The 201,632-nt window shown below is 71.4% G+C and carries 168 protein-coding genes, 5 tRNA genes, 3 pseudogenes and 1 riboswitch; of the genes and pseudogenes, 131 read left to right on the top strand and 45 right to left on the bottom strand.

All coding sequences use genetic code 11. From position 1 onward, the window contains the following. A partial coding sequence (locus LCH29_RS22790) for a roadblock/LC7 domain-containing protein (RefSeq protein ID WP_030834062.1) occupies positions 1-120 on the bottom strand: 120 nt, incomplete at its 3' end. A 9-nt stretch (positions 121-129) separates the two neighbouring features. Further along, positions 130-3,966: a nitrate- and nitrite sensing domain-containing protein gene (locus LCH29_RS22785; protein ID WP_446463581.1), complete on the bottom strand. Its 3,837-nt coding sequence runs from the start codon at positions 3,964-3,966 to the stop codon at positions 130-132. Between the two features lie 594 nt (positions 3,967-4,560). On the opposite strand from LCH29_RS22785, the gene LCH29_RS22780 reads away from it, so the two are divergent. The 8 genes from LCH29_RS22780 (at position 4,561) to LCH29_RS22745 (ending at position 7,970) form a co-directional block, all read left to right on the top strand. Further along, positions 4,561-4,740, top strand: a complete 180-nt coding sequence (locus LCH29_RS22780; protein ID WP_446463580.1) for a hypothetical protein — start codon at positions 4,561-4,563, stop codon at positions 4,738-4,740. 294 nt (positions 4,741-5,034) lie between these two features. After that, entirely contained in the window at positions 5,035-5,826 is a 792-nt protein-coding gene (locus LCH29_RS22775; RefSeq protein WP_123099077.1) for a fumarylacetoacetate hydrolase family protein, read from the top strand. Next, complete coding sequence (gene gltX, locus LCH29_RS22770; protein ID WP_446463579.1) at positions 5,819-7,318, top strand: glutamate--tRNA ligase; 1,500 nt, start codon at positions 5,819-5,821, stop codon at positions 7,316-7,318. The genes LCH29_RS22775 and gltX overlap by 8 nt, the downstream gene beginning before the upstream one ends. A 168-nt stretch (positions 7,319-7,486) precedes the next feature. Continuing rightward, a tRNA-Gln gene (locus LCH29_RS22765) sits at positions 7,487-7,558 on the top strand. Between the two features lie 50 nt (positions 7,559-7,608). Then, positions 7,609-7,681, top strand: a tRNA-Glu gene (locus LCH29_RS22760). Between the two features lie 31 nt (positions 7,682-7,712). Next, positions 7,713-7,785: transfer RNA gene (locus LCH29_RS22755), tRNA-Glu, on the top strand. Between the two features lie 13 nt (positions 7,786-7,798). Then, a tRNA-Gln gene (locus tag LCH29_RS22750) sits at positions 7,799-7,870 on the top strand. A gap of 27 nt (positions 7,871-7,897) precedes the next feature. After that, positions 7,898-7,970 (top strand) — tRNA-Glu (locus LCH29_RS22745). A 45-nt stretch (positions 7,971-8,015) separates the two neighbouring features. Here LCH29_RS22745 and LCH29_RS22740 read toward each other — a convergent pair. Next, on the bottom strand, positions 8,016-8,660 hold the full coding sequence (locus LCH29_RS22740) for a MerR family transcriptional regulator (RefSeq protein WP_446463578.1): 645 nt from the start codon (positions 8,658-8,660) through the stop codon (positions 8,016-8,018). A gap of 120 nt (positions 8,661-8,780) precedes the next feature. Here LCH29_RS22740 and LCH29_RS22735 point away from each other — a divergent pair, with 120 nt between their 5' ends. Continuing rightward, complete coding sequence (locus LCH29_RS22735) at positions 8,781-9,272, top strand: DUF4188 domain-containing protein (RefSeq protein WP_446463577.1); 492 nt, start codon at positions 8,781-8,783, stop codon at positions 9,270-9,272. A gap of 40 nt (positions 9,273-9,312) precedes the next feature. Here the strand turns inward: LCH29_RS22735 and ndgR are convergent, their stop codons facing one another. Further along, the gene (ndgR, locus tag LCH29_RS22730; RefSeq protein ID WP_055547339.1) at positions 9,313-10,029 is read right to left on the bottom strand and encodes an IclR family transcriptional regulator NdgR; all 717 of its coding nucleotides are present in this window, start codon (positions 10,027-10,029) and stop codon (positions 9,313-9,315) included. 143 nt (positions 10,030-10,172) lie between these two features. Between ndgR and leuC the strand changes: the two genes are divergently transcribed. The 4 genes from leuC to LCH29_RS22710 all read left to right on the top strand — a co-directional run bounded on the left by leuC (position 10,173) and on the right by LCH29_RS22710 (position 13,280). Next, positions 10,173-11,603, top strand: coding sequence for a 3-isopropylmalate dehydratase large subunit (leuC, locus tag LCH29_RS22725; RefSeq protein ID WP_446463576.1), 1,431 nt, complete (start codon positions 10,173-10,175; stop codon positions 11,601-11,603). 6 nt (positions 11,604-11,609) lie between these two features. Beyond that, positions 11,610-12,203 carry a 3-isopropylmalate dehydratase small subunit gene (leuD, locus tag LCH29_RS22720; protein WP_446463575.1) on the top strand — a complete coding sequence of 198 codons (594 nt, stop codon included), beginning with the start codon at positions 11,610-11,612 and terminating at the stop codon, positions 12,201-12,203. A 124-nt stretch (positions 12,204-12,327) separates the two neighbouring features. Continuing rightward, on the top strand, positions 12,328-12,573 hold the full coding sequence (locus LCH29_RS22715) for a hypothetical protein (RefSeq protein ID WP_446463574.1): 246 nt from the start codon (positions 12,328-12,330) through the stop codon (positions 12,571-12,573). 125 nt (positions 12,574-12,698) lie between these two features. After that, positions 12,699-13,280 carry an HU family DNA-binding protein gene (locus LCH29_RS22710; protein WP_123099082.1) on the top strand — a complete coding sequence of 194 codons (582 nt, stop codon included), beginning with the start codon at positions 12,699-12,701 and terminating at the stop codon, positions 13,278-13,280. 110 nt (positions 13,281-13,390) lie between these two features. On the opposite strand, the gene LCH29_RS22705 is transcribed toward LCH29_RS22710, so the two are convergent. Both LCH29_RS22705 and cofC read right to left on the bottom strand, forming a co-directional pair. Continuing rightward, positions 13,391-13,594 carry a hypothetical protein gene (locus LCH29_RS22705; protein ID WP_009714779.1) on the bottom strand — a complete coding sequence of 68 codons (204 nt, stop codon included), beginning with the start codon at positions 13,592-13,594 and terminating at the stop codon, positions 13,391-13,393. Between the two features lie 71 nt (positions 13,595-13,665). After that, positions 13,666-14,355: a 2-phospho-L-lactate guanylyltransferase gene (cofC, locus tag LCH29_RS22700; RefSeq protein WP_446463573.1), complete on the bottom strand. Its 690-nt coding sequence runs from the start codon at positions 14,353-14,355 to the stop codon at positions 13,666-13,668. 141 nt (positions 14,356-14,496) lie between these two features. Here cofC and LCH29_RS22695 point away from each other — a divergent pair, with 141 nt between their 5' ends. Genes LCH29_RS22695 through LCH29_RS22685 form a run of 3 tightly spaced genes read left to right on the top strand, consistent with a single transcriptional unit; the run spans position 14,497 to position 17,478 of the window. Next, positions 14,497-15,273, top strand: coding sequence for a lysophospholipid acyltransferase family protein (locus LCH29_RS22695; protein WP_446463572.1), 777 nt, complete (start codon positions 14,497-14,499; stop codon positions 15,271-15,273). Next, the gene (locus LCH29_RS22690; RefSeq protein ID WP_446463571.1) at positions 15,270-16,271 is read left to right on the top strand and encodes an NAD(P)H-dependent glycerol-3-phosphate dehydrogenase; all 1,002 of its coding nucleotides are present in this window, start codon (positions 15,270-15,272) and stop codon (positions 16,269-16,271) included. The genes LCH29_RS22695 and LCH29_RS22690 overlap by 4 nt, the downstream gene beginning before the upstream one ends. A 34-nt stretch (positions 16,272-16,305) precedes the next feature. Beyond that, complete coding sequence (locus tag LCH29_RS22685) at positions 16,306-17,478, top strand: D-alanine--D-alanine ligase family protein (protein WP_446463570.1); 1,173 nt, start codon at positions 16,306-16,308, stop codon at positions 17,476-17,478. Positions 17,479-17,686: 208 nt separating this feature from the next. On the opposite strand, the gene LCH29_RS22680 is transcribed toward LCH29_RS22685, so the two are convergent. After that, entirely contained in the window at positions 17,687-17,920 is a 234-nt protein-coding gene (locus LCH29_RS22680) for an Lrp/AsnC family transcriptional regulator (RefSeq protein WP_009714774.1), read from the bottom strand. A gap of 137 nt (positions 17,921-18,057) precedes the next feature. Between LCH29_RS22680 and LCH29_RS22675 the strand changes: the two genes are divergently transcribed. Together LCH29_RS22675 and thiD are read left to right on the top strand one after the other, a co-directional pair. After that, positions 18,058-19,026, top strand: a complete 969-nt coding sequence (locus tag LCH29_RS22675; RefSeq protein WP_446463569.1) for a thiamine-phosphate kinase — start codon at positions 18,058-18,060, stop codon at positions 19,024-19,026. Between the two features lie 16 nt (positions 19,027-19,042). Beyond that, positions 19,043-19,873 (top strand): bifunctional hydroxymethylpyrimidine kinase/phosphomethylpyrimidine kinase, encoded by an 831-nt coding sequence (thiD, locus tag LCH29_RS22670; protein ID WP_446463587.1) that lies wholly within the window; start codon positions 19,043-19,045, stop codon positions 19,871-19,873. A 177-nt stretch (positions 19,874-20,050) separates the two neighbouring features. Here thiD and rpmB read toward each other — a convergent pair. Then, positions 20,051-20,161 (bottom strand): annotated as a pseudogene (gene rpmB / locus LCH29_RS22665) (50S ribosomal protein L28); the annotation flags it as partial. A 213-nt stretch (positions 20,162-20,374) separates the two neighbouring features. Between rpmB and LCH29_RS22660 the strand changes: the two are divergent. From LCH29_RS22660 to mutM, 9 genes are all read left to right on the top strand, one after another. Beyond that, on the top strand, positions 20,375-22,114 hold the full coding sequence (locus LCH29_RS22660; RefSeq protein WP_446463586.1) for a DAK2 domain-containing protein: 1,740 nt from the start codon (positions 20,375-20,377) through the stop codon (positions 22,112-22,114). Between the two features lie 63 nt (positions 22,115-22,177). Beyond that, on the top strand, positions 22,178-24,520 hold the full coding sequence (recG, locus tag LCH29_RS22655; RefSeq protein ID WP_446463568.1) for an ATP-dependent DNA helicase RecG: 2,343 nt from the start codon (positions 22,178-22,180) through the stop codon (positions 24,518-24,520). A gap of 137 nt (positions 24,521-24,657) precedes the next feature. Then, positions 24,658-25,245, top strand: coding sequence for a 16S rRNA (guanine(966)-N(2))-methyltransferase RsmD (rsmD, locus tag LCH29_RS22650; protein WP_009714768.1), 588 nt, complete (start codon positions 24,658-24,660; stop codon positions 25,243-25,245). Then, positions 25,242-25,751 (top strand): pantetheine-phosphate adenylyltransferase, encoded by a 510-nt coding sequence (gene coaD, locus LCH29_RS22645; protein WP_446463567.1) that lies wholly within the window; start codon positions 25,242-25,244, stop codon positions 25,749-25,751. Before rsmD ends, coaD begins: the two co-directional genes overlap by 4 nt. A gap of 107 nt (positions 25,752-25,858) precedes the next feature. Beyond that, positions 25,859-27,028: a cell division initiation protein gene (locus tag LCH29_RS22640; RefSeq protein WP_446463566.1), complete on the top strand. Its 1,170-nt coding sequence runs from the start codon at positions 25,859-25,861 to the stop codon at positions 27,026-27,028. A gap of 170 nt (positions 27,029-27,198) precedes the next feature. Beyond that, a complete protein-coding gene (locus LCH29_RS22635) occupies positions 27,199-27,789 on the top strand; it encodes a YceD family protein (protein ID WP_184503218.1) in 591 nt (196 codons plus the stop codon). A 2-nt stretch (positions 27,790-27,791) separates the two neighbouring features. Continuing rightward, a complete protein-coding gene (rpmF, locus tag LCH29_RS22630; RefSeq protein WP_009714764.1) occupies positions 27,792-27,965 on the top strand; it encodes a 50S ribosomal protein L32 in 174 nt (57 codons plus the stop codon). A 19-nt stretch (positions 27,966-27,984) separates the two neighbouring features. Then, on the top strand, positions 27,985-28,875 hold the full coding sequence (gene rnc / locus LCH29_RS22625; protein ID WP_446463565.1) for a ribonuclease III: 891 nt from the start codon (positions 27,985-27,987) through the stop codon (positions 28,873-28,875). A gap of 66 nt (positions 28,876-28,941) precedes the next feature. Continuing rightward, positions 28,942-29,841 carry a bifunctional DNA-formamidopyrimidine glycosylase/DNA-(apurinic or apyrimidinic site) lyase gene (gene mutM, locus LCH29_RS22620; protein WP_446463564.1) on the top strand — a complete coding sequence of 300 codons (900 nt, stop codon included), beginning with the start codon at positions 28,942-28,944 and terminating at the stop codon, positions 29,839-29,841. Here the strand turns inward: mutM and LCH29_RS22615 are convergent. Then, the gene (locus tag LCH29_RS22615) at positions 29,784-30,233 is read right to left on the bottom strand and encodes a winged helix-turn-helix transcriptional regulator (protein ID WP_446463563.1); all 450 of its coding nucleotides are present in this window, start codon (positions 30,231-30,233) and stop codon (positions 29,784-29,786) included. The genes mutM and LCH29_RS22615 overlap by 58 nt on opposite strands. Before the next feature lie 87 nt (positions 30,234-30,320). After that, positions 30,321-31,106, bottom strand: a complete 786-nt coding sequence (locus tag LCH29_RS22610) for a CAP domain-containing protein (RefSeq protein ID WP_446463585.1) — start codon at positions 31,104-31,106, stop codon at positions 30,321-30,323. A gap of 273 nt (positions 31,107-31,379) precedes the next feature. Here LCH29_RS22610 and LCH29_RS22605 point away from each other — a divergent pair, with 273 nt between their 5' ends. The 4 genes from LCH29_RS22605 to LCH29_RS22590 all read left to right on the top strand — a co-directional run bounded on the left by LCH29_RS22605 (position 31,380) and on the right by LCH29_RS22590 (position 37,837). Continuing rightward, the gene (locus LCH29_RS22605; protein ID WP_009714759.1) at positions 31,380-31,661 is read left to right on the top strand and encodes an acylphosphatase; all 282 of its coding nucleotides are present in this window, start codon (positions 31,380-31,382) and stop codon (positions 31,659-31,661) included. Positions 31,662-32,050: 389 nt separating this feature from the next. Then, positions 32,051-32,257, top strand: coding sequence for a hypothetical protein (locus LCH29_RS22600; protein WP_055547295.1), 207 nt, complete (start codon positions 32,051-32,053; stop codon positions 32,255-32,257). A gap of 239 nt (positions 32,258-32,496) precedes the next feature. Next, positions 32,497-36,201, top strand: coding sequence for an AAA family ATPase (locus LCH29_RS22595; protein ID WP_446463562.1), 3,705 nt, complete (start codon positions 32,497-32,499; stop codon positions 36,199-36,201). A 217-nt stretch (positions 36,202-36,418) separates the two neighbouring features. Next, complete coding sequence (locus tag LCH29_RS22590; RefSeq protein ID WP_446463561.1) at positions 36,419-37,837, top strand: sugar porter family MFS transporter; 1,419 nt, start codon at positions 36,419-36,421, stop codon at positions 37,835-37,837. 45 nt (positions 37,838-37,882) lie between these two features. On the opposite strand, the gene LCH29_RS22585 is transcribed toward LCH29_RS22590, so the two are convergent. Next, positions 37,883-38,869 (bottom strand): LLM class flavin-dependent oxidoreductase, encoded by a 987-nt coding sequence (locus LCH29_RS22585; protein WP_446463560.1) that lies wholly within the window; start codon positions 38,867-38,869, stop codon positions 37,883-37,885. A gap of 352 nt (positions 38,870-39,221) precedes the next feature. On the opposite strand from LCH29_RS22585, the gene LCH29_RS22580 reads away from it, so the two are divergent. The 5 genes from LCH29_RS22580 to ftsY all read left to right on the top strand — a co-directional run bounded on the left by LCH29_RS22580 (position 39,222) and on the right by ftsY (position 44,139). After that, on the top strand, positions 39,222-39,614 hold the full coding sequence (locus LCH29_RS22580; RefSeq protein ID WP_446463559.1) for a hypothetical protein: 393 nt from the start codon (positions 39,222-39,224) through the stop codon (positions 39,612-39,614). A 129-nt stretch (positions 39,615-39,743) separates the two neighbouring features. Continuing rightward, positions 39,744-40,019, top strand: a complete 276-nt coding sequence (locus LCH29_RS22575; protein ID WP_246097692.1) for a hypothetical protein — start codon at positions 39,744-39,746, stop codon at positions 40,017-40,019. A gap of 31 nt (positions 40,020-40,050) precedes the next feature. Continuing rightward, entirely contained in the window at positions 40,051-42,213 is a 2,163-nt protein-coding gene (locus tag LCH29_RS22570) for a sensor histidine kinase (protein WP_446463558.1), read from the top strand. Continuing rightward, on the top strand, positions 42,210-42,878 hold the full coding sequence (locus LCH29_RS22565; RefSeq protein ID WP_446463557.1) for a response regulator: 669 nt from the start codon (positions 42,210-42,212) through the stop codon (positions 42,876-42,878). The genes LCH29_RS22570 and LCH29_RS22565 overlap by 4 nt, the downstream gene beginning before the upstream one ends. Positions 42,879-42,912: 34 nt before the next feature. Next, positions 42,913-44,139, top strand: coding sequence for a signal recognition particle-docking protein FtsY (gene ftsY / locus LCH29_RS22560; RefSeq protein ID WP_446463556.1), 1,227 nt, complete (start codon positions 42,913-42,915; stop codon positions 44,137-44,139). A gap of 91 nt (positions 44,140-44,230) precedes the next feature. Here ftsY and LCH29_RS22555 read toward each other — a convergent pair whose 3' ends face one another. Further along, positions 44,231-44,902, bottom strand: a complete 672-nt coding sequence (locus tag LCH29_RS22555; protein ID WP_446463555.1) for a bifunctional DNA primase/polymerase — start codon at positions 44,900-44,902, stop codon at positions 44,231-44,233. 443 nt (positions 44,903-45,345) lie between these two features. Here LCH29_RS22555 and nsdA point away from each other — a divergent pair, with 443 nt between their 5' ends. The 5 genes from nsdA (at position 45,346) to ffh (ending at position 53,248) form a co-directional block, all read left to right on the top strand. After that, the gene (nsdA, locus tag LCH29_RS22550; RefSeq protein ID WP_446463584.1) at positions 45,346-46,848 is read left to right on the top strand and encodes a transcriptional repressor NsdA; all 1,503 of its coding nucleotides are present in this window, start codon (positions 45,346-45,348) and stop codon (positions 46,846-46,848) included. Between the two features lie 207 nt (positions 46,849-47,055). Then, the gene (locus LCH29_RS22545) at positions 47,056-48,432 is read left to right on the top strand and encodes an ammonium transporter (RefSeq protein ID WP_446463554.1); all 1,377 of its coding nucleotides are present in this window, start codon (positions 47,056-47,058) and stop codon (positions 48,430-48,432) included. Next, positions 48,429-48,767, top strand: coding sequence for a P-II family nitrogen regulator (locus LCH29_RS22540; RefSeq protein WP_009714745.1), 339 nt, complete (start codon positions 48,429-48,431; stop codon positions 48,765-48,767). Before LCH29_RS22545 ends, LCH29_RS22540 begins: the two co-directional genes overlap by 4 nt. A 101-nt stretch (positions 48,768-48,868) precedes the next feature. Continuing rightward, complete coding sequence (locus LCH29_RS22535; RefSeq protein WP_446463553.1) at positions 48,869-51,397, top strand: [protein-PII] uridylyltransferase; 2,529 nt, start codon at positions 48,869-48,871, stop codon at positions 51,395-51,397. Positions 51,398-51,679: 282 nt separating this feature from the next. Next, a complete protein-coding gene (gene ffh, locus LCH29_RS22530) occupies positions 51,680-53,248 on the top strand; it encodes a signal recognition particle protein (protein WP_446463552.1) in 1,569 nt (522 codons plus the stop codon). Positions 53,249-53,337: 89 nt separating this feature from the next. On the opposite strand, the gene LCH29_RS22525 is transcribed toward ffh, so the two are convergent. Next, on the bottom strand, positions 53,338-54,183 hold the full coding sequence (locus tag LCH29_RS22525) for a methyltransferase domain-containing protein (RefSeq protein WP_446463551.1): 846 nt from the start codon (positions 54,181-54,183) through the stop codon (positions 53,338-53,340). 307 nt (positions 54,184-54,490) lie between these two features. Here LCH29_RS22525 and proS point away from each other — a divergent pair, with 307 nt between their 5' ends. The 18 genes and pseudogenes from proS (at position 54,491) to LCH29_RS22435 (ending at position 69,234) form a co-directional block, all read left to right on the top strand. Beyond that, the gene (proS, locus tag LCH29_RS22520; RefSeq protein WP_446463550.1) at positions 54,491-55,906 is read left to right on the top strand and encodes a proline--tRNA ligase; all 1,416 of its coding nucleotides are present in this window, start codon (positions 54,491-54,493) and stop codon (positions 55,904-55,906) included. A 255-nt stretch (positions 55,907-56,161) separates the two neighbouring features. Further along, the gene (locus LCH29_RS22515) at positions 56,162-56,755 is read left to right on the top strand and encodes a hypothetical protein (RefSeq protein ID WP_009714740.1); all 594 of its coding nucleotides are present in this window, start codon (positions 56,162-56,164) and stop codon (positions 56,753-56,755) included. 155 nt (positions 56,756-56,910) lie between these two features. Further along, the gene (gene rpsP, locus LCH29_RS22510; protein WP_009714739.1) at positions 56,911-57,354 is read left to right on the top strand and encodes a 30S ribosomal protein S16; all 444 of its coding nucleotides are present in this window, start codon (positions 56,911-56,913) and stop codon (positions 57,352-57,354) included. 2 nt (positions 57,355-57,356) lie between these two features. Further along, positions 57,357-57,596: an RNA-binding protein gene (locus LCH29_RS22505; RefSeq protein WP_003958958.1), complete on the top strand. Its 240-nt coding sequence runs from the start codon at positions 57,357-57,359 to the stop codon at positions 57,594-57,596. A 99-nt stretch (positions 57,597-57,695) separates the two neighbouring features. After that, on the top strand, positions 57,696-58,247 hold the full coding sequence (gene rimM, locus LCH29_RS22500) for a ribosome maturation factor RimM (RefSeq protein WP_446463549.1): 552 nt from the start codon (positions 57,696-57,698) through the stop codon (positions 58,245-58,247). Beyond that, positions 58,244-59,092 (top strand): tRNA (guanosine(37)-N1)-methyltransferase TrmD, encoded by an 849-nt coding sequence (gene trmD, locus LCH29_RS22495; RefSeq protein ID WP_446463548.1) that lies wholly within the window; start codon positions 58,244-58,246, stop codon positions 59,090-59,092. Before rimM ends, trmD begins: the two co-directional genes overlap by 4 nt. Before the next feature lie 133 nt (positions 59,093-59,225). Next, a complete protein-coding gene (gene rplS / locus LCH29_RS22490) occupies positions 59,226-59,576 on the top strand; it encodes a 50S ribosomal protein L19 (RefSeq protein ID WP_123106328.1) in 351 nt (116 codons plus the stop codon). 62 nt (positions 59,577-59,638) lie between these two features. Next, positions 59,639-60,508, top strand: coding sequence for a signal peptidase I (lepB, locus tag LCH29_RS22485; RefSeq protein ID WP_446463547.1), 870 nt, complete (start codon positions 59,639-59,641; stop codon positions 60,506-60,508). After that, positions 60,501-61,602 (top strand): annotated as a pseudogene (gene lepB, locus LCH29_RS22480) (signal peptidase I); the annotation flags it as partial. The gene lepB (LCH29_RS22485) and the pseudogene lepB (LCH29_RS22480), both read left to right, overlap by 8 nt. Further along, positions 61,493-62,545 carry a signal peptidase I gene (gene lepB / locus LCH29_RS22475; protein WP_446463546.1) on the top strand — a complete coding sequence of 351 codons (1,053 nt, stop codon included), beginning with the start codon at positions 61,493-61,495 and terminating at the stop codon, positions 62,543-62,545. The pseudogene lepB (LCH29_RS22480) and the gene lepB (LCH29_RS22475), both read left to right, overlap by 110 nt. A 91-nt stretch (positions 62,546-62,636) precedes the next feature. Further along, positions 62,637-63,392, top strand: a complete 756-nt coding sequence (gene lepB, locus LCH29_RS22470) for a signal peptidase I (protein WP_446463545.1) — start codon at positions 62,637-62,639, stop codon at positions 63,390-63,392. Then, positions 63,385-63,903, top strand: a complete 519-nt coding sequence (locus LCH29_RS22465) for an NUDIX hydrolase (RefSeq protein WP_446463544.1) — start codon at positions 63,385-63,387, stop codon at positions 63,901-63,903. Before lepB (LCH29_RS22470) ends, LCH29_RS22465 begins: the two co-directional genes overlap by 8 nt. A 39-nt stretch (positions 63,904-63,942) precedes the next feature. Further along, complete coding sequence (locus tag LCH29_RS22460) at positions 63,943-64,251, top strand: DUF2469 domain-containing protein (RefSeq protein ID WP_009714730.1); 309 nt, start codon at positions 63,943-63,945, stop codon at positions 64,249-64,251. 141 nt (positions 64,252-64,392) lie between these two features. Next, positions 64,393-64,752 carry a YraN family protein gene (locus tag LCH29_RS22455; protein ID WP_446463543.1) on the top strand — a complete coding sequence of 120 codons (360 nt, stop codon included), beginning with the start codon at positions 64,393-64,395 and terminating at the stop codon, positions 64,750-64,752. Next, positions 64,753-66,375 (top strand): YifB family Mg chelatase-like AAA ATPase, encoded by a 1,623-nt coding sequence (locus tag LCH29_RS22450; protein ID WP_446463542.1) that lies wholly within the window; start codon positions 64,753-64,755, stop codon positions 66,373-66,375. It abuts the gene before it with no gap. Further along, entirely contained in the window at positions 66,375-67,628 is a 1,254-nt protein-coding gene (dprA, locus tag LCH29_RS22445; RefSeq protein WP_446463541.1) for a DNA-processing protein DprA, read from the top strand. Before LCH29_RS22450 ends, dprA begins: the two co-directional genes overlap by 1 nt. Before the next feature lie 129 nt (positions 67,629-67,757). After that, complete coding sequence (whiG, locus tag LCH29_RS22440) at positions 67,758-68,591, top strand: RNA polymerase sigma factor WhiG (protein ID WP_123105557.1); 834 nt, start codon at positions 67,758-67,760, stop codon at positions 68,589-68,591. Positions 68,592-68,694: 103 nt separating this feature from the next. After that, positions 68,695-69,234 (top strand): TetR/AcrR family transcriptional regulator, encoded by a 540-nt coding sequence (locus LCH29_RS22435; protein ID WP_039941040.1) that lies wholly within the window; start codon positions 68,695-68,697, stop codon positions 69,232-69,234. A gap of 312 nt (positions 69,235-69,546) precedes the next feature. Here the strand turns inward: LCH29_RS22435 and LCH29_RS22430 are convergent. Continuing rightward, positions 69,547-69,918 (bottom strand): annotated as a pseudogene (locus LCH29_RS22430) (peptidoglycan DD-metalloendopeptidase family protein); the annotation flags it as partial. Between the two features lie 361 nt (positions 69,919-70,279). Between LCH29_RS22430 and rpsB the strand changes: the two are divergent. From rpsB to LCH29_RS22385, 9 genes are all read left to right on the top strand, one after another. Beyond that, the gene (gene rpsB, locus LCH29_RS22425) at positions 70,280-71,191 is read left to right on the top strand and encodes a 30S ribosomal protein S2 (protein WP_446463540.1); all 912 of its coding nucleotides are present in this window, start codon (positions 70,280-70,282) and stop codon (positions 71,189-71,191) included. A gap of 99 nt (positions 71,192-71,290) precedes the next feature. Next, positions 71,291-72,127: a translation elongation factor Ts gene (gene tsf / locus LCH29_RS22420; RefSeq protein WP_446463539.1), complete on the top strand. Its 837-nt coding sequence runs from the start codon at positions 71,291-71,293 to the stop codon at positions 72,125-72,127. A 151-nt stretch (positions 72,128-72,278) separates the two neighbouring features. Continuing rightward, a complete protein-coding gene (gene pyrH / locus LCH29_RS22415) occupies positions 72,279-73,058 on the top strand; it encodes a UMP kinase (protein ID WP_123105825.1) in 780 nt (259 codons plus the stop codon). Positions 73,059-73,162: 104 nt separating this feature from the next. Then, entirely contained in the window at positions 73,163-73,720 is a 558-nt protein-coding gene (gene frr, locus LCH29_RS22410) for a ribosome recycling factor (RefSeq protein ID WP_009714720.1), read from the top strand. Continuing rightward, a complete protein-coding gene (locus LCH29_RS22405) occupies positions 73,720-74,895 on the top strand; it encodes a phosphatidate cytidylyltransferase (RefSeq protein ID WP_446463538.1) in 1,176 nt (391 codons plus the stop codon). The genes frr and LCH29_RS22405 overlap by 1 nt, the downstream gene beginning before the upstream one ends. Before the next feature lie 82 nt (positions 74,896-74,977). Further along, positions 74,978-76,084, top strand: coding sequence for a 23S rRNA (adenine(2503)-C(2))-methyltransferase RlmN (gene rlmN / locus LCH29_RS22400; protein WP_446463537.1), 1,107 nt, complete (start codon positions 74,978-74,980; stop codon positions 76,082-76,084). Positions 76,085-76,161: 77 nt separating this feature from the next. Beyond that, positions 76,162-76,265, top strand: a riboswitch (TPP riboswitch). Further along, positions 76,261-77,334, top strand: a complete 1,074-nt coding sequence (locus LCH29_RS22395) for a thiamine ABC transporter substrate-binding protein (RefSeq protein WP_446463536.1) — start codon at positions 76,261-76,263, stop codon at positions 77,332-77,334. (Overlaps the previous riboswitch by 5 nt.) Continuing rightward, the gene (locus LCH29_RS22390) at positions 77,313-79,013 is read left to right on the top strand and encodes an ABC transporter permease (protein ID WP_446463535.1); all 1,701 of its coding nucleotides are present in this window, start codon (positions 77,313-77,315) and stop codon (positions 79,011-79,013) included. Before LCH29_RS22395 ends, LCH29_RS22390 begins: the two co-directional genes overlap by 22 nt. Before the next feature lie 25 nt (positions 79,014-79,038). Further along, positions 79,039-80,067, top strand: a complete 1,029-nt coding sequence (locus LCH29_RS22385) for an ABC transporter ATP-binding protein (protein WP_446463583.1) — start codon at positions 79,039-79,041, stop codon at positions 80,065-80,067. An 83-nt stretch (positions 80,068-80,150) separates the two neighbouring features. Here the strand turns inward: LCH29_RS22385 and LCH29_RS22380 are convergent, their stop codons facing one another. The 5 genes from LCH29_RS22380 to LCH29_RS22360 all read right to left on the bottom strand — a co-directional run bounded on the left by LCH29_RS22380 (position 80,151) and on the right by LCH29_RS22360 (position 86,608). Next, complete coding sequence (locus LCH29_RS22380) at positions 80,151-81,275, bottom strand: LOG family protein (protein WP_446463534.1); 1,125 nt, start codon at positions 81,273-81,275, stop codon at positions 80,151-80,153. Positions 81,276-81,324: 49 nt separating this feature from the next. After that, a complete protein-coding gene (locus LCH29_RS22375; protein ID WP_446463533.1) occupies positions 81,325-82,578 on the bottom strand; it encodes a hypothetical protein in 1,254 nt (417 codons plus the stop codon). Then, positions 82,560-83,288 carry an ABC transporter ATP-binding protein gene (locus LCH29_RS22370; RefSeq protein ID WP_446463532.1) on the bottom strand — a complete coding sequence of 243 codons (729 nt, stop codon included), beginning with the start codon at positions 83,286-83,288 and terminating at the stop codon, positions 82,560-82,562. Before LCH29_RS22370 ends, LCH29_RS22375 begins: the two co-directional genes overlap by 19 nt. 191 nt (positions 83,289-83,479) lie before the next feature. Beyond that, entirely contained in the window at positions 83,480-85,123 is a 1,644-nt protein-coding gene (locus LCH29_RS22365) for a thiamine pyrophosphate-binding protein (protein WP_446463531.1), read from the bottom strand. A gap of 30 nt (positions 85,124-85,153) precedes the next feature. Beyond that, a complete protein-coding gene (locus LCH29_RS22360; RefSeq protein WP_446463530.1) occupies positions 85,154-86,608 on the bottom strand; it encodes a sodium:solute symporter in 1,455 nt (484 codons plus the stop codon). Between the two features lie 110 nt (positions 86,609-86,718). On the opposite strand from LCH29_RS22360, the gene LCH29_RS22355 reads away from it, so the two are divergent. After that, complete coding sequence (locus LCH29_RS22355; RefSeq protein WP_446463529.1) at positions 86,719-88,155, top strand: PucR family transcriptional regulator; 1,437 nt, start codon at positions 86,719-86,721, stop codon at positions 88,153-88,155. Between the two features lie 29 nt (positions 88,156-88,184). On the opposite strand, the gene LCH29_RS22350 is transcribed toward LCH29_RS22355, so the two are convergent. After that, positions 88,185-89,546, bottom strand: a complete 1,362-nt coding sequence (locus tag LCH29_RS22350; RefSeq protein WP_446463528.1) for an aspartate aminotransferase family protein — start codon at positions 89,544-89,546, stop codon at positions 88,185-88,187. Next, complete coding sequence (locus tag LCH29_RS22345) at positions 89,543-90,022, bottom strand: Lrp/AsnC family transcriptional regulator (RefSeq protein WP_446463527.1); 480 nt, start codon at positions 90,020-90,022, stop codon at positions 89,543-89,545. The genes LCH29_RS22350 and LCH29_RS22345 overlap by 4 nt, the downstream gene beginning before the upstream one ends. A 177-nt stretch (positions 90,023-90,199) precedes the next feature. Between LCH29_RS22345 and LCH29_RS22340 the strand changes: the two genes are divergently transcribed. After that, entirely contained in the window at positions 90,200-91,651 is a 1,452-nt protein-coding gene (locus LCH29_RS22340) for a gamma-aminobutyraldehyde dehydrogenase (protein ID WP_446463526.1), read from the top strand. Between the two features lie 16 nt (positions 91,652-91,667). Here the strand turns inward: LCH29_RS22340 and LCH29_RS22335 are convergent, their stop codons facing one another. Both LCH29_RS22335 and LCH29_RS22330 read right to left on the bottom strand, forming a co-directional pair. After that, positions 91,668-92,357, bottom strand: coding sequence for a glycerophosphodiester phosphodiesterase (locus LCH29_RS22335; protein ID WP_446463525.1), 690 nt, complete (start codon positions 92,355-92,357; stop codon positions 91,668-91,670). Then, on the bottom strand, positions 92,354-93,376 hold the full coding sequence (locus tag LCH29_RS22330) for an adenosine deaminase (RefSeq protein WP_446463524.1): 1,023 nt from the start codon (positions 93,374-93,376) through the stop codon (positions 92,354-92,356). Before LCH29_RS22330 ends, LCH29_RS22335 begins: the two co-directional genes overlap by 4 nt. Before the next feature lie 114 nt (positions 93,377-93,490). On the opposite strand from LCH29_RS22330, the gene LCH29_RS22325 reads away from it, so the two are divergent. Continuing rightward, a complete protein-coding gene (locus LCH29_RS22325; protein ID WP_446463523.1) occupies positions 93,491-94,369 on the top strand; it encodes a DUF4190 domain-containing protein in 879 nt (292 codons plus the stop codon). Here the strand turns inward: LCH29_RS22325 and LCH29_RS22320 are convergent. Beyond that, positions 94,315-94,941: an NADAR family protein gene (locus LCH29_RS22320; RefSeq protein ID WP_446463522.1), complete on the bottom strand. Its 627-nt coding sequence runs from the start codon at positions 94,939-94,941 to the stop codon at positions 94,315-94,317. The two genes, LCH29_RS22325 and LCH29_RS22320, sit on opposite strands and share 55 nt — an antisense overlap. Before the next feature lie 264 nt (positions 94,942-95,205). Here LCH29_RS22320 and LCH29_RS22315 point away from each other — a divergent pair, with 264 nt between their 5' ends. From LCH29_RS22315 to LCH29_RS22295, 5 genes are read left to right on the top strand one after another with little or no spacing between them, the layout of a single operon-like run. After that, on the top strand, positions 95,206-96,453 hold the full coding sequence (locus LCH29_RS22315) for a polyamine ABC transporter substrate-binding protein (RefSeq protein WP_446463521.1): 1,248 nt from the start codon (positions 95,206-95,208) through the stop codon (positions 96,451-96,453). 27 nt (positions 96,454-96,480) lie between these two features. Then, a complete protein-coding gene (locus LCH29_RS22310; protein ID WP_446463520.1) occupies positions 96,481-97,644 on the top strand; it encodes an ABC transporter ATP-binding protein in 1,164 nt (387 codons plus the stop codon). Then, complete coding sequence (locus LCH29_RS22305; protein ID WP_446463519.1) at positions 97,641-98,558, top strand: ABC transporter permease; 918 nt, start codon at positions 97,641-97,643, stop codon at positions 98,556-98,558. The genes LCH29_RS22310 and LCH29_RS22305 overlap by 4 nt, the downstream gene beginning before the upstream one ends. Next, entirely contained in the window at positions 98,558-99,352 is a 795-nt protein-coding gene (locus LCH29_RS22300; RefSeq protein ID WP_446463518.1) for an ABC transporter permease, read from the top strand. Before LCH29_RS22305 ends, LCH29_RS22300 begins: the two co-directional genes overlap by 1 nt. A 5-nt stretch (positions 99,353-99,357) precedes the next feature. Next, on the top strand, positions 99,358-100,815 hold the full coding sequence (locus LCH29_RS22295; RefSeq protein ID WP_446463517.1) for an NAD(P)/FAD-dependent oxidoreductase: 1,458 nt from the start codon (positions 99,358-99,360) through the stop codon (positions 100,813-100,815). Between the two features lie 9 nt (positions 100,816-100,824). On the opposite strand, the gene LCH29_RS22290 is transcribed toward LCH29_RS22295, so the two are convergent. After that, complete coding sequence (locus tag LCH29_RS22290) at positions 100,825-101,424, bottom strand: phosphatase PAP2 family protein (RefSeq protein WP_446463516.1); 600 nt, start codon at positions 101,422-101,424, stop codon at positions 100,825-100,827. A 381-nt stretch (positions 101,425-101,805) separates the two neighbouring features. Then, positions 101,806-103,155, bottom strand: a complete 1,350-nt coding sequence (gene gabT, locus LCH29_RS22285; protein WP_446463515.1) for a 4-aminobutyrate--2-oxoglutarate transaminase — start codon at positions 103,153-103,155, stop codon at positions 101,806-101,808. 269 nt (positions 103,156-103,424) lie between these two features. On the opposite strand from gabT, the gene LCH29_RS22280 reads away from it, so the two are divergent. The 3 genes from LCH29_RS22280 (at position 103,425) to LCH29_RS22270 (ending at position 109,078) form a co-directional block, all read left to right on the top strand. Further along, on the top strand, positions 103,425-105,590 hold the full coding sequence (locus LCH29_RS22280; protein ID WP_446463514.1) for an ATP-binding protein: 2,166 nt from the start codon (positions 103,425-103,427) through the stop codon (positions 105,588-105,590). 145 nt (positions 105,591-105,735) lie between these two features. Then, entirely contained in the window at positions 105,736-107,460 is a 1,725-nt protein-coding gene (locus tag LCH29_RS22275; RefSeq protein WP_446463513.1) for a PucR family transcriptional regulator, read from the top strand. 157 nt (positions 107,461-107,617) lie between these two features. Then, complete coding sequence (locus LCH29_RS22270) at positions 107,618-109,078, top strand: aldehyde dehydrogenase family protein (protein ID WP_446463512.1); 1,461 nt, start codon at positions 107,618-107,620, stop codon at positions 109,076-109,078. Positions 109,079-109,124: 46 nt separating this feature from the next. Here the strand turns inward: LCH29_RS22270 and LCH29_RS22265 are convergent, their stop codons facing one another. Next, positions 109,125-112,043, bottom strand: a complete 2,919-nt coding sequence (locus tag LCH29_RS22265) for a glycoside hydrolase family 3 C-terminal domain-containing protein (RefSeq protein WP_446463511.1) — start codon at positions 112,041-112,043, stop codon at positions 109,125-109,127. Between the two features lie 256 nt (positions 112,044-112,299). Between LCH29_RS22265 and LCH29_RS22260 the strand changes: the two genes are divergently transcribed. Genes LCH29_RS22260 through LCH29_RS22240 form a run of 5 tightly spaced genes read left to right on the top strand, consistent with a single transcriptional unit; the run spans position 112,300 to position 118,690 of the window. Beyond that, positions 112,300-113,982: an extracellular solute-binding protein gene (locus LCH29_RS22260; protein WP_446463510.1), complete on the top strand. Its 1,683-nt coding sequence runs from the start codon at positions 112,300-112,302 to the stop codon at positions 113,980-113,982. Beyond that, positions 113,982-114,944, top strand: a complete 963-nt coding sequence (locus tag LCH29_RS22255) for an ABC transporter permease (protein WP_446463509.1) — start codon at positions 113,982-113,984, stop codon at positions 114,942-114,944. Before LCH29_RS22260 ends, LCH29_RS22255 begins: the two co-directional genes overlap by 1 nt. After that, positions 114,941-115,897 carry a carbohydrate ABC transporter permease gene (locus LCH29_RS22250; RefSeq protein WP_446463508.1) on the top strand — a complete coding sequence of 319 codons (957 nt, stop codon included), beginning with the start codon at positions 114,941-114,943 and terminating at the stop codon, positions 115,895-115,897. The genes LCH29_RS22255 and LCH29_RS22250 overlap by 4 nt, the downstream gene beginning before the upstream one ends. Before the next feature lie 51 nt (positions 115,898-115,948). Then, entirely contained in the window at positions 115,949-117,940 is a 1,992-nt protein-coding gene (locus LCH29_RS22245; RefSeq protein WP_446463507.1) for a beta-galactosidase, read from the top strand. Between the two features lie 45 nt (positions 117,941-117,985). Beyond that, positions 117,986-118,690: a GH12 family glycosyl hydrolase domain-containing protein gene (locus tag LCH29_RS22240; RefSeq protein ID WP_446463506.1), complete on the top strand. Its 705-nt coding sequence runs from the start codon at positions 117,986-117,988 to the stop codon at positions 118,688-118,690. 51 nt (positions 118,691-118,741) lie between these two features. Here the strand turns inward: LCH29_RS22240 and LCH29_RS22235 are convergent, their stop codons facing one another. Both LCH29_RS22235 and LCH29_RS22230 read right to left on the bottom strand, forming a co-directional pair. Then, positions 118,742-120,811, bottom strand: a complete 2,070-nt coding sequence (locus LCH29_RS22235) for a glycoside hydrolase family 31 protein (RefSeq protein ID WP_446463505.1) — start codon at positions 120,809-120,811, stop codon at positions 118,742-118,744. 117 nt (positions 120,812-120,928) lie between these two features. Then, on the bottom strand, positions 120,929-121,936 hold the full coding sequence (locus tag LCH29_RS22230; RefSeq protein WP_446463504.1) for a LacI family DNA-binding transcriptional regulator: 1,008 nt from the start codon (positions 121,934-121,936) through the stop codon (positions 120,929-120,931). A gap of 211 nt (positions 121,937-122,147) precedes the next feature. Here LCH29_RS22230 and LCH29_RS22225 point away from each other — a divergent pair, with 211 nt between their 5' ends. From LCH29_RS22225 to LCH29_RS22195, 7 genes are all read left to right on the top strand, one after another. Then, positions 122,148-124,082 carry an acyl-CoA dehydrogenase family protein gene (locus tag LCH29_RS22225; RefSeq protein ID WP_446463503.1) on the top strand — a complete coding sequence of 645 codons (1,935 nt, stop codon included), beginning with the start codon at positions 122,148-122,150 and terminating at the stop codon, positions 124,080-124,082. Between the two features lie 80 nt (positions 124,083-124,162). Further along, complete coding sequence (dxr, locus tag LCH29_RS22220; RefSeq protein ID WP_446463502.1) at positions 124,163-125,428, top strand: 1-deoxy-D-xylulose-5-phosphate reductoisomerase; 1,266 nt, start codon at positions 124,163-124,165, stop codon at positions 125,426-125,428. Next, positions 125,425-126,726 (top strand): M50 family metallopeptidase, encoded by a 1,302-nt coding sequence (locus LCH29_RS22215; protein WP_446463501.1) that lies wholly within the window; start codon positions 125,425-125,427, stop codon positions 126,724-126,726. Before dxr ends, LCH29_RS22215 begins: the two co-directional genes overlap by 4 nt. A gap of 140 nt (positions 126,727-126,866) precedes the next feature. Beyond that, on the top strand, positions 126,867-128,024 hold the full coding sequence (ispG, locus tag LCH29_RS22210; RefSeq protein ID WP_446463500.1) for a flavodoxin-dependent (E)-4-hydroxy-3-methylbut-2-enyl-diphosphate synthase: 1,158 nt from the start codon (positions 126,867-126,869) through the stop codon (positions 128,022-128,024). A 144-nt stretch (positions 128,025-128,168) separates the two neighbouring features. Continuing rightward, positions 128,169-129,014 (top strand): GNAT family N-acetyltransferase, encoded by an 846-nt coding sequence (locus LCH29_RS22205; RefSeq protein ID WP_009714679.1) that lies wholly within the window; start codon positions 128,169-128,171, stop codon positions 129,012-129,014. Between the two features lie 30 nt (positions 129,015-129,044). After that, on the top strand, positions 129,045-129,623 hold the full coding sequence (locus LCH29_RS22200; protein ID WP_446463499.1) for a GNAT family N-acetyltransferase: 579 nt from the start codon (positions 129,045-129,047) through the stop codon (positions 129,621-129,623). Positions 129,624-129,866: 243 nt separating this feature from the next. Further along, the gene (locus tag LCH29_RS22195; RefSeq protein WP_123104276.1) at positions 129,867-131,576 is read left to right on the top strand and encodes a proline--tRNA ligase; all 1,710 of its coding nucleotides are present in this window, start codon (positions 129,867-129,869) and stop codon (positions 131,574-131,576) included. Between the two features lie 70 nt (positions 131,577-131,646). Here LCH29_RS22195 and LCH29_RS22190 read toward each other — a convergent pair whose 3' ends face one another. The 3 genes from LCH29_RS22190 to LCH29_RS22180 form a co-directional block, all read right to left on the bottom strand. Next, positions 131,647-132,576, bottom strand: coding sequence for an aminoglycoside phosphotransferase family protein (locus tag LCH29_RS22190; RefSeq protein ID WP_446463498.1), 930 nt, complete (start codon positions 132,574-132,576; stop codon positions 131,647-131,649). 39 nt (positions 132,577-132,615) lie between these two features. Continuing rightward, positions 132,616-133,089 (bottom strand): ferritin-like domain-containing protein, encoded by a 474-nt coding sequence (locus LCH29_RS22185; RefSeq protein WP_446463497.1) that lies wholly within the window; start codon positions 133,087-133,089, stop codon positions 132,616-132,618. A 61-nt stretch (positions 133,090-133,150) separates the two neighbouring features. Next, positions 133,151-133,726, bottom strand: a complete 576-nt coding sequence (locus LCH29_RS22180; RefSeq protein ID WP_446463582.1) for a hypothetical protein — start codon at positions 133,724-133,726, stop codon at positions 133,151-133,153. Between the two features lie 191 nt (positions 133,727-133,917). Here LCH29_RS22180 and rimP point away from each other — a divergent pair, with 191 nt between their 5' ends. The 8 genes from rimP (at position 133,918) to LCH29_RS22140 (ending at position 142,108) form a co-directional block, all read left to right on the top strand. Next, complete coding sequence (gene rimP / locus LCH29_RS22175) at positions 133,918-134,424, top strand: ribosome maturation factor RimP (protein WP_446463496.1); 507 nt, start codon at positions 133,918-133,920, stop codon at positions 134,422-134,424. 2 nt (positions 134,425-134,426) lie between these two features. Further along, positions 134,427-135,419, top strand: coding sequence for a transcription termination factor NusA (gene nusA / locus LCH29_RS22170; RefSeq protein ID WP_446463495.1), 993 nt, complete (start codon positions 134,427-134,429; stop codon positions 135,417-135,419). A gap of 117 nt (positions 135,420-135,536) precedes the next feature. Next, positions 135,537-135,827: a YlxR family protein gene (locus tag LCH29_RS22165; protein WP_446463494.1), complete on the top strand. Its 291-nt coding sequence runs from the start codon at positions 135,537-135,539 to the stop codon at positions 135,825-135,827. Between the two features lie 153 nt (positions 135,828-135,980). After that, on the top strand, positions 135,981-139,112 hold the full coding sequence (gene infB / locus LCH29_RS22160; protein WP_446463493.1) for a translation initiation factor IF-2: 3,132 nt from the start codon (positions 135,981-135,983) through the stop codon (positions 139,110-139,112). A gap of 121 nt (positions 139,113-139,233) precedes the next feature. Then, positions 139,234-139,530, top strand: coding sequence for a DUF503 domain-containing protein (locus LCH29_RS22155; protein ID WP_446463492.1), 297 nt, complete (start codon positions 139,234-139,236; stop codon positions 139,528-139,530). A 77-nt stretch (positions 139,531-139,607) separates the two neighbouring features. After that, complete coding sequence (rbfA, locus tag LCH29_RS22150; RefSeq protein WP_446463491.1) at positions 139,608-140,102, top strand: 30S ribosome-binding factor RbfA; 495 nt, start codon at positions 139,608-139,610, stop codon at positions 140,100-140,102. Next, a complete protein-coding gene (truB, locus tag LCH29_RS22145) occupies positions 140,099-141,019 on the top strand; it encodes a tRNA pseudouridine(55) synthase TruB (protein WP_446463490.1) in 921 nt (306 codons plus the stop codon). Before rbfA ends, truB begins: the two co-directional genes overlap by 4 nt. 132 nt (positions 141,020-141,151) lie before the next feature. Continuing rightward, positions 141,152-142,108: a bifunctional riboflavin kinase/FAD synthetase gene (locus LCH29_RS22140; protein WP_123106421.1), complete on the top strand. Its 957-nt coding sequence runs from the start codon at positions 141,152-141,154 to the stop codon at positions 142,106-142,108. A 76-nt stretch (positions 142,109-142,184) separates the two neighbouring features. On the opposite strand, the gene LCH29_RS22135 is transcribed toward LCH29_RS22140, so the two are convergent. The 3 genes from LCH29_RS22135 to eccE all read right to left on the bottom strand — a co-directional run bounded on the left by LCH29_RS22135 (position 142,185) and on the right by eccE (position 147,462). Beyond that, positions 142,185-145,160, bottom strand: a complete 2,976-nt coding sequence (locus LCH29_RS22135; protein WP_446463489.1) for an SCO5717 family growth-regulating ATPase — start codon at positions 145,158-145,160, stop codon at positions 142,185-142,187. A gap of 272 nt (positions 145,161-145,432) precedes the next feature. Further along, on the bottom strand, positions 145,433-146,215 hold the full coding sequence (locus tag LCH29_RS22130; RefSeq protein ID WP_446463488.1) for a hypothetical protein: 783 nt from the start codon (positions 146,213-146,215) through the stop codon (positions 145,433-145,435). Then, positions 146,215-147,462: a type VII secretion protein EccE gene (gene eccE / locus LCH29_RS22125; RefSeq protein ID WP_446463487.1), complete on the bottom strand. Its 1,248-nt coding sequence runs from the start codon at positions 147,460-147,462 to the stop codon at positions 146,215-146,217. The genes LCH29_RS22130 and eccE overlap by 1 nt, the downstream gene beginning before the upstream one ends. 177 nt (positions 147,463-147,639) lie before the next feature. Between eccE and eccB the strand changes: the two genes are divergently transcribed. From eccB to LCH29_RS22070, 11 genes are all read left to right on the top strand, one after another. Beyond that, a complete protein-coding gene (gene eccB, locus LCH29_RS22120) occupies positions 147,640-149,205 on the top strand; it encodes a type VII secretion protein EccB (protein WP_446463486.1) in 1,566 nt (521 codons plus the stop codon). 2 nt (positions 149,206-149,207) lie between these two features. Next, positions 149,208-150,470 (top strand): type VII secretion-associated serine protease mycosin, encoded by a 1,263-nt coding sequence (mycP, locus tag LCH29_RS22115; protein WP_446463485.1) that lies wholly within the window; start codon positions 149,208-149,210, stop codon positions 150,468-150,470. A gap of 167 nt (positions 150,471-150,637) precedes the next feature. Continuing rightward, on the top strand, positions 150,638-150,988 hold the full coding sequence (locus tag LCH29_RS22110) for a WXG100 family type VII secretion target (protein WP_055556859.1): 351 nt from the start codon (positions 150,638-150,640) through the stop codon (positions 150,986-150,988). A gap of 42 nt (positions 150,989-151,030) precedes the next feature. Then, complete coding sequence (locus tag LCH29_RS22105) at positions 151,031-151,315, top strand: WXG100 family type VII secretion target (protein ID WP_446463484.1); 285 nt, start codon at positions 151,031-151,033, stop codon at positions 151,313-151,315. A gap of 110 nt (positions 151,316-151,425) precedes the next feature. Continuing rightward, positions 151,426-151,908, top strand: a complete 483-nt coding sequence (locus LCH29_RS22100) for a DUF2563 family protein (RefSeq protein WP_446463483.1) — start codon at positions 151,426-151,428, stop codon at positions 151,906-151,908. A 21-nt stretch (positions 151,909-151,929) separates the two neighbouring features. Next, positions 151,930-153,354 (top strand): WXG100 family type VII secretion target, encoded by a 1,425-nt coding sequence (locus LCH29_RS22095; RefSeq protein ID WP_446463482.1) that lies wholly within the window; start codon positions 151,930-151,932, stop codon positions 153,352-153,354. Positions 153,355-153,407: 53 nt separating this feature from the next. Further along, positions 153,408-154,637, top strand: coding sequence for a type VII secretion-associated serine protease mycosin (mycP, locus tag LCH29_RS22090; protein ID WP_446463481.1), 1,230 nt, complete (start codon positions 153,408-153,410; stop codon positions 154,635-154,637). 170 nt (positions 154,638-154,807) lie between these two features. Further along, positions 154,808-155,560 (top strand): YbaB/EbfC family nucleoid-associated protein, encoded by a 753-nt coding sequence (locus LCH29_RS22085; protein WP_446463480.1) that lies wholly within the window; start codon positions 154,808-154,810, stop codon positions 155,558-155,560. A 34-nt stretch (positions 155,561-155,594) separates the two neighbouring features. Next, positions 155,595-155,900, top strand: a complete 306-nt coding sequence (locus LCH29_RS22080) for a hypothetical protein (RefSeq protein ID WP_446463479.1) — start codon at positions 155,595-155,597, stop codon at positions 155,898-155,900. A 32-nt stretch (positions 155,901-155,932) separates the two neighbouring features. Beyond that, on the top strand, positions 155,933-156,670 hold the full coding sequence (locus tag LCH29_RS22075; RefSeq protein ID WP_446463478.1) for a hypothetical protein: 738 nt from the start codon (positions 155,933-155,935) through the stop codon (positions 156,668-156,670). Positions 156,671-156,718: 48 nt separating this feature from the next. Then, positions 156,719-156,886, top strand: a complete 168-nt coding sequence (locus LCH29_RS22070) for a hypothetical protein (RefSeq protein WP_446463477.1) — start codon at positions 156,719-156,721, stop codon at positions 156,884-156,886. A gap of 80 nt (positions 156,887-156,966) precedes the next feature. Here the strand turns inward: LCH29_RS22070 and eccCa (LCH29_RS22065) are convergent, their stop codons facing one another. Then, complete coding sequence (gene eccCa, locus LCH29_RS22065) at positions 156,967-160,929, bottom strand: type VII secretion protein EccCa (RefSeq protein ID WP_446463476.1); 3,963 nt, start codon at positions 160,927-160,929, stop codon at positions 156,967-156,969. 229 nt (positions 160,930-161,158) lie between these two features. Here eccCa (LCH29_RS22065) and eccD point away from each other — a divergent pair, with 229 nt between their 5' ends. Further along, on the top strand, positions 161,159-162,637 hold the full coding sequence (gene eccD, locus LCH29_RS22060) for a type VII secretion integral membrane protein EccD (RefSeq protein WP_446463475.1): 1,479 nt from the start codon (positions 161,159-161,161) through the stop codon (positions 162,635-162,637). Positions 162,638-162,694: 57 nt separating this feature from the next. On the opposite strand, the gene LCH29_RS22055 is transcribed toward eccD, so the two are convergent. Then, positions 162,695-163,918: an RNA-guided endonuclease InsQ/TnpB family protein gene (locus LCH29_RS22055; RefSeq protein ID WP_446463474.1), complete on the bottom strand. Its 1,224-nt coding sequence runs from the start codon at positions 163,916-163,918 to the stop codon at positions 162,695-162,697. A gap of 611 nt (positions 163,919-164,529) precedes the next feature. Here LCH29_RS22055 and LCH29_RS22050 point away from each other — a divergent pair. Next, positions 164,530-165,054 (top strand): hypothetical protein, encoded by a 525-nt coding sequence (locus LCH29_RS22050; protein WP_446463473.1) that lies wholly within the window; start codon positions 164,530-164,532, stop codon positions 165,052-165,054. A 48-nt stretch (positions 165,055-165,102) separates the two neighbouring features. Here the strand turns inward: LCH29_RS22050 and LCH29_RS22045 are convergent, their stop codons facing one another. Further along, complete coding sequence (locus LCH29_RS22045) at positions 165,103-165,336, bottom strand: hypothetical protein (RefSeq protein WP_446463472.1); 234 nt, start codon at positions 165,334-165,336, stop codon at positions 165,103-165,105. A gap of 1,410 nt (positions 165,337-166,746) precedes the next feature. On the opposite strand from LCH29_RS22045, the gene LCH29_RS22040 reads away from it, so the two are divergent. From LCH29_RS22040 to LCH29_RS22020, 5 genes are all read left to right on the top strand, one after another. Continuing rightward, positions 166,747-167,844 carry a S8 family serine peptidase gene (locus LCH29_RS22040; protein WP_446463471.1) on the top strand — a complete coding sequence of 366 codons (1,098 nt, stop codon included), beginning with the start codon at positions 166,747-166,749 and terminating at the stop codon, positions 167,842-167,844. A gap of 46 nt (positions 167,845-167,890) precedes the next feature. Next, positions 167,891-168,370: a hypothetical protein gene (locus LCH29_RS22035; protein ID WP_446463470.1), complete on the top strand. Its 480-nt coding sequence runs from the start codon at positions 167,891-167,893 to the stop codon at positions 168,368-168,370. Positions 168,371-168,522: 152 nt separating this feature from the next. Then, the gene (locus LCH29_RS22030) at positions 168,523-169,074 is read left to right on the top strand and encodes a hypothetical protein (RefSeq protein WP_446463469.1); all 552 of its coding nucleotides are present in this window, start codon (positions 168,523-168,525) and stop codon (positions 169,072-169,074) included. Then, positions 169,074-170,450 (top strand): putative T7SS-secreted protein, encoded by a 1,377-nt coding sequence (locus LCH29_RS22025; protein WP_446463468.1) that lies wholly within the window; start codon positions 169,074-169,076, stop codon positions 170,448-170,450. Before LCH29_RS22030 ends, LCH29_RS22025 begins: the two co-directional genes overlap by 1 nt. A 116-nt stretch (positions 170,451-170,566) precedes the next feature. Continuing rightward, the gene (locus LCH29_RS22020; protein ID WP_446463467.1) at positions 170,567-171,316 is read left to right on the top strand and encodes a hypothetical protein; all 750 of its coding nucleotides are present in this window, start codon (positions 170,567-170,569) and stop codon (positions 171,314-171,316) included. Between the two features lie 46 nt (positions 171,317-171,362). Here the strand turns inward: LCH29_RS22020 and LCH29_RS22015 are convergent, their stop codons facing one another. The 5 genes from LCH29_RS22015 to LCH29_RS21995 form a co-directional block, all read right to left on the bottom strand. Next, positions 171,363-172,058, bottom strand: coding sequence for a hypothetical protein (locus LCH29_RS22015; protein ID WP_446463466.1), 696 nt, complete (start codon positions 172,056-172,058; stop codon positions 171,363-171,365). A 19-nt stretch (positions 172,059-172,077) separates the two neighbouring features. After that, positions 172,078-174,393 (bottom strand): hypothetical protein, encoded by a 2,316-nt coding sequence (locus LCH29_RS22010; RefSeq protein ID WP_446463465.1) that lies wholly within the window; start codon positions 174,391-174,393, stop codon positions 172,078-172,080. A gap of 56 nt (positions 174,394-174,449) precedes the next feature. Next, positions 174,450-174,878, bottom strand: a complete 429-nt coding sequence (locus LCH29_RS22005) for a hypothetical protein (protein WP_446463464.1) — start codon at positions 174,876-174,878, stop codon at positions 174,450-174,452. A gap of 99 nt (positions 174,879-174,977) precedes the next feature. After that, a complete protein-coding gene (eccCa, locus tag LCH29_RS22000) occupies positions 174,978-179,138 on the bottom strand; it encodes a type VII secretion protein EccCa (protein WP_446463463.1) in 4,161 nt (1,386 codons plus the stop codon). Between the two features lie 229 nt (positions 179,139-179,367). Then, the gene (locus LCH29_RS21995; protein ID WP_123099433.1) at positions 179,368-179,598 is read right to left on the bottom strand and encodes a DUF397 domain-containing protein; all 231 of its coding nucleotides are present in this window, start codon (positions 179,596-179,598) and stop codon (positions 179,368-179,370) included. 343 nt (positions 179,599-179,941) lie between these two features. Between LCH29_RS21995 and LCH29_RS21990 the strand changes: the two genes are divergently transcribed. The 11 genes from LCH29_RS21990 (at position 179,942) to LCH29_RS21940 (ending at position 196,607) form a co-directional block, all read left to right on the top strand. After that, positions 179,942-182,371 (top strand): outer membrane protein assembly factor BamB family protein, encoded by a 2,430-nt coding sequence (locus LCH29_RS21990; protein WP_446463462.1) that lies wholly within the window; start codon positions 179,942-179,944, stop codon positions 182,369-182,371. Between the two features lie 10 nt (positions 182,372-182,381). After that, the gene (locus LCH29_RS21985) at positions 182,382-184,559 is read left to right on the top strand and encodes an outer membrane protein assembly factor BamB family protein (protein WP_446463461.1); all 2,178 of its coding nucleotides are present in this window, start codon (positions 182,382-182,384) and stop codon (positions 184,557-184,559) included. 7 nt (positions 184,560-184,566) lie between these two features. Then, the gene (locus tag LCH29_RS21980; protein WP_446463460.1) at positions 184,567-186,741 is read left to right on the top strand and encodes a protein kinase domain-containing protein; all 2,175 of its coding nucleotides are present in this window, start codon (positions 184,567-184,569) and stop codon (positions 186,739-186,741) included. Positions 186,742-186,790: 49 nt separating this feature from the next. Beyond that, entirely contained in the window at positions 186,791-188,875 is a 2,085-nt protein-coding gene (locus LCH29_RS21975) for a protein kinase domain-containing protein (RefSeq protein WP_446463459.1), read from the top strand. Between the two features lie 64 nt (positions 188,876-188,939). After that, entirely contained in the window at positions 188,940-189,230 is a 291-nt protein-coding gene (locus LCH29_RS21970) for a hypothetical protein (protein WP_446463458.1), read from the top strand. Then, positions 189,230-190,843, top strand: coding sequence for an amidase (locus tag LCH29_RS21965; RefSeq protein WP_446463457.1), 1,614 nt, complete (start codon positions 189,230-189,232; stop codon positions 190,841-190,843). The genes LCH29_RS21970 and LCH29_RS21965 overlap by 1 nt, the downstream gene beginning before the upstream one ends. A 212-nt stretch (positions 190,844-191,055) precedes the next feature. After that, on the top strand, positions 191,056-191,343 hold the full coding sequence (gene rpsO / locus LCH29_RS21960; protein ID WP_009714645.1) for a 30S ribosomal protein S15: 288 nt from the start codon (positions 191,056-191,058) through the stop codon (positions 191,341-191,343). Positions 191,344-191,742: 399 nt separating this feature from the next. Further along, complete coding sequence (locus LCH29_RS21955; RefSeq protein ID WP_446463456.1) at positions 191,743-193,989, top strand: polyribonucleotide nucleotidyltransferase; 2,247 nt, start codon at positions 191,743-191,745, stop codon at positions 193,987-193,989. After that, entirely contained in the window at positions 193,986-195,365 is a 1,380-nt protein-coding gene (locus LCH29_RS21950; protein ID WP_446463455.1) for a M16 family metallopeptidase, read from the top strand. The genes LCH29_RS21955 and LCH29_RS21950 overlap by 4 nt, the downstream gene beginning before the upstream one ends. Before the next feature lie 26 nt (positions 195,366-195,391). Further along, complete coding sequence (dapB, locus tag LCH29_RS21945; protein ID WP_446463454.1) at positions 195,392-196,144, top strand: 4-hydroxy-tetrahydrodipicolinate reductase; 753 nt, start codon at positions 195,392-195,394, stop codon at positions 196,142-196,144. Between the two features lie 10 nt (positions 196,145-196,154). Further along, positions 196,155-196,607, top strand: a complete 453-nt coding sequence (locus LCH29_RS21940; protein ID WP_446463453.1) for a hypothetical protein — start codon at positions 196,155-196,157, stop codon at positions 196,605-196,607. Here the strand turns inward: LCH29_RS21940 and LCH29_RS21935 are convergent. Next, complete coding sequence (locus LCH29_RS21935) at positions 196,604-197,191, bottom strand: hypothetical protein (RefSeq protein ID WP_446463452.1); 588 nt, start codon at positions 197,189-197,191, stop codon at positions 196,604-196,606. The genes LCH29_RS21940 and LCH29_RS21935 overlap by 4 nt on opposite strands. A 64-nt stretch (positions 197,192-197,255) precedes the next feature. Further along, the gene (locus LCH29_RS21930) at positions 197,256-197,492 is read right to left on the bottom strand and encodes a hypothetical protein (protein ID WP_123100985.1); all 237 of its coding nucleotides are present in this window, start codon (positions 197,490-197,492) and stop codon (positions 197,256-197,258) included. 186 nt (positions 197,493-197,678) lie between these two features. Between LCH29_RS21930 and thyX the strand changes: the two genes are divergently transcribed. The 3 genes from thyX (at position 197,679) to LCH29_RS21915 (ending at position 201,322) form a co-directional block, all read left to right on the top strand. Further along, on the top strand, positions 197,679-198,443 hold the full coding sequence (gene thyX, locus LCH29_RS21925) for an FAD-dependent thymidylate synthase (RefSeq protein ID WP_446463451.1): 765 nt from the start codon (positions 197,679-197,681) through the stop codon (positions 198,441-198,443). Between the two features lie 169 nt (positions 198,444-198,612). Next, positions 198,613-199,512, top strand: a complete 900-nt coding sequence (gene dapA / locus LCH29_RS21920) for a 4-hydroxy-tetrahydrodipicolinate synthase (RefSeq protein WP_446463450.1) — start codon at positions 198,613-198,615, stop codon at positions 199,510-199,512. A 124-nt stretch (positions 199,513-199,636) separates the two neighbouring features. After that, a complete protein-coding gene (locus LCH29_RS21915; protein ID WP_123100982.1) occupies positions 199,637-201,322 on the top strand; it encodes a ribonuclease J in 1,686 nt (561 codons plus the stop codon). Positions 201,323-201,632 lie beyond the last annotated feature (310 nt).

Here is a 201,632-nt window from a genome sequence, read left to right as displayed (position 1 = left end):
GCCTTCGGACATCGCCAGAAGGAGTCCGTCGGCGGAGACCACCACGGTGTGGGACACCCCGGGGGTGTTGTCCACGAAATTGGTGATCAACCAGTTCAGATTCTGCGCCGCCTGGCTCATCGGGCTCAACTAACGCTCCTGCTGGTAAGTCGGGCCTACGCCGCGATCGTGATTGCCGTCGAGGCCGGTTCCGGCCCGACGACCCTGCTGAATCCCCCGGCGGAGGTTGGTCAGCCTCCCGCGTACATCGTCGGGCGCGCGAGACACCTGGGGCCCCACCTGCTCGGGCTGCTGGGACGACTGTGCGGCACCCTCCACGAGATTGGCGCGGGGCACGCGCCGTGGCAAGCCGGACGCCGTGATACCGCCGGCGGCGGGCTCGCGGATCTGTCCCGCGCGCCGCCAGCGCTCGTCGTTGGCCGACGACTGCCACGCCGATCCCGCGCCCAGCCCCTGGAAACCGGCGCCGTTGGTGCCGTTGACGCCGCCGCCGCGCTGGGCTCCGTTGGTGTCGCCCAGGCCGCCGGTTCCGCCTGCCGCGGCGGTGTTGTATTCACCGGTGTTGTACTCACCGGTGTTCCAGGACGGCTGTTGCGGCTCGCGGCCCCGGCCGGGCTGCCCGGCCGAGGGCGGCTCGGGAGCCTGGGCGGGCGGCTCGACGGGGTACCGCCCGCCGTCGCCCTGGCCGCCCGAGGGGTCGGCCTGGGGGTGGAGCCAGGTGGATTCGATGGTGTCGAATATCGGCGTCCGCCCGTCGCCCGGACCGGCGGCGGGCGGCAGGGCGTCGTCCGTCTGGCGGCCGCCGCGCTCGTTCCGGTCGTCCCGCACCTGCGGGAACTCCGCGGTGTCGCCGGGCCCCTGGCCCAGCTCCGGCCGGGCGAACTCGCCGGTGTCGCCGGGCCCGCGCCCGTAGTCGGGGCGGTTGAACTGCGCGGTGTCGCCCGGACCGCGGCCCTCCTGGCCGGGTACGGCGAACTCGCCGGTGTCACCGGGGCCGCGGCCGACGTCGGGACGCTGGAACTCGCCGGTGTCACCCGGTCCGCGGCCGTAGTCCGGACGCGGGAACTCGCCCGTGTCGCCCGGGCCGCGGCGCGGCTCGAACAGGTTGGGGCCGTCGCTCAGCTGCGGCAGCTCACCGGTGTCGCCGGGGCCGCGGTTGCCGAACGGATCGCGGCGCTCGCCCGGGGCGGAGCCGAGGTCCGGGCGGGCGAACTGGCCCGTGGTCTCGGGCTCCTCGTGCCCGCGCGGCCGGTCGCCCGCGTCCCGCCGTCCCGCCGGTCCCGCCCAGTCGTCCTGGGGGCTTGCGCCCCAGCTGGTGCCGGGCGCCTGCTGCGGGCCGGGAAGCTCACGTGTCGGGTCGCGCGAGGGCAGCTGCGGACGGTTGCCCTGGTCGCCGGAGTCGGCACGGCCGGGCGCACCGGTCGGCGGGGCGACCGTCGGGCCCTGGTCGCCGCGCGTGGGCAGCGAGGGACGACCTGAGGGGGCTCCGGCACCGGCACCGCTGCCGGGCCCGGCCGGGGGCTCGTTCCTGCCGGGGGCGGCCGGGGGCTCGTTCCGCTGCGCCGACCGGCCGGGCGCCTCGAAGAGGTTCGGGCCGGAGGGGGCGCCACCTGTCGGACCGGCACCCGTACCGGCACCGGCCGGGCGGGTCGGAAGGCCACCGGTGCCGGGCAGCGCGGTGCGCGGACCCGCGCCGGGGACCTGGCGCCGCGAGGGCGCCGAACCGAGCAGCCCCGCCGAGCCGTTGCCCGGCCCGCCCTGGCCGCCCGGACCACCCTGCCCGCCGGGACCGCCGGACTTGCCCCCGGCGCCCTGCGGCGTCGGCTTGCGGCCGCCCTGGGCGACGTCCACCGGCAGCATGACCAGCGCCGTCGTACCGCCCGAGTCGGACGGCCGGAGCTGGATGCGGATGCCGTGGCGCAGCGACAGCCGGCCGACCACGAACAGGCCCATGCGCCGGGACACCGACACGTCGACCGTGGGCGGCGAGGCCAGCCGCTCGTTGATCGCGGCCAGGTCCTCCGGCGAGAGCCCGATGCCGGTGTCGTGGATCTCGACCAGCACCCGCCCGTCGGGCAGGGCGTGACCGGTGACCTTGACCTTGGTCTGCGGCGAGGAGAAGGAGGTGGCGTTCTCCAGCAGCTCGGCGAGCAGGTGCACGAGGTCGTTGACGACCCGGCCCGCGACCTCGGTCGCCGGGACCGAGCTGAGTTCGATGCGCTCGTACTGCTCCACCTCGGAGGCGGCCGCACGGAGCACGTCCACCAGCGGGACCGGCCGGGTCCAGCGGCGGCCGGGCTCCTCGCCCGCGAGGACCAGCAGGTTCTCGCCGTTACGGCGCATGCGGGTCGCGAGGTGGTCGAGCTTGAACAGCGAGGACAGCTGGTCCGGGTCGGCCTCGCGGCTCTCCAGCTCGGAGATGAGCGAGAGCTGACGCTGGATGAGGCCCTGGCTGCGGCGCGAGAGGTTGGTGAACATCGCGTTGACGTTGCCCCGCAGCAGCGCCTGTTCGGCGGCCAGCCGGACCGCCTCGCGGTGCACGTCGTCGAAGGCCGCGGCCACCTTGCCGATCTCGTCCCGGCTGTGCACACCGACGGACTCGACGGAGGTGTCCACGTCCTGCGGATCGGACTCGGACAGCTGCTTGACCAGCTCGGGCAGCCGCTTCTCGGCGACGTCCTGCGCGGTGTCCTGGAGCCGGCGCAGCGAACGCACCATGGACCGGGCCACCACGAACGCGCCGACGAGCGAGACACCGAGGACGAGAAGGATCAGCGCACCGTTGAGGATCGCGTCCTGCTGGGCGGAGTCGCGCAGCTCACGAGACTTCTGCGTCATCTCGCTGAGCAGCGTCTGCTCGATCTTCCCCATCTCGTCGATCTTGATACTGTCCTGGTCGTACCAGTCCAGGTAGGTGCGCTTCTCGGCCTTGAGGCCGTCCGGGTCGCGCACCGCCCGATCGGCGTACATGGTCGCCGCCTTGATGTCCGGGCGGCTGTCCAGCGGCTCCAGCAGGTCCTCGGAGTTGCCCTGGCGGATCTGCTTGAAGCTGCCCAGGGCCTCGTTCTCCTTGTCGACCGCGGTCCTGGCGAACCGGCTGTCGTTGGCGGAGAACTCGGCGCCCTTGGGGTCGGCGAGGGCGGCGCTGATGAGCGCGCGCTGGATGGAGGCGTACTCCTTGGCGGAGGAGAAGGTGGCGAGCGCGCGGGTGTTGTTGATCATCGCGCGGTTGCTGGTGGCCTGCGCCATGTCCTGCGACAGCGACAGCAGCGAGGTGATCAACTCGTTGTAGTCCTGGACCGTCAGCGAGTAGTACTGGCTGTTGTCGTACGCCGAGTCGCGGATATCGTTGATCTTGCCGAGCTGGCGGTCGATGTTGACCAGCGTCGACTGCACACCGGCCATCGACTGGTCGCCTGGCTCGACGTTGTCGGTGGCCTTGCGGAAGGCCGCGATCGCGCGGTTGGTGTCCTCGCGCGTGGAGACGACACCGTCGTCCTTCTCGTTGCCCTTGCTCGCCAGCGGCCCCGCCGACTTGTCCCGCTCCGCCTGGAGAGCGTTCGACAGCTGCGTGGCCTGCTGCGTCATGTCGGTGAGCAGCTTCATCTGGTCGAGCTGCTGGATGTTGTCCAGCGAGGTGTCGATACGGAGCGCCCCCAGCGTGGTCGCGGCGACCACCGGGAGCGCCAGCAGGGACACCAGCCGGGTACTGATCCGCCAGTTCTTGAGGGCCATCCGGGCGCCGGGCCCGCTGGGCGCCGACGCTGTCGTGGACTCGGCCGCGCCGCCGCCACCGCTGGGCGCGCTGGTCTTCGTAGCGCCCTGGGCGCCGGTCTCGGGGCCCTGGTCGGCCGGGGGCCGCCCGCCCTGGGCACGCTGGGGCGAGGAACCGCGGTCGGTCCCACCGCGCGGCTCCGGGTCCGCCGAAGTTTCCCCGCGGCCCTGGCGGGCCTGGGGAGACCCCATACCATCCCTCTTGAAACGTCCCTGCACTAGCGTCGCAACCTCTGGACCAGGCGCTTCACCGGGTCAGCGGTGAAGCGGTGTCGAGTTGAGGGGGACCGCGGCCCCCCAATTCGGTCGTGAGTGACCGGCGCGCTTCCTTTCGTATTCGACTGGAGGAGCCCCCGCCGCTCGGCGCCTCCGTCTTGCGCCCCCATGCGCGCCGGCTAGTTCCCACGGCGGTCCCGGGAATTCCAGCACAGTGCCGGATGCTGCAACAAGGGCAAGGGGTAAGGCTGTGACGCGCGTGACGCTCAGTGCGGGCGCTATTACCGGACGTAGAAAGTCATGTCCTCGATAACGGACTTTTGTGAACGAGTTGATCGCGGCCGCGGCGTGTCCGGCTAGCGATGATCAAGAGCGGAACGTCTGCTTCGGGGGTGCAATGTCCGTTTCGGGGCGCGCATTGCGTGCCGTGAATGCGGCATTTGCCCGATCAGTCGTGAGCAAAATCACATGCCGCTCAAGACTTTTTCTGCGATTCCATGGGCAAGGCCGCCCCTAGCCTGACGCTTTACACAACCGGTCAAAACGACAACAACGCGAGGCGTAAACCCAGTGAAGACGACGATGATGTTCCGCACGATAGCCAACCCCCGGCGCACCACCCTGGCCCATCTCGGGGATGCCGAGGAACTGCGGACCGAGACCGGCGAGCAGCCGGAGCACTCCGTCGAACTGCCCACCCAGACCGCCAACCCCCGGCGCACCGTGCTCACCGAGGCCCCCGGCCACTGATCTTTTGGGGCTCGGTTCTCCCCCAGCTACCGCTGGGAGGTGCCCCCGCCGGGGCGCCTCAGCCGATGTCGACGGTCGACCGTGCTCGGCCCCTCGCGCGGCGGAGCCGCATATCGATCCGAGCCCTCGGGGCCTGCGCGCGCTCTCCCTTTCGACACCGGCGCGCCCCTTTGGTTCACTCGCCCACGTCCCCCCACCGGGGACGGGCGAGCCGACCCGGCGGCGTGCGGGAGGCGGGGCGATAGCCTGGAGCGTCAGTCTCCAGCGAGTCCAGTTAAGGGGCACCAGCTTCCCGTGCGCATCGCCAGATTCTCCATCGATGGCAACGTCGCCTTCGGAGTGGTCGAGGGCGAGCCGTCCGACCAGGGCGGCCCCGTCGTCGACATCATCAAGGGACACCCCTTCGCCGAATTCGAGCGCTCGGGGCAGAAGGTCCCGCTCAGCAAGGTCCGGCTGCTGCCGCCCGTCCTGCCCAACAAGGTCATCGGGATCGGCCGCAACTACGCCGAGCACGCCGCCGAACTCGGCAACGAGGTCCCCGACGTCCCGGTCGTCTTCTTCAAGCCGTCCACCTCGGTGATCGGCCCCGGCGACCCCATCGCGTACCCCTCCTTCTCCTCCGAGGTGCACCACGAGGCCGAGCTGGCCGTGGTCATCGGGCGGATGTGCCGTGAGGTCCCGCGCGAGCGCGTGGCCGACGTCATCCTCGGCTACACCTGCGGCAACGACATCACCGCGCGCGACGCGCAGCGGCGTGAGAAGCAGTGGGCGCGGGCGAAGGGCTTCGACGGCTCCTGCCCGCTGGGCCCCTGGGTGGAGACCGACATCGACCTGGAGCGGGCCGCCGACCTCGGGGTCATGTGCACCGTCAACGGCGAACAGCGGCAGCTGGGCCGCACCAGCGAGATGGTCCGCTCCATCGAGGACCTGATCGTGCACATCACCGAGGCGATGACGCTGCTCCCCGGCGACGTCGTGCTCACCGGCACCCCGGCGGGCGTCGGCCCCCTCACCGTCGGCGACGAGGTCGCCGTCACCATCGAAGGCATCGGCACTCTCACCAACAAGGTGATCAAGCGTGGCTAGCGCAAGCTCCCCCGCCCCCGTGCGGGTTCGTTTCTCTCCCTCGCCGACCGGCAACCCCCATGTGGGCCTGGTCCGCACCGCCCTCTTCAACTGGGCGTTCGCCCGCCACCACGGCGGCACCCTGGTCTTCCGCATCGAGGACACCGACGCCGCGCGCGACTCCGAGGAGTCGTACGCGCAGCTGCTGGACGCCATGCGCTGGCTGGGCTTCGACTGGGACGAGGGCCCCGAGATCGGCGGCCCGCACGCGCCCTACCGCCAGTCGGAGCGCATGGATCTCTACGCCGACGTCGCGGCCAAGCTGCTGGACGCCGGTCACGCCTACCGCTGCTACTGCACCGCCGAGGAGCTGGAGGAGCGCCGCGAGGCCGCCCGCAAAGCCGGCCGCCCCTCCGGCTACGACGGCACCTGCCGCACGTTGAGCGCCGAGCAGATCGCGGCGCATGAGGCCGAGGGCCGCGCCTCGATCGTCCGCTTCCGGATGCCCGACGAGCCGATCACCTTCACCGACCTGGTGCGCGGCGAGCTGACCTTCACCCCGGACAACGTTCCGGACTACGGCATCGTGCGCGCCAACGGCGCCCCCCTCTACACGCTCGTCAACCCCGTCGACGACGCGCTGATGGAGATCACGCACGTGCTGCGCGGCGAGGACCTGCTGTCCTCCACCCCGCGCCAGATCGCGCTCTACCGGGCGCTCGCCGAGATCGGCGTGGGCGGCGGCCACGTGCCCGCCTTCGGCCATCTCCCGTACGTCATGGGCGAGGGCAACAAGAAGCTGTCCAAGCGCGACCCCCAGTCGTCGCTGAACCTCTACCGGGAGCGCGGTTTCCTCCCCGAGGGGCTGCTCAACTACCTGTCCCTGCTGGGCTGGTCGCTCTCGGCCGACCGGGACGTCTTCTCCCTGGAGGAGATGGTCGCCGCGTTCGACATCTCGGGTGTCAACGCCAACCCGGCGCGCTTCGACCTCAAGAAGGCCGAGGCGATCAACGCGGACCACATCCGGCAGCTGGACGTCAAGACCTTCATCGAGGCGTGCGGCCCCTGGCTCCAGGCCCCGCACGCGCCCTGGTCCCCGGACCGCTTCGACGCGGACGCCTTCGAGGAGCTGGCCCCGCTGGCCCAGACCCGGCTGACGGTGCTGTCCGACATCACCGCCAACGTCGACTTCCTCTTCCTGGACGAGCCGGTGGCCGACGAGGCGTCGTGGACGAAGGCCATGAAGCCCGGCGCGGACGCCCTGCTCGCCACCGCCCGGGAGAAGATCGCCGACCTCGCGGGGGCGGACTGGAAGGCCGAGCCCCTCAAGGAGGCCGTCCTCGCCGCCGGTGAGGAGCACGGTCTCAAGCTGGGCAAGGCGCAGGCCCCGGTCCGCGTCGCCGTCACCGGCCGCACGGTCGGCCTGCCGCTGTTCGAGTCCCTGGAGGTCCTGGGGCGCGAGCGCACGCTGGCCCGCATCGACGCGGCACTGGCCAAGCTGGCGTCGGCCTGACGTACCGGAGGGGCGCCGCGTGCCCGGCACGCGGCGCCACCACCCTGGCAATCCGTTTTGGTGGCCCGTCCACCATCGGGTAATGTTCTTCCTGCGCCGCCCGGGCGGGCCGAAAGGCCGGACCGGGGCGCACACCCAGACAAAACCCCGACAGGGGTGGCGTTTTGGTGGGGTATGGTGTAATTGGCAGCACGAGTGATTCTGGTTCACTTAGTCTAGGTTCGAGTCCTGGTACCCCAGCAAGAGATCTTCTCGATTTCTTCGTGAATCTCTTGATCAAGCAAGACCAAGCCCCCGTTGTGTAGCGGCCTAGCACGCCGCCCTCTCAAGGCGGTAGCGCCGGTTCGAATCCGGTCGGGGGTACGGATCTCCAGCAGCTACGGAGATTGCTAGGGCCCCCGTTGTGTAGCGGCCTAGCACGCCGCCCTCTCAAGGCGGTAGCGCCGGTTCGAATCCGGTCGGGGGTACTGGTCTATACCATGGGCTATGGTGTAATTGGCAGCACGAGTGATTCTGGTTCATTTAGTCTAGGTTCGAGTCCTGGTAGCCCAGCGCAGTACAGGATGTGTGCTGATTCAGGCCCCCGTTGTGTAGCGGCCTAGCACGCCGCCCTCTCAAGGCGGTAGCGCCGGTTCGAATCCGGTCGGGGGTACAAGACAGGGAAGGCCCTCCGCGGTGACGCGGAGGGCCTTTCGCGTTATTCCTGGTCGAAGCGGCGGCCGGACTCCTGGGCCTGGGCGAGCCGCCGCAGGCTCAGCAGTACCGGCTCGTACAGCACGGTCAGCGCGACGGACGCCTCGATCTGTTCGCCGGGCGTGTCGTACGTCTCCACCACATCCAGTTCGTGGACGGCCAGTTCGGATGCCAGCCGGGCGTACGGCAGCAAGTGGCCGGTGTCATGCGGGTATCCGAGGCGGGCCAGCGAGGCGATGGCCTCCACCAGCATCCGGTAGGCGGGGGACTCGTCGCGGGTGTCCCGGCCGTGGGCCCAGCCGAGCTGGTCCAGCAGCGCGTTCGCCTCCTCCTGCGCCCGGGCCGTCTCCGGAGCGTCGTTGTCGGGTTCGGAGTCGTGCGGCAGCGCCCAGACCGCGGCCCCCAGGCGCAGATGCTGGCTCAGCGACTCGTCCTCGGCGGCCTTCAGTACCTCGCGCGCGGTGGCCACCGGCATCCGGCCCACCTGGATCAGCGCCCGCACCAGCCGCAGCCTGCGCAGATGCTCCTCCCCGTACGCGGCCGTGGTGGCGGTGAGGCGCTCGCCGGGCGGCAGCAACCCTTCGCGCAGGTAGTACTTGATCGTCGCGGTGGACACCCCGCTGCGCTCGCTCAGCTCCGCCAGTCGCATGCCGTGAGCACCTTGCCCTTTCCGGTTTTCCCTTGCGTTTCTGCATGGAGAGTGTCACTATCCAACCATTGGATAGCTCCACTATCCAGTATGTCGTGACGTCGGAACGAGGGGATCACCATGGGTGCCGATGTGATCGAAGGCCGCATGACCGCCGAGGGGACGGGAGAGGTGACCGTCTTCCTCATCGGGATGCGCGTCAACCGCTTCCGCGCGCTGCGCAGCTGGCTGCCGGTGTTCAAGGCCATGCCGCGGATGCTGCGCGAGCTGTCGCGGGACGAGGGGAGCGGGCTGCTGGGCTACCAGGTGCTGGTCGGCCCGCCGCGGGTGCTGTACGTCGTCCAGTACTGGGACTCGCACGAGAAGCTGCTGTCGTACGCCTCGGCGCAGGACAAGGAGCACCGCCCGGCGTGGGCCGCGTTCAACCGGCGGGCGCGGGAGGGCCGGGGGAAGGTCGGCATCTGGCACGAGACGTACGCCGTGCCGGCTGGTGCGCACGAGGCGATCTACTACGACATGCCGGCGTTCGGTCTCGGCAAGGCCACCGGGGTCGTTCCGGTCGGCCGCCGCGGCGAGCGCGCGGCCGACCGGCTGTCGCTGAAGGGCGCGTAGGGGAGTGGTGCCGGGGGAGCCGGGCGCCGTAACGCCGTGATCAATTTCCCCGGCGCAGGGCGTCGGAGAGGCGGGCGGCCGCGTCGATGACGGCCTGGGCGTGCATGCGGCCCGGGTGGCGGGTCAGCCGCTCGATCGGTCCGGAGACCGAGACGGCGGCGACCACGCGGTTGGACGGGCCGCGCACCGGGGCGGACACGGACGCGACGCCCGGCTCCCGCTCGCCGATCGACTGGGCCCAGCCCCGCCGCCGTACGCCGGACAGCGCCGTCGCCGTGAAGCGGGCGCCCTGGAGGCCCCGGTGCAGCCGCTCCGGCTCTTCCCAGGCCATCAGGATCTGGGCCGCCGAGCCCGCCTTCATGGGGAGGGTGGAGCCGACCGGCACGGTGTCCCGCAGTCCGGACAGCCGCTCGGCCGCCGCGACGCAGATGCGCATGTCGCCCTGGCGCCGGTAGAGCTGCGCGCTCTCCCCGGTCACGTCCCTGAGGTGGGTGAGGACGGGCCCGGCCGTGGCGAGCAGCCGGTCCTCGCCGGCCGCCGCGGCCAGCTCGGCCAGGCGCGGGCCCAGGATGAAGCGGCCTTGCATGTCACGCGCCACCATCCGGTGGTGCTCGAGTGCTACCGCGAGTCGGTGCGCCGTGGGGCGCGCGAGACCGGTGGCCCCGACCAGCCCCGCGAGGGTGGCCGGGCCGGACTCCAGAGCGCTCAATACCAGAGCCGCCTTGTCGAGAACGCCGACGCCGCTAGAGTTGTCCATGAAACGATACTCGCGTCTCACAGTGTGAAACGCAAGTTCAATTTTTCGGGATACCCGCCACTCTGGTAAGTGGCGGGCCCGCAGACCAGGGCACGCACTCGACACGAGTTGGGCCGGCGAAGTGGCCGGCCGGAGGGAAAGCGATGGGACGGACACTCGCGGAGAAGGTCTGGGACGACCATGTCGTCCGGCACGCCGATGGCGAGCCGGACCTCCTCTTCATCGATCTGCACCTGCTGCACGAGGTGACCAGCCCGCAGGCGTTCGACGGCCTCCGCAAGGCCGGACGCCAGGTGCGTCGTACCGATCTCACCATCGCGACCGAGGACCACAACACCCCGACCCTCGACATCGACAAGCCGATCGCGGACCCCGTCTCCCGCACCCAGTTGGAGACGCTGCGCAAGAACTGCGCGGAGTTCGGGGTACGTCTGCATCCGCTCGGCGACGTCGAGCAGGGCGTCGTCCACGTAGTGGGACCGCAGCTGGGACTGACCCAGCCCGGCACCACCGTCGTCTGCGGTGACAGCCACACCTCCACCCACGGGGCCTTCGGCGCGCTCGCGTTCGGCATCGGCACCAGCCAGGTCGAGCACGTGCTGGCCACCCAGACGCTGCCGCTCGCGCCGTTCAAGACCATGGCCGTGACGGTCGAGGGCGAGCTGCCCGAGACCGTCACCGCCAAGGACCTGATCCTGGCGATCATCGCCCGCATCGGCACCGGCGGCGGTCAGGGCTTCGTGATCGAGTACCGCGGCTCCGCCATCGAGAAGCTCTCGATGGAGGCCCGGATGACCGTGTGCAACATGTCCATCGAGGCGGGCGCCCGGGCCGGCATGATCGCCCCGGACGAGACCACCTTCGCGTACCTCCAGGGCCGCCCGCACGCCCCGCAGGGCGAGGACTGGGACGCGGCCGTCGAGTACTGGCGCACGCTGCGCAGCGACGACGACGCGGTGTTCGACCGCGAGGTCGTCATCGACGCCTCCGAGCTGGCCCCGTTCGTCACCTGGGGCACCAACCCCGGTCAGGGCGCGCCGCTGTCGGAGTCGGTGCCGGACCCGTCCACCTTCGAGGACGCCAGCGAGAAGTACGCCGCCGAGAAGGCCCTGGAGTACATGGGTCTGACGGCCGGTCAGCCGCTGCGCGAGATCAAGGTGGACACCGTCTTCGTCGGTTCCTGCACCAACGGCCGCATCGAGGACCTGCGCTCCGCCGCCTCGATCCTGGACGGCCGTTCGGTGGCCGACGGGGTGCGGATGCTGGTGGTCCCGGGCTCGGTGCGGGTCGCGCTCCAGGCCGTGGAGGAGGGGCTGGACAAGGTGTTCACCCAGGCCGGCGCCGAGTGGCGGCACGCGGGCTGCTCGATGTGTCTGGGCATGAACCCCGACCAGCTCGCGCCCGGTGAGCGCTCGGCGTCCACCTCCAACCGCAACTTCGAGGGCAGGCAGGGCAAGGGCGGCCGTACCCACCTGGTCTCGCCGCAGGTCGCCGCCGCCACCGCGGTGCTCGGCCACCTGGCCTCGCCCGCCGACCTGTCCGACGCCGACGTCACCGTTCCCGTGGGGGTCTGAGCAGCCATGGAAGCATTCACCACGCACGCCGGCCGGGCCGTTCCGCTGCGCCGCAGCAACGTCGACACGGACCAGATCATCCCGGCGCACTGGCTCAAGAAGGTCACCCGCGACGGTTTCGAGGACGGGCTGTTCGAGGCCTGGCGCAAGGACCCGGAGTTCGTGCTCAACCAGTCCGCGCACAAGGGCGGGACGGTTCTGGTGGCCGGCCCCGACTTCGGCACCGGCTCCTCGCGCGAGCACGCGGTGTGGGCGCTCCAGAACTACGGCTTCAAGGCCGTGATCTCCTCGCGCTTCGCCGACATCTTCCGCGGCAACTCCCTCAAGAACGGGTTGCTGACCGTCGTCCTGCCGCAGGAGACCGTGGACCGGCTGTGGAAGCTGGTCGAGGCGGACCCCGCCGCGGAGGTCACCGTGGACCTCGTCGACCGTCAGGTTCGAGCCGAGGGAATCACGGCTGATTTTGAGCTTGACGAGAACGCCCGGTGGCGACTCCTGGAGGGGCTGGACGACATCAGCCTCACCCTCAGGGAGGAGGCCGACATCGTCGCGTACGAGGGTCGTCGCCCCTCTTTCAAGCCCAGCACGACGGTGCTCTGAACCCCCGGTTTCCCCTGCGCACAGCGGGTTTGACATGATGCGCCGCCAGTCCTCGGACTGGCGGCGCATCGTCATGTTGAGGCCCCGTGAAGCGACAACTCGCCTCAGATGGCACAATCAGTGCATGGAACGCGACGGCCAACTCGAGCTCTACGGTCTTGTCGCCGCCCGGCTCAAGGAAGCGCACACAAGGGTGCGCACACTGCAAGTCCCGGAGGGCGTACGGATGGCGCTGTCCCGGAAGCTGCTGGTGATCACGGCAGCGTCAAAACACGATCTCGCAGACGCGGCAAGGCGTCTGGAGCGGTTGATGAACGACCTCGACCAGGGGCGTTTCCCCGAAGATCCCGACTCCGACCGATGTCCGTGACGACCGAGTGCGTTGCGGCACAAGGGTGATTAGCCCGTTTCGTGTTTGATTTGCGGTATATATCTGCCTAACGTGCGAAAAAGCTTGAACACATTCGTTCCAGCAATGTCTCCGAAGGGGAAGACGTGAACAAGGCGCAGCTCGTAGAAGCGATTGCCGACAAGGTCGGCGGACGGCAGCAGGCCGCCGACGCGGTCGACGCGGTACTGGACGCCATCGTCCGCGCAGTGGTCGGCGGGGATCGAGTTTCGGTCACCGGTTTCGGTTCGTTCGAGAAGGTGGAACGGCCTGCCCGGTACGCCCGTAACCCGCAGACCGGGGAGCGGGTCCGGGTCAAGAAGACCTCCGTGCCCCGTTTCCGCGCGGGTCAGGGCTTCAAGGACCTGGTGAGCGGTTCGAAGAAGCTGCCGCGGGGCGGCGAGGTGGCCGTGAAGAAGGCCCCCAAGGGCAGCCTCCAGGTCGCCGCGAAGAAGGCCGCGGCCAAGAAGGCCACCGCCAAGAAGGCGGCTCCGGCGAAGAAGGTGACCGCCAAGAAGGCCGCCGCGAAGAAGGCTCCTGCGAAGAAGGCGCCCGCGAAGGCCGCGGCCAAGAAGGCGGCTCCGGCGAAGAAGACGACCGCCAAGAAGGCCGCCGCGAAGAAGGCCCCGGCGCGCAAGACCACCGCGCGCAAGGCTCCCGCCAAGAAGACCACCGCCAGGAAGCGCTAGTCGTCGCCGCTCAGCGGCACCGTTCACGCGCCGGGCCGGGCTCCCCGAGGGAGCCCGGCCCGCGGTGCGTCACGGGCCCGGAACCACCGCCCGGGGCTTTCGGAACGTCTTCAGAACGTCTGGAGGGTGATGAAGACGACGCGCCGGTCGTCCCCCTCGCCCGCCACCTCGATCCGCACCCGCTGTCCCGGCCGCAGCATCCGCAGCCCCCCGGCGTCGAAGGCCGCCGCGTCGAAGGGCAGGGGCGTGCCGTCGTCGAGCAGCACACTGCCGGTACGGGCGTCGGAGTCGTAGGTATAGGCCGTTCCCTGCATACCGCCACCCTAGTGCGCGCCACCGCCGGTCTTCCCGCCGGGCACCCGCCCAGGTCCTGTGCGGGCGCCCCCTACGTGCCGGGCAGTGCGGCCCGCGGCCCGGGCGGGCAGGCGGCGCCGCACAGCCGGGCCGTGTGGGTGCCCACGCCCAGTGCCAGCGCCGCGCGCAGATCCTCGCCGGTGTCCACGTCGCGCCGTACCGAGTCGACCCCGGGCAGCTCGATCTCGTACGCGCCGGACGCCCGGTGCCGGGCCCGGGAGGCGCCCCCGAAGGCGGGGGCGAGGTCGGTGCCCGGCGCCGCCGCGAGGAGCGTCGTACCGACCCCCGCAGCATCCGCCAGAAAGGCGCGTGGGAAGCCCGCGGCGGCTTCGAGCACCTGGTCGAGGTCGGCCGTCCGCAGGGCCGGGAGATCGGCGTTCAGCGCCGCTACGGAGGCCCTGGGGCGGCCATCCCGCACCGTCCGGGCGCCGTGCGCGAGTGCCGCGTTCAGGCCGCGCCCCGGCGTATCGGGCAGGATGCGGGCGCCCAGGGCCGCCAGCTCGCGCCCGGCGAGCGGATCGTCGGTGACCACGGTGACCCCGGCGACGCGTCGGCCGGCCAGCGCCGCCCCCACCGTGTCCTTGGCGAATGCCAGCGCGAGACCGGGCCGCAGGGCGTCGCCGGCGGCGCCGGAGAGCCTGCTCTTCGCCCGGGACAGGGGCTTCAGCGGCACCACCAGCGTCCACATCGCAGACCTCGCGTCTCTTCCCACGGGCCCCATTCTCGCCTGCTGCCCGACTCGTCCCGGACGGGCGGGGTTACGGTGTCCTCGACAGACCGAGTACCTGGAGCGACACTTGTGCGGCTGCCCGGACGGCAGCAAGCCAGCAGGTCAGCAGGGTCCAAGAGGAGGATGTTCCGAGTGTCCGGCCGCAGAATCGGCTTCTGGTACCGCATGGCGGCGGTCATGGTGAAACCGCCGCTGGTGGTTCTGTTCAAGCGGGACTGGCACGGAATGGAGCACATTCCCGCCGACGGTGGCTTTATCACCGCGATCAACCACAACTCGTATCTCGACCCGCTCTCCTACGCGCACTTCCAGTACAACACCGGACGCGTGCCCCGCTTCCTCGCCAAGGCGGCCCTCTTCAAGGGCGGCTTCGTGGGCACGATGCTGCGCGGCACCGGGCAGATCCCCGTCTTCCGCGAGTCGACCGACGCCGCCAACGCCTTCCGGGCCGCCGTCGACGCCATCAACAAGGGCGAGTGCGTGGCCTTCTACCCCGAGGGCACCCTGACCCGCGACCCCGACCTGTGGCCGATGCGCGGCAAGACCGGCGCCGCCCGGGTCGCCCTGCTCACCAAGGCCCCCGTCATCCCGGTCGCCCAGTGGGGCGCCAATGAGGCCGTGCCGCCGTACGCCAAGGAGAAGAAGGTCAGGCTGTTCCCGCGCAAGACCCTCAGGGTGCACGCGGGCCCGCCGGTGGACCTCTCCGAGTACTACGGCCAGGAGCCCACCGCCGACGTGCTGCGGGCGGCCACCGACACCATCATGGCCGCGGTCACCGAACTCCTCGCCGAGGTCCGCGGCGAGCAGGTGCCCGCCCGGGCGCGCGACCTCGACCCCGACCAGCCGCACGCCGCCGACCAGCCGCGCCCCGTGGCCGAACGCCCCGTGGCCGAAGAGGAGAGCAAGTGACGCGCTGCGCCGTCTACGGCACCGGGTCCTGGGGCACCGCCTTCGCGATGGTGCTCGCCGACGCCGGCTGCGAGGTGACGCTGTGGGGCCGCAGGCCCGATGTCGTCGAGGCCATCAACACCGGCCGCACCAATCCCGACTACTTCCCCGGCATCCGCCTCCCCGACGGGGTTCGGGCCACCACCGACCCGGCCGAGGCCGGGCGCGACGCGGAGTTCACCGTCTTCTCCGTGCCCTCCCAGACGCTGCGCGGCAACCTCGCCGCCTGGGCCCCGCTGCTGCCCTCCGACACCGTGCTGGTCTCCCTGATGAAGGGCGTCGAACTCGGCACGGCCAAGCGGATGAGCGAGGTCATCGCGGAGGTCGCCGAGGCACCCGCGGAGCGCGTCGCGGTGCTCACAGGACCCAACCTCGCCAAGGAGATCGCCGCCCGGCAGCCCGCCGCCTCCGTGGTGGCCTGCCGCGACGAGGACGTGGCACGCCGCCTCCAGACCGCGTGCCACACCCCTTATTTCCGCCCGTACACCAACACCGACGTGGTCGGCTGCGAACTCGGCGGCGCGGTGAAGAACGTCATCGCGCTGGCCGTCGGCATCGCGGACGGCATGGGCCTCGGGGACAACGCCAAGGCGTCCCTCATCACCCGCGGGCTCGCCGAAACGACCCGTCTGGGCCTCGCGATGGGCGCCGACGCGCACACCTTCGCCGGCCTGGCGGGCATGGGCGACCTGGTCGCCACCTGCTCCTCGCCGCTGTCCCGCAACCACACCTTCGGCACCAACCTGGGCCGCGGCATGACGCTGGAGGAGACGATCGCGGTCACCCGGCAGACGGCCGAGGGCGTCAAGTCGTGCGAGTCCGTAGCGGATCTCGCCCGGCGCCACGACGTCGACATGCCGATCACCGAGACCGTGGTGGGCATCGTCCACGACGGCAAACAGCCGCTCGTCGCGCTCAAAGAGCTGATGTCGCGCAGCGCGAAGGCCGAGCGGCACTGACGCCGTCCGAACCGCAAGGTAACCTCAACGCGATATGAGCAGCCAGACTCCTTCCTCAAGCCCTGTCCCGGCTTCCTCCTCCGGTGAGCCGCGGAAGCCGCGCGTCGCCGTGGTCTTCGGCGGGCGCAGCTCCGAGCACGCCATTTCCGTGGTCACCGCGGGGGCCGTGCTGCGCGCCATCGACCGCGAGAAGTACGACGTGCTGCCGATCGGCATCACGGCGGACGGCCGTTGGGCGCTCACCGCCGACGCGCCCGAGCGGATGGCCATCGCGGACCGGCAGCTCCCGAGCGTCGAACGGCTCGCCGAGTCCGAGGAGGGGTCGGTCGTGCTGCCGGTCGACCCGGGCAGCCGCGAGGTCGTCTACAGCGAGCCGGGCGCGGTGCCCAAGGCGCTCGGCGACGTCGACGTCGTCTTCCCCATGCTGCACGGCCCGTACGGCGAGGACGGCACCCTCCAGGGGCTGCTGGAGCTGTCCGGGGTGCCCTATGTGGGCGCCGGGGTGCTGGCCTCCGCCGTCGGCATGGACAAGGAGTACATGAAGCGGGTGTTCGTCTCGTTCGGGCTGCCCGTCGGCCCGTACGAGGTGATCCGCCCCCGCGACTGGGAGCGGGACCCCGCCGCCGCCCGCGCCCGGATCACCGACTTCGCCGCCGAGCACGGCTGGCCGGTGTTCGTGAAGCCCTCGCGGGCCGGTTCCTCCATCGGCATCACCAAGGTCGACGGCCCGGACCAGCTGGACGCGGCCATCGAGGAGGCCCGGCACCACGACCCGAAGGTCATCGTGGAGGCGCTGCTGCGCGGCCGCGAGATCGAGTGCGGCGTGCTGGAATTCGAGGACGGCCCGCGGGCCAGCGTGCCCGCCGAGATCCCCCCGGTCTCCACCCACGACTTCTACGACTTCGAGGCCAAGTACATCGACGCGGCCCCCGGCGTCGTGCCCGCGCCGCTCACCGCGGAGGAGACCGAGCGGGTCCAGGAGCTGGCGGTGCGCGCGTTCGACGCGGTGTCCTGCGAGGGCCTGGTGCGCGCGGACTTCTTCCTGCTGGACAGCGGCGAGTTCGTGATCAACGAGATCAACACGATGCCCGGCTTCACCCCGATCTCCATGTACCCGCGCATGTGGCAGGAGAGCGGCGTGAGCTACCCGGAGCTGGTGGACCGGCTCATCCAGGCCGCGCTGCGCCGCTCCACGGGGCTGCGCTAGCGGCGACCCGGCGGTCGCCGCCGCAGCTCGTCCACGGTGCTCGGCAGGTCCCCGTGCAACACCCGGCGCAGGCGCGGCAGCCTGCGCCGGGGGAGTGGGAACCGACGGACGCGCCGGTGGCGTCGCAAACGTCGGCGCAGCCGCTCGCCGCGGCGGGTGACAGTACGGTGTGCGGAACTCACCGGCCGAGCTTACGGGGGAGCGGGATCTAGATATGGACCACCGGGCAGGTGAGCGTGCGCGTGATCCCTTCCACTTGCTGGACTTTCGCGACCACCATGCGACCGAGTTCGTCGACCGTCTCGGCCTGGGCGCGCACGATCACGTCGTACGGACCCGTGACGTCCTCGGCCTGTATCACCCCCGGGAGCTTGGCGATGACGTCGGCGACGGTCGACGCCTTACCGACCTCGGTCTGGATCAGGATGTACGCCTGTACCACGGAACCTCCAGGGCGGCTACGAGGATCATGTGGGGAGAAGGGACGCCACGGTACCGCGTCGCCACACGGCGCGGGGAGACCCGCGCGGCGTGCGCGGCGCGGTGGGCACAGGGCCACGAGCACGAAGGGGCAATGCGATGAAGGGCACCGTGGGCGAGTTGGGGGAGTTCGGGCTCATCAGGGAGCTCACCTCCCGGCTCACCACCACCTCGGCGGTGAGGCTGGGGCCCGGGGACGACGCTGCGGTCGTGGCCGCACCGGACCGCAGGGTGGTGGCCAGTACGGACGTCCTGCTGGAGGGCAGGCACTTCCGCCGGGACTGGTCCACCGCCTATGACGTCGGCCGCAAGGCCGCCGCGCAGAACCTCGCGGACATCGCGGCCATGGGCGCGGTGCCGACCGCGCTGCTGCTGGGCCTGGTGGTGCCCGCGGATCTGCCGGTGACGTGGCCGACCGAGATGATGGACGGCATCCGGGACGAATGCCAGGTGGCGGGCGCCGCGGTGGTCGGCGGCGACGTGGTGCGCGGCGACGCCATCACCCTCGCCATCACCGCCCTGGGCGACCTGCGCAACCACGAGCCGGTCACCCGATCCGGTGCCCGGCCGGGCGACGTTGTCGCCGTCACCGGCTGGCTGGGCTGGTCGGCCGCCGGACACGCGGTGCTCTCGCGCGGATTCCGTTCGCCGCGCGCCTTCGTCGAGGCACACCGCCGCCCGGAGCCGCCGTACCACGCGGGACCGGCCGCCGCCGGACTCGGCGCGACCGCGATGACCGACGTCAGCGACGGTCTGGTGGCCGACCTCGGGCACATCGCCGACGCCAGCCAGGTCCGTATCGATCTGCGCTCGGGGGACATCGACATCCCCACGCAGATGTCGGACATCGGGCAGGCGGTGGGCGTCGACCCGATCCAGTGGGTGCTCAGCGGGGGCGAGGACCATGCCATCGTGGCCACCTTCCCCTCCGACGTGAAGCTGCCCGCCCGCTGGAAGGTCATCGGGGAGGTGCTCAACCCGTCGGCACTGCCCCAGGTGACGGTCGACGGGGCGCCCTGGGTGCACGCGGGCTGGGACCATTTCGGGGATGACCAGGGCGCCGAGTAGATTCGGCCGTATGGCCATGTCCAGCGATGCTCCCCGCGTTCCCCGTGTCCCCCGCGACCGCCGGGCGCCCGTCCGCGTCCTCACCGTCGCCGGATCGGACTCCGGCGGCGGTGCGGGCATCCAGGCCGACCTGAAGACGATGCTGGCCCTGGGCGCGCACGGGATGAGCGTGCTCACCGCGGTGACGGCGCAGAACTCCCAGGGCGTCCAGGGCGCCTGGGAGCTTCCCGCGGAGGCGGTCCGCGCCCAGTTCCGCAGCGTGGTGGACGACATCGGCGTCCAGGCGGTCAAGACGGGCATGCTCGCCACCCCCGAGCTGGTCGAGACCGTCGCCGGGCTGCTCGCGGGGCTGCCCGCCCCGGTGGTCGTCGACCCGGTCGGGGTCTCCAAGCACGGCGATCCGCTGCTGGCCGCCGAGGCGCTGGACGCGGTCCGCACCAAGCTGCTGCCCACCGCCACCGTCGCCACCCCCAACCTGGACGAGGTCGCCCAGCTGACCGGCGTCCGGGCCGTTTCGGAGGGCGATCTGCGGCGGGCGGCGCGCGCGGTGCTGGACTTCGGCCCGCGCTGGGCGCTGATCAAGGGCGGTCATCTGCGGGGCGACGCGGTGGACCTGCTCACCGACGGCACCGAGGAGCACTGGCTGCGGGCGCCCCGTTACGACAACCGCCACACCCACGGCACCGGCTGCACCCTCGCCTCGGCGATCGCCACGTACCTCGCGGGCGGGATGACGGTCCCGGAGGCCGTCGGGGCGGCGAAGGCGTACGTCACGGGCGCGATCGCCGCGGGCTTCCCCCTGGGCGAGGGCATCGGCCCGGTCGACCACGGCTGGGGCCTCGCCTGAGTACTTTGAGTACTTCAGGGCATGCGTAAAGGCCGGTCCACTGTCATGTGTGGACCGGCCTCGGCAACCGGAATCCCGCTCGCGCGGGGGTAAGGCGTGCGCCTAGCGCGAGACCTTGCCGGCCTTGATGCACGAGGTGCAGACGTTGAGCCGCTTCGGGGTCCGACCGACCACAGCGCGCACCGTCTGGATGTTGGGGTTCCAACGACGGCGGGTGCGGCGGTGCGAGTGCGAGATGTTGTTGCCGAAGCCCGGCCCCTTGCCGCAGACGTCGCAGTTGGCAGCCACGGGTTACTCCAAAGACGGGTCAGCCTCGCTTCCCGCGAGGAGACAGAAACTTAACGGGAACCCCGGCGTAGCCAGGATCGTGGAAGACCGGCGGCGCCAGGGGGAATAGCCCGACTCTCATCGGGCAACCGGAGCAGCATACAACGGCCACTCCCGTACAACGAAACTATCATGGCTGCCCCAGCCCCCGCGGAGGGCGGCGACCAGCCTGCGATGACGCGAGGCCCGACCCCGAGGAGAACGTACGTGCCGCACACGCTCGACGCCGATGCGGTACGGATCTGGTGCGGGCTCGCACTGGACGCGCTGGGCCGGGCCCGCGAGGACATCGACGCGATCAATGTCTATCCGGTCGCGGACGGTGACACCGGCACCAATCTGTATCTGACCGTCGAGTCCGCGGCCCAGGCCGTCGACGCCGCCTTCGACGGCCACCCCTCCTCGCCGGGCGCCGCCCGCCCCAGCCTCGCCGACGTGGTGCGCGCCATGGCCCACGGCGCGCTGATCGGCGCGCGCGGCAACTCCGGCACCATCCTGGCCCAGCTGCTGCGCGGCATGGCCGACGTCCTGGCCGAAAACGCCGGCGGCACCGGGAGCGGGGACGAGGCGGACGGGCTGCGGCGGGCCCTGCGGCGCGCCGTGGACCTGGCGTACCTCGCCGTCGCGCATCCCGTCGAGGGGACCGTGCTGACGGTGGCCGTGGCCGCGGCCGAGGGCGCGGAGCGGGCCACCGGGGACGTCGGCACGGTGGCGCGTGCGGCGTACGAAGGGGCGCGCGCAGCGCTCCAGGCGACCCCCGGGCAGCTCGACGTCCTGGCCCGCGCGGGCGTCGTCGACGCGGGCGGCTACGGCCTGGTCACGGTGTTGGGCGGGCTCGCCGAGGCCCTGTCCGGCGAAGCCCCGGCGACACCCCCCGCCGCCCCCGCCATCCCGGCCCCCGCCTCGGCGTCCCCCCTCACGGCGGAGACCGGGGCCGGGCCGGTGGACTGTTCCGCCGACGGGCCCGCGTTCGAGGTGATCTACCTCCTGGAGGCCGACGACGGCGCCGTCGCGGCCTTGCGCGAGCGGCTGGACGCGCTCGGCGACTCGCTCGTGATCGTCGGCGGCGACGGACTGTGGAACGTCCACGTCCACGTGGACGACGCGGGCGCCGCCGTGGAGGCGGGCATCCAGGCCGGACGCCCGTACCGCATCCGCATCACCCACTTCGGTGCCCCCGCCGAGCGCGGGCCCGCCGCCCCGGAGCCGGGCCGCCCCGAGCGGCGGCCGGAGGGCCCGTCCGGCGAGCGCGCGACCCGCGCCGTGGTCGCCGTCGTCCCCGGCGACGGCCTCGCCGCGCTGTGCGCCGAGGCCGGCGCCACCGTGGTCGCCACCGACCCCGGGAAGCCGCCCGGCGGCAGCGAGCTGGCCGAGGCGATCCGGCGGGTCCACGCCCGCGAGGTGGTGCTGCTGCCCAATGACGCCGAGCTGCGCCACCCGGCCGCGGCCGCCGCCGCGCAGGCCCGCGCCGAGGGCGTACGGGTCGCCGTCATCCCCACCCGCTCCCCGGTCCAGGGCATCGCCGCGCTCGCCGTGCACGAGCCCGCCCGCGGCTTCGACGAGGACGTCGTCGCGATGACTTCCGCCGCGGGCGCCACCCGCTGCGCCGAACTGGCCGTCGCCGAGCACCGGTCCTGGACCATGGCCGGGGTCTGCCAGGCCGGGGACGTCCTGGGCCTGATCGACGGCGACGTGGCGGTGATCGGCACCGAGCTGGCCCCGACCGCCGAGACGGTCCTGGACCGGATGCTGGCCGCGGGCGGGGAGATGGTCACGCTGGTGCTCGGCGCGGACCTCCCCGACACGATCGCCGAGCGGCTGGAGCGCCACGTACGGGAGGGCCACTTCGCCGTCGACACGATCGTCTACCGGGGCGGCCAGCCCTCCGCGCCGCTGATCATAGGCGTCGAATGAGGCCGGCCATTCACCCGGGCATGACCCGGTGAATGGCCCCGCTTGTCGGTGGCGTGGTGTGCAATGGACTGCGTGCCCGTGCTGGATGAACCCCTGAAGAAAGTCCTCGGCGGCAACACCGCGAAGGTGATGGCCGAGCACCTCGGCCTGCACACGGTCGGCGACCTGCTGCATCACTACCCGCGGCGGTATGCGGAGCGCGGCGAGCTGACGCGGCTGGCCGATCTGCCCCTGGACGAGCATGTGACCGTCGTCGCGCAGGTCGCGGACGCCCGGGTGCACAAGTTCAACAGCGGCCGCGGCCAGCGGCTGGAGGTCACCATCACCGACGGCAGCGGCCGCCTCCAGCTCGTCTTCTTCGGCAAGGGCGTGCACAAGCCGCGCGGGGAGCTGCTCCCCGGCACCCGCGCCATGTTCGCCGGGAAGGTCTCGGTCTTCAACCACAAGCGGCAGCTGGCGCACCCCGAGTTCAAGCTGCTGCGCGCGGACAGCGGCTCGGACGCCGTGGAGGCGTTCGCCAACCAGCTGCTGCCGCTGTACCCGGCCTGCAAGCAGATGGAGTCCTGGCAGATCCAGCAGGCCATCGACACCGTCCTGGGCCCGGCGGGCCAGGAGGACACCGTGCTGGCCGGGCTGATCGACCCGCTGCCCGAGTCCCTCCGGGAGGGCCGCGGGCTGGCCACGCTGCCCGGGGCGCTGCGCCGCATCCACCGCCCGCGCACCAAGGCCGACATCGCCGCCGCGCGCGACCGGCTCAAGTGGGACGAGGCGTTCGTCCTCCAGGTCGCCCTGGCCCGCCGCCGCCAGGCCGACGCGGCGGCGCCCGCCGCGCCCCGCAGGCCGGTGGACGGCGGCCTGCTGGAAGCCTTCGACGCCCGGCTGCCGTTCACCCTCACCGACGGCCAGAAGCGGGTCAGCGCCGAGATCTTCGCCGACCTGGCCACCGACCACCCCATGCACCGGCTGCTCCAGGGCGAGGTGGGTTCGGGCAAGACGATGGTCGCGCTGCGCGCGATGCTCGGCGTCGTGGATGCCGGGGGACAGGCGGCGATGCTCGCGCCGACCGAGGTGCTCGCCCAGCAGCACCATCGTTCGATCACCGAGATGATGGGCGAGCTGGCCGAGGGAGGGATGCTCGGCGGCGCGGAGCAGGGGACCAAGGTCGTGCTGCTCACCGGGTCCATGGGGGCCGCGGCCCGCCGTCAGGCGCTGCTGGACCTGGTCACCGGCGAGGCCGGGATCGTGATCGGCACCCATGCCCTGATCGAGGACAAGGTCCAGTTCCACGATCTGGGCCTGGTGGTGGTCGACGAGCAGCACCGCTTCGGTGTCGAGCAGCGCGACGCCCTGCGCTCCAAGGGCAAGCAGCCGCCGCATCTGCTGGTGATGACGGCCACCCCGATCCCGCGGACCGTCGCGATGACCGTCTTCGGCGACCTGGAGACCTCCGTCCTGGACCAGCTGCCGTCCGGCCGTTCCCCGATCGCCTCCCATGTGGTGCCCGCCAAGGACAAGCCGCACTTCCTGGCCCGCACCTGGGAGCGGGTGCGGGAGGAGGTGGCGGGCGGGCACCAGGCGTATGTGGTGTGCCCGCGCATCGGGGACGAGGAGGACGAGGAGCAGGCTGCGAAGGCGGCCAAGGCGGGGAAGGGGACGAGCGCCGAGGACGAGGCGGAGAAGCGCCCGCCGCTCGCGGTCCTCGACGTCGCCGAGAAGCTGGCCGCGGGCCCGCTGCGCGACCTGCGGGTGGAGGTGCTCCACGGCCGGATGGCGCCGGAGGCCAAGGACGAGGTGATGCGCCGCTTCGCCGCGGGCGGGGTGGACGTGCTGGTCGCCACGACCGTCATCGAGGTGGGCGTCAACGTCCCCAACGCCACCGCCATGGTGATCATGGACGCCGACCGGTTCGGCGTCTCACAGCTGCACCAGCTGCGCGGCCGGGTCGGCCGGGGCTCGGCCCCGGGGCTGTGCCTGCTGGTGACCGAGATGCCCGAGGCGAGCCCCGCCCGGGGGCGGCTCGGCGCGGTCGCGGCCACCCTCGACGGCTTCGAGCTGTCCCGGATCGACCTGGAGCAGCGCCGCGAGGGCGACGTCCTCGGCCAGGCCCAGTCCGGCGTCCGCTCCTCGCTGCGGGTGCTCGCCGTCATCGACGACGAGGAGGTCATCGCCGCCGCCCGGGAGGAGGCCACCGCGATCGTCACGGCCGACCCCGAGCTGACCGGCTACCCGGAGCTGCGCACCGCGCTGGACGCCCTGCTGGACAAGGAGCGATCAGCGAGCGGCGTCAGGGGGCACCTCCCAGCGGTAGCTGGGGGAGGCGCGAGGGGGCACCTCCCAGCGGTAGCTGGGGGAGCGACGAGCGCGGGGCCGCGAGATGCCGTGCCAGGCGTCGGGAGCCCGGCATGACCGGCAAGACACCCTCTAACCGCCCCGCGGGGCTCCCGAGCGGCGCCGGACGCCATATCGTGGAGGGCAGCGGCCCGGCGTACCGCCCGCCGCTGCCCCGAGCACCGCGTCGACCACCGCGAAGGACTGCCACACCCATGACCCGCGTGATCGCCGGAGCGGCCGGCGGACGCCGCCTGGCCGTGCCGCCGGGAAACGGCACCCGACCCACCTCGGACCGGGCGCGCGAGGGCCTGTTCTCCACCTGGGAGTCGCTGCTCGGCTCGCTGAGCGGGGCCCGGGTCCTCGATCTGTACGGCGGCTCGGGCGCGGTCGGCCTGGAGGCGCTGTCCCGGGGCGCGGCTCATGTGCTGCTGGTCGAGTCGGACCCGCGCGCCGCCCGCACCATCCGGGAGAACGTACGGGCGCTGGGGCTGCCCGGCGCCGAGCTGCGCACCGGCAAGGCCGAGGCGACCATCGGCGGACAGCCTCCGGCCACCGGCCCGTACGACGTCGTTTTCCTGGATCCGCCCTATGTGGTCAGCGACGACGATCTCCGCGAGATCCTGCTCACACTCCGTGGCAAAGGCTGGCTCGCGCCCGATGCGCTGGCCACCGTGGAGCGCAGCACCAGAGGCGGGGAGTTCGGGTGGCCGGCCGGTTTCGAGGGACTGCGGTCCCGTCGCTACGGCGAGGGCACGCTTTGGTACGGTCGCGCCGCCTCGACGTGCGACAACGCGTCATGACCGGACCCGAGAGCGAGGAACTTCCGTTGCGCCGCGCAGTCTGTCCGGGGTCCTTCGACCCCGTCACCAATGGGCACCTGGACATCATCGCCCGAGCGTCCAAGCTATATGACGTCGTCCACGTCGCCGTGATGATCAACAAGTCCAAGCAGGGGCTGTTCACGGTGGAGGAGCGGATGGATCTGCTCCGCCAGACGACCGCCGAGTACGGAAACGTGGAGGTCGAGTGCTTCCACGGGCTGCTCGTGGACTTCTGCAAGCAGCGCGACATCCCCGCCATCGTCAAGGGGCTGCGGGCCGTCAGCGACTTCGACTACGAGCTCCAGATGGCCCAGATGAACAACGGGCTGTCGGGGGTGGAAACCCTCTTCGTGCCCACCAACCCCACCTACAGCTTCCTCTCCTCCAGCCTGGTCAAGGAGGTCGCGGCCTGGGGCGGCGACATCTCCCACCTGGTGCCGCCGCTGGTCCTGGAGGCGCTGGACGAACGGCTCCGGCGGACGTGACCGCGGGCTGAGGGCTGACGGCGCGTCAGCGGGTGTCGGGCACGCGCCCGCTGGCCGTACAGTCGGTCCCGTCTCATCCCCTCCGACTCAGACTGCGAGCACCCAAGGTGGACGTGCAGAAGAAGCTCGACGAGATCGTGAGCGCCGTCGGCAGCGCCCGGGCCATGCCCATGTCGGCCTCGTGCGTGGTCAACCGCGCCGAGCTGCTCGCCATGCTCGAAGAGGTGCGCTCCGCCCTCCCCGACTCCCTCGCCCACGCCGAGGAGCTGATCGGCGGGCGGGACCGGATGGTGGACGACGCCCGTCAGGAGGCCACGCGGATCATCGAGTCCGCGCACGCCGAGCGCGCCGGGCTGATCTCGGAGACCGAGGTGGCCCGGGCGTCCCAGGAGGAGGCCGACCGGATCCTCGCGGAGGCCCGCCGGGAGGCCGAGGAGATCCGCGCCGAGGCCGACGATTACGTCGACAGCAAGCTCGCCAACTTCGAGGTCGTGCTCACCAAGACCATCGGTTCGGTGGACCGCGGCCGCGACAAGCTGCTCGGCCGTGCGCCCGGCGGCGACGGCATGGACGACGAGCCGGAGCGCAGCGCCGATCCGCACACCCTGCGGCAGCGCGCCGACGAGTACGTGGACACCAAGCTGGGGGCCGTCTCCGCGGTCCTCTCCAAGACCCTGGAGGCGGTCGGCCGGGGCCGGCAGAAGCTGCTCGGCTCCCGCCCGGCCGACGAGCTGGGCGCCCACATGGCTGCTCAGGACGCGACCGCCCAGGCCCTGCGGACCAGCGACGACGACTACTACGCGGAGCTGGCCCAGTCCCAGGGCGCCGCCGCGCAGCCCGAGGCCGTGCCCGTGCAGCCGCCCGTCGTCCAGCCCACCGCCGTGCAGCCCGCCGCGATGGACCCTGCGGCGATGAACCCGGCAGCGATGGACCCGGGAGGGATGAACCCCGCCGCGATGGACCCCGCGGTGGCCGACGCCGGGTACTACGCCCAGCAGCCGGGCTACCCGCAGCAGGACGCTTACGGCTACCAGCAGCAGGGTTACGTCCAGCAGCCGGACCCGTACGCCCAGCAGGCGGGCTATCCGCAAGCGGACGGATACGGCGGCTGGCAGCAGCAGCCCCAGGGGTACGACCCGAACGGCTACGCCCAGCAGCCCCCGCCGCAGCCCCCGTACCCCCCGCAGCAGCCGGGGGCGGCGCTCGACGAGACCAGCCTGTTCGATACGAGCATGATCGACCTCGATCAACTGCGTCAGTACGAGCAGGGCCGCTAGAGGCACCCTGGACCCGATTGGGCCTGGGGCGGCCCGTCCAGTATCCTGGCTCTTCGGTCGCGCGTACGTCCGCGATCTCGGCTGCCCGCTTCAAGTCCGTGTCGGGTGGCCCGCCGCAGCGTAGAAAGCAGGAAGCCCTGAACGCCCGCCTCGACCACCGTGCCCCGCTCGTGTTCGACACACGTGAGCTGGGGCGGCGTCCTGGTGCGCTCAAGCGGGTCTCCCGCTCCGTGGCGGCCCCCAAGGACCTCGGCATCGAGGTCATCGGGGTGCGGGAAGGCGCGACCGTGGAGCTTGAACTCCGCCTGGAGTCGGTCATGGAAGGGGTGCTTGTCACAGGCACCGCCCGTGCACCGCTCACGGGGGAGTGCGTAAGGTGTCTGGAGCCGCTGGAGCGGGAGCTCGAAGCGGACTTCCAGGAGATGTACTCCTACCCCGACGCCGACGACCGGAGCCGCGACGCGGACACCGGCGACGACGCCGAGGAGGAGGACACGCTCTTCCTCGAGGCCGACCTGTTCGACCTCGAGCCCGTGCTGCGCGACGCGGTGGTGCTCTCACTGCCGTTGCAGCCGGTGTGCCGGGAGGACTGCCCCGGGCTGTGTGCCGATTGTGGTGCGCGGCTCGCGGACGACCCGGACCACCACCACGAAGCCGTCGACATCCGTTGGGCGGCATTGCAGGGACTCGCCGAGTCCATTCAGGACGGCGAGAAGGACAACGCCCCCCGCCAGCGCGGGGATGACCCACAGGAGAAGTAGCCGTGGCTGTTCCGAAGCGGAAGATGTCGCGCAGCAACACGCGCCACCGCCGGTCGCAGTGGAAGGCTGCGGTCCCCACCCTGGTGGCGTGCGAGCGCTGCCACGAGCCGAAGCAGCAGCACATCGCGTGCCCGAGCTGCGGCACCTACAACCGCCGCCAGGTCCTCGAGGTCTGATCGGCGGGTGACAGGCTCTATGTCGGACGCCAGCACGCCGTCCCGCAAGCGCGCGGGTGAACCTCGCGGAGGTCATCAGCGCGGCGGCGATACGGTCCAGGCGGACAAGGCCTCGTCCCACACGATCCTGGAAGGGCGGCTCGGGTATCAGCTCGAGTCCGCCCTTCTGGTGCGTGCGCTGACCCATCGCTCCTTCGCGTACGAGAACGGCGGTCTGCCCACCAACGAGCGGCTGGAATTCCTCGGGGATTCCGTGCTCGGCCTGGTGGTCACCGACACGCTGTACCGCATCCACCCGGACCTGCCCGAGGGCCAGCTGGCCAAGCTGCGGGCCGCGGTGGTCAACTCGCGCGCGCTCGCCGAGGTGGGCCGGGGGCTGGACCTCGGCGCCTTCATCCGGCTCGGCCGGGGCGAGGAGGGCACCGGGGGCAGGGACAAGGCATCCATTCTCGCCGACACCCTGGAAGCGGTGATCGGCGCGGTCTATCTCGACCGGGGGCTCGACGCCGCGGCCGAACTGGTGCACCGGCTCTTCGACCCGCTGATCGAGAAGTCCTCGAACCTCGGCGCCGGCCTGGACTGGAAGACCAGCCTCCAGGAGCTGACCGCCACCGAGGGTCTTGGGGTTCCGGAGTACCTGGTCTCCGAGACCGGGCCCGACCACGAGAAGACCTTCACGGCTGCCGCCCGCGTCGGTGGTGTCGCGTACGGCACCGGCACCGGCCGCAGCAAGAAGGAAGCCGAGCAGCAGGCGGCCGAGGCCGCCTGGCGCGCGATCCGCGCGGCAGCCGACGAGGCCCAGACGAACGCCAAGGCCGCCGCCGAGGCCGAGGCCGAGGCGGAGGCCGTCACCGAGGATGCGGACGCCGCCGGCGCCCCGGCCGCGGACTCGGCCACCACCACCCGTTAGGCACCGCCCCGGCCCCGGTCACCGACCGGGGCCGGAGTGCCGGTGATCCCTCCTTCAGGAGTCACGTTGCCCGAGCTGCCCGAGGTCGAGGTGGTCCGGCGCGGTCTGGAGCGCTGGATCAGCGGCCGTACGGTCGACGAGGTCCAGGTGCTGCACCCCCGCGCCGTACGCCGCCACCTGGGCGGCGCGGAGGACTTCGCGGCCCGCCTGAAGGGCCGCCGCACCGGGGCGGTCCGCCGCCGCGGCAAGTATCTGTGGCTGCCGTTCGAGGACACCGCCGAAGCGGTGCTGGCCCACCTCGGCATGAGCGGCCAGCTGCTCGTCCAGCCCGGCGGCGCCCCGGACGAGAAGCATCTGCGCATCCGGGTCCGCTTCGCCGACGACGTGGGCACCGAGCTGCGCTTCGTCGACCAGCGCACCTTCGGCGGGCTCTCGCTGCACGGCTCCGTCCCCGGTGACCTGGAGGGGCTCCCGGACGCCATCGCGCACATCGCCCGCGACCCGCTGGACCCCGCCTTCGACGAGGGGGCCTTCCACCTCGCGCTGCGCCGCCGCCGTACCACCGTCAAGCGCGCGCTGCTCGACCAGTCGCTGATCAGCGGCGTCGGCAACATCTACGCCGACGAGGCGCTGTGGCGCGCCCGGCTGCACTACGACCGGCCGACCGCCACCCTCACCCGGCCGCGCTCCGCCGAACTCCTCGGCCATGTGCGGGATGTCATGAACGCGGCACTGGCGGTGGGCGGCACCAGCTTCGACAGCCTCTACGTCAACGTGAACGGCGAGTCGGGATACTTCGAGCGCTCCCTCGACGCGTACGGCCGGGAGGACGAGCCGTGCCGCCGCTGCGGCACCGCCATGCGCCGCCGCCCCTGGATGAACCGCTCCAGCTACTTCTGCCCGCGCTGTCAGCGCCCGCCGCGCCCGGCCGGGGCCTCGGCGCTGGTGCCGCGCCGCCCGTCGTAGGCCTCCCGGGCCGTCAGCACCTCCGGCATCCGCTCCTCGACCAGCCCGATCAGCGCCAGCAGCCGCTCGGCGACCGCGTGCCCCAGCGGGGTGAGCCGGTAGTCCACGCGCGGTGGATTGACCGGCTGGGCCTCGCGGTGCACCAGACCGTCCCGCTCCAGCGCGTGCAGCGTCTGGGACAGCATCTTCTCGCTGACCCCGTCGACCCGCCGCCGCAGCTCGTTGAAGCGACAGCCGCTCTCGGCGAGCGCGGTCAGGGTGAGGCTGCCCCACTTGCCGGTGACGTGCTCCAGCGTGGCGCGGGACGGGCAGGCGCGCGCGAACACGTCGAAGGCCTCGTCCCCGGTGGCGTCCCCTCCCGGACGGCTCCCGGCGGTGCGTTCACATTCCATGCACACACCATACGCGCAGCGCTCTCCTGTGGACTGCGCTGTCACCCGGTGAGCGCTCGTTCGGGCTGCGCTCACCGGATGGGCGTTCTAGTAGCCGAAGTCCTGGGTCCACCAGGGGCCGTCGTCGCCGAAGTGCGCGCCGACGCCGAGTGTCTTGTACTGGCAGTTGAGGATGTTCGCGCGGTGGTCGGGGCTGTCCATCCAGGAGTCCATCACGTCCTGCGCGCTGGTCTGGCCGCGGCCGATGTTCTCCCCGCCCAGGTCCAGGATGCCCGCGAGCTTGGCGCGCTCCCAGGGGTCCTGGCCGTCCGGGTCGAGGTGGTCGAAGAAGTCGCGTATCGCCATGTCGTCGGCGAAGTCCTGCGCCAGCTGGGCGAGTTTCGGGTCCTCGGTCACCGGCTGGCAGCCGACTTCGGCCCGCTCCTGGTTCACCAGGGCGATGACCGCCTTCTCGGCCGCCGCCGCCCGGTCGGGCTTCTCGGGCGGAAGGCTGGGCACCGGGTCGGTCGTGGGCGTATGGGACGGAGGGGTCGAGTCCGGGCCGCCGCCGTCCGAGGAGCCGCCGGGCTTGCTGCCGGACGGGGAGCTCGGGCGCTCGTCCGAGGGTGTCGTGGACGGCGTTCCGGCGGGCTTCGAGGGGGTTGTGGAGGGGGGCGTGGAGGGGGCCTGCGGGCTGGTCTCACCGGGGCTCGTCGACGTTCCGGCACCGGCCGAGGGGAAGGCCGTCTCCGGGTCCTGGGTGTCCGGGCCGGTGCCGGGCGACCCGCCGGCCTGCACCTGCTGCCCGGCGGGCTCGCTGCCGCCGAGGCCTGCGGGGCCCGGAACTAAGCCGGAGGCCATGGCCACAGCGCCCACCGCGACCGCGGCGGACACACTCAACAGCCCGGTCCTCACCGGTGCGAGAGGGCTACGGCGCGGTCCCCGGTGGCGGCCGGCGCCCACCACGGGCGGCGTCGCGGATCCGGGGGCAGATCGTCGATGGCGGCCCATCTCCTGCCTTCCTTGTGTACGAGGGAGTCAAATGTGTGGCTTGTGTGGGCAACTCATGTGTCACTCGTGTGAGTGAGTCTTGTTGAGCCGGGACTGTACGCCATGCGGCAGGAGGTAGATGTGCCGAGGCGCCAATTCGCCGGTTAGCGTGCAGACATGAACGACAACGTGCGCCTCACCGCGTGGGTCCGCGGCCGTGTCCAGGGCGTCGGCTTCCGCTGGTTCACCCGGGCCAACGCGCTGCGCATCGGCGGCCTCGCCGGGTTCGCCTCGAACCTCTCCGACGGCCGCGTACAGGTCGTCGCGGAGGGCCCGCGCGCGGAGTGCGAACAGCTGCTCGACTGGTTGCGGGAGGGCGACACGCCCGGGCGGGTCGACGGTGTCACCGAGATCTGGGACACACCGCGGGGCGCCTACGACAGCTTCGAGATCCGCTGAGCCGGCCCTCGCGGGACCTCCGTTCGGCCCTGTTCCGGCACCCCTCTGACCACGCCTTCCGTGCGCCCTGTGAGCAGAAATCGGCTGATGGTTGCGAACGGAGCCGCTCCGTGGAAGGCTGCGGAGCGTAGGAAGATCCCCAACCGCTACGGGTCCTCTGGAGAGCGGGCGGCGCAGCTCGTGCCCCTTTGCGCTCTCGGCCCTCGCGGTGTCGGCGGCATGTGATCGTGTTGACCCTCAAACCAATTGGTGAGACTCTGGAAGTCCCCGCGCACCTTAACTTGTCCGCCACCTCAGCACGGCAATATCGGCGGACATCGCGGGTGCGAATCCATCCCTCACGACCCACACCGCTTCGGTCGGTCACTCAGTGTGGAGGACCATCCATCATGGCAAAGGCGCTTCTCGGTTACGTCGGCGGCTCCGACCCCCGAGTCCTCGCCGAGATGCGACGGCTTCAGCAGCGCGTTCAGGATCTTGAATCCGAGCTTGTTCGGATCCAGGCCGAAAATGACGCGCTGTCCGCCGCCGCTCGTCACGGCGACTCGCTGCTCGAAAGCATCGACGTATCCCAGGCGGAGCCTGCGCTCGCCTGACCCAGCCCTCGGGCCGGTCGGGCTGCACCGTCAGCCGCTTGAGAATCTTCAAGGGACGCCTCGGCGTCCCTTCGTCGTTCCCCCCGCGTACCTTTGGCTTTCTCTTACCGACTGATGTGCCCCACCCCCTCACCGGTGAAACCGATCTTTGAGGAAAGCGGGAAAAAGCCGGGGCGGGTCCGAGACGCCACGCGTTCGGGACGCTGCCGGACGAGGCCCGGAAGGTAGAGTCCAACGGCGTGCACCTGAAGAGCCTGACCCTGCGAGGCTTCAAGTCCTTCGCCTCCGCCACGACGCTCCGCTTCGAGCCGGGTATCACCTGCGTCGTCGGCCCCAACGGGTCGGGCAAGTCCAACGTCGTGGACGCGCTCTCCTGGGTCATGGGCGAGCAGGGCGCCAAGTCGCTGCGCGGCGGCAAGATGGAGGACGTCATCTTCGCCGGGACCACCGGCCGTCCCCCGCTCGGCCGCGCCGAGGTCTCCCTCACCATCGACAACGCCGATGGTGCGCTGCCCATCGACTACGCCGAAGTCACCATCACGCGGATCATGTTCCGCAACGGCGGCAGCGAGTACCAGCTCAACGGCGACACCTGCCGTCTGCTGGACATCCAGGAACTGCTGTCCGACTCCGGCATCGGCCGCGAGATGCACGTCATCGTCGGCCAGGGCCAGCTCGACGGCGTCCTGCACGCCGACCCGACCGGCCGCCGGGCCTTCATCGAGGAGGCCGCGGGCGTCCTGAAGCACCGCAGGCGCAAGGAGAAGGCGCTGCGGAAGCTGGACGCGATGCAGGCCAACCTCGCCAGGGTCCAGGACCTCACCGACGAGCTGCGGCGGCAGCTCAAACCCCTCGGCCGACAGGCCGCGGTCGCCCGCCGGGCCGCCGTCATCCAGGCCGACCTGCGCGACGCCCGGCTGCGGCTGCTCGCCGACGACCTGGTCACCCTGCGCGAGGCGCTGCGCGCCGAGGTCGCCGACGAGGCCGAGCTGAAGAAGCGCAAGGAGGAAACCGAGGCCGAGCTGCGCACCGCCCAGCGGCGCGAGGCCGCCCTCGAGGAACACGTACGGCAGCTCTCGCCGCGGCTGCGCGACGCCCAGGAGACCTGGTACGAGCTGTCCCAGCTCGCCGAGCGGGTGCGCGGCACGGTCAGCCTGGCCGACGCCCGGGTCAAGAGCGCGACCACCGCCCCCGCCGAGGAGCGGCGCGGCCGCGACCCCGAGGACATGGAACGCGAGGCGGCCCGCATCCGGGAGCAGGAAGCCGAGCTGGAGGCCGCCCTGGAGGCGGCCAGCCGCGCCCTGGACGACACCGTCGCGCACCGGGCGGAACTCGAACGGAGCCTCGCGCAGGAGGAGCGCCGGCTGAAGGACGTGGCCCGCGCCATCGCCGACCGCCGCGAGGGGCTCGCCCGGCTCCAGGGCCAGGTCAACGCCGCCCGCGGCCGCGCCGCTTCGGCCCGCGCCGAGATCGAACGCCTGGCCGCCGCCCGCGACGAGGCCCAGGCCCGCGCCACCGCCGCGCAGGAGGAGTACGAACAGCTCAAGGCCGAGGTCGACGGACTGGACGCGGACGACGCGGAACTGGCAGAGCGCCATGAGGCCGCCAAGCAGGAGCTGTCCGAGGCGGAGACGGCGCTGAGCGCGGCCCGCGAGGCCGCCACCGCCGCCGAACGGGACCGCGCCGCGACCGCCGCCCGGCACGATGCCCTGGCGCTCGGCCTGCGCCGCAAGGACGGCACCGGCGCGCTGATGGCCGCGGCCGACCGCCTCACCGGCCTGCTCGGCCCGGCCGCCGAACTGCTGACCGTCAGCCCCGGCTTCGAGGTCCCGGTCGCCGCGGCCCTGGGTGCCGCCGCCGACGCGATCGCCGTCACCGACCCCACGGCCGCCGCCGAGGCGATCCGCCACCTCCGCACCGAAGACGCGGGCCGCGCCGCCCTGCTCCTGGGCGCCCCCGCGGTCCCGGGCACCAGGACGCCCGCCGACACGGACGGCACCCCGTCCCCGGCGGACGGCGGCGACCGGGTCCACGCGGCGGCGCCCGAGGCCGGCGGCGGCGTGGGAGCGGTCCCCGCCGCTGCCGCCGTGCCGGGCACGCGGACGCCCGGCGACGTGCCGGGGGCGTTCGGGGCCGTCGAGGGGCCGCCGCGGGTGGGGGAGTTGGTGGACGGGCCCGCCGGGCTGGTGGGGGCCGTGCGGCGGCTGCTCGACGGCATCGTGGCGGTCGGGACGCTGGAGGAGGCCGAGGAACTCGTCCGGGATCACCCCGAGTTGACCGCGGTCACCGCCGACGGCGATCTGCTCGGGGCGCACTTCGCGCACGGCGGGTCCGCCGGGGCGCCCACCCTGCTGGAGGTGCAGGCGTCGGTCGACGAGGCGGCGGCGGAGCTGGAGGAGCTGGCCGTACGGTGCGAGGAGCTGGCCGGGGCGCAGCGCGCGGCCAAGGAGCGGCGTACCGAGTGCGCGGCGCTGGTGGACGAGCTGGCGGCCCGGCGCAGCGCGGCCGACCGGGAGAAGTCGCAGGTCGCGCAGTCTCTCGGGCGGCTGTCCGGGCAGGCCCGGGGCGCGGCGGGGGAGGCGGAGCGGTCGGCCGCGGCCGCCGCCCGGGCCGAGGAGGCGCTGGAGAAGGCGACCGAAGAGGCCGAGGAGCTGGCCGAGCGGCTGGCGGTGGCCGAGGAGCAGCCGGGCGAGGAGGAGCCGGACACCTCCGTACGGGACCGGCTCGCCGCGGACGGCGCCAACGCGCGGCAGACCGAGATGGAGGCGCGGCTCCAGGCCCGTACGCACGAGGAGCGCGTGAAGGGGCTCGCGGGGCGGGCCGATGCGCTCGACCGGGGCGCGCGCGCCGAGCGCGAGGCGCGGGCGCGCGCCGAACAGCGCCGCGCCCGGATGCGCCACGAGGCGCAGGTCGCGGCGGCGGTGGCGGCCGGGTCCCGGCAGCTGCTCGCGCACGTGGAGGTGTCGCTCGTACGGGCGGCCGAGGAGCGGGACGCCGCCGAGCGCGCCAAGGCGGAGCGCGAAACCGAGCTGGAGACCGCGCGCAACCGGGGCCGTGACCTCAAGGGCGAGCTGGACAAGCTGACCGATTCGGTGCACCGGGGCGAGGTGCTGGGTGCCGAGAAGCGGATGCGGATCGAGCAGCTGGAGTCGAAGGCGCTGGAGGAGCTGGGCGTGGAGCCGGCCGGGCTGATCGCCGAGTACGGCCCCGACCAGCTCGTACCGCCGTCGCCGCCCGCCGAGGGCGAGGAGCTTCCGGAGGATCCGGAACACCCGCGCAACCGCCCGGTGCCCTACGTCCGGGCGCAGCAGGAGAAGCGGCTGAAGGCCGCCGAGCGGGCGTACCAGCAGCTGGGCAAGGTCAATCCGCTGGCGCTGGAGGAGTTCGCGGCGCTGGAGGAGCGGCATCAGTTCCTGAGCGAGCAGCTGGAGGACCTGAAGAAGACGCGCGCGGACCTCCTCCAGGTGGTCAAGGAGGTCGACGAGCGGGTCGAGCAGGTGTTCACGGAGGCGTACCGGGACACCGCGCGCGAGTTCGAGGGGGTCTTCTCGCGGCTCTTCCCGGGCGGGGAGGGGCGGCTGGTGCTCACCGACCCGGACAACATGCTGACCACGGGCGTGGACGTGGAGGCGCGGCCGCCGGGCAAGAAGGTCAAGCGGCTGTCCCTGCTGTCCGGCGGGGAGCGCTCGCTGACGGCCGTGGCGCTGCTGGTGTCGATCTTCAAGGCGCGGCCGAGTCCGTTCTATGTGATGGACGAGGTCGAGGCAGCGCTCGACGACACCAACCTCCAGCGGCTGATCCGGATCATGGAGGAGCTCCAGGAGTCGTCCCAGCTGATCGTGATCACTCACCAGAAGCGGACGATGGAGGTCGCGGACGCGCTGTACGGCGTCTCGATGCAGGGTGACGGGGTGTCGAAGGTCATTAGTCAACGCCTGCGGTGACCGCTTCAATACTTGAAGTCAATGGTGCAAAGCGTGCGATGTAGTGGCGCGTAACTTCTTGGCCACCACCTATTGACTTCGAAACTTGAAGGAATAGTCTCTGCAACGTCGCTTTTACCTTTAAGTGGTGGCCGACCTCACACGGCTCCGCCTCCACCGGAAGGGTCTGCCCCACCCACGTCCGGCAGCGTTGCCGGGCGGGCCACAGGAGTTCACGTTGACCACCACCGTGCAGGCACAGCGGTCCGAAGGCCGTAAGGCCAAGCCGGACCATCTCGGCCACGTCATCTTCATCACCGCGGCCGCCGCAATGGGCGGCTTTCTCTTCGGCTACGACAGCTCGGTGATCAACGGAGCGGTCGAAGCCATCCGCGGCCGGTACGACATCGGGTCCGCAGCCCTCGCCCAGGTCGTCGCCATCGCGCTGATCGGTTCGGCGATCGGCGCGGCCACCGCGGGCCGGATAGCCGACCGGATCGGCCGGATCCGCGTCATGCAGATCGCCGCCGTGCTGTTCACCGTCTCCGCGGTCGGCTCGGCCCTGCCCTTCGCCCTGTGGGACCTGGCCATGTGGCGGGTGCTCGGCGGCATCGGCATCGGCATGGCGTCCGTGATCGGCCCGGCCTACATCGCCGAGGTCGCCCCGCCCGCGTACCGCGGCCGGCTCGCGTCCTTCCAGCAGGCCGCGATCGTCATCGGTATCGCCGTCTCCCAGCTCGTCAACTACGCCATCCTCAACCTCGCCGACGGCGACCAGCGCGGCAAGATCGCCGGTCTCGAGGCATGGCAGTGGATGCTCGGGGTCATGGTCATCCCGGCCGTCCTGTACGGGCTGCTGTCCTTCGCCATCCCCGAGTCCCCCCGCTACCTGATCTCGGTCGGCCGGGTCGACCGGGCCAAGGAGGTCCTGAGGGAGGTCGAGGGCAAGACCGTCGACCTGGACGTCCGGGCGGACGAGATCGAGCAGGCGATGCGCAGCGAGCACAAGTCCACCTTCAAGGACCTGCTCGGCGGCCGGTTCGGGCTGCTGCCGGTCGTCTGGATCGGCGTCGGTCTCTCGGTCTTCCAGCAGTTGGTCGGCATCAACGTGGCCTTCTACTACTCCTCGACGCTGTGGCAGTCCGTCGGCGTCGACCCGAGCAGCTCGTTCTTCTACTCCTTCACCACGTCGATCATCAACATCCTCGGCACCGTGATCGCGATGGTCTTCGTCGACAAGATCGGCCGTAAGCCGCTCGCGCTCATCGGCTCCATCGGTATGGCGGTCTCGCTCGCGCTGGTGGCCTGGGCGTTCTCCGCGAACCTGGTGGACGGCAAGCTTCCGCACACCGAGGGCGTCGTGGCGCTGGTCGCGGCCCACGTCTTCGTGCTCTTCTTCGCGCTCTCCTGGGGCGTGGTGGTCTGGGTGCTGCTCGGCGAGATGTTCCCGAACAAGATCCGCGCCGCCGCCCTGGGCGTCGCCGCCTCCGCCCAGTGGATCGCCAACTGGGCCATCACCGCCAGCTTCCCGAGCCTGTCGGACTGGAACCTGTCCGGGACCTACATCCTGTACACGGCCTTCGCCCTGCTCTCGATCCCGTTCATCCTCAAGTGGGTGCCGGAGACCAAGGGCAAGGCGTTGGAGGAGATGGGCTAACCCCCCCCCGCCGCCCACTCCTCACTCCACGAGAACTGCCCCGCCTCATTCCTTGAGGCGGGGCAGCACTCGTTCCGCGAACAGCCGCAGACTGCGCCAGCCCTCCTCGACCGGCATCCCGCCGCACAGCGGATGCAGCACCAGGCTCGCCTGCTCGCCGCCCTGGTGTGCGTACGCCACGCACTCCTCGGGCGTGACGATCCGGTAGACGCCCTCGCGGCGCAGCGCCCCGGCGTCCGCGGCGTGCGAGCGGACCGCCGAGCGCACCGCGCCCGACTGCCAGGACGCGTAGGTGCGCGCCTCGTGCAGCAGATGCGTCCCGTACAGCGCCCAGGCCCGGTCCGGGTCCTCGGCGATGTGCAGCAGCGGGGTGACCGCCGGGGGCATCAGACACCAGCCCTCGGTGCCGTACTCCAGCCGCCGCGCGTGGTAGTAGCCCTCCAGCTCCGGCAGATGAGCACTCGGGAAGAACGGCAGACCCAGCCGGGCCGCGCGGCGGGCCGCGGCCTTCGAGCTGCCGCCGACCAGCAGCAGCGGATGCGGCTGGGTGTACGGGCGCGGGGTGACCCGCACCGTACGGCCCCGGTACGCGAACGGCTCGCCCGTCCACGCCGCGAGCAGCGTCTCCAGCGCCTCGTCCTGGAGCGCGCCGCGCCCCTGCCAGTCCTTGCCGAGCGCCGCGTACTCCTCGGGCCGGTAGCCGATCCCGGCCACCGTGACCAGGCGTCCGCCACTGGCCAGGTCGAGCACCGCGATGTCCTCGGCCAGCCGCAGCGGGTCGTACAGCGGCGTGATCAGGGCGGAGACGGTCACCGTGATCCGGCGGGTGGCGCCGAGCACCGTGCCCGCGAAGACCAGCGGCGCGGGCAGCCAGCCGTTCGCGGCGCCGTGGTGCTCCTCGGTCTGGACGGTGGAGATGCCCCGTTCGTCGGCGTAGGCGGCCATCTCGACGGCGGCGCGGTACCGCTCGGCCAGGACACGCGGAGTGGCGGCGGGATCGACGAGGTTGAGGCGTACGACCGTGACGGCCATGGCGGAGGGTCCCCTTCGTCGCGGGCGGGCGTGAGCGGGCCACCGGACCGTAGCTGACGGTGCGTCAAATGGCCACCGTGCGGTACCGGGCGGAGCCGGGACGGATGACTCATGCGCCTGGGACGCGGGGCGGGGGATCGTCATCCTGGGCCCGGCGGGCAGTGAGCCGCAGGGGCGCGAAACGCTGTCGAAAGGGAGAGCGCGCGCAGGCCTTGAGAAACGAAGGGCCGAGCACGGTCGACCGTCGACCGGGGGCACCTCCCGGCGGTAGCCGGGGGGAGGCTGAAGCGCCCCTGCGGCGAACCGACGAGCAAAGGGCCCGGAACCGCACAGCCACCTGAGGAGGGGCCGCATGATCACCACGGGGGAAACGCTCATCACCACATCCGACATCGACGACCTGGTCGGCCGGGTCCGGCTCACTGCGGGCGACACCCGGGAACTGGAGGCCGCGAAGGACGCGCTCTTCGCGGGCGGACTCACCCCCGCCGAAGCGCAGCGCATCCGCCAGCGGCTGATGGTCACCGCGCTGCGCCACGGCGGCGACCTCCTCGCCAAGGTGCTCGGGCGGCTCACCCCGCGCGAGACCGCCATGGTGCGCCGCTACGCCCACCGCCTCGCCAACTACCTCGACACGCTGGACATCTGGGCCGCCCAGCCCGTCATGCTCACCCTGATGCGCTTCGGAATCCCGTACGACGAGGCCGAGTCGATCGCCATCGCGATCCTCTTCCAGGTGTGGTGAACCGGAAAGGGTGAACGCGCCACCGGAACGCGGGTGCGGGCGGGTCACCGGTTCGGGTGGGGCATGGCGTCGGCGCACTTCACAGCCGTGAGGCGGGGTAAGGCACGGGCGAGTACCAGGAGGTTGAAGATGCGACTTTCCCGAATCCGCGCCACCACGGCGCTCGGCCTGCTCGCGGGAACCGTCATGTGGACCGCCGGAGCCTCGCCCGCCACCGCGTCCGGAGGCGGCTGGCGCGAGGAAGGACACTTCGACACCCAAGGCGCCTGCCGGAAGGCCGGGGAGGCCGGGGTGGAGAAGAACAAGTGGGACGAATACAAGTGCCGCCCCGGCCGCAGCGCCAACTACGTCACGCTGTGGGTCCGGGGCAGCGGCGCCCGGCTCGCCGGGCCGACCGCCGGCTGACATGCGGCACGCCCTTCCGAAAGACCGTGCCGTGCAGGCCGCGGGCGGGGTATCGGCGCTGTTCGTCGTGGTGCTGGCCGGCTGGCTCGCCGGTCTGCTGCGCGTCAACGACCAGTGGCTCGCCCTGTCCTCCACCCGCCTGCGCGGCACCGCGGCCCTCACCTCGGTGGCCGTGGGCGTCCCGGTGCTCGGCGTCGGCGTCCTGCTGCTCGCCGAGCGGTCCGCCCGGCGCTACGGCGGAGTGCTGCTGGTGGCGGGCGCCCTGTGGCTGCTGCCCTCCGCCGTCGCCGACCTGCTGGGCCCCGCCGGGCTCGGACCGGCAGGCGCCGCCGTGTCGCTGCTGCTCGCGGTGGCCGGCATGGTCTGCCGCCCCCTGACCGTCCTGCTGCTGCCGCTGTGGCTCTTCCCCCGCGGCGCCAAGCGGCGCTGGCACTGGTGGGTCATGAGCGCCGCCGCCTCCGCCTACTGGCTCGGATACGCCGCGCTGTGGCTGATCAGCGAGCCGCGCGTCGGCGCCGTCACCAACCCCGCCTTCCACACCACCGGCGGCCAATGGGCCTTCGACCACCTCGCCACCTACGGCGAGGCGGAGCCCTGGGTGCTGCGCACCGTGGCGCTCGCCGTCACGGCCTCCCTGTGCTGCCGCGCCGCCGTCTCCGGCGGCGCCGAGCGGCGCGACTGGGCCCTGCTGGCCGCCGCGTACCCGGCCTGCGTCTCCCTCCTGCTGTCGGAGTGGGGCGAGGGCATGCCCACCATCGCGGCCCGCACCCTCGGCAGCGCGGTCTGGGCGGCCGCCATCTGCCTGGGCGTCGCCCGCACCGGCATCTGGCGGCTCGACCGCTCCACCAGCCACCGGCTCGCCCGCGCCTTCGTCCTCACCTCGCTCGCGGCCGTCGTCGTCTGCGCCGCCGTCGCCGTACAGGCCGGGCTCCCTTCCGTACGCAACGGGACCACCGTCACCGCCGTCGGCGGCGCCCTGCTGCTGGGCTGGGCCCTGCGGCCGTCCGCCCGCTGGCTCACCCTCCGCGTCGAGCGCGCCTTCTACGGGCCCCGGGCCCGGCCGCACGAAGCCGTCAGCGCCCTGGCCGTACGCCTCCAGCAGGCCCCGCACCCGGGCGAGGTGCCCCAGCAGATCTGCCGCAGCGCCGTGGAGGACCTCGGCGTCTCCGGCGCGGCCGTCAGCGTCGACACCCGGGCCGGGCCCCGGCGGCTGGCCGACGCCGGGGCGCCACTCACCGGCCGCGTGCAGACCTATCCGCTGCGCCACCACGGCCGCACCGTCGGCCGCCTCGAGGTCTCCCGCGACGCCTCCGGCACCCCCGCCGAGCGCGACAGCGGGCTGCTGTCCCTCCTCGCCGACCAGGCCGCCCCCGCGCTCGCCGCGCTACGGCTGGCCGAGGAGGCGCAGGCCGCCCGCGAGCGGCTGGTGCTCGCCCGCGAACAGGAGCGGCGACGGCTGCGCCGGGAGATCCACGACGGCCTCGGACCCCAACTCGCCGCCGTGCGGCTGCGCCTGGACATCGCCCAGACCTCCTGCCCGCCCGGCCACCCGGCCTGCGTCCAGCTCTCCGAGGCCGCGGAAACGCTCGCCGAGGCCCTGGTCGAGGTGCGCCGCATCACCGCGGGGCTCGCCCCGGCCGCCCTCGCCGAGCGCGGTCTCGCCGGTGCGGTGCGGGACCTGGCGCGGCGGCTGGGCGTGGACGGGCTGCGGGTGAGCGTGGCGAGCCGCCCCGCCGTCCTGCCCCCGCTGTCGCCGGGCGTCGAGACCGCGGCGTACCGGATCGCGGCCGAGTCGCTCACCAACGCCGTACGACACGCCCGGGCCCGCCAGGTCCGGGTCGAACTGGCCACCGACCCCGACACCCTCGGCACCCTCGACATCACGATCACCGACGACGGCAGCGGACTGCCGGAGACCGCGGTGCGCGGCGTCGGGCTGGCCTCGGTCCGGGAGCGGGCCGAGGAGATCGGCGGCTCCTGCTCGGTCACCGGCTCCGCGACCGGCACCGTGGTGCACGCGGTGCTGCCGCTCACCGGCCCCGGGGAGAACGACGACCCCGAAGAACACCTGGAGCACACCGGATGCCGGTCCTGTACGACGCTCATCACCGAGGCCAAGCCCCGGGACAAGCCCCGGGACAAGGCCCGGGACAAGTCCGGGGACAAGCCCAGGGAGAGGACGCCCGCCCCGTGACGGCGCCGGTGGGCACCGCGCAGTGGCGCGTGCTGCTCGTCGACGACCATCCCCTCTTCCGCGAAGGCCTGGCCGCCGCCCTCAACCTGGACGACGCCTTCACCGTCGTCGGCCAGGCGGCCTGCGCGGACGAGGCGGTCGCCGAGGCCGGGCGCGCCGCACCCGATCTGGTGGTCATGGACCTCGGGCTGCCCGGCCGGTCCGGTCTGGAGGCCACCCGGCGGATCCTGTGCGCCCGCCCCGGGGCGCGGGTGATGGTCATGACGATGTCCGAGGACGACGACAGCCTGCTGGCCGCCGTGCGCGCCGGGGCCCGCGGCTACCTCCTCAAGGGCGCGGGCCGGGACGAGATCCTGCGCGCCCTGCACACCGTGGCGCGCGGCGGCGCCGTCTTCAGCCCGCGCATGGCGGAGCGGCTCGGGGTGCTGCTGGGCGCCTCCGGCGCGGCGTCGGCCAAGGAGGCGTTCCCGACCCTCACCGCGCGCGAACGGGAGGTGCTGGACCTGCTCGCGGGCGGGCTCGGCTACCGCCAGATCGCCCAGCGGCTGGTGGTCACCGACAAGACCGTGCGCAACCACGTCGGCTCGATCTTCGCCAAGCTCCAGGTGCACGACCGGGCGCAGGCGATCGTCCGGGCCCGCGAGGCCGGACTCGGAGGCGAATGACTCCCTCCGCCATGTGTCTGATACTGGGTGGGTTATGGAATTCGTCATCCTTGCTGTAGTCATCGCTGTGGTCGCGCTCGGCGCGATCAGCGGGCTTGTGATCAGCAGCCGCAAGAAGAAGCAGCTGCCCCCGACACCGCCGAGCAGCCCGTCCGTCACCGCGCCGCCCGCCGAACCGCACGTCGGCGAGGAGGCCGAAACCCCGAGCGAGGAGCCGCGCAGAACCATCGAAGAGGTGGACCTGCCCGGCACCGAGGCACCGGCCGCGCCCGCGGAGGCCGCCGCCCCCGCCGTGCCGGAGGTCCCGCCGGTCGAGGTTCCCGAACCGACCGCCGGCCGTCTGGTCCGGCTGCGCGCCCGGCTGTCCCGGTCCCAGACCACCCTGGGCAAGGGGCTGCTGACGCTGCTGTCCCGTGAACACCTCGACGACGACACGTGGGAGGAGATCGAGGACACGCTGCTGACCGCCGACGTCGGCGTCGCGCCGACCCAGGAGCTGGTCGAGCGGCTGCGCGAGCGCGTCAAGGTGCTCGGCACCCGTACCCCCGAGGAGCTGCGGGGGCTGCTGCGCGAGGAGCTGCTGCACCTCGTCGGCACCGAGGCCGACCGCACCGTGCACACCGAGGGCGGGGTGGGGGCGAACGGCGAGGAGAAGCCGGGCGTCGTCATGGTCGTCGGGGTCAACGGCACCGGCAAGACCACCACCACCGGCAAGCTCGCCCGGGTCCTGGTGGCCGACGGCAAGTCGGTCGTGCTGGGCGCGGCGGACACCTTCCGGGCGGCCGCCGCCGATCAGCTCCAGACCTGGGGCGAGCGGGTCGGCGCCCGTACGGTCCGCGGCCCCGAGGGCGGCGACCCGGCGTCGGTCGGCTTCGACGCGGTGAAGGAGGGCATCGCCGAGTCCGCGGACGCCGTGCTCATCGACACCGCCGGGCGGCTGCACACCAAGACCGGTCTGATGGACGAGCTGGGCAAGGTCAAGCGGGTCGTGGAGAAGCACGGCACGGTGGACGAGGTGCTGCTCGTGCTCGACGCCACCACCGGGCAGAACGGCCTGGTGCAGGCGCGGGTCTTCCGCGAGGTGGTCGACATCACCGGCATCGTGCTCACCAAGCTGGACGGCACCGCCAAGGGCGGCATCGTGGTCGCGGTCCAGCGCGAACTGGGCGTACCGGTCAAGCTGATCGGGCTGGGCGAGGGCGCGGACGACCTGGCGCCGTTCGAGCCGGAGGCGTTCGTCGACGCGCTGATCGGCGACTGATCCGGTCAGTCCCTTCCCTCATCGCCGGACGGGCTTGAATCGATGGACGATTCGAGCCCGTCCGGCGTTTCGGCGAGGCGTCGCGGGAGCGTCAGGCCCCGGCCCGGTGGCTCGCGTAGGCGAGGGTGCCCAGCACCAGCCGGGCGTGCGGCGGCTGCCCCGCGGTGTCGAGGGTCGGCGGGCGCAGCCAGCGCACCGGCCCCAAGCCCCCGAGGTCGGAGGGCGGCGCGGTGATGTGGTCGCCCTTGCCGAGACAGCGCAGATCGAGGTCGGCGTCGTCCCAGCCCATGCGGTAGAGCAGCTCGGGGAGTTCGGCGCAGGCCCCCGGCGCGACGAAGAACTGGGCGCGCCCGTGCGGGGTGACGGCCACCGGGCCGAGCGGCAGGCCCATCCGCTCCAGCCGCACCAGGGCGTGCCGCCCCGCGTACTCGGCCACCTCCAGCACGTCGAACGACCGGCCCACGGGCAGCAGGACGGCCGCGCCCGGGACCTCCTCCCACGCCGCCGCGGCGGCGTCGAGCGTGGCGCCCGCGGGCACTCCGGGGCCGAAGCCGAGCGGATGGGCGCCGGGGGCGGGGCAGTCGGCAGCGCCGCAGGAGCATTCGTTTCTGCTGCCGCCCGTGCCGCGCGTGGCCCGGGCGCCCGGCACCACGTCCCAGCCCCACAGCCCGGTGTACTCCGCCACCGTGGTGGACTCGGACGTGCGGCCGCGGCGCCGTGAGCCGGACCGCATCTCCCGGATGCCGCCGATCGTGAAGCCCATGCCCCCTCCAACGGGTCGCGCTCTCGATGGTTACGAGCCGGAGCACGCCGATGACGCTCCGTCGCCGATGTGGTGCGGCAGGTGGTGTGTCGCGGTGTAACGGGTGGCGCGGAACGGCGCATGCGCCCCGCTGTGCACCTCTTCGCGTTCTTCCGGTCGCTCCGTGTCAAGTGAATCGTGTGAATCGGCGATGGGGTTCATTCGAAGGGGTGGCGAATGGTGGCGTTTTCCCGATCCACCTCGCAAGGAGCGTGATCGTAGGATTACTTTCGGTGCACGATCCCCGGTTGCGAGCGCTCGCCCGGTCGCGGTCCGGTACTTGCCACTGGCAAGGGCCGGTTCCCGCGGCAGACGGTTGATGCGCCGTATCGCGGGGACAACTGACCGTGACAGAAGGCATTCTGGTGGCGGTCCGGGAAGATTCGTGGGATGGGGGCGTTCCGGTGGGCGACAGCGGCGGCGGTGCTGACAAGCGACCCAACGCACAGCTGGGATCGTGGTTTGTGCGCAGCGGCTGGTCGAAGGGCGAGCTGGCCCGCCAAGTCAACCGCAGGGCGCGCCAGTTAGGCGCCCATCACATCAGCACGGACACCTCGCGGGTGCGCCGCTGGCTGGACGGGGAGCAGCCGCGCGAGCCGATCCCGCAGATCCTCTCCGAGCTGTTCTCCGAGCGCTTCGGCTGTGTGGTCGGCATCGAGGACCTGGGGCTGCGCCCCGCCCACCGGTCACCGTCCGTATCGGGAGTGGATCTTCCCTGGGCGGGTCCCGAGACCGTCGCGCTGATCGGCGAGTTCTCCCGCAGCGACCTCATGCTCGCCCGGCGCGGCTTCCTCGGCACCTCGCTCGCCCTCTCCGCGGGCCCCGCCCTCGTCGAGCCGATGCAGCGCTGGCTGGTGCCCTCGCCGAGCGGGGCGCCCGGCGGCGCGCGCGCCGCGGACAGCGGCCGCTCACGGCGCATCTCCCGGCTCTCCGAGCCGGAGCTGGAGCTGCTGGAGTCCACCATCACGATGTTCCGCGCCTGGGACGCCCAGTGCGGCGGCGGGCTGCGCCGCAAGGCGGTGGTCGGCCAGCTGCACGAGGTCACCGACCTGCTCCAGGAGTCGCACACCGAGGCGGTGTCCAAGCGGCTGTTCAAGGTCGCGGGGGAGCTGGCCGAGCTGGCCGGGTGGATGAGCTACGACATCGGGCTCCAGCCGACCGCCCAGAAGTACTTCGTCCTCGCGCTGCACGCGGCCAAGGAGTCCGGCGACCGGCCCCTCGGCTCGTACATCCTCTCCAGCATGAGCCGCCAGATGATCCACGTCGGGCGGCCCGACGACGCGCTGGAGCTGATCCACCTCGCGCAGTACGGCAGCCGGGAGAGCGCCACCCCGCGCACCCAGGCCATGCTGTATGCGATGGAGGGCCGCGCCTACGCCAACATGGGCCAGCCCGGCAAGTGCCACCGCGCGGTCAAGATGGCCGAGGACACCTTCGCCGACTGCGCCGCGGGCGACGGCGACCCGAACTGGATCGGCTTCTTCTCCGAGGCCGAGCTGAACGCGGAGAACGCCCACTCCTACCGCGACCTCGCCTATGTCGCGGGCCGCAGCCCCACCTACGCCCAGCTCGCCGACCCCGTCATGCGCAACGCCGTGCGCCTCTTTAGCGAGGAGACCGCCGGGGGTGAGGGCGGGCACCAGCGTTCGTATGCGCTCAACCTGATCGGCATGGCCACCGTCCACCTCCTCCAGAAGCAGCCCGAGCAGTGCGCGGAGGTCGCCGGGAAGGCGCTGCCGCTCGCCCAGCGGATCCGCTCGGAGCGGGTGAACAACCGCCTCCGCAAGACCGTGGACACCGCGGTGCGGCACTTCGGGGACGTGCCCGAGGTCGCCGAGCTGAGCGACAAGCTCGTCGCCATGCTGCCCGACTCCCCCGACGAGGGGGGCGCCCCGCGGGCCGTCTGAGGCGGCCCGGAGAGGGTTGCGGCACGGTAACGGAGCGGAAGGACCCCGTACCGTCAATTCATCCGCGCGTAACACGCTCGCGCTGTTCGTCACTGCCACGAAACATCGGGCGGCATCGACTGAAACGGCACTGCGTCAATCTCGTGGCGAATACCGGCCCTTTTGTTTATTGCCAGCCCGGGCCGTTTCGACAGCGAGGAGACGCCGATGCCAGTGGGCATCACGATGCTTGCCGCGGACAAGATCACGCCCGATGACGCACTCAGCGCGGCCAACACCGGGTTCATGTTGCTGTGTGCCGCGCTGGTCCTGATCATGACGCCCGGCCTTGCCTTCTTCTACGGCGGCATGGTCCGCGTCAAAAGCGTGCTGAACATGCTGATGATGAGCTTCATCAGCATCGGCATCGTCACCGTTCTGTGGGTCCTCTTCGGCTTCAGCGTCGCCTTCGACAAGGGGAATGACCTGTTCGGCGGCTTTGACTGGGTGGGCATGCACAACATCGGGCTGACCGAGCTGTGGCCCGGCTACACCATTCCCATCTATGTCTTCGCCCTGTTCCAGATGATGTTCGCGATCATCACCCCGGCGCTGATCAGCGGTGCCCTCGCGGACCGCGTCAAGTTCACCGCCTGGGCGCTGTTCATCGCCCTGTGGGCGACGGTCGTCTACTTCCCGGTCGCGCACTGGGTGTGGGCCGCCGACGGCTGGGCGTTCAAGCTCGGCGTGATCGACTTCGCCGGTGGTACGGCCGTCCACATCAACGCCGGTGCCGCCGCGCTCGGCGTGATCCTCGTCATCGGCAAGCGGGTCGGCTTCAAGAAGGACCCGATGCGGCCGCACAGCCTGCCGCTGGTCATGCTCGGCTCCGGTCTGCTGTGGTTCGGCTGGTTCGGCTTCAACGGCGGCTCCTGGCTCGGCGCCGACGGCGTCACCGCGGCCGCCTTCACCAACACCCAGGTCGCCACCGCCTCCGCGATGCTCGGCTGGCTCGCGTACGAGAAGATCCGGCACGGCTCCTTCACCACCCTGGGCGCCGCCTCGGGTGCCGTCTCCGGACTCGTCGCGATCACCCCCGCCTGTGGTGCGGTCAGCCCGCTCGGCGCGATCGCGATCGGCGTCATCGCCGGTGTCGTCTGCGCCATGGCGGTCGGCCTGAAGTACAAGTTCGGCTACGACGACTCGCTCGACGTCGTCGGCGTCCACATGGTCGGCGGCCTCATCGGCTCGCTGCTCATCGGCCTCTTCGCCACCGGCAAGGTGCAGAGCGATGCCAAGGGCCTCTTCTACGGCGGCGGGCTCGAACAGCTCGGCAAGCAGGCCGCCGGTGCCTTCGCGGTCCTCGCCTACTCCCTGATCGTCTCCGCGATCCTGGCCAAGGTCGTCGACCTGGTGATGGGCTTCCGGGTGGACGAGGACGACGAGGTCGCCGGGATCGACCAGGTCGAGCACGCCGAGACGGCGTACGACTTCGCGGGTGCGGGCGGCGGCACGTCCCTCGGCAGCCTCCAGTCGGCCGCGCACCCGGGCGGCGAGGCGAAGAAGAAGGACGCGAAGACGGACCCGAAGAAGGTGGACGCGTGAAGCTCATCACGGCAGTTGTGAAGCCGCACCGGCTCGACGAGATCAAGGAAGCCCTCCAGGCGTTCGGCGTGCAGGGCCTGACCGTCACCGAGGCCAGCGGCTACGGGCGCCAGCGCGGCCACACCGAGGTCTACCGGGGCGCGGAGTACACCGTCGACCTGGTGCCCAAGGTCCGCATCGAGGTGCTGGCCGAGGACGAGGACGCCGACGACCTCGTCGACGTCGTCGTCAAGGCCGCCCGCACCGGAAAGATCGGGGACGGCAAGGTGTGGAGCGTCCCCGTCGACACCGCGGTCCGGGTCCGGACCGGCGAACGGGGCCCGGACGCCTTGTGAGGCGAGTGAGCCGAAGGGGCTTTCGCGCCCCGGAGGCGAACCGAGCCCCCAAACAAGCCGCGTCCCATGCCCGTACCCCGAGCTGACAGGGAGCAGCCGAGTTGACGGAACGCGTCGAGGCAACGACAGAGACCACCGACTCGAGCCCCGGCGGCTACGCGGCGGCCCGGCTGCGACTCCTCCAGGAGGAGTCGCGGTCCGGGCCGCCGCGCCGTAGCGCGCTGGCCGGACTCACCGACCAGTGGCTGGCCGCGCTGCTCGGCGGCGGCGCCGGGACCTCCGGGATCGGCGGCGGCGTGGCGCTGGTCGCGGTCGGCGGATACGGCCGCGGCGAACTCTCCCCGCGCAGCGACCTCGACGTCGTCCTGCTGCACGACGGCTCCGCCGACTCCTCGGCCCTCGCCGCGCTCGCCGACCACGTCTGGTACCCCGTCTGGGACATGGGGCTGGCCCTCGACCACTCCGTACGCACCCCCGACGAGGCCCGCAAGACCGCCGCCGAGGACCTGAAGGTCCAGCTCGGCCTGCTGGACGCCCGCCATCTCGCGGGAGATGCCTCCCTCACCGCGGGCCTGCGCACCACCGTCCTCGCCGACTGGCGCGCCCAGGCCCCGAAGCGGCTCCCCGAACTGCGCGAGCTGTGCCAGGAGCGCGGCGAGCGCCACGGCGAGCTCCAGTTCCTGCTCGAACCCGACCTGAAGGAGGCCCGCGGCGGGCTGCGCGACGCCACCGCGCTGCGCGCCATCGCCGCCTCCTGGCTCGCCGACGCGCCCCGCGAGGGCCTGGACGAGGCCCGGCGCCGGCTGCTGGACACCCGCGACGCGCTCCACCTCGCCACCGGCCGGGCCACCGACCGGCTCTCCCTCCAGGAACAGGACCAGATCGCGGCCGCGCTCGACCTGCTGGACGCCGACGCCCTGCTGCGCCAGGTCTACGAGTCGGCCCGGACCATCAGTTACGCGAGCGATGTCACCTGGCGCGAGGTCGACCGGGTGCTGCGCTCCCGCTCGGCGAGCCGGCCGCGGCTGCGCGGACTGCTCGGCGGCCGCGGGGGCTCCGGCTCCGCGCAGACCCCGGCCGAGCGCAGCCCGCTCGCCGAGGGCGTCGTCGAACAGGACGGCGAGGTGGTGCTCGCCCGCGCCGCGCGCCCCGAGCGCGACCCCGTGCTCCCCCTGCGGGCCGCCGCGGCCGCCGCCCAGGCCGGGCTTCCGCTCTCGCTGCACGCCGTACGGCGGCTGGCCGCCGCCGCGCGCCCGCTGCCGGTGCCCTGGCCGCCCGAGGCCCGGGAGGAACTCGTCACCCTGCTGGGCGCGGGCGAGTCCACCGTCGGGGTCTGGGAGGCGCTGGAGGCCGAGGGCGTGATCACCCGGCTGCTGCCGGACTGGGAGCGGGTGCGCTGCCGCCCGCAGCGCAACCCCGTGCACCGCTGGACCGTCGACCGCCATCTCGTCGAGACCGCGGTCCGCGCCAGCGCGCTCAGCCGCCGCGTCGGCCGCCCCGACCTGCTGCTGGTCGCCGCGCTGCTGCACGACATCGGCAAGGGCTGGCCCGGCGACCACTCGGTGGTGGGGGAGACGATCGTCCGGGACGTGGCCACCCGGATCGGCTTCGACCGCGCGGATGTGTCCGTCCTCGCCACCCTCGTACGCCACCATCTGCTGCTCGTCGAGACGGCCACCCGCCGCGACCTGGACGACCCGGCCACCGTGCGCTCGGTCGCCGAGGCGGTCCACAGCCCCGCCACCCTGGAACTGCTGCACGCCCTCACCGAGGCCGACGCGCTGGCCACCGGGCCCGCGGCGTGGAGCGCCTGGCGCGGCGCGCTCGTCGCCGACCTGGTCAAGCGGGTCGCCGCCGTCCTCGCGGGGGAGCCCGCGGCGGACCCGGACAGCCCGCAGCAGATCACGGCGGAACAGGAACGGCTCGCGATCGAGGCGTGCCGCACCGGCGGCCCGGTGCTGGCCCTGCACGCCCGGTCGGAAGCGCTGCCGCCGGGCGAGACCGCCGGGACCGCGAGCGACGCGTCGACGGAACCGGAACCGATCGGCGTCGAGCTGCTCATCGCCGTCCCCGACCAGCCCGGAGTCCTGGCCGCCGCCGCCGGAGTGCTGGCCCTGCACCGGCTCACGGTCCGCGCGGCCGATCTGCGCGCCGTGGAGCTGCCGTCGGAGCTGGACGGCGCGGACAAGCCCGAAGGCGTCCTGCTGCTGAGCTGGCGCGTGGCCGCCGAGTACGGATCGCTGCCGCAGGCCGCGCGGCTACGGAACGATCTGATCCGGGCGCTGGACGGCTCGCTCGACATCGTCGCCCGCCTCGCCGAGCGCGAGGCCGCCTACCGCAAGTACCCACGCCGCCGAGGCGTCCACGCCCCGCCGCCGCGGGTCACGGTGGCACCCGGCAGCTCCCAGCTCGCCACCGTGATCGAGGTCCGCGCCCAGGACATCCCCGGCCTCCTCCACCGCATCGGCCGCGCCCTGGAGGCCGCCGGTCTCACGGTCCGCAGCGCCCACGTCAGCACGCTGGGCGCGAACGCGGTCGACGCGTTCTACGTCACGGACCCCACCGGAGCCCCCCTCGCCCCGATGCGCGCGGCGGAAGTGGCCCGCGAGGTGGAGCAAGCCCTGCGCTGACCGCCCCCGCCCTTCCGGCGCCCCCGGAGCGGGGGCCGGGACGGAGATGCCCCACACCCAGCCCCCAGGGGGCACCTCCCAGCGGTAGCTGGGGGAGTTTGAGGAGCGGGGTCCAGGGGCGGAGCCCCGGCGGGGGCCCGGGGGCGGAGCCCCGGTTCGGGAGGGGGCGGGGTGGGGATATCCGGGTGGCGCACGCCCGGGGGCAGACCGTTACCTCAACGTGCGGATACCCTTGGAGGCCGACCGCCGACCCGACATCCGACCGAAGGATTCGCGACCACCGTGTTCGATACCCTCTCCGATCGCCTCGCAGCGACTTTCAAGAACCTCCGGGGCAAGGGCCGCCTGTCCGAGGCGGACATCGACGCCACGGCGCGCGAGATCCGGATCGCCCTGCTCGAGGCCGACGTGGCGCTGCCCGTCGTACGGTCGTTCATCAAGCAGGTCAAGGAGCGCAGCCTCGGCGCCGAGGTCTCCCAGGCGCTGAACCCGGCCCAGCAGGTCATCAAGATCGTCAACGAGGAGCTGATCGGCATCCTCGGCGGCGACGCCCGCCGCCTCCGCTTCGCCAAGCAGCCCCCGACGGTCATCATGCTCGCGGGTCTCCAGGGCGCCGGTAAGACGACGCTCGCCGGAAAGCTCGGCCGCTGGCTGAAGGGGCAGGGCCACACCCCGCTGCTCGTCGCGTGTGACCTCCAGCGCCCCAACGCGGTCAACCAGCTCTCGGTGGTCGCCGAGCGCGCGGGCGTCGCGGTGTTCGCGCCGGAGCCGGGCAACGGCGTCGGCGACCCGGTGAAGGTGGCCGAGGACTCGGTCGAGTTCGCCCGCACCAAGCAGCACGACGTCGTGATCGTCGACACCGCCGGCCGCCTCGGCATCGACGAGGAGCTGATGCGTCAGGCCGCGGACATCCGTGACGCGGTCAGCCCGGACGAGGTCCTGTTCGTCGTCGACGCGATGATCGGTCAGGACGCGGTGAACACCGCGGAGGCGTTCCGCGACGGCGTCGGCTTCGACGGTGTGGTGCTCTCCAAGCTCGACGGCGACGCGCGCGGCGGTGCCGCGCTGTCCATCGCGCATGTCACCGGCCGTCAGATCATGTTCGCCTCCAACGGCGAGAAGCTGGACGACTTCGACGCGTTCCACCCGGACCGCATGGCGTCCCGCATCCTCGGCATGGGCGACATGCTCAGCCTCATCGAGAAGGCCGAGCAGACCTTCAGCCAGCAAGAGGCCGAGAAGATGGCGGCCAAGCTGGCGAAGGGCCCCAAGGAGTTCACGCTCGACGACTTCCTGGCGCAGATGGAGCAGGTCCGCAAGATGGGCTCCATCTCCAAGCTGCTCGGCATGCTGCCGGGCATGGGCCAGATGAAGGACCAGATCAACAATCTGGACGAGAAGGACGTCGACCGCACGGCCGCGATCATCAAGTCGATGACGCCGGGCGAGCGCCAGGACCCGAACATCATCAATGGCTCCCGCCGCGCCCGTATCGCCCGTGGTTCCGGCGTCGAGGTGAGCGCGGTCAAGAACCTGGTCGAGCGGTTCTTCGACGCGCGCAAGATGATGTCGAAGATGGCCCAGGGCGGCGGCATGCCGGGGATGCCCGGGATGCCGGGCATGCCGGGTGGCGGCGGCAGCGCCAAGCGCAAGGGCAAGCAGCAGAAGAAGGTCAAGGGCAAGCAGCGCAGCGGCAACCCGATGAAGCGGAAGGCCGACGAGCAGGCCGCCGCGGCGCGCCGCGAGCAGGCGGGCCAGCAGGGCGGCGCGTTCGGCATGCCCGGCGGCGGCCAGGGCGGCCAGGGCCAGGACTTCGAACTCCCCGACGAGTTCAAGAAGTTCATGGGCTGAATCGCCCCCAGCCCCGCAGAGCACCGGGTGCGCGGGCCCTTGCCACGGACGGCAGGGGCCCGCGCACTCGCACGATCAGGCCCGCACGTTCACGCCCGGGCGATCAGATACCGCAGAACGTTCGGCATCCACACCGTCCCGTCAGCCCGCTGATACGGATGCAGCGCCTCCGCCACCTCCTTGCGCACCTGCGGCGGATCGGTCGCCCGCTCCGCCGCGTCGAACAGCCCCGTCGACAGCAGCCCGCGCACCGCGCTGTCCAGGTCGGCGTACCCGAACGGGCAGGCCACCCGCCCCGATCCGTCCGGCCGCAGCCCGGCCCGCTCCGCGAGCGTCTCCAGGTCGTCCCGGCCGCACGGCCGCCAGCGCGCCGGGGCGCACATCGGGTCGGCGAGCCGGGCGCCCACCCGCAGCACCGACGAGGTGGCGCACCGCTCCGGCGGGCCCCACCCGGCCAGCACCACAGCGCCGCCGCGCTGCGCGAGCGCCGCGGCCGCCGTGAGGGAGGACGCCGCCGCGGCGAGCCCGCCGGGACCGCCCGCCGCCAGGGCGGGCAGCGGCTCGAAGGCCGTCACCACCGTGAAGCCGGACGTCCCCGCCGCCTCCCGCGCGCACGCGGACTCCGGGCCGCCGGGCCCCAGCCGCACCGGGTCGGCCAGCCGCTCCCGCGCCAGCGCGAGGCGCGGCTCGTCCGTGTCGACCCCGCAGACGTCCGCGCCGCGTCCGGCCGCCATGAGGAGGGCGAGCCCCGAGCCGCAGCCCAGGCCCAGCAGCCGCGTTCCGGCGCCGACGTCCAGCCGTTCGTACACGGCCTCGTACAGCGGCACCAGCATCCGCTCCTGGATCTCCGCCCAGTCGCGGGCGCGGTCGTGGGGGTCCGCCGTGCGCGGCGGGGAGGGGTGCGGGCGGCGCCGCCGTACGAGCGTAGATGTCATCGAAAGGGCCCCAATCAGCGAAGAGCAGTGCCGTCGTCAGATCCGCCGTTGTGCGCCAGGGGTGCCGTGTGGATGGTGCCGGGCTCTTCCACAGGACACCCGCTCGTCGCGTCCCACCCCCGTATGCCAGAGAACTCCGCATCCGTCCCCGCGTCCAGAGCTTTCACGGCCGTGCTTGCGTGCCCCCTCCGTGCGCCCCCGCACGCCGTCACGTCCGCCCCGCTCCCGGGCCCGCCCCGGGGGCGCCGCGGCCGCCCCGGCGATAATTCGCCGTGGTCGGCCGCGCCGCCGCCGTACGATCGGCGGCATGGCCAAGGCACCCGTTCTCACCCCGCGCGCGGACGACTTTCCGCGCTGGTACCAGGATGTGATCAACAAGGCCGAGCTGGCCGAGAACGGTCCGGTGCGCGGCACCATGGTCATCCGACCGTACGGCTACGGGCTGTGGGAGCGGATGCAGGGCGACCTGGACGCCCGCATCAAGGCGGCGGGCGTCCAGAACGCGTACTTCCCCCTCTTCATCCCGCAGTCGTATCTGACGCGGGAGGCCGAGCACGTCGAGGGTTTCGCGCCCGAGCTCGCGGTCGTCACCCATGGCGGCGGCAAGGAGCTGGAGGAGCCGGTGGTGGTCCGGCCCACCTCCGAGACGATCGTCAACGAGTACTTCTCGAAGTGGGTGCAGAGCTACCGCGATCTGCCACTGCTGATCAACCAGTGGGCCAATGTGGTGCGTTGGGAGCTGCGGCCCCGGCTGTTCCTGCGAACGACCGAATTCCTCTGGCAGGAGGGCCACACCGCCCATGCCACGTACGAGGACGCCCGGGAGTTCGCCGCCCGCATCCACCGCGACGTCTACGCCGACTTCATGGAGAACGTGCTCGCCATGGACGTCGTGCTGGGCCGCAAGACCGCCCGGGAGCGCTTCGCGGGCGCCGTCAACACCCTCACCCTCGAAGGGATGATGGGCGACGGCAAGGCGCTCCAGCTGGGCACCAGCCATGAGCTGGGCCAGAACTTCGCCCGCGCCTTCAACACCCGCTATCTGTCCCGGGACGGCGAGCAGGAGCTGGTCTGGCAGACCTCCTGGGGCAGCACGACCCGCATGGTCGGCGCGCTGGTGATGATGCACGGCGACGACGACGGGCTGCGGCTGCCGCCCCGGCTGGCCCCGGTCCAGGCCGTCGTCCTCGCGGTCAAGGGCGACCCCGCGGTGCTGGCCGCGGTCCGCGAGACGGGCGACCGGCTGGCGGCGGCGGGTGTCCGGGTCCACGTCGACGACCGCGCCGACATCCCCTTCGGCCGCCGCGCCGTCGACTGGGAGCTGCGGGGCGTACCGGTGCGCGTCGAGATCGGCCCGCGCGATCTGGAGGCCGGTACCGCCACGCTCGCCCGGCGGATCCCGGGCGGCAAGGAACCGGTGCGCACCGACCTGCTGGCCGAGGCCGTGCCGAAGGCGCTGGAGGAGGACCAGGCGCTGCTGCTGCGCCAGGCGCGGGAGCGCCGCACGGCGCGCACGGTGGAGGCGCGGACCGTGGACGAGGCCGCGGAGGCGGCGGCCACGGGCGGCTGGGCGCGCATCCGGTGGGCCGACCTGGGCCCGGAGGGCGAGGCCGCGCTCGCCGAGCGGGCGGTGTCCGTACGGTGCCTCGTCACCGAGGACGGGGCGGTGCCGGACGCCGATGACGCGCCAGGTAACGTCGCCTATGTGGCGCGCGCCTATTGAGCGGCGGCTCCGAGCCGTGTCCGGGTGACGCGGGGTCCGCGAGCCGGTGGCCTCGGGCGGGCCGGTGTCTACGGACGAGCCGTACGGGCCGTACGAGGTGGTACGTACCGCCTTGGTGCGCCGTGGGCGGCTCATCCACGCATGTGCGCACCCGCCCTCGTCGCGACGCATCAGCGCTGAACTGACTGGTACGTGCAAATTATTTGAGATGCCCCGGAATCGGAACACCGGGCGGCTCCTGCTCGTTAGCACGACGTGAGCACGACACCACCTGTACTCGCCGCAGAGCTGGCACAGGCGTGGGCCGATATTCAACGGCACCACCCCGAGCTGCCAGATCTCGCCGCGCCCGAATCGCTGATCGGAGAGTCGTCGTCCGCGTGTGGCGCCGAGCTCTCCTTCGAACGGCTGCTGCACGAGGCAGTCCATGGCATCGCCGCAGCCCGCGGTGTCCGTGACACCTCGCGCGCCGGCCGCTACCACAACCGCCGGTTCCTGGCGATCGCCGAGGAGCTGGGGCTCGACCACTCCGAGGAGCCGCATCCCAGCAGCGGTTTCTCGCTGGTCACCCTCAGTCCCGAGGCGAGAAAGCGCTATCGCACCACGATCGACCGGTTGCACCGCGCCCTCAAGGCGCACACCGTCGCGACCGCCGCCGAGACCTCCCGCGCCTTCCGCGGCCCCGCGGCACGGCACGGTTCGTCCGGGGGTGGCGTCCGGGTCAAGGCGGTGTGCGACTGCGGGCGCAACGTCCGCGTCGTTCCGTCGGTGCTGGCCCAGGCGCCGATCATGTGCGGTGGCTGCGGGAAGCCGTTCCGGATCCCGGACGCGGTGGCCGCGGTCGGCTGACCGGTCACGGTGTGGCAGAATGGTCCGCTGTACTCGACAGCCGACCAGGACCCCTCTCTCCTCCGGCTGACGCGTCCATCGGGCACTCGGGTACCGCAACCCCACGCGGCACTTCGCAGTGCTCAACCACGTCAAGACCAGGAGACACCACTCCCGTGGCAGTCAAGATCAAGCTGAAGCGTCTGGGCAAGATCCGTTCGCCTCACTACCGCATCGTCGTCGCCGACTCCCGTACCCGCCGTGACGGCCGGGCCATCGAGGAGATCGGCCTGTACCACCCGGTGCAGAACCCGTCGCGCATCGAGGTCGACTCGGACCGCGTGCAGCACTGGCTGAAGGTCGGCGCCCAGCCGACCGAGCCGGTGCTCGCCATCCTGAAGGTCACCGGCGACTGGCAGAAGTTCAAGGGCCTGCCCGCCCCGGCTCCGATGAAGGTCGCCGAGCCGAAGGCCGACAAGCGCGCCCTGTTCGAGGCCGCGGCCAAGGACGCCGGTGACGAGCCGAAGGGTGAGGCCATCACCCCGAAGGCGAAGAAGTCCGAGAAGAAGTCGGACGAGGCGGCCGAGGCTGCTGAGTCCACCGCGTCGACCGAGGCCTGAGGATGCTCGAGGAAGCCCTCGAGCACCTGGTGAAGGGCATCGTCGACAACCCCGACGACGTGCAGGTCGCCTCGCGCAACCTGCGTCGCGGGCGCGTGCTCGAGGTCCGGGTCCACCCTGATGACCTGGGCAAGGTGATCGGCCGGAACGGTCGCACCGCCCGCGCGCTGCGCACCGTCGTGGGCGCCATCGGCGGCCGTGGGATCCGCGTCGACCTCGTCGACGTGGATCAGGTCAGCTGAGAGGCGATCAAGAGGAGCACCGGCACGGGCCGGGGAGGGCTTCGGGCCGTCCCCGGCCCGTGTGCGTGAAGGCCCGTGTGCGGGAAAGGGACATGCATCGTGCAGTTGGTTGTCGCGCGGATCGGCCGTGCCCATGGCATCAAGGGTGAGGTCACCGTCGAGGTGCGCACGGACGAGCCCGAGCTGAGGCTCGGTCCGGGCGCCGTGCTGGTCACCGAGCCCGCGTCGGCCGGACCGCTGACCATCGAGACCGGCCGGGTGCACAGCGGCCGGCTGCTGCTGCGCTTCGAGGGGGTGCGGGACCGTACGGGCGCGGAGGCGCTGCGCAACGTGCTGCTCATCGCGGAGGTCGACCCCGAAGAGGTTCCCGAGGACCCCGAGGAGTTCTACGACCACCAGCTGATCGACCTCGACGTGGTCACCGTGGACGGCACGGCGGTCGGCCGGATCTCCGAGATCTCCCATCTGCCGTACCAGGACCTGCTGATCGTGAAGCGGCCCGACGGCCGAGAGGTGATGATCCCGTTCGTCTCCGAGATGGTGCCGGAGATCGACCTGGAGGAGCAGCGCGCGGTCGTCGACCCGCCGCCGGGACTGCTGGACGAGGCCGAGGCGGAGATCGCCACCGGCCGTGAGGAGCCGTCGTCATGAGGCTCGACGTCGTCACGATCTTCCCGGAGTACCTGGAGCCGCTGAACGTCTCGCTGGTCGGCAAGGCGCGCGCCCGCGGCGTGCTCGACGTCCGCGTGCACGACCTGCGCTCCTGGACGCACGACCGGCACAACACGGTGGACGACACCCCGTACGGCGGCGGCCCCGGCATGGTCATGAAGCCCGAGCCCTGGGGCGAGGCGCTGGACGCGATCATCGCGTCGGGCGAGGGCGAGGGCGAGGGGCTGCCCAAGCCGACGCTGGTGGTGCCCACCCCGAGCGGCCGCCCGTTCACCCAGACCCTCGCGGTGGAACTGTCGAAACGCCCCTGGCTGGTCTTCGCACCGGCGCGCTACGAGGGCATCGACCGGCGGGTGATCGAGGAGTACGGGGAGCGGCTGGAGATCCACGAGGTCTCCATCGGCGACTACGTCCTGGCGGGCGGCGAGGCCGCGGTCCTGGTGATCACCGAGGCCGTCGCCCGGCTGCTGCCCGGTGTGCTGGGCAACGCCGAGTCGTACCAGGACGACTCCTTCGCTCCCGGCGCGATGGCCGATCTGCTGGAGGGGCCCGTCTACACCAAGCCCCCCGAGTGGCGCGGCCGGGGCATTCCGGAGGTGCTGGTCAGCGGCCATCACGGCAAGATCGCCCGGTGGCGCAGGGACGAGGCATTCCGCCGTACCAGCGCCCACCGCCCCGATCTGATCGAACGCTGCGACCCGGCGACGCTCGACAAGCACGACCGCGCGCTCCTGGCCGAGCTCGGCTGGGAGGAGCTGCCGGGGGCGGGCGAAACCGGGGGACGGGCCCGATTTGGGCGGCCACACCGGGCCGTGGAAGAATAGGCCGCTGCCGTACGTCCGGGCGTGCGCCCCTGCCACAGGGGGACCGACGCTCACCCGATGAGGGCGGCACTCCGAATCAACATTCCGATATGCCGCTGATGACCTGTGGCATCAGCGAAGAAAGCAGACGATCATGTCTCACCTGCTCGACAACGTCGACTCCGCGTCGCTGCGCAGCGACATCCCGACCTTCCGCCCCGGCGACACGGTCAACGTCCACGTCCGCGTCATCGAGGGCAACCGCTCGCGTGTCCAGCAGTTCAAGGGCGTCGTCATCCGCCGCCAGGGCTCCGGCGTGCGGGAGACCTTCACCGTCCGCAAGGTGAGCTTCAGCGTCGGCGTCGAGCGCACCTTCCCGGTGCACACCCCGATCGTCGAGAAGATCGAGGTCGTCACCCGCGGTGACGTGCGCCGTGCGAAGCTGTACTACCTGCGTGACCTCCGCGGCAAGGCCGCGAAGATCAAGGAGAAGCGCACCAGCTGAGTTTTGCTCGACACTTGAGCTCCCGTCGGATGTCCCGGCCGGGCCGGATAGGCTCTCGCCCGATGGACATCGAAGGACGGCTCGCGGAGCGCGATCGCTCCTCCTGTTCCGACCCGGAGCACGAGGAGCGATCGCGCTCTTCGCATGCCCCGGAGGGGCCCCCGGCGGAGCAGCCTCCCGCGGAGGAGCCCTCCGCGGACCAGCCCCCCGCCGATCCCCGCCCGCGGACGGGGGCGCCCGGCGCCCGGCCGTGGCGGCGGGCCGCACTCCTCGCGGCGGTCTCCATGGCGCTGGTGCTGCTGGTGAGCGGGTTCGTGGTGCAGCCGTTCCAGATCCCCAGCGGCTCCATGGAGACCACCCTGCGCCCCGGGGACCGGGTGCTGGTGAACAAGCTCGCATACCGTTTCGGGGACGATCCGCGCCGCGGCGACGTTGTCGTCTTCGACGGCACCGGCTCCTTCCTCCAGGAGGGGGCGGCCGGGAACCCGGTGACCGGTGTGCTGCGCAAGGCGGCCGCGGCGGTCGGCCTCGCCGAGCCCGCCGAGACCGACTACATCAAGCGCGTGGTGGGCGTCGGCGGTGACCGGGTCATCTGCTGCGACAAGCGGGGGAGGATCGAGGTGAACGGCCGGCCCGTGAACGAGGACTACCTGTACCCCGGGGACACCCCCTCCCAGGTGCCGTTCGACACCGTCGTTCCCGAAGGGCGGCTGTGGGTGATGGGCGACCATCGCAGCGCCTCCCGGGACTCCCGCGACCACCTCGGCGAGCCGGGCGGCGGCACCGTCCCCGTGGACCAGGTGATCGGGCGGGCCGACTGGATCGGCTGGCCGTTCGGCCGGTGGTCCCGCATCCGGGGCCCTGAGGTCTTCGCGCACGTCCCCGGGCCCGGCGGGGCGCCGGGCGCGGTCCGGGGCGGTGCGCATGGGTAGCCGCGGACGTCCCCGCTCCGGGGCCCGCTCCGGCACCCGCCGGGCGGGCCTCGGCCTTGGCACCACCCCCGCCGCGCCGGAGCGCGAGCCGGGGCAGCGCCGGCTCGCCACGCGCGCGGAGCGGCGCCGGGTGCAGCAGCGGATCAAGCGCAGGCGACGCCGTTCCGCCGTGCGGGAGATACCGATCCTGATCGGTGTGGCGCTGGTGATCGCGCTGGTTCTCAAGACCTTCCTGGTGCAGGCGTTCGTGATCCCATCCGGCTCGATGGAGCAGACGATCAAGATCGGCGACCGGGTGCTGGTCGACAAGTTCACCCCGTGGTTCGGCTCCAAGCCGACCCGCGGGGACGTGGTGGTGTTCAAGGACCCCGGCGGCTGGCTGGAGGACGAGCGGAAGCCGCCCGAGGAGGATCCGCCGGTCATCAAGCAGGGCAAGGAGTTCCTGACCTTCATCGGTCTGCTGCCCTCGTCGGACGAGCAGGACCTGATCAAGCGGGTGGTCGCGGTCGGCGGCGACACGGTGGCATGCTGTGACGGGAACGGCAGGGTCACGGTCAACGGGACTCCGCTGAACGAGTCGTATCTCTACCCGGGGAACGCGCCGTCGCAGCGCAAGTTCAAGGTGACGGTCCCCGCGGGGCGGATGTTCATGATGGGCGACCACCGGTCCAACTCGGCGGACTCCCGGGTGCACCTCGACGAGTCCTACCAGGGCACCGTCGCGGACGAGAGCGTGGTGGGCCGCGCGGTGGTGATCGCATGGCCGTTCGGCCACATGCGACAGCTGGAGGAGCCCGGAACATACGCGTCCGTGCGGGACGCGCCGAGTGGGGCGACACAGGTGAGCGGTGCGCCGCATAGGCTGTCCCCCATGGATCAGCAAGGAATGATCCAGCTCCCGACCCCTGCGGAACTCCCGCTCGTTATGGGAGTGGTGGGCCTGCGCCGTTCGTGGAGCAGGCGGCAGCGGCGTGAGGAGTGAATGTGGGGGACTTGGCGGTCGGCGCCCGATCCGGTCACGAAGAGCCCGAGAGGCGACCCGGGACGAGGGGAGAGGGGACCGCGGACCAGGCACCGGAAGCGTCCGGGGCGTCCCCGGCACCGGGAGGCGCGCCCACGGCGGAATCGGCTGATACGCCGCCCTCCGGCCCTTCCGGACCCACCGGTCCGCCCCCGCCGGGGCCCGGGGCCGGTGCGGAGCGGGAGAGCGGCTCCGAGGAGGAGAGCAAGCAGCCCGGCGGCGGGCGGCGGCCCGCGAAGGGGCGGAAGGCGCGCTCCTTCTGGAAGGAGCTGCCGATCCTGATCTTCATCGCGCTGGTGCTGGCGCTGCTGATCAAGACCTTCCTGGTGCAGGCGTTCTCGATCCCGTCCGACTCGATGCAGAACACGCTCCAGCGGGGCGACCGGGTGCTGGTGGACAAGCTCACCCCCTGGTTCGGCTCGAAGCCGGAGCGCGGCGAGGTGGTCGTCTTCCACGACCCGGGCGGCTGGCTCGGAGAAACCCCGACGCAGGACTCGGGCCCCATCGCCGAGGGCATCCAGGAGGCGCTCAGCCGCGTCGGCCTGATGCCGTCCGCCGATGAGAAGGACCTGATCAAGCGCGTGATCGCGGTCGGCGGGGACACGGTCTCGTGCAAGCGCGGCGGCAAGGTGAAGGTCAACGGCAAGGCGCTGGACGAGCCGTACATCTTCCCCGGGAACACCCCCTGTGACGAGAAGCCGTTCGGCCCGGTCACGGTGCCCAAGGACCGGATCTGGGTCATGGGCGACCACCGCCAGGACTCGCTGGACTCCCGCTACCACCAGAACCTGCACAACGGCACGGTCTCGGTGGACGACGTCGTCGGGCGCGCCATCGTGGTCGCCTGGCCGGTCAACCGCTGGTCCGCCCTGTCGATCCCGGACACCTTCGACCAGCCGGGACTGAGCGCGGCGGCCTCCATGGCCCCCTCGGCGCTCGGGCTCGCGGGCGCGGTGCCGATCGTGCTGTGGCGTCGTCGCAGGCGGGAGGCGAAGGTGCGGGGGACGGCTGACTGACCCCCCGTACCGCGGGTAAGGTGCGATCCCGTGCCACAGGGCATGTGGAACATGACCTTCTATGTCTGCTGGACACGGTGGGAGCACTGGAATGAGCGATGCCCGAGGTGCGGGGGGCAGCAGGCTGGGCGCCGTGCTGTCCGGGCTGGCGGTGGCGGTCGGCTGTGTGCTGTTCCTGGGCGGCTTCGCCTGGGGCGCGGTGCTCTACAAGCCGTACAGCGTCCCCACGGACTCGATGTCGCCGACCATCGGCAAGGGCGACCGGGTGCTCGCGGAGCGCATCGACGGCGGTGAGGTGCGCCGCGGCGATGTGGTCGTCTTCCAGGACGAGATCTGGGGCGCCCTGCCCATGGTGAAGCGGGTCATCGGCGTCGGCGGGGACAAGGTCGTGTGCTGCGACAAGCAGAACCGCATCACTGTGGACGGCAAGACACTCGAAGAACCGTATCTTCAGGCCAAGGAACCGGCCTCGATGACCCGGTTCTCCACCACCGTGCCCAAGGGGCGCCTGTTCCTCATGGGCGACCACCGCAGCGACTCCCTCGACTCCCGGGTGCACCTCACCGACAGCAGCCACGGAGCCGTCCCCGCGGACGCCGTGACGGCCCGGGTGGACGCCACCGCCTGGCCGCTGGGGTCCTTCGGCATGATGGGGCGCCCGGAGGTGTTCAAGGAGCTGCCGGGCGGGGTCTCCCAGCCCGGTCCGCTCCGGCTCGTTTCGGTCTCGGTTCTGACCGGTGCCGTGCTCATCCTGGGAGGTGCGGCCTACGGGCCGGTCGCGCGCCGGATGGGGGGCGGCACCACCCGGCGGAACGAGACGCGGGAGAAGGTGGCGGCCAGTGGCTGACGGGACCGGTGGGACCGGTGCGGATGTGACGCCGCTGCGGAAGGTCGCCCGGGTGGTGCTGCTCGACCCGGCGGACCGGATCCTGCTGCTGCACGGCTTCGAACCGGACGACCCCTCGCTGACCTGGTGGTTCACTCCGGGCGGTGGGCTGGAGGGTGACGAGAGCCGGGAGCAGGCCGCCCTGCGCGAGCTGGCGGAGGAGACCGGGATCACCGATGTCCGCCTCGGCCCGCTGCTGTGGCGGCGCACCTGCTCCTTCCCGTTCTTCGGCCGCCGCTGGGACCAGGACGAGTGGTACTACCTGGCCCGTACAGAGCAGACCACGACCCGCCCGGAGGGGCTGACGGAGCTGGAGCGGCGCAGCGTGACCGGGCTGCGCTGGTGGACGCTGGAGGAGCTGGCCGGGGCGACCGAGCCGGTGTACCCGACCCGGCTCGTCGAACTGTTGCGTACGCTGCTCGACGAGGGACCGCCCAGTACACCGGTGATCCTGGAGACTGAGCGCGTCTGACGCACAATGGGGGGACGCACGGCTGAAGGGGAACATGCCATGAGCGCCGAGGACCTCGAGAAGTACGAGACCGAGATGGAGCTGAAGCTCTACCGGGAGTACCGCGATGTCGTCGGTCTGTTCAAATATGTGATCGAGACCGAGCGCCGCTTCTATCTCACCAACGACTACGAGATGCAGGTGCACTCGGTCCAGGGTGAGGTCTTCTTCGAGGTGTCGATGGCGGACGCCTGGGTCTGGGACATGTACCGACCGGCGCGGTTCGTCAAGCAGGTACGCGTGCTCACGTTCAAGGACGTGAATATCGAGGAGCTGAACAAGAGCGACCTCGATCTTCCGGGGGGCTGACCCGCCGGGCTGACTCTCGGGGGTCGGCTCACTCTTCCGGGTGGCCGAGTTGTCCACCCGCGCCGGGCCGTCCACAGAAATCCACCAAGATCCCTGAAATCGGGGCGGGCGGGTCACAGTCGGTGCCGGAGGTGGTGCCGAATGAACGCCCGGGGAGCACTGGGCCGCTACGGCGAGGATCTGGCGGCGCGACGGCTGGCCGAGGCCGGTATGATCGTCCTGGAGCGCAATTGGCGGTGCCGGGACGGCGAGATCGACATCGTCGCGCTGGATGCCGGGGCGCTGGTCGTGTGCGAGGTCAAGACGCGTCGCGCGGAGGGCTACGAACCTCCGACGGCGGCGGTCAGGCCCGGCAAGACCGCCCGGCTGCGCCGGCTCGCCGAGCGCTGGCTGGAGCGGCACGGCGGGCCGCCGCCGGGAGGCGTGCGGATCGACCTGGTGGGCGTGGTGCTGCCGCGGCGCGGCGCGCCCGTGGTCGAGCATCTGCGGGGGGTGGCCTGAATGGGGTTCGCCCGCACCTGCTCGGTCGCGCTCGTCGGGGTCGAGGGCGTGGTGGTCGAGGTCCAGGCCGATCTGGAGCCCGGCGTGGCCGCCTTCACCCTGGTCGGCCTGCCCGACAAATCCCTCGTGGAGAGCCGGGACCGGGTCCGCGCCGCCGTGGTCAATTCGGGAGCCGCCTGGCCGCAGAAGAAGCTCACGGTCGGGCTCAGCCCGGCGTCCGTCCCCAAGGGCGGCAGCGGCTTCGACCTGGCCGTGGCCTGCGCGGTGCTCGGCGCCTCCGAGCGCATCGACCCGCGGGAGATCGCCGATCTGATGATGATCGGGGAGCTGGGCCTGGACGGCCGGGTCCGGCCCGTGCGCGGGGTGCTGCCCGCCGTGCTCGCGGCCGCCGAGGCCGGATACCGGGAGGTCGTCGTCCCGGAGCAGACCGCGGCCGAGGCCTCCCTGGTCCCGGGCGTCTCGGTGCTCGGGGTGCGGAGCCTGCGCCAGCTGATCGCGGTCCTCACCGACGAACCGGTGCCCGAGGAGGACGAGCCGCTGGAGGCCGGGCGGCCCGACCCGATGCTCGCCGGGCTCACCATGCCCGGCGCGGGCATGGGCACCGGGGTGGCCGCGCTCCCCGGGACCGGGACGGGGCGGCCCGATCTGGCCGAGGTCGCCGGACAGCGGGCCGCGCGCACCGCGCTGGAGGTCGCCGCCGCCGGGGGCCACCATCTGTTCCTCGTCGGGCCGCCGGGCGCGGGCAAGACCATGCTCGCCGAGCGGCTGCCCGGGCTGCTGCCGCCGCTCACCCGGCAGGAGGCGCTGGAGGTCACCGCCGTGCACTCGGTGGCCGGGGTGCTGCCACCGGGCGAGCCCCTGGTGCAGACGCCCCCGTACTGCGCACCGCACCACTCGGCGACCATGTCCGCCCTGGTCGGCGGCGGCAACGGGCTGCCGCGGCCGGGCGCGGTCTCCCTCGCCCACCGGGGGCTGCTCTTCCTGGACGAGGCGCCCGAGTTCAGCGGCCGGGCGCTGGACGCCCTGCGGCAGCCCCTGGAATCGGGCCATGTGGTGGTCGCCCGCTCCGCGGGCATGATGCGCATGCCCGCGCGCTTCCTCCTCATGCTGGCCGCCAACCCCTGCCCCTGCGGGCGCCACGGGCTGATGGGGGACGGCTGCGAATGCTCGCCCTCGATGGTCCGCCGCTACCAGTCGCGGCTCTCCGGCCCGCTGCTGGACCGGGTCGACCTGCGCGTCCGCGTCGAGGCGGTGAGCCGGGCCGAGCTGACCGGGGCGGGCGGCGGGGCGGAGAGCACCGCCTCGGTCGCGACCCGCGTGCGCGAGGCGAGGGAGCGGGCCGCCGCGCGCCTCGCGGACACCCCCTGGCAGCTGAACAGCGAGGTGCCGGGCCATGAGCTGCGCACCCGCTGGCAGGCCTGCCCCGGGGCGCTCCGCGAGGCCGAGCGCGACATGGAGCGCGGGCTGCTCACCGCCCGCGGCCTGGACCGGGTGCTGCGGGTCGCCTGGACCGTCGCCGACCTCGCCGGGCACGACCGGCCGCTGGCGCCGGACATCGCCCAGGCCCTCCAGCTGCGCACCGGAGTGGCCCGCGCGGTGCCGGTCGGCGCGGGGGAGTACTGATGGCCGTCTGCCCGGCGGGAGGCCCGGCCGCGGCGCCCGGGATGCCACCCGCCATGGACCCCGGGCCGCGCGTGGACGACGAGGAGCGGCTCGCCCGCGCGGCCCTCACCCGGCTCGTGGAGCCCGGCGACGAAGCGGTGGGGCGCTGGCTGCGCCGACTGGGACCAGTCGGGCTGCGGCGGGCGCTCACCGGGGAGGCCCCGCCGCCGCCCGGGGCCGGCCCGCGGCGGCTGGCCGGATGCGCACTGCGGGCCGACGGCCTCGACCCGGCAGCCGACCTCGACCTGATCGCCGCCCGCGGCGGGCGGTTCGTCTGCCCCGGGGACATGGAGTGGCCCGGTCAGCTCGACGACCTCGGGGACGCTCGCCCGGTCGGGTTATGGGTGCGGGGCCCCGCGTCGCTGCGCATGTGGGCGCTGCGCTCGGCCGCGGTGGTGGGGGCCCGCGCGTGCAGCGACTATGGCGCGCATGTCGCGGCGACGATGGGCGCCGGGCTCGCCGAGCGGGGCTGGGTGGTGGTCTCCGGCGCGGCCCAAGGAGTGGACGGCGCGGCGCACCGCGGGGCGCTCGCCGTGGGCGGGGCCACCGTCGCCGTGCTCGCCTCCGGGGTGGACACGCCCTATCCGCGGGGGCACGCCGAGTTGATCGAGCGCATCGCGGAACAGGGGCTGGTACTGGCCGAGTTGCCGCCCGGAGTGCATCCCACCCGCAGCCGCTTCGTGCTGCGCAACCGGGTCATCGCCGCGCTCACCCGCGGCACGGTCGTCATCGAGGCCGAGTACCGCAGCGGATCGCTGGTCACCGCGCGCCGGGCACAACAGCTCGGCCGGTCCACCATGGGAGTGCCCGGCCCGGTCACCAGCGGGCTTTCCGCGGGGGTCCACGAACTGCTGCGCGGCGAGGCCGTCCTGGTCACCGACGCCGACGAAGTCGTCGAGCTGATCGGCGGCATCGGGGACCTCGCCCCTGTCCGGGAAGGGCCCCTCGTCGAGCGGGACCTGCTCGATCCCGTGACGGCACGGGTGCTGGAAGCGTTGTCGGCACAGGGCGGCAACGAGGGACGTGAGGTGGCCAGGGATTCCGGGACGAGCTGTGAAGAGGCCGTGGGCCGGCTCTACGAGCTGCTCGCCCTGGGTTTCGTCGAACGCCATGGCGACCGCTGGCAGTTGGCGCCGCCCGCGCGCCGTAGTGACGTCACACGGCGAGGCGATCCCCCATATCGGGGCAATCGGGTGAAAGGGTTGAGGCGATGACCGTATCCGCACACCGCCGAGCCGTTGCCCTTCGCATACCGCGACGCCGCAGTCACGCTACGCTCACAAGGTTTCCGGTGGAAGCGTACGTCCTCACCCATGTCATGGCAGAACGGCTCAAGGCGACGAATGCCCCAGCACATCTCCGGGTCTGACCGCGCGGCGCCGCCCGCTGCCCGCGGCGCGGTGCGCCCCGCGGCACCGTCCTCGCTCGACGAGCTGTGGCGGTCGTACAAAGCCACGGGCGACGGGCGGCTGCGGGAGCAGCTGATCCTGCACTACTCACCGCTGGTGAAATATGTGGCCGGGCGGGTCAGCGTCGGGCTGCCCTCCAATGTCGAGCAGGCCGACTTCGTCTCGTCCGGTGTCTTCGGACTCATCGACGCCATCGAGAAGTTCGACCCCGAGCGTGCCATCAAGTTCGAGACCTACGCCATCACCCGCATCCGCGGTGCGATGATCGACGAACTGAGGGCGCTGGACTGGATCCCGCGCTCGGTCCGCCAGAAGGCCAGGGCGGTCGAGCGGGCGTACGCCACGCTGGAGGCGGCGCTGCGGCGCACCCCCACCGAGGCCGAGGTCGCCGCCGAGATGGACATCAGCGTCGATGAACTGCATGGGGTCTTCAGCCAGTTGTCGCTGGCCAACGTGGTCGCCCTGGAGGAGCTGCTGCACGTCGGCGGCGAGGGCGGCGACCGGCTCAGCCTCATGGACACCCTGGAGGACACCGCCGCGGACAACCCGGTCGAGGTGGCCGAGGACCGGGAGCTGCGCCGACTGCTCGCCCGGGCCATCAACACCCTTCCGGAGCGGGAGAAGACCGTGGTCACGCTCTACTACTACGAGGGGCTCACGCTGGCCGAGATCGGCCAGGTCCTCGGGGTCACCGAGAGCCGGGTCAGCCAGATCCACACCAAGTCCGTGCTCCAGCTGCGTGCGAAACTCGCCGACGTCGGACGCTGAATCGTCCCGCCGGGTCCGCCACCGTCGTGACGTGACCGTGACGTCTCCGTAGAGTGGTGACGTGCCCAGGATTCGAGCGGCCTCAGTGGCCGAGCACCGGACGATGCAGCGCGGCGCCCTGCTGGAGGCCGCCCGCTCCTTGCTGTCCGAGGGCGGTACGGAGGCGTTGACCTTCCCCGCACTCGCCGAGCGCACGGGCCTCGCCCGCTCGTCCGTCTATGAGTACTTCCGTTCCCGCGCGGCCGTGGTCGAGGAGTTGTGCGCCGTCGACTTCCCGGTCTGGGCCGCCGAGGTCGAGGCCGCCATGGAGGAGGCCGGGACGCCCGAGGCGAAGGTCGAGGCATATGTGCGCCGACAGCTCGCTCTCGTCGGCGACCGCCGCCACCGTGCCGTGGTGGCGATCTCGGCCGGTGAGCTGGACGCGGGCGCGCGCGAGAAGATCCGCGCCGCCCACGGCGGGCTGATCGGCATGGTGGTCGAGGCCCTCGGTGCGCTCGGCCATCAGCAGCCCCGGCTGGCCGCGGTGCTGCTCCAGGGCGTCGTGGACGCCGCGGTCCGCCGCATCGAGCTGGGAGCAGCCGAGGACCCCGAGGGCATCACGGAGGCGGCGGTCGCCATGGCCCTGGGCGGCGTACGGGGCTGATCTCCCGCGGCCGGGCGTCCGGCGGACCCGGCCGCGCAGCCGGTGCCCGGCCCAGGCGGCCGCGGCCGCCAGCCCCACGGCCGGTGCCAGGTCCGACGGCCCGGTGGGGGAAGCAGCGGCCGCCAGGCGTGGCCGTGCCACGGCGGCCCCCGGAGGTGAGGCCGCCGCGGACCCCTGCGCGGGTGGGATGCCGAAGACCGGCAGCAGCCGGGACGGCCCGCCCCGCAGCATCGACCGCGGCAGCAGCGACAGCGGATCCAGATAGCGGTCCCCGCGCCGCAGCCCCCAGTGCAGACAGCCCGTCCGGCAGTGGAACGGCCCTGCCTCCATCACCCCCACCACCTGCCCCGCCGTCACCCGCGCGCCCTCGGGCACCGTGGCCCGCACCGGTTCGTAGGACGTCCGCAGCGGAGGGTCGCCGGTCCCGGACAGCTCGATGGTGAGCACCCCGCGCCCCGCGACCGGCCCCGCGAAGCTCACCCGCCCCGCGGCCGCCGCCCGCACCGCCTGCCCCGCCCGCGCCGCCAGATCGACCCCGCGATGGCCCGCCGCCCACGGCGCGGGCGGCGGCCGCCATGCCCTCAGCACCGAAGGGCGCAACGCCCCCTCCGGCCCCGCCACCGGCCATGACCGGCCGTCGGAACCCGGAGCCGCCACCGCGGCCGGGGCCCGGAGGGGAAACATCAGAACGCAGAGGGTCAGAGCCCACACCGCACCAAGCCGTCGCATGTCACCCACGGTGAAGCCAATCGCCGCATCCGGTGGATCATGGACGCGAATTGGGGACTACCCACGGGTTGTGGATATCGCCGTCACCCGGCACCGCACGGGTCCCGTACACTTCTTATGGCGATCCGGGTCACCGGATCGACTTCGCACGCCCCGCCGCCCGCGCCCCGAGCACGTATCGGCAGCACGGCGGCCGCGCCCCTCGGTCCTCGGACGAGCCCCCTACCAGGGCCCTCGTTCGTGGCAGGCGCGCCGGGGCGTCAGGAGCGGCGGCCGCCCGGCCGCCGTGGAACCGAGTACCTCAAGGAGTACGGCCATGGCCGTCGTCACGATGCGGGAGCTGCTGGAGAGCGGCGTCCACTTCGGGCACCAGACCCGCCGCTGGAACCCGAAGATGAAGCGCTTCATCTTCACCGAGCGCAACGGCATCTACATCATCGACCTGCTCCAGTCGCTGTCGTACATCGACCGCGCCTACGAGTTCGTCAAGGAGACCGTCGCCCACGGCGGCTCCATCATGTTCGTCGGCACGAAGAAGCAGGCGCAGGAGGCGATCGCCGAGCAGGCGACCCGCGTCGGCATGCCGTACGTCAACCAGCGCTGGCTGGGTGGCATGCTGACCAACTTCTCGACCGTCTACAAGCGCCTTCAGCGCCTGAAGGAGCTCGAGCAGATCGACTTCGAGGATGTGGCCGCCTCCGGCCTCACCAAGAAGGAGCTCCTGGTCCTCTCCCGCGAGAAGGCCAAGCTGGAGAAGACCCTCGGCGGTATCCGCGAGATGCAGAAGGTGCCGAGCGCCGTCTGGATCGTGGACACCAAGAAGGAGCACATCGCCGTCGGTGAGGCGCGCAAGCTCCGCATCCCGGTGGTCGCGATCCTCGACACCAACTGCGACCCCGACGAGGTCGACTACAAGATCCCGGGCAACGACGACGCGATCCGTTCCGTCACGCTGCTCACCCGCGTGATCGCCGACGCCGTCGCCGAGGGCCTCATCGCCCGCTCCGGCGTCGCCACCGGCGACGAGAAGGCCGACAAGGGTGCGGGCGAGCCGCTGGCCGAGTGGGAGCGCGACCTGCTCGAGGGTGAGAAGAAGGCCGACGAGCCCGAGGCCAAGCCCGCCGAGGCCGCCGCCGAGAAGCCGGCCGAGGACGCCAAGCCCGCCGAGGCTCCGGCCGAGGACGCCAAGCCCGCCGAGGCCACGGCCGCGGACGCCGAGCAGGCCTGACCACTCAGACGGTGTACAACGGCGGGGGACGGTGCGGACGGCACCGCCCCCGTCGTTCACCCGTAGAGCTTTCGACTTTCGAGAAGAGATTCACAGATCATGGCGAACTTCACCGCCGCTGACGTCAAGAAGCTCCGCGAGCTCACCGGCGCCGGCATGATGGACTGCAAGAAGGCGCTGGACGAGGCCGAGGGCAGCGTCGACAAGGCCGTCGAGATCCTTCGCGTCAAGGGCCAGAAGGGCGTGGCCAAGCGCGAGAGCCGCAGCGCCGAGAACGGTGCCGTCGTCTCCCTCATCGCCGACGACAACACCTCCGGCGTGCTGGTCGAGCTGAAGTGCGAGACCGACTTCGTGGCCAAGGGCGACAAGTTCGTCGCCGTCGCCGACGCCATCGCCGCCCACGTCGCCAAGACCGTCCCGGCCGACCTCGACGCCCTGCTCGCCTCCGAGATCGAGGCCGGCAAGACCGTCCAGGCGTTCGTGGACGAGGCCAACGCGACCCTCGGCGAGAAGATCGTCCTCGACCGTTTCGCGCAGTTCTCCGGCGGCTACGTCGCCGCGTACATGCACCGCACCAGCCCGGACCTGCCGCCGCAGGTCGGCGTCCTGGTCGAGCTGGACAAGGAGAACGCCGAGGTCGCCAAGGACGTCGCGCAGCACGTCGCCGCCTTCGCGCCGAAGTTCCTGAGCCGTGACGAGATCCCGGCCGAGACGGTCGAGAACGAGCGTCGCGTCGCCGAGGCCACCGCCCGCGAGGAGGGCAAGCCCGAGGGCGCCCTGCCGAAGATCATCGAGGGTCGCGTCACCGGCTTCTTCAAGGAGAACGTCCTGGTGGACCAGGCGTTCGCCAAGGACAACAAGAAGAGCGTCCAGAAGGTCCTGGACGAGGCCGGCGTCTCCCTGACCCGCTTCGCCCGTTTCCGCGTCGGCGTCTGAGCCGAGCAGCGAAACACCGGCGACACCGATAGGGTCGTAGGCAGCCAACCGTCAACCGGTCGGCCGCAGATGTGACGAGGAGGCCATTGCCGCAGAGGTCGTACCAGGACCCGGCAGTGGCCTTCTTCGTATGTGCACGAGGAGATCTCCAATGAATCACGGCGCGGACGCCAAACAGGCCGCCGACAAGAACGCGGACGGCCCAGCCCGACACGGCCGTTTCCTGCTGAAGCTGTCCGGCGAGGCGTTCGCCGGGGGCGGGGGACTCGGGGTCGACCCCGATGTCGTGCACGCCATCGCCCGCGAAGTCGCCGCCGTGGTGCGCGACGGCGCCGAGATCGCCATCGTGATCGGCGGCGGCAACTTCTTCCGCGGGGCCGAGCTTCAGCAGCGCGGCATGGACCGGGCACGCTCGGACTACATGGGCATGCTCGGCACCGTCATGAACTGTCTCGCCCTCCAGGACTTCCTGGAGAAGGAGGGCATCGACTCCCGCGTCCAGACGGCCATCACCATGGGCCAGGTCGCGGAGCCGTACATCCCGCTGCGCGCGGTGCGCCACCTGGAGAAGGGGCGCGTGGTGATCTTCGGTGCGGGCATGGGCATGCCGTACTTCTCGACGGACACCACCGCCGCCCAGCGCGCCCTGGAGATCGACGCCGAGGCGCTGCTCATGGGCAAGAACGGGGTGGACGGGGTCTATGACTCCGACCCCAAGCGGAACCCGGACGCGGTCAAGTTCGACGCGCTGGAGTACGGCGAGGTGATCACCCGGGACCTCAAGGTCGCCGATGCCACCGCGATCACCCTCTGCCGGGACAACAAGCTGCCGATCCTGGTTTTCGAGCTCACCGCCGAAGGAAATATCGCGCGCGCGGTGAAGGGTGAGAAGATCGGCACGCTCGTGAGTGACCAGGACTCGCGGGCCTGACGGCTCGTTCGGGGGATGGACAACGGCCTGCCGGTCGGACACCGTGCAGGAGAAGACGCACGCAGGGGCGAGGCTCTGCTTACGGATAACACCAGGAGCAAGTGGTGATCGAAGAAATCCTCCTCGAGGCCGAGGAGAAGATGGAGAAGGCCGTTGTGGTCGCCAAGGAGGACTTCGCCGCGATCCGCACCGGGCGTGCGCACCCGGCGATGTTCAACAAGATCGTGGCGGACTACTACGGTGCGCTGACGCCGATCAACCAGCTCGCGTCGTTCTCGGTGCCCGAGCCGCGCATGGCCGTGATCACCCCGTTCGACAAGAGCGCGCTGCGCAACATCGAGCAGGCGATCCGCGACTCGGACCTGGGTGTCAACCCCAGCAATGACGGCAACATCATCCGAGTGGTGTTCCCCGAGCTCACCGAGCAGCGCCGCAAGGAGTTCATCAAGGTCGCCAAGGGCAAGGGCGAGGACGCGAAGATCTCGATCCGCAGCATCCGGCGCAAGGCCAAGGAGTCGATCGACAAGCTGATCAAGGACGGCGAGGTCGGCGAGGACGAGGGCCGGCGCGCGGAGAAGGAGCTCGACGACCTCACCGCGAAGTACGTCGCGCAGGTGGATGAGCTGCTCAAGCACAAGGAAGCCGAGCTGCTCGAGGTCTGATGAACGACTCTTCCTGGGGGGCCCCACCACGCGCCGGACTCTGGGGACCGACTGATCAGGGCACCTCCCCCGGCTACGGCTGGGAGGTGCCCCCTTCTTCGGCGGGTCCCGCGCACGAGGTGGCCGAAGCGGCGCAGACTCGCCCCATGCCCACCGTGCCGCACGCAGGCGGCGAACCCGGCGACGCCGCCGGCCGCGACCGGGGGGCCGCCCGGCCGGGCGGCCCCTTGTTCCGCGATGAGCGGGAGCCGCGGCCCGGACCGGGGCAGCCCGCCGGGCAGCCGCCGACGCCCCCCGGCCCCGGCCCCGAGTCCGCCGGCAGCGCGCCCGGCAACGGCGGTGGTCAGGGCACGAAGAAGAAGAGCGCGGGCCGCGATCTGCGGGCCGCGATAGGGGTGGGCGTCGGGCTGGGCGTGATCATCGTCGCCTCGCTCTTCATCTACAAGCCGGTGTTCATCGGCGTGATAGCGGTCGCCGTGGTCGTCGGGCTGTGGGAGCTGACCTCCCGGCTGGCCGAGCGGAAGGACATCCGGGTCCCCCTGGTGCCGCTCGCCGTCGGCGGCGTCGCCATGGTCGTCGCGGGCTATGTGCGCGGGGCGCAGGGCGCGTGGGTGGCGGTGTCGCTCACGGCGCTCGCCGTGCTCGTGTGGCGGATGACCGAGCCGCCCGACAACTACCTCAGGGATGTCACGGCGGGCGTCTTCGCCGCCTTCTACGTGCCGTTCCTCGCCACCTTCGTGGCGCTCATACTGGCAGCCGAGGACGGCCCGTGGCGGGTGCTGACCTTCCTGCTGCTGACCGTGGTGAGCGACACCGGTGCATACGCGGTGGGCTGGCGCTTCGGCAAGCATCCGCTCGCACCCCGCATCAGCCCCGGCAAGACCCGCGAGGGGCTGCTGGGCGCGGTGGCGTTCGCGATGGTCGTCGGCGCGCTGTGCATGCAGTACCTCATCGAGGACGGCGTGTGGTGGCAGGGGCTGCTGCTCGGCCTCGCCGTCGCGGTCAGCGCGACCCTGGGGGACCTCGGCGAGTCCATGATCAAGCGTGACCTCGGCATCAAGGACATGGGCAAGCTGCTGCCCGGCCACGGCGGGATCATGGACCGGCTCGACTCGCTGCTGCCCACCGCTCCCGTGGTGTGGCTGCTGTTCGTGATCTTCGTGGGCGGCGGCTGAGCCGCGTAACGGATCGCACTCTCCGGGCCCCGCGCCGCCCGTGGCGCGGGGCCTTCCGCATGTCTGCGACACTGGTACGGCCATGCCTAAGCCCGGAGAACTCACTTTCGCCGTGCCGCGTGGGGCCAAGAAGCCCCCGCGGCACCTCGCCGACCTCACGCCCGCCGAGCGCCGCGAGGCCGTCGCCGCCCTCGGGGAGAAGCCCTTCCGGGCCGCTCAGGTGTCGCGCCACTACTTCGCCCGGTACACCGACGACCCCGCCCAGTGGACCGACGTACCGGCCGGCGCGCGCGAGAAGCTCGCGGCCGGGCTGCTGCCGGACCTGATGAGCGTCGTGCGGCACATCAGCTGCGACAACGACACCACCCGCAAGACCCTGTGGCGGCTCTTCGACGGCACGCTCGTGGAGTCCGTGCTGATGCGCTACCCGGACCGGGTCACCATGTGCATCAGCTCCCAGGCGGGCTGCGGCATGAACTGCCCGTTCTGCGCCACCGGCCAGGCGGGTCTGGACCGCAACCTGTCCACCGCCGAGATCGTGCACCAGATCGTCGACGGCATGCGGGCCCTGAGGGACGGAGAGATCCCCGGGGGCCCGGCCCGGCTGTCCAACATCGTCTTCATGGGCATGGGCGAGCCGCTGGCCAACTACAACCGGGTCATCGGTGCCATCCGCCGGCTCACCGACCCCGAGCCCGACGGGCTCGGTCTTTCGCAGCGCGGAATCACGGTTTCGACCGTCGGACTGGTCCCGGCGATGCTGCGGTTCGCCGACGAGGGCTTCAAGTGCCGCCTGGCGGTCTCCCTCCACGCGCCCGACGACGAGCTGCGCGACACCCTCGTCCCGGTCAACACCCGCTGGAAGGTGCGCGAGGTCCTGGACGCGGCGTGGGAGTACGCGGAGAAGTCCGGCCGACGGATCTCCATCGAGTACGCCCTGATCAAGGACATCAACGACCAGGCGTGGCGCGCCGACCTGCTCGGCCGGCTGCTCAAGGGCCACCGGGTGCACGTCAACCTCATCCCGCTCAACCCGACGCCCGGCTCCAAGTGGACGGCGTCCCGGCCCGAGGACGAGAAGGCGTTCGTGGCCGCCCTGGAGCGGCACGGGGTGCCGGTGACCGTCCGGGACACCCGGGGGCAGGAGATCGACGGGGCGTGCGGCCAGCTGGCGGCCACGGAGCGCTGAGAACCGCCGACTGATACGGCTGATACGGTGCCTTCGCACAAGCGCCGCACAACCGTCGTATCGCGGCGCACAAATGAACATTCCGACAGGGGAGCGCGACAGCGCTGAGAGTGCGGCACGGCCGCAGACCCTCCAACCTGATCCGGGTCATACCGGCGTAGGGAGTCAGCCTCACCATGAACAGCCATCTTCGGCGTGCCGTCACCGCCGCCCTCGTCGGATCCCTCGGCACCGGCGTCCTCACCGGTTGCGGCGGGGACGCGGCGGACGGCAAGGACTCCAAGACCGTCACCCTGGTCTCGCACGACTCGTTCGCGGCGTCCAAGGCCGTCCTCAAGGAGTTCACCCGCACGACCGGCTACAAGGTGCGGGTACAGGCCGGTGGTGACGCGGGGGCCGCCGTCAACCAGGCGATCCTGTCCAAGGGCCATCCGCAGGGCGATGTGTTCTTCGGCGTCGACAACACCCTCCTCTCGCGCGCGCTCGGCAACGACCTGTTCACGGCGTACGAGGCGAAGGGCCTGGACAAGGTCCCCGCGGCGTTCCAGCTCGACCGGGCGAAGCACCGCGTCACCCCGGTCGACTACGGCGACATCTGCGTCAACTACGACCGCGCCTACTTCGAGCGCAAGAAGCTCGCGCCGCCGAAGACGTTCGCCGACCTGACCAAGCCCGCGTACAAGAACCTGCTGGTCACCGAGAACGCCGCCACCTCGTCCCCCGGTCTCGCCTTCCTCCTCGGCACCGCCGCCCGCTACGGCGACCACGGCTGGCGCGACTACTGGAAGAAGCTGCGGGCCAACGGCGTCGAGGTGGTCGACGGCTGGGAGCAGGCGTACTACGACCGCTTCTCCGGTTCGGCGGGCGGCGCCAAGGGCGACAAGCCGCTCGTCGTCTCGTACGCCTCCAGCCCGCCCGCCGAGGTGGCGGACGCGAAGTCGAAGCCCGCCAAGGCCCCGACCGGGGTGGCGGACGGCACCTGCTTCCGGCAGACGGAGTTCGCCGGGCTGCTGAAGGGCGCGGGCAACACCAAGGGGGGCAAGGCGCTGCTGGACTTCCTGCTGACCAAGCGATTCCAGGAGGACGTACCGCTGAACATGTACGTCAATCCGGTGCGCGAGGGCGCCGAGCTGCCGGAGGTCTTCACCCGGTACGGGGTCAAGGTCGCCGACCCGGCCACCCTGCCCCCGCGGAAGATAGCCAAGAACCGTGAGCCCTGGGTCAAGGCATGGTCCTCGCTCGTTCTGTAGAGCCCCGCGAGAACCGTGAGAAGGGCGAGGGGAAGGCACGCGGCACCGCCCTGCGGCTCGCCCTCATGGCCGTGCCGCTCGCGTTCTTCGGCGTCTTCTTCGCGTATCCCGTGGCCGCGATCGTCACCCGCGGGCTGCGCGTCGGCGGCCGGTGGCGCCTTGAGCGGATACCCGAGGTGCTGGGCGACCCGTCCGTCCTGCACACCCTGTGGTTCACCGGCTGGCAGGCTGCCGCCTCGACCGGGCTGACGTTGGCGGTCGCGCTGCCCGGCGCGTATGTCTTCGCCCGCTTCGACTTCCCCGGCAAGGGGCTGCTGCGCGCCGTGGTGACCGTGCCGTTCGTGCTGCCGACCGTCGTCGCCGGGTCGGCGTTCCTGGGGCTGCTCGGGCGCGGCGGGCTGCTGGACGAGCTGTGGGGGATACGGCTCGACACCAGCGTCTGGGCGATCCTGCTGGCCCACGTCTTCTTCAACTACGCGGTGGTCGTCCGCACCGTCGGCGGGCTGTGGGCGCAGCTCGACCCACGCCAGGAGGAGGCCGCCCGGGTGCTCGGCGCGAGCCGCCTCGCGGCCTGGCGCCGGGTCACCCTGCCCGCGCTGGGCCCCGCCGTGGCCGCCGCCGCGCTGATGGTCTTCCTGTTCACGTTCACCTCCTTCGGCGTGATCCAGATCCTCGGCGGTCCGCGCTACGCCACCCTGGAGGTGGCCATCTACCGGCAGACCGCGCAGCTGCTCGACCTGCCGACGGCCGCGGTGCTGACCCTCGTGCAGTTCGCGGCGGTCGCGGCCGTCCTCGCCCTGCACGCCTGGACCGTACGCCGCCGGGAGGGCGCGCTACGGCTCGTCGACGCCGCCCGGACCGCGCGCCGTCCCCAGGGCCCGGCGCAGTGGGGGCTGCTCGCGGGGGTGCTGGCCGTCGTCGCGCTGCTGATCGTGCTGCCGCTCGCGGTGCTGGTGGAACGCTCGCTCCACGGGCCGGACGGCTACGGGTTCACGTACTACCGGGCGCTTCAGTCCGCCGCCGACAGCGGCGGCACCTTCTTCGTGGCCCCCGTGGACGCCATCGGGAACTCCCTCCAGTACGCGGCCGTCGCCACCGTCTTCGCCGTCCTCGTCGGCGGCCTCGCCGCCGCCGCGCTCACCCGCAGGGCCGGGCGCCTCGTCCGCGGCTTCGACGCGCTGCTGATGCTGCCGCTGGGCACCTCCGCCGTCACCGTCGGCTTCGGCTTCCTCATCGCGCTCGACGAACCCCCGCTGGACCTGCGCGCCTCCTGGCTCATCGTGCCGCTCGCCCAGGCCCTGGTGGGCGTGCCCTTCGTCGTCCGCACCCTGCTGCCCGTCCTGCGGGCCGTGGACCACCGGCTGCGGGAGGCCGCCGCCGTGCTCGGCGCGTCCCCGCTGCGCGCCTGGCGCGAGGTGGACCTGCCGCTGGTGGGGCGGGCGCTGGCGGTCGCGGCGGGTTTCGCGTTCGCCGTGTCGCTCGGCGAGTTCGGGGCCACGGTGTTCATCGCCCGGCCCGACCTCCCCACCCTCCCGGTGGCCGTCGCGCGCTTCCTGGGCCGCGCGGGACAGCTCAGCTACGGGCAGGCGATGGCCCTGAGCACGATCCTGATGCTGGTGTGCGCCTGCTCCCTGCTGGTCTTGGAGCGCATCCGGACCGACCGCTCGGGGGAGTTCTGACATGTCTGACAGCGCGGGGAGCCTGATGACGCTGCTGCGACTGGACGAGGTGACGGTCCGTTACGGCCGCAACGACGCGCTCGACGCCGTCGACCTGGACGTCGCCGAGCACGAGACCGTCTGTGTGCTGGGCCCCAGCGGCAGCGGCAAGTCCACGATGCTGCGTGTGGTGGCCGGACTCCAGCGCGCCGCCTCCGGCCGGGTCTGGCTCGCGGGCCGCGACCAGAGCGGCGTGCCCACCCATCGGCGCGGGGTGGGGCTGATGTTCCAGGACCATCAGCTCTTCCCACAGCGCGACGTGGGCGGCAACGTCGCCTTCGGGCTGCGGATGCGGGGAGCGGGGCGCGCGGAGGCGGACCGCCGGGTCGCCGAACTGCTCGACCTGGTCGGACTGCCCGGCGCGCAGCGGCGGCCCGTCGACTCGCTGTCCGGCGGTGAGCAGCAGCGTGTCGCGCTCGCCCGCGCGCTGGCGCCCCGGCCGCGGCTGCTGATGCTGGACGAGCCGCTGGGCCAGCTCGACCGCGGGCTGCGGGAGCGGCTGGTCATGGAGCTGCGGGAGCTGTTCGCCCGGCTGGGCACCACGGTCCTCGCCGTCACCCACGACCAGGGCGAGGCGTTCGCGCTCGCCGACCGGGTCGTGGTCATGGAGGACGGCAGGATCGCGCAGTCCGGCACCCCGCTGGAGGTGTGGCAGCGGCCCGCGAACGAGTTCGTCGCCCGCTTCCTCGGCTTCGACAACGTGGTCGAGGCGATCGTGCACGGCGAGATCGCCGACACCTGCTGGGGCAAGCTGCCGGTGCCGCCCGGCTCCCGGCCCGGTCCGGGCCGGCTGCTGGTCCGCCCGGGTGGGATACGGCTGACGGACCCCGCGGACGGGCTGCCCTGCACGGTCGCCGCACGCACCTTCCGCGGCGACCATGTGGCGGTCGTCCTCCAGCCGGAGCACGGGCCCCGCCTGGAGGCGTCCTGCGCGCTCCGGGACGCCCCGGAGGCGGGGGACCGGGTCGGGGCGATCTTCGACTCCGCGGATGTGGTGGTGCTCGACGGGTCGTAGGGCGCGCGGTTCGGCGTAGGGCGCGCGGCGCGTCGTAGGGTCCGCGGTTCGGCGTAGGGAAGTTCAGCCCGTCGGGCCGGTGCTCAGCCCGTCAGGGAGGCGAGCGCGTCCGGGGCCTCGTCCACCGAGTCCACCAGCGCGATACGGGCCTTCATCGACCGCCCCTCCGCGAGCGCTTCGAGCAGCGGCCAGGCCGGCAGCCGGCGTGTCCAGTGGTCGCGGTCCACCAGCACCATCGGGGTCGGCTCGCCGCGCGACTCGTAGTAGTTCGGCGTGGCGTTGTCGAAGATCTCCTGGAGGGTTCCGGCGGCGCCGGGCAGGAAGACGACGCCCGCGTTCGAACGGGCCAGCAGCCCGTCCTCGCGGGTCGCGTTGGCGAAGTACTTGCCGATGTGCGAGGCGAAGGCGTTCGGCGGCTCGTGCCCGTAGAACCAGGTCGGAATCCCGACCGACGCGCCGCCGTCCGGCCACCGCTCCCGCACCGCGAACGCGGCCCCGGCCCAGGCGCCCACCGACGGGCGGAACGAGGGCTGCCCGGCGAGGAGTTCCAGCGCCTCCTTCAGCGCCGCGTCCGGAAGAGGCGCCGTGTACGCGCCCAGGTTGGCGGCCTCCATCGCGCCCGGGCCGCCGCCCGTCGCGACCGTCAGCCCGGACCGCGCCAGCGCCTGCCCGAGCCGGGCGGCGCCCGCGTACCCCTCGGAGCCGCGCTCCAGGGCGTGGCCGCCCATCACGCCCACCACCCGGGCGCCGGTGAGCAGTTCGTCCAGCGCGTCGGAGACGGCGTCGTCGTGGATCGAGCGCAGCATCGAGGAGAAGATGTCGCCGTCCGCCTTGGTCCGCCGGAACCAGGCGTAGGCGCGCGCGTCCGGCGTGCCCGCGTACCCGTCCGTCCCGTCGTCCAGGCTCTCGAACAGCTCGGCCGCGGTGTAGAGGGTGCCGCGGTACGGGTCGAACGGCAGGTCCGGCACGGGCGGGAAGACCAGCGCCCCCTGCGCCCGGACCCGCGCCGCGGCCTCCGGCTCCATCGGGCAGCCCAGGAAGACCGCCCGGTCGATGTCGGTGGACAGCAGCGCGGACGTACGGGCCGTCAGATCGACGGACTGGACCCGGTATCCGGCCAGGGTGCCGCGGGCGACGACCTGGTCGAACTCCTCCAGGGACTCTATTTCGACGTCGGGTGCGGTGGTGGAAGCGTCATCGGTCTGCACGGCGTCATGCTAATCACACCGGACGGCGGCGGGGGCAGGAGCGGTGGACTCAGGAGTGGGTGAACGGCATCGTCGTCAACTGGCCCACGCCCCACGCCACCGGCGCCAGCAGGAGCAGCAGCGCCGCACCGCGCAGCACGGCCGCGCCCCGCAGCAGACGGGCCGACGCGCCGAGGCGCAGCAGCGCGGCCGTGGTGCGTCGGCGCGCGCTCCGCGCCTCCAGCGCCGCGTTGAGCACCGTGGTGAACGCGCACATCAGGACCAGGACCACGCCCAGGTCGGTGAGCGGACCGAAGGAGTCGGCGCCGGAGCGACCGTGGGCCGCCGCGTGCAGCCGCAGCGCCCCGTACAGCCCGGCGGCGACCGCGCACAGCACCCCCACCGGACGCCCGATCAGCCCGGCCTCCTGCTGGAGCATGCGCCCCGCCAGCAGCCGCAGCGGGCCCGGCCGCCCCATGGCCAGCAACCGGCCGCAGCCGTGGACGAGCCCGGGTCCGGCCAGGACCAGCCCGGCCACCGTCAGCACCCAGCCGCCCACCACCTCGGGCACGCTGCCGCCGAACCGCCCGGACGGCGACACCAGCGCGCCGGGGGACGGATGCGCCCCGCGCACCGCGTACGCCTCCAGCGCGAGCCCCACCGCGAGTAGCGCGACGCCCCACGGCAGGGCGGACGCCGCGCGGTGGGCCGCCGGGGTGAGCGGGCCGGTCGCCACGGTGGGCACGGCCGACCGCGGTGCCGCGGCCCCCGGCCGTCGGGGCGCTCCCGCTCCCGGCGCCGACGGCCGCGGCCACAGCCCCGCCGCGCTCGCCGCGCCCGCCACCACCGGCACGACGGCCACCAGCGTGACCGCCCCCACCAGCGGCAGCGGCCGCTCCCCGCCGAGCGCGCGGCCCGCCGCGCCGTTCCCCGCCCACAGCAGCCATGAGCCGCCCACGTCGCCGCGCAGATGAAGGAAGGTCAGGAGCGCCAGCGCGCTTCCGGCCGCGCACGCCGTCGCCGTCGCGACGCCCGCCAGCAGCGCCAGCCGGGCCGGTCCGAGCCCGGCCGCGGCGAACCCCACCCCCGGGCGGGTGGTGGGGTCGGCCCGGGCGACGGACATGGCCAGCTGCACGGTCGCGGTCAGCGGGACGACGCACCACAGCAGCCGCGCGAGCGCCCCGTCGGGGTCGGCCGGGTGGCTCGCCGCGAACCCCAGGGCGGTCAGCAGCAGAAAGCTCGCGCCCGCCGCGGCGACGGCCACCAGCGACCGTCGCAGCAGGACCAGCGGATGGGCGCCGCGGGCTAGGCGGAGGCTGAGCACGCCGCGATGCCCTCCGCGTCGGGGGACGCCGCCGAGTCCACCAGGCTGCCGTCCAGCAGCGTCACAGTGCGGTCGGCGAGCGTGGCCACCTCCGGGTCCTGGGTGGCGAGGACGACGGTGATGCCGTGCGTCCGCGCCGCCGAGGTGAGCGTACGCAGCACCTGGGCGCGGTCGGCGCGGTGCAGCGGCGCGGTGGGCTCGTCCGCGAACAGCACACTGGGCGTCGGCGCCAGCGCCCGCGCGATCGCGACCCGCTGACGCTGCGACTGGAGCAGCGCCCCGGGGCGCACCCCCGCGCACTGGGCCACGTCGAGCCGCTCCAGCCACTCGCACGCCGCGCTCTTCGCGGCGCGCCGCCCGGTGCCGCGCAGCATCAGCGGCAGCGCCGCGTTCTCCCACCCGGTCAGCTCCGGCACGAGCTGCGGTTCGGTGTCGATCCAGCCGAAGTGGTCGCGCCACAGCCGCTCGCGGCTCAGGGGGGTGAGGGAGTGCACGGCGGTGTCGTTGAACCACACCTCTCCGTCGTCCGGGACCAACTGGCCCGACAGGCACTTCAGGAGCGTGGTCTTCCCGCAGCCCCGGGGGCCGGTCACCGCCAGGATCTCGCCCTCGCGGGCGCCGACGGAGACACTGGCGAGGGCGGGCGAGCCGTCATGGGCGTACGACAGGGTGCGTGCCCGGAGCACGTCGTTGTCCGGCGGAGCCACCATCCAGAGCACCTCGCCTTACCTGCGATCGTCTCGTTCCCCCGCCGGGGTGAACGAGGCCGGAGCCAATGGGTCACCAGGGGGCGTCGTGCCGATCATGCCGGGCTGATCGACAAGACACCTTCTGGCACGGTAAGGACTCCCGCCGGGGCCCGCGCCTGAGGCTCGGCCGGGGGCGGGCCGGGTTCCTCCGATCAGCCCTGGTGCGGTCCTCCGAGGTGGGTGGGCGCGAACATGCGCAGGAGGGCGGGGAGGACGACGACCGAGGGGCCCGGGGCGGCCAGCGCCGCCGCCAGGTCGGTGCGCAGCCGGTCGGGTGCCGTCCGCACGGCCGGCACGCCGAAGGACTCGGCGAGCGTGACGAAGTCCGGGCGGACCAGCTCGGTGGCCGTCGCCTCGCCGAACGCGTCCGTCATGTACTCGCGCAGGATCCCGTAGCCGCTGTCGTCCACGATCAGCCAGGTCACCGGCAGGTCGTACTGGCGCGCGGTGGCGAGTTCGGCGATCGAGTACATGGCCCCGCCGTCGCCCGACACGGCCAGCACCGGCTTCGTACGGTCCGCGGCGGCGGCCCCCAGCGCGGCCGGAAACCCGTAGCCGAGGCCGCCCGCGCCCTGCGCGGAGTGCATCGCGCCCGCGCGCGGGTCGAACGCGGACCAGGCCCAGTACGCGAGGATCGTCATGTCCCAGAAGCTGGGCGCGTCATCGGGCAGGGCCTCCCGCACGGCGCCCAGCACCTGCTGCTCCAGGTCCAGGTCCTGCGCCGCGATCCGCTGCCGTACGCGGTCCAGCAGGGCGGCCGCGGTCTCGGCGCCGGTCGTCCGCGGGCGGGGTGTGACCTCGCTCATGAGGGCGGACAGGGCGGGCCCCGCGTCGGCGTGGATGCCGAGGGCCGGGTGGTTGGACTCCAGCTTGCCGAGGTCGGCCTCGATCTGGATGACCTGACCGCGGGGCCGGAACGTGTGGTAGTTGGAGGAGAGTTCGCCGAGCCCCGAGCCGACCACGAGCAGGACGTCCGCGTCCTCCAGCAGGTCGGTCGTGTGCCGGTCCTCCATCCAGGACCGGAGGGAGAGGGGATGGTCCCAGGGGAACGCGCCCTTCCCGCCGAACGTCGTGGCCACGGGGGCGTCCAGGCGCTCGGCCAGCGTGCGCAGTTCCTCGCACGCCCCCGCGCGGACGACCCCGCCCCCGGCAAGGATCACCGGGCGCTCGGCCGTGCTCAGGAGGTGTGCGGCCCGTTCCGTGAGTTCGGGGCGGGGCGGCAGCGGGCGCGGGGCCGCGGTCAGCGAGGTGACGGGCGGTACGGAGGTGGGGGCCAGCAGGACGTCCTGCGGGATCTCCAGCCACACCGGGCCCGCCGGTGCCTCCAGGGCGGACGCCCACGCGGCGGCGACGGCGGACGGGATCTGCGAGGCCGCGCGGACCGTGTGGACGGACTTGACGATGTCGCGGAACGACGCCTTCTGGTCAGCCAGTTCATGCAGATATCCCTTACGGCCGCCGCCGAGCCCCGGGGTGGGCACCTGGCTGCCGATCCCCAGCACCGGCGCGGACGCCGCGGCCGACTCCTGAAGCGCCGCCAGCGTCATGAGCGCGCCGGGGCCGGTGGACACCAGCAGCGGGGCGACGGAGCCGGTGACGCGGGCGAAGGCGTCGGCCGCGAACCCCGCGTTGTTCTCCACGCGCAGGCCCACGTAGTCGAGGCCGGAGCGGCGCAGGGCGTCGAAGGCGCCCAGCGCGTGCTGCCCGGGGAGCCCGAAGACGGTGGTCGCGCCGAGCGCGGTGAGGGATTCGACGACGAGATCGCCGCCGTGGCGCTCGCGCGGAGCGGTGCGCATGGAGTGTGCCCTTTCCTGGTGGTGGTGTGACTACGCGTTCGCCGGGGTGGGCGCGGGTTCGGGGGCCGGGTCGCCGGCCAGGCGGCGCTGCCAGGCGTCCAGGACCGCCGCGTCCGTCGGCCTCGTGGCCAGGCTCACCGCCACGTACGCCACGAGCGAGGCCAGCAGGCCGATGTAGATGGGCTCGCTGGCGAGGATGCCCTTCCAGAACATCAGCCCGACCACCGTCGTACCGCCCACGGCCACCGACGCCAGCGCTCCCGCACCCGTGCCGCGCTTCCACAGCAGGCCGCCCAGGATCGGCACCAGGAGCCCGCCGACCAGCACGTTGTAGGCGACGGTCAGCGCCTCGACGACATTGTTCAGCGCGATGGAGATGCCGACCACCGTGACGCCCATGACGAGGATGAAGAGGCGGTTGCCCGCGACCTCGTCGTGCGAGGCGTTGGCGGGGCGGCCCCGGAGGCGGGCCCAGATGTCGTTGTTCGCGACCGTGGCGCAGGCGATGAGGGCGCCGGAGGACGTCGACATCACCGCGGACAGGGCCGCCGCCAGGACCAGCCCCTTGACGCCGATGGGAAGGGCGTCCTTGACGATGGTCGCGAACGCGTCGTCGGGGGCGCCGAGGTGGGGGTAGAGGGTCTTCGCCGCCGTACCGATGACCGCTCCGGCGACCGCGTACGCCAGACAGTACGTCCCGGCCGCGGTGCCGCCGACGCGGGCGACCTTGTCGTTGCGGGCGGTGAAGACGCGCTGCCAGATGTCCTGGCCGATGAGCATGCCGAAGGAATAGATGAGCACGTAGGTGAAGACGGTCTGGGCGCCGATGCCCATGGGGGAGAAGTAGCTCGGCGGCAGTTCGGACTTCATCGCGGCGAAGCCGCCCGCCTTGATGACGGCGATCGGCAGCAGGAGGAGCAGGACGCCGACGGTCTTCACGACGAACTGCACCATGTCGGTGAGCGTGATCGACCACATGCCGCCGAGCGTGGAGTAGCAGATCACGATGGCTCCGCCGAGCACGATCGCCACGACGCGGTCGAGACCGAAGATCACGTCGAAGATGGTGGCGTACGCGATGGTCGAGGTGACCGCGAGCATCAGGGTGTACGCCCACATGACGATGCCCGAGATCAGCCCGGAGGTCCCGCCGTAGCGCAGGTCCAGCATCTGGCTGACCGTGTAGACCTTGAGGCGGGCGATGCGCGCCGAGAAGAAGACGGACAGGGCGAGCAGGCCGAGGCCGATGGTGAGGACCATCCAGGCGCCCGAGAGCCCGTACTGGTAGCCGAGGCCGACGCCGCCGATGGTGGAGGCGCCGCCGAGCACGATCGCGGCCATCGTCCCGGAGTACATGGCGGGGCCCAGACGGCGGCCCGCGACCAGGAAGTCGCTGGTCGACGTGGTGCGGCGCATGCCCCACCAGCCGAGGGCGAGCATGCCCGCGAGATAGACGACGATCACCGTGTAGTCGACAGCGGTCATGGTGGGGCTCCTCACGGCGGGGACGGTGACCGCGACCTTAGGGTGTCGCCGAAGAGGCCGGGAAGTGTACGTTTCCTCCACTCACGGTCCCCGGGATGGAGGAAAAGGCCATGCCGCCGACAGTTCCCGTGCCCTTGGCCGTCCTGCTGGACCACCCCGGACTGGGGCTGCGGCAGGTCGCCGGGCCGCGCGGGGAGGCGCCGGTGTACCTGGTGCACACGAGCGAGATGGAGGACCCCGTTCCGTATCTGCTGGGTGGCGAACTGCTGCTCAGCGCCGGGGTGCACGGCCCGGAGGCGACGGACGCCTACTGGGACCGCTATGTGGCCCGTACGGTCGAGGCGGGCGCCACGGCGCTGGGGTTCGGCGTCGCGCCGGTGCACCAGGAGGTGCCACGGGCGCTGATCGAGGCGTGCGACCGGCATGGGCTGCCGCTGGTGGAGGTGCCGCGGGAGACCACGTTCACGGCCGTCGCGAGCGCCGTGTGGGACGCCATGGCCGAGCGCCGCCACCAGGAGCTGCGGCGGATCACGGAGGCACAGCAGTCGCTCGCGGCCGCCGCCGCGCGGCCCCATCCGGTACCGGCCGTGCTGCGGCTCCTGGCACGGCATCTGGGCGGATGGGCGGTGCTGTACGGGCCCGACGGGTCGGAGCTGGCGGCGGCGGGGCCGCGCCCGTCCCCGGAAGCGCGCGCGGCGCTCGCCTCCCTGGCCGCCCGGCTGCGGACGGGCCCGGCCTCGGCCGCGGGCACGGCGGACGGGGCCGCCTTGAGCGCGTACGGCCTGGGCGGGCCGGAACGGCCGCTCGCCCTGGGCGTGTGCGCACCGCGGCGCGACGCGACGGAGAACGCGGTCGTGGGCGTGGCCATGGTGCTGCTCGCCCTGCTGACCGGGCGGCGCACGGCCGACGCGGGCGCCGAACGCACCGCGCTGGTGCGGCTGATGCTGGGCGCCGAACCGGCCGGTGTCGCCGGGCTGTTGAACGGCGCGGACGTGTGGACCGTGGTGCGCGGGCGGCGCCGGGGGCGCGGCGACGACGGGCTGCTGGCCGCGGCCGCGCTCGCCGCCGGGCTCGGTACGCAGCTGGTCGACCTGGACGGGGACGACCTGTGCGCCCTCGTGCCCGGCGACGCGGAGGTACGGGCGCAGCCCGGCTGGACGCTGGGTGCCGGGGCGCCGGTGCCCGCAGACGGCCTCGCGCACGGCGGCGCCGACGCGGCCCGCGCGCTGCGCCGGGCGGTCGCGGAGCGGCTGCCCGTGGTGCGGCACGCTCCGTCGCGGGGCGGGGTCGCCTCACTGGTCGACCCGGCCGAGGCCGAGACGCTGGGCCGCGCCCGGCTCGCGCCGCTGGACGGTGCGCCCGCCCTGCGCGAGACGCTGCGGGTGTGGCTGTCGCTGCACGGCAGTTGGGACCGTACGGCGGTGGCGCTGGACATCCACCGCAATACGGTCCGCCAGCGCATCGCCCGCGCCGCGGCCCTCCTGGAGGCGGACCTGGGCGACGCGGACGTGCGGATGGAACTGTGGTTCGCCCTCAAGTGGGGCTGACACCCGGCCCCACCGGGCGGGTGGGGGGCTCAGAGCTTCGTCCACGCCTCCGTGAGCACGCCCCTCAGCACCTGCTCGATCTCGTCGAACAGCCCCTGGTCCGCGATCAGTGGCGGGGCCAGCTGGACGACCGGGTCGCCACGGTCGTCGGCACGGCAGTAGAGCCCGTTGTCGTACAGGGCCTTGGAGAGGAAGCCGTACAGGACGCGCTCGGTCTCCTCGGCGTCGAAGGACTCCTTCGTGGCCTTGTCCTTGACCAGCTCGATGCCGTAGAAGAAGCCGTTCCCCCGGACGTCGCCGACGATCGGCAGGTCGTGCAGCCGCTCCAGGGTGGAGCGGAACGCCGCCTCGGTGCCCAGCACATGCTGGTTCAGCCCCTCGCGCTCGAAGATGTCGAGGTTGGCGAGGGCCACCGCCGCCGAGACCGGGTGGCCGCCGAAGGTGTAGCCGTGCAGGAAGGTGTTGCCGTCCCGGTAGAACGGTTCGGCGAGCCGGTCGGAGACGAGGCACGCGCCGATCGGGGAGTAGCCGGAGGTCATGCCCTTCGCGCAGGTGATCATGTCCGGGACGTAGCCGAACTTGTCGCACGCGAACATCGTGCCCAGCCGCCCGAACGCGCAGATGACCTCGTCGGAGACGAGCAGGACGTCGTACTGGTCGCAGATCTCGCGCACCCGCCGGAAGTACCCGGGCGGCGGCGGGAAGCAGCCGCCCGCGTTCTGCACGGGCTCCAGGAAGACCGCGGCGACGGTGTCCGGGCCCTCGAAGAGGATCTGCTGCTCGATCTGGTCGGCGCACCAGCGGCCGTACGCCTCGGGGTCGTCGCCGTGGATCGGCGCCCGGTAGATGTTGGTGTTGGGCACCTTGTGCGCGCCGGGGACCAGCGGCTCGAAGGGGGCCTTCAGCCCGGGCAGGCCGGTGATCGACAGGGCGCCCTGGGGGGTGCCGTGGTAGGCGACGGCCCGGGATATGACCTTGTGCTTGGTGGGCTTGCCGGTGAGCTTGAAGTACTGCTTGGCCAGCTTCCAGGCGGTCTCGACCGCCTCGCCGCCGCCGGTGGTGAAGAAGACCTTGTTGAGGTCGCCGGGCGCGTAACCGGCCAGTCGTTCGGCCAGTTCGACGGCCTTGGGGTGGGCATAGCTCCACACCGGGAAGAAGGCCAGTTCCTGTGCCTGCTTGTACGCCGTCTCCGCGAGTTCCACGCGCCCGTGGCCGGCCTGCACCACGAAGAGCCCGGCGAGGCCGTCGATGTAGCGCTTGCCCTTGTCGTCGTAGATGTACGTGCCCTCGCCGCGCACGATCGTCGGCACAGGGGCGTTCTCGTACGACGACATGCGGGTGAAGTGCATCCACAGGTGGTCGTACGCCGTCTTGGAGAGGTCCGCGCTCATGGCTGTCTCGTTCCCCAGGTGTAGGTCTGCTTCCGGAGCTTGAGGTAGACGAAGCTCTCGGTGGAGCGCACGCCGGGCAGCGTCCGGATCCGCTTGTTGATCGTTTCAAGGAGATGGTCGTCGTCCTCGCAGACGACCTCGATGAGGAGATCGAAGGAGCCCGCGGTGACGACCACGTACTCGACCTCGTCCATGGCGGTCAGCGCGTCCGCGACCGGGTCGAGATCACCGTCGACGTCGATCCCGACCATCGCCTGGCGCCGGAACCCCACGGTGAGGGGGTCGGTGACGGCGACGATCTGCATCACGCCCTGGTCGAGCAGCTTCTGTACGCGCTGCCGCACGGCCGCCTCGGACAGGCCCACGGCCTTGCCGATGGCGGCATAGGGGCGCCGCCCGTCCTCCTGGAGCTGTTCGATGATCGCCAGGGATACGGAGTCGATCGACGGCGTGCCGTTCTTGTCAGGTGTGGCCACGGCCCTCACTGTGCACGAGCCTCGACTGTCTGGCAACCCTCGATCGATGAATTCCGTTGTGTGGGTGAGTAAAAATCACTGATTCCGTTGTTCTGGTGTGGCGGGTATGTTGAAAGCGTCGTCCTCGCGATTAGGGTGGTGTCTCACCCATCGGACAGCAGACAGGAGGGGTGGCACGTGACCACCGAGCTGCGTCGTTTGCGCAACTACATCGACGGTGAGTTCCGGGACGCCGCGGACGGGCGCACCACGGAGGTGGTCAACCCGGCCACGGGCGAGGTGTATGCCACGGCGCCGCTGTCGGGAGCGGCGGACGTGGACGCGGCGATGAACGCGGCCGCGGCCGCGTTCCCCGCCTGGCGGGACCTGGTGCCCGGCGAGCGGCAGAAGGCCCTGCTGAAGATCGCCGACGCCTTCGAGGCGCGGGCGGAGGAGCTGATCGCGGTCGAGTCGGAGAACACCGGCAAGCCGATCGGGCTCACGCGGGACGAGGAAATGCCGCCGATGATCGACCAGATCCGGTTCTTCGCGGGCGCGGCCCGGATGCTGGAGGGCCGCTCTGCCGGTGAGTACATGGAGGGGCTGACCTCCATCATCCGGCGCGAGCCGATCGGGGTGTGCGCGCAGGTCGCGCCGTGGAACTACCCGATGATGATGGCCGTCTGGAAGTTCGCGCCGGCGCTGGCGGCGGGCAACACGGTCGTCATCAAGCCCTCCGACACCACCCCGGCCTCCACCGTGCTCTTCGCCGAGATCATCGGCGGGGTGCTGGCGGAACTGGGTCATCCGCAGGGCGTGTTCAACGTCATCTGCGGCGACCGGGACACCGGGCGGCTGATGGTCGAGCACGACGTGCCCGCCATGGCGTCCATCACCGGCTCGGTGCGGGCCGGTATGCAGGTCGCGGAGAGCGCGTCGAAGGACCTCAAGCGGGTCCATCTGGAGCTGGGCGGCAAGGCGCCGGTCGTGGTCTTCGAGGACAGCGACATCGCCAAGGCCGTCGAGGACATCTCGGTCGCGGGCTTCTTCAACGCGGGCCAGGACTGTACGGCGGCCACGCGCGTGCTCGTCCACGAGTCGATCCACGACGAGTTCGTGACCGCCCTGGCCAAGGCCGCCGCGGACACCAAGACCGGTGCGCCGGACGACGAGGACGTGCTGTTCGGCCCGCTCAACAACGCCAACCAGCTGGCCCAGGTCAGCGGCTTCATCGAGCGGCTGCCCGCGCACGCCAAGGTCGAGGCGGGCGGCCACCGGGTGGGGGAGAAGGGCTACTTCTACGCGCCCACCGTGGTCTCCGGGCTCAAGCAGGACGACGAGATCGTCCAGCACGAGGTCTTCGGCCCGGTCATCACCGTCCAGTCGTTCTCCGACGAGGCCCAGGCGGTCAGTTACGCCAACGGCGTGGAGTACGCGCTCGCCTCGTCGGTGTGGACCAAGGACCACGGCCGCGCGATGCGGATGTCCAAGGCGCTGGACTTCGGCTGCGTGTGGATCAACACCCACATCCCGCTGGTCGCCGAGATGCCGCACGGCGGATTCAAGAAGTCCGGTTACGGCAAGGACCTGTCGGCGTACGGCTTCGAGGACTACACCCGCATCAAGCACGTGATGACGTCGCTGGGCTGACCCCGCGTGGGGCCGGTCAGCGGCGGCTGAGCAGCGTACAGAGGGCGCCGATGCGATTCGTGGTGATCGCGTCGGCGCCCGCGCGCAGCAGCCGCGCCATCGAGCGGCGGGTGTCGGCGGTCCAGGCGGAGACCAGCAGGCCGTCGGCGTGGGCGCGTTCGACGAGGCCGGGGGAGACCAGGCCGAAACGGTAGTTGAGCCAGCGGGGCCGCAGATCGGCCAGCAGGGTGGGCCGGGGCGGCGCGAGGGTGGTCCAGGTCAGGGAGATCTCGGCGCCGGGCTCCGCGCGGCGCACCCGGCGCAGCGCGGACAGCTCGCCGCAGTAGTAGACCCGGTCCGCGGCCCCGGCCTCGCGCACCTCGGCGACGGCCGCGAGGGCGGCCGACGCGTCGGGCAGGTCGATCAGCAGCCGGGCCCGGCCGGTCGCGGCGAGTGCGTCGCGCAGCGTGGGTATGCCCCCGCCGGACAGCCGCCGCACCTCCTCGGCGGTCAGCGCGGACAGGGGCCGGTCATGGCCCCACAGCCGCTTGAGGGTGGCGTCGTGGAGGAGGACCGGGACGCCGTCGCGGGTCAGCCGGACGTCGACCTCCACGGCGCCCGCCCCGGCGCGTATCGCCGACCCGATGGACGCCAGGGTGTTCTCGCGGTGGGTGTACGGGTCGCCGCGGTGGCCGACGGGGAGGAAGGCCGCGCCCGCCGCCGTCATCGGGACGCGACCACCGTGTAGGCGTCGATCTCCGCGGCCAGCCGTGCCTTGCCCGGCGCGTCCAGGAAGGACGCCTCGACGGCGTTCTTCGCGAGGGCCGCGACACCCGCCGCGTCCAGGCCGAGCAGCCGGGCGGCGACCGCGTACTCGGTGTTGAGGTCGGTGCCGAACATCGGCGGGTCGTCGCTGTTGATGGTGACCAGCACCCCGGCCTCGACCATCTGCTGTATGGGGTGCTCGTCGAGGGTGGCGACCGCGCGGGTGGCGATGTTGGAGGTCGGGCAGACCTCCAGCGGAATGCGGTGCTCCGCGAGATGGGCCAGCAGCTCCGGGTCCTGGACGGCGGTGGTGCCATGGCCGATCCGCTCGGCGCGCAGGTCGGTGAGGGCGTCCCAGATGGTCTGCGGTCCGGTGGTCTCGCCCGCGTGCGGCACGCTGTGCAGCCCGGCGGCGATGGCACGGTCGAAGTACGGCTTGAACTGCGGGCGCGGCACGCCGATCTCGGGCCCTCCGAGGCCGAACGAGACCAGCCCCTCGGGGCGCAGGTCGCAAGCGATGCGGGCGGTCTCCTCGGCGGACGGCAGCCCGGCCTCGCCGGGGATGTCGAAGCACCAGCGCAGCACGGTGCCGAACTCGGCCTCGGCCGCCTTGCGGGCGTCCTCGATCGCCTCGGTGAACGCCGCGTCCGGGATGCCGCGCCGGGTCGAGCTGTAGGGGGTGACGGTCAGCTCGGCGTAGCGGATGTTCTGCCGGGCCATGTCGCGGGCGATCTCGTAGGTGAGCAGCCGCACGTCCTCGGCGTCGCGGATCAGGTCCACCACGGAGAGGTAGACCTCGATGAAGTGGGCGAAGTCACGGAAGACGAAGTAGTCGGCCAGCGCCTCCGGATCGGTCGGCACCTTGGAGTCCGGATGGCGCGCCGCCAGCTCGGCCACGATGCGCGGGGACGCCGAGCCGACGTGGTGGACGTGCAGCTCCGCCTTGGGCAGTCCGGCGATGAAGGCGGTGAGATCGGTCAACGAGAACCTCCGGGTGACGGCCGCCGGCGGCGGGCTCCGGTCATCGTAGATGCGGGGGCACGGGGCGGTGTTGCCAGCCCGTAGCATGGGCGGACATCGCTGTGGGGGAGATACATGGCTGACCAGCCCGACCAGCACGAACGACCGCGGCAGCCGGAGCCGCGCGACCACGACCCCTGGGCCCCGCCGGCCCCGCGTACGCCCCTGGACAAGTCGGACAAGCGGCCGTCCCGGTCCTCGGTGGCCGAGCAGCAGACGCTCACCTCGTTGCCCACGGGGCCGCCCGCCCCGCCCCCGCCGCCCGTGCCGGGGCCGCCGCCTCCCGCCCCCGGTCCGCCGCCTGCCGTGCCGGGACCGTCGCCGGGCGGCGCGACTCTGCCGGGCGGCCCGACCCTGCCGGGCGGGGTGCCCGGCGCCGGTGCGGTGCCCCCGCCGCCGCCCGCCCCGACGGGCCCGGGCACCCCGAGCGCGTACCAGGGCGCGCCGTACGGCGCCCCCGGCGGCTACGGTCAGCCGGGCTACGGCGGCCAGGCCCCGTACGGCGGGCCCGGCTACGGCTACCCCGGCGCGGCGTACCCCGCCTATCCGGGCGGTGCCTACCCGGGTGCCGCCTATCCGGGCGCGGGCTACGGCCAGGGTTGGCAGCCGGGCGGGACCCATATGCCGAACAACGGCACCGGCACGGCCGCCCTGGTGCTCGGCATCATCGGCCTGGCCTTCTTCGCCAGCGTCGTCCTGGGCATCATCCTCGGCGTCCTCGCGATCATCTTCGGGGTGCTCGGCCGCGCCAAGGCGGGCCGGGGCGAGGCGACCAACGGCGGCGTGGCCCTCGCCGGGCTCATCCTCGGGGTGGCCGCCGTGGTGGCGGGCGTGGTGATGATCTTCGTCTATGTCGCGGCCGCGAACGACGACAGCTCCGACGCCACCGACGACTCCGGCTACGCGGATATCTCGGTCGTGCGGGTGGTCCCGCCCGCCGATATGAGCCGCTGACGCGCCTCCATCAGCGCGAAGCCCAGCAGATTGAGCCCGCGCCAGCGGGCCGGGGCCGCCGCCCGCTCGTCGTCCGCCGCCAGTCCGATGCCCCAGACCCGGTCCACCGGGCTGGCCTCCACCAGCACCCGGGAGTTGGTCCCCAGCAGATAGTCGCGCAGCGGCGGGTGCTGGCCGAACTTGTGCACACTGCCCTCGACGACCAGCGCGAAGCGGTGCGCCCGCCACCGCGCCTCGTCGAAGCCGCGCACCGAACGGCCCGCGTCCTTGGCCTGCTTGGGGTGCGAGGCGTCCAGCGCCCGCCGCTCGGCGTCCGCGTCGCCGAACAGCCGCGCCTTTCCGGCCATCATCCAATGCTCGGCGGTCGGGTAGGTGATGCCGTCCACCTCGAACGGCGCGGGCCACCACTGGCTGAAGCACCCGGCGCCCACGCCGCCGTCGCGCCGCGGCCGATGGCCCCAGAAGTACACGTACTTCACGGTCTCGCCGCGCGCCGCCCGGTCCACCAGTTCCTCGACCGAGCGCGGACCGCCGTCCGCCGTGGCCGATGCCGTCACCCCGTTCGTCTCCATGGCCGGGATTCTCGCACCGGGCACCGACAGCGCCCCGGACGGCGAGGCCGGTCACCCTCGGGGGCGATCACTGATTCCGTCGCGAAACCAAAAAGCAACGACGGAATCCCTTGTTGAAGCGCAGGTGCTCTGCCAGGATCATCCCTCGATTCCGGTTGGATCCACGCCGCCCTCCTCGCGTGAGGGCGGTCCGGCGGAGGAGATCAGGCGATGGATCAGCGATGCGGTCCGACAGAGCGGCGGTTCGCCGAGGGGGCACAGCGTATGGAGACACGGCACGAGCCCGAGAGCCTGTCCGCGCCGCAGCTCGCCGCGGTGCGGCGCAGCATGGCCGGCGGCCGCATGGCGCTGTCCCGCCGGGGGCTGCTGCGTGCGGGCGGCGCCGGAGCGCTCGCCGCCGGAGGGCTCGGGGCGCTCAGCGGCTGCGGGATACCGCCCGCCGGGCGCACCGGCGCCGACAGCGCCGCCGATGACCACTCCGCCGAGGAGAAGCGCATCGCCTTCTCCAACTGGACGGAGTACATGGACGAGACCAAGGGCGGCCGCCGCCCGACCCTGGAGGAGTTCCGGCGCCGCACCGGCATCACGGTGAAGTACACCGAGGACATCAACGACAACGTGGAGTTCTTCGGCAAGATCAAGCCGCAGCTCGCCGCGGGCCAGGACACCGGACGCGACCTCATCTGCGTCACCGACTGGCTGGCCGCCCGGATGATCCGGCTCGGCTGGGTGCAGACCCTGGACGCCGCCAACCTGCCCCACGCCTATACGAACCTGGCGGCGGGGTTCCGCGACCCGGACTGGGACCCGGGCCGCGCCCACTCCTACCCCTGGACCGGCATCCCCGCCGTCATCGCGTACAACAAGAAGGCCACCGGCGGCCGCAGCGTCACCTCCGTCTCCCAGCTCCTGGAGGACTCCCGGCTGGAGGGCCGGGTCGGCCTGCTCACCGAGATGCGCGACACCGTCGGGCTGACCCTTCTCGACATGGGCAAACGACCCGAGAACGTCACCGCGGACGACTTCGGCGCGGCGATCGCCCGCCTCCGACGAGCGTCCGACCGCGGCCAGATCCGCCGCTTCACCGGCAACGACTACACCGGCGACCTCACCCGGGGCGACCTCGCCGCCTGCATGGCCTGGGCCGGTGACCTCATCCAGCTCCAGGCCGACAACCCGGAGATCGAGTTCGCCATCCCCGACGCGGGCTACATGACCGCCACCGACAACCTCCTGATTCCGGCCGGGGCACGCCACAAGAAGAACGCCGAACGGCTCATCGACTACTACTACGAGCCCAAGGTCGCCGCGAAGATCGCCGCCTACATCAACTACGTCTGCCCGGTCGACGGCGTACGCGCCGAACTCGCGAAGATCGACAAGAAGCTGGCGGACAACCCGCTGATCCTCCCGGACGACGAGATGGCCGCCAAGTCCCACGCCTTCCGCTCCCTGTCGAGCAAGGAAGAGACGGCGTTCGAGGACGCGTTCGCCAAGCTCACCGGCGCCTGACGGCCTGACACGCGAGGAAGTCCACCCATGACCCAGCCCAGCACCACCACCGGCGGCGACGTCCGGCTCGACGGGATCAGCAAGACCTACGGGTCCTTCACCGCCGTCCACCCGCTCGACCTGCACATACCCGCCGGTTCCTTCTTCGCCCTGCTCGGCGCCTCCGGCTGCGGCAAGACCACCACCCTGCGCATGATCGCCGGGCTGGAGGAGCCCACCACCGGCACCATCCGGCTCGCCGGGGACGACGTCACCGCACTCCCGCCGCACCGGCGGCCCGTCAACACCGTCTTCCAGAGCTACGCCCTCTTCCCGCACCTCGACATCTACGAGAACGTCGCCTTCGGGCTGCGCCGACGGGGCATCAAGTCCGTCAAGAAGCAGGTCGGGGAGATGCTGGACCTCGTCCAGCTCGGCGACTTCGCCCGCCGCAAGCCGCAGCAGCTCTCCGGCGGCCAGCAGCAGCGCGTGGCCCTCGCCCGCGCCCTCATCAACCACCCCCGGGTGCTGCTCCTCGACGAGCCGCTGGGCGCCCTCGACCTCAAGCTGCGCCGCCAGATGCAGCTGGAGCTGAAGCGCATCCAGACCGAGGTCGGCATCACCTTCGTCCATGTCACCCACGACCAGGAGGAGGCCATGACCATGGCCGACACGGTCGCGGTGATGAACGGCGGCCGCGTCGAGCAGCTGGGCGCCCCGGCCGAGCTGTACGAGAGCCCGGGCACCACCTTCGTCGCCAACTTCCTCGGCACGTCCAACCTCATCGAGGCCGAGATCACCGACAAGAGCGGCGGCGACCTCCTCCTGACCGCCGCCGGGGGCCGCCTCACCCTGCCCGCCGGGCGATGCGGTGCCCCCGCTCGTACCGGCGGCGCGGTGCTGGTCGGGGTGCGTCCCGAGAAGATCTCCCTCACTCCCGCCGAGGACACCGAGGCCGTCCCCGCGGTCCGCAACCGGATGACCGGCCGCATCGCGGACTCCAGCTTCATCGGCGTCTCCACGCAGTACGTCGTGGCCACCCCGGACGGCGCCGAGCTGGCCGTCTACGAGCAGAACATCGAGCGCGACCCCCGGCTCGTCCCCGGCGCCGAGGTCGTCCTGCACTGGAGCCCCGCCCACACCTTCGGCCTCGACCCGGCCCAGGACATCGACGCGGGCACCGACACCAGTGCCGACGGGGAGGCGGCGTGACGGCCACGGAGACGCCCGACGCGGCGCCCGTCAGTGCTGCGCCCCGTAACGTACGCAAGCGGCTGGTGCCCTACTGGCTGCTGCTCCCCGGCATCCTGTGGCTGCTGGTGTTCTTCGTGGCGCCGCTCGTCTACCAGGCGTCGACCTCCGTCCAGACCGGCTCCCTCGAAGAGGGCTTCACCGTCACCTGGCACGTGCAGACGTACTGGGACGCGCTCACCGAGTACACCCCGCAATTCCTGCGCTCGGTGCTGTACGCGGCAACCGCCACCGTGCTGTGCCTGCTGCTCGGCTACCCGCTCGCGTACCTGATCGCCTTCCGGGCGGGCCGCTGGCGCAATCTGCTCATGGTCCTGGTCATCGCGCCGTTCTTCACCAGCTTCCTGATCCGCACCCTCGCGTGGAAGACGATCCTGGCCGACGACAGCCCGGTGGTGGGGGCGCTGAACTCCCTGCACCTCCTGGACGTGACCAGCTGGCTGGGGATCACCGAGGGACAGCGGGTGCTGGCCACGCCGCTCGCCGTGGTCTGCGGGCTGACGTACAACTTCCTGCCCTTCATGATCCTGCCGCTCTACACCTCCCTGGAGCGCATCGACGGCCATCTCCACGAGGCCGCCCGCGACCTCTACGCCCGCCCCGTCACCGTCTTCCGCAAGGTCACCTTCCCGCTGTCCATGCCGGGCGTCGTCGCGGGCACCCTGCTGACCTTCATCCCGGCCGCGGGCGACTACATCAACGCCGAGCTGCTGGGCTCCACCGACCAGAAGATGATCGGCAACGTCATCCAGTCGCAGTTCCTGCGGGTACTCGACTACCCGACGGCCGCCGCCCTGTCCTTCCTCCTCATGGCGGCGATCCTCGCGATGGTCACCGTCTACATCCGCAAGGCAGGGACGGAGGATCTCGTCTGATGGCCCTCATCCGCTGGACACGGCGCAACCTGGTGGTCCTCGCGGGACTCGCCACCCTCGCGTACCTGATCCTGCCGAACGCCATCGTCCTGGTGTTCTCGTTCAACAAGCCCAACGGCCGCTTCAACTACGCCTGGCAGCGGTTCTCCACCGACGCCTGGACCGATCCGTGCGGCGTCCCCGACCTGTGCGGCTCGCTCTCCCTGAGCCTCCAGCTCGCGGTGTGGGCCACGCTCGGCGCGACCGTCCTCGGCACGATGATCGCCTTCGCGCTGGCCCGCTACCGCTTCCGGGCCCGCCCCGCGGTCAACAGCCTGATCTTCCTCCCGATGGCGATGCCCGAGGTCGTCATGGCCGCCTCCCTCGCCACCCTCTTCCTCAACATGGGCGTCGGCTTCGGCTTCTGGACGATCCTCATCGCCCACATCATGTTCTGCCTGAGCTTCGTCGTCACCGCCGTCAAGGCGCGCGTCATGAGCATGGACCCCCGGCTGGAACAGGCCGCCCAGGACCTCTACGCCTCCCCGGCGCAGACGTTCCTGCGCGTCACCCTGCCGATCGCCGCCCCCGGCATCGCCGCCGGTGCGCTGCTGTCCTTCGCGCTCTCCTTCGACGACTTCATCATCACCAACTTCAACGCCGGATCCACCGTCACCTTCCCCATGTTCGTGTGGGGATCCGCGCAGCGCGGCACCCCCGTCCAGATCAATGTGATCGGAACGGCGATGTTCGCCGTCGCGGTGCTGTGCGTCATCGCCGGTCAGCTGGCCGGCGCCCGCCGCAAGAGGAGCTGACACCCATGGCCGCAGACGCCATGCCCCGCTTCCCCGCAGGTAGCGACGCTCCCGGGCCGCCCGTCCTGGCAGCCCTCGCCGACGTCGCCTACACCCCGTACTGGCTGGACGACCCCGGGCGGCCCCGCCCGCACCCCGCCCTCGTCGGCGACGAGCGCTGCGACCTGCTCGTCATCGGCGGCGGCTACAGCGGACTGTGGACCGCCCTGATCGCCAAGGAGCGCGACCCCGGACGCGACGTGGTCCTGGTCGAGGGCCAGGAGGCGGGCTGGGCCGCCTCCGGCCGCAACGGCGGCTTCTGCGCCGCCTCCCTCACCCACGGCCTCGGCAACGGCGCCGCCCGCTGGCCCCGCGAACTGCCCGAACTGGAACGGCTCGGCCACCGCAACCTGGACGCCATCGAAGCCGCCGTCGCCCGCTACGCCCTCGACTGCGATTTCGAGCGCACCGGGGAGATCGACGTCGCCACCCGGCCCCACCAGATCGACGAACTGCGCGAAACCGCGGCCCAGGCCGCCGCGCTCGGCGTCCCGGAGCCCGAGTTCCTGGACCGTGACGCGGTGCGCGCCGAGGTCGACTCGCCCACCTTCCTCGCCGGGCTGTGGGACCGCCGGGGCGTGGCCATGCTGCACCCCGCCAAGCTCGCCTGGGGTCTCAAGCGCGCCTGCGCCGAGCTGGGCGTACGGATCTACGAACACACCCCCGCCGAGCAGCTGATCCGCGCCGGAACGGGAACGTCCGGGATGTTCGTGCGCACCCCCTACGGCCGGGTGCGGGCCCGTCACGTCGCGCTGGCCACCAACGCCTTCCCGGCCCTGGTGCGCCGCGTCCGCCCGTACATCGTCCCCGTCTACGACCACGCCCTGATGACCGAACCGCTGACCGGTGAGCAACTCGCCGCGATCGGCTGGCAGCGGCGACAGGGCCTCAGCGACACCGCCAACCACTTCCACTACTTCCGCATCACCGCCGACCACCGCATCCTGTGGGGCGGCTACGACATCGTCTACCGCTACGGCGGCGGGGTGCGCGCCGAATACGACCACCACCCGGCCACCTACCGCACCCTCGCCCAGCACTTCTTCCGCTGCTTCCCGCAGCTGGAGGGCGTGCGGTTCAGCCACGCCTGGGGCGGCGCGATCGACACCTGCTCGCGCTTCTCCGCGTTCTTCGGCAGCGCACACGGCGGACGTGTCGCCTACGCCCTCGGCTACACCGGCCTCGGCGTCGGCGCGAGCCGCTTCGGCGCGGAGGTGATGCTCGACCTGCTGGCGGGCGACGACACCGAGCGGACCCGGCTGGAGATGGTGCGCAGCAAGCCCCTGCCGTTCCCGCCGGAACCGGTCCGCTGGGCGGGGATCGGCCTCACCCAGTGGTCGATGAGCCGGGCCGACGCCAACGAGGGGCGGCGCAATCTGTGGCTGAAGGCGATGGACAGGGTGGGGCTGGGCTTCGACAGCTGAGGCCCGGCGTCAGGCGGGCGGCTTCTTGCTCCGATCGCGTACGCGGAGCACCGCCCACAGCAGACAGCCGCACAGACACCAGCTCCCGACCACATCCAGCGGCCAGTGGTACGCCCTGCGGACCAGACCCGCGCCCACCGCGACGTTGAGCAGGACGACGGCGCCGATCAGCCACCCCCGCAGCCGCCCGCGCAGGAGGGGGAGCAGCAGCACGGCCGCCGCGCCATAGGCGACGGCGGCCGTCGCGGCATGGCCGGACGGGAAGAACCCGGTCTCGCCCGCCAGCGGGCCGGGCGGGCCCGGGCGGTCGATCAGCGCCTTCAGCGGTGCGACCAGGGCCGGGACCGCCGCCATCGCCAGCGCGGCGGCCAGCGGCCCCGGCCACCACCGGCGCAGTGTGGCCCCCGTACGCCACACCGCGCAGGCGAGCGCCACGCCGAGGACCGGGAGCGCCACCGCCGTATTGCCGAGGTCGGCGAAGAACTCCGCGGCGGGGGAGGGGACGGGCGATCCGGCGATCGCGAGTCCGAGCCGCTCGTCGACCGTACGGAGCGGACCGTGGGCGGCGACCTGCCAGGCGCACAGCGCGAACACCGCCAGCAGCGCCAAGGGGAGCAGGAACGCGCGGAGGGCCGCGTTGCGGAGGGCTCGGAGCGTTCGGAGGAAGACAGACGGCGGCCCCGGAACAGGGGGGGTGGTTCCGGGGCCGCCGTGGCGACCGGTGTGCCGCACGCCCCGGGGGGTTTGGGGCGGGCGGCCGTCCGATCGGTGAGGAGATCCGGAGCCGGAGGCTCCAGTGGTGTGCGCGAGGGCACAGCCGGGTCGGAGCTGGGGAAGCACCGGCTCGGCATCGCCCGCAGTCCCCTGCGAGCGGGGTGTTTCTCTCATCTGGAACGACCGTACGGCAGCGAGAGTCCGTCGGACAGGCCGATCACCCACCTGTCATCGGCCCCGCACATCTTCTTCACGCTCCCGACGATCCACCCACAGTCACAGCTCGGCGAAGGCGCCCTCGAGGACGTCCAGACCCTCGTTCAGCAGGTCCTCCCCGATCACCAGCGGAGGCAGGAAACGCAGCACGTTCCCGTAGGTACCGCAGGTCAGAACCAGCAGGCCGGCGGCGTGGCAGGCCTTGGCGACGGCCGCCGTCGCCTCCGGGTTCGGGTCCTTGGTGCCCGGCTTCACCAGTTCGATCGCGATCATCGCGCCCCGGCCCCGGAGGTCGCCGATGATGTCGTGCTTCTCCTGCATCGCGGACAGCCGGGCCTTCATGACCTCCTCGATGCGCCGGGCCTTCGCGTTGAGGTCCAGCTCGCGCATCGTCTCGATCGCGCCCAGCGCCGCCGCGCAGGCCACCGGGTTGCCGCCGTAGGTGCCGCCGAGACCGCCGGAGTGCGCCGCGTCCATGATCTCGGCGCGGCCGGTGACGGCGGCCAGCGGAAGACCGCCCGCGATGCCCTTGGCGGTGGTGATCAGGTCCGGGACGATGCCCTCGTCCTCGCAGGCGAACCACTGGCCGGTGCGGCAGAAACCGGACTGGATCTCGTCCGCGACGAAGACGATGCCGTTGTCCTTCGCGAACTCGGCGATCCGCGGCAGGAAGCCCTTGGCGGGCTCGATGAAGCCGCCCTCGCCGAGGACCGGCTCGATGACGATCGCGGCCACGTTCTCCGCCCCGACCTGCTTGCTGATCATGTCGATGGCCTGAGCCGCGGCCTCCTCGGCGCAGTTCTCCGGGCCCGTCAGCCAGCGGTAGGGGTAGGCGACAGGAACGCGGTAGACCTCGGGCGCGAAGGGGCCGAAGCCGTGCTTGTACGGCATGTTCTTGGCGGTGAGCGCCATGGTGAGGTTGGTCCGGCCGTGGTAGCCATGGTCGAACACGACGACTGCCTGGCGCCTGGTGTGCGCGCGGGCGATCTTCACCGCGTTCTCGACCGCCTCCGCGCCCGAGTTGAACAGCGCCGACTTCTTGGCGTGATCGCCCGGCGTGAGCCGCGCCAGCTCCTCGCAGACCTCCACGTACCCCTCGTAGGGCGTCACCATGAAACAGGTGTGCGTGAAGTCCGCCAGCTGCGCCGTCGCCCGGCGCACCACGGCCTCGGCGCTGGAGCCGACCGAGGTCACGGCGATGCCGGAACCGAAGTCGATCAGCGAATTGCCGTCCACGTCCTCGATCACCCCACCGCCCGCACGCACCGTGAAGACCGGCAGCACGCTGCCCACACCCCCGGCGACCGCCGCGGTCTTACGGGCGAGCAGCTCCTGCGACTTCGGGCCGGGAATCGCGGTGACGACGCGACGCTCCTGGGGGAGGGACGGGCCTCCGGACAGTTCGGTCATGAGGTACTCCACGGAAAGAAAGGGACGTGACAGGGGCTTTACTCGCAGGCTAGGCGCGCGGCGCGCGAAGCGGCATGTTCCGTTAGGGAGCAGTGCGTGTGTCGCCTTGTCCGCGACGGACATAGCCGCAGCCCGGGGGCATCCCGGCACGTCATGAGGTGCCACCCCGGTTGGGTCGCTGAACTCCCCGGGCGGGAACACTAGATTGAGCGGTGGCGCGGTGGCGCGAAACGCAGAGGCACAGCCGGTCAGGGGGCAAGGGGTAGCAGATGGACACCGAGGGCACGTTCGACTCCCGCAACACCCGACCCACCCCACCGCCCCGCCCCCCGGCCCCACCCCAGGTACCCCCGACGGCCCCGGCGGTGCCCCCGCCGATGCCTCCGGGGGCGCCTACGGGGCCGGGCGCGACGGCTCCGGGGGTGCGGCCGTCCTTCGTCGCCTGGTTGCGTACGCCGCGCGCCGAGGCGGCGGGGCCGGGGGTGTGGGCCTACGGGCACAGGCCCAAGCCGCCGGAGGACCCGGACCGGATTCCCGGGCGCCGGTTGTTGAGCGGGGCGGTCATCGCCGCGCTCTGCGGGTGGCTGCTCTGGTCGTTGCTCTGGAACGGATACCTCGGCGGCTACTGGCTGTGGCCCATGTATCTGCTGACACCCGACTCGTGGTACGAGCGCGGGGGGAACACGGACGCAGGCTGGTGGTCGCAGCGCATCTACATCGCCGTCTGCGTCGCATGCCTGGCCGTCCTCTTCGGCCGCGTCGGCCACTGGCCCGAAGTCTGGCGCCGCTACGTCACCCCCCTCTTCCGGCGCGCCTGGGACGAGACGGACGCGGCGGCCGCGCCGGATCGGCCCGAGGCCGATCCCGTCGAGTGGCCGCATCTGCGGGCCGCCGGGGCGCACGGGGCGGCCGATCGGCTGGCGGCCGAGGCGCGGGCCGGGGTGATGAACGACGTCGATCACGCGCGGATCGAGCACGCCTGGCAGTCCGTGCGGGCCGGGCGGAATTCGCTCGCCTCGTTCACCGACACCGTGCTGCGCCACGGCGCCGCCTCGCACGGCCATCCGTCCGGTGCCCGGGATCTGCCCGGCCGCACGGCCGAGCACGATCTGCTCGCCCGCCAGGTCCGGCTCGGGACCGCCGTCGACGATCTGCGCAATCCCTACCAGCACCGTGGCGCCGGGCTCGCGCTCGACCCCGATGTGCTGGGGACCTCACTGCTCGCCGTCGGGCCCCCCGGATCGGGGAAGACCGGGCGGCTGGTGCGGCCCGTCGTGGAGTCGCTGTGCCTCCAGGCGCTCGCCGGTCGGGTCGCGGTGGTGGCCGTGGGGCCCGCGGGGGCGGGGCTTGGGCCTGACGAGGCGTTCGACGTCGTCGTGAAGATCGGCCGCCCCGACTCCGTCTACGACTTCGACCTCTACGGCGGCACCACGGACCCCGACGAGGCCGCGGGCATCCTCGCCGAGGCGCTGATCGGCGACATGGCGGCCTCGCTGCCCGGCGGCGACAGCCGCCGGGCGGCCACGGCGCTGGCCCAGCTGCTGGGTCCCTACCGTGCCGCGCACGGCCGCTTCCCGTCCGTGCCGGAGCTGCGCGAGCTGCTGGACGGCGCGAAGACGGCGGTCGGCGCGCTGCGCGAGGCGCTCGACGCGGCGGGCGAGCGGGCGCAGGCGCGTGAGCTGGAGGCGCGGGTGCGGCAGTCCGGCGCGCCCGGGGATGTGGGGGCGCTGCTGGCCGACCGGATCGCGCTGCTGGACCGGCCCGCGTTCGCCAACTTCTTCGACACCACCGGCGACCGGCGGCCGTTCTCCCTCCGTGCCCTCGAACACCCGTTGCGGGTCCGGATCGATCTGCCGGAGCGCGGGCACGCCGAGGCGTCCCGCATGCTGGCCCGTCTCGTGCTCGCGCAGTTCACCGAGTGCGCGGCGGGCCGCGCCGACCGGTCGCTCTTCGCGTGCCTGGTCCTCGACGACGCGTCGCACACCATCACCCCTGAGGCGCTGCGCGGTATCCAGCGCCTCCGTGCCGCCCACGCGGGCGCGGTGCTCACCCTCCGGACCCTCGACGACGTTCCCGAGACGCTGCGCAGCGCGCTGCTGGGGGCGGTCGGCTGCCGGATGGCCTGCGCCGGGGTGACGACCTGGGACGGGGCCCGGTTCGCGGAGGTGTGGGGTACGGAGTGGGTCGAGACCCGGGACGTCACGGACCGGCAGATCATCTCGGACGAGCCGTTCACCAAGGTCCTGCACTTCATCCGCAAGGTGGTGACGGGGAAGGCCGTCACCACCCAGTCCGTGACGGTGCGGAAGGTGGAGCGCGAGCGCTGGTCCGCGTCCGAGCTGGCGCATTCGGTCCCGGCCGGGCACGCGGTGCTGTCGGTGACGTCGGTGCGGGGTGAGGGCGGACCGCCGGTGCTGGTGGATCTGCGCGGCTGAGCCACCAGCGGCTCAAGGGGTGACGTTCTCGGCGCGGATACCACGCATTCGTCCATTGAGGCAGAATCGGCAGTAGCCGTTCATACGGGACGGTGAAGTCGCATTCGTCGTCGTATCCCGTCGTCGCATCCGCATCGAAGGTGCCATGCCTCCCACGCTCGCCTCACTCGTCCACCACACCGCGCTCAAGCTGTCCGTCCTCGCGGGAGAGGACCGGCTGGAGACGCCGGTGCGCTGGGCCCATGTCAGCGAGCTCGCCGACCCCGTGCCGTACATGGAGGGCGGCGAGCTGCTGCTCATCACCGCGATGAAGCTGGACGCCGAGGATCCGGAGGAGATGGCCCGCTACGTCCGGCGGCTGGCCGACGCGGGGGTGGTGGGGCTGGGCTTCGCGGTCGGCGTCGCCTATGACGAGGTGCCGGCGGCGCTCGTGGCCGCGGCGAAGGAGGAGGGGCTGCCGCTGCTCGTGGTGCCGCGCCGTACGCCCTTCATCGCCATCAGCAAGGCCGTCTCGGCGGCGATAGCCGCCGACCAGTACCGCGCGGTGACCGCCGGGTTCGAGGCGCAGCGCGAGCTGACCCGCGCCGCCATAGGCGCCGAGGGGCCCGCCGCGCTGCTCGCCCGGCTCGCCGCGCACGTCGACGGCTGGGCGGCGCTCTACGACGCCTCCGGCTCCGTGGTCGCCGCCGCCCCCGACTGGGCCGCCCGCCGCGCCGCCCGCCACACCGCCGACGCCGAACGGCTGCGCGCCCGGCCCGCCCCGGCGAGCGTGGTGGTCGGCGGGGCCGGCGCGGATGCGGGCGACGAGCCGACGGACCGGGTGGAGCTCCAGTCGCTGGGCACCGGGCGCCGCACCCGGGGTGTCCTCGCGGTCGGTACGGGCGCGCCGCTGGGCACCGCCGAGCGCTACGCCGTCCACTCGGCCGTGGCGCTGCTGACCCTGACCACCGAGCGGTCCCGGGCCCTGCGGGAGGCCGAGCAGCGGCTGGGCACCGCCGTCCTGCGGATGCTGCTCGCGGGGGAGCCGGACCACGCCCGGGCGGTGGCCGGGCGGCTGTACGGGGGGCTGCTGGACGCCCCGTTCCGGATGCTGGTCGCCGAGGCGGTGCCGAGCGCGGGTGCGCACCCGTCGCGCGCGGCGTACGCGACGGACGAGACAGCGGCGGAGACGTCCGCGGACGCCGATACGGACACCGGTGCGCCGGGCGACGCGGACCGCGCCGACCCCCTCGGCGTGCTCGTGGACGCCATGGAGGCAGCCGCCGCCCGCGCCGGGGAAGCGGTGCTCGTGGTGCCCGACGGTGAGCGGCTGATCGTCCTCGCCCCGGACGGCGGGGCCGCCGTCGCCGTCTGCACGGAGCACGCCGAGGAGATCGAGAGCCGCCACGGTGCGGCGGCCCGCCCCCGCGATCGCGCCGCCCAGGGCGGCGGCCTGGTCGTCGGCCTGTCCGCCCCGGCGGGCCCCATCGCGGCCGCGGCCGCCTACCGGCAGGCGGAGCAGGCCCTGTCGGTGGCCCGGCGGCGCGGCCGGGTGCTGGTCGAGCACGAGCACGTCGCGGCGGGTTCGCTGCTGCCGCTGCTCGCCGACGACGCCGTACGGGCCTTCGCCGACGGCATGCTGCGCGCCCTCCACGACCATGACGCGACGGGCCGCGGCGATCTGGTCGCCTCGCTGCGCGCCTGGCTGTCCCGGCACGGCCAGTGGGACGCGGCCGCCGCCGACCTGGGCGTCCACCGGCACACGCTGCGCTACCGGATGCGCCGCGTGGAGGAGATCCTGGGGCGCTCCCTCGACGACCCGGATGTCCGCATGGAACTCTGGCTGGCCCTGAAGGCCACGGCCCCGGCGACACCCACGCTGAAGTCCTGAGCCATCCCCCACACCGCACGCCACGCCATTGCGGTGCGCTGCGGGCGCCGACTGCGCCGCCTCGGACAAACGCGCCGCGTGTCCCGCGCGCCTACGGTGGGAGGCAGAGAGACATCCGCACCATCACCCCACCACTTCAGAAGGGTCGGGATCCGCTGTGCCAGACACAAACGAAGCTGTCACCCATGCGTTCTGGCTCGCCGGCCGCGAGGCGACGGGCGAGAGCACGCTCGAGGTCACGTCGCCGTGGGACGGCCGGCGCGTCGGCGCGGTGAGCGTTCCCACCGAGGCGCAGATCGAGGAGGCCGTGGCGGCCGCCGAGGCCGTGCGCGGGGAGTTCGCCGCGACGCCCGCGCACGTACGGGCCGCCGCCCTCGACCACGTGTCGCGACGGCTCGCCGAGCGCACCGAGGAGATCGCCCGGCTCATCTCGGACGAGAACGGCAAGCCCATGAAGTGGGCGCGCGGTGAGGTCGGCCGCGCCGTCTCCGTCTTCCGCATCGCCGCGGAGGAGGCCCGCCGGTTCAACGGCGGGGAGGCCCAGCGCCTGGACACCGACCCCGGCGGCGTGGGCCGTCTCGCACTGACCCGCCGCTTTCCGCGGGGCACCGTGCTCGGCATCGCGCCGTTCAACTTCCCGCTGAACCTGTGCGCGCACAAGGTCGCCCCGGCCCTCGCCGTCGGTGCGCCGATCATCCTCAAGCCGGCGCCCGCGACCCCGCTGTCCGCGCTGGTCATCGGCGAACTGCTCGCCGAGACCGACCTTCCGGCGGGCTCCTGGAGCGTGCTGCCGGTGCCCAACGACCAGATGCCCGCACTGGTCCAGGACGAGCGGCTGCCGGTCATCTCCTTCACCGGTTCGGACAAGGTCGGCTACGCGATCCAGGCGTCCGTGCCGCACAAGCACTGCACCCTGGAGCTGGGCGGCAACGGCGCGGCGGTCGTCCTCTCCGACTACGCCACCGGCCCCGACCTCGACTGGGCGGCCACCCGCATCGGCACGTTCTCCAACTACCAGGGCGGCCAGTCCTGCATCTCCGTGCAGCGGGTGATCGCGGACGCGTCCGTGTACGAGCGTCTGCTGCCGAAGATCGTCGCGGCCGTCGAGGCGCAGGTCACCGGCGATCCGTCCGATGACACGACCGATGTCGGCCCGCTGGTCAGCGAGGACGCGGCCAAGCGCGTCGAGTCCTGGGTGGACGAGGCGGTCCGGGCCGGGGCGAAGCTGCTGACGGGCGGCAAGCGCGAGGGCGCGAACTACGCCCCGACGGTGCTCGCCGACGTCCCGGCGGACGTCACGATCTCCTGCGAGGAGGTCTTCGGCCCGGTGCTGACCGTCCAGAGCGCGGCGGACGAGGACGCGGCGTTCGCGGCCGTCAACGACTCCAAGTACGGGCTCCAGACGGGCGTCTTCACCCGCGACGTGCAGACCGCGTTCCGCGCGCACCGCGCGCTGGAGGTCGGCGGCGTGATCGTCGGCGACGTGCCGTCGTACCGGGCCGACCAGATGCCGTACGGCGGCGCCAAGAAGTCCGGCGTGGGGCGCGAGGGCGTGCGCTTCGCGATGGAGGACTACACGTACGAGCGGGTCATGGTCCTCACCGGGATCGACCTGTAACGAACACTCCCTGCGGCCCGCCTCGGCTTCCTCCGGACCCCACCCCTCAGAAGCCGAGGCGGGCCAGCCTGAGGGCCCCGCGCAGCGTGACGCGGAGGTCGTGCACCCCGGCCGGGGGCGTGGACAGATCGGCGCGGACCGTGGCGTAGGCGTAGCGGCCGCCGGTGGGCGGCACGGCGACGGCGGCCAGCGGCGTGCCGTCGGCGAGGTGGAGTTCGACCACCGCCTCGCCCGTCCCCTCGTGGGCCGCCTCGACCGTGACCGCCGTCGCGCCCGCGCCGAAGTCGCAGGCGCGGAAGAGCAGTCGGCCGACCGTCTCGTCGCCGCAGGCCACCGCGTCACCGCGGGCCTTGGTGCGGTCGACGAGCACGGTGCCGTCCGCCGCGTCGTGGTCCGCGGCCTCCAGCCCGCGCCGCAGCACCGGGCGCGGGGCGGGCGGCGGGCCGTCGAGGGTGAGGGCGGCGGTGCGGCGGATGTCCGCGCTGGAGGCGCCCGCGTGGATCTCGTACGGGCCCGGATCGACCGTCCAGCGGCCGTGCGCCACGTCCCAGAACCCCAGCGCCTCCTCCACCGGCACGGTGAAGAACAGCCGTACCCGCTCGCCCCGGCGCAGGGACACCCGGCGGTGGGCGATCAGCAGGCGGTGCGGGCGCGGCACGCGCGCCCCCGGGGCGCTCGCGTAGATCTGCACCACCTCGTCCCCGTCGCACGGGCCGGAGTTGATGACCGTGCACTCGACGGCCAGCGCCCCGGCGGCATCCCCGTCCCCGTCCTGCCCCACCTGCCGCACCAGCAGGCCGTCGTAGTCGAAGCGGGTGTACGACAGGCCGTGGCCGAAGGGGAAGAGCGGGGCGCCGTCGAAGTAGAGGTAGGTGGCGCGCGAGGCGATGATGTCGTAGTCCAGCAGGTCCGGCAGGTCGTCCTCGGACGCGTACCAGGTCTGCGGCAGCCGCCCGGCCGGTGAGACGTCGCCGCACAGCACCCGGGCCAGCCCGGTGCCCGCCGCCTGGCCGCCGTGCGCGGTCCACAGCAGGGCGGGCAGCGCGTCGGCCGCGTCCCCGACGGTGTAGGGATAGCTGCTGGTCAGCACCAGTGCGGTGCGGGGGTTGGCGGCGTGGGCCGCGCGCCACAGCCGGTCCTGCCCGGCGGGCAGGGCGAGGGTGGTGCGGTCCTCGGTTTCGCGGCCGTTGATGTGCGGGTCGTTGCCCAGGACGACGACGACCGCGTCGGCGCCGGCGGCGGCGCGCGCGACGGCGTCCTCGCCGCGTTCGACGACCTCACGGTGGAAGACCTCGGCCCGGGACCGGTCGGCAACCTTCAGGCCATCGGCGGCGACACAGACATACCCACCCGTCCCGCCGTGTCTGAGGAGATGTCCGTCGCCGTGCCGCTCCAGCGCGAACGTCTCCCGGACCACCCAGCCCCCGGGCTGCTCGGCGGCGGCCCGTACGAAGCCGTCGTCGGCGACCGTCAGATAACGCCCGGAGGGGGCGCGCAGCGTGAACACGCCCCCGCCCCAGTCGGCCAGGGCCAGGTCGGTGGGGGTGTCGCCGATGGTCAGCGGCGGCAGATCGGTGCGCCCCGTCGCGTGCGCCGGGTTGAGCGCCGCCTCCCGCGCCGCCTCCCGCCCCCGCTCCTCCGCCACGACACCGGGCGGCACCCGCACCCAGCCCGCCGCGGTGCGCAGCCGTATCGTGTCCGTCCCCTCCACGAACACCACACGGTCCGCGCCGAGCCGCGTGGCCAGTCCCTCGCGCGGCGAGCTGCGGCGCAGCAGACTGCCGCTGTACCAGTCGAGCTTGCACTCGTCGGCGAGCGGGCCGACCACCGCCACGGTGCCGGTGGCGGACGGCGACAGCGGCAGCAGCCCGTCGTTCTTGAGCAGGACGACGGCCTGCTCGGCGGCCTCCAGGGCGAGCGCCCGGTGCGCGGGCGTGTCGAAACCGGCGCCCCGCGGGTCGGCGTACGGATCGTCCTCCCCGTCGAAACCGTCGAACTCGCCCAGCGCGCACCGCATCGTCAGCAGCCGCCGCACCGCCGTGTCGACGACGGACGCGTCGATGAGCCCGCGCGCCAGCGCGCCCCGCACCCGGCCGATCGTCTTCGAGGAGTCCTGGTCGTGGTCGGTGAAGCTGTCCACCCCGGCCAGCAGGGCAGCCGCCACGCCCTCCTCGTGGGTGGCGAAGTAGCGCTCGGAGTCGACCAGATTGGAGGGCGCGCCCGCGTCCGAACAGACCACCAACTCCTGGTCGGTCCAGGTGCGCAGGTGCTCCCGCAGATACGGGGAGACATGGTTGGGCCGCCCGTTGACCAGGTTGTACGCGGGCATCACCCCGGCCACCGCGCCCGCCCGCACCGCCCCGCGGAACGCCGCGAGGTCGTACTCGTGCAGGACGCGCGGGCGCACGGAGGACGACGTGGTGTCGCGGTCGGTCTCGTTGTTGTGCGCCAGCCAGTGCTTGAGCACCGGGGCGGTGCGCCAGCGGTCCGGATGGTCGCCGCGCAGCCCGCGGGTGTAGGCGGCGGCCAGGGCGGAGGTGAGGTACGGATCCTCGGCATACCCCTCCTCGTTGCGGCCCCAGCGCGGATCGCGCAGCAGATTGACCACGGGCGCCCACACATTGAGCCCGACCCGCGGGTCGCGGGCGCGCATGGCCCGCGCCTCGGTGCCGACCGCCTCGCCGATCCGCCGCACCAGGTCCGGGCTCCAGGTGGCGCCGAGCCCGACCGCCTGCGGGAACACCGTCGCAGGACCCATCCAGGCGACGCCGTGCAGCGCTTCCTGTCCGGTGCGGAAGGCGGCGAGGCCGAGCCGCTCCACCGCGGGGGCGTACTGGTGGAGCATCGCGATCCGCTCGTCGGGGGTGAGCCGGGTGAGCAGGTCGTCCACGCGGGCGCCGAGCGGCAGCCGCGGATCGCGGAAGGGCGGACGGGTCGTCGGCTCACCGGGCTCGCAACCGCTCACGGGTCTCCTCGCGGAGGTCGGAGGTGTGATTCGAAGCGCTTCGATGCTGGGGGTCCAGGTCCCGCCCTGTCAAGGCTCGACGACTCAACGCCCCTTTCCCGCCATCCGGTTGTGAAAAGGCGAGAATCAACGGAACGTCGACCACTGCTTCCCGCCCGGCCCTTGCGCGACCTGACCCTCCGACTTAATCTCGGCGCAATATCGAAGCGCTTCGACCATCGATCGTACGGCGGGCTCGCCACGAAGGGTTGACGCAATGCCGAACTCCCAGGCTTCGGCCTCCACTTCCCCTCCCAGCCGGAGAACCTTCCTGGCCTCCACGGCGATCGCCGCGGCGGCCGTGACGGGAGGCGTTCCGCTGTTGTCCGCGTGCTCCACGGAGAGCGGCGGCAACAAGAACGGGACCACCTCCGGCAAGGAGCTGAAGAAGCTGCTGCCGACCTATGTGGCCTCGAAGGTGGCGGACCCGGATATTCCGAGTGTCAACGGCTCCAGCCCCGGCTACACCAAGGCCCCGCCCCCCGCCGAACTGGTCGCCTCCGTGCGGGGCAAGCCCGGCCACGGCGGCAGCTACACCATGTTCGAGCCGCTGTGGGGCACTCCGCCGCCCAAGAACAACGCCTACTACAAGGCCGTCAACGAGGCGCTCGGCGCGGAGATCAAGTTTCAGCCGCAGGACGGCAACACCTACGGCGAAAAGCTCAGCGCGGTCCTCGCCTCCGGAGACATAGCCGACATCGTGATGATTCCGCTGTGGGAGATGGGCGGAAAGATCCACGGCGCGGTCAGTGCCAAATTCGCCGACCTCGGCCCGTATCTCTCCGGCGACAAGGTCAAGAAATACCCCAACCTGGCCGCCATTCCCACCGCCGCCTGGCAGATGTCCGTCTTCGGCGGCAAGCTCCGCGGTCTGCCGATGCCCTCCCGCCCACTCTCCGGAGTCATTCCGTACTACCGCGAGGACCTGTTCAAGAAGAACGGATATCAGGTCCCGAAGAGCCCGGACGAATTCCTCGCCCTCGCCAAGGAGATCACCCGGCCCAAGAGCAAGGTCTGGGCGTGCGACGACATGTGGTGGTCGGCGCAGCGAATCTTCGGATGCCCGGGCGAGAAGCCGTACTACTGGGTGGAGAAGGACGGAAAGCTCGTCCACAAGGTGGAGACCGACAACTATCTGGAGGCCCTGGAGTGGTGCCGCAAGCTCTTCGCCAAGGGATACGTCCACCCCGACGCGGTCGCGGGCAAGGCCAATGACGCGCTGACCCGCTTCACCTCCGGACAGACCCTCCTCTACAACGACGGCGACGCCAAATGGTACGGCGCCACCTTCGAACAGGCCGGGCCCCACCCCGACTTCAAGATCCAGGGAATGGACTATTTCGGCCCCGACGGCGGCGACCCGGTCATCTACCTCGACCCGCCAGCCGCCATCTGGTCCTTCCTCAACAAGAACCTCGGCAAGGAGCAGATCGAGGAGATCCTCGCCCTCGCCAACTTCATCGCCGCCCCCTTCGGCACCAAGGAGCAGCGCCTCATCGACTACGGCGTCGAAGGCGTGCACCACACCCTGAAGGACGGCCTCCCGGTCAAGAACGCCACCGGTGTGCGGGACGTCCAGGACACCTACCGCTTCATCGCGTCCCCCCAGGCGAGCGTCGCCTACCCGGACTTCCCGCAGATGGTGAAGGACTACTGCGGCTGGATGCAGCGCATGGGCAAGTTCGCGAAGAAGCCGCTCTTCTACGGCATGCAGATCCAGGAGCCCAACCGGTACGCCTCCCTCTACACCCCCTTCGAGGACCTGGCCAAGGACGTCACCCGCGGCCGCAAGACCATCAAGGACGCCCAGCGGGCCATCAGCGACTGGCGCAGCGGCGGCGGCGACCGGCTCCGCGACTGGTACGCCAAGCTCCTGGAAGAGAACGGCAGCGGCGCCTGATGGCGGTGCACCTCCGCGACCGCGACCAACCCCGCGGCCGCCCCGCGGACCGCGTCCGGTGGTGGCACCGGCTGCGCCGCGACCGCACCCTGCTGCTGATGACGGCCCCCGCCGTCGGACTGCTCGTGCTGTTCACCTACGTCCCGCTGCTGTGGACCACGGTCGCGTTCAAGGACTACGACCCGTTCACCCAGGGGCTGTGGACCAGCCCCTGGGTCGGGTTCGAGAACTTCACCCTGCTCTTCCAGGACAGCCGCTTCTGGGACGCCTTCGCCAACACCCTCAGCATCACCTTCATCCAGCTGGTGCTGTTCTTCCCGGTTCCGGTCGCGCTCGCGCTGCTGCTCAACAGCGTGCTCAGCGATCGGCTCCGGGGCCTGGTGCAGTCGATCCTGTACCTGCCGCACTTCTTCTCCTGGGTGCTGGTCATCACGATCTTCCAGCAGATGCTCGGCGGCGCCGGGCTCCTCGCCCAGCAGCTGCGGTCCCACGGGTACGAGGGCTTCGACCTGATGACCGACCCGGGCGTCTTCAAGTTCCTCGTCACCGCCCAGCTGGTGTGGAAGGACGCGGGCTGGGGCGCGATCGTCTTCCTCGCCGCGCTGTCCGCCGTCAAACAGGACCTGTACGAGGCCGCCGCCGTGGACGGGGCGGGCCGTTGGCGCCGCATGTGGCACGTCACGCTGCCCGCGCTGCGCCCGGTGATCGCCCTGCTGCTGGTGCTGCGCGTCGGCGACGCGCTGACCGTCGGCTTCGAGCAGATCCTGCTCCAGCGCGACGCGGTGGGGCCGGGCGCCTCGGAGGTCTTCGACACCTATGTGTGGTGGGTCGGCATCGCCAACACCGACTACGGGATCGCCGCCGCGGGCGGCCTGATCAAGGGCGTTTTCAGCCTCGCCCTGGTCCTGATCGCCAACAAAGTCGCCCATATGCTCGGCGAGCAGGGGGTTTACCGGAAATGACCGTGACCGAGCGGCCCGCTGCCCCGGCCGCGACACCCTCCGCCGAACCGCTGCGCCGACGCGGCCGGGAGAAGCGCCCGGTGTGGGAGGAGGAGCCGGGCACGGTCGGTCAGGGCATCAAGGGCATCACCCTGACCGGGGTGTGCCTGGCGATCCTCGGCCCGCTGTGGGTGGTGGTCGTCACCAGCCTCTCCGACCAGAAGACCATCACCGAGGCGGGCGGTCTGGTCATCGTCCCCAAGACGATCACCTTCCGGGCCTACACCGAGCTGCTGAGCGGCGGGACGGTGACCCGCGCGACGCTCGTCAGCCTCGCGCTCACCGCGGTGGGCACGGCGATCAGCACCGCCGTCTCCGTGCTGTGCGCCTACGGACTCTCCCGCTCCGGGTCGTTCCTCCACCGCCCGATCCTGATGCTGCTGCTCGTCACCATGTTCTTCAACGCCGGGCTGATCCCCACGTATCTGCTGGTCACCGGCGTCGGCCTGGAGGGCAGCTACTGGTCGATGATCCTGCCGAGCGCCATCTCGGTCTTCAATGTGCTGGTGCTGCGCGCGTTCTTCCAGGACACCGCGCCGGAGCTGGTCGACAGCGCCCGCATCGACGGCGCGGGGGAGTGGCGGATCCTGTTCCAGATCGTGATGCCGCTGTCCAGGGCGGTGATCGCGGTGGTGTCGCTGTTCTACGCGGTCGGCTACTGGAGCCAGTGGTTCAACGCGATGCTCTACCTCAACGACCAGCAGATGTGGCCGCTCCAGATGATCCTGCGCCAGCTCGTCATCAAACAGCAGGCGCCGCAGGGCATGTCCCAGATGATCTCCACCCAGCAGATCCCGAGCCTGGCCGTGCAGATGGCCGTCATGGTGCTCGCGCTGATCCCCGTCGCGGTGCTCTACCCGTTCGTCCAGAAGCACTTCACCAAGGGCATGCTCATCGGCGCCGTCAAGGGCTGACCGAGCCGCCCGCCCGTTCCACCCGCCAAGTCCCGACCCGAAAGAGCAGGTATGCCCGACCTGAACGACGCCACCCGCGGCCGCATCCTCTACGGCGCCGACTACAACCCCGAGCAATGGCCGGAGAGCGTCTGGCACGACGACATCCGGCTGATGCGCGAGGCGGGCGTCACCACCGTCACGGTCGGCGTCTTCTCCTGGGCGACGCTCGAACCCCGCCCCGGGGCCCGCGAGTTCGACTGGCTCGACCGGGTCCTGGACCTGCTCCACCAGGGCGGCATCGAGGTGTGCCTGGCCACCCCGACCGCCTCCCCGCCGCCCTGGATGGGTGCCCGCCACCCCGAGACCCTGCCGCGCGACGAAACCGGCGGAGTCGTCTGGTACGGCTCGCGGAACCAGTTCTGCGCCTCGTCCCCCGTCTACCGCGACTACGCGCTGCGGATCACCGAGGACCTCGCCGACCGCTACGGCGGCCATCCCGCCCTGCGGATGTGGCACGTGGGCAACGAGTACGGCACCCACTGCTGGTGCGACACCACCGCCGCCCACTTCCGCCGCTGGTTACGCGCCAAGTACGGCCGCCTCGACGCGCTCAACGAGGCGTGGGGGACCGCCTTCTGGAGCCAGCGCTACGACTCCTGGGAGGAGATCATTCCGCCGCGCCGGGCCCAGTACCTGGGCAACCCCGCCCAGGCGCTGGACTTCCGCCGCTTCACCAGCGACGCGCTGCTGGAGTGCTTCACCGCCGAGCGCGACGCGCTGGCCGCACGCACCCCGCACATCCCGGTGACCACCAACTTCATGCCGCTGTTCATCGGCCAGGACGGCTGGGCCTGGGCCGCCGAGGAGGACGTCGTCTCCGTCGACGTCTACCCCGACCCCAAGGACCCGCACGGCGGCGCGTACGGAGCGATGATCCACGACCTGACCCGCTCCCAGGCGGGCGGGCCGTGGGTGCTGATGGAACAGGCCGCGGGCCCGGTCAACTGGCGCGGCGTCAACCACCCCAAGCCGCGGGGCCTGATGCGGCTGTGGTCGCTCCAGGCCGTCGCCCGCGGCGCCGACGGCGTCTGCTTCTTCCAGTGGCGGCAGTCCCGGCAGGGCAGCGAGAAGTTCCACTCCGGCATGGTCCCCCACGCCGGGGAGCGCAGCCGAACGTATCGCCAGGTGCGCGAACTCGGCGCCTCCTTGCGCGAGCTGGGCGCCGCCGCGGGCAGTGACGTCCCCGCCCGGGCCGCCATCCTCCACGACTGGCACGCCTGGTGGGCGAGCGTCCAGGACGGCCGCCCCTCCTCCCGGCTCCACTACGACCAGGTGCTGCGCGCCTGGCATCAGGCCCTGTGGGAGCAGAACCTCACCACCGACTTCGCCCATCCGCACGCCGACCTCGCCGACTACGCCCTGATCGCCGTCCCCCATCTGTATCTGCTGACCGACGAGGCGCTGGAGAACCTGGCCGGTTACGTCCGCGGCGGCGGCACCCTCGTCTGCGGCTTCTTCACCGGCGTCGCCGACGAGGACGACCGGGTCCGCCCCGGCGGAGTCGACCGGCGGCTGCGCGACATCCTGGGCCTGGGCACGGTCCACGAGTGGTGGCCGCTGGACGAGGACGAGACCGTGACCGCCGAGAGCTCCTGGCTCGGCCGGTTCACCGGCACCCTCTGGTCCGAGGACCTGGAGACGGCCACCGCCGAACCGGTCGCCCGGATCCAGGGCGGCGAACTGGACGGCCTGCCCGCCGTCACCCGCAACGCCTACGGCGACGGCACCGCCTGGTACGTCTCCACCCTCCCCGAACCCGCCGCCCTGCGCGCCCTGCTGGGCCGCGCCGCCGACGAGGCCGGGCTGGCGCCGCCGCTGCCGGGCATCCCCGAGGGCGTCGAGGCCGTACCGCGCGGCGACCTCCTCTTCCTCCTCAACCATGGCCGCTCCCCGGCGGTCGTCCCCCTCCCGTCCGCGCGCACCGACCTCCTGACCGGCCGCGCGTACGACACCCAGGTCAGGCTGGACCGCTTCGCGGTCGTGGCCCTGGCGCCGCTCTGACGCCATCCATTCCCGCAATCCCCCCACCCGAAAGGAATCGGCATCGTGCCAAGACGAGCCGTGCGTTCGCTCCTCCTGACGCCGTTACTGGCGCTCCTCGCCGTGGTCGGCTTCGCCGCCGCCCCCGCCCAGGCCGCCACCTGGTCCTCCTCCGACCAGTGGGGCAACTGGTCCACCGGGGGCTACACGCTCTACAACAACATCTGGGGCTCCGGCGCGGGCTCCCAGACCATCTGGGCCAACTCCGCGAGTGACTGGGGAGTGTGGGCCAACCACCCGAACACCGGCGGCATCAAGTCCTACCCCAACGCCAAGAAGGTCGTCGGCAAGAAGATCAGCGCCATCAACAGCCTCACCAGCACCTACAGCGTGACGGTCCCGTCCTCCGGCGCGTACAACACCTCGTACGACATCTGGGACAGCAACTACGACTACGAGATCATGCTGTGGGTCAACAAGACCGGCGCGGTCGGCCCCCTCGGCACCTCCCAGGGCACCGTCACCCTCGGCGGGCACACCTGGACCGTCTACAAGGGCAGCAACGGCGCCAACCAGGTCTTCTCCTTCATCCGCAGCTCCAATTCCAGCTCCGGCACCGTGGACATCAAGTCCATCGTGAACTGGATCAAGAACACCAAGGGCTGGTTCGGCGATGTGACCATCGGTGACGTCCAGTTCGGCTACGAGATCACCTCGTCGGCCGGCGGCCTGGACTTCCGCACCAAGAGCTTCGGCGTCAGCGCCGGCTGAGGCCCGCGTACCGCCGCCGCTCCCCGTGGCGGCGGTACGCCCCTGCGGCGGTCAGTCCCGCACCGGCAGCCGGGCGCCGTTCCGCAGGAACAGCGGGATGCGGTCCAGGGGAGCGGGGACGGTCACCGGCCGCCCGCCGTCGTACTCCTCGCCCGTCCAGGCGTCCGTCCAGCGCGCGCCCGCCGGAAGGTACGCCGTCCGCTCGACCGCGCCCGCCTCCAGGACCGGGGCGACCAGGAGGTCCGGGCCCAGCAGGTAGGAGTCGGCGATGTCCCAGGCGGCCGGGTCGTCGGGGAACTCCAGGAAGAGCGGGCGCAGCGGCGGCAGGCCCTCCTCGTGGGCGGTGCGCATCTGCTCCAGCAGATACGGCTTCAGCCGCTCGCGCAGCCGCAGATACGAGGCCAGGATCTGTGTCGTCTCCTCGCCGTACGACCACACCTCGTTCGGGCCGCCGGTCATCCGCGGGCCGAGCGGCAGCCCCGGGGCGCGGTAGCCGTGCAGCCGCATCACCGGGGACAGCGCACCGAACTGGAACCAGCGGATCAGCACCTCGCGGTAGGCCGGGTCGTCCGGGTCGCCGCCGTGGAAGCCGCCGATGTCGGTGTTCCACCACGGGATGCCGCACAGCGCCACGTTGAGCCCGGCGGCGATCTGGCGGCGCAGGGTCGGGAAGTCGGTGCCGATGTCGCCGGACCACAGGACGGCGCCGTAGGCCTGGCTGCCCGCCCAGGCCGAGCGGATGAGGGTGACGACGTCCTCCTCGCCCGCCGCCCGCATCCCGTCGTACAGCGCGCGGGCGTTCTCGCGCGGGTAGAGGTTGCCCACTTCGAGACCGGGACCCGCGTGGTAGCGCAGGTTCGCGGAGAAGCCGGGCTTCAGTTCGGGCTCGCAGGCGTCCAGCCAGAAGGCGCGGATGCCGTACGGCTCCAGATAGTTCTGCCGCACCCGGGACCAGACGAACTCCCGCGCGTCCGGGTTGGTGGCGTCGTAGAAGGCGACCTGGATCCGCTCGCCCTCCCGCCGGTCGGGCCAGTCGGCGTGCGCCACGGGGCCGTACTCGGTGCCGATCAGGAAGCCGCGCTGCTCCATGGTGGCGTGGTTCTCGCTCAGCGGCGAGACCGACGGCCACACCGACACCACCAGCCGGATGCCCAGCTCGTCCAGCTCCCGCACCATCGCGGCGGGGTCGGGCCAGGCGGCGGGGTCGAACCTCCAGTCGCCCAGATGCGTCCAGTGGAAGAAGTCGCACACGATGACGGAGATCGGCAGTCCGCGCCGCCGGTGCTCGCGGGCGACGCTCAGCAGCTCCTCCTGCGTGCGGTAGCGCAGCTTGCACTGCCAGAACCCGGCCGCCCACTCGGGCAGCATGGGGGCGCGGCCGGTGACCGCGGTGTAGCGGCGCTGGGCGGTGGCCGGATCCCCGGCGGTGATCCAGTAGTCGATCTGGCGGGCGCTGTCGGCGACCCAGCGGGTGCCGGTCGCGCCCAGCTCGACGCGCCCGATCGCCGGGTTGTTCCACAGCAGCGTGTAGCCGCGGCTGGAGGTCAGGACGGGGATGGTGACCTCGGAGTTGCGCTGGACGAGGTCGACGACGGCGCCCTTCTGGTCGAGCAGCCCGTGCTGGTGCTGCCCCAGCCCGTACAGCTTCTCGCCCTCGTACGCGCGGAAGCGCTGCTCCAGGCGGTGGTAGCCGTTGCCGGTCGCGGTCCGCAGCCGTGGCCCCGGCCACCAGAAGTGGGCGCGCTCCTCGGCCAGCAGCTCCGCGCCGTCCGCGGCCCGTACGAAGCGGATCATGCCGTCAGCGGCGACCTCGGCGGTGAGCGCGCCGTTGGTCAGCGTGGCGTGCCCGTCCGCCACCTCGACGGACGCGGCGGACGGTGGCGGGGCGTCCTGAAGCGCGCCGGGCAGTCCGTCGAGGACGGGTCCGCCGAGCCGGGCGCGCACCCGGATCGCATCGGGCCCCCACGGTTCGAGCCGTACGGTCTCCTGGCGTCCGCTCCACTCCAGGGCGCCGTCGCGCTCGGCGAAGGCGCCGACGGTGGGGGAGGACTGGGCGAGCGCGGAAGAGACCGACGTGACGGAAGAGGCGGGCGGGTCGGGGACGAGCGGCGACGGGTTCACGGAGGCGCTCCTCGGGGGTGCGGCGGTGAGGGGTCGTACGGCGGGTGCGTACGGGTCGCGGCGTCAGCGGTTCCGGTGGTGTCAGAGGTGTCAGAGGTGCCAGCGGTGCCGGTGGCGTCAGGACGGCGGCGGGCCCGAGCTGGCCCGTACGGTCAGCTCCGGGGGCAGCAGCGCGACCTGCTCGGAGGCGTCGCCCTGGAGCTTGGCCACCACCAGCTCGACGGCCCGCCGCCCCATCTCCTGCGCGGGGATGGCGACCGAGGTGAGCCGCACGGACGCACTGGTGGCCACCTGGTCGGGGCAGATGGCGACCACCGAGACGTCCTCGGGGACCGCCCGCCCCTGCCGCCGCAACAGGCTCAGCAGCGGATCGATGGCGGCCTCGTTCTGGACGATGAAGCCGGTGGTGCCGGGGCGCTCGTCGAAGATCCGGGACAGGGTGCCGTCCATCGACTCGTAAGAGCCCTCGCACGGGCGGTGCAGCAGCCGCAGGCCCAGCTCGCGGGCGGCCGCGCGCAGCCCGTCCAGGGTCCGTTCGGCGAACCCGGTGTGGCGCTCGTAGACGGCCGCCGCCTCGCCGATCACGGCGATCTCCCGGTGACCGAGGGCGGCCAGATGCTCCGCGCACAGCGCGCCGGTGGCGGTGAAGTCGAGATCGACGCAGGTCAGGCCGATGGTGTCGGCGGGCAGCCCGATCAGCACGGTGGGCTGGCGGGCCGCGTGCAGCAGCGGCAGCCGCTCGTCCTCCAGCTCGATGTCCATCAGGATCATGGCGTCGGCGAGTCCGCTGCCGGTGACCCGGCGCACCGCCGCGGGACCCTCCTCGCCGGTGAGCAGCAGCACGTCGTACCCGTGGGCCCGGGCGGTGGTGGCGACCGCGATGGCGACCTCCATCATCACCGGTACGTAGATGTCGGTCCGCAGCGGCACCATCAGCGCGATGATGTTGGAACGGCTGCTGGCGAGGGCGCGGGCCCCGGCGTTCGGGTGGTAGCCCAGCTCCTTGATGGACCGCTCGACGCGCTCCCGGGTGGGCGCCGAGATGGAGCGCTTGCCGCTGAGGACGTAGCTCACCGTGCTGGCGGAGACTCCGGCGTGGCGGGCGACCTCGGCGAGAGTGGCCATGCGGGGACTCCGTCCGGCGGGAAGGGGCAGCGAAGCGCTTCGACGCAGACAGTAGACCTGTCCAGCACGAGCTGTCCAGAGACTGTCGAAGCGCTTCACCAGCACGTCACCGTGCCGCACCACTTTGCCGACCCGGCCCGCCGGAGGCACACTGAACAGCGGTACGTGCCGGTAATGTCACGAGATCGTCATTTGCGGCAAGGGAGCACCGATGACCGCATCATCCGTCAGGCCGGTGTCCGAGCGTGAAGCGCGCCAGGTCGCCGAGGCCGCACGCGAACAGGTATGGCACAAGCCGAGCTTCGCCAAGGAGCTGTTCCTCGGCCGCTTCCGCCTCGATCTGATCCATCCGCACCCCGCGCCCGCACCGGACGATGTGCGCCGCGGCGAGGCGTTCCTCGCCAAGCTCCGCGAGTTCTGCGAGACCCGGGTCGATCCCGCCCGCATCGAGCGCGATGCGCAGATCCCCGACGAGACCATCCAGGGCCTCAAGGAGATCGGCGCGCTCGGCATGAAGATCGACGCCAAGTACGGCGGCATGGGCCTCACCCAGGTCTACTACAACAAGGCCCTCGCGCTGGCCGGGTCCGTCAGCCCCGCCATCGGCGCGCTGCTCTCCGCCCACCAGTCCATCGGCGTGCCCCAGCCGGTCAAGCTGTTCGGCACCCAGGACCAGAAGGACCGCTTCCTGCCGCGCTGCGCCCGCACCGACATATCGGCCTTCCTGCTCACCGAGCCGGACGTCGGGTCCGACCCGGCGCGGCTCGCCACCACCGCGGTCCCCGACGGGGACGACTACATCCTCGACGGCGTCAAGCTCTGGACCACCAACGGCGTGGTCGCCGACCTCCTCGTCGTCATGGCCCGGGTGCCCAAGTCCGACGGCCACAAGGGCGGGATCAGCGCCTTCATCGTCGAGACGGCCGCCGAGGGCGTCACCGTCGAGAACCGCAACGCGTTCATGGGGCTGCGCGGCATCGAGAACGGGGTGACCCGCTTCCACCGGGTCCGGGTCCCCGCGGCCAACCGCATCGGCCCCGAGGGCGCCGGTCTCAAGATCGCGCTGACCACGCTCAACACCGGGCGGCTCTCGCTGCCCGCGATGTGCGCGGGCGCCGGGAAGTGGTCCCTGAAGATCGCCCGCGAATGGTCCGCGGCCCGTGAGCAGTGGGGCAAGCCGATCGCCCGGCACGAGGCCGTCGGCGCCAAGATCTCCTTCATCGCGGCGACGACCTTCGCGCTGGAGGCGGTCATCGACCTCGCCTCCCAGATGGCCGACGAGGACCGCAACGACATCCGCATCGAGGCGGCGCTCGCCAAGCTCTACGGCAGCGAGATGGCCTGGCTGATGACCGATGAACTGGTCCAGATCCGCGGCGGCCGCGGCTTCGAGACCGCGGCCTCGCTCGCCGCCCGCGGCGAGCGGGCGGTCCCCGCCGAGCAGATGCTCCGCGACATGCGCATCAACCGGATCTTCGAGGGCTCCACCGAGATCATGCACCTGCTGATCGCCCGGGAGGCCGTGGACGCGCACCTGTCGGTGGCGGGCGACCTCATCGACCCGGACAAGTCCCTCTCGGACAAGGGCCGGGCGGCCGCCAAGGCGGGCGGCTTCTACGCCCGCTGGCTGCCGGGCCTGGTCACCGGCCCGGGCCACCTCCCGCGCGCGTACGCCGAGTTCGCCCCGCCCGGCCACCGGGACCTGTCGCCGCATCTGCGCTACGTCGAGCGCTCGGCGCGCAAGCTCGCCCGGTCCACGTTCTACGCCATGTCCCGCTGGCAGGGCCGGATGGAGACCAAGCAGGGCTTCCTCAGCCGGATCGTGGACATCGGCGCGGAGCTGTTCGCGATGAGCGCGGCCTGTGTGCGCGCCGAGATGCTGCGCAGCCGCGGCGACCACGGCGCCGAGGCGTACCAGCTGGCCGACGTCTTCTGCCGGCAGGCCCGCATCCGCGCCGACGAACTCTTCGGCCGGCTGTGGACCAACACCGACGACCTCGACCGCAAGGTCGTCTCCGGGGTGCTCTCCGGCTCGTACGAGTGGCTGGAGGCGGGCATCCTCGACCCCAGCGGCGAAGGACCGTGGATCGCCGACGCCACCCCCGGGCCCTCGACGAGGGACAACGTCCACCGCCCCGTCCACTGACGGCGCCCGGCGCCGCTCCCGCCGTGCGCGGGGGCGGCTCCGGTTTAGGCGCACGAAGCGGCTGACGCAACAATGGGCAGATGACGGATTCCCTGGCTGACCCGCATCTGCGCCCCCCGGCAGCCCCCGCCGACCCCGGCAGCCCCCGCGACATCGTGATCCTGGGCTCCACCGGATCGATCGGCACCCAGGCCATCGACGTGATCCTGCGCAACCCGGACCGCTTCCGGGTGACCGCCCTGTCCGCCGCCGGAGGGCGGGCCGACCTGCTCGCCGAGCAGGCCCACCGGCTGAAGGCGGCCACCGTCGCGGTCGCCCGCGAGGACGCGGTGCCCGCGCTGCGCGCGGCGCTGTCCGGGCGGTACGGCGCGGGCGAGCCGCTGCCGGAGATCCTGGCCGGGCCGGACGCGGCCGTCGAGGTGGCCCGCTCCGCGTGCCACACCGTGCTCAACGGCATCACCGGCTCCATCGGCCTCACGCCGACCCTGGCCGCCCTGGAGGCGGGGCGGGTGCTGGCGCTGGCGAACAAGGAATCGCTCATCGTGGGCGGCCCCCTGGTCAAGGCGATCGCCAAGCCCGGCCAGATCATCCCCGTCGACTCCGAGCACTCCGCCCTCTTCCAGGCGCTGCTCGGCGGCACCAGGGCGGAGGTCCGCAAGCTGGTCGTCACCGCGTCCGGGGGCCCCTTCCGGGGCCGTACCAAGCAGGAGCTGACGAAGGTCACCCCCGCGGACGCGCTGGCCCACCCGACTTGGGACATGGGGCCGGTGATCACGATCAACTCCGCGACCCTCGTCAACAAGGGGCTGGAGGTCATCGAGGCCCACTTGCTCTACGACATTCCCTTCGAACGGATTGAGGTGGTCGTCCACCCTCAGTCGTATATCCACTCGATGGTTGAATTCACCGATGGCTCGACGCTCGCCCAGGCGAGCCCGCCCGATATGCGGATGGCGATCGCGCTCGGTCTCGGCTGGCCCGAGCGGGTGCCGGACGCCGCCCCCGGCTGCGACTGGACCAGGGCCCACACCTGGGAGTTCTTCCCCCTCGACACCGAGGCCTTCCCCTCGGTCGACCTCGCCCGGCACGTCGGCGGTCTCGGCGGCACAGCCCCGGCCGTCTTCAACGCGGCGAACGAGGAGTGCGTGGACGCCTTCCTCGACCGGAAGCTGCCCTTCAACGGAATTGTCGATACGGTCGCGGAAGTGGTGGCCGAGCACGGCGCCCCCTCCGCGGGAACTCAGCTCACCGTCGCGGACGTCCTCGAAGCCGAGACGTGGGCCCGTGCCCGCGCCCGCGAACTGGCCGCCCGCGCGGCGAAGGCGACCCCGGAGGGTCACGCATGACGACATTGATGACGGTCCTCGGCATACTCGTATTCGCCGTCGGCCTCGGGATCTCGATCGCCTGGCACGAGCTCGGCCACCTCTCCACCGCCAAGCTCTTCGGCATCCGGGTCCCGCAGTACATGGTCGGCTTCGGGCCGACGATCTTCTCCCGCAAGCGGGGGGAGACCGAGTACGGCATCAAGGCGATCCCGTTCGGCGGCTTCATCCGCATGATCGGGATGTTCCCGCCCGGCGACGACGGCAAGGTCACCCAGCGGTCCACCTCCCCGTGGCGCGGCATGATCGAGGACGCCCGGTCGGCCGCCTACGAGGAGCTCCAGCCCGGCGACGAGACCCGCATGTTCTACACGCGGGCGCCGTGGAAGCGCGTGATCGTGATGTTCGCGGGGCCGTTCATGAACCTGGTCCTCGCCGTGGTGATCTTCGTCGGCGTGATGATGAGCTTCGGCGTCAACACCCAGACGACCAGCGTCGGCACCGTCTCTGCCTGTGTGGTCCCGGCCTCGTCCTCGACCGACAAGTGCCCCAAGGGCGCCAAGGACTCCCCGGCCAAGGCCGCGGGACTCCAGCCCGGGGACAAGATCGTCGCCTTCAACGGTCACCGCGTCGCGGACTGGAGCGCCCTCCAGCAGGACATCCGCAAGACCACGGGACCCGCGACGATCACCGTCGAGCGGGAGGGCGCCCGCAAGACCCTGAACGCCAACCTCATCACCAACAAGGTCGCCAAGTCCGACGGGAACGGCGGCTACGTCGAGGGCCAGTACGTGAGCGCCGGGTTCCTCGGCTTCACCCCGGCCAACGGCGTGGTGAAGCAGTCCCTCGGCCAGTCCGTGGACCGCATGGGCACCATGGTCGAGGACGGCGTCCAGTCCCTGGTCGCCCTGCCCTCCAAGGTCCCCGACCTGTGGAACGCGGCCTTCGGGGACGCGCCCCGCAAGGCGGACTCCCCGATGGGCGTCGTCGGCGCCGCCCGGGTCGGCGGCGAGGTCGCCAACCTCGACATCCCGCCCTCGCAGCGCGTCGCGACGATGCTCTTCCTGGTCGCCGGGTTCAACCTCTCACTGTTCCTGTTCAACATGCTGCCGCTGCTTCCGCTGGACGGCGGCCACATCGCGGGCGCGGTGTGGGAGTCCCTGCGCCGCCGCCTCGCGCGCCTGGTCCGGCGGCCCGACCCCGGTCCGTTCGACGTGGCCAAGATGATGCCGGTCGCCTATGTGATCGCCGGCATCTTCATCTGCTTCACGCTGCTCGTTCTGGTGGCCGACGTGGTGAACCCCGTACGAATTTCCTGATGATCTGACCTGTCCCGAAGTTCGCCTTTGGGTGGACTTCGGGCCCGGAGTGTGCTGGGGCGCCACCCGGTGCCGTAATCTCGGACCCGGAGCCCGCCGATCTCGGGCCACTCAAACACCTTCTTGGGGCTACGAACCAGATGACTGCGATCTCACTCGGAATGCCGTCCGTACCGACCAAGCTCGCCGACCGCCGGGCCAGCCGGAAGATCCAGGTCGGGCCGGTCGCCGTGGGCGGCGACGCACCGATCTCGGTGCAGTCGATGACGACGACGGTGACCGCGGACATCGGGGCGACGCTCCAGCAGATCGCGGAGCTGACGGCGTCGGGCTGCCAGATCGTGCGGGTCGCCTGCCCGTCGCAGGACGATGCCGAGGCGCTGCCCGTGATCGCCAGGAAGTCGCAGATCCCGGTCATCGCGGACATCCACTTCCAGCCGAAGTACGTCTTCGCCGCGATCGACGCCGGCTGTGCTGCCGTGCGGGTGAACCCGGGGAACATCCGGCAGTTCGACGACAAGGTCAAGGAGATCGCGAAGGCGGCCTCGGACGCGGGGACGCCCATCCGCATCGGCGTCAACGCGGGATCGCTGGACAAGCGGCTGCTGGAGAAGTACGGCAAGGCCACGCCCGAGGCGCTGGTGGAGTCGGCCCTGTGGGAGTGCTCGCTGTTCGAGGAGCACGGCTTCCGGGACATCAAGATCTCGGTGAAGCACAACGACCCGGTGGTCATGGTCAACGCCTACCGCCAGCTGGCCGCCCAGTGCGACTACCCGCTCCACCTCGGCGTCACCGAGGCCGGGCCCGCGTTCCAGGGCACGATCAAGTCGTCGGTGGCCTTCGGCGCGCTGCTGAGCGAGGGCATCGGCGACACGATCCGGGTCTCGCTGTCGGCGCCGCCGGCCGAGGAGGTCAAGGTCGGCATCCAGATCCTGGAGTCGCTGAACCTGCGGCAGCGGCGGCTGGAAATCGTCTCGTGCCCGTCGTGCGGGCGTGCGCAGGTCGACGTCTACAAGCTGGCCGACGAGGTCACGGCCGGGCTGGACGGCATGGAGGTCCCGCTGCGGGTCGCCGTGATGGGCTGCGTCGTCAACGGCCCGGGCGAGGCCCGCGAGGCGGACCTCGGCGTGGCGTCCGGCAACGGCAAGGGGCAGATCTTCGTGAAGGGCGAGGTCATCAAGACCGTGCCGGAGTCGAAGATCGTGGAGACCCTGATCGACGAGGCGATGAAGATCGCCGAGCAGATGGAGAAGGACGGCATCGCCTCCGGCGAACCGCAGGTCTCCGTCGGCGGGTGACGGCAGCCGGGGGAGGGCGTGCCCCCGGCGGGGCGCCTCCCAGCGGTAGCCGGGGGAGAGAGCCATATCAGAGGGGGCGGTACAGTGCGGGGAATCGAGTCCCCTCCGGCCCGCAGGCCCGCAACCGGTGAGGCAAACCGACACGTGCTGACGACGTCCACCACCAGGGTCCTCGAGCCCCAAGAGCTCGACTCGGCCCTCGCGGTGCTCAACCGTGACCCCGTCTCCAACGCCTTCGTCGCCGCCCGCGTCCAGGTCGCCGGCCTGGACCCGTGGCGACTGGGCGGCGAGATGTGGGGCTGGTACAGCGGCGGACGGCTCGAGTCGCTCTGCTACGCCGGGGCCAACCTGGTCCCCATCTGCGCCACTCCCGAGGCCGTGCGCGGCTTCGCGGAGCGCGCCCGCCGGTCCGGGCGGCGCTGCTCCTCGATCGTCGGCCCCGCCGACACCACGGCCGAGCTGTGGTCCCTGCTGGAGCCCAGCTGGGGCCCGGCCCGTGAGGTCCGCGCACGTCAGCCGCTCATGGTCACCACCTCGATGTCCGCCGACGTCCCGCCCGATCCGCGGGTGCGGCGGGTCCGCAAGGACGAGATGGACGTGATCATGCCCGCGTGCGTGGCGATGTTCACCGAGGAGGTCGGCGTCTCACCGCTCGCGGGCGACGGCGGACTGCTCTACCAGGCGCGGGTCGCCGAACTCGTCGCCGCCGGACGCTCGTTCGCCCGCGTCGAGAACGGCCGCGTCGTCTTCAAGGCCGAGATCGGCGCCGCCACCCCGCACGCCTGCCAGATCCAGGGCGTCTGGGTCGCCCCCGAATACCGCGGCCGCGGGCTCTCCGAGACCGGCATGGCCGCCGTGCTGGGCTACGCGCTGAACGAGATCGCGCCGGTGGCCAGTCTCTACGTCAACGACTACAACACCGCGGCCCGCGCCGCGTACCGCCGCGTCGGCTTCCAGGAGGTCGGCGCGTTCATGAGCGTGCTGTTCTGATCGCCGGACCGGGCCAGTAGGGTGCCGCCCATGCTGGAGATGCCCGGGGACCACCCCCCGGACCCCCGAGGTGTCGTCGTCGGCCCGCTCGACCTCGCCGCGCGCGTGGACGACGCGCTGGCCGTGCAGGCCGTGGCCTTCGGGCTGACGGACGAGGAGATCGGCGTACGACGGCACATCGTGCTGCGCCACCTCACCAGCCCCGGCGCCCGCGCCCTCGGCGCGACCACCCCGGAGGGGCGGCTCGTGGGCTTCGTCTACGGCATGCCCAACGACCGCACCCACTGGTGGTCCACCATCGTCCAGCCCTATCTGCGCGCGGCCGGGCACGAGGACTGGCTGGACGACGCCTTCGTGATCACCGAGTTGCACGTCCACCCCGGTTACCAGAACCGCGGCATCGGCCGCCGGCTGATCACCGCCATCACCGACGGCGCCGTGCAGCCGCGCTCGATCCTCTCCGCCATCGACACCGACAGCCCGGCCCGCTGCCTCTACCGTTCGCTGGGCTACCGCGACCTGGCCCGCCCGGTGCTCTTCCCGAGCGCACCGAGCCCGTACGCCGTCATGGGCGCCCCCCTGCCGCTGCGGCTCCCGACGCCGCGGTGACATCAGCCGCTGCCGCGGCGGGCGGCATCTCGCGGCCCCGCGCTCGTCGCTCCCCCAGCTACCGCTGGGCGGTGCCCCCTCGCGCCTCGCCCAGCTACCGCTGGGCGGTGCCCCCTGACGCCGCTCGCTGATCCGGCCTGATCGACAAGACACCCCCAGCGTGCGCTCACGGAGCGCATTTCCGGGTTGCGTCCCCGGGCGGCTAACCTCCTGACATCCGTCTCGTACGCAGGAGAAGACCCCATGGCCAACGCCGCCCACGTCCAGCGCATGTCCACCTTGATGCTGAAGACACTGCGCGAAGACCCGGCCGACGCCGAGACCGCCAGCCACAAGCTGCTCGTCCGGGCCGGCTACGTCCGCCGCGCGTCCGCGGGCATCTGGACCTGGCTGCCGGTCGGCAAGAAGGTCCTGGAGAACGTCTCCCGGATCGTGCGCGAGGAGATGGACGCGATCGGCGCCCAGGAGGTGCTGCTGCCCGCGCTGCTCCCCAAGGAGCCGTACGAGGCGAGCGGCCGCTGGGAGGAGTACGGCGACCTGCTGTTCCGGCTCAAGGACCGCAAGGGCGGCGACTACCTTCTCGGCCCCACCCACGAGGAGATCTTCACCCAGACGGTCAAGGACCAGTGCACGTCCTACAAGGACCTGCCGGTGATGCTCTACCAGATCCAGACCAAGTACCGGGACGAGGCCCGGCCGCGCTCGGGCGTGCTGCGCGGCCGCGAGTTCCAGATGAAGGACTCGTACTCCTTCGACACCAGCGACGAGGGCCTGGCCGAGTCCTACCGGCTGCACCGCGAGGCGTACCAGCGGATCTTCGAGCGCCTGGGCCTCGACTACCGCATCGTCTCGGCCGTCTCCGGCGCGATGGGCGGCTCCGCCTCCGAGGAGTTCCTGGCCCCCGCGGCGGCCGGTGAGGACACCTTCGTCGACTGCCCGAACTGCGACTACGCGGCCAACACGGAGGCGGTCACCACCGCCGTCCCGGCCGTCGAGGGCGCCGAGCACGGGCCGGTCGAGGAGCTGGACACCCCCGACACCCCCACCATCGAGACCCTCGCCGAGCACCTGGGCGTCCCGGCCTCCGCCACCCTCAAGAACCTCCTGATCAAGGTCGACGGCGAGATCACCGCGGTCGGCGTCCCCGGCGACCGCGAGGTCGACCTCGGCAAGCTGGGCGAGCACCTGGCCCCGGCCGAGATCGAGCTGGTCACAGCCGAGGACTTCGAGGGCCGCCCCGACCTGGTCCGCGGCTACGTCGGCCCGCAGGGCCTGGCGGGCAAGTCCTTCCGCTACATCGCCGACCCCCGGGTCGCCCCCGGCACCGCCTGGGTCACGGGCGCCAACAAGCCGGACACCCACGCCCGCAACGTCGTCTGCGGCCGCGACTTCGAGGTCGACGACTACCTGGACGTGGTCGTCGTCGAGCCCGGCGACCCCTGCCCCAAGTGCGGCACGGGCATCGCGCTCGACCGGGCCATCGAGATCGGCCACATCTTCCAGCTCGGCCGCAAGTACGCCGACACCTTCCAGCTCGACGTGCTCGGCCAGAACGGCAAGCCGGTGCGGGTCACCATGGGCTCGTACGGCATCGGCGTCTCCCGCGTGGTCGCCGCCCTCGCCGAGCAGACCCACGACGACTCCGGCCTCTGCTGGCCCCGCGAGGTCGCCCCGGCCGACGTCCACATCGTCGCGGCGGGCAAGGCCCTCCAGACCGAGCTGGCCCTGGACCTCGCCGAGAAGCTGGGCACGGCGGGCGTCCGGGTCATGGTCGACGACCGCGCCGGCGTCTCCCCGGGCGTGAAGTTCACCGACGCGGAGCTGATCGGCGTCCCGACGATCCTGGTCGTCGGCCGCGGCGCGAAGGACGGCGTGGTCGAACTCAAGGACCGCCGCACCGGCGACCGCGAAGAACTCCCGATCGACGAGGCCCTGTCCCGCCTCACCGCCTGAGCCGGGCACAAGCCCCCGCCCCCCACCGGGCGGGGGCTTCGCCTTTGGGCTCGGGGAGGGGCGCGGGGGACTACAGCCAGCCCGCGAACTCCAGCAGCAGCTCGGCCCGGCGCCGGTCACCGGCCGCCCCGTGGCGCAGGCCCGCCTCCACGGCGCGGAAGAGGGACCAGCCGCGCAGGCGGTCGCGGTCGACGTCCAGGGAGTCGGCCAGCTTGGCGATCCGGCGCCGCGCGGCCGCGGCCGGGCCGGGGCCCGCGGCGAGGTCCTCGCAGCGGTCGAGGACCAGCCGCGCCAGGTCGTACGCGCGCTCCCCGACGACCGGTCGCGGGCCCACCGCGAGCCACGGCGTCCGCTCCCCGGCCAGCACCTTGCCCTGCCGGAAGCCGCCGTGCAGCAGCAGCCGCTCGGGCGGCCGGGCGGTCAGGCCTGACCGCAGGTCAAGGGCCTCGTCGGCGAGCGGGCGCACGTCGGCCGCCCAGGCCCCCGAGGCGAGCGTCGGCAGCAGCTCGGCGGCCGCCTCCGTCCGCTCCTCGACGGTGCCGAACGAGTCGGCGGGCGGCGGCACCCACAGCCGCCGTACCGTGCCCGCCGCCTCCAGCAGCGCCTTCGCCTCGGGCAGGGAGCGCAGCGACACCGCGGACTGGAGCCGTTCGAGCAGCAGCGCGCCGTCCTCCGGGGAGGCGCGCAGGAGCCGGGCCGCGCCCCAGCCGTTCCAGTGCGCGAGCGCGGCCGCCTCATCGCCCTCGCCCGGGCCCGGCACGGGGAACTTGAGCGCCGCCGGGGCGCCGTCCGCCTGCCGCACGAGCACGACCAGGCCGCCGCGGCCGCCGGGCGTGACGACCCGCTCGGGGGTCAGCTCCCATGCGCTCAGCCGCCGCGCGGCCAGCTGCGGCAGGCTGTCCAGCCAGCTCCGTACGGGCTCCGCCGGATCGTCGCCCACCGCGTCCAGCAGCCGCTTCGGCACCTGGAGAGGTCTCGGGTCCCCCGTGTCCGCTGCCATTCCCGCGCTGCCCCCTGTCGCCTACGTCCTCTTCGACCATCAGACCCCGTCGGCGGCTCCGCTCGCCGACGGGGACGGGGCGGCCGGCGCGGCGCGCTCGGTGAGCCCAGGGAAGGCTACGCCGCCGCCCCGCCAGCGCACCGACCGGACCGCCGCCTCGCGCAGCGCCCCCGCCGCCTGCCGCCGCAGGGCGCCGTCGGAGGTCCGTACGAGGTCGGCGTAGACGGCGGCCACCCGGTTCTCCAGCTCGGCGGCGAGCCGGACGGCGGCGGCCGAGTCGGGCACCGCGAACGGCAGCGCGTACGCGGGGGCCGCGCTCTGCGGCGTGCCGCCCATGTCGCGCACGGTGCGCACGAGGTCGTCGCGGCGCGACCGGTGCGCGGCGTACCCCTCGCGCGCCTCGGCGAGACGGTCGTCGCCGATCCGGCCGCCGACGACGCCGTATCCGTACACGGCGGCGTGCTCGGCGGCGAGCGCGGCCTGGGTGGCCTTGAGCGTCGCGGAGCGGTTCATCCGGGTACTCCTTCCGCGCGGAGGGTGCTGAAGGCGGTGTCACAGGGGCTGACGGCGGCCGTCATGAGCCCGGGCCGCCCTGGGTGAGCAGATACACATGGGCGGCGCCGCAGGCCGCGACGGAGGCCAGCAGCCGGGCCAGCTCGGGCGGTGCGCCGACGAGCGCCGTGGTGCGGCTGTCGGCGGTGTGCCGCTCGGCCTGGGCGAGGGCGCCGAGGGCCTTCTTCTCGTCCTGGGGTACCGCGGGCAGCCGCCGCCCGCCCGCGGCCGGTGAGCGGGACGCGGTCGCGGAGGCGGACGCGGAGGGATCCTTGGAGCCGAAGGCGGCCATGTGGGCCGCCGTCTCCGCCCGCAGCGGCCGCAGCCGCTCCGCGAGCGCGGCATGGGCATCGATGGTCGCGTCGTAGCGCGCGAGGAGCGCGGCCGAGTCCCGTACGCCCCGGGCGCGCAGCGCCGCGGCGTCCGCGGAACCGGATGACCGGGGTCCGTCGTCCGAGTCACCGGAGCAGCCGGTGAGCAGCGCGGCGGCGCCCGCCGAGCCACCGGCCAGCAGCAGACTTCGCCGCCGCGGGGACGCGGTCCGCGGGGCGTCCTGGGGGAGGGACGGGGACGTGGGGCGAGGTGGGGGATTCGTGATCGACACGTTCCTCTTTCCGGGCTGCGGCAGCTCCCGGCCGCCGTTAGTGATCACAGCAGGCGAGCGTACCCGCGCGGGGCCGGAAAGCCGGGCAGCGGCCACCGAATCGTCAGCCCGGCGCCGGAACAGATAGGCTTTGAGCTGACACGCGACCTTCCCACAACAGCACACGCGGCCGAGGAGTCACCCGGATGAGCACGACCCAGAGCGAAAGGCTGCGCGGACTGCTGGAACCGCTCGTCAGCGCACGGGACCTGGATCTGGAAGAGGTCGAGGTGACACCGGCCGGGAAGCGGCGCGTCCTTCGCATCGTGGTGGACTCCGACGACGGCGTGCAGCTGGATACGTGTGCTGAGCTGAGCCGGGCGATCTCGCAGTCGCTCGACGAGTCGGACGCGATGGGCCAGACCCCGTACGTCCTGGAGGTCACCTCCCCCGGCGCCGAGCGCCCCCTGACCGAGCAGCGCCACTACCGCCGGGCGACCGGGCGGTTGATGAAGGCGCAGCTGGTGGAGGGCGGCGAGCTGATCGCCCGGATCACCGCGGTCGATGACGAGGGGCTGGATCTGGAAGTCCCCGGAGTGAAGGGGCGCAAGCCCACCGCCAGGCGGCTGGCCTTCGAGGAGATCTCCAAGGCACGTGTGGAGATCGAGTTCAACCGCAAGCCCGAGGGCGACGAGAGCAAGGAGGAGGCGTAGCCGTGGACATCGACATGAGTGCCCTGCGGGGTCTGGTGCGGGAGAAGGAGATCTCGTTCGACCTGCTGGTCGAGGCGATCGAGTCGGCTCTCCTCATCGCTTACCACCGCACCGAGGGAAGCCGTCGGCGGGCCCGGGTGCAGCTGGACCGCAACAGCGGCCATGTGACGGTGTGGGCCCGGGAGGACGCCGACGATCTCGAGGAGGGCGAGGAGCCCCGCGAGTTCGACGACACCCCCTCCGGCTTCGGCCGGATCGCCGCCATGACCGCCAAGCAGGTCATCCTCCAGCGGCTGCGGGACGCCGAGGAGGAGATCACCTTCGGCGAGTACGCGGGGCGGGAGGGCGACGTCGTCGCGGGCGTCGTCCAGCAGGGCAAGGACCCGAAGAACATCCTGGTGGACATCGGCCGGCTCGAGGCGATCCTGCCGTCGCAGGAGCAGGTGCCCGGCGAGGACTACGCGCACGGCACCCGGCTCCGTACGTACGTCGTACGGGTGGTCAAGGGCGTGCGCGGGCCGTCGGTGACCCTTTCGCGTACGCATCCCAATTTGGTGAAGAAGCTCTTCGCGCTCGAGGTGCCGGAGATCGCGGACGGCTCGGTGGAGATCGCGGCGATCGCCCGTGAGGCGGGTCACCGCACCAAGATCGCCGTCCGGTCCACCCGTTCGGGCCTGAACGCCAAGGGTGCGTGCATCGGCCCGATGGGCGGCCGGGTGCGCAGCGTGATGGCCGAGCTGCACGGCGAGAAGATCGACATCGTCGACTGGTCGGACGACCCCGCCGAGCTGGTGGCGAACGCGCTGTCGCCCGCCCGGGTGAGCAAGGTCGAGGTCGTGGACCTCGCGGCCCGGTCCGCGCGGGTCACCGTGCCGGACTACCAGCTGTCGCTGGCGATCGGCAAGGAAGGGCAGAATGCCCGGCTCGCGGCCCGGCTCACGGGCTGGCGGATCGACATCCGGCCGGATACCGATCAGTCCGCCGATCAGGCCTGAACAGGGTCGATCAAGGCTGATTCAAGCCGCGGACACCCGGGATCCAGCCGAAAACGTGTGACGGTTCGATCACTCCCCCCAAGGGGTGAGGTCGGCACAGGGAGGTAGACTTAAGCAGTGTCTGGCCGCACGCGCGCCCGTGCCTGCCCTGAGAGAACCTGTGTGGGATGCCGGGATCGGGCGGCCAAGAACGATCTGCTGCGCATCGTGGCGGTCGAGGGCGTTTGCGTCCCCGATCGGCGCGGTACGCTGCCCGGTCGGGGAGCTTATATGCACCCCACACGGGGCTGTTTCGACCTGGCGGTTCGCCGCCGGGCCTTTCCCCGGGCCTTCAGGGGACCGGGGGCGCTCGACACCACGGACTTGCGCCGCTATGTCGAGCACCAGGGTGACCAGTCACCCCAGTAAGAAGCTGGAAGAACGGCACGGGACAACCGTGCGGTCAGGTACCTCGCGAGTCGGAAGTAGGTCGAGATTGCGATGAGCACTCGATGAGTACGCGATGAGTACGCCCATGAAGTAGCGACGGTCCGGCGGTAACCCGGACCTAAAAGGAGCGAAGTGGCTAAGGTCCGGGTATACGAACTCGCCAAGGAGTTCGGCGTTGAGAGCAAGGTCGTCATGGCCAAGCTCCAGGAGCTCGGTGAATTCGTACGTTCGGCGTCCTCGACGATCGAGGCGCCGGTAGTCCGCAAGTTGACTGACGCTTTCCAGGGCGGCAACGGCTCCGGCCGTGCCTCCGGCAAGCCCTCGGCGCCGCGCAAGGCGACGCCCAAGCCCCCGACGCCGGGTCCGGCGTCGGCGGCCCGTCCCGCTGCCCCCAAGCCCCCGACGCCCGGCCCCAAGCCGGCCGCCGCCGAGGGCCCGCGCAGCACGCCGTCCGCGGCGCCCACTCCGGGCCCGCGCCCGACCCCGGGCGCCCGCCCGACGCCCGGCCCCAAGCCGGGTCCGGCGCAGCCCGCGACTCCGGCGCAGCCCGAGTTCACCGCCCCGCCGGCCACCCCCGGCCCCAAGCCCTCCCCGGCCAAGCCGGGCCCGGGCGGCCCCGGCAAGCCGGGCGCCACGCCCGGTCCGCGCCCCGGTGCCCGTCCCGGCCCCGGTGGCCAGGGCGGCCAGGGCGGCCAGGGCCAGGGTGGTCAGGGTCAGGGCGGCCAGGGCGGCCGTTCCGGCGCCCCGCGTCCCGGCCAGGAGCGCCCGCGTCCGGGCGGCGGCCGTCCGGCCGGTCCGCGTCCGGGCAACAACCCCTTCACCTCCGGTGGCTCCACCGGCATGGCGCGCCCGCAGGCGCCCCGTCCCGGCGGCGGCGCCCGTCCCGGCCCCGGCGGCCAGGGCGGTGCCGGTCCGCGTCCGCAGGGCGGCGGCCAGGGCGGTCCCGGTGCCGGTCGCGGCCAGGGTGCGGGCGGTCCCCGTCCCACTCCGGGCTCGATGCCGCGTCCGCAGGGCGCCCAGGGCGGCGGGCAGCGTTCTGCCGGTGGCCCTGGCGGCGGCTCCGGCGGCCCGCGTCCGAACCCGGGCATGATGCCGCAGCGTCCGGCCGCGGGTCCGCGTCCGGGCCCCGGTGGCGGCGGCGGTCGTGGCCCCGGCGGTGCCGGTCGTCCCGGTGGCGGCGGCGGTCGTCCGGGTGGCGGCGGCGGTTTCGCCGGTCGTCCCGGTGGTGGCGGCGGCGGTCGTCCGGGTGGCGGCGGCGGTTTCGCCGGTCGTCCCGGTGGCGGCGGTGGCCGTCCGGGCTTCGGCGGCCGTCCGGGTGGTCCCGGTGGCCGTGGCGGCACGCAGGGTGCGTTCGGCCGTCCCGGCGGTCCGGCGCGTCGTGGCCGTAAGTCGAAGCGGCAGAGGCGCCAGGAGTACGAGGCCATGCAGGCCCCGTCGGTCGGCGGCGTGATGCTGCCGCGCGGCAACGGCCAGACGGTCCGGCTGTCGCGTGGTGCGTCGCTCACCGACTTCGCGGAGAAGATCAACGCCAACCCGGCGTCGCTGGTCGCCGTGATGCTCAACCTCGGCGAGATGGTCACCGCGACCCAGTCGGTCTCCGACGAGACCCTCCAGCTCCTCGCCGACGAGATGAACTACGTCGTCGAGATCGTCAGCCCGGAGGAGGAGGACCGCGAGCTTCTCGAGTCCTTCGACATCGAGTTCGGCGAGAACGAGGGCGGCGAGGAGATGCTCGTCGCGCGTCCGCCGGTGGTGACCGTCATGGGTCACGTCGACCACGGTAAGACGCGACTGCTGGACGCGATCCGCAAGACCAACGTGGTCGCGGGCGAGGCCGGCGGCATCACCCAGCACATCGGTGCCTACCAGGTCTCGACCGAGGTCAACGAGGAAGAGCGCAAGATCACCTTCATTGACACCCCGGGTCACGAGGCGTTCACCGCCATGCGTGCCCGTGGTGCCAAGTCGACCGACATCGCGATCCTCGTGGTGGCGGCCAACGACGGTGTGATGCCCCAGACGATCGAGGCGCTGAACCACGCCAAGGCGGCCGACGTGCCGATCGTGGTCGCGGTCAACAAGATCGACGTCGAGGGCGCGGACCCGACCAAGGTGCGCGGTCAGCTGACCGAGTACGGCCTGGTGGCCGAGGAGTACGGCGGCGACACCATGTTCGTCGACATCTCCGCCCGTCAGGGTCTGAACATCGACGAGCTGCTCGAGGCCGTGGTCCTCACCGCGGACGCCTCGCTCGACCTGCGCGCCAACGCGGAGCAGGACGCGCAGGGCATCGCGATCGAGGCCCACCTGGACCGCGGCCGCGGCGCCGTGGCCACCGTGCTGGTCCAGCGCGGCACCCTGCGGGTCGGCGAGACGATGGTCGTCGGCGACGCGTACGGCCGCGTCCGGGCGATGCTCGACGACAACGGCAACCAGCTCCAGGAGGCGGGTCCCTCGACCCCGGTCCTGGTGCTCGGTCTGACCAACGTGCCGGGCGCGGGCGACAACTTCCTCGTCGTCGACGAGGACCGCACCGCCCGTCAGATCGCCGAGAAGCGCGCCGCGCGCGAGCGCAACGCCGCCTTCGCCAAGCGCACCCGCCGGGTCTCCCTGGAGGACCTGGACAAGGTGCTCAAGGCCGGTCAGGTCCAGCAGCTCAACCTCATCATCAAGGGCGACGCGTCCGGTTCGGTGGAGGCCCTCGAGTCCTCCCTGCTCCAGCTCGACGTCGGCGAAGAGGTCGACCTGCGCGTCCTGCACCGCGGTGTGGGTGCGGTCACCGAGACCGACATCGACCTGGCGACCGGCTCCGACGCCATCGTCATCGGCTTCAACGTGCGCGCCGACGGGCGTGCCACGCAGATGGCCGAGCGCGAGGGCGTGGACGTCCGCTACTACTCGGTCATCTACCAGGTGATCGAGGAGATCGAGGCGGCCCTCAAGGGCATGCTCAAGCCGGAGTACGAAGAGGTCGAGCTGGGCACGGCGGAGATCCGCGAGGTCTTCCGCTCGTCCAAGCTGGGCAACATCGCGGGTGTCCTCATCCGCTCCGGCGAGGTCAAGCGGAACACCAAGGCCCGCCTCGTCCGCGACGGCAAGGTCATCGCGGAGAACCTCAACATCGAGGGCCTGCGCCGCTTCAAGGACGACGTCACCGAGATTCGCGAAGGCTTCGAGGGCGGTATCAACCTCGGCAGCTACAACGACATCAAGATCGACGACGTCATCGCGACGTACGAGATGCGCGAGAAGCCGCGCGGCTGACGCGCGCCTCTCATCCGGGGCCGGTCGGCGGAGAATTTCCGTCGATCGGCCCCGGCCCTTGCGTGTACGGTTCGAGAAGCCTCAACCTCGAAGGCCCCACGGGTGGCTTGACCCGGACCGCATGTATGTAGGGACGTTGTCCTTTGACCTGCTTCTCGGCGACGTACGGTCGCTGAAGGAGAAGCGCTCCGTCGTCCGCCCGATCGTCGCCGAGCTGCACCGCAAGTACGCGGTGAGCGTGGCGGAGGTCGGCGACCAGGACCTCTACCGCAGGGCCGAGATCGGCCTCGCGGCGGTCTCCGGGGACGCGGGCCACGTCACGGACGTCCTCGACCGCTGCGAGCGGCTGGTCGCGGGGCGTCCGGAGGTGGAGCTGCTGTCGGTGCGACGGCGGCTCCACGGTGGCGACGACGAGTGAGGGCCGGGGAATCGTCGGCCGGTCGATGACCGTCCCTGTTCATCGATGACTGAAGCGAAGAAGAGAGAAGAAGACGCATGAGCGACACCGCGCGGGCACGCAAGCTGGCGGACCGCATCCGGGTCGTGGTCGCGGAGACCCTCCAGCGGCGGATCAAGGACCCGCGGCTCGGCTATGTGACCATCACCGACACCCGGATCACCGGTGATCTGCGGGAGGCGACCGTCTTCTACACGGTCTACGGCGACGACGAGGAGCGCGCGGCCTCGGCCGCCGCCCTGGAGAGCGCCAAGGGCGTGCTGCGGTCGGAGGTCGGACGGCAGACCGGGGTGCGGTTCACTCCGACCCTGACGTTCGTCCCGGACGCCCTGCCGGACAACGCCCGCACGATCGACGACCTCCTCGCCAAGGCCAAGGCGGCCGACGCCGAGGTCCGGGAGGCGTCCTCGGGCGCCACGTACGCCGGTGACGCCGACCCGTACCGCAAGCCGGGCGAGGAGGAGGCGGACGAGTCTCCTGCCGACGGCGACGACGAGTCCCCCTCCGCCGGCAAGGGTGCCGCGGACGCATGACACGCAAGGGCAGGGCCGGTTCCGGTGCGCCGGACGGCCTGGTGATCGTCGACAAACCGGCCGGGTTCACCTCGCACGACGTCGTCGCGAAGATGCGCCGCTTCGCCGGTACGCGCCGGGTCGGGCACGCCGGGACGCTGGACCCGATGGCCACGGGCGTGCTCGTGATCGGCGTCGAGAAGGCGACCCGGCTGCTCGGCCATCTGGCGCTGACCGAGAAGGAGTACACGGCCACGATCCGGCTCGGCCAGACCACGGTCACCGACGACGCCGAGGGGGAGATCACCTCCTCCGGCGGGGCGGCCGGGACCGCGCTGAGCGCCGTCGAGGCCGGGATCGGCGAGCTGACCGGGGACATCCAGCAGGTGCCGTCCAAGGTCAGCGCCATCAAGATCGACGGTAAGCGGTCCTACACCCGGGCCCGGGAGGGCGAGGAGTTCGAGATCCCGGCCCGGCCGGTGACCGTCTCGTCCTTCGTCCTCCACGAGGCCCGCGAGGCGAAGGCCGAGGACGGCACGCCCGTCCTCGACCTCGACGTCACGGTCGTGTGCTCCTCGGGTACGTACATCCGCGCCCTGGCCCGCGACCTCGGCGCCGGGCTCGGCACCGGCGGCCATCTGACGGCGCTGCGCCGCACCCGGGTCGGCCCGTACGGGCTGGAGGCCGCGCGGACGCTGGAGCGGCTGGAGGAGTCCCTCCAGGTCATGCCCATCGCCGAGGCCGCGGCCGCCGCCTTCCCGCGCTGGGACGTCGACGCGCACCAGGCCCGCCTGCTGGGCAACGGCGTACGGATCGACATGCCGCCCCGCGAGGGGGCCGCGGCGGGCCCGGTGGCGGTCTTCGGTCCGGACGGGCGCTTCCTGGCCCTGGTGGAGGAGTCGAAGGGCCGGGCCAAGAGCCTCGCCGTCTTCGCATAGGCGTTACGCGAGCCCCCGCCGACCGGCCTCCGGTGCACGGCGGGGGCGGGCGGCATGGCAGTCTTAGACCTGCGAAAGCAAAAGCGAAAGCGATAAGTCGGCAGTCGAAGGTTCGGGCGAGGAGCGGGCATAGTGCAGCGCTGGCGTGGCTTGGAGGACATCCCCGAGGACTGGGGGCGCAGCGTCGTCACGATCGGTTCCTACGACGGAGTGCACCGAGGGCATCAGCTGATCATCGGCCGCGCGGTGGCCCGCGCACGGGAGCTGGGCGTACCGGCGGTCGTGGTCACCTTCGACCCGCACCCGAGCGAGGTCGTGCGGCCCGGCAGCCATCCCCCCCTGCTCGCCCCGCACCAGCGGCGCGCGGAGCTGATGGCGGCGCTGGGCGTGGACGCGGTGCTGATCCTTCCGTTCACCCAGGAGTTCTCGCGGCTCACCCCCGCCGACTTCGTGGTGAAGGTGCTGGTCGACAAGCTCCACGCGCGGGTCGTGGTGGAGGGCCCCAACTTCCGCTTCGGCCACCGGGCCGCCGGGAACGTCGACTCGCTGCGCGAGCTGGGCACCACCTACGACTACGAGGTCGAGGTGATCGACCTGTACGAGCGCGGCGAGGCGGGCGGCGGCGAGCCGTTCTCGTCCACCTTGGTGCGCAGGCTGGTCGCCGAGGGGGACGTCACGGGCGCCATGGAGGTCCTGGGACGGCCGCACCGCGTCGAGGGCGTCGTGGTCCGCGGCGCGCAGCGCGGCCGCGAACTGGGCTTCCCCACGGCCAACCTGGAGACGCTGCCGCACACCGCGATCCCGGCCGACGGGGTCTACGCGGGCTGGCTGACCGCCGAGGGCGAGTCCATGCCCGCGGCGATCTCGGTCGGCACCAACCCGCAGTTCGACGGGACCGAGCGGACCGTGGAGGCGTACGCGATCGACCGGGTCGGTCTCGATCTGTACGGGCTCCATGTCGAGGTGGACTTCCTCGCCTTCCTGCGCGGCCAGGAGAAGTTCGACTCGATCGAGGCACTGCTGGAGCGGATGGCGGCCGATGTGAAGCGGGCCAGCGAGCTGGTCGAGGAGTACGACAGCCACCGCTGACCGCGGTCGTACAACGGCGATCGCCCCGCAGGTCCGGTTCATCCGGTCCGACGGGGCGATCGCCGTTCGTACGGGGCTACTGCTGGGGCGGGGGCGGCGGCTGGTGCTGCCACGGCTGCCCCTGCCGGCCCTGTTGGCCTTGCTGCTGGGGCGGCTGCTGACCGGGCTGCCCCTGCTGGGGCGGCTGTCCCTGGTGCGGCCCGGGCTGCTGCCAGGGCTGGCCGGGCTGGGGCTGCTGCTGTGCCTGGCCCGGCTGCTGCGGCGGGTACCAGCCCTGCTGCGGGCCGGGCTGACCGGGCTGCCCGGGGTGGCCCGGGTGCTGCTGCGGCGGCCCCTGCTGCGGATAGCCGTACCCGTATGGCGGCTGCTGGCCCTGCTGCGGTGCGTACGGCCCCGGGTAGGGCTGCTGGCCCTGCCCGGGCAGCGGCGGGGCCATCTGCGGCGGCTGGGCGCCGCCGTCGGCCGTCCACAGCCCCTGCGCCTGCTGCGCGCGGGAGAAGTCCTCGGCGACCAGGGCGGAGAGGTTGAAGTACGCCTCCCGGGTCTTCGGGCGCATCATGTCGAGGTCCACCTCGGCACCCGCCGAGAGATGCTCGTCGAACGGCACGACGACCACCCCGCGGCAGCGGGTCTCGAAGTGCGACACGATGTCCTCGACCTTGATCATCTTTCCGGTCTCGCGGACCCCCGAGATGACCGTGATGGAGCGCTGGACGAGGTCGGCGTAGCCGTGCGCGGACAGCCAGTCGAGCGTGGTGCTCGCGCTGCTCGCACCGTCCACGGAGGGCGTGGAGATGATGATCAGCTGGTCGGCGAGGTCGAGCACCCCGCGCATCGCGCTGTAGAGCAGACCGGTGCCCGAGTCGGTGAGGATGATCGGGTACTGCTTGCCCAGGATGTCGATGACGCGGCGGTAGTCGTCGTCGTTGAACGTCGTCGAGACCGCCGGGTCCACGTCGTTGGCGAGGATCTCGAGACCGGACGCCGCCTGCGAGGTGAACCGCCGGATGTCCATGTAGCTGTTGAGGTACGGGATCGCGGTGACCAGGTCGCGGATGGTCGCGCCGGTCTCGCGCCGCACCCGGCGGCCGAGCGTGCCCGCGTCGGGGTTGGCGTCGATCGCGATGACCTTGTCCTGGCGCTCGGTGGCCAGCGTCGAGCCGAGCGCGGTGGTCGTCGTGGTCTTGCCGACGCCGCCCTTGAGGCTGATCACCGCGATGCGGTAGCACGAGAGGACCGGCGTACGGATCAGCTCCAGCTTGCGCTGCCGCTCCGCCTCCTCCTTCTTGCCGCCGAGCTTGAACCGCGAACCGGCGGCGTTGTTCTTCTTGGGCTTCTGCTTCCCGCGGATGAGCCGGTCCGAGGACAGCTCGACCGCCGCCGTGTACCCGAGCGGGGCGCCCGCGTTGCCCTGTCCGGCGCTCGGGCGCTGCTGCCGCTGGTCCGGCGTGGCGACGGGCCAGCCGCCGGTACGGGGATCGGCCGCCGGGGCACCGGCGTCGGGGCGCGGGTAGCCGTACCCGTCCTGCGGCTGGGGCGGCTGAGGGTGAGGCTGCTGCTGATGCGGCGCGGGCGGCGGGTACGGCCCCTGGCCCTGCTGAGGCCCGGGAGCGGGCGCGTCGGGGCGGGGGTAGCCGTAACCGTCCGGCCCGGGCACCGGGGGCTGCTGCCCGGCCTGCGGATAGCCGTAGTGCGGAGCCTGGGGTGCCTGGGGGGCTTGTTGGGCCTGGGGTGCCTGCGGGGCCTGTGGGGCCGGAGGAGGGGCCTGAGGCCCCTGCGGAGCCTGCGGGTGCTGGGCACTCTGCGGCCCCTGGGGTCCCTGGGGTCCCTGCGGGCCGGGCGCGGCGGGCCCGCCCTGGGGGTAACCACCCTGCGGGGCACCTTGGTTCGGCGCCGCGGGCTGCGGCCCCGGCGCCCCGGCGGCCGGACCGGGAGCGGGCTGACCCTGCCCGCCCGTGGCCGGCGGCGCCCAGGGACCGGCCTGCGGCGGCAGCGGCCCACCGGCCGCGCCGGGCCCGCCCGTGCGCTGCTCCGGAACCGGGGCCGGGCCCCCGCCCGTACCGCCCGACTCCGGCGCGGCGGGCTGGAAGTCCGGCGGCAGCGGCGGCAGTCCGGACTGCGGAGCCGCGGGCGGCGCCCAGTTGCTGTTGCCGGTCTCCTGCGGCGGCGCGGCGTCGGCCGCCCCCTCCTGGGGCTCGCCCTCGGCGCTCGCCGCCTTGGCACGCTCCTCGGCCTCCCGGCGCAGCGACGCCGCGGAGAAGCGCATGGTGCCCTCGCTGCGCACCTCACCGGTCCGGGTGTCGGAGTCGCCGTCGGCCCCGGCGGCGCCGGATTCCGCGTCGGCGGCCTGCTTCCGCTCCGCGATCTCGCGCCGCAGCGAGGCGGTGGAGAACCGCACCGTGGAGTTGCCCTCCACGGCGCCGCTGTCGTCGCGTTCGTCGGCGTCGGCGCCCGCCTCGGGCGCTTCGGGGGAGGCGACCGGCGGGGCCGGGGGCGCGGCGGGCGCCAGCGCGTAGTCGTCGTCCTCAGCCGAGGCGTCGGGAAGGTCGGACGCATGCTGCTCGACCCGGCCGCCTCCCGGCTCGCCGTCAGCCGGGGCCGGAGCGGCCGGGCTTGCGGCGAAGCCGGACGAAGAGGGTGTCCCGTCGGCCTCGCCGCCCCGCGGCCTGGCCTCCGCCTCCGCATCCCCCGCGTCCTCCGCGGTCCCGTCCGGCGCGGCCTGGTGCACGGAAGGCTCCGCGGGCGCGGGCTCGGCGGAAGGCGCCGGGGGCGGAGGCGTCCACGCCCCCTGGAACCCGTTCGGGTCCGGCGGCCCCGGCACGGACACCGGGTCGCCCGTCGGCGGCGGAGGCGGCGGGGGAGGCGTCGCCCCGGCCCCCGTGTCCGCCCCGGGCCCTGCGGCGGGTGGTGCCGACGGCGAAGCGTTCTGCGTGTACCAGGCAGGTGGGGTGTAGTCGATGGTGAACTCGCCCGTGTGCTCGGTCTCGGCGTCGGACCGATCATCGCCGGGTGTGGTTCCGCCCGTGCGGATCTCGTCCCGATCGCTGCTCACAATGCCTCCTGGTGTGGTCGAACACCCTTGAAATTCATGGCGAGGCCGATCTGTTGCCGATCGCTACTGTCGTCCGACCGTTCGGCTTTCCCCTTTTGTGACGCCGGGGACACCTGATCAGGTTCGTCACCGTGCGCATACCAAGCCTAATCACGAGAACCACCCGGACGGCAGGCCCGTCCCGGCGCTCGCAAGCGTCCGATAGGTCACGTCTCCTCGCCGTACCGACAGATGATCAGTACGGAAACCCCCCGAATCGCCCCAAGGGTGGACTAGTCGACTCGGCGCGGCGATCCCAGCAGCCCCGTTTCGGCGTCGGTCGGCTGGAGCGCCACGGCCTGCCGTGCCTCACGGGTGCACCACAGGGTGACCCAGTCCTGGAGGGTTGACAGCGCCGTGACATCGGGGCGGGGGAGGGCCATGATCCTGCCTATCTCCTCCGCCTCGTCGGGCGAGACGCGCTGGATCCCGACCAGTCCCGCGTGCTCCAGGAGCCGGGGCGCGACCGGGCTCAGGTACGGCAGCAGGGTCAGCACCGACTGCCACGGCAGGGCGGACACCCGGCCGCGCGGCGGGCGCATGCCACAGTCCCGGATGACCAGCACCGGGCTGCCCACCGACGGCCCTTGGGGCGGGACCCGGCCCACGTCGAACACGGTCATGCACTGCTGCCCGCCGCCCGCGACCTGCACCAGGTTGGCCCACAGATGCGGCCGCCCGGTCTCGATGGCGACCCGGGCGCCGGTGGCCGCCGCCCGGAAGGCCAGCACCTGCGCGGTCCACAGCCCCCCGACGAGCACCACGTCGAACGGCTCCGGCCGGTTGAAGCCCAGCACGGCGGGCTGGTTCTGGCCGTCCACGCCGATGATGACGCCGTCGTCACCGACCGGCAGGGCGAGCGCGTCGAGCTGGTCCGCGGTGAGCGTCTGGCGGCCGCGGCGGGGCCCGATGAGCCCGAAGCCGGGGCGTGTCCGGTGCCCGCCCGACGCGGCCGGGGGGTTGGGAGCGGGGGTGGACGGAGAAGAGGTGGACGGAGTGGAAGTGGCCATGGCCATCAGCGAGTACCTCCCAGCGGAAGCGTGGCGAGCACGCCGGGCAACTGCTCGCGATCGAGACGTACGAGCCCGACCCGTACCCCGCGCGCCGCGCGCTCCAGCGCCTTGCGGGCGGTGATCAGATCGGTGTCATTGCGGCCGGTGATGCGGATGTGTCCGTTGACGGTGGAGGTGTTCCGGCCGCCCTCGCCCTGGGTGAGCGTCAGGCTGAAGGTGCTCGCGAGGGCGGGCATCGAGGTCAGCAGCGCCACCAACTGGGGCAGCGGCACGGCTCCCGTGCCCACCTGCGGCCACCGGCCCACCCAGTAGGTGGTGTGCCAGCGGTCGTCGCAGCGCCAGGCGCGCGAGGTCTCCGCGGTCCGGCGCGCCGGAGTGCTCGCGCGCCCCGCCTGGGTCGTCGCGTTCGGGTTGACGCACGCCGAGGTGGCGATGGCCGTGGCCAGTTCGCCCTCGGCCAGCGGCCTGGCCGCGAAACCGGCGCCGGTGAGGCGGCTGGCCAACTGGTCGACCGAACGCAGCAGACAGCGCTGGACGCCCTCCAGGCCGCCGCCGCGCGCCTCGATGGCCTCAGGGCACAGCTCGGGGTGGAGCTTGAGCGCCACCCAGGTCAGCCGGACGGCGGGCGCCCCGGCGTGCTCCTGGAGCGGGGCGTAACTGCGCGCCGCCGCGGCCTGCTCCGGCAGATGCGGCGCGGGCGCGGGCTGCGCGTGCTGGACGACCTGTACGGACTCCAGCCGGATGCCGTCCACCTCCAGCGCGTCGTGCAGCAGCGCGAGGGGAAGCGGCCGCTTGTCCCGCATCGGCCGCAACGGGGTGTCGTGCGACTGGACCTGGAGAATCGCGGTGAGGAACGTGCCGTCGCCGATCATGCCGATCTCGCGCCGGTCCCGGGAGAGGTACGCGTACGTCCGCAGCGCGGGATCGCATTCGACGGCGGGGGCGAGCGAGGGGTCGAGACCGGCCGGAACGGGCTCCTTGGCGAGCCGCTGGCGGGCCCGGAGCGCGCTGATGGAGATGAGCCAGTCGGTGAACGGCTGCTGCCTGCGGCGCAGCACCGCGAGCAGCACGAGCACCAGGGCGACCACCCCGGCGGGCACGAGCAGCAGCGAGTCGACGGTCCAGGCGACGACGAGGACCGCGGCGGCGACCTCCACCAGCACGAGTTGGTGCAACCGTACGGGGCCGAAGCTCCCAGTGCGTGAGGGCTGGCGCGGTGCGGCGGTGCGCGCTTGGGTGGCAGAGCTCATCAGGGAGGCCGCCCCTTGTCCTGGTCTCGTCCTGGTCGATTGTGTGATTACGGTATCGGAAAGGCCGCGTGAGGGTGGCGCGGGTATCAGCTGGGCCGAGTGGGTGAGTAATCTCCCCTGTGGCGACCAGGCGCAGGCACGTGCGCAAGAACAACACGGGGAGAAGCGGGCTAAGACATGGCATCGCGGCGGGATGAGCTCAGCGCCTACACCTTTGCGAAGAAACGAATGGTTGCCTCGTTTGTGCAGCCATCGCCCACCGTCATGGACGACGGCGCCCCGCGTCCGGTGCGCGCCTTTCTTCCCGGCGTCATCGTGGGCGCGCTGGTCCTGGCGGGTTTCGGGGCCTGGGGGATGATCAAGCCGACCGCGCCGAAGGGCTGGGACGACACCGCGGCCCACATCATCGTCGGCAACGAATCCACGTCGCGTTACGTGATTCTGTCGACGGACGGAAAGAAGCAGCTGCATCCCGTCCTGAACCTGGCCTCCGCGAAACTCGTCCTCGAGTCCGGCAAGTCGGGCATCATTCGCGTGAAGGACTCGCAGCTCGACAACGGCGACATACCGCGCGGGCCGACGATCGGAATTCCGTACGCACCGGACCGCATGCCGGCATCCGATGACGCCGTCAAGCAGAAGCGCTGGGCGGTCTGCGAGCAGCCCGGTGGCGGGCAGGACAAGGCCACGCAGAAGGCGGTCTTCCTCTTCGCCGACCGCGAGGCGTCGAAGGTCCAGGGTGCGCAGCGGCTGCGCGGCAGCCAGGCGATGTACGTCGAGGGCAGCAAGGGCCGCTACCTGGTGGACCCGTCCGGCAAGAAGTACCTCCTGGGCGGCCCCCAGGGGGAGAAGAGCATGACCCCGGAGCAGTACGACCTCCTGCTGCGGACCCTGTTCAAGCAGGGCGCCGAGCCGCAGAAGGTGACGGACGACTGGCTGGACACGCTGAAGGACGGCGCGCCGGTGGAGTTCCCCTCGGTGCCGGGACAGCCGGGCGCGTCGGCCGGGGTCGACTCCCTGCCGGACGAGGCCGACAAGGTCGGGACGGTGCTCCAGGCCCAGACGGGCGGCGGAACCCAGCACTACGTCGTGTTGCAGGGCAAGGTGCAGCCGGTCTCGGGCTTCGTCGCCAATCTGCTGCTCAACAGCGAGCAGCTGTCCAGCCTCAACCAGCTCGGCAAGCCGATGAAGGTCAACGCACAGGACTTCGTCTCCGACTCCGAGGTCTTCGCCGAGGACACCGCCTGGCCCGACGAGGCCCCGCGCCAGGTCAACTCCGCGGAAGGGACGGCCGGTTCCCAGGCCAGGGACACTGTCTGCAACGTCCTCACCAAGGTCAGCGCCAACGGCACGCCCACGCTGGAGACCTGGGCGGGCCCGGACTACCCCGCGCCCGTCGTGGACGGTGGCAGCAGCGCGTACGTCACCCCCGGCACCGGCCTGTTCTACCGGCAGTACCAGGGGCGGGCCACGAACACCGGCCAGACCTTCCTCATCACCGACACCGGCCTGCGCTACCAGGTGCAGTCCAACAGCGACAGCAGCGCGGGCAAGTCCAAGATCGGCGGTTCCGCCGACGAGCAGAAGGCCATGGCCGAGGGGCAGAGGCAGGCCAACGAGGCGCAGACCAGGCTGGGTTACGGCGACGTGAAGCCGGTGCCGGTGCCGCAGAACTGGTCGCAGTTCCTTCCGATCGGGCCCCGGCTCGATCTCAACAGCGCCCGACAGCCGCAGGGTTCGTGACCATGGGAAACCGACACATGAGGCGGGCGGCCGCGCTGTCGTCCGCGACCGTACTGGCGTGCCTCACCGGGGCGACGGGCGCGACGGAGCCCGTCGCCGCCGCGGCCACGTCCGTGGACGGCAACGGCCAGTGCACGTTCCCGATGAAGAAGCAGATCAAGGGAACGCCCTGGTCGCTCCAGCGGCTGGTGATGGACCGGCTGTGGGAGGACACCAAGGGCAAGGAGAAGGACGGTGACCCGGTCAAGGTCGCCGTCATCGACACCGGTGTGGACAACACCAACGTCCAGCTGAAGACCGCGGTCGACGCGTCGAGCGGCGCGAACTACCTGTCCGTGCCGAAGGACGTCTCCGGCGCCGACCGCAAGCGGGCGCAGAGCCCGACGTACGACGAGGTCGGGCACGGCACCAAGGTCGCGGGCATCATCGCGGCCCGGCCCCGTCCGGGCACCGGTTTCGTCGGCCTGGCCCCGGAGGCGAAGATCATCCCGCTCAAGCAGAACAACGCCGAGGGCAAGGGCACGCCGGAGATGATGGCGCGGGCCATCCGCAAGGCGGTGGACGAGGGCGCCCGCGTCATCAACATCTCCCAGGACACCAAGGGCGCCCGCTCGCAGCAGGACTTGGAGCTGGCGATCGCCCACGCGATCGACAGCAACGTGGTCGTGGTCGCCTCCGCCGGGAACGACGGCGCCGACGGCAAGTCGAAGCGCACCTACCCGGCCTCCTACCCGGGGGTCCTCGCCGTCGCCGCCTCCGACCGCAACAACGAGCGCGCGTACTTCTCGCAGAGCGGCGACTTCGTCGGGGTCGCTGCGCCGGGTGTGGAAATGGTCTCCACCGTGCCCAAGGGCGGCCAGTGCGTCGACAACGGCACCAGCTTCGCCGCCCCGTACGTGGCCGGTGTCGCCGCCCTCATCCGCGCCAAGCACCCGGACTGGAAGCAGAACGAGGTCGTCGCCCAGATCGAGCAGACCGCCGAGCGCGGGGTCAACGGCCGTGACCGCTACGTCGGCTGGGGTGTGATCGACCCCGTCAAGGCCCTCACCGACGACGAGCATGCGATCCAGAAGCCCACCGTCGACAACGGCTCGGCCAAGAACATCCCGAAACCCGAGCCGGGCAAGCTCATCCTGGGCGAGACCCCCCACGAGCGCAGCGTGCGCCTGGCCACGTACGCCCTGGGCGCGGGCGTGGTCGTGGTGGCCATCACCGCGGGCGGCGCGATCGTCCTCCGCGATTGGCGGCGCCGACGGACAACGTGAGTCACGGGTTCCACTCACTCGTCCCATCCGTGTAACAACCGGGTGGCCCGTGGTCATGAACACGGAGACGATGACTAGAGTGGTTTTTGACAACTTCGGTCCGATGCACACGGGAAGACGTCGAGCAGGACATCCCGTTGCGTCCGATTCATGGGGGAAGGTGTGCCATGGCGGAAAAGCTCCGCGTAGAAGGACATGATTTCAAGACCCTGGAAAGCGCCATCGACTGGATGGAGGGTCAGCTCACCGAGCGGATCGGCAAGCTCAACGGTGTGATCGACCACATCGAAGGGCACTGGAAGGGCATCGCGGCCGGCGCCTACAACAACCTCCAGACGGAGGTCAACAACGACGTCCGCCGGGTCAACCAGCTGCTGAGCTTTACCCGTGAGCTGGTGAAGGCGAGCCGGGACGGCTTCGACCAGGAAGAAATGGATCAGCTCAAGAACATCAACAGCGTTGGTGGCGGCGGCGCCGGTGGCCAGAGCGGCATTCTGGGCTCCTTCCACGCTTCTTGATCCTTCTTGACCCGTCCGCTTCGCATCAGGAGTTAGATCTCGATGGAAATCACGTACGAAGTTGTCGTTGAAGCCTCGACCACGGTCAAGAGCGAGGCCGACAAGCTCAAGACCGACCTCGACACCATCATGAGGCAGTGCAAGACCGTCTCCGAGTCGTGGACCGGTGAGGCGCAGCGGGCCTTCAATGAGCGCCAGCACGAGTGGAACACGCGCGTCAACCACCTTCACTCGACGCTTCTCACCATCTCGAAGAAGCTGCTGGAGGCAACGGAGGGCTACAAGGCCAATGACCACCGTCAGGGCCAGCGCTTCGCGCAGGGGTAAGAGACGCAGCGCACAACCTGCGGTCGTGTCGTGGGTGCGGGACATCGCGGCCCTGGCCGCGTGTCCCGCACCCACGACTGCCGTATGCCGATACACGGAGGAGGTGTTTCATGGCTGAGTCGGTACCGGATGGGGGGAGCTCTGCTAAGTCTCCTTCGTCGCCGAAACTCGACGCTCCCAGTGAGTCCTTGCAGGAATTCAAGAAGCGCGTCGACAGACTTCTGACAGAACTGGACAAGTCGACCGCCGCGCACGGGAAGCTGGGCGAACAAACGGTGGCGCCCACCGCCTACGGTGAATTCGATCAGGCGAAGACGCTGGCCAAGGCTTACGAGAAGGCGCACAGCCAACTCCAGCTGCTCTCCCGCACCCTGGGTGAGCAACTGGAGGCGATGGGGATCACGGTGGCCGCGGCCGACGGCGACTACCAGGAGATGGACCAGGAGCACGCGCGGCGTCTCAAGGCAATTCAGGCGCGTACCAGCAAGTACTACAAGCAGTATCAGAAGGAGCACGGTCATAAGGGTGGCGAGAAGCCCGATGACGGTGCCGAGACCGGCAACGGTAAGCAGGCCGAAGACGGCGGCATTTGATCGGGAACGGGGGATCAGGGCATGAGCGAACCGAAGATGTGCTACGCCATCACGACTTTCGACGGAATGTCCTTCGAGAAGATGCTCAGCTTGGTCGCCGGTACGGATGAAGAAGAGATCATCCGTAAGGGCAACGCCCTCACAAGCGCGGGGGCTGAGCTGGACAAGATCGGCGACGAGCTCAAGAGGCGTGTCGGCAGGGTTACCTGGGACGGCGAGGGTGGCGACGCCTTCCGCGAGTGGGGCGACGACTTCGCCAAGCAGGCGCTGAAGCTGGCGAAATACGTCGGTGACGTCGGCAAGGCCATGGAGCACTCGGGGGAGGCGCTGACCCAGGTCAAGAAGGCGATACCGAAGCAGCCGGACGGCACGGGCGTGTGCTACGCGGACGCGGACAAGGAGAAGGAACGCCTCGAGACTCTGAAGAAGCTGGAGCCTGAGACCCGCCAGCAGTTGTTGAGGCTGGCGGGCAGCTACGGGACGCAGGCGGGGGCCATAGAGCTCTCCGCGCAGGACGAGCCGGTCTTCAAGCCGCTGCCGGCTGCGGCGATGCCCACCGGTGTGGACGATTGGCAGCAGAGCTACGGCTCCTCCGATGGCGGTGGCTCCGCAGGAACCGTCTCCTCGGCAGGGGGCGGGGCGCCGAGTGCCCAGCATGCAGTCCAGGGCTCGACGTTCTCCCCGGGGGATGTCACCAACCCATCCGCTCCGGGTGGAGGTGGCCATGTCACCGTTCCGGACGCGACCCACACCAACATCGACGGTGTGAAGGACCTGCCGCGCACGGATCCCGCACCGGCTCCCTCTGCGCCCCCACCCTCACCCACCGGGCAGCAGGGCCCCGGCCGCGAGATCACGGGCCTGCCGGTCACTCCGCCCGTCTCCCCCTCCCCCGGGTTGGGCAGGTCCGTTCCACCGGTGAATCCGGTCGGGCGGACGGGCGGCCCCAGGCTGGGAGGCGGCAAGGGGCTCGAGTCCATCAACGCCCGGCCCGTCACCAATCCCATGCGCGCCGACAGGGAGGTAGTCGGCGGCATGCCTCCCCGCCAGACGCCGACGAGCGGCGACGCACGGACCGCCCGCGGCCCGGTCATCGGTGGCGAGCAGGGCCGTACCACTGGCCGGACAGGGGTCCCGACGACCACGGGCCAGGGTGTCGTGGGCGGACGGCCCGTCACGGGCGCCCCGTCCCGCGGGTCGGCGTCCTCGGCGGCTCGTCCGGGCAGGATGGCGCGTTCCGCGAGCGAACTCAGGGTCAACGGGGAGTTCACCCAGGGAGGGAGTGGCCTCGTCCGGGGTGCCACCGGAGTGTCCGGTGTGCCGTTGGCGCAGAATTCGCGTCGGTCCACGAAGCGTGACGGCGGAGAGACCCCCGACTACCTGACCGAGGACGAGGAGACATGGACCGGGGGAGAGCGCCGAAACGTGCCTCCCGTGATCGAGTAAGGGCCCGCCGCCCGCATAAGCCTCTGATGACGAGCACAGGACGAACAGGCACTATGGAACAAACGCTCACTCAGGTCCGGAGCCGGGCATCAGCAGTACTTGCGCTGCTGGCGTCCTTGCTCGTCATCATGGGGCTCGTCGCGCCCTCCGCTTTGGCGGAGGGCATGCGGGAGCGCCAGTGGTACCTGGACGGCATGCAGGCGGAAAGCATGTGGAAGGTCAGCTCCGGCAAAGGAATGACGGTCGCCGTGATCGACAGCGGTGTCGACGCTTCCACGCCGGAGCTTCGAGGGAAGGTTTTGCCGGGGAAGAACTTCGTCGAGCCCGGTAAGGACGCCCGTACCGACATGGACGGACACGGCACGGCCATGGCTGCGCTCATTTCCGGAAACGGCGTCGGCGGTCAGGGCGTCAAGGGACTCGCCCCTGATGCACGCATTCTGCCGCTCACTGTGTCCGGTACCAGCAAGGAGGCCGCACGCAGCAGCACTCCAGCCCTCATCAAGGCCATCCGGTACGCGGCCGACAGTGACGCAAAGATCATCAACATGTCTCTCGCCTTCCAGGACTACTTGCTCGAAAAGAACGAGCCGGAAGAGCTCCAGAAGGCGGTCGACTACGCGATCGGGCGCGGCAAACTGCTGCTGGCGGGGTCGGGGAACGACGGAAACACCTCGAACGACCTCACCTATCCCGCGGCCAGCGACGGCGTGGCCGGTGTCGGCGCTGTCGACAAGGACTTGGCGCATGTGAAATTCTCGAATTACGGCTCTCAAGTAGCGCTGGCCGCCCCGGGTGAGGACATTCCGATCAATTGCATCGGTAAGTCCGGGTACTGCCGCAGCGGGGGCACCAGTCAGGCCACCGCCATCGCCTCCGGCGCCGCCGCCCTCATCTGGGCCAAGCACCCCAAGTGGACCGGAAACCAGGTACTGCGGGTCATGATGGAAACCGCCGGCAAGCCCGCCGACGGCAAAATCCCCAGCCGCTACCTCGGCTACGGCACGATCCGCCCGCGCTACAACGTCCTGGAGAACAAGGGCGACCCGGGCCCGGCCGATATCAATCCCCTCATGGCTGCCAAGAAGCCCGATTCCCCCGCCCCGTCCAAGGGCGACCCCTCCACCGCCCCGAAGGGCGACGCCGAGGCCGGTGCCGCCGCCAAGAGTTCCGAGGACGGCGGCAGCGCGATGCCCTGGATCCTGGGGGCGGCGGCTGCGGTGGTCGTGGTCGGCGGTGGAGCCTTCGTCTTCCTCCGACGCCGTAGCGCTCAGCATTTCTGACTGTTCCTCAAAAGTATCCGGTGACGAGCTGAATTCGTCATGCGTGCGTTCACCCACCCATCATCGAGGTCGCTTTCGGTATGCCTTGAACCGTGGGCGTGCTAGCGTGCACGACACGTTTGAGCCACGCGCTCTGCAAACGCCTCGTAAACGGTCAGATAGGGGGAAGCGTGACTGACGAGATCTTTCGAGGAATGCAGGAGTTCCAGCAATATGCGGAGAAACTCCAGCAGCTCATGACGGATATGCAGGATCAGGTTCCGCAGCACGCCACGGGCGAGGACGCCCAGGGTGCCGTCACTGTGACGTTGGGGCCTGATCGGCTGCCCGAGTCCATCAAGGTCGCGTCCGACTGGCAGCGTCGGCAGCCTCCCGAGAACCTCGGCCCGGCTGTCGTCGACGCGTACAGCTCCGCCATGAGCGAGCAGATGGAAGGCTGGGCGCGCACGCTCGAGCAGTCGGGCTGGGAGGAGCGGGCCGCGGAACTCGAGGGCATGCCCGACGTCCCCGGTTCGGGAGCCGGGCCCGTCGCGCCCCCGGAGGTGCCCCGGCAGGATCGGGACCCCGTCCGTCCGAGGCCCATGGAGGACGTGGTCGAGGACACCCTCTCCGGGCTCGATGCCCTGGACGGGCTGGACGTGGACTCCTTCCGGGCCCCGGAGGTCAGGGGAGAGGCGGCCGCCCGCCGGGTCGTCATCGGCCTCACCGCGCACTCCCTGGTCTCCTGCGACGTGGATCCGCAGTGGGCCGCCCAGCAGTCGTCCGTCCGGTTGAGCCAGGCGCTCAACGAGGCGCTGAGCCATGCCCGGGCCAAGCTGGAGGACGTCCGGAGTCCCGGCGCGGCCCAGATCGCGGACCTGAACCCACAGGGCCTCATGAACGAGTTCCTGGCCATACTCAACGACCCGCAGCGGCTGCTCTGACGTGTTCACTGGCTCGGAAAGGAACTGAAGCCCCATGGCGAAGGACCGTCTCAAGGTCATCACGGACGCCATTCGCTCCGAGGCCGGCATGTGGGACAAGCAGGCCACGGCGATCGGCGAAGTCGGCACCATGATCAAGTGCCTGCGGCCCACTCGGCTCGAGTACGGCATGTACCAGATATTCGTCGGCGCCTATCAGGACGTCATCGATCACTTCTCGGCTCGTTGTGCCGAGGGGGAGAAGCGGATGACAGAAATCGCCGACGCCTTGGTCAAGAACGCGAAGGCGTACGACAACCACGAAGCCGACACCAAGAAGTCCGTGGAAGAAGCCTACTAGTACCGAACGGTGCTCGGGGAACGGGGAGAGCAATGGCATTCACTCAATCGGCATTCGACGACCTCATCGAAAAGATCAACGAGAAGTTGAAGAAGGTCGGTGAGCTGCTGGACAAGATGGTCGACGGAGTCAACAGCTTCGCGGACCACTGGTACGTTCCCGACGCTGTGGCGAAGCCGATCATCGCTGCCGCGAACAAGCTCGTCGACTTCGTCAACTGGATCCTCAAGAAGATCGGCGAATTCTTCAAGGGCGTCTTCGCCCCGGTGGTGCTCTTCCTGGACTCCCTCGACTGGCAGGACAAGAAGATCCGCGGCAAGGCGAGCACCGCGTCCTCCACCACGGCGAAGGGAAACCTCCAGGCCCCGAAGGAGTGGAAGGGCGAAGGAGCCGACGCCTATACGAGCGCCATCTGGACCCAGTCCTCCGCCGCCGGCCAGGTCAGCAGCGCCGCCGACTCGATCGCCACCAGTCTCCTCGTCGCCGCCGGAGCGGGACTCGTCTTCTACGGGGCCATCGCCGCCTTCCTGGTGCAGTTCGTCCCCGCCATGATTGCCTGCTCGGCCGCCGGAGTGACCGGCGTCGGTCTGGTCCCCGCCGCGATCGCCGCCATCGGGGAAGGCACCGCCGGATGGGTGCTCGTCACCACCGCTTCGGTCGCTCTGGTGACCGTGCTCGGCGACCAGGCGAAGACCCTCGCCGAGATGAAGGGCCAGGCCGGCGACAACAGTGCGTTCCCGAACGGCCACTGGCCGATCGGCACCGCCTGACCGGACCACTTTTGGAGTGAACCTGTGTACGGACCTCGTATCGCCGGAGTGAGCATCGCCGTACTCGCGTTGCTGTGGCTGATCATGCCGGTCCTCACCGACTGGGCGGTCGTACCGTCCAAACCGGTGGGGGTGATCCTCTGCGTGCTCGTCGTGGCGTGTCCGGCGATCGGCGAGGTGTTCACGAAACGGCAGCAGCAGCGCAACCGCCGCTGACCACAACCGCACAGCGGTAGGGGCTCGTCGATGGTTCGACGAGCCCCTACCGCTGTCCGGTCCCGCTGTGCGCGACCGCGCTACTCCTCCGGCAGCCACGCCGTCTGGATCAGCGACGCCCCGCCGCGCCGCGAGACGAACACGCCCCGTCCCGGCGGCAGCGGACGCGCCTTGACCTGACCGAGCAGCTCGCCCTCGCCGGGCGAGCCCGAGAGAACGACGCCCTGCGCGCCCAGTTCCTTGAACCGCTGCATGAACGGCTCGTACGAGGAGCGCCCGGCGCCTGCCGTCGTCCGCGCGACGATGATGTTGACGCCGGCGTCCCGCGCGTAGGGAAGGTTGTCCACCAGCTCGGACATCGGGTTCCCGGACGACGTGGCGACCAGGTCGTAGTCGTCCACCACGATGAAGGCCCGCGGCCCCGACCACCAACTGCGGTTGCGCAGCTGCTGCGGGGTGACGTCCGTCCCCGGGATGCGCTGGCTGATGAGGGTGTTCATGTCGGCGATGTACTTCTCGAACGCGTCCTGCGTCGTGCCGTAGCCGACCAGATGGGACTGCGGCGCGACCTCCAGCAGGCTGCGCCGGTAGTCGCCGATGACGATGAGGCCCTCTTCCGGCGTGTACCGCTCGGTGATCTGCTTGATGAGCAGGCGCAGCAGCGCCGTCTTCCCGGACTCCGTCTCGCCGTAGACGGCGAAGAAGGGGTCGCTGTCGAAGTCGACGAAGACCGGCTCGAGGTTCATCTCGTCGATGCCGATCGCGACGCCCCGCTGCGGCTGCTCGTGCCCGCCCGGGATCTCCCGTACCGACAGCATCCGCGGCAGCATGCGCACCTGCGGTGCGTGCGGGCCGGGCCAGTTGTCGACCGTCGCCTTGACGAACTCGGAGGTCGCGTCGGCCAGGTCGTCGGGGTTGCCGGTGACGCCGTCGATGCGCGGCAGGCTGCTGAGGAAGTGCAGCTTGTCGGGGGTGAGACCGCGGCCCGGATTGCCCACCGGCACGTTGGCGGCGACCTTGCGGTTCAGCTCCGAGTCCATCGGGTCGCCGAGCCGCAGCTCCAGCCGCGCGAGCAGCTGGTCCTTGAGCGCCGCTCGCATCTCCATGTAGCGGGTGACGGTGACGACCAGGTGCACCCCGAGTCCGAGGCCGCGGGTGGCGATGTCGGCGACGACCGGCTCGAGCATCTCGTAGTCCGTCTTGAAGGACTGCCAGCCGTCGATGACCAGGAAGATGTCGCCCCACGCCTCGCCCGGCAGCTGCCCGGCCGCGCGCATCTGCCGGTAGGTGCCGATCGAGTCGATGCTGTTGTCCCGGAAGAACTCCTCGCGCCGGTTCAGTACGCCGGTCACCTCGGCGATCGTACGGCGGATCTTTTCCGGGTCCAGCCGCGAGGCGACCCCGCCCACGTGCGGCAGCCCCTGCACCGCGACCATGCCGCCACCGCCGAAGTCCAGGCCGTAGATCTGCACCTCGTGCGGGGTGTGGGTGAGTGCGAAGGCACCCATCAGGGTGCGCAGCAGGGTCGACTTGCCGGAGCGCGGGCCGCCGATGATCAGCATGTGGCCCTGCGCGCCCGAGAAGTCGTGGTAGAGGATCTCCCGGCGCTGCTCGATCGGCTTGTCCACCATGCCGAGCGGCACGCACAGGCCGCCGCTGCGGGCGTAGCCGCTCGCGTGCAGCCCGCGCTCGGTGGAGACCGCCAGCTGGGGCACCAGCTGGTCCAGCGGGGACGCCTCGGTCAGCGGCGGCAGCCACACCTGGTGCGCCGCCGGGCCGCGTCCCTCCAGACCGCGCACGATGACGTCCAGCACGGTGTCGGCGAGCGCGTCGTCGACGCGGTTGCTCTCCGGGGTGTACGTGTAGTCCGGCTCCGGCTCGGCGAACCGGACCGGCACCGGGGAGGCGGTGAACAGCACCGGCCGGCGGTCGGTCGGCAGCGGTCCGCTGCCCGTGATGGTGGTCGTCGTGGACCGGTAGACCCCGGACACGTACGCCGCCTTGAAGCGGACCATCTCCTCGGTGCCGAACTTGAGGTAGCCGGAGCCGGGCACGGACGGCAGGTGGTACGCGTCCGGCACCCCCAGGGCCGTACGGGACTCCGCCGCGGAGAACGTCCGCAGACCGATGCGGTACGACAGGTACGTGTCCAGACCGCGCAGCCGCCCCTCCTCCAGCCGCTGAGAGGCCAGCAGCAGGTGCACACCCAGGGACCGGCCGATGCGGCCGATCTGGATGAACATGTCGATGAAGTCGGGCTTCGCCGTCAGCAGCTCGCTGAACTCGTCGATGACCAGCACGAGCGAGGCCAGCGGCTCCAGCGGACTGCCCGCGGCGCGCGCCTTCTCGTAGTCGTGCATGTTGGCGTAGTTGCCCGCGGAGCGCAGCAGCTCCTGGCGGCGCTGGAGCTCACCGGTGATCGAGTCGCGCATGCGGTCGACCAGCGTCAGGTCGTCCGCGAGGTTGGTGATGACCGCGGCGACGTGCGGCAGTTCCGCCATGCCGGAGAAGGTCGCGCCGCCCTTGAAGTCGGCGAGCACGAAGTTGAGCGTCTCGGAGGAGTGGGTGACCGCCAGGCCCAGCACCAGCGTCCGCAGCAGCTCCGACTTGCCGGAACCGGTGGCGCCCACGCACAGCCCGTGCGGGCCCATGCCCTCCTGGGCCGCCTCCTTGAGGTCCAGCATGACCGGGGCGCCGCTCTCGCCGACGCCGATCGGCACCCGGAGCCGCTCCGCCGTCGAGCGGGGCCGCCAGGTGACCGCGGTGTCGACGGCCGCCGCGTCGCCGAGCCCGAGCAGGTCGGTGAACTCCAGGTTGGTCAGCAGCGGTTCGTCGTCCCCGCCGCCGCTGGACACCCGCATCGGGGAGAGCTGCCGGCTCAGCGCCTCGGCCGCGGGCAGCGGCAGCGCGTCCGGCACGCCCTCGTACACCGCCGACGCCGACTCCACCTGAAGCAGCCCCGGTCGCACGATCAGCGACAGGCCGCCGCGCAGCTCGTCCAGCTCGCCCCGGATGACCTCCAGCACCGTGACGCCCTGGAGGCCCTCCTGGGCGGCCAGCATCGAGTCGGGCGGTACGAAACCGCCGTCCAGGATGACGACCACATGCGGCTGGTCCAGCAGCGGCTGGCCGTCCCGGTTGAACCGCGAGCGGCCCTCCAGATGGTTCTTCAGCAGGTCCTCGACCTCGGCGAGGTTGTCGCCGAACAGCCGCTTGGTGCCCGCTCCGTCCACCGTCCCCGGCACCTGCGTATGCGGCAGCCACTTGACCCAGTCCCACTCGTCCGTGGCGCCCGAGGCGGCCACCACGGCGATCACCAGGTCCTCCGGCGAGTGCAGCGCGACCAGGCTCGCCACCAGCGACCGCGCGGTGCCCAGGGTCGTCTCGGGCTCCCCGGAGACCGTCATGTGGTAGAAGGCGCGCAGGCTGACCGCCATCGGCATGCCGTCGAGCGTCTGGTGGGCCGCTATGAACTGCTGCATCGCGCCCGCCGACAGCGGCTCCAGCTCCTCCACCGGGGCCGTCTCCGGCGCCACCAGCGGCGTCCACAGCTCCTGCGGGCCGAGCCCGATGCGCACCTGGACGAAGTCGTCGTCGGTGATGCGCCGCTCCCACAGCCGGCTGCCCTCCGCCACGAGCGACCAGAGCTGCTCGGGGGAGGGGTGCAGAAAGAACTGCGCGTCCCGCTGCTTGCGCGCGGTGCGCTGTACTTGGCGCCGCGTCTTGGTCAGGTACTTGAGGTAGTCGCGGCGGCCCTCCACGGCCTCGCCCTGCGCCCCCTTGCGGTACCGGATGAGCTGAGCGATGGCCATCGCGACCGTCGACAGCAGCATCATCACGCCCATGATCTTCATGAACGGTGCCGAATTCGGCATGAAGAAGAAGACCACCGACGAGCCCATGCCCAGCATCGGCAGCAATTGCATCGCCATGCCCTCCTGATCGCCGCGAGGCAATTCAGGAGGTGATTCGAGCCGGAGCTCATCCGCGGACATCCCGGGCGGAGTCACCCGAGGCGGGCGTTTCACGATGATGTGGCTCATCGGCCTATCTATCCCCCGATGCGGGCTGAACGATTGACGACCGGTCGAGGCCGGCACCCACGCTTCAGGGCGCGTCCTGGTGGCGCCTGCCCGGCAATGTGCTGATCCTACGTGCACGGACGACAAACGGCGCCGGGTAGGGTGACGTTCCGCACGCGCAGCCACAATCGCGTCCGACAATCGGGTCCGCGAAAGAAGCGGAGACACGGGGAATGAGAGGGTTCCGCAGGTGAGTTCGACCACAGCGACCGGTTTCTGCCGAGTGACGGTCGTCGCACCCGACAGTCGCATAGATGTCGCTTTGCCTGACGACATTGCCCTTGCCGACCTGTATCCGGAAATACTCCGACTGACCGGCCAGACACAGCCCGCCGGCGCACCCGTCGGCTACCACTTCGTACGCCGCGACGGCACCGTCCTGGACGGCGCCCGCTCCCTCGCGGCCCAGCGCGTGCTCGACGGCGACGTGCTGTCCATGCGCCCCTTCGCCCAATCCCTGCCGCCCGTCGTGCGCGACGACGTCTCCGACGCCATCGCCTCGGCGGTCTCCGGCGACCGCACCCTGTGGAACGCCGACTACCTTCGCGTCAGCGGCCTCTTCGGCGGGGCGCTGCTGCTGGTCTTCATGGGCTTCGTGCTCTGGTTCGCCGACCCGGTGCGGCACGACATGCACAGCCTGCCCGGCATCATCGCCGGCGCCGTCGGCCTGCTGCTCGCCGTCTTCGCGGGCGTACGGGCCCGGGTGTACGACGACCGGGGCTCCGCCATCGCCCTCGGCCTCGCCGCACTCCCGCACGTCATGATCGGCGGATCCGGGGTGCTCGCCCTCGACCGCGGCGAGGGCATCGGGCGGCTGCAATTCCTGCTCGGCTGCGTCGCCGTACTGGTCGTATCCGTCGCGCTGGTCGCCGCCATGCCGTCCGGTGACGCCCCGTTCGTCGCCGCTGTCGTCCTCTCGGCGTTCGGCACGGTGGCCACCTTCTGCCAGATCCTCGCCGAGATCGACGCCTCGGGCACCGCGGCCGTCTGCGCGGCCGTCGCCATCGCCACCATCGCCTTCCTGCCCGGCCTGTCCGCACGCGCCGCCCGGCTGCCCATCGGCTACGTCGCCCCCCGCGACTCCGCGCGCAACGACTACGGCGGGGGCACCGACCCGGACACCACCGCGGCCGCCTCCACCCCGGTCGACAGCGAGCGCATCGCGATCCAGGTCCGGCGCGGTCACGAACTGCTGCTGGGCCTCGTCGGCGGCTGCGCGGCGGTCGTCGTCGGCTCCGCCGCGGTGCTCGGCTTCTCCGACAACGCCTGGGCCCAGGTCCTCGCCCTCGCCGCCGGTGTCGCCATGCTGCTGCGCGCCCGGCTCTTCCGCTACACCTGGCAGGTCGCCTGCGTCCTGGTGTCCGGCATCGTGTCGCTGGCCCTGCTCGTCCTGGGCCTCGCGCTCAACCCGCCGACGAGCGCCGTGGTCGACCTGCTCAGCGGCGACAGCGGCCCGCTCGACATCCGCACGGTCTGGCTGTCGGCGTCCGTCGCCTTCGGCTCCCTGCTGCTCATCGCCATCGCGTTGATCGTGCCGAAGAAGAGCGTGACGCCCTTCTGGGGGCGCTTCGGCGACCTGGTGGAAGGCGCCATGCTGCTGGCGGTCACGCCGCTCGCACTGGCCGTCCTGGACGTCTACGCCACGGCACGGGGTCTGATCAGCAAGTGACTTGCTCCTCGGGGTGGATCCCGAGGATTCCGGCCTTCTCTCTCGAAGCCTGTGCCGCTACGCGGTACGGGCTTCGGGAGGGAATCCGTGGCTTCCTGGTTCGTTGCGCTGTGCCAGGACGAGTTCTGGTCTTATCGGCGCTCCACAGGCTGATACCGCCAGTCCGGCGGCCTTTTTCACGTTGCGTGCGGAGTTGGTGTCCCGGTCGAGGAGAGCTCCGCAAGCGGGGCAGGTCCATTGGCGGATGTGGAGAGGCTTGGGGCCATCCACGTGGCCGCAGTACGAGCAGGTCCGGCTGGTCGGCACGAACCGGCCGACCTTGATCAGGTTCCGTCCGTACCGGTTGGCCTTGTAGACGAGCATGGCCACGAACTGTGCCCAGCCCGCATCGTGCACACTCTTGGCCAGTTGGGTGCGTGCCAGTGCGTTCACCGCCAGGTCCTCCACGCCGATGGCCTGGTTCTCGCGGATCAGCTTCGTGGAGAGCTGGTGGTGAAACTCACGGCGCGCGTCGGCGACTCGGGCATGCGCCCGGGCGACCTTCAGACGGGCCTTCTCCCGGTTCCTGGACCCCTTCTGCTTGCGGGACAGCTCCCGCTGGGCCTTCTTCAGCTTCTTCTCCGCGCGGCGCAGGAACCGCGGAGAGTCGATCTTCGTGCCGTCATCCAGGATCGCGAAGTGTGTCAGTCCCAGGTCGATGCCGACGGTCCGGTCGCTGTCGGGCATCCGGACAGCGTCGGCAGCCGGATCGGTGTCGATGACGAAGGAGGCGAAGTACCTCCCGGCCGCGTCCTTGACCACGGTGACGGAGGTGGGGGTGGTGGGCAGGGTGCGCGACCACTTCACCTTGACGGCCCCGATCTTCGGCAGGCTCAGCCGTCCGCTGCCGGTGACCGACCAGCGGGCGTTGGCGGTGAACCGGATGGACTGCCGCGCATCCTTGCGGGACTTGAATCTCGGCGCCCCCAGCTTGGGCCCCTTACGCTCGCCCTTGAGGGAGGCGAAGAAGTTCTTGTAGGCCGTCTCGGCATCGCGCAGGGACTGCTGGAGCACGACCGCGGAGACCTCGCCCAGCCAGGAGCGGGCCTCGGTCTGCTTGGCCTGGGTGATCAGGCGCGTGGACAGCTCCCCGGCTTTCGGGAACGGGCCTCCCACCGCTCTGGCGTCCTCGCGGGCACGCACGGCGTCGTTGAACACGACGCGGGCGCACCCGAATGCCCGAGCCAACGCGTCGCGTTGGGCGTGATCCGGGTACAGGCGAAAGCTGTACCGAAGCCGCATGAAAGCCACCGTACGGACGTGAGCTACGGGGGGATGCAGGAGATCAGAACTGGTCGACACTGCGCTTTCGTGATGCAGGCGCACGTGGCCTTCGTGACAAAGCTCCGGCACAACGTGCTCACAGACGATCACCTGCGTCAAGGGCGTCTCCTCACGTCACCTGCGTCAGGAGTTCCCGGACCGGGTCCGCCATTGCTGGGGATCAACAAGTTGTGGTCGAGATTCTCCTTTGCCGGGACTGTCGGCGGCGCCCCGCTCTCCGCGGTCTGGCAGTTCATCGAGCAGCAGAACCGGCTGGTGTGAGCCCTGTCCGGCTCCGCCGGACCAGATCCGGCAACACTCCATGCCGCCACCCTTAGACTCGCTTCACCCCGTGGCCGCACATGGCAGCGGAATGGTTCGACCCGCGCGTGGTCGCCGCCCTGCTGGCCCTGCACCGGGGGTGCCAAAGGGACGCCTGGGCAGGGACATAACAATCCAGAGCACCGCGTCCAGCATGCCGCCCTATGCCCGGAAATCGCCGGACCCATGCTCACCACAACGTAGTTGGGAGCTGCACGCTCCGCGACTAGAGTGGTGCCGATCGCCGTATACGCCGTAGGGGGAAGACGATGAGCGAGGGGCGTCAGGTCTCGGCGACCGACGCGAGCGCGAGCCGAGTGCGCACGGGGAGCGGCGAAAGCGGTCGGGGCGGCAAACGTGCGGACCTCAAGGTCGAGGCCGAGACCCTGGCGAGCTTCAAGAGCAGGATCGACAAGATCCTGCTGGACCTCGAAGAATCACCGGCGGCCCGCAGCAAGATCAGCGACCAGACGGTCGCGCACGCCGCCTTCGGCGCGGAATTCACCGCGGCCGCCGACCTGGCAGGCGCCTACGAGAAGCTGCACGCCCGCCTGGAGAAGTTCTCCAGGACCCTGGGCGACCAGCTCGAAGCCCTGGGCATCGCCGTCCAGATCTCGGACCGCGGCTACGACAGCGTCGACGCCGAACAGGCCGCCCGCCTCCGCGCCATCCAGAAGCGCACCGCCGAGTACTACGGCCCGCACGCGGACGACCGGCCCGGCACCGGCCACGACAAGAACACACCGAAGCCCGGCACGGGCAAGTCCGGCACCGCCGACTCGGACTTCAGCTAGGGGGGAACCATGGCGAACGGAGAGTTCGACGGCCTGTCGGTGGACAACCTACGGGCCATGCTGGCCGGCGCCGACGCAGACAAACTGACCGCCGCCGGCACGGCCCTGGGCGACGCGGGCCCGAAGATCCTCGACATCGGCTCCGACCTGCGCCACCACGTCTCGCGCGTCGAATGGACCGGCGAGGGCGGCTCCGCCTTCCGCGAGTGGGCCCACGACTTCGCCCTCGAAGTCATGCGCTTCGGCCAGTTCACCACGACCGTGGGCAAACACGTCGCCCAAGCCGGCCAGACCCTCTCCGAAACCAAGTCCGCCCTCCCTGCCTCCCGGGACCCCCGAGCAACCCACGAGGACCCGGCCGCCCAGAAGGCCGCCACCCAGGAGGCCGAAGAGGCCCGCCACCAGTTGGAGCGCCTCTCCTCGGCCTACCGGGCGGCGCAGCAGACGATGGAGGCGGAGCGGGAGCCGCAGTTCAAGGTGCTGCCCATCGAGGGCGATTCGATCTGGGGCCGGGAAAGGGGGTATGGCTCGGAGGCTCGGGAGGCCGCTGCCAGCGCGGGCACTGATGCGAGCCGCGCACAGCAGCAGGAAGCGGGCGGATCAGCTCCTTCAAGGCAAGTGGCAGATGAGCAGAACCCTCGCCAGGCCACGGGTACCCACATCGACTCGACCACCACACTGCCCAAGCCGGAGGTCGGTCCGCCGGCCGAGGGCCCGACGGCACCCGCAGATCCATCCCGGCAGCCAAGCCCTGTCACGACGCCGTCGGTACCGCATGTGCCGAGTGCAGGAAATCAGCGAACCGTATCGCCTGAGGCTGGGAGGAGCGTTCCTCGTCTTCCCGCAATGAGAGGTGGGGGCGAACCCGTACTCCGTTCACCCGCTTCTCGGGCGCCGGTGAACGATGACGTGGCGGGAGGCCAGCAGCGCCGCCTCGGTTCGTCGTCCCGACTCCCGCGTGGGATGGTCGTTGGGGAAGACACTCCAATGTCGCGCGGCGTTCCGGGCGGGGGCGGTTACCCCGCGGCACGGGCAGGCGGTGTGCCGGGCTCTGAAACGGCGCCTGTTGGGCGACGGTTTGCCTCAGAACCGGGGGGACAGGTCAGCGGCCCACGCACATCGAACCCAAGCTCTGCCGGTGGACGTCAGCGTGGTGCGGTCATCGGTGATGAAGGCGGATCACCTCTACGGGGACCCGGACCGGGAACCGCTTCCCCCGGCACTGCCGGAGCTGTAAGCGGCTCATCGACTGAAGCACGCAGAGGAAACAGAGTCGCCTCAGAACCTGGAGGGTCGATCGCAGACCCTCACACCTTTTCCAGGAGAGGGGCAACTTTTACCCGTGGAGGCACCGGACTTGTACGGTCCGATCACGCTGAGGGGCCAGCGCCTTCCCGCACTGGAGAGCTGGGCACGAGCCGAAGCGGGGCCGACCGTGGATCTGTGAATCCTGCTGACAACCAGGCAGGCTGGGAGTTGGGGCGCCAGGACACCCTGCCTCCCGTCATCGAATAGTCGTCTAAATCAAGAATCTCAGGAGACTCTGCAGGGATGTCAGTCTTGTCCGGTGGAAGCGGTCGGCGCTGGGCACGTGGCCTGCCCTTGCTCACTGCCCTGGTCATGTGTACGGGAACTTTTGCCGCTCCGGCAGCTGCTCAGGACATACGTTCGCGACAGTGGTACCTCGATGCCATGAAGGCTGGCCAAATCTGGCAGCACAGCACAGGTAAAGGCGTAACAGTGGCTGTGCTGGATACCGGCGTTGACGACTCCACCCCTGAACTGCGTGGGCAAGTCCTGGAGGGGAAGGACTACTCCCACGACGCGAAAGGCGCGGACATCGATACGGACGGTCATGGCACGGAAATGGCTGCCCTTATCGCGGGCAGAGGAGGTGCTGACGGCGTCCAGGGTCTTGCTCCGGGAGTCAAGGTGCTGCCTGTGAGAGTCCGCACAGGCAAGGAAATCATCGGTGATGGAACGCCGGCCCTGCTCAGGGCAATTCGATACGCCATTCAGCGAGGCGCTCGCATTATCAATCTTTCAGAGACCATCACGGGCTATCTGACCAAGGGCGCCAAGAAGCGATTGAAGACAGGCATTGACGAGATCAATTCCAGTGGCTCCTTGATATTTGCAGGCACCGGGAACGACGGCGCCTCTTCAAACATTCCAGGGTATCCATCGATCCTCGCTGGTGCTGTCGGCGTGGGCGCTGTTGATAAAAGCGGCACTGTTGCGAAATTTTCCACCCATGGCCCTCAGGTGGCACTCGCCGCTCCTGGGGAAGGCATTCCCGGGCGCTGTAAGACGGGGAATGGGTGGTGTGAACAGACGGGCACCAGCCACGCCACGGCCCTCTCCTCCGCATCGGCCGCCCTCATCTGGTCCGCCCACCCCAAGTGGACCGCGAACCAGGTCCTGCGCGTGATGATGCAAACGGCAAGCAAGCCCAAGGGCAAGGTCCCCAGCGAGTACATCGGCTACGGCATCATCCGTCCCGCCCAGGTGCTGCTCGACGGAAAGGGCGACCCCGGCCCGGCGGACGTGAATCCGCTGTTCCCCAAGTACCAGCCCGGGAAGGCGTCCTCCGCGTCGCCGTCCTCACCCGCGAAGGGTGACGCCCCGTCGGGTGCTGCGGACACAGACAGCAAGAGCCCTGCGTCCTCCGCAACGGGTGGCGACGACGGGAGCGACAACACGCTCGTCTACGCCGGAATCGGCGTCGCCGCAGCCCTGGTCATCGGAGGAGGGGCGTATGCGCTCATTCGCCGGCGCAGGCGGGCCTGAGAGGGCGAGGCGTTATGAACGGTGTGGGCCTGGATAACGTGGAGTCATGACCAAGTACGACCCTCCAGTGTACGAAACATACCTGACGCGCACTCCCCTCCAACTCCTGCTTGGAGTGGGCTGGAAGCGCATCGTGATGCTCCGGGTCGACCAAGATGGCGTGACTCTTGGTGGTACTCCCAAGCAAACGGCTCTCGTCCCGTGGCAGGACATCACTTCTGTAGTGCTATGGCGAAGGTATCTGCGGGATGTCGCCACACTTGGTAAGACTCACTCGCTCGTGCCCACGGACGACTGGACAGACTTCGTTGGCCTTCGTCGTCGCCCTGGTGCGCCGCCTCTGCCTGGACCGAATAGCAAGTTGAGCGCTGAGCAGACGGCGAAGCTCGCCCGGCACATCGATCACGATCTCTTTCTTGCCAGCCGTGCGATCCGACTCTGGAAACTTGATTCGGAACGTCTTCAGGCTGCCGTGGCGGCCTTTTCCCCTCGTGTGCCCGTGCATGATGAGCGACACGCACGGTAGCAGCTTGGGGCGCGATCATTCGGCATCCAAGTTTGCCGGTCACCGGAAATAATGAAAGCAGAAGGTGCTCGGATGCCGCCATCGCGGCGGGGTACCTCCGATATGAGCTCGAAAAATGCCGTAAGTAGCGGCACGGGGGAAAGGAGACACAGGTGGTGGGCAACCATGGTGAATTGAAGATCACCAAGGAGGCCGAGGAGCGAATCACCAGAAATCTGCGGTCAGCTTTGCATGGTCTGGAGGGAGCCGGAAAGGGCAAGGGTTCCGCGCAGAACAGCAGCCTGAGCACCATGAGCCTGTCGGCAACTGAGGCCAGTGGTGAGGGACTTTCCGATACTTTCTCGAATTTCTGTGAGTTCTGGCAGTTGGGCATCAACATGCTGGAGCAGACTGCCAACTCGCTGGGAACCCAGCTGAGTCAGGCCGCCGGTGCCCTGTGGGAGGAAGACCGGAACCGGGCGGGCGCGTTGAGGGTCGGCCTCGGCAATGCCGCCGTGGGTGCCGCGGCGGGCCCAGGCGGGGCAGGTGTCAGTGGCATTCTCGGGAACTTCGGTGGCCCTTCTGGCTCCGGCGCGTCCGGCTACCGCGCGCAGCCCTCCCCGCAGACCGGACCGCAATCATCGCTTTGGGACTACGTCGGTACCGGCGGGAACGGGACCGGGCGGCATACGGGCCCTGGCGATGCTGAGGGGAGCGGGAGCTGATGCCGACGAACACGAAGGATGTGAGCTGGGGCCAGGGCGAACTGGAGTTGGGCCAAACGGAGGAGCCCAAAGAGCTGATCCATGGCGACGCGTCCAAGCTTCGGTCGAACGCCGCGCAGCTGAGAGGCCTGGCCAAGGGCCTTGAGTCGGTCGGTGAGGGGATACGGAAGCTGAACTCCCACGAGATCAAGGGGGAGACGGCAGAAGCCTTCCGCAAGCGAGTGTCCACTGAACCGAAGAAGTGGTTCCAGATCGCGCACGCGTGTCATCGAGCGAGTGGGGCGCTGACGGACGTCGCTCACACCGTGGAATGGGCTCAGCGCCAGGCCCGGGAGGCGATCGATACCTTTGCGCGGGGCAAGCGTGCCTCGGACAGGGCTCGCGGGGTGCACAACGACAAGGTCAAAGCCCATGGCCAGGCTGTTGACGCCTACGACAACAAGCCTGCCGTCGACGACGCGGAGTGCGCGGCTCCGCCTAAAGCTCCGGGCGCATTCCACGACCCGGGCGCTGCGTACATGGAAACGGCTCGAGAGATCCTGGCCGAGGCTCGCCGCCAGCGTGACACGGCGCACGACAGGGCCCAGAGTGCGGTCAAGGGAACATATGACGAGGACCAGGCCGGGCAGAGGGCTGCAACAACGGAGCTGAATTTCTTGGAAAAGATCCAGAATAGCGAGCAGTATAAGAAGTACAAGGAATTTAAAGAGAGTTATAACAAAGTCAAGAAGATCTCCAAGATCCGGGGGTCCATCAGCGCCACCATGGCCCTTTGGCAACAGTGGACGAAGGGCGGCCAAGCTGCCGAGGAGTGGCTGAAGAAGATGGGGAAGGGCCCGGCCTGGCTCTCAGATGCTGCGGCCGGTGAAGGAAGGCTTGCGGGTCTCGCCGCCCGCGGGGTCGGTGCGGCTGAGGCCATGGGGAAGATCAGCAAGGCCATGATGCCCTTGGCCGTCGTCGGCGGACTCAAACAAGCGATAAGTCCAGACCATGGCGGAGGCCGTGGTGTGGCAGACCGAATTGCCGGGGGCGCACAGGCGTTGGGCGGGGGAGCGGTGCTGTCAGAAACCGCTTTGAGCGGCGGTCTCCTCGCTTCGGAGGCTGTTGCTGCCAGTATCCCGGTCGCTGGCTGGGCAGTGGTGGGTGCCACAGGCGCGTATTTCGCGGGCAGTTATATCTACGACAAGTGGGGCGACGACATCGCCGCAGGCGCCAAAACCGCGTGGAACGCCACGTCAGATGCCGTGGGGAGCGCGGTGGACAGCACGGTGGACACGACGGTCAACGCTGCCCTCCACCCCTCGCACGCGGTGAAGACCGCGGAACACGCCGTGAACGGCACAGTCGACTCGGTCAAGAAACTGAAGTTCTGGTGAGCAAGAAAGAGGTCTTTCCCGTGCCACAGTCCCACGAAGGCGGCGCAACGCTCGAGGAGATACGCCGGGATCTCGGCAAGGCCCTTGCCGAAGAGGGATCGCGGCCGCTGCTCCGGTTGACCGACGAAGAGCTCGCCGTGCTAAGTCCGGCGACGGAGGGCGGAAGCGCGATCGTTGCCGCTCCCCATCTGGAGGGGATGCCCGCGCAGGAGCGGGACTGGGTGCTCGCGACCGCGCTGCGGTCGCTGGTGTCGAGGGACCTGGTGGAGATCGCCAACATCGCTGAACTCGACGCGGCCCTGCGGCAGGAGAACCGGTCCGCCGACGTCGAGATGGACATGCGTTTCTCCCCGGACCTGGAGTTGGCGCTGACTCTGCGCAGGACTGCGGAGCGCGTCCTGGCAGTGGAGCGGACCACGTCCGAGGACACCTCGTATGCCTATGTCTTCGTCCACGGCGCCGACGTGCTCCTGATCGAGGACGTCACCGGCGGCGGTATGCATGCGTTCACTCTGGTGGCCACGGTGCCTGAGGCGGCGGAATCCATCCGCCGACTGGTCGACCCGCACGAGACCGCCGGACACGACGGACCCACCCAGGAGCTGGATCCCGAGGCTCTCGAACGGGACTCGATGGCTCCCCCGATGAAGGACGTCATCGACAACGCCCTTGTGGTCGGCCAATTGGTGCTGCTGGCCGACACCCCTGGACCCCTGCTCATGACGTACGCCACCGCGGAGGAGCTGTGGACGGTGAACGTCGACGCGCCGCACGCTCCTTCGGGTATCACGGCGCGGAGCGTGGGGGAGCAGACTCTCGTCGACAGCGTTTCTCGCCTGCTGACGCCGACTGCTGTGGCGGCATAGCGGGGTTGGGTGAGCCGGGGGCGTGGCGCCGGCGCCCTCGGCCGCCTCAACGGGCCGCGACGGTGACTTCCTCCGGGGCGGGGTATGTGATCTTGTTCTGGCAGGACAGGCGACCTTCCAGATCGGTGAACCTCTGCGCGGATTTGGTCAGGATGCTGACCTCGGCGCGGTTGGAGAGGCCGACGTTGTCGGTGAGCGTCACCTGGAAGGCGAGCATCTTCTTGTCCTTGGTCTTCTGGGCCAGGTCGGGGCGTTGGCAGTCGACCAGGAGCTCGGCGCGCTTTCCGTTGCCGGTAGTGCGCACGTCGAACGAAGTAGTTTTTCCGGCCTTCCTGTCAACTGAGGGGAAAGAGCTGGGCCCCCAGTTCACTGTAACGACGAATAATTTCTTCTTGCCTGACTTGTCGAGGATGCCACACGGTGAACCTGCTTCTGGTTCGAGAGTCGTCATCTTCTTGTTCATGCTCAGGCTAATCTTGATGGAGAAATCCTCCCCGTCTCGGGGGGCAACCACCTGGGTCAGGTTGTGATCTCGATCTGCTTCGGCTACGGCTTCTTTGTCGAAAACACCAAGGCAGGTCCTCTCACTGAGACGAGCAAGGTAAGGGTTTGTGGTCTCGTCCTCGTCCTTTCGCTTCGAATCACCACTACCTCCACCGCAGGCGGTGACGGTGAAGGCGAGTAGGCAGGTGAGTGAACTGGTGGACCGGAAAAATCTCACCAGTGAATATGGCAGGCGCATAGTCCCTCTTGGGTTTCTACTATTTTCCACTGTCGGTGAGGCTGCTGTTGCCGACGCCGCGATCGTATCCGTTCTTGATGGCCTCGTCGGCTCTGGCATACCAAGGAGAATTATCGGCGCCGGGGTTGACGGCCACATATGCATCGAATGTCACCGCTGACCTGCGTTGGCTCTTCTCGATGAACTCCTTCTTGAGATCGCTTGCGTCTCTGTCGACTTTCATGTCGTACTCTTCTTGGCGGCGCTCCATCTCTCTGTCGATTTGAATGCCCAGGTGTGTCTCGATAGCTCCTGTCCCTGCTTCGATGAACGGCGTGACGAAGGGGGCGTATCTTGCTGCTTCGAGCGGCATGGTGATGAGGCTTGTGGCACCGCTGATTCCTTGGGTCACGTCATACTTCTTCCATTCCGCCGCCTCGGAAAGCTTTCTGGCCTGCCCGGTTTTGCTGTCCTCGGCATTTGACGTGATGGCGTCAGCGCGAGCCTCATCGAGAATTCCCTGAGTTTCGGCGCCGGCTCCGAAGATGGTGATGAGGGAATCGTCGGCTCGGGGGTGGGCCTTGACGGCGCTGATGGTGAATTCTTGCTGTGCCGTGGAGAGGATCTTGTAGCTGTCATCATCGCGGCCGACTGCGGAGAGGAAGTCCTTTGCTCTCTCGTGCGTGACCAAGATGCCACTGTCTCCGATGCTGCCGAAGGCTGCATCTCGGATTCCTTGGCCAGAATATTTGTCACCGAAGTTCGTGGTGGCCGAGTTCAGGTTATCGATATACCCTGCGCCCATTCTGGCCAAGCTGTCGCTGAGCCCCGGCTTATCCGCAACCAGTCCGGAATTCTCGGCGACCATGACAACTGTCTGGGTCATCACGTTGGCGCTTTCCGGCGTCCTGTGCAGTCCCAGTTCGGGCTGGTCGTACGGATGGCCGAGGGTGGCTGCCTCCAGAGCGTGGCCCAGTTCGTCGTAGGCGTAACCTCGATCGTTGGCGGCGAGGGGATTCCCATTGGGCCAATTCCGGTCTCTCAGGAGATATGCGAGATCGGGGTCCGGGGTCGCCAACGGGTTTCTTACATAGTCTTTCTGGTGGAACAGCGCCTGCGCCGCCTCCGGATTGCGCCCCAGCGCCTCCATGTACCCCGCCATGGGATCCATGCCCTGGTCGCTTCCCTTGCCGAAATTGAGGTAGGCCGCATACCCCCTGGGGCTCCACAGGCCCTTGAGGTCGTCCTTGTGCTTGCGGTCGAACTCGATCAAGCCTCCCGTGCGGCCGTCCTTCTCGTGGCTGCGCGGGTCCTTGTAGCCCTTGCCGTAGTCCAGCAGGAAGTTCTTGTCGTACTCTCCATACCGCAGCAGGCTGCTCATGACCTGAAAGCCGTACGGGCCCTTGCCGAACGGGCCGCCGTCGGAGTGGGTGTTGTCGAGGCGCTGGGGGCCGAGCCTGATGACGTCTCGCTTCCACTGCTCGATCGCTCTGCTGTGGGAGTGGGAAGCCGTGGCCAGGGTGAAGCCCAGGGACCTTTGTAACTTCTCCAGCGCCTTCGTTCGGTCGCCGCCCCTCTGGGTTTCATCGGCGGCGTGTTCCCAGAACCGCAGTGTGCCCTTCGCGCCGAGTTGGGTGGCGAACTTCTCCGAGAAGAGGGGGTCCCCTTCGTGGCGCGCGAGGATCGAGTTGACCTGCTGGAGCTGGGTCGTGGACAGGTTCGCTTTTGACTGTGCCAGTTCGGTGACGGTCTTGAGGTCCCGGAATGCCTGCTCGCGGCCCCGCTTGGCGCCCTTGAGGCTGTTGAAGCCGTCGCCCGTGAACCCCTTGCCCCGACCGTTGAAATCCTGGGCGAGGGCCCATTGGAGGATCTCGTCGGCCGTGGTGGCGTCCGAGATCACCTGCATGATCTGTTCGTTGTAGCCGTATACCGTTTCGGAGTATCTCTTGGCTTGCAGGCCCTGCGCCTGTACGGAGAGGTCGTCGAGGTTCGTGGGCTTGTAGGACACCAGGCCCTGCTCGTCGATCGCGAGATTCGTGTCCGCTTCGATGTCGTCCCGGTAGTCCTTGAGTTTCTTCTGGGCGCTCTTGAAGCTGGTGTGGGCGTCGCTGAGAAGGCCGTGCACATCCCTGGCCTCGAGGGCGGCCTGTTCCATCTGCTTCGCGACCGCCTTGATCTTGTCGGCGGCTGCCTCTGCCGCCTTGCCCTCCCAGTCGGAGTTGGCGATGGGGGATCCGACCTGCTTGGAGAAGGTGGTGCTGACCTGGAGGAAGTGCTCCGGCAAACCGCGCCACTTGTCGACGGCATCGGAGAGCGGCTGTAAGTTCACCGTGAGGAGGTCGTGGTAGGAGACCATTGCCCGTCGTACGCTCCATGCCCTTATGTCGATGTGGGGTAGTGCCTCGGAAGGTGCTATCTGGCGACGCGCTTATTCCCGTCGTGGTCTTGGAACGCGTCGGCCGTGTCCTTGTCGCCGAGCTGGAAGTCCGCTGCGGCGTTTCGCAGGGCGCCGGCGACGCCGTGTTCGAGCAGACCTTGGACATGGCGCATCTGGGCCCGCCAGCGATCCTCGAACGTGTCGAAGGCCGCGGCGCAGTCGAACCCCTTGAGGCTGCTCTTGACCTGGCCGGTCTCCTTCATGGCCTGGTTGTCGGCCTTCGCGAAGCTCCTGCGCGTGCCATCGGCCTTGTCGGCCATGTCGCGGAGCACCTTCGAGGTGACCTTGAGCTTCTCCTTGGGGGAAGCGGCGCCGCCGTCGTGGAAGGTGTTGATCTGCATGCGGGTCGCCTGGCGCTCGGCCGCTTGTGTGCGGAGCGCTGCCCACTGCTCGTCGAACGACACGGTCCCCCCTGGTGGCGCGTCAACTTCCGGGTGATGACAGGCGTCAATGGCCGTAAAAGTAGCGCGTTCCGTACCGGCGGCGCACGGTCGATTCAGGAACTATTCGGTCTCCAACCGCGCGGGCAGCCAGCCGAGTTGGACGAGAGGCGTGCCGCCCTTGCGGGTGATCAGGGTGGCGCGGCCCGGGGGGAGCCGGCGGGGGCGGATGCCTCCGAGGAGGTCGCCTTCACCTGGGTCGCCCGAGAGGATGACGCCTTGGGCGCCCAGTTCCTTGACGCGCTGGAGGAAGGGCTCGTACGAGGTGCGCGAGGCGCCGGCCGTGCTGCGGGCGATGATGAGGTGGACGCCGACGTCGCGGGCGAAGGGGAGGGCGTTCAGCAGGTGGTCCAGGGGGTTTCCGGCGCTCGTGGCGACCAGCTCGTAGTCGTCGACGATGACGAAGAACCGCGGCCCGCTCCACCAGTCGCGGGCACGGAGCTGCCGCGGGGTGACGTCGGGACCAGGGGCCCGGTGTTCCATCAGGGCGCTCAGGGCGTCCATGTGCATCTCGAGGGCGGGCGCGGCCGGGGCGTACTCCAGGAGGTGGGATTCCGGGACGGCCTCCAGGAGGGTGCGGCGGTAGTCGCCGACGACGATCCTCGCCTCGTCGGGGGCGTACCGCTCGCAGATCTGCCGGGCCAGGAGACGTAGCAGGGAGGTCTTGCCCGACTCGCTTTCGCCGAAGATCAGGAAGAAGGGGGCGGTGTCGAAGTCGAGGAAGACCGGGGCGAGGCTGTCCTCGTCGACGCCGATCGGCAGACCGAGGTGGGGGTGGTCGAGGGGCTTCGGGAGCTGGTCGGCGGGGAGTTCGCGGGGGAGGACGCGGACCTCCGGGGCGGCGGGACCGGGCCAGTGGGTGCTGACCGCGCGGACCAGGGCGGACGTTGCGGCGGCCGCTGCCCCGGCGGCGGCCGCCGCAACGGCAGTGGCCGCTGCCCCGGTGGTGGCCGCTGCCCCGGTGGATGTCGCTCCTCCGGCGGAGGGCGCTTCCCCGGCAGCGGCCGATTCCCCGACGGGAGCCGATGCCCCGGCGGCAGTCGGGTCGGTTCCGGCGGCAGTCGGGTCGGTCTCCGCGGTGGCGGCCAGCCGCGGCTGCGCCGCCAGGAAGTGGAGGCCTTCGGCGGTCTGGCCGCGGCCGGGGACGCCGACCGGCACGTTGGCGGCCGTCCTGCGGTTGAAGTCGGAGTCCAGGGGGTCGCCCAGGCGCAGCTCAAGGCGGTTCAGGAACTGGTCCTTGAGCGCCGCTCGCACCTCCATGGAGCGGGAGGCGGTCAGGATCAGATGGACGCCGTAGCCGAGCCCGCGGGTCGCGAGGTCCATGACCGGGCCCTCCAGCGTCTCGTGCTCCTGCTTGAAGGCGCCCCAGCCGTCGATGACCAGGAAGACGTCGCCCCAGGACTCGTCGGGAAGCTCGCCCACCGCCCGCTGCTTCCGGTACGTGGCGATCGAGTCGATGCCCCGCGTGCGGAACAGCTCCTCGCGGTCGGTGAGTACGCCGATGACCTCGGCGACCGTACGGCGCACCCGTTCCGGGTCCAGGCGTGAGGCGACCGTGCCCACGTGCGGCAGGCCCGCGATCGCGGACAGTCCGCCGCCGCCGAAGTCCAGGCCGTAGAACTGGGCCTCGCGCGGGGTGTGGGTGAGGGCGAAGGACGCGATGAGCGACCGCAGCAGGGTGGACTTGCCGGACTGGGGACCGCCCACCACCAGCAGGTGGCCCGCCGCGTCGGAGAAGTCGCGGTAGAGGACCTCGCGCCGCTGTTCGAAGGGCTTGTCGACCAGCCCGACCGGGGCGATCAGGTCGCCGGGACGGGCATAGTCCGGCGCGTGCAGACCGCGGGCCGGGGAGATGGCCAGCGGGGGAAGCAGCTCGTCGAGCGCGGGGGACACGTCGAGGGGCGGCTGCCACACCTCGTGCGCCGCCGGGCCCTGCCCCTCCAGCCGCCGGACGATGACGTCCAGCACCGTGTCGGACAAGGCGTCGTGCGACCGGGCGTCGTCCGGCCGGGCCGTGCCCCCGGAGGGGGCGGGGGAGGTGTACGAGGCCGGGACCGGCTTCGCCGTGAACAGCGCGGGCCGCCGGTCGAGCGGGGGCCCGCCGTCGCCGCCGTCCACCGCCGGATCGTAGGTGCGGTACGCGCCCGAGACGTACGCCGCCTTGAAGCGCACCATCTCGTCCGTACCGAACTTCAGGTAGCCGGAGCCGGGCAGCGTGGGCAGGTGGTAGGCGTCCGCAACGCCCAGCGCGGCCCGCGACTCCGTGGCGGAGAAGGTGCGCAGGCCGATGCGGTACGACAGGTAGGTGTCCAGGCCGCGCAGCCTGCCCTCCTCCAGGCGCTGGGAGGACAGCAGCAGATGGACCCCGAGCGAGCGGCCGATGCGCCCGATCTGGATGAACATCTCGATGAAGTCCGGCTTGGCGCTGAGCAGCTCGCTGAACTCGTCGATGATCAGAAGGAGGGTGGGCAGCGGCTCCAGCGGGGCGCCCGCGGCCCGCGCGCGCTCGTAGTCGTGGACGTTGGCGTAGTTGCCCGCACCGCGCAGCAGCTCCTGGCGGCGCTGTAGCTCGCCGCGGATGGAGTCCTCCATGCGGTCCACGAGCGTCAGGTCGTCCGCGAGGTTGGTGATGACCGCGGAGACGTGCGGCAGCTCCGCCATGCCGGTGAAGGTCGCGCCGCCCTTGAAGTCCGCCAGGACGAGGTTGAGGTGTTCGGAGGAGTGGGTGACCGCGAGGGCCAGGACCAGTGTGCGCAGCAGCTCCGACTTGCCCGAACCGGTGGCGCCCACGCACAGCCCGTGCGGTCCCATGCCGCCCTGCGCGGCCTCCTTGAGGTCGAGCATCACCGGCTCGCCGTCCTCGCCGACCCCGATGGGGACCCGCAGCCGCTCGGCCGTCGTACGGGGGCGCCAGGCCCGGGTGGCGTCCACGGAGGCCGCATCGCCGAGGTCCAGGAGGTCGGTGAAGTCCAGCTCGGCCAGCAGCGGTTCGTCCTGGTCGCCGCCGGCGCCCACGCGCAGCGGCGCGAGCTGGCGGGCCAGCGCCTCCGCCGCCACCAGCGGGAGCGTGTCCGGCTCGCCTTCGTAGACCAGCCCGGCGGCCGACCGGAGGACGAGCCGACCGGGGCGTACGTCGACCGACAGGCTGCCGCGCGGCTCGTCCAGCTCGCCCGGCACCACCTCGATGACGGTGACGCCCTGTATGCCCTCCGCGTGAGCCAGCAGCGCGTCGGCCGCGACCGTGCCGCCGTCCAGGATGACGACCACATGGCGCGCGTCGAGGACCGGCGGGCCGTCGGGATTGAACCGGGGGCGCCCGGCGAGCGGGCCTCCCGGACCGTCCGCGGACAGCAGCGCCTCCAGTTCGTCCGCGTCCCGGCAGAACAGCCGCCGCGTGCCCGCCCCGTCCAGGGCGCCGGGCACCTGGGTGTGCGGCAGCCACTTCGTCCAGTCCCAGCGCGCGACGGCGTCCGGGCCGCCCGCCAGGACGGCCACGGCCAGGTCCTCCGGCGAGTGGAAGGTGACGAGCTGGCCCACCAGGGCGCGCGCCGTGCCCTGCGCGGTGTCCGCGTCCCCGGCCACCGTGAGGTGGTAGAAGCGGCGCAGCGACACCGCCACCGGCAGTCCGTCCACCGCTCCGTGCAGCATCAGGAACCTCTGCATCGCGCCCGCCGCCAGCGGCTCCAGCTCGTCGACGGGGGCCGTGGTCGGGGCCACCAGCGGGGTCGACAGCTGCTGCGGGCCGACGCCGACCCGGATCTGGCCGAAGTCCTCGTCGCCCAGCCTGCGTTCCCACACCCTGGCGCCGTCGGCGACCATCGCCCAGAGCTGGTCCGGCGCCGGGTGCAGATACAGCAGCACGTCGAGCTGGGTACGGGCGGTACGGCGCACACCGCGCCGGGTGTGCGCGAGGTACGTCAGGTAGTCCCGGCGCGCCCCCGCCGTCCGGCCCTCCGTGCCGCGCCGGAAGCGCACGATCTGGGCGGCGACGGTGGCGAGGGCCGACACCAGCATCATCCAGCCCATGACGCGCATGAAGGGCCCCGCGCCCGAGTTGAAGAAGTAGACCACCGAACCGCCCATGCCGAGCAGCGGCAGAAGCTGCGTCAGCAGGCCGCCTTGCTCCGCTCGCGACAGCTCCGGGGGCGCGGTGAGCTGGAGTTCGTCCGTGGGCACATCGGGCGGCAGCGCCCGGGGAGGACGCTTGACGACAATCTGGCTCACCGGGCGGTCAGTCCCCCTTTTTTTCAGCGTCCCTGCACAGAGCGAGATCCGGTACACGTCACGCCGGTGCCGCGGTGACGCCGTCCCCCGAACCCCGTGAGCCTACCGCTACGCCCCGTCACCGCTGGGACGGCCCCCTGGGGCCTCGGCGGGGAAAGCCGCTGGACGCGCCGAGGGGGCGTACACCAGCCGGTGTACGCCCCCTCGGCGCGCATCGCGGGAACCGTGCTCAGCTCACGTCGAATTCCCCGTCCCGCGCGCCGAGCACAAAGGCGCGCCACTCGGCCTCCGTGTAGCGCAGCACCGTCTCGGGGTCGGCCGAGTTGCGCATGGCCACGGCCCCGTTCGGCAGATAGGCGATCTCCACGCGTTCTTCCGTGGTGCTGCCCGGCGCACTGAGCCACTCGACACCGGAGATGTCGAGGGCGTACAGCTCGGCCTTCTCTTTGGCGTCAGCCATCGGTGGAGAACCCCTTCGCATTACCGCGGGAACAATCCCGCAATCACAGCCCTTGGCGGACAGTCTCTTGCACTGGTGTGCACGGCGGCAATCGAACACCGGCAGGACGGGCCGGAAGGACCGGAAGGAGGTGTCCCGGAGCCGCCGGGTAGGGTTGGCTGCCGCGCGCATGACACGAGCAGGAGAAGCGGTACAACGAGGGGGCCTTGCACGTGAGTACGTTCGCCACGAGCGATGTCGGCGCACGCACAGCCGCAGCCGCAGGTACACGCGCAGGCGCGGACAGCGGAGTCTGAGCGGTGGCTGATGTGCTGCACCTTCCCGTCGGCGGCGGGAGGCGCTCGTGGAGCCGCTGAGCCGGGACGACCCGCGGCGGATCGGGCCCTATCACCTCATCGCGCGGCTGGATCCGGGGGCGGGGGACGTCGCGGCGGTGGCGCGGTGCTTCGTCGCGCGCAACGGCGGTGGCGATCGTACGGTCCTCCTCAGCGCGCCGCCGGTGGCGTCGGCGGACGACGCCGGGTACCGGGAGCGGTTCCGGGCGGAGGCGGAGAGCGCGCTGCTGCTGGCCGGTGCCTCGCGGTGCCGCTGGATCGTGCCCGTAGCGGAGGTCGCGGGCGACGGTGCGCGCCCGGGCGCTGGTGTGCGCTCGGGCGACGGTACGCGCGCCGGTGACGGCACGGAGCCGCCGTGGAGCGCGTCCCCGTATCTTCCGATGCTCCCCCTGCCCGCCGCGCTGGAGGTCTACGGAGGGCCGCTGCCGCCGCGCACCGTACGCGCGGTCGGTGCGGCGCTGGCCGAGGCGCTGGACCAGGTGCACGGGGCGGGGTTCACGCACGCCGGGGTCGCGCCGGGCACGGTGTACCTGGCGGGCGACGGCCCCCGGCTGGCCGGGTTCGGCGCCGTGCGCGCCGCCGGGCCGGACGGTACGGCACGGGCCGGGCTGCCGGGGCTGGACGCCGACGCCCTGCCCCCGGAACAGCTCGCGGGCGGTCGGCCCCGCCCGCTGGGGGACGTCTTCGCGCTGGGCTCGGTGCTGGCGTACGCCGCGACGGGGGAACCGCGACCCGAAGCGGACGCGCTGCCGCGGGAGTTGCGGGACACACTCCGGTCGTGCCTCGCTCCGGATCCGGCGGACCGGCCGACGGCGGGGGCGCTGCTGGACGAGCTCATGCGCGGCGTGCGCGCCCCAAGGCCCGCCGCGACCGCGCGGGCGCCCGCGGGGGCGATGCCCACGGCCGTCGACGGCGCCTCCGGCGGTCCGTCCGCGACGCATGGCGGCGGGCCGGGTTCGACCGCCATGGACGCCGGGATCAGCCGGGCCGCGGGTCTGCTGGGCCCGGGCTGGCTGCCCGGAGGGTTGATCATCGCGCTGTCCGAGCAGTCGTCGGCGGTACTGGCGGCGGAGATCGATGCGGTGCCCGAGGCCGCCACGGTGCCCGATGCCACCACCGACACCGCCACGCAGGACGAGACCGCGCAAGCGACCCCGGGCCCCGGCGGGACGACTGCCGCCCAGAAGGCCACCCGCCCCTCCCGGCGCGCTCTCCTCGTGGGCGCCGCCGGGGGCGCGGCGGGGCTGGCGCTGGGCGGCGGCGTCACTTGGGTGGCGACGGAGCCGGACCCGCCCGCGCCGCCGACCCCGGCCCAGCGCCTCGCCGCTGCCCGCCCTTCGCGGCGACGTGTGGAGGGTGCGCCGCCCACGCCCGTGTGGCGTTACGGCATCGAGGGCGCGCCCCCGGCGTACGCGCCGCTCATCTGGCGTGACGCGGTCGCGGTCATCACCGGGGAGCGGTTCGTCGCGGGAATCGATCTGCGGACCGGTAAACGGCTCTGGACGCAGGACGGGCTCCGGTCGAAGGCGCAGCCCTGGGCGGGCGGCGAGGACGCGCTGTTCGTGCCGGGAGACGGCATTGCGGCGTTGGACCCGCGCACCGGTCGTATCCAGTGGCGGTCCAAGGAGTTCCGGCTGGGCGCGTCCACATCCTTCGGGACGCTGCTCGCGGTCGACGGGTCCACGGTGTGGTTCACGGCCGGGACGCGGGAGGGGATCGGCCGCGTCGTAGTCGCCTACGACGTCGGTCGGCGCGATGAGATGTGGCGCGGCCCCCTGCCGGACGGTTTCACTGACGGGTCGCTCCTCAAGGGCGCGCTCGTGGTGATGAATCGGGGCGGCCAGGGGGCGAAGACCAAGGAGGCCGTGGCCTTCAGCCGGGATGCCGGAAAGAAACTCTGGCAGCGGGTTTATCCGGGCGTGAGCGCAGAAGGGATGGTCACCACCGACGCCGACCGCACGCTGATAGCCGCTGTCGACAGCACTCTGCGGGGATTCGACGCGGCCCGGGGCGGCAAAAGGCTGTGGTCCGTCGAGGCCCTCGGGAAGCACCGTGAAGGCCGGCGCGCCGACTTTGGTCTGCCCCGTGTGCACGAAAAGACCGCGTACGCCGCGGACGGCGGCTACGCCCTCCACGCGATCGACGCGGCCACCGGTCGGATCCGCTGGCAGCGCGGCTACGGATTCGTGATGAAGGATGTGTCGGCGCCGGGCACTCCTGACACTGTCGTCAGCCCGGCGGGGCACCGGGTGTTGACGGCCGGGGACGTGGAAGTGGACGCGTTCGACGCCGAGGACGGCGCGTTGCTGTGGCGCTTCGCCGATACCGGCGGCGACGCGGGCAAGGGCACGGAATCGGCGCGCCGCAAGGTGGCGGTCACGGATGACCGGGTCGTCGTGATCGGCCGCAAGAGCGTGTACGCGCTGCCGCTGGACTAGGGAAGGACCTATGGAACCGCCGCACGTGGACGGCTGGGGTGGTGCGACCGACGACGACGGCACGCCGCGGATCGGCCCGTACCGCGTCCTCGCCCCATGGGACGGGCGCGGGGCGCCCGAGGACGCGCGCCGCTGCCTCGCGCGCGACGACCGCTCGGGTCGCACCGTCGTGCTGACGCTGCCGCACCCGGCGCTGGCCGACGACCCGGCCTATCGGGTGCGATTCCGCGCGGAGGCCGAGAACTCGCGCCGTCTGACCGGGCGCTGGGCGCCGCCCGTCGCCGATATCGCTCCGGCCGACGCCCGGCTTCCCTGGGTGGCCCACGACTGCTTCCCCGCCCTGACCCTGCCCGCCGCGCTGGCCGCACACGGTGGCCCGCTCCCGGAGCCGGTCGTCCGCGCGCTGGGCGCGGCCCTCGCGGAGACGCTGGCGGGCGCGCACGCCAACGGCCTGGTGTTCGCCGGGATATCGCCCGGCGCGGTGCTGCTCACCGCCGACGGCCCCCGGCTGACCGGCTACGGGCTGGTCCGCGCCGCGGCCCTGGACCGGGTCGGGCGTGCGGGACTGCGGGGCGTGGACCCCGCCGCCCTGCCGCCCGAGCAGCGCGCGGGCGAACGGCCGCGGCCTCACGGCGACGTCTACGCGCTCGGCGCGGTGCTGGCCTGCGCCGCGACGGGCCGGACACCGGGCGTTCCCGACGCACTGCCGGACGGGCTTCGTACGGTGGTCACCGCCTGCCTCTCCGCGGACCCCGCGCACCGGCCCCGGCCCGCCGGGCTGATCCAGGCGCTCCGTACGACCCCCGCGGGCACGGGCGGTGGCCTGCCGCGGCCCATCGCGCATGCCCTCGCCGAACAGGCCGACCGCTACCCGGTGGAAGCGGTGCCGGACGCGGCGGAGCCCGTCGGCCGTGACCACGAAAACGGACCGTCCCGGCGTTCGCTGACCATCGGAGGCCTGGCCGGGGTGGCCGGACTCGTCGTGGGAACAGGCGCGGTGGCCACGTTCCGCGCGGCGGCGGACGATGGGCCCGGCCGACCGGCACCGCTGTCCGTGCGCGGGACCGCCCCCGCTCCGCTGTGGCGGCGCGATATCGACATCGACGTCGAGGAGCAGAGTCCGCCCGTGATCTTGGGCGGGCGATACATGCTGTTCGCCAACGCGAGCGCGGCCACGATAACGGCGGTGCGGCTGCGCGACGGCAAGAAGCTCTGGACCCGCGAGAACATGTGGTCCGCGCAGGCGCTCAGGCCGCTCGGCGGAGGGCTCTTCCTGAAGGCAAGTCAATCCTCGTTCGAGCCCGAGTTCGCGGCCATCTCGATGCGCACGGGAAGAGTCGTGTGGACCGAGCGCGCCTACGACGGGACTAAACGCCCCGCGTTCCAGGGCCCCTTGGCTACCCGCGGCAACACCATCTGGTTCATGGCGACGGAGGCCGGGGGAGGGGACGCGGACCGCGAGAAGCCGATGGTGATCGCTTACGACGCCAGGAAGCGTGAGGAACTGTGGCGCACCCCGCTTCCTGACGCGGGCTCGGGCGGTGAGGACCAACGCCCCGGGGTGCTGCGCGACGGGGCCCTCATCATCGAGAACAACGGCGCGTCGTCCGACGGCCTGCCCTGGACCAAGACCTGGTCGTACGTGGCACTCCGGCAGCGCGACGGCCGGAAACTGTGGACGCGCGCCTACAAGGGCGTTGTGCCCTCCACTTCACAGGCCTACCGGGATATCGTCTCCGGAGGCCTGTTGATCGCCTGTGACGGCAGAACCGCGCACGCCCACGACCTCACCAGCGGCACACAGCGCTGGCGGTTCACGGCCAAGGGATACCTGTACACCGAGCCCGCCGTCCGGGGCCGCATGCTGTGCGTCACCGACGAACACAGCGTCACCTACGCCGTCGACACCCGCACCGGTCATCCACGGTGGCGGCGCGAAGCCGCCTTCGAGCCGGGAGTCGGGATGCCCTACAGCTATAACGTGATCAGCGACGCGGGACGGACCGTGCTCCAGGCCAACGCCTCCGAGATCGAGGCGCTGAACGCTGCCGACGGATCGAGGCGCTGGCGCTTCGCCCCCGTCGGCAGCGGCCAGGGTGCTGGTGGCTTCGACGGCTTCGCGGGCAGTGTGCCCGGCATGGTCCTGGTCATGAACGGACGTTCCCTCTACGCACTGCCGGTGGACTGATTCGCCCATGGCCCAACCCCTCACCCACGACGACCCGCGGCAGCTCGGCGCGTACGCCCTCGTCGCCCGCCTCGGCAGCGGCGGCATGGGCACCGTGTATCTCGGCCGCTCGCCCGGCGGGCGCACGGTCGCGCTGAAGACCATGCACCGGCAGTTCGCCGCGCAGACCGAGTTCCGCACCCGCTTCCGGCTGGAGATCGACGCGGCCCGCGTCATCGGCGGACAGTACGGCGCCCAGGTCGTCGACGCCGATCCGCTCGCCCCGACGCCCTGGCTCGCCACCGAATACGTCCTCGGCCCGCCGCTCGACGACGCGGTCGCCCTCTGCGGCGCACTGCCCGAACCGGCCGTACGGGCGCTCGGCGCCGCCCTGTGCGACGCGCTCGCCCAGCTGCACCGGTCCGATGTCGTACACCGTGACCTGAAGCCGTCCAACATCCTGCTGACCGCCCGCGGTCCCAAGGTCATCGACTTCGGTATCGCCCGGGCGGCGGGCGACGACCGGCTGACCCGTACGGGCGCGACGGCCGGAACGCCCGCCTATATGTCACCCGAGCAGGCGGTCGGCGGCGAACACACCCCGGCGGGCGATGTCTTCGCCCTCGCCGGGGTGCTGGTCTTCGCGGCGACCGGCCGCCCGCCCTTCGGCAGCGGACAGCCCGCGGATCTGCTCTACCGGGTGCGGTACGCGGAGCCGGACCTGAGCGGCGTGCCGGACGGGCTGCGTCCGGTACTGGAGCGGTGCCTCGCCAAGGTCCCGGCGCGGCGCCCGGGCACGGCGGAACTCGGTGCGCTCCTCCAGGATGGAGCCCCCGACGGAACCGGCGGCATCACGGACCACCTTCCGGACGCCGTGCTCGCGGACATCGCCCAGCGCAGTGCGGCCGTATGGGAGATCCAGCCCTCCCGGCTGCCCGTACCGGATGAGGAGGAGTTCACGACCCTGACGTCCGCGTCCAGGCGACCCCGCGTCACCCGTCGCAGACTCCTCACCATCGGCGGCGGCGTGCTCGCCGCGGGCGGCGCGGCCGGCGCTTGGGGCCTGCTCGCCCGCGAGGACGATACGGCGGGCACCGCGCCGAAGAAGAAGCAGTCCCGGAGCACTCCGGGAGGAGCGCCGCGCATGGTGTGGAAAGCCACGGCGGGGGAGGTGAGCGGCGACGCCGTCGCGATCCCGGTCGGGGACGACCTGGCCCTGGCCTCGGACAGCGCGCTGCTCCACATCGACGCGCGGACCGGCAAGCGGCGCGCGGAGAGTCAGCTGATCGGGGGCGCGAAGACCGTACTGTCGGACGGCGAGCGGCTGTTCGCGCTGGACGGTGGCCTCAGCCAGCTCCGTCTGGCCCCCGTCGACCCCGCCACGGGCAGCTTCCGGGCGCCGCTCGCCGAGTTGGACGATCTCGACCCGCTGCAGACGCGCCTGGTGGTCGTGGTCGGCCGCTCCCTGGTCCTGGAAGGGGAGACCCGGAAGGGCTGGGTACGGATCGCCATCGACTCCCGCACCGGCGAGCAGAGATGGCGGCGCCCGATGCCCACCCCGGCCGACACCTACCTCGATCTGGTCGCGACCCCCGTGGGGGCGTCGTACGTCCGTACGCAGGGGGAGTCGGTCTCCCTGATCGACGCCCGCACCGGAGCGACCCGCTGGTCGGTGCGGGTCCCCCAGAAACACTCGGAGCTGGGGACGACCCATACCGTCGCCTCGGACCACCTGTTCCTCGGCAGCCGGGAACTCCTCGCGCTGCGGCTCTCCGACGGCAGGACCACGTGGAGCTTCGGCAAGGGCCGGAAGTTCGGCGACCACTACGACCCGCAGGCCCAGCATTACGGCCCGCCGGTCTTCAAGGACGATGTCGTCTATACGACGGAGCGCGACAACCGCCTCATCGCCCTGGACGCGCGGAACGGCCATCTGCTGTGGGAGGAGGACAAGTCCACCGCGACGCCCCTCTCCTTCTCCGCCACCTCCACCGTGAACGGCGGGTACTTCTACGCCTCGCCGGAGAACGACGCCCAGTGGATCGCGGCGATCGACCTGCGGACGCGCCGGGTCGCCTGGACCTTCCAGAGCCCCTTCGGTGACAAGGGCAGTCTCATCCCGGTGATCATGGCCCTTCCCAAGGCCAAACGGCTCATCGTCGTGCGCGGCCCCGCCGTATGCGCCCTTCCGCTCGACGAGTAGCGGCCGGAATCCCGCTCATCGACCATCCCCGCCCCCGTTCAGGAGCCCCATGAACCCCCTCGGCACCGGCGATCCCCTCCGCCTCGGCCCGTACCGCCTCACCGGCGTGCTCGGGGCCGGAGGAATGGGCCAGGTGTACCTCGGGCGGGACGCGGCGGGCCGGACCGCGGCCGTCAAGGTGCTGCGGCCCGAGCTGGCGCACGATCCGGAGATGGCCCGGCGCTTCCTGCGCGAGGCGTACGCGGCGCAGGCCGTGCGCAGCGGCGGGGTGGCGCGGGTGCTGGCGGCGCAGACCGAGGGCGGACGGCCGTGGATCGCCACGGAGTTCCTGGTGGGGCCCACGCTCGACCAGGCCGTCGAGCGCTACGGGGCCCTCGGCGAACCCGCCGTCAGGGCGCTGGGCGCGGCGCTGGTGACGACGCTGCGGGAGATCCACGGGGCCGGGCTCGTGCACCGCGACCTCAAGCCGTCGAACATCGTGCTGACCTCGCGCGGCCCCAGGATCATCGACTTCGGTATCGCCCGCCCCGAGCACGGCCTCACCCTCACCACCACCGGACAGTCGCTCGCCACCCCGGGCTATGCCGCGCCCGAGCAGGTGTTGGGTCGACGGACCGGGCCCGCGGGGGACGTGTTCTCCCTCGGCGTGGTCCTGGCGTACGCGGCGGGCGGGCGGCCGGTCTACGAGGGCGGGCACGTGGCCGCCGTGCAGTACCAGGTGGTGCACGGCGAACCAGAACTCGGCGCGGTGCCGGAGGACATACGGGCCCTGGTCGCCCCCTGCCTCGCCAAGGAGGCCACGGACCGGCCCGCCCTCGACGCGCTCGCCGGACAGTTCGCGCCGCCCCGCGGCGCCGGGCGGATCTGGCGCACCGGGCCGCTCGCGGAGGACATCGCGCGGCGCGAGACGAACGCCCGCCGGATGGCCACCATGCCCGGCGACGAGCCGTCCCGCCCAACCCGGCGCAGGCTGCTCATCACCCTCGCCGCGGGCGGCACGGTGCTCGCGGCGGGCGGCGGGGCCGGGGCATGGTGGCTGCTGCGCGACGACGAGGCCGCGGCGGACGGTACGCGGCCCTGGGACGCGAAGCCCCTGGCGAAGTACGACGAGGGCGTCGCGCCCTCGCCCCTGTGGGGACCCGTCGACATCGGCCCCCTGGATCGCGCCGATCAGGCCGTGCCCGCGCCGCTCCCCGTCGATGACCTCGTGGTCGTCCCCGCCAAGGATGGCCGACTGCGCGCCTATGGCGTAAGGGACGGAAAGCCGCGCTGGACCTCGAAGGTCACCGGGCTGACCGGACGCGCTCTCGCGGTCCCCGGCGACACCGGCGATGCCGACGGCAGCGCCGGCACTGTCCTCGCCGCCGACACCGAAGGCGCGGTACGGGCGTTGCACGCCGCGGACGGCAAGGAGCGGTGGAAGGCCGCCCGGGCGAACGCGCGGGCCCTGCTCGCCGCGGATGACCAGGCCGTCTACCTCGCCACCCGCGACGGCCGGATCCGCGCCGTATCGCTTGCCTCCCGCGCGACCGTGTGGACGGCGCCGGGCCCGGAAGGCCGGACCGCCCCCGCCGCGGTGGTGGCGGGCGACCGCCTGGTGGTCCACGGCGCCGACGGCAAGGTGACCGGGCACGACACCGCCAGCGGCAAGGCCGTCTGGCACCGCGACGGGCAGGGCTCCGCTCCCCTCCCCCCTGCTGCCACCGACGGCACGGTCTACGTGGGCGGGCGCACCCTGGCCGCGCTCTCGCTCGCGGACGGCAAGGAGAAGTGGGCGCGCGCCGCCACCGGCGAACTCGGCTGGAGCGCACCGGCCGTGCGCGATGGTGTCGTCCACGCCGTGGACGGCACCGACCTGACCGCCCGCCGGGCGTCGGACGGTTCGGACACCTGGACGGTGGCCGCTATGGCGTCCGAAGACCATCCCCTCGCGCCGCCGGTGGTACAGGGCAACAGCGTCTGGGCGATGATCGACGACTTCGGCCAGCGGGGCGTCGTGGCCGTGGACGCCCGCAGAGGAAGCGTCGCCTGGCCCTATGCCCAGGGCGGCGCGGGCGCATGGCGGCTGGCCGGAGCCGGAAACCGGGTCTTCCTGCTGCACAACGAGAAGCTGACGGCCATGCCGGTGTTCTAGGACAGCCGTTCCACCACGACCGCCCGATCCACCGCCACACTGACACGATCATTCGGAGACACCCTTGGACAGCGACACGCTGGACGCGTACATACGGGCCCGACTGGCACTGGCCGGGGTCGACATCGACCAGCTCCCCGACGTGGCCGACCCCGAGACCGGCACCCCCACCCGTGCCGTGATCATGGTGGCGCTGCGCGAGTTCGTCGCAACGACGCCCGGTGCGCTGGCCGAGTGGACACCGCCGACGGGCGGTGTGGGCGGCGCGCTGGGGGCGGCGTACGCGCAGCAGGAGGCCGCGCCGCTCGCGTACCCGTCGATCACCACCGCCTGGACCGGGGAGGCGGACGGCTGATGGGCCGGGACCTCAACCGCCGTACGTTCCTCGCCGCTTCGGCCGCCGCCGGGGCCGGTGGTGCCCTGGCCGCGTCCGCCGCACCGGCCGCCGCGGCCCCGGCCCGTACGCCCGACGCGCCCGCCGGCCCCGCCACGCCCGCCACGCCTGCGGCACCCGCCGTCGACGTGCCCGATCTGCCGGTGCGGGAGGCGGCGCGGCACGATCCCACGGAGGCCACGCTCGCCGAGGCCGTCGTCCTGATCCGCACCGGCCGACTCACCGCCGCGGACCTCGTCCAGGCGTATCGGGACCGCATCGAGAAGTACGACAAGACGTACCAGGCGTACGCCGAGGTGACCGGTAAACAGGCGCTGCTCTCCGCGTATGCGGCAGACCAGGCGCACAAGAACGGAAAGCCCGCACCCCTGGCCGGGGTTCCGCTGTGCGTCAAGGACAACTACTTCACCAAGGGCGTGCCCACCCGCGCCAACTCCTTCATCTTCGAAAAGTTCATCCCGGCGACCGACGCCACCGCCGTCGCCCGCCTCAAGGCGGCGGGCGGCATCCTGCTCGGCAAGGGGCAGATGGGACCGCTGGCCACCACCCGGGCCACCACCCCCAACGGCATGATCACCACCGTCAACGCCTGGACGCCCGACAACCCGCTCATCGACCCCGGCGGTTCGTCCACGGGACCGGCCTGCGCGGTCGCCGGGCGGATGGCGTCGTCCTCCATCGGCACCCAGACCGGCGGCTCCATCGTCAACCCGGCCAACCGGCAGAACCTCACCGGGCTGAAGCCCACGATGGGCCGGGTCTCCCTGAACGGCGTCATCCCGCTGTCGTACACCCGGGACCACTGCGGTCCGATCGCCCGCGACGCGATGGACGCGGCGATCATGCTGACCGTCATGGCCGGGCCGGACGACGAGGATCCGCGCACCCGGGGCCTGCCGCGGCTGCCCAACCTGGTGCGCGCGGCCACCCCCGTGGTCTCGGCCAAGGGGAAGGTACGGCTCCGTCGACCCACCCGGATCGGTGTGCCGCCGGGGTTCACCGACGGCATCGCCCGGCGCTCGGCGCTCCTGGACACCCTGGCGGACCTGCCCGGCGTCACCCTCGTGGAGATCCGTTACCCCACGGACTGGTCGCTGCTGACCGGTGGCGCGTTCAACGCCGCACGTCTGAGCGAGCGGACCGAGCCGTTCCGGCACTGGCTGCGCGAGGATCTGACGAAATTCGGCGTCTCGGTGCTGAGCTGGCTCCAGGGGCTGATGCTCTCCGGCGACGAGTGGATCACCGCACAGCGCGCCAAGCACCACTTGCTGCGCGCGGTGCTCGACGGTCCGTTCGACCACTGCGACGTGCTGCTCCAGACCAGCCCGGTACCGTTCGACATCCTGGGCCTTCCGGAGATCGGCTTCCCCATCGGCTTCACGGCCGGCATGCCGACCGGCGCGATCCTCGGCGGCGCCCCGTACGAGGAGGACCGCCTGCTGGAGGTGGTCGCCGCCTATCAGGCCGTCACCGACTGGCACCGGCGGCGTCCGGCGGATCCGGTCCTGGAGCCCGTCAAGCGGGTCGTCCGCCCGCTGCTGAACGCTGTGGAGGCCGCGGCGGCCAGTGCGTAGTGCCGCAGGGGCCAGTGCGTAGCGGTTGCCGCCGGAGCCGGGTCCGGACACTGGTACTCTGTGTGCTGGCCGTTTGCGTACGCGCCCCCGGAGCCTTCCCCGAAGGTCCTGGAGACAGCGCCCAGCGGACCCCGCCTTCCGAGTCACGGAAGATCCCCTGAGACAAAGACCAGGGGCACTCGGCGGCTGAAACAGAGAACCAAGGAGTACGTGTGTCGCTCGACGCCGCTACGAAGAAGCAGATCATGACCGAGTTCGCCACGAAGGAAGGCGACACCGGCTCCCCGGAGGTCCAGGTCGCGCTGCTTTCGCGCCGCATCTCCGACCTGACCGAGCACCTCAAGACCCACAAGCACGACCACCACTCCCGCCGTGGTCTGCTGCTGCTGGTCGGCCAGCGCCGCCGGCTGCTCCAGTACCTGGCGAAGAAGGACATCACGCGCTTCCGTGCGCTGGTCGAGCGCCTCGGCATCCGTCGCGGTGCGGCGGGCGCCAAGTAAGTCGTCGTGGAGGGAGCGGTTCCCGCGTCAGGGGGCCGCTCCCTTTGCCGTACGCGGCTCCATGCGGCCGTACGCGGCTCATAGCGCCGCGTCGCGCGGCCCCGTGCGGAGCGTATTTTGTCCGCTACGTCCCGTACGCGCCAGACCACACACCCATCGTGATGATGGCCGAAGCTTTGTAGTCTGGTCCCAACAACGCCATAACGCACGAGGAGGAGCGCCTCATTCCCGTCGCCCCGGCGCCATAGGAGCCGGTCCTCGGTAGTGGCTCCCGGAACTGGCAATTCCGGTGGCTTCGATCGAAGACCGGCCCGGCCGCCGGACAGCAAGGCCCGGAGGCGCTGCTCCACCACCGTCCACCGTCATACGGACGGGGACGCAGAAGAGGAGATTTCCCTGGTGGAGAACGAGACCCACTACGCCGAGGCCGTCATCGACAACGGCACCTTCGGCACCCGCACCATCCGTTTCGAGACGGGCCGCCTGGCCCGTCAGGCCGCCGGCTCGGCCGTGGCCTACCTGGACGACGACACCATGGTGCTGTCGGCCACCACTGCTTCGAAGAACCCCAAGGACCAGCTCGACTTCTTCCCGCTGACGGTCGACGTCGAGGAGCGCATGTACGCCGCCGGGCGCATCCCCGGCTCGTTCTTCCGTCGTGAGGGCCGCCCGTCCGAGGACGCGATCCTCACCTGCCGCCTGATCGACCGGCCGCTGCGCCCGTCCTTCAAGAAGGGCCTGCGGAACGAGATCCAGATCGTCGAGACGATCATGGCGCTCAACCCCGACCACCTCTACGACGTGGTCGCGATCAACGCCGCCTCCTGCTCCACCCAGCTCGCGGGCCTGCCCTTCTCCGGCCCCATCGGTGGCACCCGGGTCGCCCTGATCAAGGGCCAGTGGGTGGCCTTCCCGACCCACAGCGAGCTGGAGGACGCCGTCTTCGACATGGTCGTCGCCGGCCGGGTCCTGGAAGACGGCGACGTCGCGATCATGATGGTCGAGGCCGAGGCCACCCAGAAGACCATCCAGCTGGTCAAGGATGGTGCCGAGGCGCCGACCGAGGAGATCGTCGCGGCCGGCCTCGAGGCCGCCAAGCCGTACATCAAGGTGCTGTGCAAGGCCCAGTCGGACCTCGCCGCCAAGGCCGCCAAGCCCACCGGTGAGTTCCCGGTCTTCCTGGACTACCAGGACGACGTCCTGGAGGCGCTGACCGCCGCCGTCCGCGACGAGCTGTCCCAGGCGCTCACCATCGCGAACAAGCAGGAGCGCGAGGCCGAGCTGGACCGCGTCAAGGGTCTGGCCGCCGAGAAGCTGCTGCCGCAGTTCGAGGGACGCGAGAAGGAGATCTCCGCCGCGTACCGCTCGCTGACGAAGTCCCTGGTGCGCGAGCGCGTCATCAAGGAGAAGACGCGCATCGACGGCCGCGGCGTCACGGACATCCGTACGCTCGCCGCCGAGGTCGAGGCGATCCCGCGGGTCCACGGCTCGGCGCTGTTCGAGCGCGGCGAGACCCAGATCCTGGGCGTCACCACGCTGAACATGCTCCGCATGGAGCAGCAGCTCGACACGCTCTCGCCCGAGACGCGCCGTCGCTACATGCACAACTACAACTTCCCGCCGTACTCCACCGGTGAGACCGGCCGCGTCGGCTCCCCGAAGCGCCGCGAGATCGGCCACGGCGCGCTGGCCGAGCGGGCGCTGCTGCCGGTGCTGCCGACGCGCGAGGAGTTCCCGTACGCCATCCGCCAGGTGTCCGAGGCGCTCGGCTCCAACGGCTCGACCTCCATGGGCTCGGTCTGCGCCTCCACGATGTCGCTGCTGAACGCCGGTGTGCCGCTGAAGGCCCCGGTCGCGGGCATCGCGATGGGCCTGATCTCCCAGGAGATCGACGGCGAGACCCACTACGTCACCCTCACCGACATCCTCGGTGCGGAGGACGCGTTCGGTGACATGGACTTCAAGGTCGCCGGCACCAAGCAGTTCGTGACCGCCCTCCAGCTGGACACCAAGCTGGACGGCATCCCGGCCTCCGTCCTGGCCGCGGCCCTCAAGCAGGCCCGCGACGCCCGGCTGCACATCCTCGACGTGATGATGGAGGCCATCGACACGCCGGACGAGATGTCCCCGAACGCGCCGCGGATCATCACCGTCAAGATCCCGGTGGACAAGATCGGTGAGGTCATCGGCCCCAAGGGCAAGATGATCAACCAGATCCAGGAGGACACCGGCGCCGAGATCACCATCGAGGACGACGGCACGATCTACATCGGTGCCGCCGACGGCCCGGCCGCCGAGGCCGCCCGCGCGACCATCAACGGCATCGCCAACCCGACGATGCCCGAGGTCGGCGAGCGCTACCTGGGCACGGTCGTGAAGACCACCACCTTCGGTGCCTTCGTGTCCCTGCTCCCGGGCAAGGACGGGCTGCTGCACATCTCGCAGATCCGCAAGCTCGCCGGTGGCAAGCGCGTGGAGAACGTCGAGGACGTGCTCGCGGTCGGTTCCAAGGTGCAGGTCGAGATCGCCGAGATCGACCAGCGCGGCAAGCTGTCGCTGCACCCGGTCATCGAGGGTGAGGACGACAAGGACGACGAGGCCAAGGCCGAGGCGAAGCCCCAGACGAAGGACGAAGCCGCCAAGTGACGTCCCGCGACGACGTGACGACGGCCCGCACCTCTTCGGAGGGGCGGGCCGTCGCCCGTACCCAAACGCTTCTCGCGGGCGAGAACGGCATCGGGACGGTCCGCAGGACCACCCTCCCGAGCGGCCTGCGCATCCTCACCGAGACCCTGCCGTCCGTGCGCTCGGCCACCTTCGGCATCTGGGCGCACGTGGGCTCCCGCGACGAGACCCCCACGCTCAACGGCGCCACCCACTACCTGGAGCACCTGCTCTTCAAGGGCACCCGGCGGCGCAGCGCGCTGGACATCTCCGCCGCGATCGACGCCGTCGGCGGCGAGATGAACGCGTTCACCGCCAAGGAGTACACCTGCTACTACGCGCGGGTGCTCGACACCGATCTGCCGCTGGCCATCGACGTCGTCTGCGACATGCTGACCGGCTCGGTGATCGACGCGGCGGACGTGGACGCCGAGCGCGGCGTCGTCCTCGAAGAGATCGCGATGACCGAGGACGACCCGGGCGACTGCGTCCACGACCTGTTCGCGCACACCATGCTCGGCGACACCCCGCTCGGCCGCCCGGTCCTGGGCACCGTCGACACCGTCAACGGGCTCGGCCGCGACCAGATCGCCCGCTTCTACAAGAAGCACTACGACCCGACCCACCTGGTCGTCGCCGCCGCGGGCAACGTCGACCACGACACGGTCGTGGCGCAGGTCAGCGACGCCTTCGAGCAGGCGGGCGCCCTCACCCGCGGTGACGCGGAGCCCATCGCCCCGCGCTCCGGCTCCCGGGCGATCCGCACCGCGGGCCGGGTCGAGCTGCTGAACCGCAAGACCGAGCAGGCGCACCTCATCCTCGGCATGCCCGGCATCCCGCGCACCGACGACCGGCGCTGGGCGCTCGGCGTGCTCAACACGGCGCTCGGCGGCGGCATGAGTTCCCGCCTCTTCCAGGAGGTCCGGGAGAAGCGCGGACTCGCCTACAGCGTCTACTCCTACAACTCCGGCTTCGCCGACTGCGGCCTCTTCGGCGTCTACGCCGGCTGCCGTCCGAGCCAGGTGCACGACGTCCTCAAGATCTGCCGCGACGAGCTGGACCAGGTCGCCCGCGACGGCCTCACCGACGAGGAGCTGCGGCGCGCCGTCGGCCAGCTCTCCGGCTCCACGGTGCTCGGCCTGGAGGACACCGGCGCGCTGATGAACCGCATCGGCAAGAGCGAGCTGTGCTGGGCCGATCAGATGTCGGTCGACGACATGCTGGCCCGGATCCAGTCGGTCACCCCGGACGAGGTGCGCGAGGTGGCCCGCGATGTACTGGGGCAGCGTCCTTCGCTGTCGGTCATCGGCCCGCTGAAGGACAAGCAGGCGGCCCGGCTGGACGAGGCCGTCGCCTAGCCGGCGAGATCTAGGGAAGTGGAACGATGAGCAAGCTGCGCGTGGCCGTCCTCGGCGCCAAGGGCCGGATCGGCTCCGAGGCCGTACGAGCCGTCGAGGCCGCGGAGGACATGGAGCTGGTCGCCGCGCTGGGCCGGGGCGACAAGCTGGAGACCATGGTCGAGGCGGGTGCCGAGGTCGCCGTCGAGCTGACCGACCCGGGCTCGGTGATGGGCAACCTCGACTTCTGCGTACGGCACGGCATCCACGGCGTCGTCGGCACCACCGGCTGGACCGACGAGCGCCTCGCGCAGCTGCGCGGCTGGCTCGACGGCTCGCCCCGCACCGGTGTGCTCATCGCCCCGAACTTCTCCATCGGCGCCGTGCTGACCATGCGGTTCGCCCGCCAGGCCGCGCGCTTCTTCGAGTCGGTCGAGGTCATCGAGCTGCACCACCCCAACAAGGTGGACGCCCCCTCGGGCACCGCGGCCCGCACCGCCCAGCTGATCGCCGAGGCCCGCCGCGAGGCGGGCTGCGCCCCGCAGCCGGACGCGACGGCCACGGGGCTGGAGGGGGCGCGGGGCGCCTCGGTGGACGAGGTGCCGGTGCACTCGGTACGGCTGCGCGGGCTCCTCGCCCACCAGGAGGTCCTGCTCGGCGGCGAGGGCGAGACCCTCACCATCCGCCATGACTCGATCCACCACAGCAGCTTCATGCCGGGCATCCTGCTCGGCGCGCGGCGCGTGGTCACCACCCCCGGCCTGACCTTCGGCCTGGAACACTTCCTGGATCTGGACTGAGGGCACACCGGTGCGCGCAAAGATCACGTATTTCGTCCTCGCGGCCGTCCTGGTCGTCTACTTCGTGCTGGTCGGCGACCGCGGGGTGCTGCTCATCCAGCAGGGCACCCCGGTGACCATCGCCTACGGGGCGGCCGTCCTGGTGCTGCCGCTCATCGGCGGCTGGTTCCTGTGGCAGACCACCCGGTTCGCGCGCAACGCCGACCGGCTCGCGCGCGAACTGGACGCCGAGGGCGGGCTCCCGGTCGACGAGCTGGTACGGACGCCCGGTGGGCGCATCGACCGGGACTCGGCGGACGCGGTCTTCGCGAAGCGGCGGGCCGAGACGGAGGCGGCGCCGGAGGACTGGCGCTCCTGGTTCCGGCTCGCCATCGCGTACCACGACGCCCGCGACACCGCCCGCGCCCGCAAGGCGATGCAGCGCGCCATCGCCCTCCACGACGGCAAGCCGGTCCGGACCTAGCGCCCGTGCCGGGCCGCCCATCCGCCGAGGGCGTCGGCGGCCGCGCGGAAGGCCTCGGGGCGCCCGAGGAAATCGGTGTCGTGGCTGGTGATCAGGGTCAGCGGGGTGCCGCCCGACGTCCGCTCGGCGAGCACCACCTGACCCTGCACGGTGCGCGGCAGCCCAAGCCAGCGAACCGGCTGCTGGACGGTGCGTATCGACGCGACGTCCTGCCAGGCCACCGTGGTGGACGTGATCAGCCCGATCCGCCGCACCTCCCGCGTGCTCACCCGGACGCCCGCCCCCACCATCCGCACCGCGAAGGCGATCACCAGCGCCGCCGCGCCGACGCACACCCCCGCGGCGGAGCCGGAGCCCGCCAGGACGATGATCAGCGCCGAGAAGAGGAGATACGAGGCGAGCAGCAGGAGCACCGCCGCCCCGCCGACCCTCCAGGGACCCGGCCGGTACGGGCGGCGTCGGCGCTCCGGGTCCTCGTAGGCGCCATCGGCGTACGTGACGTCGGTACGCGAGAGCGGGGCCGCTTCGGGCCCCGCTCGGTCGTCGTCATGTGCGCGGTCTGCTGTCAGGAAGGGCAGTGGCACGGGATGTCCTCACTCACACACACGTCCAGATGGTCTGTGCTGAGTGAGGCTATCTCAGTGCAGCTCAGCGCCCGTTCGATGCCTCCTGCACCTGCTGCGCAGGGTGCGATTGGCTGTCGAGTGCGGGCATCCCGAACATCAGAGCGCCGACGAACCCGGCGACGATCGTCAGCCCCATCAGCGTCCGGCCGGTTATCTCGGTCCGGGACGCCCGGGGACGGGGCGGAGGGGTGACATTACTGCGGAAACGGTCGGCTTCGGCGACGAAGGCGAACGGTACGGGCTCTCGCCGGCGGAACATGAGCGGGCTCTCCTTGGAACCTCGAGCGCGGGCACTTCAGTGTGTAGGACGTGTGAACGACCGTCCTGGTGCCCTGTTTCAAGAACTTCAGTCAAAATTTTCTGCGGGGATCCGGCGGTGCGGGTCTGTCGGTGTGGGCCCGTAAGCTGGGCCGCCCCGAGCGATGCGATATGGAAGGACCCGTCGGTGAGCGAGACCCCCGCCGAGACCCCGGCCGCGACCCCGGTCGAGACCGAGAAGGCCAGTTTCCGCAGCGATGTGACCGTCGAGCTGGTGAAGCACAGCGCCGCCGACTCCGACGTCCTGTGGGCCGCGAGGGTGTCCACCGCGGGTGAGCAGTCCCTCGACGAGCTGAGCAAGGACCCGGAGCGCTCCAAGGGTCTGATCAACTTCCTGATGCGCGACCGGCACGGCAGCCCGTTCGAGCACAACTCGATGACCTTTTTCATCAGCGCACCGATCTTCGTCTTCCGCGAGTTCATGCGGCACCGCGTGGGCTGGTCGTACAACGAGGAGTCCGGTCGCTACCGCCGCCTGGAGCCGGTGTTCTACGTGCCCGGCGAGGACCGCAAGCTGGTCCAGCAGGGCCGCCCCGGCAAGTACGAGTTCGTCGACGGCACCCCCGAGCAGCACGCGCTGACCGGCCGCGCGATGGAGGACGCCTACCGGCACGCGTACGAGGCGTACCAGGAGATGCTGGCCGCCGGGGTCGCCCGCGAGGTGGCCCGCGCGGTGCTCCCGGTCGGGCTGTACTCCTCGATGTACGCGACGTGCAACGCGCGCTCGCTGATGCACTTCCTGGGTCTGCGCACCCAGCACGAGCAGGCCGCCGTGCCGTCGTTCCCGCAGCGGGAGATCGAGATGGTGGGGGAGAAGATGGAGGAGGCGTGGGCCGGGCTGATGCCGCTCACGCACGCCGCCTTCAACGCCAATGGCCGGGTGGCTCCGTAGCGCGAGCGAAGTGTCCGTATTGCGGCGTTTCGAGAAGTTCATCTAGGCTGAACAAAGGGACCCGGTACTGCTTGAACCCCCGAGCAGGCAGTGCCGGGTCCTCTCCGATGACGCTGTTCCGGCGCCCCGAGGGAGCGCCGCGGGGCGCGCTACGAGTAGCGTGGTGCCCATGGCACCGACATCCACATCGCAGACCCCTTTCGGGCGGGTGCTGACCGCCATGGTCACGCCATTCACCGCTGACGGAGCGCTCGACCTCGACGGCGCCCAGCGGCTCGCCACTCATCTGGTGGACGCCGGCAATGACGGCCTGATCGTCAACGGCACCACCGGCGAGTCCCCGACCACCAGCGATGCGGAGAAAGCCGAGCTCGTACGAGCCGTGGTGGAGGCGGTCGGCGACCGCGCCCACGTCGTAGCCGGAGCCGGCACCAACGACACCGGGCACAGCGTCGAGCTCGCCCGCGCGGCGGAGCAGGCGGGTGCCCATGGCCTGCTCGCGGTCACCCCGTACTACAGCAAGCCGCCGCAGGAGGGCATCCTCCGGCACTTCACCGCCATCGCGAACGCCACCGGCCTGCCGGTCATGCTCTACGACATCCCCGGCCGCAGTGGTGTCCCGATCAGCACCGAGACCATGGTCCGGCTCGCCGAGCACCCGCGCATCGTCGCGAACAAGGACGCCAAGGGCGACCTCGGGCGTGCCAGCTGGGCCATCGCCCGCAGCCGCCTCGCCTGGTACTCCGGCGACGACATGCTGAACCTGCCGCTGCTGTCGGTCGGCGCCGTGGGCTTCGTCTCCGTGGTGGGTCACCTCGTCACCCCCGAACTGCGCGCGATGCTCGAGGCGCACCTCCAGGGCGACGTCGCGAAGGCAACGGAGATCCACCAGCAGCTGCTCCCGGTCTTCACCGGGATGTTCCGCACCCAGGGCGTCATCACGTCGAAGGCCGCGCTCGCCCTCCAGGGCCTGCCCGCGGGGCCGCTGCGCCTGCCGCTCGTGGAGCTGACTCCCGAGGAAACGGAACAGCTCAAGCGCGATCTTGCCGCTGGCGGGGTACAGCTCTAGTCAAAGACGCGATAGTCGCACCTTCATACTTCACAACTGCATACAGACACATCAGCAAGTGCACGAATGTCACGCGCGCCATGTGCCCCAGGGGGCATGTGGCGCGCGTGGTGAGGAGAGTCTTTTGAGTCATCCGCATCCTGAGCTCGGCCCGCCGCCGAAGCTCCCGGAGGGTGGCCTGCGCGTCACCCCGCTCGGGGGTCTCGGCGAGATCGGCCGCAACATGACGGTCTTCGAGTACGGTGGCCGACTGCTGATCGTCGACTGCGGGGTGCTCTTCCCCGAGGAGGAGCAGCCCGGAGTCGACTTGATCCTGCCGGACTTCACGTCCATCCGGGACCGTCTCGACGACATCGACGGCATCGTGCTCACCCACGGCCACGAGGACCACATCGGCGGCGTGCCGTTCCTGCTCCGCGAGAAGCCGGACATCCCGCTGATCGGCTCCAAGCTCACCCTCGCCCTGATCGAGGCGAAGCTCCAGGAGCACCGGATCCGCCCGTACACGCTGGAGGTGGAGGAGGGGAACCTCGAGCGGATCGGGCCCTTCGAGTGCGAGTTCGTGGCGGTCAACCACTCCATCCCGGACGCCCTCGCGGTCGCCATCCGCACCCCGGCCGGTCTGGCCGTGCACACCGGCGACTTCAAGATGGACCAGCTGCCGCTGGACGGCCGTCTCACCGACCTGCCCGCCTTCGCCAAGCTCGGCGAGGAGGGCATCGACCTGCTCCTGGTGGACTCCACCAACTCCGAGGTCCCCGGTTTCGTCCCGCCGGAACGCGACATCTCCAACGTGCTGGGCCAGGTCTTCGCAAGCGCCCAGAAGCGCATCATCGTCGCGAGCTTCGCCAGCCATGTGCACCGCATCCAGCAGATCCTCGACGCGGCCCATGAGTACGGGCGCCGGGTGGCCTTCGTCGGCCGCTCGATGGTCCGCAACATGGGGATCGCCCGTGACCTGGGCTATCTACGGGTCCCTGCGGGCCTCGTGGTGGACGTGAAGACCCTGGACGACCTCCCGGACGACGAGGTGGTGCTCGTCTGCACCGGTTCCCAGGGCGAGCCGATGGCCGCGCTGTCCCGGATGGCCAACCGCGATCACCAGATCCGCATCGTCCCGGGCGACACGGTGATCCTGGCGTCGTCGCTCATCCCGGGCAACGAGAACGCGGTCTACCGCGTGATCAACGGGCTCACGCGCTGGGGCGCGAACGTCGTCCACAAGGGCAACGCCAAGGTGCACGTCTCCGGCCACGCCTCGGCCGGTGAGCTGCTGTACTTCTACAACATCTGCAAGCCCAAGAACCTGATGCCGGTCCACGGCGAGTGGCGCCATCTGCGCGCCAACGCCGAGCTGGGCGCCCTGACCGGGGTTCCGAAGAACCGCTGTGTCATCGCCGAGGACGGAGTGGTGGTCGACCTGGTCGACGGCATCGCGAAGATCACCGGCAAGGTGCAGGCGGGCTATGTGTACGTGGACGGCCTCTCGGTCGGCGACGTCACCGAGACCTCGCTCAAGGACCGCCGCATCCTGGGCGAGGAGGGGATCATCTCGGTCTTCGTGGTCGTGGACAGCACGACCGGCAAGATCGTGGGTGGTCCGCACATCCAGGCCAGAGGCTCCGGTATCGAGGACGGGGCCTTCTCCGCGGTCATCCCGAAGATCGAGGACTCCCTGGCCAAGGCGGCTTCCGACGGCGTCGCGGACACGCACCAGATCCAGCAGCTCGTGCGCCGCGCCGTGGGCAAGTGGGTGTCCGACAGCTACCGCCGGCGCCCGATGATCCTCCCCGTGGTGGTCGAGGTCTGACACGGCCTCAGCTCCAGCAGGCGCTGAACCCCGGGCGGGGCTCCTCGATTTGCATCGAGGAGCCCCGCTCCAGTACGTTTACGGCTCCACCAGAGGGGGAACCCGGAGCACTCAGACCGCTTCGGAGGAGCCCGAAGGTGGGGGTGGAAATCCGACTCAGAGAATTCTGATAAAGTCGGAGACACCGAAAGGGAAGGCCCTCCAACGGCCACCGGAAACGGAATTCGGACCGGAAACGGAACGGAAAACGGATCTGGTAAGGTTGGAAACACGAAAGGCCGGAAAGCCGAAAGGCTGAAAGGCCGGAGGG

The sequence above is a fragment of the Streptomyces sp. BRA346 genome (genome assembly GCF_052851135.1).
The sequence above is the reverse complement of the archived record's forward strand: the minus strand, read 5'-3'. Positions and strand labels throughout refer to the sequence as shown.

Bases quoted from the DNA above. Each gene is read 5' to 3' on its own strand.
- LCH29_RS22785 (WP_446463581.1), bottom strand. From the start codon at position 3,966: ATGGGGTCTCCCCAGGCCCGCCAGGGCCGCGGGGAAACTTCGGCGGAC.
- LCH29_RS22740 (WP_446463578.1), bottom strand. From the start codon at position 8,660: ATGCGACTGGCGGAGCTGAGCGAGCGCAGCGGGGTGTCCACCGCGACG.
- LCH29_RS22735 (WP_446463577.1), top strand. From the start codon at position 8,781: ATGGGTGCCGATGTGATCGAAGGCCGCATGACCGCCGAGGGGACGGGA.
- ndgR (WP_055547339.1), bottom strand. From the start codon at position 10,029: ATGGACAACTCTAGCGGCGTCGGCGTTCTCGACAAGGCGGCTCTGGTA.
- leuC (WP_446463576.1), top strand. From the start codon at position 10,173: ATGGGACGGACACTCGCGGAGAAGGTCTGGGACGACCATGTCGTCCGG.
- leuD (WP_446463575.1), top strand. From the start codon at position 11,610: ATGGAAGCATTCACCACGCACGCCGGCCGGGCCGTTCCGCTGCGCCGC.
- LCH29_RS22715 (WP_446463574.1), top strand. From the start codon at position 12,328: ATGGAACGCGACGGCCAACTCGAGCTCTACGGTCTTGTCGCCGCCCGG.
- LCH29_RS22705 (WP_009714779.1), bottom strand. From the start codon at position 13,594: ATGCAGGGAACGGCCTATACCTACGACTCCGACGCCCGTACCGGCAGT.
- cofC (WP_446463573.1), bottom strand. From the start codon at position 14,355: ATGGGGCCCGTGGGAAGAGACGCGAGGTCTGCGATGTGGACGCTGGTG.
- LCH29_RS22685 (WP_446463570.1), top strand. From the start codon at position 16,306: ATGAGCAGCCAGACTCCTTCCTCAAGCCCTGTCCCGGCTTCCTCCTCC.
- LCH29_RS22675 (WP_446463569.1), top strand. From the start codon at position 18,058: ATGAAGGGCACCGTGGGCGAGTTGGGGGAGTTCGGGCTCATCAGGGAG.
- thiD (WP_446463587.1), top strand. From the start codon at position 19,043: ATGTCCAGCGATGCTCCCCGCGTTCCCCGTGTCCCCCGCGACCGCCGG.
- LCH29_RS22660 (WP_446463586.1), top strand. From the start codon at position 20,375: ATGACGCGAGGCCCGACCCCGAGGAGAACGTACGTGCCGCACACGCTC.
- recG (WP_446463568.1), top strand. From the start codon at position 22,178: ATGGACTGCGTGCCCGTGCTGGATGAACCCCTGAAGAAAGTCCTCGGC.
- rsmD (WP_009714768.1), top strand. From the start codon at position 24,658: ATGACCCGCGTGATCGCCGGAGCGGCCGGCGGACGCCGCCTGGCCGTG.
- coaD (WP_446463567.1), top strand. From the start codon at position 25,242: ATGACCGGACCCGAGAGCGAGGAACTTCCGTTGCGCCGCGCAGTCTGT.
- rnc (WP_446463565.1), top strand. From the start codon at position 27,985: ATGTCGGACGCCAGCACGCCGTCCCGCAAGCGCGCGGGTGAACCTCGC.
- LCH29_RS22615 (WP_446463563.1), bottom strand. From the start codon at position 30,233: ATGGAATGTGAACGCACCGCCGGGAGCCGTCCGGGAGGGGACGCCACC.
- LCH29_RS22605 (WP_009714759.1), top strand. From the start codon at position 31,380: ATGAACGACAACGTGCGCCTCACCGCGTGGGTCCGCGGCCGTGTCCAG.
- LCH29_RS22600 (WP_055547295.1), top strand. From the start codon at position 32,051: ATGGCAAAGGCGCTTCTCGGTTACGTCGGCGGCTCCGACCCCCGAGTC.
- LCH29_RS22585 (WP_446463560.1), bottom strand. From the start codon at position 38,869: ATGGCCGTCACGGTCGTACGCCTCAACCTCGTCGATCCCGCCGCCACT.
- LCH29_RS22580 (WP_446463559.1), top strand. From the start codon at position 39,222: ATGATCACCACGGGGGAAACGCTCATCACCACATCCGACATCGACGAC.
- LCH29_RS22575 (WP_246097692.1), top strand. From the start codon at position 39,744: ATGCGACTTTCCCGAATCCGCGCCACCACGGCGCTCGGCCTGCTCGCG.
- ftsY (WP_446463556.1), top strand. From the start codon at position 42,913: ATGGAATTCGTCATCCTTGCTGTAGTCATCGCTGTGGTCGCGCTCGGC.
- LCH29_RS22555 (WP_446463555.1), bottom strand. From the start codon at position 44,902: ATGGGCTTCACGATCGGCGGCATCCGGGAGATGCGGTCCGGCTCACGG.
- LCH29_RS22545 (WP_446463554.1), top strand. From the start codon at position 47,056: ATGCCAGTGGGCATCACGATGCTTGCCGCGGACAAGATCACGCCCGAT.
- LCH29_RS22525 (WP_446463551.1), bottom strand. From the start codon at position 54,183: ATGACATCTACGCTCGTACGGCGGCGCCGCCCGCACCCCTCCCCGCCG.
- proS (WP_446463550.1), top strand. From the start codon at position 54,491: ATGGCCAAGGCACCCGTTCTCACCCCGCGCGCGGACGACTTTCCGCGC.
- LCH29_RS22505 (WP_003958958.1), top strand. From the start codon at position 57,357: ATGCTCGAGGAAGCCCTCGAGCACCTGGTGAAGGGCATCGTCGACAAC.
- trmD (WP_446463548.1), top strand. From the start codon at position 58,244: ATGAGGCTCGACGTCGTCACGATCTTCCCGGAGTACCTGGAGCCGCTG.
- rplS (WP_123106328.1), top strand. From the start codon at position 59,226: ATGTCTCACCTGCTCGACAACGTCGACTCCGCGTCGCTGCGCAGCGAC.
- lepB (WP_446463547.1), top strand. From the start codon at position 59,639: ATGGACATCGAAGGACGGCTCGCGGAGCGCGATCGCTCCTCCTGTTCC.
- lepB (WP_446463545.1), top strand. From the start codon at position 62,637: ATGAGCGATGCCCGAGGTGCGGGGGGCAGCAGGCTGGGCGCCGTGCTG.
- LCH29_RS22460 (WP_009714730.1), top strand. From the start codon at position 63,943: ATGAGCGCCGAGGACCTCGAGAAGTACGAGACCGAGATGGAGCTGAAG.
- LCH29_RS22455 (WP_446463543.1), top strand. From the start codon at position 64,393: ATGAACGCCCGGGGAGCACTGGGCCGCTACGGCGAGGATCTGGCGGCG.
- LCH29_RS22450 (WP_446463542.1), top strand. From the start codon at position 64,753: ATGGGGTTCGCCCGCACCTGCTCGGTCGCGCTCGTCGGGGTCGAGGGC.
- dprA (WP_446463541.1), top strand. From the start codon at position 66,375: ATGGCCGTCTGCCCGGCGGGAGGCCCGGCCGCGGCGCCCGGGATGCCA.
- whiG (WP_123105557.1), top strand. From the start codon at position 67,758: ATGCCCCAGCACATCTCCGGGTCTGACCGCGCGGCGCCGCCCGCTGCC.
- LCH29_RS22435 (WP_039941040.1), top strand. From the start codon at position 68,695: ATGCAGCGCGGCGCCCTGCTGGAGGCCGCCCGCTCCTTGCTGTCCGAG.
- rpsB (WP_446463540.1), top strand. From the start codon at position 70,280: ATGGCCGTCGTCACGATGCGGGAGCTGCTGGAGAGCGGCGTCCACTTC.
- tsf (WP_446463539.1), top strand. From the start codon at position 71,291: ATGGCGAACTTCACCGCCGCTGACGTCAAGAAGCTCCGCGAGCTCACC.
- pyrH (WP_123105825.1), top strand. From the start codon at position 72,279: ATGAATCACGGCGCGGACGCCAAACAGGCCGCCGACAAGAACGCGGAC.
- LCH29_RS22405 (WP_446463538.1), top strand. From the start codon at position 73,720: ATGAACGACTCTTCCTGGGGGGCCCCACCACGCGCCGGACTCTGGGGA.
- rlmN (WP_446463537.1), top strand. From the start codon at position 74,978: ATGCCTAAGCCCGGAGAACTCACTTTCGCCGTGCCGCGTGGGGCCAAG.
- LCH29_RS22395 (WP_446463536.1), top strand. From the start codon at position 76,261: ATGAACAGCCATCTTCGGCGTGCCGTCACCGCCGCCCTCGTCGGATCC.
- LCH29_RS22390 (WP_446463535.1), top strand. From the start codon at position 77,313: ATGGTCCTCGCTCGTTCTGTAGAGCCCCGCGAGAACCGTGAGAAGGGC.
- LCH29_RS22385 (WP_446463583.1), top strand. From the start codon at position 79,039: ATGACGCTGCTGCGACTGGACGAGGTGACGGTCCGTTACGGCCGCAAC.
- LCH29_RS22370 (WP_446463532.1), bottom strand. From the start codon at position 83,288: ATGGTGGCTCCGCCGGACAACGACGTGCTCCGGGCACGCACCCTGTCG.
- LCH29_RS22365 (WP_446463531.1), bottom strand. From the start codon at position 85,123: ATGCGCACCGCTCCGCGCGAGCGCCACGGCGGCGATCTCGTCGTCGAA.
- LCH29_RS22360 (WP_446463530.1), bottom strand. From the start codon at position 86,608: ATGACCGCTGTCGACTACACGGTGATCGTCGTCTATCTCGCGGGCATG.
- LCH29_RS22355 (WP_446463529.1), top strand. From the start codon at position 86,719: ATGCCGCCGACAGTTCCCGTGCCCTTGGCCGTCCTGCTGGACCACCCC.
- LCH29_RS22350 (WP_446463528.1), bottom strand. From the start codon at position 89,546: ATGAGCGCGGACCTCTCCAAGACGGCGTACGACCACCTGTGGATGCAC.
- LCH29_RS22335 (WP_446463525.1), bottom strand. From the start codon at position 92,357: ATGACGGCGGCGGGCGCGGCCTTCCTCCCCGTCGGCCACCGCGGCGAC.
- LCH29_RS22325 (WP_446463523.1), top strand. From the start codon at position 93,491: ATGGCTGACCAGCCCGACCAGCACGAACGACCGCGGCAGCCGGAGCCG.
- LCH29_RS22320 (WP_446463522.1), bottom strand. From the start codon at position 94,941: ATGGAGACGAACGGGGTGACGGCATCGGCCACGGCGGACGGCGGTCCG.
- LCH29_RS22315 (WP_446463521.1), top strand. From the start codon at position 95,206: ATGGAGACACGGCACGAGCCCGAGAGCCTGTCCGCGCCGCAGCTCGCC.
- LCH29_RS22310 (WP_446463520.1), top strand. From the start codon at position 96,481: ATGACCCAGCCCAGCACCACCACCGGCGGCGACGTCCGGCTCGACGGG.
- LCH29_RS22300 (WP_446463518.1), top strand. From the start codon at position 98,558: ATGGCCCTCATCCGCTGGACACGGCGCAACCTGGTGGTCCTCGCGGGA.
- LCH29_RS22295 (WP_446463517.1), top strand. From the start codon at position 99,358: ATGGCCGCAGACGCCATGCCCCGCTTCCCCGCAGGTAGCGACGCTCCC.
- gabT (WP_446463515.1), bottom strand. From the start codon at position 103,155: ATGACCGAACTGTCCGGAGGCCCGTCCCTCCCCCAGGAGCGTCGCGTC.
- LCH29_RS22280 (WP_446463514.1), top strand. From the start codon at position 103,425: ATGGACACCGAGGGCACGTTCGACTCCCGCAACACCCGACCCACCCCA.
- LCH29_RS22275 (WP_446463513.1), top strand. From the start codon at position 105,736: ATGCCTCCCACGCTCGCCTCACTCGTCCACCACACCGCGCTCAAGCTG.
- LCH29_RS22260 (WP_446463510.1), top strand. From the start codon at position 112,300: ATGCCGAACTCCCAGGCTTCGGCCTCCACTTCCCCTCCCAGCCGGAGA.
- LCH29_RS22255 (WP_446463509.1), top strand. From the start codon at position 113,982: ATGGCGGTGCACCTCCGCGACCGCGACCAACCCCGCGGCCGCCCCGCG.
- LCH29_RS22250 (WP_446463508.1), top strand. From the start codon at position 114,941: ATGACCGTGACCGAGCGGCCCGCTGCCCCGGCCGCGACACCCTCCGCC.
- LCH29_RS22245 (WP_446463507.1), top strand. From the start codon at position 115,949: ATGCCCGACCTGAACGACGCCACCCGCGGCCGCATCCTCTACGGCGCC.
- LCH29_RS22230 (WP_446463504.1), bottom strand. From the start codon at position 121,936: ATGGCCACTCTCGCCGAGGTCGCCCGCCACGCCGGAGTCTCCGCCAGC.
- LCH29_RS22225 (WP_446463503.1), top strand. From the start codon at position 122,148: ATGACCGCATCATCCGTCAGGCCGGTGTCCGAGCGTGAAGCGCGCCAG.
- dxr (WP_446463502.1), top strand. From the start codon at position 124,163: ATGACGGATTCCCTGGCTGACCCGCATCTGCGCCCCCCGGCAGCCCCC.
- LCH29_RS22215 (WP_446463501.1), top strand. From the start codon at position 125,425: ATGACGACATTGATGACGGTCCTCGGCATACTCGTATTCGCCGTCGGC.
- ispG (WP_446463500.1), top strand. From the start codon at position 126,867: ATGACTGCGATCTCACTCGGAATGCCGTCCGTACCGACCAAGCTCGCC.
- LCH29_RS22200 (WP_446463499.1), top strand. From the start codon at position 129,045: ATGCTGGAGATGCCCGGGGACCACCCCCCGGACCCCCGAGGTGTCGTC.
- LCH29_RS22195 (WP_123104276.1), top strand. From the start codon at position 129,867: ATGGCCAACGCCGCCCACGTCCAGCGCATGTCCACCTTGATGCTGAAG.
- LCH29_RS22190 (WP_446463498.1), bottom strand. From the start codon at position 132,576: ATGGCAGCGGACACGGGGGACCCGAGACCTCTCCAGGTGCCGAAGCGG.
- LCH29_RS22185 (WP_446463497.1), bottom strand. From the start codon at position 133,089: ATGAACCGCTCCGCGACGCTCAAGGCCACCCAGGCCGCGCTCGCCGCC.
- rimP (WP_446463496.1), top strand. From the start codon at position 133,918: ATGAGCACGACCCAGAGCGAAAGGCTGCGCGGACTGCTGGAACCGCTC.
- LCH29_RS22155 (WP_446463492.1), top strand. From the start codon at position 139,234: ATGTATGTAGGGACGTTGTCCTTTGACCTGCTTCTCGGCGACGTACGG.
- rbfA (WP_446463491.1), top strand. From the start codon at position 139,608: ATGAGCGACACCGCGCGGGCACGCAAGCTGGCGGACCGCATCCGGGTC.
- truB (WP_446463490.1), top strand. From the start codon at position 140,099: ATGACACGCAAGGGCAGGGCCGGTTCCGGTGCGCCGGACGGCCTGGTG.
- LCH29_RS22130 (WP_446463488.1), bottom strand. From the start codon at position 146,215: ATGGCCATGGCCACTTCCACTCCGTCCACCTCTTCTCCGTCCACCCCC.
- eccE (WP_446463487.1), bottom strand. From the start codon at position 147,462: ATGAGCTCTGCCACCCAAGCGCGCACCGCCGCACCGCGCCAGCCCTCA.
- eccB (WP_446463486.1), top strand. From the start codon at position 147,640: ATGGCATCGCGGCGGGATGAGCTCAGCGCCTACACCTTTGCGAAGAAA.
- mycP (WP_446463485.1), top strand. From the start codon at position 149,208: ATGGGAAACCGACACATGAGGCGGGCGGCCGCGCTGTCGTCCGCGACC.
- LCH29_RS22110 (WP_055556859.1), top strand. From the start codon at position 150,638: ATGGCGGAAAAGCTCCGCGTAGAAGGACATGATTTCAAGACCCTGGAA.
- LCH29_RS22105 (WP_446463484.1), top strand. From the start codon at position 151,031: ATGGAAATCACGTACGAAGTTGTCGTTGAAGCCTCGACCACGGTCAAG.
- LCH29_RS22100 (WP_446463483.1), top strand. From the start codon at position 151,426: ATGGCTGAGTCGGTACCGGATGGGGGGAGCTCTGCTAAGTCTCCTTCG.
- LCH29_RS22095 (WP_446463482.1), top strand. From the start codon at position 151,930: ATGAGCGAACCGAAGATGTGCTACGCCATCACGACTTTCGACGGAATG.
- mycP (WP_446463481.1), top strand. From the start codon at position 153,408: ATGGAACAAACGCTCACTCAGGTCCGGAGCCGGGCATCAGCAGTACTT.
- LCH29_RS22080 (WP_446463479.1), top strand. From the start codon at position 155,595: ATGGCGAAGGACCGTCTCAAGGTCATCACGGACGCCATTCGCTCCGAG.
- LCH29_RS22075 (WP_446463478.1), top strand. From the start codon at position 155,933: ATGGCATTCACTCAATCGGCATTCGACGACCTCATCGAAAAGATCAAC.
- eccCa (WP_446463476.1), bottom strand. From the start codon at position 160,929: ATGAGCCACATCATCGTGAAACGCCCGCCTCGGGTGACTCCGCCCGGG.
- LCH29_RS22055 (WP_446463474.1), bottom strand. From the start codon at position 163,918: ATGCGGCTTCGGTACAGCTTTCGCCTGTACCCGGATCACGCCCAACGC.
- LCH29_RS22050 (WP_446463473.1), top strand. From the start codon at position 164,530: ATGAGCGAGGGGCGTCAGGTCTCGGCGACCGACGCGAGCGCGAGCCGA.
- LCH29_RS22040 (WP_446463471.1), top strand. From the start codon at position 166,747: ATGAAGGCTGGCCAAATCTGGCAGCACAGCACAGGTAAAGGCGTAACA.
- LCH29_RS22035 (WP_446463470.1), top strand. From the start codon at position 167,891: ATGACCAAGTACGACCCTCCAGTGTACGAAACATACCTGACGCGCACT.
- LCH29_RS22025 (WP_446463468.1), top strand. From the start codon at position 169,074: ATGCCGACGAACACGAAGGATGTGAGCTGGGGCCAGGGCGAACTGGAG.
- LCH29_RS22015 (WP_446463466.1), bottom strand. From the start codon at position 172,058: ATGCGCCTGCCATATTCACTGGTGAGATTTTTCCGGTCCACCAGTTCA.
- LCH29_RS22010 (WP_446463465.1), bottom strand. From the start codon at position 174,393: ATGGTCTCCTACCACGACCTCCTCACGGTGAACTTACAGCCGCTCTCC.
- LCH29_RS21995 (WP_123099433.1), bottom strand. From the start codon at position 179,598: ATGGCTGACGCCAAAGAGAAGGCCGAGCTGTACGCCCTCGACATCTCC.
- LCH29_RS21985 (WP_446463461.1), top strand. From the start codon at position 182,382: ATGGAACCGCCGCACGTGGACGGCTGGGGTGGTGCGACCGACGACGAC.
- LCH29_RS21980 (WP_446463460.1), top strand. From the start codon at position 184,567: ATGGCCCAACCCCTCACCCACGACGACCCGCGGCAGCTCGGCGCGTAC.
- LCH29_RS21975 (WP_446463459.1), top strand. From the start codon at position 186,791: ATGAACCCCCTCGGCACCGGCGATCCCCTCCGCCTCGGCCCGTACCGC.
- LCH29_RS21965 (WP_446463457.1), top strand. From the start codon at position 189,230: ATGGGCCGGGACCTCAACCGCCGTACGTTCCTCGCCGCTTCGGCCGCC.
- dapB (WP_446463454.1), top strand. From the start codon at position 195,392: ATGAGCAAGCTGCGCGTGGCCGTCCTCGGCGCCAAGGGCCGGATCGGC.
- LCH29_RS21930 (WP_123100985.1), bottom strand. From the start codon at position 197,492: ATGTTCCGCCGGCGAGAGCCCGTACCGTTCGCCTTCGTCGCCGAAGCC.
- dapA (WP_446463450.1), top strand. From the start codon at position 198,613: ATGGCACCGACATCCACATCGCAGACCCCTTTCGGGCGGGTGCTGACC.